This is a genomic window from Pseudoxanthomonas sp. CCNWLY206-1, from assembly GCF_039710385.1.
Taxonomy (GTDB): domain Bacteria; phylum Pseudomonadota; class Gammaproteobacteria; order Xanthomonadales; family Xanthomonadaceae; genus Pseudoxanthomonas_A.
In genome coordinates this window covers 211,755-409,989 of record NZ_JBDKXI010000001.1, presented here as the reverse complement: position 1 = coordinate 409,989, position 198,235 = coordinate 211,755, and the positions used below count along the sequence as shown (strand labels likewise).

The following is a 198,235-nucleotide window of genomic DNA, read 5'->3' as shown; positions in this document are numbered from 1 at the left end:
GCCCGTTGCTCCACCTGGGCCGGCCCCCCTTTCGTGCCTTTCATCTATTACTCAAAACCCTTATGCGCCACACCCGCCGCTCCTGCAAGGTCGGACCTGGGGCCCTCAATCCAGCAAATCACGCACCCGGTAGCTGCCGGCCACCTTCCCAACCAGCCGCCGAGCGGCATGAAGGGCGCCGCGGGCGAAGATGTCGCGATTGGTGGCGCGATGAATGAGTTCGATGCGTTCGCCTAGACCAGCAAACTGAACGGTGTGCTCGCCCACGATATCGCCTGCGCGCAAGCTGGCGTAATGGACCTCCACACCCGCGGTGCTGGCCGCCTGCCCCAGCGTCAACGCGGTGCCGGAGGGAGCATCTTTTTTCTGAGTGTGGTGCGACTCCACGACGTCGCAATCCCACTGAGCCAAGGCCTTTGCGGCCCGCTCAGTCAATTCGGTCAGCACCGCCACGCCCAGGCTGAAATTGGATGCCCAGACCAGCGGTATGCGTTCCGAGGCTTCCGTCAGCGCTTGGCGCTGAGCGTCCGACAGACCTGTTGTACCCGACACCAACGCCGCGTTGCGTTGCACGCATAGCGACAGGATTGAGTCGAAACCTTCCGGCAAGCTGAAGTCGATAACGACATCGAAGGCAGGAACGCCGTTCATTTCGCGCGCGGCGAAATGCGGAACGCCGTCGACCACCCGCTGCGCGGGCGGCCTGCCGGCAACGGCACCCACGACAGTGAACTGGTCAGGCTGCTCAGCCGCCAACCGCAACAAGGACTGGCCCATGCGCCCGGAAGCGCCGTGGATGAGTAACCGCAATGGTGAAGAGGAATCTGCTGGGTTCATTCACTCAGGCTAGCCCGGGTGGATGCAGGCGACAAGCATTTGCGGTATCCGCGCTACCGTCCGGCTCCGAACAAAGCCTGCGCCCGGGAGATGCCCGGCCTGTGCAATCCCGATATCCGTTCGTAGGTCGGCCCTGCGTGGCCGATCCTGACGCGCCGAACAAACACCTGGCGTCGGGGCATCGCCCCAACCTACTCGACTAAAACGAAAAAGGACGGAGCGCATCCGCCCCGTCCCATTATTCCGCCCGAACCGCGATCAGGCAGCGACGGCAGGCGACTTGATCGCGGCGATTTCCGCTTTCACCAACGCACCCAGCTTCTGCATGCCGAGTTCGATCTTCTCGGCCGGCACGGTGACGAAAGACAGTCGCAGCGTATTCGGCTGCGGATTGGCCGCAAAGAACGGTGCCCCCGGCACGAAGGCCACGTGCTGCTCGATGGCCTTGGCGAGCAACGCGGTGGTATCCACGCCTTCGGGTAAGGTCACCCAGATGAACATGCCGCCAGCCGGTCGGTTCCACTGAGCTTCGGCGGGAAAATAACGTTCCAGCGCCGACACCATCAGCTCGCATTGATGGCCGTACAGGGTACGGATTTCGGGGATATGGCGATCCAGGAAACCATCCTGCACCGCTTCGTAGACGATCCGCTGCGAGAACGAGGGCGTATGCAGATCCGCCGCCTGCTTGGCCTGCACCAGCTTGCCGTGCAGTTCTTCCGGCGCGATCAGGTAGCCCAGGCGCAGACCCGGAGCCAGCACCTTGGAGAACGAGCCCATGTAGACCACGTTGTCCGGATTCATCGACAGCAGGCTGGGCAGTTGTTCGCCCTGGTAGCTCAGTTCGCCGTAGGGATCGTCTTCGACCACCAGCACGCCGGCTTCGGTGGCTTTCTTCACCAGTTCCTGGCGCCGTTCCAGCGGCATGCGCCGGCCGGTGGGGTTCTGGAAGTTGGGCAGGCAGTACATGAAGCGCGCGTCTTTCAGCTGCTCGGCCGTCAGCGCGTCGGTGATGATGCCGTTCTCGTCGGTCTGCATCGGCGAGAACTGAGGCTCGAACAGGGAATAGGCCTGCAACGCGCCCAGATAGCTGGGGGTTTCCACCAACACCTTGCTGCCCGGGTCGATCAGCACCTTGCCCAGCAGGTCCAGGCCTTGCTGCGAACCCGTGGTAATCATGACCTGGCTGGGACGGATGGTTACACCGTGCTTGCTGTTGCGCTGCGCGATCCATTCGCGCAACGGCGTGAAACCTTCGGTGGGACCGTACTGCAGCGCGGCTTGCGCGCATTCGTCGAAGACCTTGTCGGTCGCCCAGCGCATGCGTTCGATCGGGAATGTCGCTGGAGACGGCAGACCGCCGGCGAAGGAGATCACTTCGGGCCGTTCAGTAACTTTGAGGATTTCGCGGATCGCCGAACTGGTCAGCGCCTGCGCACGTTTTGAGAGTGTGAATTTGGCGGTCATGCGGGCTAGTTTAGCGGTTCCGAGACGCTCTGCCTTCCCGCGTTGCCGTATTCAGGCGCGTTTTGGCCTTTGGAGCGCGTTAGAGCGACAGGAATGGCCGCTTTTCGTAGAGCGGAGCTTGCTCCGCTGTTTTCCCGACAATCAAGAGCAGCGGAGCAAGCTCCGCTCTACGAAAAGCGCCTTTACGGCTATTCGTATCACCAGCCGTACGTTAGGCCTCGGGGCGCGGCAGAACCCGGCCGATGCCACTCTCCGCGATCTCGTCGATCGCGCCTGCGAGCGCCTGGGAATCGCTTTCAGCCGTGAAACCCATGCGGAAATGCACCTCGCCCTCAGGCGTGCGCGAGGAGTGCACCGACGACAAACTGACGCCATGCCGCTCGAATACATGCAGCAAAGCGCGCAGGGAACCTGGGCGGTCCACCGGCAGATGCACGCTGAGGGTGCGGACCTCGGTCATATCCGCCAGCAGATAACCCAGCTTCTCGAAACTGTAGTTGCCGTGGTCCAGCGCTTTGGCACCTAGCGCGTCGTGGCTCGCCTGCAGAAATTCCTGGCGAAATGCCGCGCGAGCGTTGTCATCGCCAGCCTTGACCAAGCCCGTCAGCTCGGCCAGATGGTTGCTGAGCTTTTCCAGCATCTCCGGCACGTAGGGGTTGCCGAACTGGATGTCTTCATAGATGGCCGGATTCATCGACAGGATGCGCGCGATGATCGCGGTATCCATTTCGAACGAAGCCGAGCGAAAAGGCATCAAAGCGTCCAGCTCGCCCAATTCCGCCGCGTAATCGCGCAGCACTGCCGCTTGCGCCAAGTGGCTGGCGTGCACCATGGCCTGCACCAGCGCCATCACTCGGTCGTGTCGCTCCGGATCGCTGCGTACGCATTCGGCTTCCAGTGCATCCAATGCGCTTTGGAGCCAATCGCGCCATTGATCCAGCCGCGCTTCGCAGACCACCATCACCCTGCCCTTGAGCGTGGGTGATTTGGGTGGCGCGGTCATCGGATGCAGGCCCGCGACCTCGGCTTGGGATTCCAGCATCGCGGCTACCGGCGCGCGTTTGATCGATGTCACGTCCAGCCACAGCTTGCCGCGCTCGCGGCCATCGGCGACGCGCACGTATTCACGGATCAACGCCGGCGTTTGGCGTATCGGCGTGGAAAAAATCAGTACGTCGGCGCATTCGATCAGCGCACTTTCCGAAAGCGAATCCACCGCCGCCGGATCCCGGCCGACTACTTCCAATCCCATGCGCTCACGAAAGAAGCGCTGGAACCAGCGCCCATAGGCGCCCTCCATGCCGACCAGACCGATGACGGGACGTGGGTTCATTTTTCCCCTCTCCAGAAATGAAAGAGCCCGCCGGGACATGCCGGGCAGGCATCTATCGCAACGCACATCGTACCAAGGCCGGTGCTATCGCTTACCTCCACCGGCGCCATTCTTAGCGTAGAGCGGAGCTTGCTCCACTGCTGTCAGCATCGACACCAGAGACACTCAGCCGAGCAACCTCGGCTCTACGTCGCGTCGGCAGAGAACAGCGCTAGGACGTCATGCGGTCCCAGAAACCTTTCACGCCATCCAGGAACGTGGCGGATTTAGGCGAATGCTTGCGCACCTCTTCGCCCACGAACGTGGCTTCGAACTTCTCCAGCAACTCGCGCTGCTCGGGAGTCAGGTTGACCGGGGTTTCCACCACCACGCGGCAGTACAGATCGCCTTCGCCGCGGCTACGCACCGACTTGACGCCCTTGCCGCGCAGACGGAACAGCTTTCCGGATTGGGTTTCGGCCGGAATGCGGATCTCGGTTTCGCCGTTGAGGGTCGGCACCTGCACCGTGTCGCCCAGCGCGGCTTGCGATATCCGGATCGGTACTTCGCAATGCAGATCGTCGCCGTCGCGCTGGAAGATCGGGTGCTCGCGCACGCGCACTTCCACGTACAGGTCGCCAGGTGGTGTGCCGGGAGGGCCGGCCTCACCTTCACCCGTCAAGCGGATGCGGTCGCCGTTGTCCACGCCGGCCGGAATCTTGATGGACAGAACTTTTTCTTCTTCCACCCTGCCTGCGCCATGGCAATGCTTGCATGGATGCCGGATGGTCTGGCCGCGGCCGCCGCATGTCGGGCAGGTCTGTTGCATGGCGAAGATACCGCGCTGGACGCGCACGTTGCCGCGCCCGCCGCAGGTAGTGCAGGTTTCGACCTTGCCATCCTCCGAACCGGAACCGTTGCAAGGGTCGCACGGCGCCAGCGTGGGAATCTCGATACGCTTTTCTACGCCGGCAACGGCTTCTTCAAGATCCAGCTCCATCACGTAGCCGACATCGGCGCCACGACGCGCGGCGCGCGAGCCTCCGCCGGCGCCGCCGAAGATGTTGCCGAAAATGTCGCCGAAGATATCGCCCATGTCGGGCGCGCCGTAACCGCCACCGCCGCCGCCCATACCGTGCTCGAAGGCTGCGTGCCCATGTGCATCGTAGGCACGACGTTTGGCGCTATCGGAAAGCACCTCGTAGGCTTCCTTGCATTCCTTGAATGCCGCTTCGGCCGAGGTGTCGCCCGGATTGCGGTCCGGATGATGTTTCATGGCGCAGCGCCGATAAGCCTTTTTCAGGTCTTCGTCGCTGGCGGTGCGGGATACACCCAGCACTTCGTAGTAATCGCGTTTGCTCATAGGGAATCGGGAGTCGGGATTCGGGAGTCGTCAAAAGCGGAGAAGCGAGCCGTGACCCGCTTCTCCGATTCTCGATTCCCTATTCCCGATTCACTGCTTGTTGTCGTCCTTGACTTCAGTGAACTCGGCATCGACCACATCTTCGGTCTGGGCGGACCCGCCCTCGCCAGCCGCACCGGGTTGCTCCGCAGCCGCGGCCGCTGCGTATAGCGACTGGCCGGCTTCTTCCAGCGCCTTGGTCTTGGCTTCGATCTGGGCCTTGTCATCGCCCTTCATCGCGGTATCCAGGTCGGCGATCGCGGCCTCGACACGGCCGATCACATCGCCCGGCACCTTGCTGCCGTGCTCGGTGATCGCGGTGCGGGTGGCGTGCAGCAAGCCGTCAGCCTGGTTGCGTGCCTGCACCAGCTCATGGAACTTCTTGTCCTCTTCGCGATGCGCTTCGGCGTCCTGCACCATCCGCTGGATTTCTTCCTCGGACAGGCCGGAACCGGCCTTGATCTCGACCTTCTGTTCCTTGTTGGTCTTCTTGTCCTTAGCCGACACGTGCAGGATGCCGTTGGCGTCGATGTCGAAGGACACCTCCACCTGCGGCAGGCCACGCGGCGCCGGGTCAATGCCGGCCAGATCGAACTTGGCCAGGGACTTGTTGAAGCGGGCTTGTTCGCGCTCGCCTTGCAGCACGTGCACGGTCACCGCGGACTGATTGTCCTCGGCGGTCGAAAAGACCTGCGAAGCCTTGGTGGGAATCGTGGTGTTCTTCTCGATGATCTTGGTGAACACGCCGCCCAAGGTTTCGATACCCAGGCTCAGCGGAGTCACGTCCAGCAGCAGCACGTCCTTGACGTCGCCGGCCAGCACGCCGCCCTGGATGGCAGCGCCCAGCGCCACGGCCTCGTCCGGGTTGACGTCCTTGCGCGGCTCCTTGCCGAAGAATTCAGCCACTGCCTGCTGCACTTTCGGCATGCGGGTCTGGCCACCGACCAGGATCACTTCGCCGATGTCGCTGGAGCGCAGGCCAGCATCGTTCAACGCAGTACGGCACGGCTCGATGGTCTTCTTGATCAGGTCTTCGACCAGCGCTTCCAACTTGGCGCGGGTCAGCTTGATGTTCAGATGCTTGGGACCGGAGGCGTCAGCCGTCACGTACGGCAGGTTCACTTCGGTCTGCTGCGCGCTGGACAACTCGATCTTGGCGCGCTCGGCAGCATCCTTCAGGCGCTGCAGGGCGAGCGGATCCTTGCGCAGGTCGATGCCCTGGTCCTTCTGGAATTCTTCCACCAGATAGTCGATGACGCGCTTGTCGAAGTCTTCGCCGCCCAGGAAAGTGTCGCCGTTGGTGGCCAGCACTTCGAACTGCTTCTCGCCGTCGACATTGGCGATCTCGATGATCGACACGTCGAACGTACCGCCACCCAGGTCATAGACCACGATCTTGCGATCCTTGGCGTCGGTCTTGTCCAGGCCGTAGGCCAGCGCGGCCGCGGTCGGTTCGTTGATGATGCGCTTGACGTCCAGGCCCGCGATCTTGCCGGCGTCCTTGGTAGCCTGGCGCTGGCTGTCGTTGAAGTAGGCCGGCACGGTGATCACCGCTTCGGTGACGGTCTCGCCCAGGAAGGCTTCGGCCGTTTTCTTCATCTTTTCCAGGATGCGCGCCGAGATTTCCTGCGCAGACAATTTCTTGCCGTCGGAAGTGGTTACCCAGGCATCGCCGTTGTCATGCTGGACGATGCCGTAGGGGACCAGCCCGATGTCCTTCTGCACTTCGGCATCGGTGAACTTGCGGCCGATCAGGCGCTTCACCGCGTAGAAGGTGTTCTTGGGGTTGGTAACGGCCTGGCGCTTGGCCGAGGCGCCCACCAACACTTCGCCGTCCTTGGTGTAAGCGACGATGGAAGGCGTGGTGCGGTCGCCCTCGGCGTTTTCGATGACGCGCGCCTTGCCGCCTTCCATTATCGCCACGCACGAATTGGTCGTGCCTAGGTCGATACCGATGATCTTGCCCATTGTGGGTTGCTCCCTAAGAGATTCAGTATTTGGCCGGCCTGGGCCGGGTTGATGAGTGGAATGTGGGGGTCGAGCCCTCCCCTTCAAGGGGGAGGATTGAGAGGGAGGGGTGTTATCTGTCGTCGACATTCACTTCGTTCGACCGGAAAACCATCCCCATCCCAGCCTTCCCCTTGAAGAGGAAGGGAAAAAATAGTCAATCGTGCTTTGCCACCACGACCAGCGCGGGGCGCAGCAGCCGGCCATTGAGCAGATAACCCTTTTGGAAAACCTGGATTACGGTGCCCGGCGCGGCACCCGGCGCTTCGGCTTGGCTGATGGCTTGATGGTGTTCCGGATTGAAGACTTCACCGGTCGGATCCAACAGGGCCAGACCATTGTCGTTGGCTACCTTAAGCAACTGCTTCATCGTCAGCTCCAGACCGTCCTTCAACGGGCTGGGTTCGGGGCCGGCAGCCGCCAGACCGGCATCCAGACTGTCGAATACCGGCAGCAAATCGCCAAGCAGGCGCTCGTTGGCGAACCTGCGCGCCTGCTCGATGTCCCGTGCCACGCGCTTGCGTTGGTTATCCAGATCGGCGCGTTCCAGCAGCGACGAGGCGCGCAACTGGTCTAACTCGTTATGCAGGCGCTCTATTTCAGCTTTTGCGTTTTCAATCTCATTCGACTCGGATGTCTGTCCGAGGTCGGAATCTTGTTCGTGCTCGCTCATTTCGGGTCCCGTTGCGGCAAGTCCGGCCGCCTGATCGGAACCAATGGGGCCGCCCGGGCGGGATTCAAGGCGATAAAGCCGGGAATGGGGAATGAAGGCGTCCACCTATCGAGGTCTTCAGTCCTTCGGTGAGCCCCGCGGCGTGGCGCTCGGATCCCTGCCCCCGGCCCCGGTCCCTGGCGCCCGTTAGCTTGTTCAACAAGCTCTATTTGACCGGATTGTCCATGGCGGCGCCCAGCACATCGGCCGCAGCCTGGACGACGGGGATGACCCGGTCATAGGCCATGCGAGTGGGACCGATCACCCCCAGTACGCCCAGCACCTGGCCGCCGACCATGTACGGTGCGGTGACCGCGGAGATGCTGGCGTGTGGCGCCAGCCCGGTTTCGTCGCCGATGAAGATGCGCACCCCCGGAGCCTGGATCGTGCGCTCCAGCAACTGCAGGATCTCGCGCTTGCGGGCAAACGCTTCGAACAACTCCCGCAGGCGATCCAGGTCTGTCAGATCCTGCACGCCCATCAGCTTGGTTTGTCCGGCCAGCACCACGTCGTCCGCGGTCGGCGCCAGCGCTTGCTCAGCCAGTTCCACGGAATGCGCCAACAGGCCTTCCATTTCCGACTGGGCCGCGCGCAGATCACGCAACAACGTGGTGCGAATGTCGGAAATCGGGCGGCCAGCGAAATGGGCGTTGAGATAGTTCGCGACTCGTTCCAGTTCGGAACGATCGTAGGCGCGCCGCGGTTCGATGACCCGGTTCTGCACTTCGCTGTCGGCGAAGACCAGGATCGCGAGTACCCGCCGCGCATCCAGCGGGACGAAGTCGATATGCCGGAACGCGAACTGCTCCCTCTTCGGCGCACTCACGACACCAACGAAATGGGTCATGGCCGACAGGAGTTCCGAAGCATTCCCCAGTAACGCCTGCGTTCCGGCGCCTTGCGGCATTTCCGAACGCAGCCGGGCGACTTCGCCCTCGCCCAGGGACTTCACCTGCACCAGGCTGTCCACGAACACCCGGTATCCCTGCTCCGTCGGCACTCGTCCGGCCGAGGCATGCGGAGAACTGAGCAGGCCGACTTCTTCCAGTTCGGCCAGGATGTTGCGGATCGTGGCCGGACTGACGTCCAGACCGGCATGCTTGGCCAAGGTCGCCGATCCCACCGGTTCGCCGTCGCGGATGTATCGCGATATCAGCGTGCGCAACAGCTGCCGAGCGCGCGGATCGAGCGGATTGGAGGGGGCGGCCATGGCGACTAGATAGCCGTGCGCCGGCTTTATTGCAAGCGCCGGCGGGGTTGCCCTGTCTCACCCGCTGCCAGTATGGGCAAGGAAAGCATCGGCGCTTCACTTGCGAACGGCGGCGCCTGCTGTCGCAGAACTTGAGCCAGTAACCCTTACAATCCGCGACCATGCTAAGACACCTCGCGATCAAGGATTTTGCCGTCGTCCGATCCGCCGAACTGGAATTCGGCCCTGGGATGACAGTCATTTCGGGCGAAACCGGCGCCGGCAAGTCGCTGCTGGTGGATGCGCTGGGCTTTCTATCCGGCCTGCGCGCCGATAGCGGCGTGGTGCGCCATGGTGCGGAACGCGCGGACCTATCCGCCGAATTCGTTCTGGAATCGCCCGCGCCCGCGCTCGCCTGGCTGGCCGAAAACGAGCTGGACGACGACGGTCATTGCCAACTGCGCCGCGTCATCCGCGCGGACGGCGGTTCCCGCGCCTGGATCAACGGGCGCAGCGTGACCCTGTCGCAGCTATCCGACCTCGCCTCCCGGCTGGTGGAGATCCATGGCCAGCACGAACACCAGGCACTGCTTTCCAAACCCAGTCAGCTGGCGCTGCTGGATGCCTATGCCCGCAATCACACGGAAGCCACGGCCGTGCGTGAGGGCGCTGAGCGCTGGCAGGCATTGTTGCGCGAGCGGGAGCGCCTGTCCGAACGCGGCGACGTCTCCGATCGCATCAACTACCTGGAACATCAATTCACCGAGCTGCAGCGCGAGGACCTGTCGCCCGCAGCCATCGAGGCCCTGACCACCAATCACAAGCGTCAGGCGCACGCCTCCGGACTGATCCATGCCTGTGATGCCGCGCTGGTGCGTTTGGGCGGTGATGAAGCGCCTTCCCTGCTGCGCCAATTGCAACAAACCCGCAGCGAGCTGGCACGCATGGCCGAGCACGAACCCCGGTTGCGTGAAGTCGATGGCCTGCTGGAAAACGCCGACATCCAGCTGGAGGAAGCGCTAGGCCTGCTCAGCCAGGTTCGCGACGACCTGGATGCTGACCCTTCGCAGCTGGAAGAGTTGGAACGCAAGCTGGGACGTATCCACGACCTGGCACGCAAGCACCGCATTTCGCCCGATCAATTGGCGGAACAACGCGACGGCATCGCGGCCGAACTGGAATCGCTGCGCGGCGCCGGCGAGCGCCTGCTCAAGTTGAACAGCGAAATCGAAGCGGCACGCGATGCGTGGCGCTATGCCGCGGTGCGCCTGGGCAAGACCCGCCAACGCGCTGCCACGCAACTATCCAAGGCCACCACGACGCTGATCGCCGAACTGGGCATGGGCGGCGGCAAGTTCGAAATCGCTATCGAGCCCAACGAATCCGAACGTGCCGATCCACTGGGAGGCGAGCGGGTGGAATTCCTGGTGTCCGCCAACGCCGGGCAGCCGCCGCGCGCATTGCGAAAGGTAGCTTCCGGTGGCGAGTTGTCGCGTATTTCGCTGGCCATGGAAGTCGCCGCGCTGGGCCTGGATGCAGTGCCTACGATGGTGTTCGACGAAGTGGATTCCGGCATCGGTGGTGCGGTCGCGGAAATCGTCGGCCAGAAGTTGCGCGCCCTGGGCGCCAAGCGCCAGGTTCTATGCGTCACCCACCTGCCCCAGGTAGCGGCGCAAGGTCACGCCCACTACCGCGTCAGCAAAGCGCCGGTGGAAGGCATGACCCAGAGCGCGGTCGAGTCACTCACTGCCAAACAGCGTGAAGAGGAATTGGCGCGCATGCTGGGCGGCGTCGAAGTCAGCAAGGAAGCGCATGCGGCTGCCAAGCGGTTGCTGGCGAACGCCGTGTAAGGCGCAACGCGTCTCGTAGAGCGGAGCTTGCTCCGCTGCTTTTCCTACCTATCCATCAAGAGCAGCGGAGCAAGCTCCGCTCTACCAGGCGTGGGTGAACTCCTTGTGGGAGTGACGTACCCGTGCCTTTGTGAAGCCGCGTTAGCGCCTTTTCTTGCGCACGTACAGCACCAGCGAGTGCTCTTCTATTTCGTAGCCGTGCTGCGCGGCGATCTTGCGTTGCAAGGCTTCGATTTCTTCGTTGGAAAACTCGATGACATGGCCCGTATCCACGTCGACCATGTGATCGTGGTGGTGTCCGCGGTCAAGTTCGTAAACGGCCTGGCCGCCTTCGAAATTGTGCTTGAGGACCAAGCCGGCCGCTTCGAACTGGGTGAGCACGCGATATACCGTGGCCAAGCCGATTTCGTCGCCTTGCTCAAGCAGCTGCCGGTAAATGTCTTCGGCAGACAGATGGTGCTCGGAAGTCTTCTGTTCCAACAACGCCAGGATGCGCATCCGGGGATGCGTCACCTTCAGTCCGACTTTGCGTAGATCCTGCGTTTCCATGGCGTCTCCGTTCATTCTCGGTTTAGCGCCAGCTGCCTGTAGCTCGGTTGCGGCGGTCGCGGGAAGTGTATCATCGACGCGATTTCCTTCCTTACGATCCCAATGCGTAAATTCCTGCTGGTCGCCGCCCTCGCCTTCTCCACCGCCGGTTGCGGCATCCTGTACAAGCAGCCGATCTACCAGGGCAACCTGCTCGAAAAGACCGCCGTGGACCAGTTACAGGCGGGCCAGAGCAAGCAGCAGGTGCAGGCATTGCTGGGCACCCCATCCATTTCCGATCCGTTCCATGCCGATCGCTGGGATTACACCGCTGCCCAGCGCACCAACCGTCGTGGCACCACCGAGATCAAGAATCTCACGCTGCACTTCGAAGGCAACAGCCTGGCCAAATGGGAAGGCGAATACTTCCCCGAGAACGACCTGCAACTGTCGAAGGACGTGCGCAAGTTCGGCCCGAACCTGGCTAAGGAAAAGAAGAAAGGCGGGCGCCGCTAAAGCGTTTGCCGTCTAAAGGGGTTTGCGCGCACGGCGTCGGCGCGCCTCCTTGGGATCCATCTGCAGCGGCCGCAACAGCTCCACGCGGTCACCATCATGCAGCGGCGCATCGTCGGCCGCCGCCACGCCGAAGATCGCATAAGCCGTTTCCTGCGATAAGTCGCTGAAGCCACTGGCCTTCACCGCGTCGGCTACATGGGCGCCCTCGGGCAATTCCACCAGCACGGTTTCATGCCGCCGCGGCCACGCACGGATCACTTCGACCTTCATCTCATTCCCCGTGGTCGGCGACTCGGACGAAGTCGTTCACCATGCGGTCTGCCAAACCCTGGAAGCCCAGCGCCAGCGCCGGTCCCAGCAGGCGATTGCTGGGTTCTAGCTCCAGCGTCAGCGTGACCTTGCAGGCCGATTCGTCCAGTGCGTGGAATTCCCACCGTCCATGCAGCTTTCGGAACGGGCCATCGACCAGTTCCATATCGATGCGGTGCGGACGGTCCAGGGTGTTCTCGGTGGTAAACCAAGTCCGCAACGAACCCAGGCCCAGATCCAGCCGGGCGACGACCCGGTCGGGTTCCGATTCGATCAGATCAGCGCCACTGCACCAATCGAAGCGGCGGGGATAGGCGGAAACGTCGTTGACGAGGTCGAACATGCGCGCGGCGGAGTGATCGACCAGGGCGCTGCGGCGGATGGTTTGCATTTGGCTCGCTTGTACTTCCGCCTTCGGCGACAATGGACAGATGGGCAAGAAACCGGACAAGAATAAAGCAACGGGCACGATCGCGTTGAATAAACGTGCTCGCCACGACTATCACCTTGAAGATCGCTACGAGGCGGGACTGGCGCTGCAGGGCTGGGAACTGAAGGCGATCCGCGCGGGCCGCGCCAATATCGGCGAGAGCTACGCCACGATCCGCAATGGCGAAATCTTCCTGTTCGGTTCGCAGGTCACTCCGCTGATCCAGGCTTCCAGTCATGTGATCGCGGACGACCGCCGCACCCGCAAGCTGCTGCTGCACCGGCGGGAGATCGATACCCTCGTCGGCAAGATAGAACGCGACGGCTACACCTTGGTGCCGACCGCGCTGTATTGGAAAGGCAACAAAGTGAAGGCTGAGTTGGCGCTGGCCAAGGGCAAGCAGACGCATGACAAGCGCGCCACCAGCAAGGACCGCGACTGGGCCCGCGAAAAATCACGCGTTATGCGCCGGCATAACCGCGACGCCTAGGCGGTTCATCCTTGGGGCGTAGGACGTTGCTTTTGTAAGAGCGGCGTCCCGCCGCGAGCTCTTCCCGTCAGATCGCAACGAAGCGAAGAGCAATTGAAGCCTATTGCTCACGATGCAGGACGCGCTGCGGCGCGTTCTGGTCGCGCGCGCTGAGAGGCTATCGGGGCGCGGAGCGGCGTCCCGCCGCAAGCTCTTCCTGTCCAGATCGCGCCAGAAGCGAAGAGCTCGCGCCGAGACGGCGCTCCCACAAGTTAGACCTCAAGTCGCCGCCAGCATCTGCGCCAGATTGGGAATGCCGCAGCCCTGCATGTAGCGGTCACGGCCTATGTCGACGGCATGATGCCGGACGAGCTGCTTGACCCTGTCGGGGAAACCGATGAACTCGCGACGCGCCGATAGGAACGCAGCGACCAGACCGGAGACATGCGGCGCTGCCATGCTGGTGCCGCTCATTTCCACCATCCAGGTCCTGGGGTCGTCAGCTTTGAAATCGAAATGCGCCGAGATGATTTTTTCGCCCGGCGCCACCACATCCGGTTTGATGCGACCATCGGCGGTCGGCCCGCGCGAGGAGAAATACGACACGCCATAGCTGTGCGGATTGCTCTTGTGCACCGAGCCCACCGCGATAGCCTCCTCCAGATTCGCCGGATCGCCGATGGTCATGTCCATGTTCATCGGGTATGCCTCGCCATCGCTCTGCATGATCCAGGCGAGCCCTTCATTGCCGGCTGCCAGCACCACCACCACGCCCTGCCGCCACAGCCGTCGCAATTCGTTGCACAGCGGCGTGAAGCCGCAGCCATAGCTCTCCACATCGAAGTAGCCGCCCAGGCTGAGATTGACGCCATGGATCACCAGTTCGCCGGCCTGGTCGTTCACTTCAGCGATCTGTTGCACGGCCTTGATGATCCAGGAATCGCGGCCATTCCCGTCGTTGTCCAATACCTTGAATCCATATAGCTGCGTCTCCGGCGCCATGCCCGCGAATTCCACATCAGGTTGGCCTTCCGGGCCCGGCAACGCGGCACGGCAGGCGCCCGCGATAATGCCGGCGACGTGTGTGCCATGACCGTTGCCATCCAGTCGCTCGAAGGCATCGCCGTCGCCGCGCATCAGCTTGCGCGGGCTGCCGCGCTCGGTGCAGTCCCATTGCGCCACCACACGATCCTTTTTGTCTTTTTCGTAGAAATGCGGGTGCCCGGCCGCGATTCCGGTGTCCAACACCGCCCAACCGATCCTCTGTCCCAACGCCCGGTACGATGCTTGCGCGGCATCGGCGTGGATGACGCTGCGCGACTGGTTCACCAACGCGCGCTTGCCGGCATCGCGCCATAACCGCTTGAAGCTGAGGCTGCGGTAGTCGTTGCGCAGCGTTTCTATTTCGAAGCGCGTCAAACGCGCGGAAACGAAACGTTGCAGGCTGTCTTCCAGCTCGATCGCATCGTCCAGCTTCTCGCCTTTCAATCCCGTGGTCTGCGCCGCCAATCCCCGGATGCGTTTCAGCAGCGCGTCGCGCACGTCGCTGCGACTGTCTCCCGCGGACAGCTTGTCCAGCTCAATGAGTATCTCGTGCCGGTATTCGGCGCCGCGCGCCTCCAGTTGGTCGGACAGATCCTTGATCAGCACGGTATTGGAGACTGGCTGGTCGAAGCCCACGCCCACGATGTTGCGGACTTCAGTCCTGACCTGCGGGATGGAAAGATAGCCGGAGCCGGAGTGCGGATTGCTGCGCCAATCAGGGTTGATCCGGGCGCCGTCGATGTTGACGAAACGCGGTCCGGCCTTGTCTATGTCGTCGCTGAGGTCTTCATCCAGCGCCACTGGATCGAGGCCGTCGGCCACGTTAACCCAGCGCCGAACGCAAGCAGGGAACTCCAGCTTCTTCTTCTTCGTCCAGTCACGGAACATGCTTCGGACGCTGGGCAGGCCCAGCGGCGAGCCGACGGTGATGAACAGCGCGATGTCATACTGTTCCGCCTTCAATTCGCGCAGCACGTCGTAGGCGATCATCGAGCCCTGGCTGTGCGCGATGACCACGAACGGCCCGCCACCCGCGTCCAGCCGCTCTTTCAAGCTCTCCTTCATGGCCTTACGCCTTGCTTCCACGAAGAAGAAGTCGTGTACGTCCTGCAGCAGCGCTGCCGAGATAACCTTCAACAAAGCCCGATTGATGAGTCCGCCGATGCCCTTCGCCCCCGGGGTGCCGGGCGGCGGCGCTGAAGCCTCCAGCTCATCCAGCATCCGGTGCAGCATCAGGCGTTCGGTCTCGCTGTCGGCCAACGCATCAGCCAGCTTGCCCACGTCGCGCACGGAAGGTTCGATGCCCAATGCACTGAGTACCCGCTGCTCGGCCTGGTTCAGGACCGGGCCTTGGTCCCGATCCTCCACCCCGCCTTCCTCTGGTGACGGATAACGCTCCCGGTTCACCCAATACGCCATGCGTGTGCGCTCGCCCATGCCACGGCCGAACAGCGCGTTATCCCACTGCCGGCGCAGCACCTCGGCCGGCGGCTTGTTGCCGATACCGTGAATGTAGATGACGGTCTTGGCCTCGCCTTGCGCGGTAGCGAGGAAGCCGGAACGCTGCAGCAAGGTCTTCTCGCCCGAGACCACTTTCTTGGCAGCTTTCCGTGGCTTCGCCGTACCTTCAGCCTTCTTGGTGGCCTTCTTGGTGGCTTTCTTGGTCGCGTTCGCCGGCGCCTTGGCGGCCGACTTGCGCGCTTTCGGGGCGGTCTTTCTGGTGGGGGTCTTCCTGCCTGCCATGAGCGGTTCTCCTGCGTTCCTTCAGCTGGACAACGGTGCGGGTGCTTGCCGTCGGCCATTCTGCGGCAGGTGAAGCCCGGGTGACCGTGCGCCTCTTCACTCTTGTGACACCCGCGTGCGATCCCTACACTGCGCACATCAGCAGCAAGTTCTGATTCCCGGGGGTGCACTGGCTTCGACGGGGGTTGCGAAATTGCCTGGTGCATGCCGAGGGGGCAGCTTTCCTCGTTAATCCAGCGGCAAACTTTAGTTGCCAACGACGACAACTACGCTCTCGCCGCTTAAGGCGTAAGCCCCGAACCTACTTGTGCCCGTGCTCGTAGATGTAGGGTCATTATCACGGAACCGGCTGTGACGGCTGCCTGTCAGTCACGGCTTAACCAAAACAGGCTGGTTCTGCGGTGCGCTTCGCCCACCGTGCTGCTGCAGGACGAGACCCAACGGTGAGATAAGCATGTAGTACCGGGGATGGAGTACCTTCGGACGGCGGTTCGATTCCGCCCACCTCCACCATCTCAAGCAAGAAGCCGGAACCGCGAGGTTCCGGCTTTTTTGTTTGTCCGCGCACGGCATGATCCCGTCGGTCGTCGCGCTTCACACCTTCAAGACGTTACTGAAAGGCGAATATCCGAATCGGTTCGTGCCAAGCACAACGTCTTAGCCTTACTTGGTCTTACGCCAATATGTCGCCCGTATTGTTCACCGAAAGAATCCTGACGGCGTCTTCGTCGATTTCCACGACGCTGATCGAAGCCGGACTTATCTCGATGCGTTGGAACAGATCGAGCGGGATGCCTGCGTAGTAGGCGATCGCGGCTTTGATCATGTCGCCGTGGCTGACGACAATCACGTTCTGTTGCGGGTGCCGTCGGCGGAGTTTGTCGAGTCCTATGACCATGCGCGCTTGCGCTTGCAGCATGAATTCGCCGCCTGGAACAGAAGCGCAACTTCGGAACGTGTTGAACCTCTGAAATGAATGTTCAGCGGCGAGTTCTTCGAACGACGCATCTGACCAATCACCGAACTCCACTTCCAAAAAATCTTCACAAGGGATAGTCGCGATTCCGAGTAGCCTCGCTATGAATTCGGCGGTTTCGCTCGTTCGCTCAAGCGGACTGCTGTAGACGGCAGCGATAGGCAAACCGGCCAATCGCTCGGCTAGCGCCCGTGCTTGCGCCCGCCCCTGCTCATTCAGTCGGACGCCTGCGGTGCGCCCAGTCAGGCGCTGGCCCGATGTGTCAGTCAAGGCATGGCGGATCAGGAGGAACGTGGTCATCGCTGCCAATCAAAAACTCGGTATTTGGCTTCCGAGTGTTTCACACGTTTTGTGGGCGGCCTGTGCATTCGGAGTTCGGCACAGCGATTCGGGTAGCGGTAAGAAAGAGCCCGCGGCAGGACGCCGCTCCTACATGCCCGGAGAACCCATCATTGGTGAGTCATTCTTGAAATGAAGATCGGCATTCTGACCTTCCACCGCTGCATCAACTATGGGAGCTATTGGCAAGCACGTTGTCTGGCGGACGGTCTGCGGGCACTCGGCCATGATGCGGTCATCCTGGATCACGACTCGCGCCGGATCAATTTCGCCGAATGGAAATGCGCCTACCAACCGACCTTGCCCACACCGGTGCCGCCATCGGACCAGCTGCGCTATCGGGACAAAATCCGGCGGTTCTTCAAGGCATTCGAATCGCTGCCGCTTTCAGCCCGCTTTCCAATCGACGATCCCACCACCATGCCGAATTTCGATCTGGTGATCGTCGGCAGCGATGAAGTGTGGAATCTTTCGCACCCGTGGTATGGCGGATGCCGGTTGTTCTATGGCGATGGCATTCGTGCGGAGCGATTGGTTTCGTACGCGGCAAGCTTCGGGAATCATGACGCACCTGGCGGCCTGGCGCAGGACTGGTCGGACAAGTTGAAGAACTTCCAGCAGATTGCCGTGCGCGATGATGCCTCCAAGACGCTTGTCCTGAGCGCCACGGGAATCGAACCCGCCGTGGTGCTCGACCCTTGCCTGCAATTTCCATTGACCACCACGGACCCGTTCGATGAACCTCCCCTGCCTCGCTACATCGCCGTATACGGGCATGGTTTCTCGAACACTTTTTCCGAGTCGGTCAGACGATGGGCGAAGCAGAAGCAACTTCCGCTGATCAGCATCGGGTATCGGAACGATTGGGTCGATCGCCAATGGATCGACGCCGGTCCACATGAGTTCGTCCATTTCATGGCAGGTGCCGAAGCGGTGGCGACCAATTTCTTCCATGGCTGCGTGTTCGCTTTGCGGAACCGAAAACCCTTCGTTTGCGAAAGCTCTTGGTACCGCGGCAACAAGCTGCGCAGCCTGATGGCGAAAGTGGGTGGCGAAAATCATCTGCTTGCGGAGGCAGCCCCGGCGTCGACATACGACCGGTCGCTTGGCCAGCCGCTGGCTTCCGGAATCATCGACCGTATCGATCATCTTCGCGATTCGTCCCAGCGATATCTGGACGGGGCTCTGGCCTGAGGGCCCAACGGATGGATGCGGCGCTCAGTCCTCGGGACATCGTCCGCTCGGGCTTGTGCATCGGCTGTGGTAGCTGTGCGGCTCAAGCCGAGACACCGGAAGCCAGGATGGAATTCGATACCTACGGGCAACTCAGGCCAAACGGTAGCTCGGAATGGAGCCGCGACCGCTCCGCTGGCTTTTCTCGCACTTGCCCTTTCTCGCCATTCGCGACCAATGAAGATCGCTTGGCTGCGGACTTGTTCGCCGACGCACCGGCTCACGGGGAATCCACGGGACCTTTTCTTGCCGCCTATGTGGGATACGCCGCTGAGCAGGATTTCCGGGTTCAAGGAAGTTCGGGAGGCATGGCGACTTGGGTGGCCACCGAGCTACTTAGGAGGGGTTCGATAGACGGTATAGCGCACGTGGTCGCCACCGAGTCGCCGAACGAGGATGGCCGCTTCTTCCGCTATCGCATTTCGCGCAACGAGGCCGAAGTCCGCGCAGGCGCAAAGTCGCGCTACTACCCGGTCGATCTGTCGGAGGTCCTCAAGACCATCCGGGATGAACCGGGTCGCTATGCGGTGATTGGCATTCCCTGCTTCATCAAGGCAGTGCAGCTACTGCGCCGTGAGAACCCGGTATTTCGCGAGCGCATCCGCTACACCTTGGGACTTTTTTGCGGACATATGAAAAGTGCACGCTTCGTGGAAAGCCTGGCCTGGCAGATGGACGTTCCATTGGATGAAGTACAGCGGCTAGATTTCCGCACCAAAACCCCAGACCGGCCCGCGAGTTGGTACAACGCGAGCCTCACACTGCATGACGGGCGTGTTGTCAGCAAGGATTGGTGGCATCTGGCGGATGGCGACTGGGGCGCCGGATTCTTCATGGATGCCGCCTGCAATTTCTGCGACGACGTGGTAGCCGAAACAGCGGATGTTTCGTTCGGCGACGCTTGGATTGAGCCGTATTCTTCCGATTGGCGGGGTACGAATGTCGTTGTGATTCGCTCGCGCGATATTGCCAACCTGGTGGCTGACGCTATCCGTGACGGCCGATTGGAGTTGGATGCCGTCAATGGCGAATTCGTCACGCAAACCCAGGCCGCTGGACTGAGGCAACGTCGCGAAGGGTTGGCTTATCGGTTGGCGCGGCGGCGGCGCGGTCTTCAACCACGCAAACGTATCGCTCCGGATGCCCATTCGATCGCCACAAGACGCAGGCTGACTTACCAGATCCGCTATTGGATTTCGGCGTGGAGTCATCGGGTGTTTCGGCTCGCCCGTTGGGCGGGAATGCCGAAGATATACGTGTACTGGGCAAGCATGGTGGCCGCGGTGTATCACGCGCTGGCTTATCACCGGGGAAGGCTTGGCGAACTTGTCGGACGCTTGGGTTTGAAATGACGTAGAGCGGAGCTGCGCGCCGTGATAGCCCTCTTTTCGTAGAGCGGAGCTTGCTCCGCTGCTTCAGGCCTCACCCGGATCGAAGAGCAGCCGAGCAAGCTCGGCTCCACAAAAGCGGACTTACGTCGCTGCCACAGGGATGCTATGTCGACGCTGTTGCCATGGCGGACTCCGGCTCTACGATCGTCTTGTACTCGCGAAGGCTGCCGACGCAGACATCACATCCTCGATGACAGTCTCCCAATCACCGGCCTGCCGTTGCCGGAACAGCCGCATGCTGGGATACCAGGGACTGTCGTCGCGATTCTCCATCCAGCGCCAGTCTGCTTCGGCATGAAGCAACGTCCACACCGGCACGCCCATCGCCCCCGCCATATGCGCCGGCATGGAATCGATGGAAATAAGCAGATCCATCGCGCGAACGGCGCGGGCGTAGTCGTACAAATCAAACTCCCCCAGGTACGTGCCGAATTGGCCATTCCATCCGGCAGCGGTCGCACCTGGCTGCAAAATGAAAAGCGCTATATCCGTAAGTTCGGCGAAAGGGGCCAGCAACGGGAATGGAATGGAACGCTGTTCGGCCCAGTCGCCCGCTTTCCACACCAAGCCAATTGCCGGCTGCCGGCCGGCGGACGGCGGAAGCGACATCGGTTCGGCGCGGAGGTAAGGAACATGGGCCGGCACGGTCGCCAAAGTGGTACGGAAGATATGGGGCAACTCCATTATCTCCACGTCAACGTCGTAGTTCGCTTGTGGTGTTCCGTCATGCAATGCGATCAACTTGTCGATGCCGGTTGCCGTACTCAACAAAGGAATCAAGCCCGGTTGAGCCCAAACGATTACTTCGCTTGCGATTGCCTTCAGCAGAGGTGCGTATCGAATGAACTGAATGGTGTCGCCCAGCCCGTGATAGCAACGCACCAGCACGCGCTTGCCCGCTAGCGGCGCACCTGTCCAAACGTATTGCAGATGTCGCGGCCAATCCACGCATGATCTATTGGCGCGGACAGGTAGCTGCCGATCGCTGATCCGCCAAGCCTGCTCCCATTCGCCACAGCGCATGTGACGCATCCAGGCTTCGCCTGGATCGACAAAGCCAGCATCTGCGTTGGCTTCATGTCGGGGTTTGGGTTCTGGTGTTTGCATCTCCGGGATCGAGCGCCGATTAGTGCTGCAAGTTACGCATAGCGACGCATCATCTCCACGCAGAAATCCGAGTACTCCCTGATGTCCTGCGGCGCACTGGTGTGATGCGGCAGGATGCCCCTCGACTCCGGCGTGAAGCAGAAGGTCACGGTCAGATCGAATTCCTCGAGCGCCGCCATCATCCGGTCGAACCATCGCCCGGAGTCCGGCCGAAGATAATCGGCCCAGCTCAAACCAGTCCGCAAGTGACGGACACCCAAGCGGCGCAACCACTCGACCGCTGCATCGAGCCGATGGTCTTCGAAATGGAACCACTGGCAGATGCCCATGTCTGGCGTGCATAGCGCGAACTCGTCACAGGCCGCCTTCGGCGAGCCGCCTTCGCGCAGCAGGCCCATGTAGAAATGCCGGTAATAGGATGAGCCTTCGGCTTCGCGATGCCGGGTGGTCGCTTCCCAGGCGCGCGGCAGATCATAAAGGCTGTACCAGTGGATGCGCGGCACGCGACCGCGTAACAGTTCTGCGGTTCTGCGCAATCCAAACGCCTGTACTTCTTCGGCGCCGAAGCTGGAAACACCAACCTCCGTCACCCAGACAGGCAGTGGCGTAACCGCTTCGATCTCAGCGATCTTCTGGGGCCATTGATCGAGCTGCCACAGATTCCAATCCAACGGGAATCCATGCACCGCCACCGCGTCCAGATCCTCAAGCACGCCGAATTCCTGCAGCCTGAGTATGAAACCAGGATCGATAGGGGAAATGCCACCCAGCACGCGAAGAACATTCGGGCGTTCGGCTTTCACCGCTTGCGCCGCGGTTTTCACCATATCGGAGTAGATTCGCCATTCGGGATCGACCTCCGGATCCCAATGCGACTTGTTGTTCGGTTCGTTCCAGAACGTGACGGCTTCAATCATGTCGGCTCAGCGGCATGGAGGAATGGAATGACGGGTGGGTGTGCGGCCCGAAACACGCATCACAGCACTTCGACCAGATCCTGGTAGTAGTCCAGGCCCAGGTGGGTAATCAGGTCCTCGTCCATCATGTGCCGCAACGTGTTCTGCAGCTTCATCAGCTGCTTGAAAATGTCGTGCTCCGGACGCAACCCGGGTGCGGTCTGCGGAGACTTGAAGTAGAACGATAGCCACTCCTGGATACCGGACATACCGGCACGCTTGGCCAGATCACTGAACAACGCTAGATCCAGCACGATGGGAGCCGCAAGAATGGAATCGCGGCACAGGAAATTGATCTTGATCTGCATGGGATAACCCAGCCAGCCGAAGATGTCGATGTTGTCCCAGCTTTCCTTGTTGTCGCCATGCGGCGGGTAATAATTGATCCGGACCTTGTGATAGATATTGCCGTAGAGATCAGGATTCAAATCAGGCCGCAGAATGTGCTCGAGCACGCTGAGCTTGGAAACTTCCTTGGTCTTGAAATTATCCGGATGGTCCAGCACGTAGCCGTCGCGGTTACCGAGAATGTTGGAAGAAAACCAGCCCGTGATTCCCAGCGCCCGCGCCTGCAAGCCCGGCGCCAGGATCGTTTTCATCAGTGTTTGGCCGGTCTTGAAATCCTTGCCGCCGATCGGCGCGCCAGTGCGTGTCGCCAGCTCGATCAGCGCAGGGATGTCGCAGGTCAGATTGGGAGCGCCGTTGACGAACGGTATTCCCAGCGATAGCGCTGCGTAGGCATAGATCATCGACGGAGAAATCGCGGGGTCGTTGGTTCGTAGACCCTCCACGAAGTCATCCAGCGTGGCATGCACCTCCGACGCTTCAATGTATTTCTCTGTGGAACCGCACCACACCATCACCATGCGCGCACAACGGCGATCGCGCTGGAAGCGCTTGATATCATCGATAACCGCTTCAGCCAGCTCCATCTTGCTGTCGGCCTGCTTGATGTTGTCGCCGTCCAGATTGAACACGTAGGAGCGATCGAACACCGCGGTCATCGGTCGAATGGCTTCGAGTTCGGCCTTCACCGCCTCCAGCATTCCGGCATCGAGCACTTTCGCTTCGCGCGCCGCTTCGTACATGTTGTCGCCGTAGACGTCCCAGCCACCGAACACGATGTCCTCCAGCTCCGTCAGAGGCACGAAATCCTTGATCGCGGGGCAGCGGTTTTCAGTACGTTTTCCCAAGCGAATATTGCCCATCTGGGTCAGCGAACCGATGGGCTGTGCGAGGTTCTTCTTGATCGCCTCGACGCCGGCGACCAGCGTTGTCGCCACCGCACCCAGTCCCGGCATCAGAATGCCTAGCCGTCCTTCCGCCGGTTCGATGATGGTATGCATGCCTTGCCTCTTTGTAGCCTGATGCAAGGATGTGACTTACCACGGTGTGCCCAACGTGAAGAGACGCATCGTTTCACTTTGCGTTGACGTAATGTCCACGAAAACATGACCCGCTTCCATGTGCATCGGCACTATCGTCAACACGTTTTCCGCTACACCAGATCGCGATCCCAATCGGGCTCATCGCCGAAGCGGTCGGCAAGAAAGTCCAGGAACGAACGCACGGTCGCCGGCAGCAGGCGACGAGTGGCGTATGCGCCGTATATTCCCATCGAAGGCACTTCGTAGTCGGGAAGCACGCAGATCAGTTCACCACTGCGGAGCAAAGGCGCTGCCTGAAAGGTCGGCAGCATGGCGACACCCGCACCTGCACGCACTGCCTGCAACAAAACGCTGGCTTCATTCGCACTGATGTTGCCGCCCACCGCAACCGCGATCTCGCGCCCATCCCGGCGCAACTGCCAGAGGCTTTTTCCGACGAAATGATGGGTCAGGCAATTGTGGGATGCCAGGTCTTCGGCGCGCATCGGCATTCCTCGCGCCCGCAGGTAGTCCGGCGACGCGCATAAGCGCGAACGGCAGATCGACAATCGCCGGGCGATCAGATTCGGATCCAGTTCGTGAGTGATTCGGATGGCAAGGTCCACGCGTTCTTCCACCAGATTGACCGTGCGATCCAGCAACAGCATGTCCACGCGCACCCCGGGATGCCGCGCTACGTACTCGGCTGCCGCCGATGCCATCTGGCTTTGGCCGAATGAGGTGCTGCAGGTAATGCGGAGCTGACCATGAAGCGGCGTGCCGTCATTGTCTTCAATGACGGACGCCTGCAGATCGGCACTTAGCTCCAGCAGCTTGCGGCAGCGCTCCAGCGCCAGTTCACCGCCTGCGGTCAGGCTGATCCGGCGCGTGGTGCGATGGAACAATCGTGTGCCCAGCCAGCCCTCCAACTCGGCCAGATAGCGCGTAGCCATGGCCCGCGACATGTCCAGGGCGTCGGCGGCGGCGGTCAGGCTGCCGCGCTCGGCGACTTCGACAAAAACCGTCATGGCGGTCATTCGGTCCACTATTTGGTCGATCCATGCAACAAATTGAGTACTTATAAGCCATTTTTCGTGCGATTTCAGCTCGCTACAGTGTCGCCTCCCCTTTTCGGAGCGCATCATGAAAATCGCCCTTGTCGCCGCCAGCGGAACCATTGGCCGCCATATCGCCCAGCAAGCCATCCGCCGCGGGCACGAAGTCACCGCGGTCCTCCGCCGTGACACTGATCTGCCCGCCGAACTGGACGGCGCCAGCATCGCCATCGCCGCGCTCGACGATCACGATGGCCTGGTCGCCGTCCTCCGCGGACATGACGTGCTGGCCAGCGCATACGGCCCTGCCCCCGGCGACGAAGCCAGCGTCAGCCCGGTCACTCAGGCGTTGATTGCCGCTGCGCGCGCAGCCGGCATCCGGCGGCTGGTAGTGGTCGGCGGCGCCGGCAGCCTGGAAGTCGCGCCCGGCGTGCAGTTGGTCGACACTGAAGGCTTCCCGCCCGCTTATAAATCCGTTGCGTCGGCGCACCGCGATGCGCTCAAGCTGTACCAGTCCACCGACGATCTGGATTGGACGTTCTACGCGCCCGCGGCGGTCATCGGTCCTGGCGAAAAACAGGGCAATTTCCGCACACAAGCCAAGACGCTGCTGGCCGACGCGCAAGGCAAGAGCACCATCAGCTATTCCGACTATGCGGACGCTTTTGTCAGCGAGATCGAACAACCACGGTTCGTTCGTCAGATAGCGACCGTGGCGTACTGACGCCGCATCGGCCATTGCCTTCATCCCGCCACAACATGGAACCGACATGAAACAGTCCCGCTTGCCCCTTCTCTGCATGTCCGTGCTTGCTGTGGCGCTGACCGCATGCAGCCGCGAAACGCCGCCGGCCACCGCACCAGCAACGGAAGCGACCGCACCCGCTACCCAAGCCGCCGAAGCCACCGCACAGCCGCTGAAAACCGAGGTCTACAACCCTGGCGAGAAAGGCATCTTCGCGGTGACCTCGGTGCTGGTCAGCGGCGCGCAGGAAGCCGCCCTCATCGACGCACAGTTCTCCACCGCCGATGCGCAAAAGCTGGTGGACATGATTCGCGCTTCCGGCAAGCGCCTGACGACGATCTATATCAGTCATGGCGATCCTGATTTCTATTTCGGTCTGGAAACACTCAAGCAGGCATTCCCGGATGCGAAGGTGCTCGCCACGCCGCAGACCATCGCGCACATCAAGGAATCCAGCGCCGGCAAGTTGGCTCATTGGGGCCCGATACTCGGCACCGGTGCGCCGAAGCAGATCGTCATGCCCGAGCCGCTGCAAGGCGACAGCCTGGATCTGGAGGGACAGAAACTGCAGATCGTCGGTTTGGGTGGTCCTGCGCCGGACCGCACTTTCGTGTGGATTCCGTCAATCAAGACGGTAGCTGGCGGGATTCCGGTGATGGCCGGCCAGCACGTGTGGATGGCAGACACGCAGACGCCGCAATCGCACGCCGACTGGCTGACCACGCTGAGCAGCATCGAAGCCTTGCAACCGGCACGGGTGATCCCCGGTCATTTCGCACCTGCTGCGCCGCAGGACCTGGATGCCGTGCGTTTCACCGCCGACTACATCAAGGCCTACGATGAAGAAGCGGCCAAGGCGAAGAACTCCGGCGAACTGATCGCCGCGATGAAGCAGCGCTATCCCACGCTTGGCGCGCTGCCTTCGCTGGAGTTGAGCGCCAAGGTCAGCAAGGGCGAGATGAAGTGGCCGTAAGGCGCACACCGTCTACGTAGGAGCGCCGTCCCGGCGCGAGTTCTTCGCTTCCGTCGCGATCTGACGGCAAGAGCTCGCGGCGAGACGCCGCTCCTACCGGCAGGACGGCGCTCCTACAAAAGCAACACCGACTACGCGTTGCCTTTGGCCCTGGCGAACGCCGCTGCCAGCGCGTTATCCGCTGGCGGCGCGGCGACTGGCTTATTGAAGCCGCCCTGCCCGCGTCCGCCGTCTCGGCCGTTAGCGGGCCGCTGTCCTGAGGGTGGACGCGCTGGACCACGTTCCTCACGCGGCGCCTGCGGTGCCGGAGCTTCGTCCAAGCGGCGCGTCAGTGCGATGCGCTTGCGAGGAATGTCCACCTCCAGCACGCGTACCTTGACGATGTCGCCCGCCTTCACCACCTCGCGCGGGTCTTTCACGTAACGGTCGGCCAGCGCGGAGATATGGATCAGGCCGTCCTGGTGTACGCCGATATCGACGAAAGCGCCGAAGGCGGCCACGTTGCTGACCACGCCTTCCAGGATCATGCCGACCTTCAAGTCCTTGAGTTCTTCCACACCGTCGGCAAAGCGCGCCGCCTTGAATTCAGGACGCGGGTCGCGGCCTGGCTTTTCCAGTTCCTTGAGGATGTCGCGCACCGTTGGCACGCCGAATTTCTCATCGGTGAACTGCTCGGGCTTGACGCTGCGCAGGAAGCTGGCATCGCCGACGATTTGTTTCACTTCGCGGCCACAGCTTTTCACGATGCGCTCGACCACAGGATAAGCTTCCGGGTGCACGGAAGAAGCATCCAACGGTTGGTCGCCATCAGCGATGCGCAGGAAGCCGGCGCATTGTTCGAAGGTCTTCTCTCCCAAACGCGGCACTTCCATCAGCGCTTTGCGGCTGCGGAACGGGCCGTTCTCGTCGCGGAATCGCACGATGTTTTCGGCGACTGTCGAAGACAGGCCAGACACGCGCGAAAGCAGTGCCGCGGAAGCCGTGTTGACGTGCACGCCGACGGCATTCACGCAGTCCTCGACCCTGGCATCCAGCGCGCGCGCCAGCCGGAACGGATCGACATCGTGCTGGTACTGGCCCACGCCAATTGCCTTGGGTTCTATCTTGACCAGTTCGGCCAGCGGATCCTGCAAGCGGCGGGCGATCGACACCGCGCCGCGAATACTGACATCGAGATCGGGGAATTCACGTGCGGCGAATTCCGATGCCGAATACACCGAAGCGCCGGCTTCGCTTACCACGATCTTCTGCAGCTTCAGGTCCGGCGCCAGCTTGATCAAATCACCGGCCAACTTGTCGGTTTCGCGGCTGGCGGTGCCGTTGCCGATGGCGATCAACTCAACCTGATGCTTGGCGCAAAGCGCACGCAACGTATGCAACGACTGATCCCATTGCTTGCGCGGTTCGTGCGGGTAGATGGTGTCGGTGGCGACCAGCTTGCCGGTGCGGTCCACCACGGCGACCTTGACGCCAGTACGCAGGCCAGGGTCCAGCCCCAGCACCGCTCGCGCACCTGCCGGCGCCGCCAACAGCAGGTCCTTGAGGTTATCGCCGAACACCGCGATCGCTTCGGCTTCGGCTTTCTCGCGTGCCTGGCCGAACAGGTCCAGCAGCAGGTGCATGTGCAGCTTGGCGCGCCAGGTCAGGCGGCAGGCATCCAGCAGCCATTTGTCGGCAGGACGGCCCTGCGCGGAAACGCCAGCACGCTGAGCGACCCTGCCCTCGGCGAATTGATGGCCGGCTTCCGCTTCGCTACCGGGGTCCAGATCGAGAAAAAGGATTTCTTCTCGGCGGGCGCGGAACAGCGCGAGCAGACGGTGGGAAGGAATCTTCGCCAGCGATTCGGCATGCTCGAAATAATCTCGGTACTTGGCGCCTTCGGTTTCCTTGCCTTCGGCGACCCGCGCCCGGATCACACCGACTTCATGCAGCCATTCGCGCAGCTCACCCACCAGCGTGGCGTCTTCGCCCCAGCGTTCCATCAGGATGGCGCGGGCGCCTTCCAGTGCTGCTTTCACGTCGGCGACGCCCTTTTCTGCGTCGACAAAACCGGCGGCGAATGTTTCCGGCACCTGGGTAGGATCGTTCAACAAGCCGTCCGCCAACGGCTCCAGGCCAGCCTCGCGTGCGATCTGCGCGCGTGTGCGGCGCTTGGGCTTGTACGGCAGATACAGGTCTTCCAGGCGCGACTTACTGTCAGCGGCCTCTATTTCGGCGCGCAGTTCGTCGGTCAGCTTGCCCTGCTCTTCGATGCTGGCCAGGACTGCGGCGCGACGGTCTTCCAGTTCGCGCAGATAGGTCAGGCGCGTTTCCAGATTGCGTAGCTGAGTGTCGTCCAGGCCGCCGGTGACTTCCTTGCGATAGCGGGCGATGAAGGGAACGGTGGCACCTTCATCCAGTAGCGCGATAGCGGCACGTGCCTGGGCGGTCTCCGCGCCGATCTCGGCGGCGATGGTCTTGGCGATCTGCAGGGCGACGGCTTGCATGGGGATTTTCGAATTACTGTCTTGCATTGCTTCCGTTCGGATAGGCCCCGGTGTTCCGGGTGGGACGGCGATTGTGGCAAGCCGCGCGCCGCGGCGAAACGGGTTGACATCGGGCGTGGTACAGGCTTTGGGGACGGAAGAGCTTGGGATACGGACCAAAGCGGACAAGAGGTACGAAGTACTAACTGATTCGTCATCCCGGCGCAGGCCGGGATGACAACTTTTTTGCTCCAAAGTAATCGCGTGATCTGATTCATCCGCATTGATCAGCGTCCAGCGCTCTTAAGTCTGAAAAGAAACGGGCCGCTCGCGCGGCCCGTTTCAAGCGATAAAAAAATCTATCGCCTCAACTGCTGCGTACCGGCACCACGCGAATTTCGACCCGTCGGTTCAGGGCGCGGCCGGACTCGGTATCGTTGCTGGCAATGGGATAGCGCTTGCCCATGCCGACGATCTCGAAGCGCTCGCGCATCAGCCCCTGGCCGATCAGGTAGTTACCGACCGATGAAGCGCGCTGCTCGGACAAGCGCTGGTTGACCGCATCGCTGCCGATGCTGTCGGTGTGACCAGTGACTTCCACGATGGTCTGGTTGTATTCGCGGAGCGTGGCGGCGACGTTGTTGAGGGCCGGGTAGAACTGCGGCTTCAACTCAGCCTTGTTGAAATCGAAGGTCACGCCGTCGGGCAGATTGAGCTTGATGACGTCGCCATCGCGGGTGACATCGATGCCGGTGCCCGCGGTCTGGCGGCGCAGTTCGGCTTCCTGCCGGTCCTGGTAGGCGCCGATACCGCCGCCGGCCAAGCCACCTACGCCGGCACCCACCAGTGCCCGTTGACGACGTTCTGTGGCATCGCCACCGCTGAGCAGGCCGGCAACAGCGCCGATACCAGCACCAATCAGGGCTCCGGTACGGGTACGGTTAGGGTCGTTGGGATCGCTGGTCTGGCCGGTATAGCTGGCGCAACCGCCCAGCAGAGTGACAGTAAGCGCAGCAAGCGCGCTGGTCTTGAACATCGTTTTCATTGGAACCTCCTTGAGGGGCCTTGCGGGACAACCTAACCGCTAAAGCTAACCACAGAGATGTTCATAAATCGCGATTGTTTCGCCATTCATTCAGGCAACATCAGGCACCAGGCTGCTAGCGGAAGAGGCATCCAGCGCGCGGTCCCAATCGCTCATCAGTGCCAGATACAGCAGCTTTTCGAACTCCGGGCCAAAGCGGCGAATCACTGCATCCGGGTCTGGAATCAGCTTGGCATCGGCGATCAAACCGAAATGCACCTGGTTGTTGTAGCTGAGGATGGAGATACCGATACCGATGGAGCCTGTCTGCGGCACCCAGAACATCATTTCACGCATCCGGCAGCCGCCCATGTAGAGCGGTTGCTGCGGTCCCGGGACGTTGGTCGCCACGGCCGTCGCCTTGCGGCTGAAGAGCTCCAGCGCCACGCCCTGCAGCGCTGCCGGGGCCATGCCGAGAGCAGCAAGAAGTCCAAATGCAACAATGGCTTGCCTTGAATTCTTAAGGTTATTCATGCATTCAGCGACACGCTCCAGTCGCCGGATCGGATTGCCCTCACCCACCGGCAAGTCCAGGAATACCAAACCGAAGTGATTGCCAAGCTTCTTGGCATGTTCCAGCGGCCGCAAGTTGACAGGCACCGTGGCGCGCAAGGTGATGCCGTCGATATCTTCGCCGCGTTCCAGCATGTAGCTGCGTAACGCGCCGGCGGCAGCGGCCATCAGCACGTCGTTGACGGTGCAGTCGCAGGCGCGGCCGACCGCCTTTACTTCCTCCAGCCCCAGAGGCTCCGCCCACGCCACGCGTTTGCTGACACCCAGTTTGCCTCGCAGCATGGTCGGCGGATCGTCCGACAAGGCCAGCGCGGCCAACAACTCGCGGCCGATCTCGCCGCCCTCCTTCGCCAGCACCGCGGCCAAGGAAGGATCGCGATACATTTCCATGCCCTTGCCGAGCATCTTGCCGCCCAGCTTGATGTAGCGATCGACGGCGCCGACGCGGCGAACGACTTCCACGCCATCCTTCTTCAACCATGCGGCGCGCAACTCGCTGCTCTTGTCCGGCTTGCGACTGGTATCGGTCAGCGACAACAGCACCTGCACCAGCGCGATGCCGTCGGCATAGCTGTGATGGATACGCGCCACCAACGCCGAACCAGAGCCGTACTTTTCGACCAGGTGGAACTGCCAAAGTGGCTTGGTCTTGTCCAGCGGCGTGGAAGCCAACTGGCTGACGAAGCGCTCCAGCGCTTTCTTCTCCGAACGCGGATCGGTGCGCCCAGGCAGCGCCGTAAGGCGTACGTGCCAGTCCAGGTCAAAGTCGGCGTCTTCCAGCCAGGAGGCTCCGGCCGGCGTGTCAACCGCCTTCTGCAGAAAACGCGGATACGCCAGGAAGCGCTTCTTGATCACCTGTTTCAACCGCTCCAGCGTCATCGGCTCGTCGAACATCAGGACGCCGGTGATCATCATCGGATTGGTGGGGCGGCACATCCGCAACCACGCGGTGTCGACCCGCGACATCGGTTCGCGGCGCGGCTTTCCGGGCGCTTTCTTTGTTGCCATGTTGTTCTCCTCTCCCAGCCCGAGTGAAGCATGTGGCGGCGAAGGGCGTCAACGCGGCGCCTATCGCAAGCTACCGATCTTCCGGTAAGCGGCCAACGCCGAATCCCGTCCTTCCCCCAGGTCTATCAAAGGCACCTGCGGATAGGAAGGCGCCACGCTCGCCAACAATGTGGGCTGTCGCCAGGGCGCAAACCGTTCGGGCAATGGAAGTGACGCCAGTTCCGGCACCCAACGGGCGATGTAAGTGCCGTCGATATCGAACCGCTCCGCCTGGGTCACCGGATTGAAGATACGAAAGTACGGCGCCGCGTCGGCGCCCGTACCTGCCGACCACTGCCAGCCCAAAGTGTTGTTGGCGAGATCGGCATCTACCAGGGTCTCCCAAAACCATCTCGCCCCATGCAGCCAGTGATGGCGCAGATGCTTGGTGAGAAAGCTGGCGACGATCATGCGAACGCGATTGTGCATGTGGCCCGTCGCCCACAATTCCCGCATTCCCGCATCGATGATGGGCACGCCGGTCGTGCCGCGCTGCCAGGCCGCCAGCGCCACGACATCGGGCTCGGCCCACTTGAAATGGGCGAACCGCGGATTGAAGTCTTCGGTCACCGTAGCGGGAAAATGGTGCAGCAGGTGATAAGCGAATTCACGCCAGCCCAACTGGCGGATGTAGGCATCGATGTCGGCACCGTTCTTGGCGCTGCGGACTTGTTCCAGTTTCTCGACGACTCGCCATGGCGCGATTTCGCCGAAATGCAGATGCGGCGACAGGCGAGAGGTGCCCACCCGATCCGGATAATCGCGTTCGCTGTGGTAACCCTGCAATGCGCCATCGATGAAGACTTCCAGTGCCTCATGTGCTCCGGCTTCACCCGGCTGCCAGTCTTGCCAGAAATTCTTGTCCCATCGGGTAGAAGGCTGTAGCCCGAGCGCGTGGATCGCTTCTCCTTCGGCCATGGCATCGGCCGGCATCCACGCCGGTGCTGCCCAGCATTCCGGCGTGCGCCACTGTGCCAACGCCGCGTTCCAGAATGGCGTGAACACCTTGTACGGAGCACCTTGGCCGGTGGTCAGCCGCCCCGGCTCGAACAGCAGCGTGCCGTTGAAGCTCCTGGCATGCAGCCCTTGTTCGCGTAGCTGCTTCTTCAACTGGACATCGCGTGACTGGGTGGTGGGTTCGTACTTTCGATTCCAGAACACCGCTTGCGCACCGGATTCGGCAACCAACCGCTGCAGCGTTTCCTGCGAAGGACCGCGAAACACGCGCAGATACGAACCGCGGCTGCGCAGATCCGCGTCCAGCGCGATCAGCGAATGATGTCGCCACGCGTTCGATGCCGCGCCGGGCGGCCACTCGCCTTCCTCTTCCGGTGCATGGATGTAGACCGGAATCGGCGTATAGCCCTCCTCCAGCGCCGCCCGCAACGCCGGGTTGTCGTCGAGCCTCAAGTCGTTGCGGAGCCAGACCAGCGCGTGTGGCATGAAGGACCCAGAAAAGGCTACGAAAGCGTGTCGCCATCCTGCCACGGACGGGTGCAGCCAAGAACACGGCCGCGGCGCACCTGTTTGCGGCGCGAAGTCATCTAGCCAACGAAATCGGGACCGCGCTGCCCGAACGCGCCGCCCATATATTCGCGCGGAATGCGCTCGTTGAGACCGGTGAGTATCTCGTAAGGAATGGTGCCGGCGGTCTGCGCCACCGCTTCGCACGAAATGATGTTATCGCCCTGCCGGCCGATCAGGACGACTTCGTCCTCGTTGTAGGCGGTGCCGTCGGGTCCAATGTCCGCCATGAATTGGTCCATGCAGATACGGCCGATGATCGGGTGGCGCTGCCCCCGCACCAATACCATGCCGCGCGAGGACAGCGAGCGTGGATAGCCGTCGCCGTAGCCGATCGGCACCGTGATGACGCGAGTGTCCTGCGCCGCGGTCCAGGTGGCGCCGTAGCTCACGGTGTGCCCTGTCTTCACCACTTTGAAGTACACCACCTTGGAGACCAGCGAGAGCGATGGACGCAGATCGACGGTTGCACGTGATGCCGGGTCAGGCAGTACGCCATACAACGCGACACCAGGCCGCACCATGTCCAGGTGTGTCTCTGGAAAATGCAGAACGCCACCCGAATTTGCGAGATGACGCACGGGCATCGGCGCCCCGACCCGGTCGAAGTACGCACACGCGGCGAGGAACCGCTGCAACTGCTCCCGGGTCATCGGCGAATCGGGATCGTCGGAACAGGCCAGGTGCGAGTAGACACCTTTCACCGTGCACCAGCGCGAGGCGATTGCGGCTTCGATGAACGGTGCCGCATTCTCGGTATGCACCCCGATGCGCTCCATGCCGGTGTCGAGTTTCAGATGGATCACCGCCTTGCGGCCCATCGATTCGGCCGACCGCTCCACCTGCCGCAGCTTCACGATCGACGAGACCGTGACTTCCAGATCGTGAGCGATGAATTGCGTCACCTGCGGCGCATGGATGCCGCCCAGTACCAGAATCGGCACGCGCAGGCCGGCCTGGCGCAACGCGATGCCCTCTTCGACGAAGGCGACGCCAAGCTGAGAGACACCCTGGCTCTGCAGGTGCTTCGCCACCGGCACCAAGCCATGGCCGTAAGCATTGGCCTTGACGATCGCCATGACCGGTACGCCTACGTGCCCCTGCAATGCACGCAGGTTATGAGACAGCGCGTCCAGGTCGATTCGGATTCGCGTGGGGCGATCGCTCGCCTGAGTGCGATACGCGGGAAGAAACTGTGAATCGGCGCGGGAAAGCGAATCGTCCATGTAGCGATTGTAACGCCGTGATCGTCGGCAACCGAAAGCAACATGGCCGCTTGCCGGAAGCAGCAAAATGGAGCCGGGAATCACTCCCCTCACGTGTTGCACAGCCGGCTTCCGTTGAGGTATACCGGCACGCAGTCAAAGCCGCGCCGGAGGTTGAAAAGCCTATGAAACGGACCCGAAGACTTGCCATCGTGCTCATTCCGGCTCTGGTCGTCACGATCCTGTTGGCATGGTGGTTCTGGCAGCGCAGTTCTGCGGGCAGCGCACCCGCGGAGGCCACGGATACTGCCGCAATCGACCCTGCCGTGGCGGACGCTGGAATTTCGAACACGGCAGGGCGCGCGCGTAGTACTGGTGAAGACAATGACCCGATCTCCCCCGGCGCCGAATCGGCGAACCAAACCCCGGAGCTCGCCCAGTCGATAGGGCGACCCGCGGGACTATCTTCGCTGGCTGAAACAGGCCCGCGTCCCATGTCACCGGAAGGCCAGGCGCGGATCGACGCCGTTCTCCCACGGCTGGACGGCCTGGATAAAGACGGCCAGGACTACGCGCTGCTCGCACGCGCCGAAGCGCCGGATCCGGATTGGTCGCCACGGCTTGAACAGTCGTTGCAGCTGGCGCTTGACCAACATGGCCGCGGCTTTACCGGCCTGGAGGTCAGTCGCCCGCGCTGCGCACGAACGGTGTGCGTGATTACCGCGGCCGCTCGTGTCCTGGAGACACAACACCCTAACGCCGACTGGCAGCAGCTCACTTTTCGCATAGCGAAAGAGCCCTGGTTCAAGGACGCGTTCTTCGATACCCGCACCTCGGTGACCAGCGACAAGCAAGGCGCGCTGTACGTCACCTACTTCATTCGCAAATAGCTATCGACGCTCGGCCGCGTGAGTGGCGCCGCCTGGATCTGCAAGTCGGTGCCACGCCCCCGACGCTGCAACTCGGCCTCGGGGAACGTCGGCCACGTGCCCAACCTACTCGAAGCTGCCTACCGAGTCGTGCGCCAGGTTGTCGAAGCGGGTGTATTCGCCGAAGAACTTCAGCTTGATCGAGCCGGTGGGGCCGCTACGTTGCTTACCGATGATGACTTCGGCCAGGCCCTTGTCTGGCGAGTTTTCCTTGTTGTAGTAGTCGTCGCGATAGATGAAGACGATGACGTCGGCGTCTTGCTCGATAGCGCCGGATTCGCGCAAGTCTGCCATGACGGGGCGCTTGTCGGTACGTGTTTCCAAGGAGCGGTTGAGCTGCGACAGCGCGATCACCGGCACGTTGAGTTCCTTGGCCAGTCCCTTCAGTGATCGCGAAATTTCCGAGATCTCCGTTGCACGGTTTTCACTGTTGCCCGGCACCGACATCAACTGCAGGTAGTCGATGACGATCAGGCCCAAGTCGTGTTCGCGCTTTAGCCGGCGTGCCTTGGAGCGCAGCACATCCGGCGACAGGCCGGGCGTGTCGTCGATGAATATCTTGGTTTCCTTCAGCATGCGGATGGCGCTGGTAACGCGGCTCCAATCCTCGTCTTCCAGCTGACCGGTACGCAGGCGGGTGGCGTTGACGCGGCCGTTGGAGGAGATCAGGCGCAGCGCCAGCTGCGCGGCCGACATTTCCATAGAGAAGATGGCTACCGCTTTCTTCGACTTGATAGCGGCGTACTCGGCCATGTTCAACGCCAGCGTGGTCTTGCCCATCGCCGGACGCGCCGCCAGGATCAACAGATCAGTCGGCTGCAGGCCAGCGGTCATTTCGTCGAACTCGGTATAGCCGGTAGGCAGGCCGGTAACGCTGCCACCATTCTCGAAGCGGCTTTGCAGGACTTCGAAAGCGTCCTTCAAGGCGTGGTTCATCGCCACGAAGTCGGTGCGGCCACGCGCGCCGGCTTCGGCGATGGCGAAGACCTTCTGCTCGGCGACCGCCAGCATCTCGTTGCTTTCCTTACCCTCCGGCTGGAAAGCGTCGTTGACGATCTCGGTACCGACGTCGATCAGCTGTCGCATCACCGCTTTGTCGCGGACAATTTCCGCATAAGCGACGATATTGGCGGCTGACGGCGTGGAGCTGGCCAGCTCAATCAGGTAAGCACCGCCGGCGACCTGCTCCATCTGCCCTTGCGACTCGAACCATTCGCCCAGCGTTACCGCGTCGTAGGGGCGATTCCTTTCCGCCAGCTCGCAAATGGCGCGGTAGATCAGCTGATGATCGCGACGGTAGAAATCCCGCTCGGTCAGCTTGTCATTGATGCGGTCGTAGGCCTCCGGCGCCAGCATCAACCCGCCCAACACGGCCTGCTCGGCCTCAATGGAATGCGGCGGCACACGCAGCTGCTCGATGCGCGCGTCATGAATGTCGTGGCGAAAACCGGGGCGTACGGGCATGGGTGCTACGGACTCCTGTAGCCGAAGGGCAGCGAAGGGAACGGGGTCAGGCATGGTAGTCGTTCCACCGCTGGACGGTTGCAGATAACCATGTGGATAACCGGTGGGCATCTCATCCGTTGCGACCAGCCCCGGCTAAGCCTGACGCGGTCCGACCAACGGTTGCGTTCCATCTTGATGATTCGCTCCAGGTGGCTCACCCATAAAAAAAACGGGCGCCTCGCGGCGCCCGTTCTTGTTGCTTGCCTGAATGGCGACTCAGGCTTCCGGCTCGACGATGACCTTAATGGTGGTCTCGACGTCGGCGTGCAGCTTGGCGATCACTTCGAACTCGCCGATGTTGCGGATGGCGCCTTCGCCCATCACCACTTCGCTCTTTTCCAGCGGCATGCCGGCAGCCGTGAACGCATCGGCGATGTCGCGCGGGCCGACCGAACCGAACAGCTTGCCTTCGGTGGACGCATTGGCCCGAACGGTCACGCTGGCGCCTTCCAGCTTGGCGCGGCGGCTTTCGGCTTCGTCATGCACGGACTTGGCCTTGGCTTCGTACTCAGCACGCTTGGCTTCGAACTCAGCAACGTTGGCGGCGGTCGCCGGCACAGCCTTGCCCTGCGGGACCAGGTAGTTGCGGCCATAACCCGGCTTGACGTTGACCTTGTCGCCCAGGACGCCGAGGTTGGTGACTTTTTGCAGAAGAATCAGTTCCATGGTGTTGCTCCGTATTCGTTAGCGGGAATCCTCCCGCAGCGGTGGGCTGTCCGAATGACAGTGGGTAATTAGTGAAGAGTGAAGTCGTCCGCTGTGCGGACTGCAAGTGGTAAAGAGCATTCACCCTTTACTGTTGGCAGGCGGCTTAGCCGCCGACTTCACTCTTTACCGCAATCAGACGTCGTGGTTGTCCGTGTACGGGATCAGCGCCAGGAAACGTGCGCGCTTGACGGCCGTGGACAGCTGACGCTGGTAACGCGACTTGGTGCCGGTGACGCGGCTCGGCACGATCTTGCCGGTCTCGGTCAGGTACTGGCGCAGGGTGTTGAGATCCTTGTAGTCGATCTCTTTCACGCCTTCGGCGGTGAATTTGCAGAACTTGCGGCGACGGAAGAACTTGGACATGAGTGTGTGCTCCTAAAGGGCGCGCTTAAGCGGCTTCGACGGTGTCGGAATCAGGTTCGGCCGAAGCTTCAACAACTTCGCCTTCGTCATCGTCGCGACGGCGACGCTCGCCGCGCTCCGGCTTGTCGCCCTTCTCGTCCTTGCTCTTCATGATGATCGACATCTCGGTGTCGGCGTCATCACGCTTCATGATCAGGTGGCGCAGCACCGCATCATTAAAGCGGAAGCTTTCGGTCAGTTCGGCCAGCACGCCCTGCTCGACTTCGATATTGAGCAGTACGTAATGGGCCTTGACCAGGTTCTGGATGGGATAGGCCAGCTGACGGCGGCCCCAATCTTCCAGACGGTGGATCTTGCCATTGCCGGCTTCGATCATCGACTTGTAACGCTCGATCATCGCAGGCACTTGTTCGCTCTGGTCAGGATGGACCAGGAACACGACTTCATAGTGACGCATCGTTATTTACCTTTCGGATGTGGGCCGGTTCCACGTGGGAAACCGGTCGGACAGCTCCCCGACCGCCCGGAGTGGACGCGGTGGAGCAAGAACCCAGGCAGCAGTACCCGCCGCTGGGAGCCAGAAATTATGGCAGGTCAGATACTTAGGTGCAAGAAGGCCGGGAATCGGGAATCGGGAATCGGGAATCGGGAATCGGGAATCGGGAACTGGGAACTGGGAACTGGGAACTGGGAACTAGGAACCGGGAACCGGGAGCCGGGAGCCGGGAGCCGATAAAGGCTTTCGCTTTGCCTCCCCCTTTAAAAAGGGGGATTGAGGGGGATTTGCTCTGGCTCTTCCCAGAAAAACAGAAGTAACCCCGCAGCTCGCTGGCACAAGCGGATGCTCCTTTTTCAAGGAAGGCTATTCACTAATCCTTTCCGGCTGCCGGTTCGCTCCCCTTCTCCGCTCCCCGCTCCCCCTCAATCCAGGCATCCACATGCCGCTCCAACGCCTCCAGCGGGACCGACCCTGTCTCCAGCACGGCATCGTTGAAAGCACGCAGGTCGAACCTGGGGCCTAGTTCCCGGGCAGCCTTGGCGCGAAGCGCCGAGATCTTCATCTGGCCGATCTTGTAGGCCAATGCCTGGCCAGGGGTACCGATATAGCGGTCGATCTCGTTCACGATGTCCTGGCGGGTCTTGGGCGCGTTGTCGGTGAAGTATTCGATGGCCCTTTCGCGGCTCCAACCCTGGCTGTGCATGCCCGTGTCCACCACCAGCCGCACCGCCCGCCACATCTCGTAAGCCAGTTGGCCCATGCGATCGTAGGGATCGGTGTACAGGCCCATTTCATAACCCAACTGCTCCGCGTAAAGCCCCCAGCCCTCGCCATAAGCCACGAAGTACGCGGTGCGGCGGAACATGGGAGCGTCCGGCATCTCCAGTCCGCGCGCGAACTGGAAGTGATGGCCTGGCACTGCTTCGTGCAGCGAAAGCGGCATCATTTCCCAGGTCGGGCGGACTTCCGGTTTGTACAGATTGACGTAGTAGTAGCCAGGACGGGTGCCGTCGCTGGCGCCAGGCTGGTAGTAAGCAGTGGTCGTGTCCGGGGCGATGTTGTCGGGAATTGGCCTCACGCCATAGGGCATGCGTGGGATGGTCTTGAATACTTTCACCAATTCCGGATCGATCCGCTTGGAGAGGGCGCGGTAGGCAGTCAGCAGCGCATCGGGCGTCTTGTGGAAGAACTTGGCGTCGGTACGCAGATAAGCGAAGAACTCAGTCAGTGAACCCTTGAAGCCCGTCTCTGTTTTGATCTTCTCCATTTCAGCGCGGATGCGCGCCACCTCTTCCAATCCGATCTTGTGGATCTGTTCGGCATTCAAGTCGGTGGTGGTGTAGTAGCCGGCAAGGAAGTCGTAATAAGCGCGGCCATCCGGCAAGTCGGTTACGGCGATGCCGTCGCGGGTCTTGGGCAGGTACTGGTTCTCGAAGAACTCGCCCAATTTGCGATACGCCGGCACGACCCGCGTCAGGATGACCTGCTTGGCTTGCTCCTGCAGGTCTGCGCGTTCCGCTGCTGGGATGCTATCGGCGAAGCGGGCAAACGGCCGATAAAACGGACTTTTAGCCGGGTCACCGACCACCTGGGCAGCGATCTGAGCCGGTACCCGTTGCATCAACACGCGCGGCGGGACGTTGCCCGTCCGGGAGCCCTCTTCCAACAACGTGATGGTCTGGTCAATGACCTTCGGTAGGGCCTCCATCCGCTTCAGCCAATCGCGATAGTCCTTGACCGATGCGAACGGCAGTACTTCTGCCAGTCCATCGGCGGTTTGCGGACCTCCCTGGTGACCAACCGGCTGCAGGTATTCGCGGAATCTCTGGCGTGCCACTGCCCGCTGCAGCTGCCATTCGAAGGTGTCGTAGTTCAGCTGGTCAGCCGGCGACAAGGCGGCGCGATCGATGGTGCGCAGCTTGTCCAGTGCGGCTTTATCGGCCGCTTCGCGCCGGGCGATCGCTTCGAGGCTGAGATCGGTCCAGCGATCGTTATAGCGGTTGTCGCCCTGGTAACTGGCGTTCTCAGGGTTCTCGCGCAGGCCCCTCTCCCACTCTTCTGCGAAAAGCGCATGCAGTTGGGAATTGCGCGTGGCGTGTTGAGCCTGCGCCGACTCGGAGCCAACAAGTGCCACGGCAGCCAGAAGAAAAAAGCGATACATGGGTGAACTCCGGACACGACCAAGCGGCAGCTTAAGGCTGAGGACTATTCCGGAACAGTGCTTAAGCGTTCGTCGCCGCCACGGCGCGGCTCACGCTTGGAATCGCGGCCGGATTACGCCGCGTCGGCTTGCGTGGTGAAACTTTCGCCGCAGCCGCATTCGGCCGTGGCGTTCGGGTTGCGGAACACGAAGGTTTCGCTGAGGCCCTGCTTTCCGAAGTCGATTTCAGTGCCATCGACCAAAGCCAGGCTATCGGCGTCGATATAGATCTTCACGCCATCCTGTTCAAACACCGTGTCGCCTTCGCGCTGCTCGCGGGCCAGATCGGCCACGTGGCCCCAGCCGGAACAGCCGGTACGGGTCACACCGAAACGCAAACCCAAGGCGCCCGTCTCGGCAACGAAACGCTGCACACGCTGGAAGGCGACTGGGGTCAGGGTGACGGCCATATGAATCTCAAACCAATAGGAGGGTGATTATAGAGGTTATAACGGTGACGGGTGACTGCACGTATGCCTTCCATGGCGTAATGCCACTGACTTCGGGCAAACCGGCCCGGCCGTCATCCTTGGCCGGGCGTTCGCCGGCACGTGAGGCAATGCCTCGCAAGCATGCCAGCTCACCCGGTAAACTGCGTGTTCCCTACATGGTCCCATTACGGAAGGATTCAAGTCATGACGGTGGTAAGCGTCGAACAAGCGCTGGCGGGCAAGCTTCCCGCGGGCGGCGAGGTCACAGTGCGCGGCTGGGTGCGCACACGGCGCGACTCCAAAGCGGGCCTGTCCTTCGTCAACGTCAGTGACGGCTCCTGTTTCGCACCCATCCAGGTGGTGGCGCCCAGTACGCTGTCCAACTACGAATCCGAAGTGAAGCACCTGACCGCGGGATGTGCGGTAATCGCCACTGGCACGCTGGTGCCGTCCCAGGGACAGGGACAGAGCTTCGAAATCCAGGCCGAGAGCGTGGAAGTGGTGGGCTGGGTGGAAGACCCGGAAACCTACCCGATCCAACCCAAGGCGCATTCACTGGAATTCCTGCGTGAAGTCGCGCACCTGCGCCCGCGCACCAATCTGTTTGGCGCGGTGACCCGCATTCGCCACTGCCTGGCCCAAGCCGTGCACCGCTTCTTCCACGAACACGGCTATTACTGGATCAGCACGCCCATCATCACCACCTCTGATGCCGAAGGCGCAGGCCAGATGTTCCGCGTGTCCACGCTGGACCTCGCCAACCTGCCGCGCGACAGCAAGGGTGAAGTGGATTTCAGCCGCGATTTCTTTGGCAAGGAAACCTTCCTGACCGTCTCGGGCCAGCTCAACGTGGAGGCTTACTGCCTGTCGCTGAGCAAGGTCTATACCTTCGGGCCGACGTTCCGTGCCGAAAACAGCAACACCACCCGCCACCTGGCCGAATTCTGGATGGTCGAACCGGAAATCGCCTTCGCCGACCTGATGGAAAATGCCCAGGTAGCGGAAGATTTCCTGAAGTATCTGTTCCGCGCGGTGCTGGACGAACGCGGCGACGACATGGCCTTTATCGCCGAGCGTGTGCAGGCCGATGCGCTTACGCGACTGGAAAGTTTCGTCAATGCACCGTTCGAGCGCATCGACTACACCGATGCCATCGGCCTGTTGCAGAAATCGGGCAAGAAGTTCGATTTCCCCGTGGAATGGGGCCTGGACCTGCAGACCGAACACGAGCGCTGGCTGACCGAAGAGCATATCGGGCGTCCGGTAGTGGTATTGAACTATCCCGAGCACATCAAAGCCTTCTACATGCGACTGAACGACGACGGCAAGACCGTCGCGGCGATGGATGTATTGGCGCCCGGCATCGGCGAGATCATCGGCGGCGCGCAGCGCGAGGAACGCCTTGACGTGCTGGATTCGCGCATGGCGCAGTTCGGACTGGATGCATCGCACTATGGCTGGTACCGCGACTTCCGCCGCTACGGCACGGTCCCGCACGCCGGCTTCGGCCTGGGCTTCGAACGGCTGGTGGTCTATGTCTGTGGCTTGAGCAACATCCGCGATGCGATCCCCTATCCGCGCGCACCAGGCAACGCGGAGTTCTGATTCTTGCTTGCCGTCCCGGCACCAGCCGGGACACCGCATGTTCACCGAGGTGTCATCGTAGTGATCTTGTTTTTCGCCTTGTGTTTCGTCGGTGTCGCCATCGCCGGCTTCTGCGCTTTCGTGATCTTCTGGCCGCTGACGCTGGTGCACATCCGCGATCGCCATGCCGACCTGTCCGCGCAATGGGGGCCAGGCGCATTCCTGAAGCTGGAGGCGCTGCGCTGGCTGATGTCCGGCCAGTATCGCGCAAGCCGTGACAGCTCACTGAGCGGCCTGGCCACGCCCGCGCGTGTCGCCATGCTGGTCATTCTTGTCGCATTGGCAATGGCGGGGTTGCTGTGGCTATGGTCGGTGACATTGGCATGAACGAAGACAACACTCCTGGCATTTCCGAAAGCTGGTTCCTGGCGTCGCTTGGCCGCATGCTGATCTGGGCACGCTTGCGCGTGCTCGAGGGCGGCACCGCCGTGGTGCTGGATAGTGACGGCAATAATCTCGCCTATGACAGTGAAGACACCGCACGCGCGGCATTGTTCGATGCCGAGTTCGTCGCTTTCGATGGACTGGACGAAGACGATGCGCTGGCTCGCGGTTTTTCGCTTGACGAGGTATCGCCGCCACGTGCGGATAATGATGAAGCGCTGCGTGGCTTGATGGTCCAGCAACTGGGCGGACGGGCATAGTTCCGTATGTACACGCCGCGCGCCTTCGCCGAAACCGACGTGGCGGAACTCGACCGACTGATTGCGCGCGACGCTTTCGTCACGCTGGTTACCACAGACGCGGGAGCCCCCTTCGTCAGCCATTTGCCCGTGCTGTACGCAAGGAATGGCGAACAGGTGGTCATCGAAGGCCATTGGGCCAAGCCGAACCCACAAGCCCGCCATGCAGGCAGTGCGCTGATGATCGTGCATGGACCGCATGCCTATATCTCGCCAGGCTGGTACCCGGACAAAGAAGAAGCCGCACGCGTCCCGACGTGGAATTACGCGGTAGCGCACCTGTATGGCCGATTGGAAGTCACTGACGATGTGGCAGTGCTGGCCAGCATCGTGGACCGGCTGAGCATTGCCAATGAGGCACGAGTGGGCAGTGATTGGCGGTTCGAGCACGAGCGACCGGACCACGTCAGCCAGTTGCGCGGCATCATCGGTTTTCGCTTCATTCCGGAAAAGATCGAGCTGAAGTTCAAGTTCAGCCAGAACCATCCCTCCGCCAACGTGCAAGCGGCCGCGACCGGCTTGCGCGGGACCGGGGATCCGCAGGCCAATGAGGTCGCGGACATCATGTTGGAGCGATTGGGGCGACGGACGCCCGAATAAGGCTGATGCCTTCTTGTCTGCCGCAACTTGCCAGCATGCACGGGTACCTCCCTTGCGGGAGCGACGTGAGTCGCGACCGGAAACATCAACGTCGCGACTCACGTCGCTCCCACAGGGAAGCTGTCCGGGACTGACGTTAGGGCGGACCTGCGCCCCGTGATGGCGACGAGATCGTCGCAACGGCAGGCGATAGCGAATAGCCGTTTAAAGGCGTTTCTCGTCAGCCCGAGAAGAGCAACGGAGCAAGCTCCGCTCGACGTAAAGCGCCTAAGCCTTGAAGAGAAAACAAGCCTAACGCCATTGGGCTAAGCTTCTTGCTTCGACTTACGGGAACCCCGCATGGACCTGAACCTCTCTGGCAAACACGCGTTGGTCTGCGGCGCATCCGAAGGCATTGGCCGCGCAGCCGCGCACGAACTGGCCCTGCTCGGCGCCGATGTGACCGTACTGTCGCGGCGAGCTGATGTATTGCAGGAGGTCACGGCCGCATTGCCGAAGATCTCCGCCGCGCAACGACACGATTGGATTGCCGCTGATGTTTCGCAGCACGAGGTCTTACGCGAACGACTGCAAGGACTGGTCGCCGAACGGCACGTGCACATCCTGATCAACAACACCGGCGGCCCCCCCAGCGGCCGCGCTATCGACGCCGATACTTCCGCTTACCTGGATGCCTTCCATCGGCACTTGCTCGCCAACCAGACGCTGGTGCAAGCGGTGCTGCCGGGCATGCAGAAGGTGCGATGGGGCCGTATCGTCAACGTGGTTTCCACTTCGGTGAAGGAACCTGTCGTCAACCTGGGCGTATCCAATACGATTCGCGGCGCGGTGGCCAGCTGGGCCAAGACGCTGTCGCGTGAACTGGCATCGGAGGGCATCACCGTCAATAACGTGCTGCCCGGCTATACGCGTACGCAGCGGCTGGACCAGATTCTGCGCGACCGTGCGGCCAGCAGTGGCAAGACCGAAGAAGCGGTCGCCGCAACCATGACCGCCAGTGTCCCGGCAGGACGTTTCGCCGACGCCAGCGAAGTGGCGAATGCCATCGCCTTTCTCGCCAGTCCTGCCGCCGCCTACATAAATGGCGTCAGCCTGGCGGTGGACGGTGGAAGGATGCAGTCGATCTAGGACGGCCCGAACAGCTTGCTTTGTTCGTCGTCTCCGCCTTCGCGGGAATGACGATGTGGTTAGCCCTGACCCTGTCCTCGCCAGAGCAAGCCTGTCGAAGAACCCAACGGCAAAGCAGTTAAGCTATCGCCCATGAAGTCCCTGCCCCACTGGATAGACAGCCAAGCGCGTCCGGCGGCGAGCGGTCGCTGGTTGGAGGTGTTCGATCCTTCATCCGGCGAAGCCTTCGCCCAGGTTGCCGCTGGCGATGCGGCCGACGTCGACGTGGCGGTTGCCGCGGCTGCCAAGGCTTTCCCTGCATGGTCGGCGCTACGCAACTCCGAACGCGCCGCTTGGCTGGAGAAGCTGGCATCGGCACTGGAAACACGCCTTGAGGATTTCGCCCGCGCCGAATCTTTGGATGGAGGCAAGCCCTACTCCCTGGCTCGCGACGCCGAGATTCCGCGCGCCATTTCGAACCTGCGCTTCTTCGCTCATGCCGCTACGCAGTTCGCCAGTGAATCGCACCATGGCGAAGCCGGCCTGAACTACACGCTGCGCGCGCCATTGGGCGTCGTGGCGACCATTTCACCGTGGAATCTGCCGCTGTACCTGTTCACCTGGAAGATCGCGCCAGCGTTGGCGGCCGGCAATACGGTTGTTGCCAAACCGTCGGAAGTCACGCCACTTACCGCTACCTTGCTCGGCGAACTGGCAGCGGAAATCGGATTACCCCCCGGCGTGCTGAATATAGTGCACGGCACCGGCGCCGAGACCGGCGAAGCGTTGGTAGTGCACCCAGACATCAAGGCGATCTCCTTTACGGGCAGTACCGCAGTGGGCCGCCGCATCGCCGCCCTGGCAACCCCGCAATTGAAGAAGGTGTCGCTGGAGCTGGGCGGCAAGAATCCGACACTGGCGTTCGCCGATAGCGACTGGCACGCCCAGCTGGACACGCTGGTGCGCTCCGCCTTCCAGAACTCTGGGCAGATATGCCTGTGCGGTTCGCGAGTACTGGTGGAACGCAGTATCTACGACGAATTCCGCGACGCCTTCGTCGAACGCGTCGCCGCTTTGCGCGTCGGCGACCCGTCCGATGAAAAGACACAACTCGGTCCGCTGGTGTCCAAGGCGCACTTCGACAAAGTGATGACCTGCCTGGACCGTGCACGCAGCGAAGGTGGCCGTTTCCTGGTCGGAGGCCGCGCCTTGGATCGCGCAGGCTGGTTTATCTCGCCCGCCGTCGTCGAGGGCCTGGGTCCGGACACCGCCAGTAACCGCGAGGAAATCTTCGGACCGGTCGCCACGCTGCAGGCATTCGATACCGAACAAGAAGCGCTGGCGCTCGCCAATGCTTCCGAGTATGGCTTGGCCGCGATGCTATGGACGCGCGACCTCGACCGTGCGCATCGCCTGTCCGCGCAGCTGCGCGCCGGCATCATCTGGATCAATACGTGGTTGATGCGCGACCTACGCACCCCCTTTGGCGGCATGGCCGCTTCCGGACTTGGCCGCGAAGGCGGTACCGAAGCGATGCGCTTCTTCACCGAAGCCAAGAACGTCTGCCTCGCTTTGGATAAACCACGGTGAGAACGATCACCGACGTCCAGTGGGACCGGATCGCCGCGACCGATTGTCTGGCCGCACTCGCCTCCCTGCCGCTTGCTTCTACTTCTTTCGGGCTTACGAATGACCGACCTTGATAACCTGCTGCGCAACAACCGGGAATGGGCCGAACGAATAAAGCGGGAAGACCCCGGCTTTTTCAAGCGGCTTTCCCAGCAACAGTCCCCGCGCTACCTGTGGATCGGGTGCTCGGACTCACGTGTACCGGCCAACCAGATCCTCGGCCTGGACCCGGGCGAAGTGTTCGTTCATCGCAATATCGCCAACGTGATGTCCCACAGCGATCTCAACTGTCTGTCGGTCATCCAGTTCGCCATCGACATCCTGAAAGTCGAACACATCCTGCTGGTGGGCCACTACGGTTGCGGCGGCGTGCATGCGGCCATGACGGGGCTGCGCGTCGGCCTGGCCGACAATTGGCTGCGCCACGTAGCCGATGTGGCGATGAAGCACGCTCCGCTGCTGGAACAGGTCGATACGGAGTCGCTGCGCCATGCCCGCCTCTGCGAACTCAACGTCATCGAACAAGTATTCAACGTCTGCCAGACCACCGTCGTGCAGGATGCCTGGTCACGCGGGCAGCCGTTGGCGGTGCATGGCTGGGTCTACAGCCTTTTCGACGGACGCGTACGCGAACTCGGCATGGACGTGGATTCTGGCGACCAGCTGATGCCGGCCTACCAGAAGGCCGTGGCCGCCATTTCGCCTGACGCGACGCGCCATGAGTGAATCCGTCCATGCGTCCGCCGCGCCGGCACCCGTAGGTGTCTACCCGCACGCGCGCCGGGTCGGCGACCTATTGTTCCTGTCCGGTATCGGCCCACGCGATCCGGCCACCAATGCGATTCCGGGCAATGAGTATTTCGCCGACGGTCGCGTACGCAAGTACGACATCCAGGCGCAGACCCGCGCAGTGTTCGCCAACGTGCGGGCCGTGCTGGAAGCCAGCGGCGCGCGGTGGGAAGACCTGGCCGATGTCACCGTCTACCTGACCGATATGGGCCGAGATTTCGCCGCCTACAACAGGATATGGGCCGAGTATTTTCCGGATTCCGCCAGCGCCCCCTGCCGCACCACGCTGGGCATCGACGCTTTGCCCACGCCGATCGCGATAGAACTCAAATGTATCGCTGCTTTGAAAGAGGTCCGCTGAGATGTTGCCGTCGCCGATTAATCTGCACGCCTGGATCGAAGAACACCGCCACCTGCTCAAACCACCAGTGGGCAACAAGGTCATCTACTCCGGCGATTTCATCGTCATGGTGGTCGGCGGCCCCAATCAGCGCACCGACTTCCACTGGGATGAGGGCGCGGAGTGGTTCTATCAGTTGGAAGGCGAAATGGTGCTGCGCGTTCAGGAACGCACGGAGGAAGGTGCGGAGGTTGTGCGCGATATTCCCATTCGAGCCGGCGAGATCTTCCTGCTGCCGCCGGGCGTGCCGCATTCGCCGCAGCGCATGCCCGACTCCATCGGTCTGGTGATCGAACGAAAACGCCTGCCGCACGAACAGGACGGCTTGCTTTGGTACTGCGAAAACTGCAATCACAAGCTGTACGAGGAATTCTTCCCGCTCAAGAACATCGAAACCGACTTTCCGGCCGTATTCGATCGCTTCTATTCCTCGCGTGAGCTTCGTACCTGCAAAGCGTGCGGTCACCTGAATCCGGCGCCGGCGAAGTACACGACAACCGAAAGCTGAGCTGCTTGGTTTTATGTAGAGCGGAGCTGCGCCCCGCGGTAGCAACAGGTCAGTAGCAATAAGGCCGTCGCAACGGCAGGCGATAGCGAATAGCCGTTTAAAGGCATTTCTCGTAGAGCCGAGCAAAGCAGCGGAGCAAGCTGGCTCTACGAAGCCATTCATCGACCGGCCAACCCCAATCCCCAACGTTGCGCCTGTTTCCCCTTTGCCTTGCACCGCACCGTGCCCGCCCCACCCGGCTCGGCTAAACTGCGGCCATGCTCAAGATCGACACCCACGCGCACTTCCTGCCTCGCGACTGGCCCGATCTGGCCAGCAAGTACGGTGACGCGCGATTCCCGGTGATTCATCACGGCGACGACGGCCGCCACCGCATCTACAAGGACGGCAAGTTCTTCCGCGAGATCCTGCCCAAGACCTGGGACACCCAGGTGCGTATCCAGGACTACGCCCGCTTCGGCGTGCAGGTGCAGGTGATCAGCACGGTGCCGGTGATGTTCAGTTACTGGGCCAAGCCGAACCAGGCGCTGGAGCTGCACCAGGCGCTCAACGATCACACCGCCACCGCCTGCCGCGACTATCCGCGCCACTATGCCGGCATCGGCACCGTGCCTTTGCAATCGCCGCGCCTGGCCGTACAGGAACTGGAACGCTGCATGGACCAATTGGGCCTGCAGGGCGTGCAGATCGGCTCCCATGTCAACGATTGGAACCTGGACGCGCCGGAGCTGTTCGAGTTCTTCCAGGCCGCCAGCGAGCTGGGCGCCGCTATCCTCGTGCATCCGTGGGACATGATGGGTGCCGCCTCGATGCCCAAGTACTGGCTGCCGTGGCTGGTGGGCATGCCGGCCGAACAATCCCGCGCCGCCTGCTGTCTGATCTTCGGCGGCGTGCTGGAGCGCTTGCCCGAGCTGAAGATCTGTTTCGCTCATGGGGGTGGCAGTTTCCCCTACACCATCGGCCGCATCGAACATGGCTTCAACATGCGTCCAGACCTGGTGGCGACCGACAACTACCGCAATCCACGCGAGTACCTGGGCCGCGTGTATTTCGATTCGTGGGTAGCCGATTCCCGTGCGCTGCACTATCTACTGGACACGGTGGGCTTCGAGCGTGTGATGCTGGGCACCGATTATCCGTTTCCACTGGGTGAACAAGAACCAGGTGCCGCTATTGCCGCATTGGGGCTGGACGACACCCAGCAAGCACGCCTGTATCACGGCACCGCGCTGGAATGGCTGGGGCTGTCTGCTGCGAGGTTCGCTTGAGCCCATGTATACCTCTCCTGTGGGAGCGACGTGAGTCGCGACGAAGCTTCACTAGGAAAGCCCATCGCGACTCACGTCGCTCCCACAGTCCGACGCTTCCTTCCACTGAAACCTCATGACCGATTCGCTGTCCCGCACCCATGCCATCGCGCTCGATGCCGCTGATCCGCTGCGCGCGTTGCGCAACGAATTCCTGATTCCCAAGCATCAACACAACGAACAACTTTACTTCTGTGGTAACTCGCTGGGCTTGCAACCCCGCGCGGCGCGCATCCAGGTCAACGAGGTGTTGGACAAGTGGGCGATGGAAGCGGTTGAGGGTCATTTCACCGGCCACGCCCAATGGATGACGTATCACGAACTGATGCGTGAACCGCTGGCACGCGTGGTGGGTGCGCAATCGTCGGAAGTGGTGGCGATGAATTCGCTGACCGCCAACCTTCATTTGATGATGGTCAGTTTCTACTGCCCCACCGCCGAACGCCCGGCGATCCTGATCGAAGCGGGAGCGTTTCCGTCTGATCGCCACGCGGTGGAATCGCAGATCCGATTCCACGGTTTCGACCCGGCGGAAGCGCTGATCGAGCTGGAGCCGGACCAGCCCGACGGCACGCTGTCGATGCAAGCCATCGAACGCGCCATCGCCCAACATGGCCCCCGCCTGGCGCTGGTGCTATGGCCGGGTATCCAGTACCGCACGGGCCAGGCGTTCGACGTGGCGGAGATCGTCCGACTGGGGCATGCGCAAGGCGCCATGGTGGGCTTCGACCTGGCGCACGCCGCGGGCAACCTGCCGCTGCGGCTGCACGACTGCAACGTCGACTTCGCTGTCTGGTGTCACTACAAGTACATGAATGCCGGGCCCGGGGCGGTGGCCGGCTGCTTTGTGCATGATCGCCACGCACGCACCGATCGGCCGCGGTTCGCCGGCTGGTGGGGCCACGAAAAAGAAAGCCGTTTCCGCATGGGACCTGAGTTCCTGCCTACGCCTGGCGCGGAGGGTTGGCAACTCAGCAATCCGCCCATCCTGGCGCTGGCACCGTTGCGCGCATCACTGGACTTGTTCGACCGCGCCGGCATGGTGGCGCTGCGAACCAAATCGCTGAAATTGACCGGCTTTCTGGAAGCGCTTATCCAAGCCAGGCTGTCGGACGTATTGCAGATCATTACTCCCAATAACCCGCAGCAACGCGGCGCGCAGTTGTCGCTGCGTGTGATCGGCGGACGCGAGCGCGGGCGCGAACTGTTCGACTATCTGGTGTCGGTGGGCACCTTGGGCGACTGGCGCGAACCCGACGTCATCCGCATCTCCCCCGCACCGTTGTACAACCGCTTCATGGATGTCTATCGGTTTGTCGAAGAGGTGGAAGCATGGCGGGGAATTTAGTTAAACCGGCGTCCTCGCCCAGGCGCGATCGGCACCAGCTTTGCAGCGGAGCATCCCGTTGACCACTGAACGCCAGCGCTCCATCACCATCATCGGCGCGGGCCTGGCCGGCGCGCTGCTGGGTACGTTGCTGGCGCGCGAAGGCTGGCGGGTGGAGATATACGAAAAGCGCGGCGACCCACGGCTCAAAGGCTATGAAGGCGGTCGCTCGATCAATCTCGCGCTGGCCGAACGCGGAAGGCACGCATTGCGGCAGGCCGATGCCGACGACGCAGTGATGCGGCAGGCGGTAATGATGCGCGGCCGCATGGTGCATTCGCTGGATGGCCGCTTGCAGTTGCAGCGCTACGGACGCGACGATACGGAAGTGATCTGGTCGATCCACCGCGGCGATCTCAACATCACCTTGCTCGACTTGGCAGAAAAAGCCGGCGCTTACCTGCATTTCCATCATCGACTGGAAAGCGTGGATTTCGACGCTTCACTCGCACGCTTTGTCGACGACCGCGACGGCCAATACCGCGAAGTCGCTTTCGATTCGCTGGTAGGCGCGGATGGGGCGGGCTCTTCGCTACGCACGGCGATGAAGCTGAAAACGGAGCTTGGGGAACGCACCGACTTCCTGGACCATTCGTACAAGGAACTGGAAATCCCACCTGCCGCGGATGGCGATTTCCGGATGGAACCGAATGCGCTGCACATCTGGCCGCGTGGCCGCTACATGTGCATCGCGCTGCCGAACGATGAAAAAACCTTCACCGTCACCTTGTTCCTGCCAAATCAGGGCGATCCCAGCTTCGCGACCATCCGCAGCGGGGCTGAGGCACGTGCCCTGTTCCAGCGCGATTTTCCGGATGCCCTGTCGTTGATCCCGACTTTGGAACAGGACTGGGAACGTAATCCGCCCGGATTGCTGGCGACGCTTTACCTGGATCGCTGGCATATCGGCGGCCGTGCGGTGCTGCTGGGCGATGCCGCGCATGCGATGGTACCGTTCCACGGCCAGGGCATGAACTGCGCCTTCGAAGACTGCGTGGCGCTGGCGCGGCACCTTCTCTCCCATGATGACCGCGCCGCCGCTTTCGCTGGATTCGAGGCCGAACGGCAACCCAATGCGCTGGCGATCCAGAAAATGGCGCTGGAGAATTACCTGGAGATGCGCGACCGGGTGGACAACACCGATTTCCTGCTGCAACGCGAACTAGAGCTGGCATTGCAGGAACGTCATCCCGGTCGCTTCGTACCCCATTACGCCATGGTCACTTTCATGTTGATTCCTTACGCCATGGCGTTGGAGCGCAGTGAGATCCAGCGCGACATCCTGACCAACGCCACGCATGGACTCGATTCACTGGCACAGGTCGATTGGGCGTCGGTGGATGCCGCGGTGCTGGCACGGCTGTCGCCGCTGGTGGATGCACCCTAGTGGCCGCCAGTTTCCTGTTCTACGACCTGGAAACTTTCGGCGCTGATCCGCGCCGGACGCGCGTCGCCCAGTTCGCCGCCATACGCACGGATGCGCAGCTTCAGATCATTGAAGAACCGATCAGTTTCTTTGTCCGACCCGCGGACGACCTGCTGCCGTCTCCCATCGCTACGCTCATCACCGACATCGCGCCGCAGCGGGCGTTGCATGAAGGCGTTAGTGAAGCCGAAGCTTTCGGCCGTATCCATGATGAAGTATCGCGACCCGAGACCTGCACACTGGGCTACAACTCGCTGCGCTTCGACGATGAGTTCGTCCGTCATGGCCTGTTCCGCAACTTCTACGATCCCTACGAACGCGAATGGCGTGGTGGAAATTCGCGCTGGGACCTGCTGGATGCATTGCGCCTGATGCATGCCCTGCGGCCGGATGGCATCGTCTGGCCTCAGCGCGAAGACGGCAGCACTTCATTCAAGCTGGAGCAGCTGGCTTTGGCCAACGATGTTCGCCAGGGTGACGCGCACGAAGCGCTCTCGGATGTGTACGCCACCATCGGCATGGCGCGATTGATGCGCCAAAGCCAACCGCGTCTCTGGGACTACGCGCTGCAACTGCGCGACAAGCGCTTCGCCGCCAACTTGCTGGACACCATCGCAATGGCTCCAGCGCTGCATATCTCGCAGCGGTATCCCGCCAGCCGCATGTGCGCTGCGCCCGTGCTGCCGATCACCCGGCACCCGCGCTTCGACAATCGGATACTCGTGTTCGATCTCGATGGCGACGCGGAAGCGTTGCTGAGATTGGATGCCGCGCAGATAGCGGACCGGCTGTACACGCCCAGCGCCGATTTGCCCGAGGGCGAAGTGCGCGTTCCCTTGAAGGAAGTGCATCTCAACAAGGCACCGGTCTTGGTGGCCTGGCCACATCTGCGGCCGGCCGACCTGGACCGGCTGCAGATCGATCCGATCCGTGTGGAAGCTGCCGCGCAGTTGTTACGCGCGGCGGGCCCCGCTCTCGCCGAGAAAGTCCGTCGCGTTTTCGCCGACGAACGCGCCTATGGCGTATCCGATCCGGACGCCTCGCTCTACGACGGGTTCCTGGCCGATGCCGATAAGCGCCGTTTCCTGCAGGTGCGCGCAACCCCGCCCGCGCAGTTGGGCCAACGCGATTTCGGATTTCAGGATGCTCGCCTGCCGGAGCTTCTGTTCCGCTATCGCGCCCGTAACTGGCCCGAGACCTTGACTCTGGACGAACGCGAACGGTGGGACGATTATCGTCGCCGACGCCTCTGCGAAGATAGCGGCTTGTCCGAGTACACGTTCGAGAGTTTCTCCGGCGAGATCGCGGCGTTGCGAGTCCAGCACATCGATGACGGCGCCAAGCAGGCGCTGCTGGATCAACTGCAAGCCTGGACGGGCGACCTACAGTCGCAGTTGCAGAACCCGGTGGGTGCGGCGTGAATCGCGGCACCGAACACAACATCCCTTTCCATCACTCGTTCGATTCTTCGGCATGAGCACCTATTTCTCCGAAGCCAGTTTCAAATTCCTGCGCGGTTTGGCCCGCAACAACGATAAAGCCTGGTTCAACACGCACAAACAGCGGTACGAGGACCACGTGCGGCAGCCATTTCTGCGCCTGCTGACTGACCTGCAACCGGATCTGGCGCAAATCAGCGGGCATTTCCGTTCCGACCCCAAGACCGTTGGCGGATCACTATTCCGCATCTATCGTGACGCTCGCTTTTCCACCGACAAATCCCCCTACAAGAACTGGCAGGGCGCGCGGCTCTATCACGAGCGGCGTAAGCAGGTGCCAGCGCCGTCGTTCTACGTGCATCTGCAGCCGAACGAAAGCTTTGTCGGCGCCGGCCTGTGGCACCCCGAACCGGATACCCAGCGCCGCGTCCGCCAGTTCATCTTTGAGAATCCGGGCAGTTGGAAGGCAGCGGCGCATGCACCCAAGTTCCGGAAGCGCTTCGATTTCGAGGAGAGCGAAGTGTTGGTGCGACCACCGCGTGGCTTTCCGGCCGATTTCGAATTCATCGACGACCTCAAGCACAAGAATTTCGTCTTCTGGCGATCACTGGATAACGCCACCATGACCGGCCCGACATTGCGGCAGACCGTGGCGGCGGATCTAGCGGCATTAGCGCCGTTCGTGGATTATCTATGCGCTGCGTTGGACCTGGAGTTTTAAGAGCACGAGATGTTTAGCCCGCTTCCTCGGCCCGGCGTATGCCGGGATCCAGCGACGTTTTCGCCTTGATCATCCAAGGGCAACATCGTTCCAAGCCTGTTTTGTCTCCACGGGAACCATCATGAAGAAGTGGATCGCAGTGGTCGTTATTCTCGTGCTCGCGCTGGGCGGCTACGTGGCGGCGGGTCCTTATCTGGCGATCAATGGCATCCGCCAGGCCCTGGCCGAGCAGGACACCGCCAAGCTGGAGAAACACGTCGATTTCCCTGCGCTGCGTGTCAACTTGCGTGCGCAAATGGAGGACTACCTGGCGCGCCGGGCCGGCCCCGACATGTCTTCGAACTTGCTGGGTGCCTTCGCACTTTCGGCGGCGAATCAGATGCTCGGCGGTGCGGTGGACACCATGGTGACCCCTCTGGGTATCGGCGCGCTATTGCAGGGACGCTCGATGTGGAAGAAGGCGATTGGCGAAACCGTGGGCGGCGACACTTATGCACCACCGGTGCCGGCTGATCCGTTGAAGAACGCCCAGCATCAATATGAATCGCTGTCCCGCTTCACCGCGACAGTGCTGGATGAGAGCGGTGAGCCTGTGACGTTCGTATTCACCCGGCAGGGATTGCGCTGGCGGTTGACGGATATCCGCCTGCCGTTGGCGACTCCGTAGGCCCATTCGGTGTTTGTAGGAGCGGCGTCCCGCCGCTCCTACAAAAGTGCCTATCTTTCTGGATTGGCGACGCCATGCGGCACATGTCCGGCAGCGACATGCAGGACGGCGCTGTCGATGTTGTGTTGCGAGTCATCGAAGAAGATATCGGCACCGAATGCGTCCAGGAACGGGCCCTTGTGGCGCCCACCCAGGAAAAGCGCTTCGTCCAGGCGTACGCCCCATTCACGCAGCGTCCGAATCACCCGTTCGTGCGCGGGTGCGGAACGCGCGGTGACCAAGGCGGTGCGTATCGGCGAGCGCTCATCCGCCGGAAAGACCTGCTGCAATTCATGCAGCGCTGACAGAAAACCTTTGAAGGGTCCGCCGGACAATGGTTCACGCGCCCGAGCGCGCTCGTGCTGGCTGAAGGCTTCCACGCCTTGCTCGCGCGATATTCGCTCGCTTTCGTCGCTGAAGATCACCGCATCGCCATCGAATGCGATGCGCAGCTGATGCTCGTGGCGTTGCTGGTGTGCCTGTGCCGGCAGGATGGTGGCCGCCGCGATGCCGTGCTCCAGCGAACGTCGTACCGATTCGGGATTGGCCGACAGGAACAGATCCGCGCCGAACGGGCGGATATAGGGCCACGTCGGCTCGCCGGAGGTGAATACGGCACGCACGATGCCCAGGCCGTGGTGCTGGATGGAATTGAAGATGCGCAACCCGGTATCGGCGGAATTGCGCGACAGCAGGATCACTTCCACCCGCGGCGTATCGGGCGGCGCGCCGACATTCAGAGCCAGCAGTTTGCGCACTACGGAAAACGCAATGCCGGGCGCCAGGACGTCGTCTTCGTGGGTACGCTGATAGGCGCTGTAGGCTTCCACGCCCTCGCGCTCGAACAGCCCGTGGCTTTCTTCCAGGTCAAAGAGCGCACGTGAGGTAACGGCAACGGTAAGCAAACGGGGCGTGTTATCGGACATGCGCACAGTATCGGGCATGACGGCCGCGGCCGGCGAGACCGTGTTCGCAGCAGTGTCTTTCCGTGATGAGACAAGCGTTCGAGCAGTTCGTGTCGACTACTTATTCGAATCAATAGCCGATCATCATCCCGGCGAAGGCCGGACTCAGCGGTTTCTGCCCAGCTGTCGTGTAAGGCACTAGGTCCCGGCCTTCACCGGGATGACGATCGCTCTTGAGATGGCGAAGCCCTACCGACCGGGCGCAGCATCCAATACAAAACGTGTGGGCGGGCCGAGCCGATGATCTTGCGTCACCGCGCGCACTTCCACCTCCAGGCGGATCGGTTGCTGCTCGGCAGGCGGTCCGTCCTGCCACATGAACAGGAATTCGGCCTGCCGCCCTTCCACCTTGCCGGCGACCGGTTCCGCTGGGAAGAGCGCGTAGGCTGTTTCTCCTGAAACCACACGGAACTGGAAACCAAGGTCGCGCACCTTGTAGTCGGTTCCGCGCGGCCATTCCACCTGCAAGGTCAGCAATCCGGTGTCGTCGCAGGAAGCACGGCGAGTGCCGACGCCGCGGGTCACGCTGATGACCCGCACTTCGGGCGGTTTCAGTTCTTCCGGCGCCGATGGGGACGCCGTGGCGGTGCTGACTTGAAACGGAGCCACGCCGCTGGACAGCTTGCAGGCGTACGCGTTCGAAACGGCCAGGCATGCGCCCAGCACCACAATGGACTTCAACAGCATCGTCACCCTCCCCGGCCAGATGCAGGCTTATCCGAACTTGCTTATTCCACTCGTTTGTTCCCCAGCCCGATCAGTGGCCCCGGGCGCAGCGGAAGTATTACGCCGCGACCATAACCGTTTTCCGTGCCAGATGTCTCACTCTCTCAATCAGACCATGAACTGTTCGCTGAGGATGCGTTCTTCCAGGTTGTGCACCGGGTCGAACAGCATCGTCACCGTGTGATCGCGTGATTCGCGGATAGTCACTTCCACCACGTCCCGGACTTCGTGCGAATCCGCAGTGGCGCTGACCGGGCGCTTGTACGGGTCCAGGATGCGGAAGCGGACTTCGGTATCGGCTTTGAGGATCGCCCCACGCCAACGCCGCGGTCGGAATGGCGCAATCGGGGTCAACGCGATGGTGTGCGAGCCCAGTGGGAGGATGGGGCCATGCGCCGAAAAGTTGTAGGCGGTGCTGCCGGCCGGCGTGGCGGTCAGTACGCCATCGCAGATCAGTTCGTCCAGCCGGGTCTCCCCGTTGAGATCGATCTGGATGTGCGCGGCCTGGCGGGTCTGCCGTAGCAGCGACACCTCGTTGTAGGCCAATGAGCCGGTAGTGGCTCCGGATTCCGTCAACGCCAGCATTTCCAGCGGCCGCAGCTTGGCGGGTTCAGCGGCGGCAATGCGTTCCAGCAGCCCGTCGGCACGGAAGTGATTCATCAGGAATCCCACGGTACCCAGCTTCATTCCGAACACGGGTTTGCTGAGGCCGCCATGCCGATGCAGCGTCTGCAGCATGAAACCATCGCCGCCGAGCGCACACAGCACGTCGGCTTCTGCCGGCACATGAGAACCATGTTGAGCGGTTAGCGTCGCCAGCGCCTGTTGTGCTTCGTCGGTAGGACTGGCGAGAAAAGCGATGCGTGGGGTCTGGCTCATCCGCGTCTTCCAAGAGTTCTCTGCAGAGGATAGCGGGAGTTGGGTGCCACAGGGTGTTCAAACACGTTCCTTGTGGGAGCGACGTGAGTCGCGACCGGAACAAAGAGCCTTATACACAGATCAATGCAGATGAATGCGGATCAAGGCGTCCGATGTGCTTATCCGTGGCGATCTGCATTGATCCGTGTTCAAAACGCTCTTCCGGCGTCCAGTCGCGACTCACGTCGCTCCCACAAGGAGAGGTTGCAGCAGGCCGGGAGCACTCCCGGCCTGCTGCAGGCATCAGCCCTGCACGGCCAATTGCGCCAACCGCTGCACAGCGACCGAGACCGTCGGGTAGTCCAGCGTCTTCTGCGCGGCCAGCTCGTTGAGCATCGCCAGGGTGAAGCGCAGACCTGCGTCGTCGCGTTGCAGCCAATGACGGACTTTTTCGCCTGCATTCGGACCGGGCGTCGACAGCACCTGGCCGGTCAGCGTGCGCTGATGATTAGCCAGTTCGTCACGAAGCACGCCACGGGCAACCGCATGCCAGCGTCCATCGACCTTCAGGCCATCGATCTGGTCCAGCAGCCACGGCAGATGCAGGGCCTCGCCCAGGCGGTAATGCACCTTGGATACTTCCACCGGCTTTAGCTTGCGCTCGCGCGCGAGCTCGATGATGTCGCAGGACGGCTCCAGGTATGGCAACGCCGCGAGCTGTCCAGCCAGTTCCGCAGGTAGACCCTTTTCCTTCCATTCAAGCAGACTGGCTTCGTACGCCGGGCGCAGCGAATCGGGAAGCACGCCCTCGGCCGCGCGGATTTCATCGAAACCGTCGTGATAGCGATCCACCGCGGTGGCGATGGCTGGAATCGGCCCTTTGCGAGTCAGCAACCAGCGAGTGAAGCTGCGCTGGGCCGACCAGATCACCTGCAAGGCGTCGATCTGCACCGATTCGGGCACCTTGCCGTCCAGTGCATCGATCTGGTTCCACAACGCGCGCGCATCCAGCGTTTCGCGGGTAATCGTGAAGGCCTTGGCTACTTCCGCCGAGGTGCGGCCTGTGTCTTCCTGCATCCGCAGCAGGAAGGTGGCGCCCATGCGGTTGATGGTGGTGTTGGTGACCGCGGTGGCGATGATTTCCCGCTTCAGGCGGTGCTTCTCCATATCCGCCGCATATTTCTTTTGTAGCGGCTGCGGGAAGTAGCGCTGCAGCTCCTTGGACAGGTACGGGTCTTCCGGAATATCCGATTCCAACAGTTGCTGGAACGCCACCAACTTGGAATACGACAGCAGCACCGACAGTTCGGGACGGGTCAGCCCTTGGCCTCGCGCTTTGCGTTCGGCCAGTTCGGCATCGGAGGGAAGGAACTCGATCTGCCGATCCAACAAGCCCTGGGATTCCAGCGTCTGGATGAAGTGCTGCTTGGAACCCAGACGCGAAACGCTCATCCGCTCCATCAGACTGAGCGCCTGGTTTTGCCGGTAGTTGTCCCACAGCACCAGCCCGGCCACTTCATCCGTCATCTGCGCCAACAGCTTGTTGCGCGCATCCATGGTGAGCTTCTTGGCCTGGACAACGCCGTTCAGCAGGATCTTGATGTTGACTTCGTGGTCGGAAGTATCGACGCCGGCGGAGTTGTCGATGAAGTCGGTGTTGAGCAGCACGCCGTGCTGAGCCGCTTCCACGCGTCCCAGCTGCGTCAAGCCCAGGTTGCCGCCCTCGCCTATCACTTTGCAGCGCAGCTCGCGGCCGTCCACACGCAGACCGTTGTTCGCACGGTCACCCACATCGGCATGGGTTTCCCCACTGGCTTTCACGTAGGTACCGATGCCGCCATTCCACAGCAGATCGACCGGCGACTTGAGAATGGCGCTCATCAACTCGTTGGGAGACATCGACTTCACGCCCTCCGGCAGATCGAGGGCTTCCCGCACCTGCGGCGTGATGTCGATCGACTTGGCGCTACGTGGGTGGATGCCGCCCCCCTTGGAAATCAGCGAGGCGTCGTAGTCGGCCCAACTGGAACGCGGCAGCGCGAAAAGACGCTGGCGCTCCTTGAACGAGCTCGCCGTGTCCGGAGCGGGATCCAGGAAGATATGGCGATGGTCGAAGGCGGCCAGCAAACGGATATGCGGAGACAGCAGCATGCCGTTGCCGAACACGTCGCCCGACATGTCGCCGATACCCACGCAGCTGAAATCCTGCGTCTGCGTGTCGCGATTCATCGCGCGGAAGTGTCGCTTGACCGACTCCCATGCGCCGCGTGCGGTGATGCCCATGCCCTTGTGGTCGTAGCCCACCGAACCGCCGGAAGCGAACGCATCGCCCAGCCAGAAGTTGTGCGCGATGGCCAAACCATTGGCGATATCGGAGAACGTCGCTGTGCCCTTGTCAGCGGCCACCACCAGATACGGGTCATCCTGATCATGGCGCACCACGTCCACCGGCGGCACGATCTTGCCGCCGCCGCGGTTGTCGACAACGATGTTGTCGGTGATGTCCAGCAAGCCCTGGATGAACATCTTGTAGCAGGCGATGCCTTCCGCCAGTACCGCATCACGATCCGCCGCGGCATTGCCGGTCGGGATAGGCGAACGCTTCACGAAGAATCCGCCCTTCGCGCCGACCGGCACGATGACGGTGTTCTTCACCATTTGCGCCTTTACCAAGCCCAACACTTCGGTGCGGAAATCTTCGCGGCGATCAGACCAGCGCAAGCCGCCACGTGCGACCGGACCGAAACGCAGGTGCACGCCTTCCACCCGCGGGCCATAGACGAATATCTCGCGGTAAGGACGCGGCTTGGGCAGATCCGGCACCTTGGCCGAATCGAACTTGAAGCTGACGACGTGCGTCGGCTGGCCGTCCGGACCTTTCTGGTAGTAGCTGGTGCGCAAAGTGGCTTCGATGGTGCCCATGAAGCCGCGCAGGATGCGGTCTTCGTCCAGGCTGGAAACCCGGTCCATCAATTTCAGCAAGGTCTTGTGGGTGGCCTCCACCTGGCCATCGCGGCTTTCGTTGCGCGCGTCGATGACGTACCGCAGCGCTGCGAGCGTGGCATCGTCACCTTGTGCCAATGCCCGCAGCTGTTCGGCGAACTGGTCCTGTCCCTGTTTGATCTGCGCCTTGCTTTCCTGACCCGTGGCGGGGTCGAACCGCGCTTCGAACAACTCCACCAGCAGACGCGCCAGCAGCGGATAACGGTTCAGTGTTTCTTCGACGTAGCTTTGCGAGAACGGCACGCCGGTTTGCAGCAGATATTTGCAATAGCCGCGCAGCACCGATATCTGGCGCCAGCTGAGCCCGGCGCGAAGTACAAGCTTGTTGAACCCGTCGTTCTCGGCATCGCCGCGCCAGACACGGGCGAAAGCTTCCTCGAAAGGTGCACTCAGCCGGTCGACGTCGATCTCGCCAGCGACAGGTTCGACTTCGAATTCCTGGACATAAACCGGTGTACCGCCGGCTTCCAGCCGGAACGGGTGCTCAGAGATCACCCGCAGGCCCATGTTCTCCATCAGCGGGAGCGCGTCGGACAGCGGAATGTCATTGAGCTGGCGATACAGATTCAGGCGAAGGCGGCCTTCCCCGGCCGGCACGTGGCGCGAGCGGTGCAGGCTCAGGCGCAGATCGTCCGGTCCTTTCAATGCGGCCAGATGCTCCACGTCATTGGCGGCGACCTGGGGCGAAACGTTCTCGATATAGCCCGCCGGCAGTGCACGGCCGTAACCACTGGCCAGCTTCAAGCCTTCCGATTCGCCATGGCGTGCGATCAGCGTTTCCCGCAGATCGTCCTGCCAGTTGCGCAGCAGATGCGCCAGGTTCTCTTCCAGCGCCGCGGTGTCCACATCGACGCGTTCGCCGACCTTGGGACGCACGGTCAAATGCAACTGCGCCAGGGGTGATTCACCCAATTGCACGCTGGTGTCCACGTATTCGCCGCGCAGTGCTTCCTTCAGCAAGGCTTCGATGCGCAGGCGCACATCAGTATTGAAACGTTCCCGCGGGATATAGACCAACGCGGAGAAGAAGCGGCCATAGCGGTCCCGGCGCAGGAACAGGCGGCTGCGCACACGTTCCTGCAAGCCCAGGATGCCCATCGCGGTCCGCGCGAGTTCTTCTTCGGTGGATTGGAACAATTCCTCCCGCGGCAACGATTCCAGGATATGGCGCAGTGCCTTGCCGCTGTGGCTGTTGGGAGACAGGCCGGACTGGCGCATCGCGTGTTCGTAGCGCTCACGCACCAGCGGGATTTCCCAAGGGCGACGGTTGTAGGCGCTGGAGGTGTAAAGACCGATGAACCGTTGTTCGGCGATAGGCGTGCCTTTGGCGTCGAACTCCAGCACACCGATGTAATCCATGTTCCCCGGCCGATGCACGTTGGAACGCCGGTTGGTCTTGGTCAGGATCAACGCATCCACCGCGCCGGACTGCGGCATGTAGTGCGCCGCCAGCGACTTGATGGTGCGCGGTGTGGAAGTGTCCTTGCCGCGCAGCAAACCCAAGCCGCTACCTTCCACCGCTTTCAGGATGCCATCGCCATTGCCTTTTTCGACGCGATATTCCCGATAGCCGAAGAAGGTGAAGTGATCGTTGGCTGCCCAACGCAGGAATTCCTGCGCCTCATGGCGTCCAGCGTCGCTGATCGGCAGGCGGCGGGTGGCCAGGTCGTCGGCCAGCGACACCATTTTTTCCCGCATGGTGCCCCAATCGCGCACGATGGAACGCACTTCATCCAACACACCACGGATGTGTTTCTCGATGCCGGCCATGTCACCGGCAGGCTGGCGATCGATCTCCAACAACATGAGCGATTCAGGCTTGCCCTCGCCTACCGCCGTGACCTTGCCCGCCTTGTCGCGAGTGAAGCGCACCAAGGGATGGCCCAGCACGTGCACGCCGACGCCCATTTCGGCCAACGCCATGCTGACCGAGTCCACCAGAAACGGCATATCGTCGTTCACGATCTGCAGCACGGTATGCGGGGATTCCCAGCCATGCGCTTTCATGTTGGCGTTGAACACGCGCACATTGGCGCTACCCGGCTTGCGCACACGGGCGAATTCCAGCATGTCGCAGGCGATCGCGGCCCAGCTTTCGGCGCTGTGGTGTGGATACTCGTCCGATTCCATGCGCTTGTAGAACGCCTCCGCGAACGCCTTGGCTTCTGCCTGGCGCCGCGCCGGCGTGCGCTTGCGGATGGCGGTGAAGACGGGCTCCAACGAGAACGTCGGCACCGTGCCATTGGTTACCGGCATCACCAGCGACGCCGCTGTCGCGTCCAATGCACGCTTTGCAGCAGTGTCTGTTGTGGCGGCAGGCTTGACGGCTGCGCCCGTGGCGGCTCGCTTGGTGCTCGCCTTCTTGGTTGATGCGGCCTGGGTGACGGTCTTTTTCGATTCCGGTTTCGGTTTTTTCTTCTGCGTTTTCTTCGGGGTGCGAACAGCGTTCATGCGGGCCGTGGCTCGACAGGTGGTATGCGATTGGACATTGTAGCCCCGCGCCCGATGACAACACTTGTTGCGAGGCGTCAAAAGAAGCGCTTGCAAATTCGTGTGCGATTGATTACCTCCGATGCAATAGCCGAATTCGCCAGGGTTTCGCAATCCGGTTTTTTCGCTTCCATGTGGAGCAGGCCGAAGGGTGAGCGGTGCTCCCCGCGCCCTTCGCGGATCGTCACATGCTTTTTACGAACCAGGATTCGCCTGGATTGCTCAGACTTTTCGGCACCTTGCAAGCTGTTCAAATTCTAAACTGGACGGTATAGTCCAGCCCGCATGTCAGCCTCCCCCAACTTTTCCGTCAGCGAGCAACGGCGCCAGCGCGTGCACGATGCCGTGCGTGCCTTGCTTGCCGAACAAGGTTTCCGCGTCAGCATGGAGGCCGTGGCTCTACGCGCCGGCTGCTCCAAGCAGACGCTTTATGCGCAATTCGGCAGCAAGCAGGGGTTGATACGCAGTGTCATAAGCGAACACTTGGATCTGGCTACTGCTCGCCTGGCGGAGTATTACGACGATCCACGCACGACGTTGGTCGCTTTCGCCATCCAGCATCTGGAACATCTGTGCGATCCCGCGATTCTCGCCACCAGCCAGCTGATGGCGGCGGAAGCCCACCAGTTCCCTGAAGAGGCACAGGCGCTTTACCGTGATGCCTGCGATACTCTGGCGCAACGCTTGGCTGTCTGGCTGAAGGCCGCCATGAAACGGGGCCAGTTGAGGCATGACGATCCGCACTACGCCGCGGAGCTTCTGTTGAGCATGATCGTCGGCATGGACTTCGAAAGGCAGCGTTTCGGCATGCCGCACCGCGATACCGACACACTGCGAAAACGTTGGGCCGAGTTCGCCGTCGATGCTTTCCTTCGCGCGTTCTCACCTGTTGCGATAACGCCGGTAGACCCTGTTGCCCGGCCCGCTGTCCGGCTTAGATCGACAAAAACCAAAACAACCAAAACCTGATACGGAGCTTCACCCATGACCGCCCCCGTCCGTCCGTTCGCCCTTAGCTGCGCCCTCCTGTTGGCGCTGGCCGCCTGCAAAGAACAGGAACAGCCCGCACCACCACCGCCGGAAGTCGGCGTCGTCAAGGCAACGCCGCAGTCGGTGCCGCTGCAGCGCGATCTGGTGGGACGACTGGCGCCCTTCCGTAGCTCTGACGTACGCGCCCGCGTTCCTGGTGTCCTGGTGAAACGTGTCTACCGGGAAGGTAGCGACGTGAAGGAAGGCCAGGTGTTGTTCCAGATAGACCCGGCCCCATTGCAGGCATCGCTGAGCGGCGCCCAGGCGAACTTGGCATCGGCGCAAGCGACCTATGCCAACGCCAAGATCGCCGCTGACCGCGCCCGTCAGTTGGCACCGCAGAAGTTCGTTTCGCAGTCCGATCTGGATAACGCCCAGGCCGCCGAACGCAATGCGGCGGCTGCCGTGCAACAGGCTCAAGCCAGTGTGGCGTCCGCCCGCATCAATCTCAGCTACACCAATGTCACCGCGCCGATCTCAGGACGCGCTGGCAAGCAGCAGGTAACGGAAGGCGCGCTGGTGGGCCAGACCGATGCCACCCTGCTGACCACCGTGGATCAGATCGATCCGCTCTACGTCAATTTCTCGCTCGGCGTAACCGAGCTGGAAGCATTGCGCAGAGCGCAAAGCAAAGGCGGCGTGGAACTGACCGGAGCGGGCGATGCGAAGGTGCAGGTGGTGCTGTCCGATGGCACCGCGTACGACCAACTGGGCACGCTGGACTTCTCCGACGTGGTGGCGGACCCGGCCACGGGCGCGGTTTCGCTGCGCGCCAGCGTTCCCAATCCGAATCAGGTCCTGCTACCGGGCATGTTCGTGACCCTCAAGGCGACTTTGGGCGAGCGCAAGAATGCGTTCCTGATTCCACAGGACGCTGTGCTGCGTGATGCGGCAGGCGCCTACGTGTACGTGATCGGTGCAGACGGCAAGGTGGCTCGCAAGACCGTCACCGCCGAAAACCCAAGCAATGGCAATTGGGTTGTCACCAGCGGCTTGGCCGCCAACGATCAGGTGATCGTGTCCGGCGTGCAGAAGGTGCAGGCCGGCGCGCCTGCCAAACCCACTCCATGGAAGCCTGCGGCCGCGGGCAACAGCCAGCCGGCTGCTCCCGCCGCCCCTGAAAAGTAAGGGATTCCCCCAATGCCCAAGTTCTTCATCGAAAAACCGATCTTCGCCTGGGTGGTGGCGATCCTGATCTCGCTGGGTGGCGTGATCGCGATCTTCAACCTAGGCGTGGAGTCCTATCCCAACATCGCGCCCCCGCAGGTGATAGTCGAAGCCACCTATCCGGGCGCCAGCGCGGAAACCGCCGAACAGGCCGTCACCCAGGTCATCGAACAGCAGCTGACTGGTATCGATAACCTGCTGTACTTCAGTTCCTCGTCCAGTGCCAGCGGCGGCTCCAGCATCACGCTGACTTTCCAGACCGGTACTGATCCGGACATCGCCCAGGTGCAGGTACAGAACAAGGTGGCGCTGGCCGAACCGCGTCTGCCCACCGAAGTGGTGCAGCAGGGCGTCGTGGTGGCCAAGGCCAACGCCGGCTTCCTGATGGTGGCGGCGTTGCGCTCGGAAAATCCGGCGGTCGGTCGCGAACAGTTGAACGACATCGTCGGTTCGCGCGTACTGGATCAGATCTCGCGCATTCCCGGCGTCGGCAGCACCCAGCAGTTCGGTAGCGAATACGCGATGCGTATCTGGCTGGACCCGAACAAGTTGCAAGGCTTCGGCATGTCCACCAGCGAAGTGCTGGCGGCCATCCGCGGCCAGAATGTGCAGTTCGCCGCCGGCTCCATCGGTACCGACCCGGCGCCAGAAGGCCAGGGCTTCACCGCAACGGTCACCACGGAAGGCCGCTTCAACTCGCCCGAACAGTTCGAAAACATCATCCTGCGCGCCAACAGCGACGGCACCACCGTGCGCCTGAAGGATGTGGCCCGCATCGCCATTGGCGCTACCGCGTACGGTTTCGAGACGCAGTGGAACGGCGCACCCACCGCCGCTTTCGCAGTCCAATTGCTGCCCGGTGCGAACGCCTTGAACGTGGCCGCCGCCGTGCGCGCCAAGATGGACGAACTGCAGCCCAGCTTCCCGCAGGGCGTGGCGTGGTTCTCGCCGTACGACAGCACCACCTTCGTCCGTATCTCGATCGAAGAAGTGGTGAAGACGCTGATCGAAGCGGTGATATTGGTGTTCCTGGTGATGCTGATCTTCCTGCAGAACATCCGCGCCACCATCATTCCCACGCTGGTCATCCCGGTCGCGCTGCTGGGCACCTTCCTGGGCATGACGATCATCGGCTTCACCATCAACCAGCTGACGCTGTTCGGCATGGTGCTGGCGATCGGTATCGTGGTGGACGACGCGATCGTGGTCATCGAGAACGTCGAACGCATCATGACCGAGGAAGGCTTGCCGCCCAAGGAAGCCACCCGCAAGGCGATGGACCAGATTACCGGCGCGGTGATCGCCATTACCGTGGTGCTTTCCGCGGTGTTCATCCCCAGTGCGTTGCAAGGCGGTAGCGCCGGCGAAATCTACAAGCAGTTCGCACTGACCATCGCGTTGGCCATGGTGTTCTCGGCGTTCCTGGCGCTGGGCTTCACCCCTGCCCTGTGTGCCACGCTGCTGAAGCCAACGGAGCACCACAAATCCAACTTCGTGTTCCGTACCTTCAACAAGTACTACGACAAGATCAGCCATACCTATGTGGGCCACATCGGCAGCGCGGTGAAACATGCCCCGCGCTGGATGATCGTCTTTGCCGGCCTGACCCTGCTATGCGGTTTCTTGTTTACCCGCATGCCCGGCAGCTTCCTGCCCGAGGAAGACCAGGGCTATGCGCTGGCGATCGTGCAGTTGCCGCCGGGTGCTTCCATGGAGCGGACCAGCAAGGTGTTCACGCAGATCCGCGGTACGCTGGAAAAGATGGAGGGCTATGACGGCATGATGGAGGTGACCGGCTTCAGCTTCGTTGGTCAGGGCGAGAACGTCGGCATGGCGTTCATCAAGCTCAAGGACTGGAGCGAGCGCAAGGTCGATGCGGCCACCTTCATCCAGCAAGCCAACGGAGCACTGTTCGGCATCAAGGAAGCCGGCATCTTCGTGGTCAACCTGCCCACGGTGAACGGCCTGGGCCAGTTCGGCGGTTTCGACATGTACCTGCAGGATCGTACCGGCCAGGGCCAGGCGGCGCTGACCGAGGCACGCAACATCCTGCTGGGCAAGGCGGGCCAGAATCCCAACCTGACCGGCGTGCGTCCGAACAGCCTGGAAGACGCGCCGCAGCTGAAGCTCAACGTGGATCGCGTGCAAGCGCAGACGATGGGGCTTTCGGTCAACGACATCTACAACGCCATCGGTCTGATGCTGGCGCCGGTCTATGTCAATGACTTCTTCTATGAGGGCCGCATCAAGCGTGTGACCATGCAGGCCGACGCACCATTCCGCATGAGTCCGGAATCGCTGTCGAACTTCTACACGCCCAGCAGTCTGCAGAACGGCCAGATGATTCCGCTGACCAATGTCGTGCGGTCGGAATGGATCACCAACTCGCCTTCGCTCACGCGCTACAACGGCTATGCGGCGATCAATATCGTGGGCGCCCAGGCACCAGGCAAAAGTTCGGGCGAAGCGATGAAGGCGATGGAAAACATCGTCAACAACGAGTTGCCACCCGGCTTCGGCTTCGATTGGACTGGCTTGTCGTACCAGGAAATCCTGGCCGGCAACACCGCGACGCTGCTGCTGGTGTTGTCGATCGTGGTGGTGTTCCTATGTTTGGCGGCGTTGTACGAAAGCTGGTCGGTACCGGTTTCGGTGCTGCTGGTGGTGCCGCTGGGCGTGCTGGGCGCCATCGTGTTCGCCATGCTGCGTGGTTTGCCGAACGACATTTTCTTCAAGATCGGCCTGATCACCATCATCGGCCTGGCGGCGAAGAACGCGATCCTGATCGTGGAGTTCGCGGTGGAACTGCGCCGCGAAGGCAAGACCTTGCGCGATGCGGTGGTGGAAGCGTCGCGCCTGCGCTTCCGTCCCATCCTGATGACATCGTTCGCCTTCATCATGGGCGTGCTGCCGATGGCGATCTCCTCCGGCGCCGGCGCCAACGCCCGTCACGCCATCGGTACTGGCGTGATCGGCGGCATGTTGTTCGCCACGTTCCTTGGCCTGCTGTTGATCCCGGTGTTCTTCGTGGCGGTACGGCGCATGCTGGGCGACAAACTGGATGAGCCCTCCCGCGAATATCTGGAAGAGCACAACAAGCCGCTGGCGCGTTGATCGCGACACTGTGGTAAAGAAAAAAGCTCCGGCACGCCGGGGCTTTTTTTTGGTCTGCAACCGCGTCGCCGCGGACATCGGCCCGTCGCAGGTTTTGGCTGTTCCGTCGTAGAGCGGAGCTTGCTCCGCTGCTATTGAGGCGCCGAAATTACAGGCAGCGTAGCAAGCTCCGCTCTACGTCAGAGCTACGGTTAACGACTCGGTCGACCTGAAAAAAAACCCCGGCCGAAGCCGGGGTTCTTTTTTACGCCGCCACGCCTTGACGCGTTGCGCTTATGCCTGCTTGGCTTTCTTGCTGGCGATCCATTGGTCCACGCGCCGCTCCAGCAACGTCAGCGGCAATGCACCGCCACCGAGCACTGTGTCGTGGAAGCCCTTGATATCGAACTTGTCGCCCAGTTCGGTTTCCGCCTTCTTGCGCAATTCCTGGATACGGATCATGCCGACTTTGTAGGCCGTAGCCTGGCCCGGCATGATCAGGTAACGCTGGACCTCGGAACGAATTGCAGTGATCGGCACTGCACTGTTGGCGTCGAAGTACTCCACTGCCTGTTCTTCGGTCCAGCCCTTGGCATGCAGGCCCGTGTCCACCACCAGGCGGATAGCCCGCCACATTTCCGAGCTTAAACGGCCGAACTCGGAATACGGATCCTGGTAGGTGTTGGGCATCTCCTTCGCCAGCCATTCCGAGTACAAGCCCCAACCTTCCGCATAGGCAGTGAATCCCGCCTGGGTGCGGAACTTCGGCACGCCGGTAAGTTCCTGGGCGATGGAAATCTGCATGTGGTGGCCCGGCAAGCCCTCGTGGTACGCGATGACTTCCAGTTCCGGCTTGGGCATCGCGTTCATGTCGGACAAATGCGCGTAGTAGACGCCGGGACGCGAGCCATCCGGCGTACCGGGGAAGTAATGCTGGGCGGCACCGTCCTGCTCGCGGAACGCTTCAACGCGCTTGACTACCAGATCCGCCTTCGGCAGCAGGCCGAAATAGTTCGGTAGTTCCTTCTTGATGTTGTCGATCCGTAGCGTCGCTTCATCGATATACGCCTGGCGGCCGGCATCGGTATTCGGGAAGACGAACTGCGGGTCCTTGTCGATGAACTCGAAGAAGGCATCCAGGTCGCCCTTGAAACCCACCTTATCCTTCAACGCGGTCATCTCGCCGCGGATGCGCGCCACTTCCTTCAAGCCCAGCGCATGGATTTCCTCGGCCGTCATGCCGGTGGTGGTCATCTGACGCAACTGGTACTCGTAATACGCCTTGCCGTTGGACTGGGTCACGCCCACGCCACTCGCGTTCTCCAGCGCATTCGGCGTGTCTTCTTCACACCAGGCGATTATCCGCTCATAGGCCGGCTTGAGCTGTTCCAGTAGTGCAGCACGCGTTTCTTCCTTCAATGCGGCAGCGCGTTCGGCGGTGATCTTGCCAGCCTTGACCAACGCATCGAGCTTGGCCTGCGCGTCCGCCCAGATAGCCGAATCCTTGCCTGCGGAGAACGGGGCGCCGGTAATGACCTTGCGCGACTGATCGATGACGCCTTCATAGGCGAACTTCGGCGGGCGGATGCCCTGCCCGGCCGATTTGCGGGCCCGTTCCAGCAATTGATCGAAGCCGCGGGCCGTCTCCTTGAGACGCGCCACATAGGCAACATAGTCCGACTCTTCGTCGACCTTATGGAAACTGATCAGTATGGTCGGCAGGAAGCTCTGCGCGCCGTTCATCTGGTCGAAAGCGTAGCCGTTGGAAAGAAAGGGCGCGCCATCACGCGCATTCTCATACTGCAGCTTCCACAGATCGTAGGAGAACTTGCCCTCGTCGCTGAGCTTTGCGTAATCGAAGGTCTTTTCCATCTCCTCGACACTGGCCTTCTGCCATGCGATCTGGTCCAGCTGTGCCTTCTCCGAGAAGTCATCCAACTGGTCGTACAGGTCCTTGCGGCCTTGGAAGGTCAGTTGCAGCGGACTGAAGCGCAGCTGCTCTTCGTACTTCTTCTCGAACCACTGGTTGAGCCGCTCGGTTTCCGCGGCGATGTCGGCCTGCGAAACAGCCACGGCGGGTGTCGCCGCGGTACCGGCTTCCGGCGAAGCGGCGCGATCGCATGCGGCAAGGGCCAGCGCGATAGCGCAGACGATAAGGGTTTTACGCATCAGGTTCTCCGGTTGGGATACGGGAGGCAGACCCCCGCATCGGAGAACTCTAGCGGAACCTTTATGGGCCCGTCCCATGACTAAAGATGGGGGGGCGCCGCGATAGCCTCACGGCGCCCGCGACCACAAACGCGCCGCAGCGCGCCAGGATGGGCGAACCACGCTGCAACCCCTCCACCTCGATTCGCGCCCGCTTTTGGCAACTTCTTCCGGACGCGGTCACAAGCCAGAGTCCTGGACACGGATCAACACAGATGAGCACGAATAAAGCATTCAATATGCCTATCCGCTCTGTTTCGCTCTATCCGCGTCAATCCGTGTTCAAAAGGCTTTCCTCAGCGCAGCCCCGTCTCGTTCCGCGCGATGACCAGGCGCTGGATTTCGCTGGTGCCTTCGTAGATCTCGGTGATCTTGGCGTCGCGGAAATAACGCTCCAGCGGCATTTCCTTCGAATATCCCATGCCGCCATGGATCTGCACGGCCTGGTGAGCGATCCACATGGCCGCTTCGGAGGCCGTGAGCTTGGCAATGGCAGCCTCGTTGCTGAAACGCTGGCCCTGCCCTTTTACCCATGCCGCGCGCAACGTCAGTAACAACGACGCATCCAACTTGCATTTCATGTCGGCGATTTTCGCCTGGGTCATCTGGAAGGTGCCGATCGGCGCACCGAAGGCCTTGCGCTCCTTCACGTATTCCACGGTTTTCTCGTAAGCCGCACGCGCGATGCCGATCGCCTGGGAGGCGATGCCGATGCGCCCGGCGTCCAGCACGCCCATGGCGATCTTGAAGCCCTCGCCTTCGGCACCCAATACCTCATCGGCGTCCACCACATAGTCGGTGAACTCGATCTCGCAGGTGGCGGAGGCGCGAATGCCCAGCTTGGGCTCGGTCTTGCCGCGGTGGAAGCCCGGCTTGGTGGTATCGACCAGGAACGCGGTGATACCGCGGGCGCCTTTGTCCGGGTCGCTCAGGGCGAACAGCACGATGTACTTGGCCACCGGGCCGGAGGTGATCCAGCTCTTCTTGCCGTTGACGACGAAGCTGCCATCCGCCTGCTTGGCCGCGCGGCAGCGCATGGCGGTGGCATCGGAACCCGACTGCGGCTCGGTCAATGCGAAAGCGCCGATTTCAGCGCCTTCAGCGATCGCGCGGACGTACTTCTGTTTCTGCGCTTCGGTGCCGTATTTCAGGATGCCGTTGCAGAACAGCGAGTTATTGACCGACATGATGGTGGAATGCGCGGCATCGCCGGCGGCGATTTCGACCATGGCCAGCACGTAGGCGATCGGGTCCATGCCCGCGCCGCCGTACTCGGCCGGCACTTCGATGCCCATCAAGCCGTTCTCGCCCAGCAGGCGGATGTTGTCCAGCGGGAATTCGCCGGTCTTGTCGAAGTGTTCCGCGCTGGGCGCGATCTTCTCCTGGGCGATCCTGCGTGCCACGTCCTGGATCATCAACTGCTCTTCGGTGAATGCGAAATCCACAAGCCATCCCTCTGAAATTTGAATACCAATTGTAACCCGGCACCATCCGCAGCCGTATGCCCATGCTTGACCCGAGGCGACTCCAGCAGGACAATATCTTTATATCGCGATAGGAAGATATTTATGGATCTGGAAGCCTGGTCGACCCGGCTGAAAGTCTTTGCCGACGCGACCCGCGTGCGTCTGCTGGCACTGCTGGCGCGTGAGGAGCTGACGGTAGCCGAGCTCTCGGCCATCACCCAGCTGGCCCAGCCGCGCGTCTCCACTCACCTGGCCAAACTGAAGGAAGCCGGCCTGGTCCGTGATCGCCGCGCCGGTGTTTCCGCCTATTACCGGTTTGACGAGGACAACCTGGATGCCGCCCAGCGCGAATTGTGGCGCAGCCTGAAGGAAGGCAGCGACGATCCGTTGTTGCGCCAGGACGCCGAACGCGTGCCCGCGGTACTGGCCAGCCGCGCGGCCGACCAGAACTGGGCCGACTCGGTAGCCGGCGACATGGAACGCCACTACTCACCCGGGCGCACCTGGGAGGCGTTGGCGCGGACCGCCCTGCCCCTGCTGGAAACCGGCGACGTGCTGGACATCGCATCGGGCGATGGCGTGTTGGCCGAGCTGCTGTCGCCGCACGCCAAGCGCTACGTCTGCGTCGACACCAGCGCCCGCGTGGTGGCGGCCGCCGGGCAGCGTTTGCAGCGTTTCCCGAACGTGGAAGTACGTGAAGGCGACATGCATGCGCTGCCGTTCAAGGACAACAGCTTCGACCTGGTGGTGCTGATGCATGCACTGACCTATGCGGCCAAACCAGCACAGGCCGTGGCCGAGGCCGCCCGCGTGCTTCGCCGTGGCGGCCGGTTGTTGCTGAGCAGTTTGGGCAAGCACGAACACAAAGCCGTGGTGGAGTCGTACGGCCACGTCAATCTCGGCTTTACCGACAAAGAGCTGCGCAAGTTCGCTGAAAAGGCCGGATTGAACATCGTCAATGCAGAAACGGTGACGCGCGAGCGCCGGCCGCCCCATTTCGAAGTCATCTCACTGACCGCGGTGAAACCATGAAAAAGCAACCCTGGCTAAAACCCGAACGCACCGAAGCGCTGATCAAGGCGCTGGACGAACGCATCCTGATCATCGATGGCGCCATGGGCACCATGATCCAGCGCCATCGCCTGGAAGAAGCGGACTATCGTGGCGAGCGTTTCGCAGAAGGCTATGACAGCACACACGCCGAAGCGCACGTCCATGGCGAGCAATGTGGCCACGACCTCAAGGGCAACAACGACTTGCTGCTGCTGAGCAAACCGGAAGTGATCGCCGATGTGCACACCCAGTACCTGGAAGCCGGCGCGGACCTGGTCGAAACCAACACGTTCAATGCGACCTCGGTCAGCCAGGCCGACTATCACCTGGAACACCTGGTCTATGAGTTGAACAAGGAAGGTGCGCGCGTCGCGCGCGCCTGCTGCGATGCGATTGAAGCAAAGACGCCTGACAAGCCTCGCTTCGTCATAGGCGTGCTGGGACCCACCAGTAGAACGGCATCGATCAGCCCGGACGTCAACGATCCAGGGTTCCGCAATACCAGCTTCGACGAACTACGCGCGACGTACCGGGAAGCCATCGAAGGCCTCATCGATGGTGGTGCCGACACGCTGATGGTGGAAACCATCTTCGACACGCTCAATGCCAAAGCTGCCTTGTACGCCATCGAGGAAGTCTTCGATCAACGTGGCGGCCGCTTGCCGGTGATGATCTCCGGCACCATCACCGACGCTTCCGGCCGCACATTGTCGGGTCAGACGGCGGAAGCGTTCTACGCATCCGTTTCCCATGGGAAGCCATTGTCGATCGGCTTGAACTGCGCGCTGGGCGCCAAGGATCTACGCGAGCACGTGGAGACGTTGGCCAATATCGCCGACAGCTATGTCAGCGCGCACCCGAACGCGGGACTGCCCAATGCCTTCGGTGAGTACGACGAAACACCGGAAGAAATGGCGACCACGCTGAAGGAGTTCGCCCAATCCGGTTTGCTAAACCTCGTCGGCGGTTGCTGTGGCACCACGCCAGACCACATCAGGGCGATCGCCGACGCCGTTCGCGGCATACCGCCGCGGCGGTTGCGGCAGCCGCTCGCGCAAGCAGCATGATTTTCCATGCACGGATCACGTCCGATAAAAAACGGATAGGAACGTCAACCTGGCGATCCATCCGTATTGATCCGATCTTATCCGTGTCAAAGAAGCTATTCGAAAACAACATGATCCAAGGCCACCCATGACGCGCTACACACGATTGTCCGGTCTCGAGCCGCTGGTCATTACACCCGACCTGCTGTTCGTCAACATCGGCGAACGCACCAACGTCACCGGCAGCGCGCAGTTCCGCAAGCTGATCAAGGAAGAGCGCTACGAGGAAGCGGTGGAAGTGGCGCGCCAACAGGTGGCCAATGGCGCGCAGATCCTTGATGTCAACATGGACGAAGGGTTGATCGATTCCGAGAAAGCGATGACCCGCTTCCTCAACCTGATCATGTCCGAGCCCGATATCGCGCGCATTCCGGTGATGGTGGATTCGTCCAAGTGGAGCGTCATCGAAGCTGGCCTGAAATGCCTGCAGGGCAAAAGCGTGGTCAATTCGATTTCGCTGAAAGAAGGCGAAGAAGCATTCGTCGAACACGCGCGCAAGGTGCTGCGCTACGGCGCTGCCGCTGTCGTGATGGCCTTCGACGAGGATGGCCAAGCCGATACGTGCGCGCGCAAGGTCGAGATCTGCACCCGCGCATACAAGGTCTTGACCGAGAAAGTCGGCTTTCCACCGGAAGACATCATCTTCGACCCCAATATCTTCGCGGTCGCCACCGGTATCGAGGAGCACGACAACTACGCGGTGGATTTCATCGAGGCCACCCGCATCCTCAAGCAGACCCTGCCGCATTGCCATATCTCCGGCGGCGTATCGAATGTCTCGTTCTCCTTCCGCGGAAATGAACCGGTACGCCAGGCGATCCATTCGGTGTTCCTGTACCACGCCATCAAGGCCGGCATGGACATGGGCATCGTCAATGCCGGTGCCATGCCGATCTATGACGATCTGGATCCGGAGCTGCGCGAGCGCGTGGAGGACGTGATCCTCAACCGCCGCAAGGATTCCACCGAGCGCTTGTTGGAAACCGCCGAACGCTACAAGGGCAAGAAAGGCGAAGCGCAGGTCGAGAACCTCGCATGGCGCGACAAGCCGGTGCGCGAACGCCTGGCCCACGCCCTGGTACATGGCATCGACGCCTTCGTGGACCAGGACACCGAGGAAGCGCGCCAACTATCCACACGGCCCTTGGATGTTATCGAAGGGCCGCTGATGGATGGCATGAACGTGGTTGGCGACCTGTTCGGCGCCGGCAAGATGTTCCTGCCGCAAGTCGTCAAATCGGCACGGGTCATGAAAAAGGCCGTGGCCTACCTGTTGCCGTACATCGCGGCCGAGAAGCTCCGCACGGGCGACGTAGGCAAGTCCAATGGCAAGATCGTGATGGCCACGGTCAAGGGCGACGTGCACGACATCGGCAAGAATATCGTCGGCGTGGTGCTTGCCTGCAACAACTTCGACGTGATCGACCTGGGTGTGATGGTACCTACGCAGAAGATCCTGGATACCGCCCGCGCGGAGAACGCCGACCTGATCGGCCTGTCCGGGTTGATCACACCCTCGCTCGAAGAGATGACCCACGTAGCGCGTGAAATGCAGCGCCAGGGCTTTTCTCTTCCGCTGCTGATCGGTGGTGCCACCACGTCTCGTGCACACACGGCACTGAAGATAGATCCGCATTACGATGCGCCCACCGTGTGGGTGAAGGACGCCTCGCGCGCGGTCGGCGTGGCGCAGTCATTGATCTCAAAAGACCTGCGCGCCAACTTCGTTGCCGCCAATGATGCGGATTACGCGGAAATCCGCCAGCGCCACCTCAATCGCGGCGACGCCAAGCGACTGGTGTCGCTGGAGAAAGCACGCGGACAAAAATTCGATGGCGGCTGGGATGCCTACACGCCACCGATGCCCAAGCAACCCGGCATTACCGTATTCGATGACTATCCATTGTCAGAGCTGCTGGACTACATCGATTGGACCCCTTTCTTCCAGGCGTGGGAATTGGCGGGCAAGTACCCCGCCATCCTGACGGACGAAGTGGTCGGGAAACAGGCCACTGAGCTGTACCGAGATGCGCGCGCGATGCTGGACAAGATCGTCGCGGAGAAATGGCTGACGGCCAAAGCGGTGTTTGGCCTGTGGCCGGCGAATAGCGTGGGTGATGACGTGGTTGTTTCCCTTCTTCCTGAGGGAGAAGGAAAGGCTGTATTGCACTTCCTCCGGCAACAAGTAGACAAGCCGGTGGATCGTCCTGACTTCTGCCTGGCTGACTTCATCGCACCCAGAGATTCTGGAAAGCAGGATTGGATCGGCGCCTTTGCCGTCACTGCGGGTATCGGTATCGACGAGCACGTGGCCCGTTTCGAAGCCGAGTACGACGACTACAACGCCATCTTGCTGAAAGCGTTGGCCGACCGTTTGGCCGAAGCGTTGGCTGAGCGGCTGCACCAACGCGTGCGCAAGGAATTCTGGGGCTTTGAACCCGACGAAAGTTTGGACAACCAAGCGTTGATCGCGGAGAAATACCGCGGCATTCGCCCTGCTCCCGGCTATCCGGCATGCCCGGAGCATAGCGAAAAAGCGACACTGTTCCGGTTGCTGGATGCCGAGCGCAATGCGGGTATGCAATTGACCGAAAGCTTCGCCATGCTGCCGACCGCCGCCGTGTCTGGCTACTACTTCAGCCATCCGAAAAGCCAGTATTTCGTTGTCGGTCGGGTATCGAAGGAACAAGCCGCCGATTATGGGAAGCGCAAGGGTGTGGATCTGGTGCAGGCGGAGCGGTGGCTGGCTTCCAATCTTGATTACGATCCGGAGTGATCCTGCCGGAAAGGCGTCGTCCGGAACAGGCGTTTTGCAGAGTCGAGCTTGCTCGGCTGAACGTCTCCGGAGCCCTGTACGTTAAGAGCAGCGCAGCAAGCTACGCTCTACGCAGTGCCTGCCTGAGGGCGCCTTTGTAGAGCCGAGCTTGCCCGGCTGAATGTCTCCGGAGCCCTGTGCATCAAGAACAGCGCAGCGAGCTACGCTCTACGCAGTGCCTGCCTGAGGGCACCTTTCGTAGAGCCGAGCTTGCTCGGCTGGTTGTCTCCGGAGCTCTGTGCATTAAGAGCAGCGCAGCAAGCTACGCTCTACGCAGTGCCTGCCTGAGGGCGCCTTTCGTAGAGCCGAGCTTGCTCGGCTGAATGTCTCCGGAGCCCTGTACGTTAAGAGCAGCGCAGCAAGCTACGCTCTACGCAGAGTGGGAGCGGCAAGCGCCGCTCCTCCGATGCCTTCGTTATCAGAACGAAGCACTGAGCGTCAGCATGACTTGGCGAGGCGCTCCGGTCAGCAGCGTGGCGTACGTTCCCGCTGGATCGGAGACCACGAAGCCGTTGCTACCGAGAGTGGAGAAATACTCCTTGTCCAGCAGATTCGTAACGTGCAATGAAAGACGCAGCTCATCCATCGCGCCGAGGTCGCCAAAGTTCCAGGAACCACCGGCATTGACCAGCCAGAACGACGGCACACCCGAATCGTTGGAATAGGTGTAGTACCGCTTGCCGGTATAGCTCGCGCCCAGATTCAGATCCAGGGATTCACGCGACCAGCTGATCGAGGTAGAGAACATTTCCTTGGGCGTATTCACTGTCTGCTTGCCTGCGATCTCTACCAGCGTAGTGCCATTGATGTAGTTGGAATCGTAAGTGGATTCGTTCCACGACAACGTGTTGTGCCAGCGCAGGCCTTCGATCGGTGTCCACACCACGGTGGCCTCGGCGCCCTCGCTGGTGACCGAACCGACATTGGCGAACGCCGACGGACAGCCTTGGATGCCGGAACATTGCGCCACCGTCAGCAAACGGTTCTCGAACTTCACGTGATACAGCGCCAACGAAGCTTGGAAAGTATCGGTCGAATGCCGGAAGCCGGCTTCCACTGTCTCGCTACGCTCAGGTTCCAACTGACTGGCAAAAGTATCGAAAGCGACCTGCGTGGTGGCGAAAGGACCGGTGATGCCCGCCTGAAATGTCGCCATGTTCTCCGCATAGGACGCGAACAATTCGTTGTGTTCGCTCAGGCGAAAGCTGGCACCCAGCTGCGGCAGGAAGCTGTCCTTGGCGGTAAGCGTGCCGGTGGCATAGCGGGAAACGAAGGTGCCCGCGGGAATACGCGAATCGATCTCGGTGCGCGGGCTCTTGAATCCGATATCCAGCGACAACCTGTCGTCCAGCAGGCGGAGGGTATCCTTGAGGAAGAATTGCCGGGTCTTGACGTCGAAACGCTGATAGAACTGGCGGATGTCCGGATCGTGGAAGAAATAGCCATCGTCCACTGGGCCGTTGACGAAGTAGTAGTTGCGCTGCACGGTGTGGCCGTTATCTTCCAGCCACAAGCCGCCTTCTATGCGGTGATTGCCCAGCGTCCAGTCCAGCGATGCGATCACACCACTGCGGTCAATGCCGTATTCGGTTGTGCGCAGCGAGATCGGCACCGTCGCCGAAGAAGGTACGTAAGGCGTGAACCAATGGCCCTGTCCGCGGTTGCTGTGGTAATAACCGGTGGCCTTCAGGCGCACGCCCTCGGCGAGGCCGAAATCACCGGAGAGACCGATCAGATTGTCATCGCGCAGACCACGCGCATCGTAGTAAGCGTCATCCAGATTGTTGACGCCACCATTGAAGACGCCATTGGCGGCGTCCACCGCTCGCTGCCAATCGGGACGGTAGTTGTCCCAATCCCAACCCAGGCGGCGCTGCGAATCCAGCGAGAGATCCTGATAGTCGTTTTCGTCGCGACGCGATGTGTTGGCCAGCAGGCTGACGTGATGATCGCCGAAGTCGTAGACCGCCTTCAGGTTGACCTGGTCCTGCTTCTGTTCGCCCTCGCCCTTCCACTTGTCCATGCGCGAACTGACCGCCGACAGATACATTGCAAAGCCCTGATGGTCGCCCGTATCCAGGCGCGCATAAGTGCGCCGCGTGGAATCGCTGCCTACCGTTTGCGCCAGGGTCACGCCGTACTCAGCCAACGGATCCGCGGAGAAGAACTGGATGGTGCCGCCCAGGTTGCTGGTGGAAGCCGTGTTGACGCCGCCGATGCCTTCGGCCAGTTCGGCCCCGGCCAGGTTCTCCGAAATCAACGCGCGGCTGATATGCAGGCCGTTGTTGTTGCCATAGCTCATGTCGCCCAACGGAATGCCATCCAGTGTGAAACCCAACTGGTTCTGGTTGAAACCGCGCAGACTGATCCGCGAAGACCATTCGTAGGCGCCGAACGCATCGGCCGACTGGAAGTTAACGCCCGGCAGATCGGCCAACAGCTTCAGCGGACTGGTGCCCGGCGGCAGTGCCTTGATGCGGTCCGGCGACAAACGTTGCACCTGCCGGGTTTCGCCCAGGCCGATGACGGATACCGCATCCAGCGTCTGCGCATCTTGCTGGCCATCTACACCGTTAGTACCGGAACTGGAATTATCTTGCGCAAGCGCTAGCTGGGTCTGCAGCGCGGCCATTACGGCCAGCGTAATTACGGTTTTTTTCAGCATGCGGGATTCCTTAAGGCTAGCCTTCGGCAAGCAGGCAGCTGCCCGCCATTGGCGATGTGGAAGTGGAAAGCGGCGCCGAACGGCACCGCCCAAACCGGAAGCGATGACGATGGTGTGTTGCAGGCGTGACAGCGCGATGGCTGGGAACTTACGTTTCAAAGACAGCAGGCATTTCAGGGCAGTAGTGATCGACCTTCCGCTTCCGGCAAGGTCGCGCCCATCACGTGCGCCAAGGTGGGCGCGATGTCGCGCATGTCGATCTTGCCGAGTGCGCGTTTGGGCACGCCTTTGCCTGCAACCACAAAGACAGCGTCCATGTCTGGCAAGTCTGGCGAATAGCCATGCATGCCCCGGTAAGTGCTGTCGGCGAGCATCGGCGCCTTGGGATCGCGCCCGATCTGGTAGCCCGTCTTGAACAGCACCATATAGTCGGCGCGTGCGCCACCCCGCTTTTCTATTCCCTGCGCATCCAGTATTTCGGCAATACCGTTATCCGGGTTGGCGGCGATGCTTTGAAGCAACTCGACCACTTGCTGGCGCACCGCAGCGTCCTGCGGATTACGCAGCACGACCGCGGCACTACCGGCCGAAGGCCATATTGCCGCTTTCCAATCGGTTACTTGTGCCTTGGCGTCGACGCTTATCATCCCCGCCTGGATAAAGGCGCCGAACAGGTTGACGTCCTTCTTCAAAGGCGAAAATCCATGATCCGACACCAGTGCCACCACCGTGTCCGCGTCGGTGCGGCGCAGGGCACCGATCAGATCGCCTACCGCACGATCCAGACGCAGCAGCGCATCACGCGCTTCCGTCGAACCAGCACCGTGGCGATGCTCCTCGTGATCAAGTCCGGCCAAGTAGACAGTCATGAATCCTGGCTTGCGGTGTTCGAACAAGCGCGCCGCAAAACGGACCCGGCGTTCGTCGCCTTCAACGCTTTCATCAATGCCGTCCGGGTAGGCGCCCAGTTCGGCTTCCAGCATCGGCAACAGACCCGGCGTGGCCAACGCAGCCAACAACTTGCGATCATCTGCGGTGCCGGTACGCCAGATCTGCGGCAGGTTGGCGTCCACCGGGGCGCCCACGCTGACCGGCCAATGAACATTGGCGGTGGTCCGCCCCGTGAGTTTTGCCGCTTGCCACAACGTACCGACTTTGAAATCGGAGGCATACCAGTACCAGCCCACCTGGTTCTTGAATTCCGGATCGAACGTCAGATTGCTGCCAATGCCATGCCTGGCCGGGGAAACTCCGGTGATGAGCGTGGCGTGACTCGGGTAGGTAAGCGTCGGTAACACACCACGGACCCGGCGCGCGTGGCTGCCTTCGCGGACGAGCGCCTGCAAGTTCGGCAATGCCATCGCGTCCTTACCTTCGGCGTACAGATCGTCCGGTCGAAGGCCATCGATGGAGATCAGAACCAGCGGCGCCGCCGAAACGCCGAATGCGGAGGCACCAAGCAACAAAGCGGTCAATGCCCCGATCAACCAATTCCGCGCCATGTCGTTCACTGCCTGATCGCCACCGGTTGTGGCCGTTGCATTGAAGGCGATGGCGATGAAAGGCGTATGACACTCATCGCGGATGCATGCCGCTCCGGCGTAAGATGGCGACTGCTGACCATCGCTTTCCTCGATCACATCCGAGCCCATCGACCGTCAACCCGGAATGGAACCCCTCGCCCTTCTCGCCGACAGCGCCGACGCCGGATCTATTCCATGCCTATTGTCCCTAGCCGAGGACGATCATCGCGACAGCGGCTTCAGCGCAGCGAATGCCTGAATCTGCCGGCCAAAGGACCGTTTTGAAGACCGATCCCACATCGCCATCAGCCGAATCCATGGTCGGCGCCGCGCCGATACCGATGGTTCGGCTGGCCAGCTTCTATCTCGCCTACTACGCGGTGCTGGGCGCCTTTACGCCGTATTGGAGCCTGTACCTGCAGTCGCGCGGCATGACCGTTGCGGCGATCAGCGTACTGATGAGCTTGTGGTACGCCACCCGCATTCTCGCGCCCAGTATCTGGACGACGCTGGCGGCGCGCTCACCCCGGCCGATCCGTTGGCTGCGTGGTGGCTGCTTGCTGTCCGTGGTCTTCTTCTCCGCTTTCCTGTTGCGGCTGGATTTCACGGGTTTGTTCATCGTGATGTGCGTGTTCTGCTTCACGTACAACGCGGTGATGCCGCAGTTCGAGGCGATCACCATGTCGCACCTGGACAAGCGCAGCGACCGCTATGGGCACATTCGCGTTTGGGGTTCCATCGGCTTCATCACCGTGGTCGCGCTGTACGGTTGGCTGATCGAACGCCTGGGCGTGGCATGGCTGCCCTGGCTGATGTTGCCTCTGCTGGCAGGCCTGCTGGTTTCTTCCTACAGCAACCGCTACGCCCATCAGCCGGAAGAAACCAGCCAGGAAGGCCAAGAAGGGTTTCGTGCGCGGCTCAAGCGACCCCAGGTCATCGCCTTCTTCGCCGCCGCATTCCTGGCGCAGATTTCTTTCGGCCCTTACTACACGTTCTTCTCGATCTACTTGGCCGAACACGGTTATTCGGCATCGACGCTGGGATTGTTCTGGTCGGTGGGTGTACTGGCGGAAATCGGCGTGTTCTTCCTATCCAGCCGAATTTTCCTGCGCTGGGACGCGGGTAAGGTGATGGCCATTGCGATGCTCAGCGCGGCATTGCGCTGGTGGATCACCGGGCTGTGGCCGGATAGCGTACCGGTGATGATATTTGCGCAGCTGACTCATGCCTTGAACTTTGGCGCATTTTTCGCTTCCGCCATGCAGTTGCTGGTGCGCTTCTTCCCTGGGCGAATGAACGGACATGGACAAGGCGTTTTCTATGGTCTTTCCGGCGTGGGCGGCGTTGCCGGCGCACTCATCGCAGGCCAGTTGTGGCGCCTGGGCGGCGATACCGCCTTCCTCGTCGCTGGTGGTTTCGCTTTGGTAGGAGCCGTCATCGCATGGCATTGGCTGGTGCGGCCCCATCAGGCAGCGGTCCACTCTGCCGGAAATGCGTGAGCGGCCTCTTGTAGAGCCGAGCTTGTTCGGCCGCTCTTCGATCCGCTCGCATCAAGCAAAGAGCAGCGGAGCAAGCTCCGCTCTACGATCTTGTAGAGCCGAGCTCGCTCGGCTGCTCTTCGATCCGCTCGCATCAGGCAAAGAGCAGCGGAGCAAGCTCCGCTCTACGATCTTGTAGAGCCGAGCTTGTTCGGCCGCGCTTCGATCCGCTCGCATCAGGCAAAGAGCAGCGGAGCAAGCTCCGCCCTACGATCTTCTAGAGCCGAGCTCGCTCGGCTGCTCTTCGATTCTCTCGCATCAAGCAAAGAGCAGCGGAGCAAGCTCCGCCCTACGATCTTGTAGAGCCGAGCTTGCTCGGCTGTTCTTCGACCCACCCGCAAAAAGCAGCGGAGCAAGCTCCGCTCTACGCGTTACGAGTAGCGTATTTTTTTTTTGGCAAATGAGCCATCGATAGATGGCGGATGCCGCGACAGGAAGGCACAGATGACGTCGGCCGAGGCTTCTGCGGCGAGTTGAAAAACGAAATGCGGTGCGTCCACGTACTCGCGTTCCGTCTTGGCGTACGTCTTGGCAACCCATTCACCCGCATGGCGGGAAACCAGCCGGTCTCGCGTTGCGGCCAGGTAAAGCAACGGAACGTCCAAACTGGCGAGTTCCGCACTCACGTCGCAGCGTAGTGCGGCCAGCACTCTTTCTTTCAACGTAATAAGCGGCACGTCGGCCAGAGTGTCTTGCAATTGTTTGGCCAAACCACCATCACGACCATCACCCATCAGCAGATGTTCAAGCAGAAAGCGTGGCGGCCGTAGTGCCGGCAGATAATCAATCAAGGCCGCCAGGCTTTTGCCGCCGCCCACAGGCGCGCAAGCGAATGAGGCTGCCAATACAAGGGCCTGAAGACCCGGCGGTCGTCGCGCTGCCAGCATGATCGCTAACGGTCCTGCGAATGACTCGGCGATCAGCACGAAGGGTCTGCCTTGCGGCAGACGCGGCATCAGCTTCTTCGCTAGATCGGCATAGCGGCAGTCATGGACGTCGTACGCCAGTATCGACGTCTCAAAACCGCGCTGGAGTTCTGACGCAAGGCGGCGGTAAAGCAGTCCGGTGCCATCAAGACCAGGCAATAGGCAGATCTCCGCCCGGCCGGACCTCATGGATCACCAAACCAGATCGTCGGGCACCTGGTATTGCGGATCGGAATACGGATCGTCTTCGGCAGGCGCGTTGGGGTCGACCTTCAGCGCGACGCTGGGCGCGAACACCGCCTCGGCTTCTGCGAGGACCGCTGCGGTGACCAGTAGATAGCGCCCGTTCTGCTGTACCACGCCGAGTTCGCCGGCATTGAGCGCTTTCAACTGTGCTTCGTTGACGTAGATGCGCTTGATCTTTCCGCCATAAGGAAAATGGCGCGCGATCTCGGCTTCCGGATCATTCAGCGCCTTGTCCTTCAGCAGAACATCCAGCGTCGCCTTGGCCTCGCGGCGCTTCCTGGCTTCTTCCTGCTTCAGGCGTTCGGCTTCGATGCGCTCGTCCTTTTCCCTTTGTGCGCGGATGGCGTACGCCTTGGCCAGGTCGATCTCCTCGCGGGTGCGCGCCGGCTTTCCGCCAGGCTTCTGCGAGTGATGCCGTTTGCCTGCACCACTGTCATTGCCGGGTTTGCGCGAATCGGGCCGATGGTCGGACCTGGGCTGCTGATTTCGTTCCGGCCGGCGATCTGAGGCGCGATCGGGCTTGCGCTCCGACCTTTGCTCCGGCTTCCGCTCCGGCTTTCGATCAGAATTGCGTTCGGGCTTGGGAACGGGCTTGAAGCCCAGACCTAGAAGTTGGTCGCGTAGAGAATCGCTCATTGCTTGCTTTCGTAAAGTGGAACCGGCGCGCGCGGCGGTGCTTAGGTGCTCCGGCGCGCCTCCAGCGTATCAATAATGCGGCGGCGGTGGTTCGTCCACCGGATCGGCGTACAGCTCAGTGCGGACCTTGCGCAGGTCCGACAACATATGCCGCAACAGTTCGGCGGTACGGCTACCCTCTGCGCGCGCGTCGGCCAAGGCTTCGCTCAGCTCGGCCAGCGCATGTTCCTGAAAAGCCAATCGCGTTTCCAGTTCCACCAGGCGCTGTTCCAGCACGCTGTCCAGCGGCGCGCCGTTCGATGGCGCGCTGTCCGATGGAAGATCACCCTGCATGGATGGAACGCCCTCGGCCGATGCCGTAGTAGGCCACGCCTGCCGCTTCTACTTCGGCGGGTTCGTAAAGGTTGCGGCCATCGAAAATCACCGCATCCTTCAACGTGGTCTGCAGGCGGCTGAAGTCCGGGCTGCGGAATTGCTTCCATTCGGTGACCACCACCAGCGCATCGGCGCCCTGCAACGCGGAGGCTTCCGAATCGCACAGCACCAGATCATCTCGCTCGCCGAAGATGCGTTGTGCCTCGTGCATCGCTTCGGGATCGTACGCACGCACCTTGGCGCCGGCTTCCCACAATTCCTTCAGCAGGCGGCGGCTGGACGCTTCACGCATGTCATCGGTATTCGGCTTGAAAGCCAGGCCCCACACCGCGAACGTCTTGCCGCGTATGCCTTCGTCTTCGCCGCGATCGAAATGGCGCTGGATCAGTTCGAACAAATGCCCCTTCTGCACGTCGTTGACCGCTTCCACCGCGTCCAGCAGGACCGGCTGGTAGCCGTGTTGCTGGGCAGTACGCGCCAAGGCTTGCACATCCTTGGGAAAGCAAGAGCCGCCGTAACCGGCACCGGGGTAGATGAAGTGCCAGCCGATGCGCGGGTCGGAGCCGATGCCCTGGCGCACGTGCTCGATGTCGGCGCCGACGCGTTCGGCGATATTGGCGATCTCGTTCATGAAACTGATCTTCGTCGCCAGCATGGCATTGGCGGCGTACTTGGTCAGTTCGGCTGAACGCACGTCCATCGCCACGATGCGTTCGTGGTTGCGGTTGAACGGCGCATACAGCCGCTTGAGTTTTTCGACCGCAGCAGAATCCCGCGCACCGATAACGATTCGGTCGGGGCGCATGCAGTCATTGACCGCATTGCCTTCTTTCAGGAACTCGGGGTTGGATACCACCTGGAACGCCACATCGGCGCCCCGCATCTTGAGCTCTTCAGCGATGGCCGCTTGCACCTTGTCGGCGGTACCGACCGGCACGGTGGATTTGTTCACCACCACGGCCGGCCGTTGGATGTGCTGGCCGATGGTGCGGGCGACCGCCAGCACATACTTCAAGTCCGCGCTGCCATCCTCGTCCGGCGGCGTACCGACGGCAATGAATACCACTTCGCCATGACCGATCGCCTGCGCGGCGTCGGTGGTGAAACGCAACCGGCCGGCCGCATGGTTGCTCACCACCATAGGTTTCAGACCGGGCTCGTAGATCGGTATGACGCCACGATTCAGACCGTCGACTTTGGCCGCATCGATATCTACACAAATGACCTCATGGCCCACTTCCGCCAGGCAGGTGCCTGTGACTAAACCGACATAACCTGTGCCAAAGATCGTTACCCGCATCGTGCGCTCCTATGGTTGTTGGATTACTGCAATATGCCCATCAATTCGACATCGAATGTCAGCGTCGCGTCGGGACCGATCACGCCGCCCGGTGCGCCATTGGGGCCGTACCCCAAGTCCGAAGGGATCCAGAACCGGTACTTGGCGCCCACTGGCATCAACGAAACGCCTTCGGTCCAGCCGGGGATGACCTGGTTCAAGCCAAACTCAGCGGGCTGTCCGCGATCGTAGGAGCTGTCGAACTTGGTGCCATTCAACAACGTGCCCACGTAATTGACGCGAACGCGGCTGTTAGGCATCGGGCGATCGCCATTGCCTTCGCGCAGCACCATGTACTGCAGGCCCGACGGCGTGGTGATCACACCCTTCTTGGTCTTGTTTTCAGCCAGGAACTTGGCGCCTTCGTCGCGATTGCGCTGCCCGGCCGCGCCTTGACGCTTGGTCAGGTAGGCCTTCATTTCTTCTTTTGCCTGCTCGGCCGTCAGCAACGGCGTACCGCCGGTGGTGGCCGTACGCAGCGCCTGCGCCAGCACCGTGGTGTCGATCTCATCCTTGAACGGCAACAGGGACGGGCCAACCACATAAGTCCCCAGGAACAGGCCGACCTTGCTCTTGTCGACGGCCGGTGGCTTGGCACCCGGCGGCATGCCGGGGATTTGAGTGCCTTCGGCAGCGGCCAGGTTCATGCGCAACGCCTGATCGGTCGCCTGTGCGTCGGCTTCGCTGATCAACGGCGGCTTGCCTTGGAAAGTGTTGTTAAGCGCGCGCTCGAACGCGGCAACGTCCAGGAAAGGACCGACCGGCTGCAACGAGGTACCCACATCCACGCCGATCGCGTAGCTCACTTTATCCCGCTCTGTCGTGAGCGCCGTCTTTTCCTGTGCTGACAAGTTGCCTCCCAATACCGAAACCGTGAATGCCACTAACGCGGCAGCGCCGCGAACCGACCGCTTCATCCTTTGCTCCTCAAAGAAAACCACCGTCAACGATGGCATGAAGCGTTATTGTCGCACGCGACGCTTCCATGCGGTCCCGATCATTTGGCCGGCTTTGTGCGCTTGAGCTCCTTTTCGATAGCGGCAAGCAGGACTGGATCATTGGGCTTGATCTTGCTGGAAAAGTTGGCGACAACGCGGCCGTCGCGGGAGATCAGGTACTTATGGAAATTCCAGCCGGGAGACACGCCGGTTGCCTGCGACAGTGAACGGTACAACGGCGTCGTCTGATCGCCCTTCACATGGACTTTTTCGAACATCGGAAATTTCACTCCGTAGGTCAGCGTGCAGAATTCCTTGATTTCTTCTTCGCTGCCCGGTTCCTGGCCCATGAAGTCGTTCGAAGGAAAGCCCAGCACCGAAAAGCCCTTGCCGGCGTACTCGCGTTGCAACGCTTCCAGACCCTCGTACTGAGGCGTGAACCCGCATTTGCTGGCCGTATTCACGACCAACAGCACCTGCCCGCCATAGCTTTCCTTCAGGTTCACGGGGGCTTTTCCGGCCAGGGGACGGTAGCTGACGTCCAGCAATCCCGCCGCGAACGCCGTTGCCGTTACGGCGAAGACGGCGGACAAACTCAACATTTTCAACAAGTTGGATCGCATATCGGAATTCCGGACAGGGGTTGAACCAAGTATGCCTTTAGTTGGGTGACAAAACCCGCGGCGGTAGTTGACGGCGCGTGTTTCGGTGTTATAGTTACATACAACACCACTCACCCAGTAAAGGGGGGTACGCGATGAACCAGAAATGCTCCAACTCTCTCTCCAGCCTGACCGCCGGCGGCACATTGCTACTGGTAGGACTGCTGTCCAGCGGCTCCAGCGCCCGGCTACCCACGGTTCTTAGCGCCGCCCCATTAGTAGTAGAGGCCATCGAAGCCGAAACCCTGCAAGCAGCCGAAGAAGCCGCCGGCAAGCGTTCGCACAAACGCCGTTCGCGCGCTTCGCTGTCGATGCCCTACTTCTCCTTTGCGCAGTCGCTGCGTCCCCGGGGCTAAGCCATGACCTCTATCCAGTGGAGCGATGGCGCTCCGATCTACCGCCAGCTGAAGGATCGCGTTATCGCGATGATGCTGGACGGGTTGTTGAAGCCGGGTGATGCACTGCCCTCGGTGCGCCAGGTGGCGGCCGAGTACCAGTTGAATCCGATCACCGTCTCGCGCGCCTACCAGGAGCTGGCTGACGAAGCCCTGGTCGAGAAGCGCCGGGGCCTGGGCATGTTCGTCACCGAAGAGGCGTCCAAGAAACTCCTCCGCAGCGAGCGCGAGCGCTTCCTGCACGACGAATGGCCGGCCGTGGCCGAGCGCATTGAGCGCCTGGGCCTGTCGATGGAAGAATTGCTGCAATCCAAGGGGAACAAATGATGAGCGCTGCAGCTTTTGACGGAATGACCTCCGAAACCGTGGTTTCCGGCCACGGACTGCGCAAGGCTTATAGAAGCAAACTTGCGCTCAACGACACCAGCTTCGATATCGAAGCCGGCAAGATCATCGGTCTGATAGGTCCGAACGGTGCCGGAAAGACCACGGCATTGAAGGCGATCCTGGGGTTGATTCCCTTCGACGGCCATCTGACGGTACTGGGCCTGGATCCGCGCAAGGACCGGGACGAACTGATGAACGATGTCTGCTTCATCGCCGACGTGGCCGTGTTGCCGCGCTGGATGCGGGTGAAGGAAGCCATCGACTTCGTAGCCGGCGTGCACCCGCGCTTCGATCGCGCCAAATGCGAGCGATTCATCGCCAACACCCAGCTCAAACCCAATCTGCGCGTACGTGAGATGTCCAAGGGCATGATCGTGCAGCTGCATCTGGCACTGGTTATGGCCATCGACGCCAAGCTGCTGGTGCTGGACGAACCCACGCTGGGCCTGGACATCCTGTACCGCAAGCAGTTCTACCAGCGCCTGCTGGAAGACTACTTCGATGAGCAGAAAACCATCATCGTCACCACCCACCAGGTGGAGGAAATCGAGCACATCCTGACCGACGTCATGTTTATCCGTGACGGCCGAATCGTGTTGACTTCCCCGATGGAGGACGTGGCCGAACGCTATACGGAAGTGCTGACCTCGGCCGAAAAAGCCGGCGAGGCACGCGCACTGAAGCCCATCGACGAACGCGCCCTGCCCTTCGGCAAGACCGTGTTGCTGTTCGACGGCGTACCCAAGGAACAACTCGAAGCCCTGGGCGAAATCCGTACCCCCGGCCTGGCCGACCTGTTCGTGGCCATCATGAAAGGAACCTACGCATGAACGCCGTCACCACCCATAAAGTCAACACGTTCAAGTGGCTGTTGAAGCGCGAGTTCTGGGAAAACCGCGGTGGTTTCTTGTGGGCACCGTTGATCACCGGCGCCATCTTCTCTTTCCTGTATGTACTGATGGCGATCATCGGCAGCATCGCCGGGCGCAAGTCCATGGGCGAAAACGGATTCGTGATCAACGGAACCTCCGAGGAGATCGCCAAGTCCGTGGGCGCGTTCGGTGACGGCGTACTGCTGGCAGGCGTGCTGCTGGCCTGCGTGGTACTGGCGTTCGTGGTGTTCTTCTATGCCCTCGGCTCGCTCTACGATGACCGCCGCGACCGCAGCGTGCTGTTCTGGAAATCACTGCCGGTATCCGACGCCAAGATGGTCCTCTCAAAGACAGTCTGGGCACTCGTGCTGGCGCCTATTGCCGCGGTGGCGATCGGGATCGTGATCGGACTGGTGTTGTGGATCGTCTCCGCGCTTACCTTGACCGTGAATGGCCTGGGCGCAGGCACAGCGGTATTCACCCACTCGCATCCGCTGCGCATAATCGGCGGTGTATTGAGCTCGCTGCCGGTCTACATCATGTGGGCATTGCCGACGATCGGCTGGCTGATGCTCTGCTCGGCGTGGGCGCGCAGCAAGCCGTTTCTATGGGCCGTCCTGCTGCCGGTACTGGGAAGCGTGATCGCCAGCATGACCTCCGTCCTGCCAGGCTTCGATGTACGTCATGACCTGGTCTGGTACACGCTGGTTTATCGCGGTTTGCTAAGCGTGGTGCCAGGCACCTGGTATCCGAGAATCGGCGAGGGTCAGCCCGATTCGAATGTCGACATCGACACGCCCGACCAGCTGGCCAACGCTATCGACCTGACTACCAGCTGGCAGGCATTCGCGACGGTCGATCTGTGGATCGGAGTGGTGTTCGGCGTCGCCTGCCTGGTCGGTGCCATCTATCTGCGCCGCTGGCGCGAACTGGCGGACTGACCGCAAACCGGTGAAGCCGATCCATTCGGACGGCTTCACCGCAAAAACCCGCCACGGCTGAGCGTTACCGAAGCCACGTCATTGAAGCCGGAGTCCTTATATGCGCAAGTCGATTCTTTCTCTGCTGCTGTTGCTGCCGGTCGCGGCTTTCGCCGAGGATCAATGCAAGCTCTCGCAGCCGCGTAATCTTTCGTTGGACCTGAGTGGTGTCAAGGCGGTGGTGTTCGAGCTGGCTCAGCACGACTTGAAACTGGAGGCCAGCCCCGGCGCCAAGGGTGATATCCAGGGCACAGCCTGCGCTTCGCACGAAAAGAACCTGGCGCAGTTGCAGCTGACGCAGCAGCGGGTTGGCGACAAACTGATTGTCCGCGCGCATCGCGAAGGCCAATCCATCGGCCTTTTCTTTGGCGACAACTACGCCTATCTGAAATTGCGCGCGACGTTGCCGGACAATATCCCGGTGCAGCTGAAGGTGGGCTCCGGTGATGCCGACGTGTCTGGTGTATCGGTATTCAGCGCCGATGTCGGTTCCGGCGATGTCATCGCCAGACGCGTTCGTGGCCTCGCCGCCGCTTCGGTCGGCTCGGGCGACATCGAGCTCGATGATGTCGGTTCGCTGCATGTCATTTCCATCGGTTCCGGCGATGTCGCCGCCAGGAGAGTGCGTGGCGGCGTCAAGGTCGGCAGCATCGGCTCGGGTGATTTCGAGTTGGACGGCGCCCGCGGCCGGGTTGAGATTGGTTCCATTGGTTCCGGCGACGCGCAGGTTCGCGATATCGATGGCGACGTCGAGGTGGGTTCAATAGGTTCTGGCAACGCCAGCGTGCGCGATGTCCGTGGCAAGTTGACGCTACGCTCGAAGGGCAGCGGTTCCATCGATCATTCCGGCGTCACGGGCGAGACTGATCTGCCCAAGGACCGCTGAAGCCATTTTTCGGGGGAAATCCATGAAACACCGTCATACCTTGCTTGCCTCGATTGCATTGATCGCAGCGCTACTGGGCGGTTGCCAACCCACCACTACCGTCAATACCAACGATGGCCAGACGCTCAATATTCTCGGCAAAACACTGACCATTAGCGCCGAGGGACTGCCCAAGGCGGAGATCACCGCGGCCGGTGATTTCAGCATCGGTGGCAAGCCTGTGCAGGTCACCGATATTCAGCGCGCACTGCTGGCGGCCTATTACCAGGAACTCAATGGCATCGGCGCGGCGGGCATGGCCGCCGGCAAGGAAGGCGCAGCGTTGGCCGGCAAGGCGGTCGGCAGCGCCATCAAAGGCGTGTTCACCGGAACCCCCGAAAATATCGAGGCCCAAGTAGAAACGGCAGCCAAGAAAGTAGAAGCCGAGGCGATGAAGATCTGCGACCGCCTGGCCGGATTGCATACGGCCCAGGAAGCTCTGGTCGCGCAGTTGCCGGCATTCGCTCCTTACAGTGGTTTGACGCTGGACGATGTGGCGGACTGCCGCAAGTAGATTCTTTCCCCACCGATCACGACATACGCGTCATAACAGTTGTAGTGTGCGCTGTGCGCACGGCCTAGGGAGCGGGAAGCTCAGGGCACTTCATCGCCTTTGAAGGTATAAACACGCGCTTCCTAACGGTTATCTGATCGTGCGCACAGCGCACGCTACATGAGAAGCGCCTCTCAGCAGCGGCAGACTGATCATCCTCCGCTGCCGCCAGCCTTGCCATGGATGCCGCCCTTGGCCAGCAACGCTGGATCCAGCAGCTCTTTAAGCGTCTTTTCCGGTAGACCGGTGACTTCTCGCGCGACATCCAATACGGCACGGCTCTCCTTGTAGGCCTGCTTGGCGATGGCCGCACCTTTTTCGTAGCCGATCACCGGGTTAAGTGCGGTGACCAGGATGGGATTGCGCTCCAGCGCTTCCTGGATGCGGTCCTGCCGCACTTTCAAGCCGGCAATCGATGAATCGGCCAGCAGGCGAGAGACATTGGATAGCAATTGAATGGAGTCCAGCAGATTGGCTGCAATCAGCGGCAACGCGACGTTCAACTGAAAATTGCCGGTCTGCCCGGCGATGGTGATCGCGGTGTGGTGACCCATCACCTGTGCGCACACCATCACCGTGGCTTCCGGAATCACCGGATTGACCTTCCCAGGCATGATCGAACTGCCCGGCTGCAACGCGGGTAGTTCGATTTCGCCCAACCCCGCGAGCGGCCCCGAGTTCATCCAGCGCAGATCGTTGGCGATCTTGGTCAACGCCACTGCCAATGCGCTTAGCTGACCCGATAGTTCCACCGCATCGTCCTGCGCGGCCAGCCCTTCGAATTTGTTGTCCGCGGTTTCGAAGCGCGCCCTGGTCCGCACTGACAGCGCCTTGGCAACATTGGCTCCGAAGCGCGGGTCAGCATTGATGCCCGTGCCAATCGCGGTGCCGCCCAACGGCAGCCGACGCAGCCGCTTCAGGCTGTCCTCCAGCCTGCCTTCGGCAGAATTCAACTGCGCCGACCAAGCCGAAAACTCCTGCGCGAACGTCAGCGGCATGGCATCCATCAGGTGCGTGCGGCCGGTCTTCACTACTTTGGCCAGGGCCTTGCCGCGCCGGTCAATGGTTTTGCGCAGGTGCCGAAGCGCCGGCAACAGATCCTCGACTACCGCCAGTTGCGCCGAGACGCGGATCGCCGTGGGCACCACGTCGTTGGAACTCTGCCCCAGGTTGACGTGATCGTTGGGATGCACGCCATTTCCACGCTTGCTGCCCGCCTTGCCCGTGCGCGATGCCAGTGTGGCGATCACCTCGTTTGCATTCATGTTCGACGAAGTACCGGACCCGGTTTGATAGATGTCGATGGGGAAATGAAGGTCGTGTCGTCCTTCGGCCACTTCGAGCGCAGCGGCTTGTATGGTTTTGGCGATGCCTTTCGGCAACAAGCCCAGATCGGCATTGACCTCGGCCGCCGCCGCCTTGATCAGGCCCAGGGCACGGATGAAGCCCCGCGGCATCGGCCTGCCGGAAATCGGAAAGTTCTGAACGGCGCGCTGGGTCTGCGCACCCCACAAAGCGTCGCGGGGCACACGCAATTCGCCCATGCTGTCGTGCTCTAGACGGGTTTCTTCTGTGGGGGTTTTGCTCATCACCGTCTCCAGGAGTAGGGATTGCGGCTGGCTCCGGCGTCCACTGAAGGTTCAGGGACACCAACCAAAACGTAGCGAGCGGTTGTCAGGCGGGTGTGGGCGGCGCGGAGGAACCGGAGTGTACGCAGCGGTACATGAGGATTCCGAGCACCGACCGCGCCCGGCTGGCAGACGCGCAGTAGTTTTGGGAGCTGGCTGAGAAGGACAGGATACGCCCGGGCGCCTTGTCGGCGTCTCGCGGTAAACTAGAACGCTCTTTTTCAGCTCGACGCCCCGCCATGTCGGATTTCTCCCTGCTCGCCCTGTCTCCGCTCGATGGCCGCTACGCCGGCAAGGTCGACGCACTGCGTCCCATCTTCTCCGAGTACGGGTTGATCAAGGCGCGGGTGAAGGTGGAGGTGGAGTGGCTGCTGGCGCTGGCCGCCGAACCAGGCATCGCCGAGCTTTCCCCGTTCTCCAGTGATGCAACGGCACGATTGCGCCAACTGGCCGACGGCTTCTCGGTCGCCCATGCCGCCCGCGTGAAGGAAATCGAACGCACCACCAATCACGACGTCAAGGCCGTCGAGTACTTCATCAAGGAACAGCTGAAGGATGACGCGGAGCTGGGGCCGGCACTGGAGTTCGTTCACTTCGCCTGCACCAGCGAGGACATCAACAACCTGAGCTACGGGCTGATGCTGGAAGAGGCGCGTCGCGAGGCGCTACTGCCGGCACTGGATGGCGTGACCGCCATCCTGCGGCAGCTGGCGCACGCCCAAGCCGGGCAGCCGATGCTGTCGCGCACCCACGGGCAGACCGCTTCGCCCACCACGCTGGGCAAGGAGATCGCCAACGTCGTCGCGCGACTGGAACGCCAGCGCCGGCAGATCGCGGCGGTGGAACTGACCGGCAAGATCAATGGCGCGGTCGGCAACTACAACGCCCACGTCGTCAGCTACCCGGACGTGGACTGGCCGGCGTTCGCGCAGCGTTTCGTCGAGAGCCTGGGACTCGTCTTCAACCCCTATACCACTCAGATCGAACCGCACGACAACGTGGCTGAGATCGGGGACGCCGCCCGCCGCGCCAACATCATCCTGATCGATCTGGCGCGCGATATCTGGGGCTATATCTCGCTGGGCTATTTCAAGCAGCGATTGAAAGAAGGCGAAGTCGGTTCCTCGACCATGCCGCACAAAGTCAACCCGATCGATTTCGAAAATGCGGAAGGCAATTTCGGCCTGGCCAACGCCTTGTTCGAACACTTCAGCGCCAAGCTTCCGATCAGCCGCTGGCAGCGCGACCTGACCGACTCGACAGTCTTGCGTGCCATCGGCACTGCGTTCGGCCATACCCAGGTCGCCCTGGACTCGCTGAGCAAGGGCCTGGGCAAGCTGACGGTAGCACCGGAACGGCTCAATGCCGACCTGGATGCCGCCTGGGAAGTGCTGGCCGAAGCCGTGCAGACGGTCATGCGCCGTCACGGCCTTCCCAATCCCTACGAGCAGCTGAAAGCACTAACCCGCGGCCAGGGCATCACCGCCGATTCGATGCGCGCCTTCATCGAATCGCTGGATTTGCCTGAGGACGCAAAACAGCGGTTGCGCGATCTGACGCCGGGCGGTTACATCGGTTTGGCGGAGAAGCTGGCGCGGGAAATTTAACGCCGTCCCACCGTTGACACTGCGGGATCACAAGCCAAAAACCCAGCAAGAGCAAAATACGAAGGTACGCCGACGGCCCACCATGCATCTGCTGATCAACATCGATGTACCCGACCTGCCTGCCGCCGAGTCTCTGTATCGTGCGGCGTTTGGGCTCAGCGTCGGCCGCCGGTTTGACGGGGACATGGTTGAACTGCTCGGCGCACAGGCGCCGATCTATCTACTGCGGAAACCGCTTGGCAGCATTGGCGCTGCATCATCGACGCGCGACTATCACCGCCACTGGACGCCGCTGCACTTGGACGTTGTAGTGGAACACTTGGAAACCGCATTGGCCGCCGCACTCACCGCCGGCATGGTGCAGGAAAGCGACATCCTCGGAGCCAACTGGGGCCGCATCGTGACGCTGGCCGACCCGTTCGGTCACGGCTGGTGCCTGGTTCAATTCGTCGGCCGCGGCTACGACGAAATATCGACATAAAGAAGTCACGACATAAAGGAAGCTCTCTTGCGATTCCAGACCCTCACGCTCTGCGTCATGCTGCCGCTATCCACCGCCGTGTTGGCGCAGCCCGCCGCTGAAAAAGCACCGGCAACGCCCGCAACGGCCTGCGCCGACGACGCGGGCTGGAACGATCCGGCCGTGCCGCGACGCGTCCATGGCAACACCTGGTATGTCGGCACCTGCGGCATCAGCGCGCTGCTGGTGACCTCGCCGCAGGGACACGTCCTCATCGACGGCGCCACCCCGCAAGCGGGCAAGCAGATCCTCGCCAACATCCGCACACTGGGCTTCAAGCCCGAAGACGTTCGCTACATCGTGTTTTCGCACGAGCACTTCGACCATGTCGGCGGCCTGGCCGAACTGCAACAAGCCACAGGCGCGCCGGTACTGGCGCGCAAACCTGCTGTCGCTACCATCAAACGCGGGGCCAGCGATCGCAACGATCCGCAACTCCTCGTCCTTGAGCCCTTCGCCGCAGTCGCCAACGTGCAGTCCATCGCCGATGATGAAGTGGTCAAGGTCGGCCCGCTCGCGCTGCAGGCAATCCCCACGCCGGGTCACACGCCAGGCGGTACCAGTTGGACATGGCGCTCGTGCGAAAAAGACGACTGCCGCCAGATCGTCTATGCCGACAGCCTCACTGCGATTTCCGACGACGAATACCGTTACAGCGACGACACCACGCATCCGGGCTACGTCGCCGCTTTCCGCCAAACACTCGCACGCGTGGCCGACCTGCCCTGCGACATCCTGGTCACCCCGCATCCGTCGGCCAGCCAGCTGTGGTCCCGCATCGGACCCGGCGCGAGCCAGCCACTGGTGAATACCGGAGCATGCAAGGCTTATAGCGAAACGGGCCGCAAACGGCTGGACGCACGCTTGGCCGAGGAAGCAACCGCTCCTGCCGGCAAAGCCAAGGCCGCGCCATGATCGAAATCGACGCGCGCAAGCATTTGCCGCTGGGCATGAAACCTGCCGATTTTCTGCGCGACTACTGGCAGAAAAAACCTCTGCTGATTCGCAACGCGTTTCCCGATTTTGTTTCGCCCATCGAACCCGAGGACCTGGCCGGCCTGGCCTGCGAGGAATTCGCACTGTCGCGCTTGGTCAACCATGATCGCCAGCGCGATGCCTGGACGGTGCGGACGGGTCCGTTCGCGGAGGAAGAATTCCCCGGCATGCCCGACCACGACTGGACCTTGCTGGTGCAGGACGTGGATAAATGGGATGCGGATGTGGGCGCGCTGTTGGGCGCGTTCGGTTTTCTGCCGCGCTGGCGAATGGACGATGTCATGATCAGCTTCGCCGCCACCGGTGGATCGGTGGGCGCTCACGTCGACCAATACGACGTATTCCTGCTGCAGGCCAAGGGCCAACGCCGCTGGCAGATAGATGCCCGCCCCAACCCACCTACCGAATTCCGCGACGACGTGGAATTGAAGCTGCTGCGCGAATTCACTCCGAGCCACGATTGGGTCCTGGAGCCCGGCGACATGCTGTATCTGCCGCCTGGCGTGCCGCATCACGGCGTGGCGCAGAATCCCTGCCTCACGTTCTCTTTCGGCATGCGTGCGCCTTCTTCGGCCGAACTGATCAGCGACTATCTGGACAACCTGGTCGCCGACGCTGACGAGTCACTGCGTTATCACGACGAAGATCTGACCCCACCCAAGGACCCCAACGAGATCGACGCCGAAGCCATGGCACGGGTGGTCCACGCACTCAATGCCTTGCGCATGGATGACCCGGACAAACTGGGCGACTGGTTCGGCCGTTTCATCACCACCTATCGCGCCGCCGGCGAAGTGGCACCGCCCGATGCCCTGCGTTCGCGCATCGAAGTGGAATGGGATCTTGAGCATGGTGCGGTGCTCCAGCGGCACCCGTTCTCGCGCATGGCCTGGCGGCGCCGGAAAGGAGGCGCGACGTTGTTCTGCAGCGGTCGGGAATTCCCATTGCCTCTCAAGGATGCGCAAGCGCTGGCCGCGAATGAGTCCCTGGATGCCGTGGTGTACGCGTCATTGTCGGAACGTGGCCGCGATGTTGCGTTCGAACTGCTGGCCCAGGGCCACTACCAACTACTGATGGAAGATGAAGGCTGATGAGCGCTTCCGGGTTCCGCGTCGAGCAGATTGACTACACGGCCGGGCTGGACGATTTGCGCCACGTGCGCGAAACCGTGTTCGTAAAAGAACAGCAGGTACCCATCGAAGAAGAGTGGGACGCATTGGATCCGCTGTACCATCACGTGATCGCTCGCGACGACGCGGGCCAACCCATCGGCACGGGTCGGTTGACGCCGGAGCGCAAGATCGGCCGCATGGCGGTACTGCGCGACTGGCGCGGACGCGGCGTCGGCGATGCCTTGCTGTCGGCATTGATTGAAGCGGCCCGGCAACAGCAGTGGCCGGAGGTTTCGCTGCACGCGCAAGTCAGCGCGGAAGCGTTCTACTCGCGGCACGGATTCCTGCCCTATGGCGAGCGCTTCTGGGAGGCCGGCATCGAACATCAGTCGATGCGGCGCCGGCTTGGCGGCGCCATGGCCATCGAGCACCAGCACGCCGCCATGTCCATTGCTGTCGCGCTCGTCGCCCAGGCCAGCCGGACCGTCCTTATCTATACGCGTGAACTGGATCCGGGCCTGTTCGATGCTCCTCGTGTACTGGACGCGTTGCGTCGCTTCGGTACCCGCACGCGCGGCGGCGAGGTCCATATCCTGTTGCAGGATGCCACCACGCCGCAGCACACGCTGGCGCCGCTGATCGGCCTGGCACAGCGGCTTCCCAGCGTATTCGCCTTTCGTGAGGTGCGGGATCCGGTGGACCGCGCATACCCTTCCGCTTTCATCGTCAACGACCGCGGCGGCTATTACTTCCGTCCGCTGGGCCATCGTTTCGACGGCGAGGCCGAGTTGGAGAACCCGGGCCGTGCCCGCCAACTGCGTGAGGAGTTCGGCCGCGTTTGGGAACGCTCACGGCATTGCACCGAATACCGCGCGCTCGGACTCTGAGCCACGAAAGCGCCTACCTGAGAACGGCACACCATCACGCTCCTGGGCCTGTTAGCGCACCATGATGGTTCGCCTCCGTCTTTAGTCCAATACGTTTGGGCGCGGCTCCCGGCATGCGGGTATAATTTCGGGCGCTTTCATCTGTCCGTGCGGAACCCTTAAAAAGAACCCCGCCCGAATCAAGCATGCCCATGCAATTCCAAGCTATTCCGACCCCTCCCCATCGCACGCTATCGCCATTGTGGACAATCTCCTGAAGCAGTTTGCGCAATCCTCGCAGCTCAATGGAGGCAATGCCTCCTATGTCGAAGACCTGTATGAGCAATACCTGGTCTCTCCCGATAGCGTTGGTCCCAAATGGAAAGCCTATTTCGACGGCTTCAAGGGCCATGAAGCCGGCGACGTGCCCCATTCGGTCGTTATCCAGCAGATCGCTGAAGCCGCCAAACAGGCGGCCAACAACGGTCATGTGGCCGCGCCGGGCGGCGACGAGCACGGGCGCAATGTCGGCCGGCTGATCACCGCCTATCGTTCGCGCGGCCATCTGAGCGCCAAGCTGGACCCGCTGGGGCTCACCCCGCCGGCCGACCCGCCGGACCTCGGGCTGCCGTTCCATAACCTGTCCGAGCGGGACCTGGACAGCGAGTTCAGCACCGGCGGACTGGCCGGCCAGCCACGCATGAAGCTGCGCGACCTGCTGACGCGGCTCAAGGCGACCTATACCGGCTCCATCGGCGCCGAGTTCATGCACATCTCGCAGGCCGATCAGCGCCAATGGCTGTACCAGCGGCTGGAAGCCGCCGGCGGCAATTACGGCCTGAGCGCCGAAGCCAAGCAGCGCACGCTGGAGCGGCTAACCGCCGCCGAGGGCCTGGAACGCTACCTGCACACCAAATATGTCGGCCAGAAGCGCTTCTCATTGGAAGGCGGCGATTCGCTGATCCCGATGCTGGACGTCATCATTCGCCGCGCAGGCGAAGGGCAGGTCAAGGACATCGTGGTCGGCATGGCCCACCGCGGCCGTCTCAATGTGCTGGTCAATACGCTGGGCAAGAGCCCGCGCAAGCTGTTCGACGAGTTCGAAGGAAAGTTCGAGCACGACAGCCTTGCCCACGCCGGCGACGTCAAATATCACATGGGCTTCTCGGCCGATATCGCCACTCCAGGCGGTCCGGTCCACCTGGCGCTGGCTTTCAACCCCTCGCACCTGGAAATCGTCGACCCTGTGGTCGTCGGCAGTGTGCGCTCCCGCCAGGAGCGCCGCGGCGACACCTCTCGCCAGGCCGTATTGCCCATCATCATGCACGGTGACGCTGCGTTCGCTGGCCAAGGCGTGGTGATGGAGCTGTTCCAGATGTCGCAGGCGCGCGGTTTCGCCGTCGGCGGCACGGTCCACATCGTCATCAACAACCAGATCGGTTTTACCACCAGCGCCCGCGACGACGCCCGCTCCACGCTGTATTGCACCGACGTCGCCAAGATGATCGGCGCGCCCGTACTGCACGTGAACGGCGACGATCCGGAAGCCGTGGTGTTCTGCGCCAACCTGGCCTACGACTTCCGTCAGCAGTTCAAGAAGGACGTGGTCATCGACCTGGTCTGTTACCGGCGCCATGGTCACAACGAGGCCGACGAACCGGCGGCCACCCAGCCTTTGATGTACCAGGCGATTCGCAAGCATCCGACCACCCGTGAGCTGTACGCCGGCCAGTTGGAAGCCGCCGGCGTGGTTCCCGCCGACGGTGGCAAGGCGCTGGTCGATGAGTACCGCGACAAGCTGGACTCCGGCCAATACACCACCGAAGTAGCCAAGCAGAAATCGGACGAACTGGCGATCGACTGGTCCAAATATGTCACCGGCAAGCTCGCCGATCCGGTGGACACCAAGGTCAAGCGCAACGCGCTGGACCAGCTGGCCAAGATCATCACCACGATTCCCGCTGGCGTGACCCTGCACCCCCGCGTGGCCAAGATCTACGACGACCGCGTGAAGATGGCGGCCGGTGAATTGGCGGGCGACTGGGGCTTCGCGGAGAACCTGGCCTACGCCACGCTGCTGGCGGAAGGCCACGGCCTGCGACTGGTCGGGCAGGACGCAGGCCGCGGCACGTTCTTCCATCGCCACGCGATCCTGCACGATCAAAAGACCGACAGCTATTTCCTGCCGCTGCGGCAGTTGGTGGAAAGCCCGGAAACCGCCACCATCATCGACTCGTTGCTCAGCGAAGAAGCGGTGATGGCGTTCGAGTATGGTTTTTCCACCACCGATCCCAACACGCTGTGCATCTGGGAAGCGCAATTCGGCGACTTCGCCAATGGCGCGCAAGTGGTGATCGATCAGTTCATCGCCGCTGGCGAAGCCAAGTGGGGCCGCATCAGCGGGTTGACCCTGCTGCTGCCGCACGGCTACGAAGGCCAGGGTCCGGAACACAGCTCCGCACGCCTGGAGCGCTTCCTGCAGATGTGCGCACTGGAAAACATGCTGGTCTGCGTGCCGACCACGCCCGCTCAGTGTTTTCACATGCTACGCCGGCAGATGCGCATGACCACGCGTAAACCGCTGGTGGTGATGACGCCCAAGTCGCTGCTGCGCCACAAGCTGGCGGTTTCCAGCCTGGACGAACTGGCCAATGGCGAATTCCAGCACCTGATTCCGGATGCCAGCGCGGATCCGAAGAAGGTCAAGCGCGTGGTGGCGTGCTCGGGCAAGGTCTATTACGACCTGCTGGAGGACCAGCAGAAACGCGGCCAGGATGATGCCGCCATCGTACGCATCGAACAGCTGTATCCGTTCCCGCGCGAGATGCTGGCAACCGAATTGAAGCGCTTTGCAAACGCCAAGGAAGTGGTGTGGTGCCAGGAAGAACCGCAGAATCAGGGCGCGTGGTACCAGATTCGTCACCACCTCAACGCCTGCCTCGCGGACAAACAAGTGCTGCATTACGCCGGCCGCCCACGCTCGCCCTCGCCTGCTGCGGGCCATTTCGCCGAGCACGTCGAAGAACAGCTGAAGCTGGTCGCCGACGCGTTGGTGAATAAGTTGGGCAGCGACAACGTCGCCGAGTAGACACCAGTTCCAAACCGCAATCCGACCTTTACCCGATAACAACAAACACCAGGACGCCCTCTCCAATGGCCACCGAAGTCAAAGTTCCGGTTCTTCCCGAATCCGTTTCCGATGCCACCATCGCCAGCTGGCACAAAAAAGCCGGCGACGCGGTCAAGCGCGACGAGAATCTGGTCGACCTGGAAACCGACAAGGTCGTACTGGAAGTACCCTCGCCCGTCGACGGTGTGCTGAAGGAAATCAAGTTCGCGGAAGGCGCCACAGTGACTAGCCAGCAGTTGCTGGCCATCATCGAAGAAGGGGCTACCGCCGCTGCCGCTCCTGCCGCCGAAGCACCCAAGGCTGAAGCCGCGAAAGCCGAGGCGCCCAAGGCCGCCGAAGCTCCCAAGGCCGCTGCCGCTGCCGCTCCTGCGCCTGCCTCCAAGGGCGCGGACGAACTGCCGCCAGGTGCGCGCTTCACCGCGGCAACCCAGGGTATCGATCCTTCGCAGGTGGAAGGCACCGGACGCCGCGGCGCGGTCACCAAGGAAGACTTGGTCAACTACGCCAGCGGCAAGACCGCCGGTGTGTCTGGCGGCGCCCGTCCGGAAGAGCGCGTGCCGATGACCCGCATCCGTACGCGTATCGCCGAACGCCTGATGCAGTCCAAGAATTCCATCGCCATGCTCACCTCGTTCAACGAGGTCAACCTGGGCAAGGTCATGGCGATGCGCAAGGAATTGGGTGAGTCCTTCGAAAAGGCCAACGGCATCAAGCTGGGTTTCATGAGCTTCTTCGCCAAGGCGGCCGCCAACGCGTTGCAGCGCTACCCGGTGGTCAACGCTTCGGTCGACGGCAACGACATCATCTATCACGGCTACGCCGACATCTCGATTGCGGTATCCACCGAAAAAGGCCTGGTCACGCCGGTGCTGCGCAATGTCGAGCGCCAGAGCTTCGCCGACATCGAAAAAGGCATCGCCGAATACGCCAAGAAAGCGCGCGACGGCAAGCTGAGCCTGGAAGACCTGCAGGGCGGCACCTTCACCATCACCAACGGCGGCACCTTCGGCTCGTTGATGTCCACGCCCATCGTGAACCCGCCGCAAAGCGCCATCCTGGGCATGCACGCCATCAAGGAGCGCCCGATCGTCGAGAACGGGCAGGTCATTGCCGCGCCGATGATGTACATCGCGCTGTCTTACGACCACCGCATCATCGATGGCAAGGACGCGGTGCTGTTCCTGGTCGACATCAAGAATCAGCTGGAAAATCCGCATCGCATGCTGCTCGGGATGTAAATAGCCAGCGGTGTGAACAGCCAAGGGAGCGCGCTTCGCGCTCAATGGCAAAGGTAAAGGCGCGCGTTTCTTCACCTTTCTCTTTGCCATTTACCTGCAGCCACCAGGCCGCGGACCAAATAGACAAGGAAACCAGATTCCATGAGCGAACAATTCGACGTCGTCGTCATCGGAGCCGGCCCTGCCGGCTATCACGCCGCCATCCGTGCCGCGCAGCTGGGGCTGAAGACCGCCTGCATCGATGCCGCGCTGGGCAAGGACGGCAAACCAGCGCTGGGCGGCACCTGCCTACGCGTGGGCTGCGTGCCGTCGAAGGCGCTGCTGGACAGCTCGCGCCAGTTCTACAACCTGCAACATTTGTTCGGTGACCACGGCATCACCACCAAGGACGCCAAGATCGACGTCGCCACCATGATCGGCCGCAAGGACAAGATCGTGAAGCAGTTCACCGGCGGCATCGCGATGCTGTTCAAGGCCAACAAGATCACGCCGTTCTACGGTTTTGGCCAGCTGCAGCCGGGCAACATCGTCAAGGTCAAGCAACACGACGGCAGCGAAGTCGAACTCAAGGGCACGAACGTGGTGATCGCTGCCGGTTCTGATTCCATCGAACTGCCATTCGCGAAATTCGACAACGAGTACATCGTCGACAACGTCGGCGCACTGGATTTCACCGCCGTGCCCAAGCGCCTGGCGGTAATCGGCGCGGGCGTGATCGGCCTGGAGCTGGGCAGCGTATGGAAGCGCCTGGGCGCCGAAGTCACCATCCTGGAAGCCCTGCCCGATTTCCTGGCGGCTGCCGATGCCGAAGTGGCCAAGACCGCCGCCAAGGAATTCAAGAAACAAGGGCTGGACATCCGTCTGGGCGCCAAGGTCAGCAAGACCGAAATCAAAGGCAAGGGCAAGACCAAGGAAGTCGAAGTTAGCTATAGCGACGCCGAAGGCGAGAAGACCATCGTGGTCGACAAGCTGCTGGTTGCCGTGGGCCGCAAGGCAGCGACCAAGGGCCTGCTGGCCGATGGCACCGGAGTGAAAGTCAACGAACGCGGCCAGATCGAAGTGGATGAGCATTGCCATACCGGCGTGAATGGCGTGTGGGCGGTCGGCGACTGCGTGCGCGGCCCGATGCTGGCGCACAAGGGTTTCGAGGAAGGCATCGCCGTCGCTGAATTGATCGCCGGCCTGCCCGGGCACGTCAACCTGGATACCGTGCCGTGGGTGATCTACACCGAGCCGGAAATCGCCTGGGTCGGCAAGACCGAACAACAGCTCAAGGCCGAAGGTACGCCGTACAAAACCGGTAGCTTCCCATTCGCCGCGGTGGCACGTGCGGTGGCAATGGGCGAGCCCGCCGGCTTCGTAAAGGTCATCGCGCATGCGGAAACCGATCGCGTGCTGGGCTTGCACCTGGTTGGCGTGGGTGTGTCGGAGTTGGTCCACGAAGGCGTGCTGGCGATGGAGTTCAATGGCTCCGCCGACGACCTGGCTCGCATCTGCCATGCGCACCCGACGCTATCCGAAGCCATCCACGATGCCGCGATGGCAGTGGATAAACGCGCAATACATAAGGCGAATTGAGGGTCGGGAATGGGGAAACGAGAATAGGGAATCGGAAAGCGTTTTCCTGCTCGTCCTCATCCCCCGTGCGAGCGCCGGCCTTAGTGCCGGCGTTTTCGTTTCTCTGCTTGCTCTTTACCATTCCCCATTCCCCATTCCCCATTCCCATTCCCCATTCCCCATTCCCGGCCCCCATGAAATCCATCTGCGTCTACTGCGGCTCCAACGCCGGCAACAAACCCGCTTACACCGAACGAGCGATCGCCCTGGGTGATCGCATCGCGAAGGAAGGCCTGCAGTTGGTCTATGGCGGTGGCAATGTAGGTCTGATGGGTATCGTGGCCGATGCCGTGCTGCAAGCCGGCGGTGAAGTGATCGGCGTCATCCCGGAACAGCTCGTCGGCTGGGAGGTCGCGCATCGCGGCCTGACGCGGCTGGAAGTCGTGGCCAATATGCATGAGCGCAAGATGCGCATGTTCGATCTGGCCGATGGCTTCGTCGCCCTGCCCGGCGGCTTCGGCACATTGGACGAAATGTTCGAAATGCTGACCTGGCGCCAGCTGGGCATCGGCGGCAAGCCTTGTGCATTCCTGGATGTGGAGGGTTTCTATACGCCACTGATCAGCATGATCGACCGCATGGTCGAGGAACGTTTCCTGCACGCCGATCAACGGAACGACCTGTGGCACGGCGAAGACATCGATGCATTGATGCAATGGATGAAGGATTACGAGCCTGCGCAGGCTTCGAAGTGGATTGATGAGAAGCGGCGGAAGTCGCTGCGTTGAGTGCTGGTGCTGGCTTTTTTGAATGAAATGAGATTCCGAGGCTGAGTCGCTGGGTCCCGGCGTCCGCCGGGATGACGAGGTCATTTCTTCTGTGCATTATTAGCGCGCATGAACGAAACACTCTGCTTGTAGATCAACCACTCAAAAAATGATGCCGTCATCCCGGCGAACGCCGGGACCCAGCGACTTGATGTTTGAATCGCGATCGATACAACAGCAACACAAAATCATTGGAAGCAACCCGGCCGGAGCGCCCTATGCAGGAACGGATTCCCTGCGTCTATATTCTCGCAAGCGGCCGCAACGGCACTCTGTATATCGGCGTCACGTCCGATCTACCCGCACGTATATGGCAGCACAAGAACTACCAAGTCGCTGGCTTCACTCAGCGCTACCGGGTGCATACGCTAGTCTGGTATGAAATACATGGCTGCATGGAATCCGCCATCGCACGCGAAAAGGCGCTGAAAGAATGGAAGCGTGCCTGGAAGATCGGTCTGATTGAAGACGCCAATCCATACTGGCGCGACTTATATCAAGATATCCTGTAGCTGCTCCGCTACCGGGCGTTTTTTTTTGGCGAATCCGGATTAAAACGAATCGCTTTGCATTTGCAGCCAGTAACGGCAAGAATCCAAGCCGCTGGGTCCCGGCATTCGCCGGGATGACGGATAGACAAATGACCGTGCTTGATTCCTTCACCGCCTTCCGCATCCACAACGACGCCAACGGTTACCGCAGCGGCACCGAATCAGTTGCGCTGGATGACTTGAATCCTGGCGAAGTCGTGATCAAGACCACCTACTCATCGGTCAACTTCAAGGATGCGTTGGCGGGTACCGGTGAAGGCAAGATCCTGCGCCGTTTTCCGCTGGTCGGCGGCATCGATGCGGCGGGGCATGTGGTGGCGTCGACAGACCCGAAATTCCGGGAGGGCGACGCCGTGCTGGTCACCGGTTGCGGGCTCAGCGAGACGCGTGATGGCGGCTACGCCGAATATGCGCGGCTGGAGGCCAAGTGGGTCATTCCCCTTCCAACCGGGCTCACGTTGCGTGAAAGCATGATCCTGGGCACTGCCGGCTTCACTGCGGCATTGGCGCTCTACCGGCTAAGGGACAATCGACAGACGCCCGAACTAGGCCCGCTCGCGGTTACCGGCGCCACGGGCGGCGTGGGGTCCTTGGCGGTAGACATCTTCAGCCGGGCGGGGTTCGAAGTGCACGCCATCAGCGGCAAACCTGAAAACAGCGGGTACCTGAAGTCGATCGGGGCCAGCGAAGTGCTGGGCCGTGAAGTCCTGGCGACCACGCGACCGATGGAGTCGATGCGGTTCGGTGGCGGGCTGGACAATGTAGGCGGTCCGATGCTGACCAGCCTGCTGGCGCAGACTGCCCCCTATGGCAATGTCGCCACCGCCGGTCTAGCGGCGAGCCATGAACTGGATGCCACGGTCATGCCGTTCATCATCCGCGGCGTGTCGTTGGTCGGTATTGCGTCCGCCGGAACGGCCCGTGATATCCGGGACGATATCTGGCGGCATTTGGCCGACGACTGGAAACCTGTTCATTTGGACACCATTTGCACGCGAGAAATTGATCTGAATGGGCTTCCGGAGGTCTTTAAAGCCATGCTGGCGGGTCATTCCTTCGGCCGGACGGTGGTCAAAACAGGATAAAAGCCGGTTCAGCCGCTTCTGACGTACCTACCCCCATTTCTGTTGTGTCAATCTCGCTCTACAATCGGCGCGGGGACAACTTGGGGAACTCCATGGCAAGAATTTTGATCGTCGACGATTCACCCTCGCAGTTGCTGGGTATCCAGCGCATCGTCGAAAAACTGGGGCATGAATCCCTGACCGCCGAGGACGGCGCCGCTGGCGTGGAAGTTGCCAAGCGTGAACTGCCCGACATGGTATTGATGGACGTGGTCATGCCCAATCTCAATGGCTTCCAGGCGACGCGCACACTGAGCCGGGAAGCTACTACGAAGCACATCCCGGTCATCCTGGTGACGACCAAGGACCAGGACACCGACCGCATGTGGGGACTGCGGCAAGGTGCCAAGGCCTATCTGACCAAACCATTCTCGGAAGACGAATTGGCGGAAGTCATCGAGCGCGTCTTCAATGCGCGGGAATTGCCGTCGCCGCCTGCGGCGTAATTTTCCCTTATTGGTTTTCGTCAAACAAAAAAGCAGGCCAAGGCCTGCTTTTTTTTGTCCATCCGCATGAACGCCCTACCGTAGGAGCGCCGTCCCGGCGCGAGCTCTTCGCTTCTATCGCGATCTGACAGGAAGAGCTCGCGCCGGGACGGCGCTTCTACGGAATCTGCGGTATCGGCTGTCGCCGAAGCATCAGGAAGCCTTTTCGCCAAACGCCTTGGCCAGGTCGCGGTACGCCTGGCGCTGATCTTCGCTGCTCGCTCGTGGCGCGGTGACTTCCAGTTCAATGATCTGGTCGCCCGCAGGCGTGCCTGGCAACCCTCTACCCCGCAGCCGCAACTTACGGCCGGAATCGGAATCCGCAGGGATCTTCACGTCCACCGGTCCGCCCAGGGTCGGTACGCTCAGGGTCGCACCCATTGCGGCCTGCCACGGCGTCACAGGCAGCACGAAGATGATGTTGCGTCCGTCCACCTCGAACTGCGGGTGCGCCGCATACTCGACCTCCAGCAGCAGACTACCGCCACTGGTGCCCTGCCCGGCCAGCCGGATCACCTGACCTGGCTTGATGCCCTTCGGCACCTTGATGTCCAACTGCTTGCCGTTGACGTTCACGCGCACGTTGTCGCCGTCGTAGATCGTCTGCAACGGCACCGCCAGCTTTGCGTGCGAATCGCGTGGCGATTGCGGTCCACGTGCTTGTGCGCCGTCGGCGCGTGCGCGCCGGCCGAACAACCCTTCGAAGAAGTCGCTGAATCCACCATTGTTGCCGGCTCCGGCACTGCCGAAGACTTCTTCGAAATCGAACCCCTGCCCGCCGTACCCGCCTTGGCCGAAATCGGGCGGAGGACGGAATTCTTCGCCGGGGCGGTAACCGCGTGCGCGTAATTGATCGTAGGCGGCACGTTTTTGCGGATCGCGCAGCGCCTCGTAAGCTTCGTTGACGGCTTTGAACTGCTCTTCGGCGCCGGTTTCCTTGCTGACATCAGGATGGTACTTGCGCGCCAGCCGCCGGTATGCCGTTTTGATCTCGGCATCGCCCGCGGTGGGCTCGACGCCCAGGACTGCGTAGTAATCCTTGAATTGCATAAAACTCCACTGCTGATCGAATTCGGGAAGATCGTGCCGCGACCTTCGCGGGAATAGCCGCGGGGGCGGAAGCCAGGACTGATTCTAGGGCCTGCCGGCAATCCGCGCAGTTTATATGCGCCACCATCGTGGAAAAATGCAGCTCAGCATCCGCCGCTCCGGTACGCAGTTCAGCCCGCGCGGCCATTATCCAAGCGTCGCCGTGGCCATATACATTCCGGCCGTCCTGAAAAAATCCAAGAACCATGTAGGAGCGCCGTCCCGGCGCGAGCGTTTGCTTTATCGCAACCTGGTGGGAAGAGCTCGCGGCGGGACGCCGCTCCTACAGGAAGAAGAACGGCGCTTACTGCACTTGAATACGGCGCGGGGTGGTTTCCGGCTTCTTGGGGATATCGATCTGCAAAACGCCGTGCTTGCCAGTGGCGGTAATGCCATCCGGATTGGCGCTGTCCGGCAGCGCGAAGCGGCGATAGAACATGCCATGCGCGCGTTCCACTCGCGAATAGCGTCCGTTCTCGTTCTTTTTATCCGACTGGCGCTCGCCGCGCAAAGTAAGAATGCCTTTGTCCATATGGATTTCGATGTCTTTCGGATCCACACCGGGAATGTCGGCAAGAATCACGAAGCGATCACCATCCTCGCGAATATCCACGCGCGGGACCCACTGACTGGTGACGACATTGGACTGATCGCCTTCATCGCCAAGAAAACGGTCGAACACCTGCTTGATTTCATCCTGCAAGCCACGCGGATTGGACCAAGCGCGCGACCAGGGGTTGTACTGCACACTGCTCATACGAGGTTCTCCTTCCGGATGCGCACCGGTCCATCCGGGCGCGATAGCCGGAAAATAAGTATGTCTCGCGGCATTTCAAGGCCGTCACGCCCACGCTGTCCTGGGGGCGGTAAACTCCGTTCAGCTGATAAATAAAGGAATGCCCGCATGACGATCCAGATTGGCGACCAGGTACCCGAAGTGATCCTGAAGCGCATCCGCGAAGGCGTCGAAACCATCGATACCCGCGCTTTGTTCGATGGCCGCAAGGCGGTACTGTTCGCCGTACCCGGCGCATTCACGCCGACCTGTTCGGAAAAGCACCTGCCCAGTTTCGTGGAGCATTTCGACGATTTCCGCAAGCGCGGCATCGAAGTGTTCTGCGTGTCGGTCAACGATCCCTTCGTGATGCAGGCCTGGGGCAAGTCGCAGAACATTCCCGACGGGCTGGAAATGCTGGCGGACGGCAACGCGGAATTCGTCCGGGCGCTCGGCCTGGAGATGGATGCCAGCGCCTACGGTATGGGGATTCGTGCCAGGCGCTTCGCCATGTATGTGGAAGACGGCATAGTGCGCAATCTGTTCGTCGAAGCACCGGGTGAATACAAGGTTTCGTCGGCCGAGCACGTACTGGAACAGATCGGCTGATTGTCTCTTGCTCTCAGTTTCAAGCTCTCGGCTTTGGCTCTCGTAGAGCTTGCTCCGCTGCTTTCAGTTGCACGCATACGGAACGAAGAGCAGCGGAGCAAGCTCCGCTCTACGAGAAGCACAAAGAGAAGCACGAAGAGCAGCGGAGCAAGCTCCGCTCTACGAAGGGCGGCCCCAAATCAACGCAATACATTGAACCGGATGCGCGTCCAGGCACCGCTATCGGCCAACGCCGTCAGCGTGTGCGTACCGGTTTCGTCGAAGTCGCGTGTAAACGTGCGGGCGCCTTGGGTTTCCGCGATCCACTTGCCATCCAGCAACCACTGAATGCGGGCATCTGTTCCCAGCGCACGCAGCTGCAGGCGTGCGCCGCGAGGGCTGCCAGGCGCACGAGCGATGGTTGCCCGATCATTCAGACCTTCGATACGAAGCTCCTCCACCGCATCGCGGCCATCGGCAACACAGCCTGGTGAAAGCGGCGGCAGCCGCGATGCGCGGCGCACTTCCTGCGACAGCCAGGGCGAAGCCAAAGCTGGCCAGCGTGCGATTTCACCGGCTTTTATTTCATGCGTAGCGGTGCATTCGGCGGACAGGCGCAGGCCGGTTTTCGCGTCCATCTGGAAACGCTCGCGGCCAGCATTCCATAGCCGTGCGTCGCGTTCGGCGAACGTCGGCGGAACCGCACCGCCCAGTGTCCAGGCCTGCATCCGGCGTTGGCATAGCTGCGGCGCTTCCGGCTCCGGCGGCACACCCAGCGGCCAGCAGATCTCGGTCTGCGCCACGCTGGCCGGCGGCGGGCGCGGCACTGCGTCGCCGCGCGTACGCGGCAGGCTGTCGATCACTCCGAACATCAACGGCAACGCAGTGACGGCGCCGTATTGGCCGGGCAAGGGCGTGCCATCCGGGCGTCCTACCCATACGCCGACGGTGTAACGCTGGGTGCCGCCAACTGCCCATGCATCGCGAAACCCGTAGCTGGTGCCGGTTTTCCAGGCCACACGCGGACGGCGCCCCGTGTCGAATGCACCCATGCCGTAGCCGGGCCGCGGATTGGCTTCCAACATCTCGCGCACGATCCAAGCCGCGCCGGGCGACAGCAAGCGCCGGTCCAGTGGAGGGTCCGCGGCCGTGTACCGCACTCGCCCTGAAAGGCCGTCGCGGTTGAATGCCGCGAACGCACCCACCAGGTCTTCCAGGCGTGCCCCGGTGCCACCCAGGATGAGGGACAAATTCGGCTGGGCGCCGCGTGGATATTTCAGCGCCAGACCATTGTTCGCCAACCGCGCGGAGAAGCGCCCGGGCCCTACCCGATCCAGCAAGTCCACCGCCGGCACGTTCAGCGACAGGCGCAGCGCCTCCGCTGCGCCAATGGGCCCATTGAATGCAGCATCGAAATTGCCTGGCCGATAGCCGCCAAACGATTGCGGCGCATCGATCAGCAGGCTTTCCGAATGAATCAGCCCATCGTCCAACGCCAAACCATAGAGGAATGGCTTCAAGGTAGAGCCCGGCGAGCGCCATGCTCGCACCATGTCCACATGGCCCAGCCGGGCTTTGTCGCCAAAGGCAACGGAACCGACATAGGCGCGCGCTTCCATGCTCGTGTTATCCACGACGAGCAAGGCGGCCGACGTGCGCTCCGGCAGGGTAGAAAAATAGGCGGAAACACGATCCTCCAATGTGCGTTGCAGCTCGGGATCAATCGTCGATTCGATCCGTGCCTCGCGCGGCTGCGCCTGGCGCAATCGTTCCGCCAACAGCGCTGCCTGCAACGGCGGCTGTAGCGAGCGCGCCACGACCGGTTCGATGCGGGCTTCGCGCACGTCCTGTTCGACCCACACGCCGAGTTTCGCCATTCGCGCCAACACTTTGTCGCGCGCGGCCTGGGCCGCTTCTGGGTGCCGATCCGGACGCAAGCGGCTGGGCGATTGCGGCAGCACCGCCAGCAGCGCCGCTTCAGCCTGCGACAGCTGCGATGCCGGCTTGCCCAGGTACGCCCAACTGGCTGCCTCCACGCCTTCGATGGTGCCGCCAAAGGGGGCGCGCTCCAGATAGAGCGTCAGGATCTCGCGCTTGGACAGGTGCGCTTCCAGTTGCAGCGCACGCAGCAACTGTTTGGCCTTGCCCCATGGCGTGCGCGAATGCCGGTCGAGGATGCGCGCCACCTGCATGGTCAATGTCGACCCGCCAGAGACAATGCGTCCACGCCGGATCCATTGCCCGCCAGCACGCAGCAACGCCCACGGATTTACGCCTGGATGTTTCCAGAACCAGCGGTCTTCATAAGTCAGCAGCGCCTGCAAGTAGAGCGGCGATATGTCGTCCAGCGACGCCGGATAACGCCATACGCCATCGCGATCCGCGAATGCCCGGAGTGGCGTGCCGTCGCGTGCCACTACCAAGGTGCTGGTGTCGCGTGCCTTGGGTAGTGGCGGGGGAAATGTGAAATCCAGCGCAAGCAGCGTCAGCAGCAGGGCGACGGTGGTCCAGCGCAGCCAGGTTTGGATGCGTGGCATCGCTTTCCTCCTCCCACCGGGAGAAGGTGTCGCGAAGCGACGGATGAGGGAATGGAGGTTCCGTGCCACGTATGTCTAATGTGCGCTGAAAGTCCGCGCCCTCATCCGCCCTCCGGGCACCTTCTCCCAGCGGGAGAAGGGAAGCTTTCTCCTCACGGCTGCACCACCGTAATCGTCGCCGGCGTCGACTTGCCCACGCCGCGAATCTCCGGCCGGTACATATCCTCCACCAAGGGCGGCGGCACGGTGTAGGTTCCCGGTGTTACCGCGCGCACGAGATAGAACACCTTGGCGGTGCTGCCTTCGCTCAACTTCAATGCCGCCACGTAGCGATCGTCGCGGTACTCCTCGTGCTTGACGTCGGCGGCGCTGGAACGGTCAGTGATCTCGATGCCGTCCACCACCACGTCAGCCCATTGCTTGGCGTCGCCCAGGTTGAAGTTCTCGATCTCAAGTCCCGCTGGCAACAGATCGGTGAACAGCGCATCAGGCATGTTGACGTCGGGGGTGATGCCGACGCGGACGATCAGCGCCTCGCCTTCCTTCAACGTTCCGCCGGTCCACTCCTTGCCATCGGTGGTGTAGTAGCGACGCTCTATGCCGACTTGGCGGTTATCCGGCGCCGGTGCCGTGCGCGGTATTCCGCTGATTTCCATACTGGCGAACAACGGCGGCGCACCTTCCGGCACGAAACGCACGCCTTGCGAGAGCGCCGCATAGTCGAAACCGCGACCGAAGAGCTTGGTTGCAGCGATCGTTTCGCTATCGCCGCCGACGCTCCACTGCCCGGAAACCAACTTGCTCTGGTCCACCATCAGCGCTTTGCCCAGCCGCGCCAGCGCGACCTGCTCCTGCGTGCTCAGCCACAACCACCCGCTGTTGCGGCGAGCGTCCAGCTCACGGCCCAGCGCCACGGAACGAGCGTCGTATTCCGGTTTGGCCAGCTTGCGCTCGTGCACCAGTGCGATCATCAGCGCGTCATCGCGCAAGCGGGTGCCGTAGTCACCCAGGTACTCCGACCGCTCGCCGGTCTTGGCGAATCCGGCCGCGATCGCCTTGGCGCCGCGCTGCTTGTCGCCCTGTAGCGACAGTGCGATACCCAGATGCACCAACGGCAGCGCCGTGAGGCTCTTGCCGCGCTGGTTGTCGTACAGCGCGCGCAGCGTGCCCAGCGGAGCACGATTGACACGGGCCAGCACGTAGCCGGCATAAGCCTGGTTGGCGAACTTGAGGTGTTCGCGACGGTCATAGCCATAGAACTGTGCACCGCCGGCCAGCAGATCTTCGCTGAGCCGTGTCAGCGCCTTCTGCAACACGGCATCCGGTACGGCGAAGCCCGCCTCGCGCGCGTCCAGCAGGAACTCGGCGATGTACGGCGTCAAACTGGGATTGACGTAGTCGTCGTCGCCCCACATCGAAAAGTGGCCGCTGGAAATCTGCATCGATGCCAGCCGACCAAACGCGCCTTCCATGCGTTCGCGTCGCTGTTTCGCATCGAGTCCGGTCACGCCCAGCGTCTTGGCCGTTGCCTCGTCCAATTCCAGCGCCGCATAGCCTTTGCTGGTGGTCTGCTCGGCACAGCCATACGGATATTCCAGTGCGCCTTTCAGCGCGCTGGCGAAGGGGATCGGCGGCATGGCGCTGACCGTCATGCGTGCATTCACCGAACCCGTCATCAGACCATCGGCGAACCCCGCCCCCAACTCGATGGGCGAAAGGCTATCCAGCACTCGGGTTTGCGCACGCAGTACCGCCGGCCAAGCCGCGCGCACCGGCAGATCGTAACGACGATCCACCTTGAATCCGCCGCCATCGACACGCACCCGCACCTTGGCGGTGGTGTAGCCCTCGCCCGCCGTGATTGGAAAACTGAGCGTAGTCTTTTCGCCCGCCGCTAGCTTGGCGGTGCGTGCAGCATCGGCGATCGAAAGCGGACCTTCGCCGTCCACCCGCACTTTGAATTCACCGGGCTTGCCGGTGAAGTTCTGCACGTCCAGCGTCACCATGCTCTTGTCGCCCGGCGCCAGCACGCGCGGCATGCTGGCTTCGGCCACGATGGGCGCGCGGACCAGCGTTTCGCGGTCGCGGTTGCCGTAGCGCTGATCCGAATAAACCACCGCCGAAACCCGTAAGGTGCCGTTGAAATCAGGGACCTTCAGCGGAATACGCGCATTGCCTTTGCCGTCCAGCTTGACCGCGCCGGAGAACAGATCCACCGTCTGCACGCGCGACGTCGGCCGCTTCGCCTGCGGCAACGCACTGAGCGCCATATCGCCGCCAAAGCGGATCTTCGCGCTTCCGCCTTCGAAGCTCTCAATGACGCGACCGTAGATGTCGTAAGCATCCACACCCAATCGCCGCTGTGCGAAGAAATGCGCGTTGGCATCCGGCACCGGAAAACGGGTGATGTTGAGAATGCCCACATCGACGGCCGAAACGGTGACGTGGGCTTCCTTGCCCGCGAGTTCCGGCACGCTGACCGTCACCGGCAGGTTCTGCTCAGGTCGCATCTGTTGCGGAACAGATAAACCGACCGCCACGCGTCGCGCTTTGCGGTCCATCGGCACATACGCCACACCCACCGCGCGCGCCGGCGTTATCTTGCTGGGCACCGAGCCACCGCGGAATACCAGCGCGGTGACATAGATGTCGTGGCGTTCCCAGTCCTTGGTGACCGGGATCGAGAATGTGCTGCCCGGCTTGCCGTCGCCCCCGCTTACCTCGATGTCCTGCACATATAGCATGCGGTCGCTTTCGACCATCAGCAGCCCACGGCCCGCGTGTGGCGGCGTCACCGTCACCTTCAACGTATCGCCCGCCTTGTAGGCCGTCTTGTCCAGCGACAACTTGACCTTGTCGGGGCGTGCGTCGAGTCCGCGGTTCTGGTCGTCCCAGCTCCAACCGGCATGGAACGGATAACGTGTCGTCAGTCCGGTGGCCGGGTCGAAAACATCCAGTCGATACTCGCCCCACTCCACCGGATAATCGAACTTTGCCGCTGTGGCGCCCACGTCGAGGGTTTTTACTTCCAGGTTCTCGAAGCGGCGGGTGAAGTCGTAGTCCCAACCGTCGTCGCCGTGGTTCCAATGATAGTCGCGATGCTCGCGCACCAGCGTGACCTTGATGCCCTTGCCGGGTTGCGGCTTTCCGTCGGCATTCACGCGTACCAGTTCGAAACCAGCGTTGCTGTTGGCATCCGCACCATCTTCGTCGTCGAACAGCGGGCGCACGCCGACCAGTGCATCGGCCGGCCACAGGACGCGCTTCAGCGTGCGGTTGACGGTACGTCCGCCGGTTTCGTAGACGCTGCCGGAAACCACGGCTGCAATCGTGCTGACGGGTTTGGCTTCAGCCGGTAGCGCAATGTCCTCGCTGTAGCGGCCTTTATCGTCGAAGCTGGCATCGATGATGTCCTTGGCTTCCTTCGGCAGTGTCAACGTCGGATCGCCAAAGAAATAACCGGGCAGTTGCTCCAACGGATGCTGCTCCACTTCAACCGCGAGCTTGGCGGTGAAGCGATTGCCCGTTGCCGGCGCACCGTAGAGATAAGCCGCCACCGCTTCCAGCTTGAACGGCTCGCCCGGCTTCAGCACCTTCTGCGGAGTCTCCAGATCGAGCTTCATCCGCTCGGGCAGGAATTCTTCAATGCGCAGGGTCATGCCTTGCACCGCGTCCTTGCTGGCTGGGTCGGTGCGGAATTCCACCTGCCAACGACCGGTAGGTGCTTCCTGCGGGATGACTTGCTCGAACGCGAAATAGCCTTGGCTACCCGGCTCGATGCGGGTTTCGCGGAACGTCTTTCCGTCTGGTTGCTTCAGCCGCAGGAAGATGGGCTGCGGCTTGATCGGCTTACCGTCGTTGTCGCGCAACAACGCGGAGATGCGCACGGTTTCGCCCGGACGATACAGATCACGCCCAGACCAGGCGAATACATCGAACCAGGCCTGACCGCGCCCGGCAACCGCGAATTCGGAAAGGTCCAGCGCGGGCTGGTTGAACGGCAATAGCGTTACATCCTTGCTGTGCCTGGCGACCAGCACATCGGTGGCGTCCAGCTCATAGTTGAGCATCGCGTTGCCGTTGCTGTCGGTCTTGCCCGTCAGGAACGTCTCACCCGTTTCATCCAGGATGCGCAATTCCACGCCGCCGACGGATTCGCCGCTCTGCAGCGAGGCCGTGTGCACGAACAGCTTGTCCTTGTAGGCGCGCGTATGCAGGCCAATGTCGCTGACGGTAAAGAAGGCCGTTTCGAAATCGCCGGAGAACTTGCCGGTGCGCTTCATCACCGCGAAGTACAGGCCGGGCTCCTGCAGTTCGGCCACTTCCTGTACCGGCAGATAGGTCAGCAGGCGCTCGTTCGGTTTGCCGCCCAACACGAAACGGTTGACGTAGACAGGTTCGGCCAGTTCCGACAACGGCGTGTTGTCGCCGTACTCGCTGTCCAGGTCCCAACTGCCGCGGCGCCCGCCGCGCTGATACTCGGAGAAAAATCGCGGCAAGGATTTTTCGGTGACGCGCAGGAACTCGACATCCACTTCCTTCACGTTGATCGACACCACCGGCAGGCCGCGGCTTTCGCGAGCGGGTAGCACGCTGCCTTGCGAGGCGAATCCGACCGCTGGTTCCAGTTCGCCGGTGTGGACTTTCTGGGTCAGCTCCTTGCCCAGCCGGCTACCCTCGGCCGCCAGCAGATCGGCGCGCACCAGCACGTTGTAGTCCTTGGCCGCTTCCACCGAAGGGAAGCGGAGGATCCGGCCTTTGTCGTCCAGTACCCAGCTGCCTTTCACCACGGCGCCGTTGGGGTCGGTGACCGCCAGCAGGCGATCGAAATCTTGCGAACTGACCAATGGCTGGCTGAATTCCAGCGCGATCGCCAGGTTGCCATCGTGCTGATCGGGATAGGCGCTGACCAGCGCGAAACCCTTGATCTCTTCGCGCACCGTGCGGACCGGTTCGCCGGTGACTTCCGGTAGTTGGCCGGTGTCGTTGCGTTTGCATCCGCCCAGCGTCAGCAATACCAGAGCTGCTAGAAAAAACGCGCTAGCTCGAAAGCTGCGCGCATTGGTGGAGGCCATCATCTGCGGTACCGATCCCATGTGCATTTCCCTGCTCCGGTTCTGTCGGCAGTATAGAACGGAGAATGGGTGGGTTTGGGGTCAGTGGGATGCGCAATGCTTGGTTGTGGGAGCGACGTAAGTCGCGACGAACGGCCATGTACCTTCGATAGCCACAATGGTCTCTGTCGCGACTTACGTCGCTCCCACGAGGACAGATTCTCGGGATTCATAACCCCATAAACAAAAAACCCCCGGATGTCCGGGGGTTCTTTAGTGCGTCCAACCGACGCGTCAGGCTTGCGGCTGCGGTTCGATGGGCGCTACGGGCAGCGCTTCATCGCCCTCTTCATCACCCTCCAGCGATGCGTCCAGGCGTTCCACCGCCTGCAACGTCTCACCTTCGGACAGCCGGATCAGGGTCACGCCCTGGGTGTTGCGGCCCACTTGTGAAATGCCTGCGGCGCTGGTGCGCACCAAGGTGCCGCCGTCGGAGATCAGCAGGACTTCATGGTGGTCAGACAACTGGATGGCGCCCACCAGCTTGCCGTTGCGCACGGTGGTCTTCAGTGCGATGACACCGCGAGTGCCGCGGCCCTTGCGTGGATATTCGGCGACAGACGTGCGCTTGCCATAGCCACGCTCGCTGGCGGTCAGGATGTCGCCGTCGCCATCGACGACCACCAGGCTGACCACTTCCGAACCTTCCTCGTGAACTACGGGGACCGCACCTTCTTCGCCCACATCGCTCTCGTCGGGCTCGGCTTCGCTATCGGTGCCCGCCACCAGACGCATGCCGCGCACGCCCGTGGCCGTGCGGCCCATCGGCCGCACCGACGATTCGGAGAAACGCACTGCGCGACCATTGGAAGCGAACAGCATGATGTCGCGTTCGCCGTCGGTCATGGCCACGCCCACCAGCGCATCGCCCTCATCCAGGTTGATGGCGATCTTGCCGCGCGCCAGCTTGAACGCGAACTCAGTCAACGGCGTTTTCTTGACCGTGCCGTTTTGCGTGGCGAAGAACACGTAGCGGCCTTCTTCGTACTCGCGCACCGGCAGCACGGCCTGTACCTTCTCGCCGGCTTCCAGCGGGATCCAGTTGATGATGGGACGGCCGCGGGCGTTGGAACCGGCCTCCGGCAACTGGTGCACGGGCAACCAGAACACCTTGCCACTGCTGGTGAAGGTCAACAGCGTGTCGTGCGTGTTGACCAGCCACAGCTGGTCGATGAAATCCTCTTCCTTGGTCGCCGCCGCACTGCGGCCACGACCGCCACGACGTTGCGCACGGTAGGCGCTGGCCGGCTGGCGCTTGGCATAACCGGCATGCGACAGCGTCACCACCACGTCTTCCGGCGCGATCAGGTCCAGGATGTCCAGGTCTTCTTCGCTCGGGCGGATCTCGCTGCGGCGGGCGTCGCCGAATTCGGCTTTGACGTTCAGCAGCTCATCGCGGATCACCTGCAACAGCACGTCCGGGTTTTCCAGGATGCGGATCAGGCCGGCGATGGTGTCCAGCAGTTCCTTGTATTCCTCGGTCAGCTTTTCCTGCTCCAGCCCGGTCAGGCGGTGCAGGCGCATCTCCAGGATCTGGGTGGCCTGCGCCTCGGTCAGCTGGTACATGCCATCGAGGAAACCGACGCCGTTGGGCAGGTCTTCCGGACGCGAAGCTTCAGCGCCGGCGGCGGCGAGCAGCGTGCCCACCAGACCGGGCTCCCAGGTCTTGGCCAGCATGCGCTCGCGCGCTTCCTGCGGATTGGCCGACGTCTTGATCAGTTCGATCATTTCGTCGATGTTGGCCAACGCGACGGTCAGGCCTTCCAGGATATGGGCGCGGGCGCGGGCTTTGCGCAGTTCGAAAATGGTGCGGCGGGTGACGACTTCGCGGCGGTGGCGGACGAAGGCTTCCAGCATCTGCTTCAGATTGAGCAGCTGCGGGCGGCCGTCGACCAGCGCCACCATGTTGATGCCGAACACCGATTCCATCGGCGTCTGCTGGTACAGATTGTTCAAGACCACTTCGGCGGATTCGCCGCGCTTGATCTCGATGTAGATGCGCATGCCGTCCTTGTCGGATTCGTCGCGCAGCTCGCTGATGCCTTCCAGCTTCTTTTCCTTGACCAACTCGGCGATCTTCTCGATCAACCGCGCCTTGTTCACCTGGTACGGAATCTCGGTGACGATGATCGACTCGCGGCCGTTGTCGTCATTGACCTCGATGTCGGCCTTGGCGCGCATACGTACGCGGCCGCGGCCGGTGCGGTAGCCGGCGACGATGCCCGCGGTGCCGTTGATGATACCGGCAGTGGGAAAATCCGGGCCCGGGATGTATTCCATCAACGCATCGATGTCGATCGACGGATCTTCGATCAGCGCGATCAGACCGTCGATGACTTCCGACAGGTTGTGCGGCGGGATGTTGGTGGCCATGCCGACCGCGATACCGGCCGAGCCATTGACCAGCAGGTTCGGGAACCGGGTCGGCATGACCGTGGGTTCCTGTTCCTTCTCGTCGTAGTTGGGCTGGAAATCGACGGTTTCCTTGTCGATGTCAGCCATCAGTTCGTGGGTGAGGCGCGCCATGCGCGCTTCGGTGTAACGCATGGCCGCAGCGCTGTCGCCGTCCACGGAGCCGAAGTTGCCTTGGCCATCGACCAGCAGGTAGCGCAACGAGAAGGGCTGCGCCATGCGCACCAGCGTGTCGTATACCGACTGGTCGCCGTGCGGGTGGTACTTACCGATCACGTCACCGACGATACGGGCCGACTTGTAGTAAGGCTTGTTGCTGTGAGCGCCGAGTTCGTGCATGGCGAACAGGACGCGGCGATGCACGGGCTTGAGGCCATCGCGGACATCCGGGAGTGCGCGGCCCACGATCACGCTCATGGCGTAATCGAGATAGCTCCGGCGCATCTCGTCTTCGAGGTTGACGGGGATGATTTCCTTGGCGAGATCTGCCATTCGGTTTCCGTTGCTCTGTCAGTTCTTCGGCCAAAAGCCGGGCTGCCGAAGTACTGTCGGCGGACCGGAATTCGGTGGGATTTTCAACCTCGGAATGATACCACAGACGGGCATTGAAATGGCCCCTGAGCGCTTCCAGAAACAAGCACTTACCGCTGCTGAGGCGGCGCTGGCCGATACGCGTGTCGCCCCTTTTTACTTTCCGCGGTGATTCCACGTAGAGCGGAGCTTGCTCCGCTGCTTTCGGACCCGGAATCACAATGAAAAGCAGCCGAGCAAGCTCGGCTCTACAAGTCGGGAATCAGCCGAATGCGGCCCGCATGCGCTCGGTGTTGGGGTGCTCTATCACGCCTTTCTCGGTGACGATGGCATCGATCAGTTCCGCTGGCGTCACGTCGAACACCGGGTTCCAGGCGACGATGCCTTCGGCCACGGTACGTACCCCGCCTACGCCGAACATCTCGCCCGGGTCGCGTTCTTCGATTTCGATGGTTTCGCCATTGGGCGTTGCCATGTCCACGGTCGAAGACGGCGCCACCACCATGAACTTGACGCCGTGGTGGCGCGCGGACAGGGCCAACTGGTAGGTGCCGATCTTGTTGGCGGTGTCGCCATTGGCGCAGATGCGGTCCGCACCTACCACCACCCATTTCACTGCGCCCGTCTTCATCAGATGGGCGGCGGCGGAATCGGCGATAAGCGTCGCCGGAATGCCGTCCTGCTGCAATTCCCAGGCAGTCAGGCGGGCACCCTGCAACCAGGGACGTGTTTCGCCCGCGAACACTTTGCCGATGCGCTCCTGCGCCACGCCGGCGCGGATCACGCCCAGCGCGGTACCGAACCCTGCGGTCGCCAGCGACCCGGTATTGCAGTGGGTCAGCACACCGCTGCCGGGTTCGATCAGCGCTGCGCCCAATGCGCCCATGCGCCGGTTGGCGGCCAAATCTTCTTCGGCGATGGCCAAGGCTTCCAGTTCCAACGAACCGCGCCAGTCATTGCCGGCGGTCTTCAACGCCGCACGCATCCGGGCCAGCGCCCAGGCCAGGTTGACGGCGGTTGGACGGGCCGCGTTGAGCCGCTGCAGCGCAGGTTCCAACTTTTCCAACGCTTCGGCCGGGGTCGCCGCCATGACTTCGCGCGCAGCCAGTACCACGCCCCATGCGGCGGCGATGCCGATCGCCGGCGCGCCACGCACGGCCAGACTATGGATGGCGTCGGCTACTTCGTCGCTGGTCGTGCAGGTCAGGTACTCGACCGTGAAAGGCAGCTTGCGCTGGTCGAGCAGTTCCAGCGCGGCGCCAGTCCAGCGAATGGGACGAATGCGATCGTAACGGGCGTAATCGAAGGTTTCGTTCATGCCGCCATTGTACCGGGCGCCCGCGAATCTTCGTGTTACCGCTAAGTTTGTACGGACCCTCCTAGCGCTTCGTCACCAAGCGCGGAATTCGGCACGGCAGCCTTCCGTGACCCATACACCCCGACGATCCTGCCCCCACGTGCGGCCTTCGATACACGGCGTGCGCGAGACTTGGCGCACCAGGCTGACGCGACGAGCATTGACCTCGCAATAGTGGGTGCGGCGGTCGTTGGAGTCGCAGCGGAATACCTGCCCATGGCCGCCGTCATGATCGCTGCCCCAGCCGCCATCCCAGCCTCCTCCACCCCAGCCGCCGCCGCGACCACCGACTTCGAACTCGGCCCGGCAACCACCGGCCACCCAGATCGCGCCGCGTTCGCGCCCCCAGTTGTGGCCTTCCACGCAGCGGGTCTTGGAGATCTGGCGCACCAGCCGCACGTGACCGCCGCGCGGGATGGCGCACGTGCGATGGCGCCCATCGTTGGAGTCGCAACGCACGATCTGCGCACCGCCGCCACCGCCGTTCCAGCCACCGCCGCCGCCCGTGCGGAATTCAGCCCGGCACCCATGACTGACCCACACACCATTGCGGTCATAGCCCCAATTGCGGCCTTCCACGCAATGCGTCTTGGAAAGTCCGCGTATCAACTCGACCCCACCACGCGTATCTACAGTGCAATGGCGATAGCGGTTGTCCTGCGATTCGCAGCGGAAGGTTTGACCACCGCCGCCGTAATAGCCGTCGTAATTCTGAGGCGCTGCCATCGCGTGGTCGGTAGCGGCCAAGCCCACGACGATGGAACACAAAGCGATCAACCCACGCATGGCATCACCTTCATTTCTTCGGTTGCGAATGAATCTACCGAGCGATCATGAACGTGAATACAAGAAATCGTTTTCGGCGATGGCGGGTTCCGTAACCGTTTTGCTTTCGGTCAGAAACCTGCGCACGGGGTCCGCCGCCAGCGACGGCAGCGGCTCGTGGCGGAGCAGAATGAAATGATCCGTGAGCTTGAAAGCACCACACCCGAGCTGCCCGCAAACCGCAGCAGAGCTCGATCAGGTTCTCAGATAGAAGTTATCAGGCCCGGGCGAAATCGAACGCCAATACATCGCCGATCCGATCGCTGTTCAACATCGCCATCAGCAGGCGATCAACGCCCAGCGCCACGCCGGCGCAGCGAGGAAAGCCGTTCGCCAACGCAGACAAAAGGCGGCTATCGACGGCGGGCGATTCCAACCCACGTTGAGCGCGAAGTTCGACATCGCGTCGGAAGCGGTCGCCCTGTTCCTCCGCGTCGGCCAGTTCGTGATAGCCGTTGGCCAGTTCCAACGGGCCCAGGTAAAGCTCGAACCGTTCGGCGACAGGTACATCATCTTGGCGAATACGTGCCAGCGCGCATTGCGAAGCGGGATAGTCGTATACCGCCAGCAACCGGTCCGGCGCGAACGCCGGTTGCAGACGGTGCGTCATCAGCAGGTCCAGCCAGTCGTCGCGCGTCAGGCCTTCCGGATCGATGCGTACATCGCCAACTGCGGCGCGCAACGAATCGATGTCGGCCAACATAGGATCCAGCCCCAGTTGCTGCCGATAAAGATCGCGGTAAGCGATCTTCTCCACCGTCATGTCCGCGCCTCGTCCCACCAGCGCCAGCGCATCGCGCAGCAGCGCCACGCATTCGTCGATCAGGCGCTGATGGTCCCAGCCGACGCGGTACCACTCAAGCATGGTGAACTCGGGATTATGTCGGCCGCCGGCTTCGCCATCGCGGAATACTCGGCCTAGTTCGTAGCAATCGCCGATGCCTGCAGCCACCAGCCGCTTGAGCGGGAACTCAGGCGACGTACGCAGCCAACGCTGGCGCGGACCGGCATCCACATGCCCGCCGAATTCCAACGAGAACGACGCGATATTGGGATCGGTATTGCCGGCCTGCGACAGGATGGGTGTTTCCACTTCCAACACATCGCGTTTGGCGAAGAAATCGCGGATCACCACATTGAGCTGCGCGCGCAGGCGGATGGCTTCGAAGGGCGCCGACGGCCGCCAGGTCATCACGGTACTTCCTTGCAGGAGCGATGTAAGTCGCGATCGCGAGTCCGAAGAGCCTGGTTATTCGCCACCTGGACGCGCTGCGGCGCGTTCTTCATCGTGCACCCTGAGCGGTTATCGGGGCGCCATCGCGACTTACCCGTACCGGCATGCCGGCACGACTCCTACACGTTAGGGATCCCATCATTCGTGCTTGGCCAAAAAACCCAGCAGTTTGGCTTCGTCCCAGATATCGACACCCAGCTCCTGCGCCTTGGCGAGTTTGGAGCCGGCTTCTTCGCCGGCGACCACGAAGTTGGTCTTCTTCGACACGCTGCCGGCAATCTTCGCGCCCAGGGCTTCCAGCCGCGCCTTCGCGTCGTCGCGCGTCATCGCGGCCAAGGTGCCGGTCAGTACCACGGTCTGGCCTTCCAGCGGGCCGGTTTCAATTACTGCATCGGCGGGCGTAAGGCGAAGCAGGTTTTCCAGCGCTTTGCCGCTACGAATCAATAGCGAGGCGTTCTCCGGAACCTCGAGCCAGGCCGCCAGCGCGTTGGCCGAATCGGATGGCAAGCCAGCGGTCACGTAGTTGTGCACGGGAGCGTCGCACAGCGCTTCCGCACTCGCGAATGCGCTTGCCAGTTGTTCCGCGCGCACACGGGTGATCTTCGGTATTTCCAGGTCCACCAGCAACGTGGCCAGGTTCAAATCCGGTCGCAGTTTGGGCGAAGGCGGATGGGTATCGACAATGTGCACGCCGCGCGCGAGTAATTCGTCGATGACCTGCTGGTTACCGGGCTGGTCGAAGAAATGACCGGCCGAGCGCGCGACTTCGCCACCGATATCGGGCACGCGCTTGAGCATCGGCCACGGCATTCGCCGGATCAGTTTCAGATCGCCGAACCACAGCGCCAGCGCCTTGGCCGTGCTCTCGCCGACATGCTGGATGCCCAATGCGTAGAGGAAACGTTCCAGCGTGGTCGTGCGGCTTTTGTCGATGGCCTCGATCAGGTTGTCCGCCCATTTGGTCGCGACCTTGCCGGACTTTACGGTTTCAGGGGTAGATCCATCGCGCTCATCCGCGCGCCGTTTCATCTCCAGCAGATCTTCCAGCGTCAGCTTGTAGAGATCGGCGACCGAGGTGACGTAGCCCAGATCGCTCAGCACCTCGATATAGCGTTCGCCCAATCCGTCGATGTCCATCGCACGACGGGAAGCGAAATGGCCGATCGCCTCCTTGCGTTGGGCGGCGCAGGTCAGCTCGCCGGAACAGCGCCAGACCGCCTCGCCTTCCTCGCGCACCAGCTCCGAACCACAAACCGGGCAATGGCTGGGCATCGACCACGGCTTGGTTTTTGGTGGGCGGCGCTCCAGCACGACGCTGACAACTTCGGGAATCACGTCACCGGCGCGGCGCACGATAACGGTGTCGCCGTTGCGCACGTCCAGACGCGCGACCTGGTCCGCATTGTGCAGCGTCGCCCGGGTGACGGTGACGCCACCCACCTGTACCGGTTGCATCAATACCCACGGTGTGACCGCACCGGTGCGGCCGACGTTGACCTCGATCGATTCGACGGTGGTCATCTGTTCCTGCGCGGGGAATTTGTGCGCGATCGCCCAGCGCGGTGCACGGGAAACGAATCCCATCTCCCGCTGGCCTTCGTAGTCGTCCAGCTTGTAAACCACACCGTCGATGTCGAACGGCAGTTTGTCGCGTTTGGCGCCTATCGCACGGTAGTAGTCGAGCAAGCCCGATAGCCCATCGACCACCCTGTTCTCCGGGCTGACCGGGAAACCCCAGTCGCGCAGGCGGGCCAGCGTCTTCGAGTGGGTTGGCGGCAGCTCGCCTCCCTCGACACGCCCAACGGCGTAGGCGTAAAACGCCAGGGGCCGCTGTGCTGTCATACGTGGATCGAGCTGCCGCAAAGAGCCGGCGGCACCGTTGCGCGGATTGGCCAGTACTTTGCCGCCCTCTTTCAGCATGCGTTCGTTGTAGACCTTGAAAGCCGCCAGCGGCATATAGACTTCGCCACGCACTTCCAACGTTTTCGGCCAGTCAGTGCCGCGCAGTTGCAGCGGAATGGCCTTGATGGTGCGCAGGTTGGCGGTGACGTCCTCGCCGGTGGCGCCGTCTCCGCGGGTAGCGCCTTGCACGAACGCACCGTCTTCGTAGCGCAAGCTGATGGCCAATCCATCCAGTTTCGGCTCGGCGGAAAACAGCAGATGCGGGCGTTTCAGTTTTTCCGCGATACGGCGCGCGAAATCCTGCACTTCCTCATCACTGAAGGCATTGCCCAGCGACAGCATGGGGACGGCGTGGCGTACTTCCGCGAATTTTGCCGATGGTGCGTTGCCCACCCGCTGGGTGGGTGAATCCGCCGTCACCAGCTCGGGGTGCGCGGATTCCAGATCATCCAGCTCGCGCAGCATCCTGTCGTACTCGGCGTCCGGAATATTCGGCTCGTCCAGTACGTGGTAGCGGTAGTTGGCGTCGTGCAGCTGACGGCGGAGTTCGGCGATGCGGGTGGCGGCAATTGGGGCGGCGGTCATAGGCAGATTCTATCGCGAGCCTTGTAGAGCCGAGCTTGCTCGGCTGCTTTTTGCACGGACATCATCGACGAAGAGCAGCCGAGCAAGCTCGGCTCTACATGAAGCACCTAGCGGCGCGTGCATACCGCGCCTGCTACCAGCGCGGCGACTTGGTCAGCGGAGGCGCTTCATGCTGGCGGTCGTAGGCGCGTAGTTCTTCACGGATGTGCTGGATGCGCTGGCGGCCCAGGGTGTTGCGGCTGTCGTCCAGCACCACGCCGTTCAGCAGCTCGGCCATGCGTTCGACGTTGGGCAACAGTTTTTCCCAAGCTTCCAAGGCGGTGATCGGTGCCGGCAAGGTCAGGAAGAACGCGATGGCGGGCGTTTCCATTTCGCGGATGTGTGCCATGTCGAAACTGCCCGGCTGCATGATATTGGCCATGCTGAAGACCGGGCCGCGTTCTGGATGGCCTTCTATCAGCCGGTGGAACACGTTCATGTGGCCGAACGTGAGGCCGGTCTTCTCGGCCGCCACCACGATGTCCTCGCCGCGCAACGTATGGCCGGCCTTGGCCGCCACATACAGCGAAACGATCTTGTCGAAATCCTGGCTGGGGCGCTTGCCCAGGTCGCTGTCGAAGTGCGATACCGGCGTGCCGCCAGCCAGACCCAGCTCCGGTTGGGTAACCGCCTCATCGCTGTAGTCGTGCTCGGTCGCGTCGTCGGCCGAGAGACTGGGTTCGACCCGTGCGTTGTCGCGCTCGCTGGGTTCCACCCGTCGGCCCTGGCTGGGCTTCTTGGGCCGACCGAAGAAGAAGATCGCGGCAAACAGGATCGCGCCTGCGACCAGGATGCCGATTCGAAGCATTGCCATGTCGGACACTAGGGGATTCTCCGGCAAGGTTTCTGGATCAGGGTCATGCTGCTCAGGGGCCTGCTGCTCAGCGTCATGCCGCCCCGGCCAGGCGAGCGGCTTCTTCCAGGTCGACCGATACCAATCGGCTGACGCCGGGTTCCCGCATGGTAACGCCACTGAGCTGGTGCGCGGCTTCCATGGTCGCTTTGTTGTGGCTGACGAACAGGAACTGCACCTTTTCGCTCATCTCCTTCACCATGGCGGTGAAGCGGCCCACGTTGGCTTCGTCCAGCGGCGCGTCCACCTCGTCCAGCAAGCAGAAAGGCGCGGGATTCAACTGGAAGATGGCGAAGACCAGCGCCACCGCCGTCATTGCCTTCTCGCCACCGGACAACAGCGAAATATTGGAAACACGCTTGCCGGGCGGACGCGCCATGATCGCGACGCCCGTGTCCAGCAGGTCTTCGCCGGTCAGTTCCAGATAGGCATGACCGCCGCCGAACAGGCGTGGGTAAAGCTCCTGCACGCCGGCGTTGACACGGTCGAAGGTGTCCTTGAAGCGTCCGCGGGTCTCGCGGTCGATCTTGCGGATGGCCTCTTCCAGGGTTTCCAGCGCCGAGTTCAAATCGGCGTCCTGCGCTTCCAGGTATTCCGAGCGCTGCGAGGCTTCGCCGTACTCGTGGATGGCGGCCAGGTTGACCGGCTCCAGCCGGCGCATGCGGCCATCGATCTGGTTGACGGTCTGTTCCCAATCCGACAGGTTGGCGACTTCCGGCAGGGTGTTGATGACGTCTTCCAGCACGAAGCCGGCGGCAATCACGGCTTCGGACAATTGCTCGGCCTTCAGCGCCAGCGCCTGCTGGTCCAGCTTGCGTTGGGAAATACGCTCGCGCTGTGCGAGGGATTGTTCGTCGCGCTGATGGCGGGTTTGTTCGTACTGGCGGAGTTCGTTGTCGATCGCTTCCAGGGCCGCACGGGCTTCGGCCAGGTGGCGGTCGGCGTTGACGCGTTGCTCCAGCGCAGCCTGGCGCTGGGCCTCCAGCTCATGAACCGGAGAGTCGCCTTCGCTCAGCTGTGTTGTCAGTTCGCCCAGGCGGGAATCCAGCTGCCCGCGCTGCCCGCTCATGCGGTCCAGCGCCTGGCTTAGCGCCACGATCTGCGCCCGCTGCGATTCCAGCGTCAGCGCGAGCGCATGGGTGGCATCGCGCGAAGCCCGGGCCGCTTCGCGCGCCTGATCGCGTGCTTCCACGAACTGGCGTCGTTCGGCTTCCAGCGTTTGGCGCGCCGATTCCAGATCGCCCATGCTCGTGATCGCGTCTTCCAGACGGGTACGCGCTTCGCGGGCTTGTTCGCGGCTGGTATCCAGGGTTTCAACCAGTTGTGCGATTTCCTGGTCGATCTTTTCGATGCGGTTGCGGGTGGATTCCACCCGCCCTTTCTGGCTCTGCAGTTGGCCGGCCAGTTCGGACACGCTGCGATGCGCCATGTAAAGGGCGCGCTGCGCATCTTCGCGCTGCTGTTCGGCGGCCAGTAGTTGATCGCGCAATGTGGCGAGGCGGTGCTCCAGTTCGGCCTCGCGGTGCTGCAGTTGTTCGATCTCCACGCGTAGCGACTGGATTTCGCGTTCCCGCAGCAAGGCGCCCTGCTTCGCCGCACCGGAACGCGTCACCCGCACCCAGCCGGCGCCCAGGCGTTCACCATTGCGGGTAATGACTGAATCGCCCTCGCCCAACTGCGACTGCAGACGGCGCGCTTCGGCCAGATCTTCGGCGACATGAAGGCGCGCGAGCAGGCGGCGAATGGCTGCGGGACCTTGCACTTTCGCCGCCAGCGAGGTCGGCGCGAAGTCGATCTCTTGCGAGTCGGCGGAGACCAAGGCGATACGGCCTTCGCCCAGTTCCCCCAAGGCATCGACCAAGCTCTCGGGCGCATCGACCAGCACGCCTTCGATCAACTGACCGAGCGCGCCTTCCACGGCGTTTTCCCAGCCGGATTCGACAGTGAGCTTTTCACCGACTCGCGCAGCGCTGTCCAGCCCGCGTGCTTTCAGCCAAGCCACGGCGGCGCCCTGCTCCTGGCCCAGTGCTGCATGCTGCAAGGTTTCCAGCGACGACAAGCGGCCACGCGATTCCTGTGTGCGCTTGCGTACTTCCGAGAGTTCGCCTTGGGTGGTGCGCTGCTGTTCCTGCACGTCAGCGGCGGCCTGCTTGCGGGCCTCCACTTGCTCGTTCAGCGATTCCAGCGATTCTTTCTGGGTGTCATGCTGGATTTGCAATTGTTCGAAGGCGTCGGCCAGCGCGGCCAGGTCCAACCCGGTGCGTTCGCCGGCCAGGGCTTCGCGGCGGCGCTCGGCTTCGAACGCCTGCCGGTCGAGGTAGTCGACGCGGGTACGTTCGACTTCGCCAGCGCGTGATGCTTCGGCGGACTCGCGGCTGTGGGTTTCCCAACGTTGCTGCCAGTCGGCCAGCCTGGTCTCGGCCTCGCGCAGCGCGTCCTGCTTGAACAGGTCGTCTTCCTGCAGCTGCGCCAACTGCGGCTCGGCATCGGCCACGGATTCGCGCAACACGGCCAGCTTGGTCTCGTCGCCGCTGATGTGCTGGCCGAGCTCGGCCAGTTGGTGCGCGGCTTCTTCGCGGGCCTTGCGCAGGCGCTCGGCCAATTCGTGCTGGTGCTGGATCTGCTGCTCGATGCGGGCGAGTGTGCTGCCCACCTGATAGACCTCGGCTTGCGCCTTGTTGAGGTTCTCGACGGATTCCTCGCGGCGCACGCGGTCGGTTTCGATCTGGCGCTCGGCCTCACGCTGTTCGGCGATCAGCTGCTGCAGTTTGGTTTCTTCCTGCGACAAGCCCTCGCGCAGCGCCTGCAAACGGCTGTCCAAGCCACGGAACTCCAGCGCCTTCCATTCGGCATCCTTGACCCGCCGTTCCTCCTGCAACGCCTGGTATTGCTCAGCCTGCTTGGCCTGGCGCTTCAGATGCTCGAGTTGTTTGCTGATTTCCTCGCGAAGATCGCTGAGGCGCTCCAGGTTTTCGCGGGTATGGCGAATCCGGGTCTCGGTTTCCTTGCGGCGCTCCTTGTACTTGGAAATGCCCGCGGCTTCTTCGAGGTAGATGCGCAGGTCTTCCGGGCGTGCCTCGATGATCTGGCTGATCATGCCCTGCTCGATGATCGAGTAGCTGCGCGGACCCAGGCCGGTGCCCAGGAACAGGTCGGTGATGTCGCGGCGGCGGCACTTGGTGCCGTTGAGGTAGTAATTGCTCTGCCCGTCGCGGCTGACTTGGCGCTTGACCGAAATTTCGTTGAACGCGGCGAATTCACCGGCAATGGTGTGATCGCTGTTGTCGAAGATCAACTCCACCGTGGCCTGTGAAACCGGCTTGCGTGCGGAGGAGCCGGAAAAGATCACGTCCGTCAGCGAATCGCCGCGCAGGCGACTGGCCGAGCTCTCGCCCATGACCCAGCGCACGGCATCGATGATGTTGGATTTGCCGCAACCGTTGGGACCCACCACGCCGGTCATGTTGGTGGGCAGATGCAAGGTGGTCGGGTCGACGAAGGATTTGAAACCGGACAGCTTGATGGTGGAAAGGCGCATGCGGCGTTAGTTTCCAGGGGCATCGCGGCCGGTTGGCCCGGCGCGCTGCCAAAAGTATTAATCAGGATGAGTTGTTATCGCCAAGTTACTGAATTATCTGGCGATAGCGCACCGCTTCCACGGCACTAACGCATGAGTATAGCCGGCCCCGCTGGTAGGTGGCCCTACCCGGCTACCAGCACCCCTCGTATTCCTGTTTCTGGGTCTATTCCAGCGCCAGCTCCAGCCGCACGCTGCCCTCGTGAAGGCTGGGTGCCTTGGCGGCGGTGATGAATACCCGCGTCGGGTCCAGCGCTCCGCCAGCCAGCAGGGCGTCCTGGATGGCGCTCGCACGCGCCCGGCCCAGTTCCTCCAGTTCGGTGGGCGTGGGCTGGTAATGCGCCAGCAACTGCGTCCGCAGCCACGCCAGCGCTGCCTGTTCGCGCAAGCCGCGTTTTTCCTTGCGGGTGGCCTCGTCGGCGTTGGCATCGGCATCGGGAATGTCCGGCTTTTTGCCCAATTGCTGCCTGAAAAGCTTTTCCAATGCTTCAATTTGCTCGTCCGCGGGTAAGGCGGCGAACGCCGCGGAGTCGGTTTTTTGCAAATCCGCCGCGGCTCGCAACATGCGCTGCTCCGCTATAGCGGTCGGATCGGCGTCGGCGGCAATGCCCGCCGGTATGTCCAGGCGCAGGGTCGGCCGGTCCGCCAAACCCTTCGCCAGGGCGGCCAAGTTGCCGCGGGCAGCCTCCGATAGATCGGCCGACCCCGGGACGAAGCTGACGTACTGGGCATCCTCTGCACCCTGGAACAACGAGCCGATAAATGCGAACGGCGCGGTGACGATCTTTACCAGCAGGTTCTTCAGTATCTGCCAGACCACCGGCCATACCCGGAACGTGGGATCGTCCAGCGAACCCGTCACTGGCAGGTCCAGATCAATCACCCCATGACGGTCTTTCAACAGCGATGTCGCCAATCGAATGGGCAGGGAGACCTTGTCCTGGCTGTCGGTAGCCTCGCCCCACTCCAACTGGTCCAGCAGCACGTGGTGGGCGGCTTTCAGCTGCCGATCGTCGATCTGGTAGTGGAGTTCGGTTGTCAGCTTTCCCTTGGCGATGGCGTACCCGGCGAAACGCCCGGAATATGGATTGAAGATCGGCAAATCGATGTTGCGAAACGTCATCGCGATATCGGTGTGTTTATCGAAGGCGAACACATTGGTGCCGCCGCGGATGGTCACCGGCGTGTAGCGATTGAGGATATGGCCGGTGAGGTCTATATCGGCGACCGAATCGGTGGCGGTGGAGAGCCCGCGGATCGTCCCGGCGAGGGATTCGATGTGGGCGCGGAAGTTCGGATCGATCGAATAGTCGGCGAAGGCCATGGTGCCGCCGTCGAGGCGCAGCTCGCCGACCTTGACCGTCATGGCTGGCGCAGCTGTCTGTTCCGCTGTCCGCACAGGTCGTGCGGTCGGAGGCGGTGCAGCCGCCTGCGCTGCAGTCGGAGGCGCAACGGGAGATGCGGGATCAGCGAACACGTTCGCCAGGTTCAGCGTCCGGTCCTGCTCCACAGTCACTATGGCGAAAGGCTTCCTTGCATGCATGCGCCGGATGCTGATCGATGCGGGTGTCTGCCTGTAATCCACACCATATACATCGACGCGCTGCCAGGACATCAGCTCGCGTTGCTCGGCACGCTCCATCAGCTTGAAGCTGTCCAGGGAAGCGTCGCCACTGAAACTCAGTGACGCGGCGGCGTCGGTCGGCGGTAATTTCAGCTCCCCTTTGGCATCCAGATTGCCGGAGCGCAGTTCCAGTCGCGGAAAATCAGGCAGATAGCCCAGCACATCGCGCAAGGGCAACGCCGACAGATCCACCTGCAACACGGCTGCGGCGGTAGCGGGAATGAGCTCGCCATGGACGGACAAGCGCGCACCGTTGTTGATGGCGGCCTGGATCGTCATGGGCACTGGCCGGTCCATGTCCAGACTGATTCCACTGGCGGTCAGCGAAAGTGGATTCAGGCGGAAACGCGCCGCAGGCTTGACGGCCTTGTCCTCGAAATCGAGATCGGCGTTGTCCAGCACCAATTGGGCCAGGTTGAATTTCCATTCGCTATCGGCAGCCGTTTCGTCGGACTCTCCGGTGCCGTCGGGCGGAAACAGCTGTTGCAGATTGAGGCTGCCATCGGACTGCCGCCACACGCTGGTTTTCATACCACTGATACGCATCGCATCGATGGCAATTTCCTGCTTGGTCAAAGACACACGCGTGTTGTCCAGAGCCGCCAATGGCAACGTCACCCAATCTGTTTTCAGGCCTTTTCCGCGCAACGCAAGCGCGGTCGCCGACGCTTCCGACAACTGGACCTCCAATTGCATTCCCGCCTTGGCCGGGACCGAAAACCGGTAGCTGCCAGCCAGATCGAAGTGGCCGGCGCTCAGTTCCATGGGTAGCTGCTCGCTGAGGAATTCATAGACGTTGCGCGCTTGCAGACCTTGGATTTTCAGCTTCCCGTCCGAAGCGAACGGCTGCAGCGACAGCGAGCCCTGCCAATCGAGGCTTTCCCCTTCATCGCCCTTTGCCTGCAGCAGGAAGCCGCCACCGGAGGCCACGGTGCGGAAATCGCGCAGCTCGAACTTGATGGGCGAAAACCGTTTGGTGGGCGTCAGCCGGCGGCTCTGATCGGCAAAATCCAAATGCCCTTGTGCAACGGCGAACCGTTGAATCCAAAGCGCGGGCGGCGGACCATCGTCTTGGCTCTTAGGCAGCAAATCGCCCAGATTCAACGAGCCATCCGGCCGGATAATGGCTTGTGCATAGGGCGCTTCCAGCGAAATTTCCCGGAAGGTGTAGGCGCCCTCCCACAAGGAAGACACCTGGAAATCCGCAGCGAGCCGCCGCCACGCCACCAGTGGTTGGCCGGCGCCATTTCCCGGTTCGCGGATCGCCATATCGGCGATTTCGGCACGGAAAGTGAAGGGATTGAAGCGAATTTCGCCCAGGCTCAGCGACTTGCCCAGTTCGGTGCGTACGTAGTCGGTGGCCTGGGTTCGTGCCAGCTTCGGGACAGCCCAGAAACCAGCGGCGGCATACAACCCTACTGCTGATACCAATACCAGTCCGAGCAACAGAGACCGACGCCGGATCCACTTCCACATGGCTCATCCTCCCGATAGGCGCCGCGGAGAAATCTTCCGTGTCGCCAGCACTGCGAAAACGGCTTGCCGCCGGACTGTAGCAGCTCATTGCCGGCGAGCGTCACCGGCATTACTCAATTGTGCGCACTGGTCGGGGAGAGCAGGCACGGCCGGTGCCTGCTAGGATCGCTCTGTTTGCCTCGCGCGAACCTCCTTCCCCACTCACCAATCTGGTACTGACTACCGTGTCTTTCTTCGCATCCGTCGAAACCGTTCCCGGCGATCCAATCCTGGGACTTACCGAGGCTTACAACGCCGATACCCGCCCCGGCAAAGTGAATCTGGGCGTTGGCATCTACTACGATGAGCAGGGCCGCATTCCGCTGCTCGACTCCGTCCGCACCATCGAACAAGCGCTGGCCGCCCAGGCGCGCGCGCGCGGCTATCTGCCCATCGACGGACTCCCCGCCTACAACCTGGCTACCCAGAAACTGCTGTTCGGCGCGGACTCGGCCGCGTTGGATGCCGGTCGCGTGGCAACCTCGCAAACGGTAGGCGGCAGTGGCGCACTGCGTATCGGCGCCGATTTCCTCAAGCGCGTGCTGCCGCGGGCGAAAATCGCAATCAGCAATCCCAGCTGGGAAAACCATCGCGTGGTGTTCGCCGCCGCAGGTTTCGAAGTCAGCGATTACCGCTACTACGATCCGGCGACGCACGGTCTTGATTTCCCCGGCATGCTCGCCGATCTGGCTGCATTCGAGCCCGGTACCGTCGTGCTGCTGCACGCCTGCTGCCACAACCCAACGGGCGTGGACCTGACTGCTGAGCAATGGAAGCAGGTGGTGGAACTGATCAAGGATCGCCAACTGTTGCCTTTCATCGACATGGCCTACCAAGGGTTCGATCAGGGCACCGATGCCGATGCCACGGCGGTTCGGTTGTTCGCTGATTCGGGCGTGAGCTCGTTCCTGGTCGCCAGTTCTTATTCCAAGTCGTTTTCCTTGTATGGCGAGCGCGTTGGTGCGCTGTCCGTGGTCGCCGCCGACCGTGATGAAGCCAGGCGCGTGCAGTCGCAGATCAAGCGCACCATCCGTTCCAACTATTCCAGTCCGTCCACCCATGGCGGCGCGCTGGTAGCAGGCGTGTTGAGCAGCGATGAACTGCGAGCGCAGTGGGAAAGCGAACTGGGCGGCATGCGCGAACGCATCCATGCCTTGCGCGCGGGTCTGGTTGCCAAGCTGGCGGCGCTGGGCGCACCGGAGTTCGGCTTCATCCAGCAGCAGGCAGGCATGTTCTCGTATTCAGGGCTGACCACCGCGCAGGTGGACCGCCTACGTGAGGAATACGCGATCTATGCGATCGGCACCGGGCGCATCTGCGTGGCCGCATTGAGTCATCAGAACCTGGACAAGGTAGCGGAAGCGGTCTATTCGGTCAGTCGCTGACGATTTCTGGCACGGCACCATGTAGGAGCGGCGTCCCAGCGGTAGGAGCGGCGTCCCGCCGCGAGCTCTTTCCATCAGATCGCGATAAAAGCGAAGAGCTCGCGGCGGGACGCCGCTCCTACAACAGCCGCAGGTGCCGCTCCTACCGTCATTCGGCGTACCGGGACGCTACGCTTCCAATCGCAATCCGCTGTCGGCATCGAAACAATGCACGCGCCGGCCATCCACCACCATGCGCAGGTTTTCGCCGGGTTGCGGCAGCGCGCGTGGCGATACTCGCGAAACCAATAGCTGATCGCCGTAGCCGAGATTGACGAAAATCTCATTGCCAACCGGCTCGATCGCTTCCACCCGGGCTTCAAAGCCGGCGTCGTCGGCCCACGATGGCTGCAGATGCTCCGGACGCACACCGATGGCGATCGCCCTGCCCTGCCACGCTGACGGTAGCTGCGCATGCGCCAGCGGCACCTGGGCGCCGCCTTCCAGCGTCAGGAACGGCCGCTCGCCACACGTCAGTTCGCCACGCAGCACATTCATTGCCGGGCTGCCCAGGAAACCTGCAACGAAAAGGTTGGCTGGCTTCTCATACAGCGCCATCGGCGTATCGATCTGCTGTATCTGCCCGTCCTTCAGCACCACGATGCGCTGCCCCAGCGTCATCGCTTCCACTTGGTCATGGGTGACATAGACCATGGTGGCGCCCAGTTGGCGGTGCAGCCTCGCGATTTCGGTACGCATGGAGTGGCGCAGCTTGGCGTCGAGATTGGACAACGGCTCATCCAGCAGGAAAACCGACGGCTCGCGAACCAGCGCACGCCCCAACGCCACGCGCTGGCGCTGGCCGCCAGACATTTCGCGCGGCAATTTTTGCAACATGTGCGTCATGCCCAAGGTTTCTGCGGCGGCAGCCACACGTTGTTCGATCACAGTCTTAGGATGACCACGCAGCTTCAGGCCGAACGCCAGGTTCTCCGCCACGGTCATGTGCGGATACAACGCATAACTCTGGAACACCATGGCGATATCGCGGTCCTTCGGAGGCACCTGATTGACGACGCGACCACCAATGGACAGCGCGCCCTCGGAAATCTCTTCCAAACCGGCGATCATCCGCAGCAGCGTGGATTTGCCGCAACCGGACGGCCCCACCAACACCATCAGTTCGCCATCGGCGACCTCGAAACTGGCCCCGTGCACGGCCACTTGGCCGTTGTCGTACACCTTGCGCACGCGGTCGAGTTGAACACTAGCCATCATTGCTCCGGTCGGGCCACGCCCGCTGTCCAGCATGCCACTGCCGCCGGGCCCCTCCCAGTGACAGGCGGAACCCGAAGGCGCCGCTGTTATGAATGCGGCACTCACCGGAGTGCCTTTTCTTTTCCCTCCTGCCCTGCTGAGGGCAAGAAAGGGAGGGTATCGACTCGGTAGAACTCAATGGATTTGGTTCCGAACAACCATCAGAAACTCCGATCGGAATTCCATCGTTGCCACAGCTTCCGCTTTTCACCGCGGAACTCGCGCTATTCTGCCATGTAATCGTTTTCACGATGAATACCTTGGGGGCCTCCGCGGGGCCGATGTCAATCCGTACCAATGACGGACCACCGCGACCATGCAGCAGCGCTGATGCTGTATCGACGCGACACTGCCACCAGCAAATCCGTACGACGCGCACGGATAGCAACGGCGAGCGGGCGATGCCAGTTCCCGCGCGCTATCATCCAGCGGCTGCCGGTTCACCGATCACGGCACCCATTCCAAGTAGAAGAGGACGAGCGAAGCGAATGCAGCGGAATACTTTCTGCAGTGATCTCCTGACCAACAAGTACTTCTGCGCATGAATAGCGAAGCCAGAGTTCTTCTTGCCGATATCGGTGGTACCAACGCGCGTTTCGCGCTGGCCGATACCAGCACTCCCGAGCCGCTGCTGGTAGACAGTGTGCGCGAGTTCGCGGTCGCGGATTTTCCGTCTTTGGCCGATGCCGCGCAGCATTACCTCAGCGACACCGGTGCGGTTGCGCAGAACGGCGTGTTCGCCGTGGCCGGTCGCGTGGACGGCGATGAAGCGCGCATCACCAATCATCCCTGGGTCATTTCGCTGCGCCGCACACGGCAGGCGCTGGGTTTCGACGGCCTGAAACTGGTCAATGATTTTGCCGCGCAGGCCATGGCCATCTCACTGCTGACGCCGCGCGACGTGGTGCCTATCGGCGGCGCGCAGTGGCGGCCCGCACCTATTTCCGAGCCACGCAACTATGCGGTGATCGGTCCTGGCACCGGTCTGGGCGTAGGCGGCCTGATGATTCGCGACGGCCGGTGCTACCCGCTGGAAACCGAAGGTGGCCATGTCAGCTTCCCCCCCGGTACGCCGGAAGAAATCGATATCCTGGAGCGGTTGTCGGCGCAGTTCGGCCGGGTATCCAATGAACGCCTGATCTGCGGACCGGGACTGGTCAACCTGTATCGCGCGCTGAGCGAAATCGCCGGCGAAGATCCTGGTCCGCTACAGCCTGCCGATGTCACTGCGCGCGCAGCCGCCGGCGATCCACGCTGCATGCGAGCGTTGGATGTCTTCTGCGCCGTGTTTGGCGCCATCGCTGGCGACTTGGTCCTGACGCTGGGCGCGTGGGACGGTGTATTCCTGACCGGCGGGCTGGTGCCAAAACTGCTGACTTCGCTGCAGCATTCCGGCTTCCGCACCCGCTTCGAACACAAGGGCCGCTTTTCGCCGACGATGGCGCGCGTGCCGACGTTGGCCATTCTTCACCCCCGTCCGGGCCTGCTGGGCGCAGCCGCATACGCGGTGGAATCTTTCGGCCCGGCGAAGTCATGACGCGCAGGTCTTGCGAAGGAAACGATCAGTGGCCACAGCTTCCGTCGCGGTCGCAAATCGGTGACGAATGCTGTTTTCACGGACGTTCTTTGCACGAATCGGAACCGCGCACCTGCACACCGATACACGTGCGTTGAATGGTCTTTCTTTGGTCGCTTTCCACGCCAGCGCAAAGCAAGTAGAAAGTAGGATGCCTATTCAGCCGGTTTCAACGTCCACGCACGTTTCCGCGCGCGCTGTTGTTCTTCTTCGTTCCTTCTCCGCCGCGGCTTACTCGACGTGCAGCCCACAGTCTCCCTGTCCCGTTTCGGGCAAAGGGAAATTACCGGGCATGGCAACGACAAATAGACGCAATCCCCACGTTTCGCAGCCTAGCCTACGCCAATGAGCCTGCATCCCCGCATCCAAGAAATCACCGAACGTATCCGCCAGCGCAGCGCGCCATTGCGTCGCGCTTATCTGGATGGCATCGATGCCACCCATCGCGACGGTCCACAGCGCACGCGCCTGAGCTGCGGCAACCTGGCCCACGCGTTCGCCGCCTGCGGCCCGACCGACAAAGGCCGGCTGCGCGCTGATGTGACGCCCAATCTGGGCATCATCACCTCCTACAACGACATGCTGTCGGCCCATCAGCCATTCGAGCACTATCCGGACATCGTTCGCGATACCGCGCGCGCGCTGGGCGCGACAGCGCAAGTCGCCGGCGGCGTGCCGGCCATGTGCGATGGCGTCACCCAGGGCCGCCCGGGCATGGAGCTGTCGCTGTTCTCGCGCGACGCCATTGCACAGGCAACCGCCATCTCGCTGAGCCATGACATGTTCGACGCCGCGCTCTATCTGGGCGTGTGCGACAAGATCGTCCCGGGTTTGCTGATAGGTGCGCTCGCATTCGGGCATCTGCCGGCGGTATTCGTACCGGCCGGTCCGATGACGCCGGGCATTCCCAACAAGAAGAAAGCGGAAGTCCGCGAGCGCTACGCCGCCGGCGAAGCCACCCGAGAAGAACTGCTGGAAGCTGAGTCAGCCAGTTATCACGGTCCGGGCACCTGCACTTTCTACGGCACCGCGAATTCCAACCAGGTGCTGCTGGAAGCGATGGGCCTGCAGTTGCCAGGCACTTCCTTCATCAATCCCGATCAGCCACTGCGTGAAGTGCTGACCCGCGCCGCGGCCGAGCGTGCGTTGCGTATCACCGCGCTGGGCAGCGACTACCGCCCCATCGGCCATTTGATCGATGAGCGCGCCATCGTCAATGCCATGGCCGCACTGATGGCGACCGGCGGTTCCACCAACCACACCATCCACTGGGTGGCGGTGGCGCGTGCTGCCGGCATCGTGCTGACCTGGGATGATATCGACCTGATTTCGCAAACCGTGCCACTGCTGGCGCGCGTGTATCCCAACGGCGAAGCCGACGTGAACCGGTTCGCCGCTGCCGGCGGCATCCAGTTCGTATTCCGCGAACTGCTGGAAGCGGGGTTGATGCACGACCTGCCCACCATCGTGCCCGGCGGAATGCGCGCCTATTGCGACGAGCCGCGTTCCAATGACGGCCAGTTGGACTACGTGCCCGGCCTGGCCAAGAGCGCCGATGAAAGCGTGGTGCGTCCGGTGGCGCAGGCATTCGAGCCGCAAGGCGGCTTGCGCCTGCTGCGCGGCAACCTGGGCCGGGCATTGATCAAGACTTCCGCCGTGAAGCCCGAATACCGCCATATCGAAGCACCCGCCGTGGTCGTGGATGATCCGCGCGCCTTGAACAAGCTGCATGCGGCCGGCGTGCTGCCGCAGGATTTCATCGCGGTGGTGCGCTATCAAGGGCCTCGCGCGAACGGTATGCCCGAACTGCATTCGCTGGCGCCGCTGCTGGGCTTGCTGCAGAACCAAGGCCGGCGCGTGGCGCTGGTTACCGACGGTCGCCTGTCCGGCGCGTCCGGCAAGATTCCGGCCGCCATCCACGTTACGCCCGAAGCCGCACGCGGCGGGCCGCTGGGCAAGCTGCGCGAAGGCGACATCATCTGCCTGGACGCCGAAGCCGGCATCCTGGAAGTACGCGTACCCGCAGAAGAATGGGCACTACGCGAACAGGCTCCGAATACCACGCCATCCGCGCTCGATATCGGCCGTAGCCTGTTCGCCGTCAGCCGCGACGTGGTGACGCCCGCCGACCAGGGTGCGCTATCGATTTCCTGCGGACCGCCGTATCACAACGGCACCTGGGAATACGATTCGGAATATGAACTGGGCGACGTGGCCGTGGCCGCGGAAGCTCCGCACGAAGCCAAGGATGCTTAGCAGACTCCCTGCTCTCGTAGAGCGGAGCTTGCTCCGCTGCTCTCGGTTGGCCTGAAGCAAAAAAACAGCGCAGCAAGCTCCGCTCTACAATATCGTCGCACTCACCAACGCTCCACCGGATCACGAAGCCATATGACCATCGAAGCTCGCCAGCAGAAAGCCGAACAACTCCTACGCGCCGCCGGCATCCTGCCGGTGGTCACCGTGCACACCCTGGACGAAGCGCGCAAGGTTTCCGCGGCACTGCTGAAAGGCGGACTACCTGCCATCGAGCTGACCCTACGCACCCCGGTCGCGATGGAAGCGCTGGCGATGCTGAAGAAGGAACTGCCTGACATCGTGATCGGCGCCGGAACCGTGTTGACCACCGAGCAGATCGAGCAATCCATCGCCGCGGGTGCGGACTTCCTGGTCACACCGGGCACGCCCGCGGAGATGGCCGATGCGCTAGCCAAGGCGCCGATTCCGGTGGTGCCGGGCGCGGCCACGCCAACTGAGCTGCTGTCGCTGATGGCGCGCGGCTTCCGGGTTTGCAAACTGTTTCCCGCCTCCGCCGTAGGTGGGCTGGCGATGCTGAAAGGGCTGGCCGGACCGCTATCGGATCTCAAGATTTGTCCCACCGGCGGCATCACCGAGGACAACGCGGCTGATTATCTGTCGCAACCGAACGTCGTCTGCATCGGCGGCTCGTGGATGGTGCCCAAGTCCTGGCTGGACGCCGGCGACTGGGACAAGGTCACCGAAAGCTCCGCCAAGGCCGCGGCCATAGTGAAAAAAGCCCGCGGCTGACCGGCTCCCTACGCGTCAGCCCTCCTGCCCCGCAGGAATTGTCTTTGCCCTTGTAGGAGCGGCGTCCCGCCGCGAGCTCTTCCCGCCAGATCGCGACAGAAGCAAGAAGCTCGCGCCGAGACGGCGCTCCTACATTCTTTTTCCCTGGTACGGCGCACGGCATGACGGTGAGTCCGAAGAGCAGCTGATGCCGTCTACTTGCCCATGTGGACGCGCTGGGGCGTGTTCTTTGTCGTGCGGAGAAATCAACGCAATACCATCGCGAAACGCGCACGCTTCCAAAGCACCGCTTGCAGCACGAACCATGCGACCAACAACAGACCCAGCTGCCATTCCAGCGCATTCTCCAGACGGTCTTTCAGCACATCGTCCATCAACGCCAGGCTGGCGATGACGTTGCCCAACCCCAGCGCCAGCATCGCCACGCAGATGCCCACCATTGCGCGACCCACTCCAGCCATCAGCTTCCCTTCCCGTTTCGCCAGACGAAGAAACAGCAACTGCGCCAGGAATCCGAAACCGAAATACACCACCACGCCATAACGGCGCAGGAAACGATAAACGTCACCCTCGGTGCCCAGGAAAGTCGTATAGATCGCCAGTGCCAGCGCCGAGAGCACACCTAGAGCCAGCATTGCGTCCGCAGCTACGTCCCGCGAACGCTCCAGCCGTCGTAACCATGCATGCGCCAGCCACCAATTCAGTGCGTGCAGCAACGCACAAGGCAACACCGCTAGCCGAAACAAAGAATTGCCCAATCCATGCCGCGCCGCGCGGCTGATCGATGTACAGCCGTCCCAGTAAGGTATGCAGGCGGGGATATGCCCATGTTGCATCGAGAGCCACCACGCCAGATGTACCGCCCCCAAGAACAGCAGCGCAATCGACAACGGTATCGGCCAGAGTGGCGTGGATCGAATGGATTCGTGCATACCTGATAACGCTTATTGACACCAGCCTGGGCGAACTTTAACCCACCAGGGATGCAGCCTTTCGTAGAGCGGAGCTTGCTCCGCTGCTCTTTGCGCGGTTGCCTTGTGGCAAAAAAGCAGCGGAGCAAGCTCCGCTCTACGGGGCGCTACCGTCCTCAGTGAGCCACAATCGTCACCTTCGTCGGCAACCCATTGATGCGCAGTTCGCCATTCTCCCATTCAGCGTCGCGGCCATTGATACGGGTCGCACCAGGCGCGGTCGAATACGGCCACGGCAGTATCAGACCACCCGACGGCAGGTCCAGACCAGCAGCAATTTCCAGAGTGACTTCTCCACTCGCGCGGTGCAGCGAATAGCTCAGCTTGCCGCTCGGCGTCCGCAAGCCTTCAATCGCAATGCCCTCGCCTTCCAGCCAATCCGTTGGCACGCCCGCCGCCAGTACGATGCTGTCGTCCACTTCGCGTACGTACGCGAACATATCCAGCGCCGAACGAACGAAATCCGATGCCACCCAGGCATGCGGAAGATCGCCGACGAAGAACGGCTTGCGCGGAGTGCGCGACACCACCTCGGCCCACTGATTCCAGGCGGTCGGCGCGCGATCCTTGAAGAAGAAATCGATCGCCTTCCATGCCCGCTCGCGCCAACCCAGCCGTACGAACGCCGCCGCGTTGCGCCATTCATACGGGGTGTAGTCCTTCCATTCGCGCTTGCCGTCGCGACGTTGCTCGAAGTCGCGCCAATAACGCTCGAAGGTGTTGTTCAGGAGCGTTGGCGGAAGCCGCCCTTGCTCGCCGCCCGGCGCCAGCGCAATCGTGGTGGACGTCGCGTCGAAATCACCCAACTCCGCCGAACCCGGAAGATAGTCGATGCCATGCTGTTCGACCGCCGCATGCAGGGATGCGTAAAGATCCCCACGGAACTGATCGCGGGATTCAGCGAATGTTTGCGCTTCCTTTGCTTTACCCAGCCATTTCGCCACTTCGGCCGCATCCTTGTAGCCGCGTAACGCCCAGAAGTTATCCCAGTACGAATGCACCGGCTTGGCCGAATAGCCTTCATGGCTGATCGAAGCCGGCATCATGCCGTAGAAGGCCGGATTCATACGACGATTGGCTTCGGTGCGCTCGCTCAGGCGCAGTTCTTCCATGTAGCCGAATGCACTCTTCACATGCGGCCACATTTTTCTGAGGAAAGCGTCGTCGCCGGTAAAGCGGTAGTACTCGGCGATGTTGAAGATCAGTTCGCCGTGGCTGTCGTTCTCCGGCACCGGATCGCTACCGCGATCATCCACGCAGCACGGTACTTTCCCATTGTTGAATTGATATGGGGCGTACCACTCCACGTACTCCTTCACTACATCCTCGCGGCCCATTCGCAGCAGCCCTTCGGAAATCATCGCGCCATCACGTATCCAGCTGCGCGAATACGAACGTGTACCCGGCTGGAGCCGCGGACCAATACGCGAGATCAGCATATGCGCGGTTGCCGTGCGCAGGGTGTCGGCCACCGCCTGTCCTTGCGGCGGCAAGCGCAGCTTCACGCGGTCCAGCTTGCTGCGCCATTCTTCGGCGGCCGCTTGCTGGTAGGCCTGAGACTGGCGCGCGGAAATAAAGCTGCTGTCAGTGTCAGCACCAAATCCACCGGTCATCGGTGCGAGCAAAGCGACCTCATAACTCTGCCCGGGACTCAAGCGCACCCGGTACAGCACCGCTCCAGAAGCCAGTCCTTCGAGGTCACGCGCTTCGGTCGATTCGAAGCCAGCTGTTTCCGCAAACCTCGCCTTATCGACGTCCGCCATCCGCGGCCAATGTGCGCCCGCAATTCGCGCGATGGCGTCACCCGCATCGAAGCTGCTCGCGAACGCCGCATCCGGCATCGTTCCCAACCGTACTCGCCGCTGCCCATTGACCACGATGTCGCGCTCTTCGATGGATAACTCATCGATGCGACTCACTCCACCTACGGTGTTGAGGAACTGACTGGGCGGGTTGACCTGCATCGGGCGCACCGCCAGGGCCAACACGTAGTCCTGCGGTGAAGAAGTGGTATTGACCAGTTGATATCGCGCCACCAACTGAGATTCATCGCGCGTCCCCTGCGCGAAAGCGGTGACCCTCAGATCGAACGCGGCATGCTTCCAATCCACTCGTGGGATCGGCAGGTAGCCATCCTGCAACGACTGCGTGATGATGGCGTCGGACCAGGTCGCCAGCCGACCGTCCGTTATCACGAACGGCTCGATGCTGAAGCTGCCTTTGCCAAATTCGACAGCGCCGTCCTCGCCAATCAACCCTTGCTCTTCGCCGCCATCGATACCGACGATGGTCCAATAGGGCTGCTGACCACTGAAGCCACGTGGATACCAGCCGCGCTGCGCATCCTGGGCGACCGATTTGACGAAATCGTTGGGAGTCGCGGCAAATGCCAGCGGCTGCACCTGCATTTCGAAAAGACTCGCCGAAGAAGCCGGCCCGTCGCCTAGCGTCAGCCGAATGTAGCGTGCTTCCGATTCCGGCAGTGCCAGATAGTCGGTACCGCCGTTGCCGTCCACCACTGTGCGCGCGTCGCGCCAGGTTTTGCCGTCGTCTGACAGTTGCACCAGGTACGCGGAAGCAAACTCGTCTTCTTTCCAGATCAGCTTAAGTCCGCCGAACTCGCGGATGCGCCCGAGATCCAGCATCAGTTGCGGATCGGTGTCGATGGCGAAGTCGGCACTCCAGGCGGTGGTGGTATCGCCATCGACGGCATGATCTGCAGCGCTGCCCGGCATGCTGGCATTGGCATGCGCGGAACCGCGCAGCGGGGAGCCGTCGTCGGTTGGCAGTGGCTGAAGCATCAGGTCATCGAAACATACCGAGCCCTTGCCACCAGCGTTGTTGTAGATGGTGAATTCCAGCTTGGCGCTGCTGCGCAGCGTCTTCTCCGGGTCAGGGCCCCAAGCTTTGTCGATATGCCGCCGCTTGTAGCGAACGGGTGTCCACTGCTGCGGGTAGTCGTACTTGGGCCGGTTGACCCACCACACGTTATCGCCGCTGGCGTCCACCAGCTTGAACTGCAGATCGTTACGCGGCGAGTCGCCACGTAGCTGGAAGACGAACTGATAATTCGGCGGATAGTCCAGCGACAGATCGCGTTGTATGGCAGCGTGACCGGACACACCGTTGAAGTTGTAATCCAGGCACAGCGCTTTGCCGCTCGCGCCGTCGACCTGGCGGAGGCTGCCGCTGACTTGGTTGGAGGTAACGACGCGCCAAGCCGCGGGGTTGCTGAAGTCGTCAAGGATACGGGTGGCGGGTTGGGCTGTGGCGGTGAGAGGCAATGCGAGCGCGAGCAACGCAGCGCAAATCCCTCCTACCCCATTCAAACAAAGAATCTTCACCCCTTCACGCTCCCCAGCAACAAACCCTGGATGTAATACCGCTGCAAAACCAGGAACAGCAACAGCACCGGCATAACCGTCACAACCGACCCGGCCATCATCAGCTCGTAGTCCATCACGTGCTCGCGCGAAAGCGACGCCAATGCGACCGGCAGGGTTTGCAGCTTGTCGTCGCTCAACACAATCAACGGCCACATGAAGTCGTTCCAGGCGCCCAGAAAACTGAAGATCGCCAGCGTGACCAGAATGGGCTTTAGCCCGGGCAGAACGATCTGGAAGAAGATGCGCGCCTCGCTGGCGCCATCAATGCGTGCGGCTTCAAGCAGTTCGTCGGGAATGGAACGCGCGTACTGGCGAACCAGGAATATCCCGAAAATGGCTGCCATACCCGGCACGATGGCGCCTGCGTAGGTGTTCACCAACCCCATCTGTTTCAACAACAGGAACAGCGGCATCATCGCTACTTGCGCCGGTATGACCAAGGCCGCCAGCAGCGCACGGAACGTCCGGTCGCGGCCTTTGAAGCGCAGCTTCGCGAATGCGTATCCCGCCATGGTGTTGAACAACAGCGATAGCAGCATCACGCTGGTGGCCACAATAAAGCTGTTGGTCAAATAGCGGCCCATTCCCGCGCGCACGAATAGCTCGCGATAGTTATGCAATGTGGGAGCCGATGGCAGCAGCGGTGGCGGGAAGTGCCCCGCTTCGCCCGTCTGCATGAAGGACACCGACAACATCCACAGCAATGGGCCAAGACTGATTATGGCAAGCAGCACCAACAACGTGTTGACGACTATCTTGGCAACGCGATGATTCATTTCTCACCGTCCATTGCCATGCAGGAACGACCCATGTTCCGTAGGAGCGCCGTCCCGGCGCGAGCTCTTCCCATCGGATCGCGATAGAAGCGGAAAGCTCGCGTCAAGACGACGAACCTACGGGAAGTGCCTTTCATTCCACGCCCCGCTTGCGGGCAATCCACAGCAGACCGCTGGTCACCGCCGTCATCAATACGAACAGCAAGAACGCCACCGCCGAAGCGTTGCCCAGGTTCCACCACTTGAAACCTTCTTCGTACATCAGATACAGCACACTCTTGGTGCTTTCCAGCGGGCCGCCCTGCGTCATCACATAGGGTTCGGCGAACAATTGGAAATAGCCGGCCATGGTCAATATGCCCACCAGCAGCAACACCGGCCCCAACATCGGCAGCGTCACGTGACGAAACTGCGCCCAGCGCGATGCACCATCGATGCGCGCGGCTTCGTACAGGTCCTCCGGGATGCTCTGCAGCCCGGCTAGAAAGATGATCATGTTGTAGCCAAAGTTCTTCCACACCGCGAACAGGATGATTGTCGGCATGGCCCAATGCGGATCGCCGAGCCAGTCGATGGGATCAAGGCCCAGGTACGATAGTCCCCAGTTCACCAGTCCATATTTGGTGTGAAACAAATAGCGCCAGATCACCGCGACCGCGACGACGGTGGTCACCACCGGCGCGAAGAATGCCGTGCGGAAAAAGCCTTTGAATCCTCCCAGCTTCGAGTGCAGCAGCAATGCCGCACCGAGCGATAACGCCACCGACAGCGGCACGCCCACGATGACGAAGTACAAGGTGTTGCCCAGTGATTTCCAGAACAGCGGGTTCTGCAACAGTCCGGCATAGTTGCCGAAACCGACGAAGCGCAGGTTGCCGATATCGGCCAGGGCATAGATATCGAAGTCGGTCAGGCTGAGCGCCAGTGCCGCCAGCACCGGTAATCCGAAGAAAACCAGGATGACCGTCAACGCAGGCGCGGCGAACATCCATCCGGCGGTCGATGGCTTCACGGCGCTGCGCCTTCGTGTTCGGCCTGGTCCAGCATCCAACGGCGCTTTTCAAGGATGAGATCGGTGCGCCGATCCAACTCCGCCGCGGCTTGGTCGACGTCCATGCGCCCATTGGCCACCAGCTCGCCCACCACCCGCATCTCGGTCGCTATGCGCTCCCACTCCGGCACCTTGGGCGTGGGCACGGCACGCTCCAACTGCTCACGGTACGCCTTCGCGTACGGGTCTTGGGCCAAGGCCGGCGTGGTCCACGGCGAGCGCCGCGGTGGCAAATCGCCTGTCAGCGCATGGAACTGCGCTTGTACCTGTGGCGACGACAGATAGTTGATCAATCGCCACGCCGCGGCCTTGCGCGGCGAGTCGCGAAACACCACGAAACTGGTGCCGTTGGCCAACGACGCACCCGGACCATTCGGCCCCGGCAGCGGCATGGTCATCCAGTCGTCCTGCTGCGACGGCGGCAGACGCTCCTTGAACTTCGCGATATTCCAGGGACCAGAGATATAGAACGAGAAAAACCCCTTTCCAAATTCATCCCAGACGTTGGATATCTGGTTGCTGGTGACGAGCGGCGCCCATCGTTTGTCGAACATCTCCTTGTAGAAGCCCAGCGACTGCTTGAAACCGGCACTGCGGAAGTTGCCGTAACGTCCACCGTCACGCAGCAGCGGCTCCGGCTGCTGTATCGCCAGGCTCAGCAGCGGTTCGAATTCGTTCAACGGCATCATGATGGCGTAGTTGTCGGCCCCTACTTCACGCTTCACTGCCGCCATTGCGGTTCGCCACTCGCCCCAGCTTTTCGGCGGCTGGCGGATGCCGGCTTTCTGCAGCATGTCGGTACGGTAGAACGGCAGCCGCGTTTCCACATACCACGGCACCGCATAGACGCGGTCGTCGACCACCCCGCTATCCCAAACACCAGGAAAGAAGTCGTCCGCATCGAAGCTGGGCGTGGCTGCAATTTCGTCGTCCAGCGGTTCCAGCGCACCTAATGCGGCGAACTCCGGTATCCAGGTGTTGCCCAATGGGCAGACGTCCGGCAGCGCATTGCCCGCGAAGGCCGTCAGCAATTTCTCATGCGCCGACAACCACGGCAGCAGCTGCAAATCGACTTTGATATCGGGATTGCGGCGCTCGAACTCCGGCAGCAGTTTGGCGACCACCTCGCCTTCATAGCCCATCACCCAGAAGGTAACCACCTGGCGCGAGTCGCGCTCGCGAGCGCAACCGGCAATCGCCGCCGCCATCAGCAGAAACAGCAACACCAGACAGCAGCGCACCGAGCGGCCTTTCGAGGCAGGGAAACGCCCGATGCGTGCTGGAGAGAACGGCAACATCGGTAAAGCTTACTGCGGCGGCTGCTGTACAGGCACCGGCGGGATATGTTCGGCCTGCTCGGCCTGGGCCGCCCGCGACTCCGCAGTGCCCAACGCTCGTGCGGCTGCAGCCTCGGGGTCGGCCTGTGGCTCAGGTTCGACAGGCGCGCCAGGCGGCGTCAGCCATCCTCCCTTGAATCCCGCGCGCTCCAATCCGCGGCGGATATGGGGATTCTTCTTCATCACGTTCCAGACGAACTCGCTGCGGTAGTTCGCGATCATGGTCAGGATCGGTCCCTGATCGATGCCGATATAGTCGCCCGACACCCACCCCTCGCCCGGCACGATGCGACCGGTTTTCAACGGGATGTCGTACTCGAAACTGGGATTGAACGAATCCAGGAAACCGTAACTGGAATACAGGTACTCGCCGTAGCGCCTGTGCATTTCCTCGGTGGCTGGAATGACGATCTCCGGCGCGAACGGCAACGAAGCCACCGCCGCGGTCGGTGCGATGGTGCCATCGTCGAAATTGGAGCGCAGGCCTGCACCACGCGCGAAATAATGGCGGAACTGGCGCTGCTCGCCCCGGTACTCCTGGAGCGTGTTCTGCGGACCGTCGCTGGCGGTCAGGCCCCACACGTCCTTTCCGTAGCCCTTCCATTTCATCGGATTCTCGATGGCATAGGAACGATGGGCATAGGCGGCGCGACGGCTGTTCTCGAAATAATCGATGCCGCGCTCACGCATGTAATCGTCCTGGATGCCGCGGAAATCAATCCAGACATGGCTGTACTGGTGTCCGAACAGCGGGCCGAACGACAGGTATTCCTGTCCTTGATACACGCCCCAAATATCGGTGTTGCTGCGGGACCATACCTGCCAGGTATCGGGATCGACCGGATGCGTCGGCGAAGCCAAAGCCAGGACATAGAGCATCATCGCCTCGTCATAGCCTTTCCAGTCGTGATCGATGAAGCCGCTTTCCGGGTACCAGCCCATCGCTACCAGCGGCTTGCGCTGCTGCATCCAATTCCAATCGACCCGCCTGTAGAGCTCTTCGGCAATATCGCGAATCTCCTTCTCACGCGAGTCGCCACCATCGTAGTAGGACTGCGCGAACAGCACGCCCATCATCAGTATCGAAGTGTCGATACTGGAGAGTTCCACCCAGCTGGCGTACCGATTGCCGCTTTGCATGTCCAGGAAGTGATAGTAAAAACCCTTGTACCCGCCCCTGCCGGTATTTCCCGGCCCTTGCTTCACATCGCGAAAGAATCTCAGCGTCGTCAATGTGCGATCGACCGCCTGGGTACGCGCGATCCAGCCGTTCTCAATGCCGATAGGAAGCGCAGTCAACGCGAAGCCGACCGACGCAATGCTGGCGAATGGCCGCGACGGATAACGGTCCGGCGTCAATCCGTTGAGCTCGTTGGTGGTATCCCAGAAAAATTGGAACGTGCGCCGCTCGATATCGCGGAACAGCGGCGGCAGCTCCGGTTTGGTGGGAGGTGGCGGGGGTGGCTCAGCGACCGGCGGCGGCGGCGGTTGCGTGGGCACAGGTACGACCACGGGTTCCGGCTGCTTCTGGCATCCCGCCACCAGCAGCGTCAGCGTCAACGATAGCGCGAAGCCAGTAAGCCACGACCAACGCCGGGTTTGAGCATTCCTATTCAAGACTGATTCCTGCTGTAACCGTTTACAATTTTAAATGGAAATGAACCCGCCCACCGAACGGCACCTGAAGGCACCGCCCAGCGGCGGGTTCCAATTACCAATCCAGGCCGAAGGACAGCTTAAAGGTACGCGTTGGCCACAACGTTTCATCACCATTGCGTTTTCCGAAATTTGGATTGCGCGGCTCACCAGCAGCGCCACGCCAACCTTCGAACTGGTTCCAGTTGCGCCAGTTGAACACGTTCAGTACGTCCGCACGGACCTTGAAGCTGAGATCAGTACCCGTATTCCACCGCTTCTCCAGAGCCGCGTCGAACTGCTTGTAGCCGATGCTGCCTTCCGGTTCGTAAGGATCGTAGAAGCAGTTGTCGCTTGAGGGCGCATCATTGCAGTTGGTCGCATCCCGAGGCCGGTGACTGGCTAGCACCAGCTTGCCACTAAAAATGGTGTCCCAACCCACATCGTAAATACCTGATAGCACCAGCCTGTGTTTCGGAACGCCAGTAGAGGTATAGAAGCGATCGCCTACTCTTGGGCCGTCAAAATAGTAAGTTTCGTCTCTGGAAGCATCGCTGCGGTTCTCTTCGGCATCGCTGTACGTATATGCCAGGTTGAGGCCCCAGCCTGATTCCTTGGTGAACGGCTTGTCCAGTGAAACCAGCAGCGAATTCAAGTTGTACTCGAAGCCGTTATCCGCAAGGATCAACGAACCATAGCCGGGGATCGACTGGCCCCAAGGCTGTCCGCCCCAAGTCGCGCCAGGATTCTCATGGAAGTTGCCGTCAGGCCAACGGTTGCCGAGGCGAAAATAGATGCCATCCTTGCTGCGTATGTGTGAAAGGGTGACCGATGTATTCCAATCAACTCCCCACAGTTCCACGAGATTGCGCATACCCAGGCTGTATTGATCCGAGTACGGTGTTTTCAGATCGTTGTTGAGCAAGTTCACTTCACCGCCAGCGCGTGGGTTTGCAGCCACATGACCTGCAATACCTTCAGGCGTCATCAATGCCGGATCGAACGGCAAGCAATCGGTGGACCCGCTATCGCACTCATGGAGCGGTGTATTGAAGTTGATTGCGTATGAGGTAAATGCACCGCCGTAGTACTCACGGGCCATATAGTCGAACAGATTTCGATCATATGCTCGACCGGCACCACCAAAAATCACGTGCTGCTGATCACCAAACAAGTCATACGAGAACCCCAAGCGTGGCTGCCAGGCGTCTTTGAATGCCTTACGGTTGCTGCCATTGCTGATGTAATCCTCAATGTTGTAATCGGTATTCTGGATATTGGTCCAACCACGGAGCGCCGCTGCAAGCTGATCATTGACGCGATAATCCAAATAACTTGGAATCTTTTCGTAATCCCAACGTAAGCCCATGTTGATCGTCAGTTTGTCGTTGACTTCCCAATCATCCTGAACATAGATGCCAAACTGCTTATTCTTTGACTCGACGAACGGCGCTCGGCCTGCCAATGGCGCGGTAAATTCAATGCGGTAGGGCTGAGTCAGGCTTTCGTTTACATCAAAAAAGTACTGGGGATAAGGGGGATTCTGCTGAAATGCATTCAGCTCCACCTGTTTGTACTTGAAGCCCATCTTCAGGGTGTGGCCTTCCCATCCGAAGAACGTCAAATCGTCCTGAAAGGCAAGGCCTTTCTGGCCTTTGTCTTGGAACGTTGGCCCACCCCCCGTGTCAAGCACACCAAGGCGCAAGTTAGCGGGGTTACCAGGGTCGACTATGGTGTAGCGGTAACCGGGACCAGCGGTAACCGGGCTAGGATTGTAGGAGGCGTCCTCAAAGGTGATATGCGCGTCATTAAGCCAGTTTGTGGAACTGAATTGATAACGCAGGTCTACGCGTGTTTCGTCGTTGACGAAGTTCGTAGCGAAGCTCGGGGCACTGATGTCGGCCCCCGGACTGATCGAATCTTCCTGCCTGTAACGCAGCGTAAGTTCCAGCAAATGCGCATCGCTGGCCTGGAAGCTCAACTTTCCGAAGTACAAGTCTTGGTTGAACGGCACGCTGTATCCGCCATAGATGGAGGATAGCTCGGACGGGAGCACGCTGGGATCGAATACCGCCGGTGGCATGACGTTGCGTGGAACCACATAGTCCTTCGCTTCGTAAGAAAGGAAGAAATGCAGCATGTCGCGGACGATGGGGCCGCCAAAGGTCGCACCGTATTGCTCGGTGACCTCTGGCGACTTGGAACCGCGCTTTTCCTCTACTACGCTGGCTTTGCGCCAATCATCAGAAGTGCGATCCCAAAAGAAACTACCCTGAAACTCGTTGGTACCGGATTTCGTTACCGCGGTCACCGCAGCGCTGCTGATCTGATCGTACTCAGCTTTGTAGTTGGATGTTATGACCTTGTATTCGCCAATCGCCGACTGCGGGAATGGATTGCCGCGACTGTCATCCTGACCGGTAATGCCGCCTGGCGTGACGTAGTTCTTTTGGCCGACGCCATCGATGAATACGTTGATGTTACTGGCGCCTTGGGCACCGCTGCGCAGCTGCGTTTCCGAACCATTGGGACTGGAGATGAACTGCATGCCCGGCACAGTGTCGGCAAAAGCCAGGAAGTTGCGCGAGGCTTGTGGCAATAGTTCTATCTGCTCGCTGCTTATGTATGTCGCAATCTCGGATGTCTTGGTCTCCACCAGCATTGCCGCGGTCACGCGGACCGTGTCCAAGGTGGCCGCATCGCCCGCCACTGTGCTGGTACCGGCAGGCGTTTGTAGGTTTAGCGTAGCGGTCTGCCCGACCGCAAGCCTCACGGATCGGCTGATGTTCTGCGACCCTGCTGCTACGTCAATGCGATAAGTGCCTGGAGGCAAGCCGGCCACACTATAGTTGCCGTTGGTCGCCTTGACTGTCCGCGTGAAGCCTGTATCGGTGTTGGTCACCGTCACCGTTGCGTCCGGTGTGGTCAATCCGCGCAGCGTCGCTCCCGTCGACTGCGCAAGCACTGCGGGAGCAGCACCCAGCATCAGGCAGCCAACGAGCGCGCACGTCAGCAGCCTACGCGCTGGCTGCTTCTGAAAATTGCGGTAGTTCTTCATTGCGTCTCCCTCCCCAGGGATTGATCGAAGGTGAGTTCAGATAGATCGGTAGCACTCGTAATCCAAGCGCACATGCATTCAGAACACCAACAACAACGTTGCCAGTTCATCGCCTTTGGCGAGCACTCGCCCGCTGTTTCAAGTTGTGGCACTGGGAACTTTCTTGCACCAACGCTTTCTGGAAACGCCTCGCCTCCTTCGAAGAATCGCAGCCCTAGGACCCGTGGCGCCCGATCAGCGGGCCCCACGGCAGGTTCCATCTTTAGAACTTGAAGCCGACTTCGACGTTCACTGTGCGCGGGAAATAGAAGATATCGCCGTCCTCATTGACCTCGACATCCGGGTCGAACTGCCCATTGCTGCCAAAGCCGTTGTAGCGATATTCCGAGTAGTTCTTGAAGTTGAAGGCGTTCAACAAGTTCGCACGGATCGTGAGCTTAGTGTCCCCGCCCATCGAGAATTCCTTGGTGGCTTGGAAGTCCACCGTGCGATAGCTGAAGATCTTTCCGCCCACCAGGAATTTGCCATTGGCTGGGGGCATGAAGCCGACCAGCTGACAGCGCGAGCCATCCCACTCTTCCACGCCGTAGCAGGCGATGGTGTTACGTGGCGTTGGCGTTTCCAGCACGATCTTCGCGCCGAACGTGATACCCCATGGACCATCGATAGATCCCGCCGCGGTAAAACGATGCTTGGGCTGAGTACTCGATTTCACGAACGGCACATACTGCAGCCGCGACTTGTCGAAATAGGCGAAGGGATCCTCGGAGTTCGTGCTGTTGTGGCGTGCGTGCGTGTGGGTATAACCGAAATTGACGCCCCAACCCGATTCCTTGGTGTAAGGCTTTTCCAGCGACAACAACAGCTGTGTATTGTTGCTCTCCACGCCGTTATCGCCAACGATGGTGCCGCCGTAGCCAGGCACCGTTTCACCCCAAGGCTGACCGCCATTCACAAAGAAGGAGCCATCCGGGTGACGGTTGGCGAGCGTAAAGCCGAACCCATCGCGCGACATGATGCGTTGCACGGTCACGTCGGTCAGCCACTCGCCGATCTGGTTGGTCATGCCCAAGCTGATCTGATCCGAATACGGCGTCTTCAACTTGTTGTTGAGCATGAACACTTCGGCACCGCCGCGTCCCGCCAGGGCAGCACCCAGTTGGTCGATGCCGTTGAGATAATTCGGATCCCAAGGTATGCAGAGCGGGGATGCGGCCCCTTCACGCACGCACTCGCCGGTGGCCGGATCCTGGAACTCCAGGCGTACCAGCGATACCGCCGATTTTGTTTTCTCCAGCGCCAAGTCCTTGAACAGGTTGCGGTCGTAAGAGCGGCCCACGCCGCCATGGATCACGTGTTGCTCGTCGGCGTTCATGTCATAGGAGAAACCCAGGCGCGGCGCCCACGCATCCTTGAAGTTTTCGCGATTGCTGCCGTTGCTGATGTAATCATTCGGGTTGATCGCGTCAATACCGCCCTTCGTCCAACGATTGACCCAGGGCTCGCCCGGATTGGCCGGATCGGGACCATACAACGCCGCCAGATAATCCGCTGACGTCACGTGATCGGTATAAGCCGGCACGTCCTCATAGTCCCAACGGATGCCCAGGTTCAGGATCAGGCGCTCATTGACCTCCCAATCATCCTGGATATAGAAGCCATATTGTTTAGCGCTAGTCTTGACCAGCGCGGACTGGCCGGGCTCGTCGAACGGCGCGAGGAATTCCACACGGTACGGGACGCCTGACACCACACCCGTGGTGGGATCGAACTGGTAGGAGAACTGCGGGTTATACGGCTGGCCGTCGCTCGAGCTCAGATCGATGTCCTTGTAGCTGACGCCCATCTTGATGGTGTGGTCGCCATGCCATTGGAAGCTGTTGAAGGTCAGATCGTTCTGGATCGACCAACCCTTCTGCACTGCGCTTTTCACGCTGAAGCCATCGGCCGGCCCCAGGTTCAGCAGTGCGTACTCACGTGGCGGCTCACCCGGGATTGCAAAGTCAAACACCGATATTTTGCGGCCACTACCGAAGAAGAATGGATTGGGATTGTTCTCGGACTCTTCAGTGGCGACGATCAGTTCATTGAAGAAGCGATCCCCACTATGCTGCCAGCGCAGGTTCGCGCGCTTGTCCTTGTTGATGCGCTGCTGGCCGTGTTCGGGCGTGTCCAGGCCGCCGATGTTGCCGGCCTGGGTTTCGTCGCGGTGCTGGCCGCTCAGTTCCAAGCGGTCTCGTTCGCCGATGTCCCAGCTCAACTTGCCGAAGAACAGGTCTTCCTCGAGGGGAATATAAGCCGCACCGTATTGGGAACGCAGATCCTCCGGCAGGAATTCCCAGGCGTTGCCGGATTCGGCGGACGGCTGGATGCTGCGCGCATAGATGTTTTCTTTGTTCTCGTAGGCGATGAAGAAGTGCATCCGGTCCTTGAGAATCGGCCCGCCCAAGGCTACGCCCCATTCCTTGATCTGCGATTTTCCCTTTCCATCTTCCTCTTCGCTAGGGAGCTTTTCGCGCATGCTCTCATCGGTATAGTGATAGAACGCTTCGCCCTGGAACTCGTTGGTGCCCGAGCGGGTAGCGGCAGTGATGGCGGCGCCGCTGATCTGGCCGTACTCGGCCTTGTAGTTGGAAGTGATGACCTTGTACTCACCGATGGCCAACTGCGGGAACGGATTGCCGCCGCTCGATTGCTGACCCGCGATACCACCGCGCTCGACGTAGCTTTTCTGGCTTACACCATCGATGAACAGATTGGTCGAACTGGTATTGGTCGCACCGCTGCGCAGCTCAGCTACACCCTGCGCATTGATCTTGAACTGCATGCCGGGAACGGTGTCCGCAAACTCGAGGAAGTTGCGCGTGGCCTGCGGCAATTGCTCGATCTGGCGCTGCGAGATGGTATTGCCCACTTCCGAGGTGCGGACGTCGCGCAACAACGGCGCCGATACTCTTACGGCTTCCAGATCGGTCGCTTCGGCAGGCGCCGCAGCGGCAGTATCCGGCGCCAGGTTCAGGGTCGAATTCGCTGCCACGGCCAGCGTCACCGTCTTGGAAATACCGCCCGCTTGCACCGTATACGTGCCGGGCGGCAGGCCGACAAGGGTATAAGTGCCGTTGGCGGTGGTCTGTGTTCTCCGCACTGCGCCGGTGGCCACGTTGGTGGCAACGACTTCGGTACTTACCGGCGAGCCCGCCACCTGTCCACGCAGAGTGGCGCCGGTAGACTGTGCGAAGGTCGGCATGCTCAGCATCAGGCAACTGGCCAATGCGCAGGTCAAAAGCTTGCGGGTGGGTTTATTGGTTCTTTTTTGCTTTTTCATAGTGTTCTCTCTCCCAAAAGAAACTGCAGAACTGCTGGTAAATACATTTCTGTAATCGGTTACAACCACAGGCAAAAAAAAGCCCGAAGCGGATCAAGAATCGCCAGAACCCGGAACGCTCGGAATCGACTTCACGCTCGATGCGCGGACGATCAACTCGGGCACCAATGTCTGCGGCGTTGGGGTGTAGACGCCTTCCGCATCGATCGCCTCCAGCAAACTGGTCATCGCCTGCCCGCCCAGTTCAGCGATGTTGACGCGCATGGTGGTCAAGGTAGGGTGAACGAAGCGCGCCAGCGGAATGTCGTCAAAGCCCGCCAGTGCGATGCCGCCTGGCACTCGCACCTCGCTTTCGTTGAATGCGTACAGGCAGCCCAGCGCCATCATGTCGTTGGCCGCGAACACGGCGTCCGGGCGCTGCTTGGCCTGCAGGACGCGTTTACCGGCTTCGTAGCCAGACGCCTCGTCGAAGTCGCCGGGGAGTTCCCACGGCTCCGCGTCGGGCACATAGCGGCGCAAGGCATCGCGATAGCCGCGTAGTCGCTCGCGTGCGTCGAAGTTGTCTTCCGGCCCGCAAATAAAAGCGATCCGGCGATGCCCCGCTTGCGCCAGGTGCTCCACCATGGCGGCGGCACCACCATAGTTGTCGATGGAGAGGATCGGGTAAGGCGAATCCGGCAGATACGTATTGATCAGCACCGCCGGCAATGACGACGGCAAATTGTCGACCAGAAAACCAGGATCATCCGAATAAGGCGACAGCACCAGCAAACCATCCACGCGACCACGCATCGCGCGCAAAGCCGCACCCTGTTCTTCCGGATGGCCGTGATAGCTGGACACCAGCAAATGCTGCCGCCGTGCACGCGCGACCAGATCTATGCCGCGAATCAGCTCGGAAAAGAATTCGCCGTACAGATCGGGCAACACCACACCGATGGTCTGGGTATGCCGGCTGCTGAGGCTGCGCGCTGCCGCGTGAGGTTGATAACGCAGCCGATTGGCGATTTCCACCACGTGCTTGCGAACCGCATCCGCTACATTCTCATGACCATTTAAAGCACGCGACACGGTCGCCACCGATACGTTGGCTTCGCGTGCGACATCCTTGATGGTGACTGCGGTTCGCGCCATTTACCGCCCCTCCGCGGCCATGACTAAAATTTAAGTGGCCGGACTGTAAACGTTTTCATAACACGATGTAAAGCCCATATTTCATCTATGAAATATGGGCCGTAAATCAGCAACTTAGCATCGGTAATTTCAAACTAAAACTGCTGCAGCGCACCAACAAATTCAATTATGTGTAACACCAAGATATATCGGCGTTTTTTCTTGCACTTATTCTTCAAGTATTGCGCCGGTCCAATCCGCGCTTCGGCATGAGCGACGCGTCATTACGAAATGACGCGTGCGTTACACAGGTCCGGAATGACACCGGGCAAAATCCATGCTTGCGCAGTTCGCTTGCGGTGGACCACCTGCCCTATGGTGCCGTTACCGTAAATTTTGCTTCCAGATTGTCAATGGAATTACCGCCGGCGAACACGGTGAATGTTCCCGGCTCCACCACACGCTTCATATCCGCTCCATAGAACGCCAGATCATCTGGCGTGAGCGTAAAGCTCACCGCCTGGGTCTGACCGGGCTCCAGATGGATACGACGAAACCCGCGCAGTTGCTTTACCGGCCGGGTGACGCTAGCAACGTCATCGCGCACGTAAAGTTGCACCACCTCGTGACCTGCCCGCTTACCCGTATTGGTGACGGTCACGGTAACTTCCTGTCGGCCGTCCGCGCTGATCTTCGGCTGCTTCACCGAGATTTTGCCGTAGCGGAAGGTGGTGTAGCTGAGGCCGTGGCCGAACGAGTACAGCGGTGTCCACGGCACATCGACGTACTTGGACGTATAGCGCTCATCTTCCTTGGGCGGACGCCCGGTGTTCTTGTGTGCGTAGTAGATCGGCACCTGGCCTACATTGCGCGGGACTGTGACCGGCAACTTCCCGGCCGGATTGAAGTCGCCGAACAACACATCGGCGATGGCAGGACCACCTTCCACCCCGGGAAACCACGCTTCCACAATGGCAGGAATACTTTCGCGCACGCTACCGATAGAAAGCGGCCGGCCATTCAACAACACTACTGCGGTCGGCTTGCCGATCTCGCCGACTGCCAACGCAAGCTTCTCTTGCACGCCAGGCAAATCCAGCGAAGTACGATTTCTCGCTTCAGCGCTCATATCCGGATGTTCACCAAGAAACATGACCACGGCGTCGGCTTCACGCGCGATGCTCAGTGCTTTTTCGAAGCCCGAAGTGTCGTCGTCATCGATCGATGCGCCTTCCGCGAACAATACTTTCGTTTGCGGACCGACCGCGGCACGAATGCCGGCCAGTGGCGTGATCGCGTCCTCCGCACGTCCATCGCCTGCCCAGTTGCCCAGCATGGCGGCCGGCAGATCCGCCAACGGCCCAATCACCGCCAACGTGCGGATCTCTTTCGAAAACGGCAGCGTATCGTTCTTGTTATCCAGCAGCACCATTGACTTGCGTGCCATTTCGCGCGCGGCTGCGCGGTGTTCCGTCGTCAGTGTGCGCTCTTTCTCGCGTGCGGTATCGCAATAGCGATAGGGATCCTGAAACAACCCCAGCCGGTATTTGGCGCGCAGCACTCGGCGCACCGATTCATCGACGTAGGCCAGCGGCAATTTTTTCGCGCGCACGGCAGCGGGCATTTCCTTCTCGTAGATACGGCTCACCATGTCGACGTCCACGCCGGCACGCAGACTCTGCTCGCCCGCTTCGGTGCGATTGGCCGCGATGCCATGGGCCAAGAGTTCAGCGACGCCCGTGTAGTCGCTGACCAGTACGCCGTCGAATCCCCACTCCTTGCGCAGCACGTTCTCGATCAGACCGCCATTGGCATGCATCGGCACGCCGCCTACTTCGTTGAACGCCGCCATGACCGATTGCGCGCCTGCGTCGATCGCTGCCTTGAAAGGAGGCAGATAGACTTCGCGCAAGGTGCGCTCCGAGATGTCGGCAATGTTGTAATCGCGGCCGCCTTCCGCCGCGCCGTAGGCAACGAAATGTTTGGCCGTCGCCAGCATTGTGTCATCGGCCGCCAGATCCTTGCCTTGGAAACCCCGCACGCGCGCCGCGGCCATGACAGAACCGAGATAGGGGTCCTCGCCTGCGCCTTCGACAATGCGGCCCCAGCGCGGATCGCGCGCGACGTCCACCATGGGCGCATAGGTCCAGTGGATGCCGTGCGCCGTCGCTTCGACGGCCGCTACACGGGCGGCGTTTTCAACCTCAACCGGATCGAAGCTGGCCGCTTCGCCCAACGGCACGGGGAAAATGGTGCGGTAGCCGTGGATCACGTCGTAGCCGTACATCAAAGGAATGCCCAGGCGCGACTTTTCCACCGCGATGCGCTGCAACCGGCAAGTGAGCGCCGCGCCATGAGTGCCCAGGAGGGAACCGATCTGCCCCTTTCGGATCTGATCCTCGCCGCCGGCCATGGCCTTCGGGCCGGTGTCGTTGCCCAGTCCGGGGGGCTGGTTCAGCTGGCCCAGCTTTTCTTCGAGCGTCATCTTGGCCAGCAGCGCTTCCACGAATGCCTGCTCACCTGCGGATGCTGAGGCCGTGGAAGATGTGGAGGTTTCCGCGGCGGCCAACGGAGTAGCCAGACCGACCGCCAGACAGCAGACCAACAGACGTTTGCTGCCTGCCTTCCCACCCGGGAGCGGCGGATCGTTCCCAAGCGCGTTGCCACCGAAGCCCTGAAGCTTGTTTCTCATTCCCCTTCCTCGCTCTCATCGAATACGAAACGGCGAATGTAATCGTTTTCAGTCACTTCCGCAAAAGCACGCAGAACCAACCAAATCGATGACGATCAACAACTTATCGATCCACGCATGGATGCCGCGTAGTCCGGGCTGAGGCAGCGTTTCGTCTGCCCAAGCGCAACAGAACCTTTCTTCTACCGCCGATCACCTGGCTGGGCATCAATGGACAAAGCATGGATGTCGGTCTGCATCATCTCGCCCAGGGCGGTGTACACGGCGCGATGGCGGGCCAAAGGCGGCATCCCGGCGAAGGCCTCGCAGACGATACGGACACTGAAATGTCCCCGCCCGTCGCGAGCGCCGGCATGTCCGGCATGCTTATGGCTGTCGTCGACCACCTCCAGTTCCAACGGCTGGAAAGCGGCTTCCAGGGCACTGCGGATGCGCTCCACCCGCGTCACGGCAGCACCTTGCGGAACGGGCGCACCTCCACCCGCGCGTAGACCCCGGCTTCGGTATACGGATCGGCGTCGGCCCAGGTCCTGGCAGCTTCAAGGGAATCGAATTCGGCAATCACCAGGCTGCCGCTGAAGCCGGCCGGGCCGGGATCTTCCGCGTCGATCGCCGGGCACGGCCCCGCCAGCAACAGGCGACCTTCGTCGCGAAGCGCCATCAGGCGCGCCAGGTGTGCAGGCCGCGCCGCCAAGCGCTTGGGCAGCGCGCCTTCCACGTCGTAGCCTTCTATGGCGTACCACATACGGTCTTTCTCCTAAGGGTCTGGCTGAATTGTACGGTGCGCATGGCGCGGCGAAGCTGGACACCGCCCGCATCAACGCTTACTCTTGGTCCATTGCACGGCCGGAAGCAGCGGCCCGTCCTGGGGATGAACTGGCTTGGTGATCGCTTCCACGCCGGTTTTCCGCGACCCAACGACGATCGATTCGCTGCCCCCACCCGCCCGCGCCGACGACCTCCTCGCTGTCCTCCGCCGCATCTTCCGCGGCGTACGTTGCTTGTTGAAGTATGGGAAGCGTTCGCCCTGCGACGCATTGGTTAGGTTTAGCGCAACGCCCGGCCCTGCCGCGCGACGTCTGCGGCACATGGCGACACATGGCTACGAATAGCACCACGGCTGTTTCTTGATGAGCTCCGAACTCGCGCAAGACGCGAATCCAACCCAGAACAATCATCCGCAGCAGCAGGAAATGCCGCTGGCGATGGTGCATGGGCAACCGGTGCTTCAAATTCCGCAGGACCTGTACATCCCGCCGGATGCGCTGGAAGTCATCCTGGATGCCTTCGAAGGTCCGCTGGACCTGCTGCTCTACCTGATCCGCCGTCAGAACCTGGACATCCTGGATATCCCGGTGGCGGAAATCACCCGCCAGTACGTCGCCTATATCAATGTGATGCAGGAGCTTCGATTCGAACTGGCGGCCGAGTACCTGGTCATGGCCGCCATCCTGGCCGAGATCAAATCACGCATGCTGCTGCCTCGCACTGTCTCGGAAGAGACTGAAGAAGGCGATCCGCGTGCCGAGCTGGTCCGCCGCCTGCAGGAATACGAACGCTTCAAGCAAGCCGCCGAGGATCTGGACGCCCTGCCCCGGCAGGACCGCGACACCACACCAGTGCAGGCGCATGTGCCGGATCGCGCCGCGGTCCGCCTGCCGCCGCCGGTGGAATTGCGCGAGATGCTGCTGGCACTGCACGACGTGCTCAAGCGCGCCGAGCTGTACACCGGCCATGCGATCAAGCGCGAAGCCCTGAGTGTGCGCCAGCGCATGGGCGACGTGCTGACGCTGCTGGAAGACGGCAAGTTCCACCGCTTCGAGTCCATGTTCACCGCCGAGGAAGGCAAGTTGGGCGTGCTGGTCACGTTCCTGGCCATGCTGGAATTGGCCAAAGAGCAATTGTTGGACATCGTGCAGGAAGCCCCGCTGGCACCGATCTACGTGAAGTCGCTGGCGCTGAACAACACCAACGAACCGCTGCAGTTCTCCAGCGAGTTCGACGACACGGATGCCGCCAACGACGATGCGCAAAAGTAGTGTCCTGGTTCGTTCCGACAACCAGAACCCGTTTTGCCGCTGCTTCCCCTTGGCTGAATCGACACGACCGCAATATCAAAAGAAGTCCCGGCCTTCGCCGGGGTAACGGCTGGAACACTCACTTATTACTACTTCCGACGCCAAGATTCTGATGGATCAATCGCTTATCAATCGCATTGTCGAAGCTGCTCTGCTGGCGGCGAACCAGCCGCTGGCGCTGGCGCAACTGCACGGGCTGTTTCCCGAAGAGCAACCGGCCCCACCGGGTAGCGTCGAGCAAGCGCTGGAACAACTGCGCGACGCCTGTGCCGACCGTGGCGTCGAACTGGTGGAGGTGGCCTCCGGCTTCCGCTACCAGGTCAAGGCCGATGTGCACAATTGGGTGGCGCGACTGTGGACCGAGCGCAAGACCAAATACACCCGCGCGACGCTGGAGACGCTGGCACTTATCGCCTATCGCCAGCCCATCACTCGCGGCGAAATCGAACAGGTTCGCGGCGTGGCGGTCAGCAGCAACATCATCCAGGCACTGGAAGAGCGCGAGTGGATCCGTGTCGTCGGCCATCGCGACGTGCCCGGCAAACCGGCGCTGTTCGGCACCACCAAGGGCTTCCTGGATTACTTCGGCCTCAAGCGCCTCGACGAACTGCCGCCGCTGTCCGAACTGAAAGACATCGGCGAACTGGAACCGCAGCTGCAACTGGATGGCGCGCCCATGCCCGCCGGTATTGCGCAAGGATCCGATTCGGCCCCGGTCATGGATGACGCGGATGAAAGTGCTGCCGATGCCGACGACATGAATGACATCGATGCCGACACGACCGCTGACAGCGACGACAGCGACAATGCCGAGGCGGACGAAGACAACGCCGAACTCGATGACCGTACCGATGCGGACGAAGCAGACCGCGCCGAAGACTACGAAGAAAAAGACGAATCCATTTCAGAATCCGCCGATGACAACGGCGACCGCTTCGGCCACACCACCGACGCCGGCGACGATGCCGACGTTTCCACCGATACCAACCCACATGATGACGACGCCGCCGATTCCGAAGAGGAAAGCCGGGCACCGTCGGAGCAAAAACAATGAGCAACACCCCTCGCAATAAACTCTCGCTGAAACGCGAAGGCGCCGATAACGGCGAAACGACCACCGCCAAGCTCGAAGAACGCCTGCACAAGGTGCTCGCGCAGGCTGGCCTGGGTTCGCGCCGTGCGCTGGAACAGCGCATCGCCGACGGCCTGGTCAAGGTCAACGGCGAAGTCGCGCAGACCGGCATGTCGATCAAGGGCGGCGACCGCATCGAGCTGGACGGTAAGACTTTCGTCGCCAGTGCGTTGACCGAACCCTCGCGCGTGCTGATCTACAACAAGCCCGAAGGCGAAGTGACCACGCGCGAAGACCCCGAAGGCCGCCCGACCATCTTCGAAGCACTGCCCTCTCTCAAAGGCGCACGCTGGATCGCCATCGGCCGCCTGGACATCAACACCACGGGCCTGCTGCTGCTGACCACCGACGGTGAACTCGCCAACGCGATGATGCATCCTTCGTTCGAAGTCGAACGCGAATACGTGGTACGCGTGCGTGCGCCGGAAGGCCAGGACAGCGTTCCCGACAACATCGTCGATCGTTTGCGCCGTGGCGTGGCGCTGGAAGACGGCCCGGCCAAGTTCGACGAGATCGACCGCATCGGCGGCACCGATTCGCACGACTGGTTCCGCGTGGTGGTGAAGGAAGGCCGCAATCGTGAAGTGCGCCGCCTGTGGGAATCCCAGGGCTGCCAGGTCAGCCGCCTGAAGCGCACCCGTTACGGCCAGATCTCGCTGCCGCAGCCGCTGCTGCGCGGTCAGTCGCAGGAATTGTCTGCCACTCAGGTCGAATCGCTGCGCAAGGAGCTGGGTCTGGAAGACGGTGCACCGGCCGCATTGACGCTGCAGCCGGTCATCGGCCAGCGCAAGGCCGCCAAGGCCACTGTGCATGTTTCTCGCGAAGGCCGCAGCCAAGGTTACGTCAATGGTCACAACGTCGCCGATGAAGGCCGCGAACTGCGCCGCTTCGATCACGTTCGCGAAGACCGCGGCCGCGGTCGTGGCGGTCCGCGCAAGCATGGCGGACTGACCGTCAGCGGCGAAGCCGCCGCCAAGCAGTCGCAAAAACCGTTCAAGCAACGTGCGCCGAAGGGTCCCAAGCCGTTGCCGGATGGCAATCCCGCAGCCTTCCGCAGCTGGTACGTGCCGGAAGGCGTGGACACCGGCCCCTCCGGGCATCGCAACGCCGGACCGGGCGGTCCCAAAAAGCCTTACGCCGGCAAGCCGGGTGGGCGTCCAGGCGCAGGTCCGCGTCCGGGTGGTCCCGGCGGCCCGAAGCGCGGTGGAAGCCCGTATGGCGAACAACGCGGCCCAGGTGGTCCAGGCGCCGGTGGCGATCGCTTTGGCAATGACCGTGGCGGCTTCAACGCCGAACGCGGTCCGAGAGGCGGCCAAGGTGCGGGCCAGGGCCAGCGAGCTCCTCGCCCCTATGGTCATCCAGGCAACGCGCCCAATTTCCCCTCCGACCACGCCAATCCCGGCTTCAGCCCTTATGGCCAGACGCCGCGCGCGCCGCGCCCGCAAGGCGCTCGTCCCGGCGGCAATCGTCCGCAGAACGCTGGCCCGCGTCCTCCAGGCGGCCGCCCCGGCGGTCCGCGTCCTGGCGGCCCGCGCGGTCCGGGTGGCCGTCCCGGCGGCGGTAATCGTGGGCCTCGCGGTGGTGGCCAGGGCGGTTGATTTCGCAGCTACCGTTTGCATCAGAAAGGGCGCTTCGGCGTCCTTTCTGCTTTGGCGTGCCTTTGTATTTGTAGGAGCGGCGTCCCGCCGCGAGCTCTTCCCGTCAGGTCACGATAGAAGCGAAGAGCTCGCGGCGGGACGCCGCTCCTACAACGACCCACCTACAACGCCTCAATAGCTCCTGCAAAAAGCCCATTTGCATCGTCGGTTACAATTCGCACCGAACCTCTTCCCCACTTCTGAACCTCATGTCCTCCGCTTTTGGCACCGAGACGGTGCTGGACGTCCGTCACTGGACCGACGATTACTTCAGCTTCACCACCACGCGCGACGATGGCTTCCGTTTTGATAACGGACAGTTCGTCATGATCGGTCTGCAGACCGAGGGCAAGCCGTTGATGCGCGCTTACTCCATTGCCAGCGCCAACTGGGAAGAACAGCTGGAATTCTTCAGCATCAAAGTGCCCAATGGTCCGCTGACCTCACGTCTGCAGCACATCCAGCCGGGCGACACCGTACTTATCGGCCGCAAACCGACTGGTACGTTATTGATCAGCGATCTGCATCCCGGTCGCAATCTCTATCTGCTTGGCACCGGCACCGGCTTGGCGCCCTGGCTATCGATCATCAAGGATCCGGAAACTTACGAGCGCTTCGAACGCGTGATCCTGACCCACGGTGTACGCAGCGAAAAGGATCTGGCGTATCGCGACTATTTCGAAAAAGAACTGCCGCAGCATGAGTTCCTGGGCGAAACCATCCGCGAGAAGCTGCTGTACTACCCTGCGGTAACTCGCCACGAGTTCGCCAACCGCGGCCGCCTGACCGACCTGATGGCCACCGGCCAGATGATGGAGTCCCTGGGCATCGAACCTTTGGATGCCGAGAAAGATCGCGCCATGATTTGCGGCAGCCCGCAAATGCTCGCCGATTTTCGCACTCTACTGGATGGTCGTGGCTTCACCGCCGCGCCGCGTATCGGCACGCCAGGGCAGTATGTGTTCGAGCGGGCTTTCGTGGAGAAGTAGTAAGACCTTGCGTTCCGGCCCGCACCGGGACCACGAGGGAGTATTGATCCCGTCGGGTAGCGGCTTCTAGGCGGCTTCTACAAAGCGGCTCAACTCAACGCCTTCTCGATATCTCCCGCCAACGACTCCGGCTTGTCTTTAGGCGCATAGCGCTTGATCACCTTGCCGTCGCGGCCGACCAGGAACTTGCTGAAGTTCCACTTGATGGCGTCGATGCCCAGCAGCCCGCTCTTCTCCTGCTTCAACCATTTCCACAGCGGATGCGCGGCATCGCCGTTGACGTCGACCTTGGCGAACATCGGGAAGCTGACATCGTAGTTCAACGAACAGAAATTGCGGATCTCGGCTTCGTCACCCGGTTCTTGATGACTGAACTGATTGCAGGGAAAACCCAGCACCACCAGTCCCTGGTCGCGGTAGTCACGCCACAGTTTCTCCAGGCCGGTGTACTGCGGCGTGAAGCCACACTGGGACGCCACGTTGACTACCAGCAGCACCCTGCCTTGGTAATCGGACAGTGGACGTTCTACGCCTTCGATGTCTTTGGCGGAAAAATCGTACGCGGTGGTCATGGCGGTCTCCTGAAACTTCCAGGAGGTATCAGACACCGGTTGCTTGCATTCGGCAAGTCGCGTGCCACCGCCGGACGCTGATCCGAGTTTGGCAAGAACTCCTTCGTTCATGACGGTGGGCTATTTATATTCACTACGAAAATGTTCTAGCCTTGCCGACGCCTTGTCTCGTTCGGAGCCTACGACGATGCAGCATGCCCCCGACCCGTCATCGATGGCCACCCTTTACGTCCACATCCGCATCCTGCTGGGGATGATCGTCGGTCTGGGGCTGACCCATCTGCTGCGCAACCTGGCGAAAATCGTTGAACGCCCCAAAGCACGCCGGGTGTACTGGGTGCATCTGATGTGGGCGCTCTTCATGTTCATGTACCTGCTGCACTTCTGGTGGTGGGAGTTTCGCCTGACTCACCAGCCCCATTGGGATTTCAATATCTATTTCTTCGTCACGATCTACGCGTTGTTGCTGTACCTGCTGTGTTCGCTGATCTTTCCCGAAAGCGTGGACGAGTACCAGGATTACCGAGACTATTTTTATACACGCCGGCACTGGTTCTTCGGTCTGCTGGCGGTGATGTTCCTGGTCGACATTGGCGATACCGCCATCAAGGGCGGCGAATACCTTCGCCAGCTGGGCAGCGAATACTGGTTCCGCAATGCGGCGTACGTCATTGGCTGTATTGGGGCGATCGCGTTTCGCAGCCCGACGTACCACGGCGCCTTTGCCGTGAGCGCGCTGTTGTACGAATTGTCATGGATCGTGCGACGTTACGAGGTGCTGTGACCATCGAGATTTCACGTAGACGAAAGGGGCTGCCCCGATGCACTGCATCACTGCTGTGACGATTGCACCTTCACCGGCTCAACAAACGGCTTGATGCCCAACGCCTCATCGATCTCGCTGGGGTAGTAAGCTTTCCCATCCTTGATCACCAGCGCGACGTTGCGAATGTCGGCGATGTCGCGAGTGGGATCGCCGTCGACCAGCACCAGATCGGCGCGCTTGCCCGGCGCAATGGAGCCGCTGTCTTCCAAGGTGCCGCTGTATTTGGCGCCATTCCAGGTAGCCACTTGCAACACCTGGGCCGGAGTCATGCCGGCTTGCACGTATAGTTCCAACTCCCGTTGCAGGGTAAAACCGGGCAATTCGTCGGTACCCGCCACGATCGGAACTCCGGCGCGGTACATGCGGCCGACGAACTCCACCAGCTTGTCGAACGAGCGCTTATAGCGTGCACCGGTGGCATCGTCCGGGATGTCCATTTCTGCCGCACGCCGCTCGCGTTGCACGTCGGGCGGAAGATGCTCGGCTACGTCGGCGACGATGGGCGACAACTGGCCGTCGCGCTGATGCAGGAACTCGAAAGTCGCCAACGTTGGGTCGATCACGATCTGCTTGCGAGCCAGTTCGGCAATGAAGTCCTGCACCGGTTTGGACTCGAAGTCCAACCCGTCGGTCTTGTCCGCCACCAGATAGAAGCGCTGCAGGGTCCGGGTGTCGGTCTCAGGTGTGACGAAGAAATTCAGCATCACTTGATTGATGTGCTGGATTTCATCGTAGCCCTGGTCCATCACATCCTGCGCGCGCATGAACGCCGGTACGTGCCCGCTGACGCGCAAACCGCGCTCATGCGCGTAGGCAGCGGTATCGCGCAGCATGGTTTTGGGAAAGGAGTTGTAGATCTTGATCTGCCGATAGCCGTGGTCCGCGTACCAATCGATCGCCTTCTTGGCGTCGGCAAGATTCCCCACCAGGAAACCACCGTGCGAAGAGTGCTCGCTCTTGCCCTCGATATAGCCGGTCGGAATAACGCGCGGCCCCAGCAGCGTGCCCGCCTTTTCGTCGGCAATCAGCTGCTGCAGCGTCTCGTTGTCATTGCCCATGTCGCGAACGCTGGTCACGCCTGCCGCCAGGTGAAGACCTCCGTCCCAGCGACCCATGTGCGTATGCATGTCATAGAGGCCGGGCAGCAATACGCGGCCATTGGCTTCCACCGCGTGATCGGCACTGACCGCCACCGCGCTTCCGGCAGGCCCCATCGACACGATTCGACCATCGCGCACCACCACGTCCGATGCCGCGCCCAGCATTGCCTTTTCGCTATCGAACACCCGCGCATCGCGGATCACGGTGGTGCCCTCCAGCGGATGCGCCAAACGCTGGTTCATTGCGACCAGTACGTCATTCTCAGCCTGCTTCTGGCGCTCTTCCAACGCATCGGCGTTGGCTTGCCAGCCGTCCTCGATCATCTGCAGAAAACCGGGATAGATATAGGCGAACAGCCTCGGCTCGGCATCCGTGGTCACCCAGACGAACGTCGGCGTGAAGCCGATGCCGGTCAGCGACAACAGTGCGACCGAGCGCTTGCTGGCACCCGCGGACACTTCGGCCGTCGCCAATTTTCGCTGGGTCAGCGTGCCGCCGGGTATCAGCGGCAGCTTGCCGTCGGCGCGTTTGGAAAGTGCGGCGATCGCGACGGAATATGCCGCCGGCGTGCCGCCCAGCGGCGTATACAACGCGGTGCCCGCAAGGGACTTCTCGCCAGCATCGGAGGTTGATTTCCATTTGCCCACGTCGCCTTCGCGAACGAAGCTTTCGTCCACGGGTGCGCCGAATGTAGAGCTGCCCTTGACCTGGTAACGCTTGAAGGTGCCGTCCGCGGCCAGTTCATACTCCTCTTTCAGTTCCGGGCCGCGGCCATTGTCCTTGAAGATGAAATCCGCCCGGGCGGCGCCATCGCCGCCGCGCTCCACCACCAGCTGGCCGGCCTGCTTGCCGCCATGCACCAAGGCGACGTAACGCAGGGTTTCCGCCGCCAGCGCGGGAACCGCAGCCATCAACAGGACGAAGGAAAGGACGAGCGCACGCTTCATGGCAACTCCTGATCGGCCGGGGAACCCTGTCCCTCAGCATGGCCCTGGCGCCCTGCCCGTTGCCCATGTCTTTCGTCATGGGTCCGGACTGGGGGCTTGGGTTACCCTTTAAAGTCCACATTTGGAAGGAAGCTACGCTTCATGACCACCCGCCTTGCTCTCGCGCTTGCCGCGACCCTTGGAATCGCCATGCCCGCCTACAGCCAAGCCGCTCCCGCGGCCACCACGGAAGCTGCCAAGGCGGCCAATCCGTTCTTCGCCGAAAGCCCGTTGCCGCTGCATTACCCGCAGTTCGACAAGATCAAGGACAGCGACTATGCCCCGGCCTTCGACGCCGGCATGGCCGAGCAACTGAAGGAAGTGGAGGCGATCGCCAATAATCCTGAAGCCCCCACTTTCGACAACACCATCATCGCGCTGGAAAAAAGCGGCCAAGTGCTGGACCGTGCCACCACCGTGTTCTTCGCGCTGGTCGGCGCCGACACCAACGACGCTCGCAACAAGCTACGCGCCGACTACTCCACCAAGTTCGCGGCCCACGGCGATGCCATCAATCTGAATCCCAAGCTGTTTGCACGCGTCAAGGCGCTGTACGACAAGCGCGAATCGCTGGGCCTGGATGCCGAAGGCGTGCGCTTGGTCGAGCGCTATCACACCAACTTCGTGCGGTCCGGCGCCAACTTGTCCGAAACCGACAAGACCAAGCTGAAAGACATGAATGCCGAGCTGGCTGCCTTGGGCACCAAGTTCAGCGATAACGTCTTGAAGGAAGTCAATGCTTCGGCCTTGGTCGTCGATGACGCGAAGGAACTGGACGGCCTGACGGAAGCGCAGATCGCCACCGCGGCCGAACTGGCCAAGAAGCGCGGATTGGAAGGCAAGTACCTGCTGACCCTGTTGAACACCACCGGTCAGCCACCGGAATCACAACTTACCAATCGTGCCTTGCGTCAGCGCCTGCACGAAGCATCGGTGACCCGCGGCAGCCGCGGCGGTGAGTTCGATAACACCCAGATCATCTCCCGCATCATGAAGCTGCGTGCCGACCGCGCCAAGCTGCTGGGCTACCCCAACCATGCCGCGTATGGCCTGGAAGACCAGACCGCGCGTACGCCGGAAGCCGTGAACGCCATGCTGGGCAAACTGGCGCCGGCCGCCGTGGCCAACGCCAAGCGCGAAGCCGCCGACCTGCAGGCGATGATCGATAAGGAACAGGCCGCCAAAGGCCAACCCAGCTTCAAGCTGGAGCCATGGGATTGGGCGTTCTACAGCGAGAAAGTGCGCGCGGAGAAGTACAACTTCGATGAATCGCAGCTCAAGCCGTATTTCGAACTCAACAACGTGCTGGAAAATGGCGTGTTCTACGCCGCCACCCAGTTGTACGGCCTGACCTTCAAGAAGCGCACCGACCTGCCGGTCTACCATCCGGACGTGACGGTGTACGACGTATTCGACGCCGATGGCAGCCAGCTCGCCATCTTCATTGCCGACATGTACGCGCGCGACTCCAAGCGTGGCGGTGCGTGGATGAACTCGTACGTCTCGCAGTCGGCGCTGTCCGGATACAAGCCCGTCGTCGCCAATCACCTCAACATCCCGAAGCCGCCGGCCGGCGAGCCGACACTGCTGACCTGGGATGAAGTCACCACCGCGTTCCACGAATTCGGCCATGCATTGCACGGCATGTTCTCCAACGTGAAGTACCCGTACTTCAGCGGTACCAGCGTACCGCGCGATTTCGTGGAGTATCCGTCGCAGGTCAACGAGATGTGGGCCGACTGGCCGTCCATCCTGCAGAACTACGCCAAGCACTACCAGACCGGCGCACCACTGCCGCAGGCGCTGCTGGACAAGGTGATCGCCGCCTCCAAGTTCAACGAAGGCTTCAAGACCACCGAGTATCTGGGTGCCGCGATGCTGGACCAGCGCTGGCATCAGATCACCGCTGACAAGGTGCCCAACGCTGCCGGCGTGATGAAGTTCGAAGCCGCAGCGCTGACGGCCGACGGTATCAACTACCCGCCGGTACCGCCGCGCTACAAGACGCCCTACTTCAGCCACATCATGGGCGGCTATTCGGCCGGCTACTACGCCTACATCTGGTCGGAAGTGCTGGACGCCAACAGCGTGGAGTGGTTCAAGAACAACGGTGGCCTGAAACGCGAAAACGGCGATCATTTCCGCAAAACGCTGTTGTCGCAGGGCGGCAGCCAGGACGCGATGAAGATCTTCCGCGACTTCGCCGGCCACGATCCCAAGATCGAGCCTTTGCTGGAAAAGCGCGGCCTGACGGCACCGGCCACGCCCGCCGCCAAGTAGTCGCTTTAAGCATCGAGCAGCACCGCCACGCCACCTTCGGGTGGCGTGGTTGTTTTGGTGCTCACCGTGAGCGGCCTGTCACCTGTAGGAGCGGCGTCTCGCCGCGAGCTCTTCGCTTTTGTCGCGATCCGATGGGAAGAGCTCGCGGCGGGACGCCGCTCCTACATAAGAGGAACGTGTCGTGTGGAAACGTTGTCCACAGTGCATGTGGATTGTTGCTGCACAAACATGTGGATAACTCCGTGCGCGCCAGCTGCGGCAGGGCTGTCAAGCGGGTTGATCAAAAATTGATCAAACTGAAAATGCTTGCAAGGCCGGTCCAAAACGGCTATCGCGCGGCGAGGTATCCGCCCGGCACTCCACGCGGCGATAGCGCCACTTGCCAGAGTTGCGAGCGACGGCTGCGGAACGTCGCCATGGATGCGGCCAGGTAGTAACGCCACATGCGGCGGAACCGCCCGTCGTACTGTCCGTCCAATGCGGGCCACGCGCGTTCCACGTTCGCGCGCCATGCCTGCAGGGTGCGATCGTAATCGGTACCGAAGTTGTGCCAATCTTCCATCACGAACAAGCCTTCCACCGCCTGCGCGATCTGAGCGATCGACGGCAGCATGGAGTTGGGAAAGATGTAGCGCGCGATCCAGGGATCGGTGCGGTGTACCGACCGGTTGGTGCCGATGGTATGCAGCAGGAACAGACCGTCGGCAGGCAGGCATCGCCTCACGACTTCGAAGTAGGTGCGGTAGTTCTTCACGCCCACGTGTTCGAACATGCCCAGCGAGAACGCGGCGTCGAAAGGCTCGTCCAGTTCGCGATAGTCCTGCAGACGAATGTCGATGGACAACCCGGCGCACAACTCGCGGGCGAACTCCGCCTGCTCGCGCGAAATGGTCACGCCCACTCCGCTGATGCCGTAACGCTCAGCCGCGTACTTCAGTGCTTCGCCCCAACCGCAACCGATGTCGAGCACCCGCATGCCGGGCTTCAGCTGTAGCTTGCGGCAGACCAGGTCCAGCTTGGCTTCCTGCGCCTGATCCAAGTCTTGCGCCTGGCGCCAGTAACCGCAGCTGTAGACCAACCGCTTTCCCAACATGGCGCGGTAAAGATCGTTGCCCAGGTCGTAATGGCGGCGCGCGACTTCAACCGCCCGATCCGGCGATTGCAGGTTCAACAGACGGGCGCGTAGCGCATCCCACACTTCGCCCGCACTGTGCACGTGTTCGTCGAGCCTGGCTTCCAGCAAATGGTAGATCAGGCCGTCCAGGGACTCGGCGTCCCACCAGCCGTCCATGTAGCTTTCACCCAAGCCCAGCGAGCCCTGTCCCAGGAGCCGCGCATATAGCCGCGGATCGTGCACCTGCATATCCCACGGCCGCGTACCGTCGATTCGCACATCCGCCTTGGCAAGCAAGCCGCCCACTCGGTGTTCGAAGCGTGCGTGCGGCATGCGCGATACTCAGCTGGCGAACAAACCGGCGTATTCGGGCGCGATGTGCGGCAGCAGCACCTCCGCGGGCACATCCACCGTCTGCGTGCCGTCCGCGTACGGACCCACCTGATAAGGCGGGAACACGAAACGCAGCGCCGTGATCTTGCCGTCGGCGTTCAACAGCGGCACGAACTCGGAAAAATTCTCCGCCTCGGGCCGGGTGCCTTCGTCGATCATGCGCGTCGAAGTTTTCATCAGCTCCATGCGATCAGCCGGATCCAGATCGTCGGCTGCCGCACGTGATTCGGCGATGGTGAGCAGCTGCAGGCGCACGTAGTCGCTGATGGGCTTCCAGTTCTGCGTCTGCGGCACCAATTGCGCGGCGCTCAGCAGTCGGTTCTGCTGCGGCAGCCATACGAAACGCGCGATCAGCGGTTGGCCGTGCGCTCCGCCGGTATAGCGGCTGCCATCGGCCGCCACCGCCACCAACTGTGGCGTTTCCACCACTTGCTCGAAGCTCAAGGATAGTTCGTACGGAGCGCTGGGCTTGTCGTTGCCGAAAGCCTCCACCGCTTCCATCAATTCAGCGCGTGCGGTGTCGGAATAGTCTCCCAGCACCTTGGCCAGACCCGGATACTTGTTGATCGTGGGCGGATAGCTGATGCCGACGACGTAGCGGTCATTGGTCTCGATCACGTCCTTCAACTCAACCGGACCGGCAGGCTCCGTCGCGGCCGGAGCCTGTCCCGGCTCGGCCGGGGGCGCCGTACCGACTGCAGGCGCCGCCTCATCACGCTTGCAACCAGCCAGCGCGAGCATCAACACCGAGATCAGTAGCGCATGCCTCAGCAGCGCGTGTTTGAGACAAAAATTCACGATCGGGCTCCTTCCGCTTAGTGGCTGACAGTTTATGCCGCGCCGCTGCGCGTCTCCAAGGTCACCGGCAATCAGTCCACCAGATCTGCGTATTCCAGATGTCGCCGAATATAGGTGGCGGCGTAGGAGCACGTGGGCGTTACCCGCAACTTGTTGGCGCCCGCAAAATCCAGCGCGGACTTCACCAGCTGTGCGGCGATCCCGCGGCCGCCGATGGCCTCCGGAACGGTGGTGCGGACGATTTCCATCCGGTCTCCGTCCTGGCGGTACTCAACCGCTCCTTCATACCCATCCACTTGGGCAAGGAACCTGCGGCGGGTCGGATCATGCTGGATATCGAAATGGGTCATGTCGTTCTCTCGGGCTATGCGTGTTGAGGGCCGCTCCAGCGGCAAAATAGGACGCACCACGTCACATTCATCGTTGTGAAGTGGCTCTCACGAGGCAAAACAAGCGATTCAGGCGAACGGGGAAAGTTGGCACGGTTAATGCGTCAGCCTCGGTGACACCCTTTCCATGCTTTCGGAGTTTGCCATGAGCCTGATCGACAACCAGCCGAGCATCGCCGACCCCAACGATTTCACTCTGTTGGAAGGCCTGTATCAGCTGACCATTACCGGCCATACCCATGACTGGGAGTTCGAGCGACTCAACAACGCTGTTTACGAGCGCCTGCTGTCGGCGTATGCCGGGCTGGAAATCGGCAGCGCCAGAACTTCGCACAGCCTGGTGGGCTGAGCCACGCCGCGCCTGCCCAAGCGCTTCTCATGGGGCGAAGTTCGCTCCATGGATAACGTCCCGCAGCCGGCCCCCGCGTTCCTCACAGGGGCGTTCCCGAAGAAGATCGCGAGCACTTTTCAGCGATTATCCCGCTTGCCCTGGTTGCGGCGGCCCTGCGAGCTCATGGTGCCCTGAATCGCTTTCTCGCGGCTCTCGGCCGCATGCAACTCGGTGAGTTTGGCGGGTTCGACCGACTGAGTTCCGAACTCCTTTCCGCCGCCATTGTTTGGCGTGTCCAGCGCCTGCCAGGGCTGCTGCTCGCGGTCATGTTCCTGCTTCTGCTCCAGCAACTCGTGCATCTTGGCCGTCGCTTGCTCAGGCGTGATGCGCTTGGGTACCGCTGCCTTCTTGGCGACTTTCCGACCTGCTGATTTCTTTGCCGCTGTCTTGCTGGGCCGCTTGGCGGCACTTGTCGCGGTCTTCTTCGTCGCGGCCGCTCCGGTCTTTTTCGTCGGGCGCTTGGCGGCAGTTGGCTGCGCCACTTTTTTGGCGGCGGTCTTGCGCGCGGTACCTTTCTTGGCGGCCGTCTTGCCGGCGGCTTTCTTGACCGTCGCCTTTTTTACCACCGGTTTCTTGGTCGCCGACTTCTTAGCGGGGGCCTTCTTGGCGGGGGCTTTCTTGGTGGCGGATTTCTTGGCGGTGGCTTTTTTTGCGGCGGCTTTCTTGGCGACGCGCTTCTTGCTTACCGCCGATTCGCTTGCTGCCGACTTGCGTGTTTTGGCTGTAGCCATGTCGTTCTCCAGTGATGGCACCGCACCGGAAATAACATGGTCAACCTTCAGATAAAGTGAGCGTTTCGCGCTATTGCCACTAGCATCAGCCACCCGGCCGCAGCAACGTCTGCAGGAAATGCGACAGCACTCGCGGCTCCATCGCCAGCATGAACAACACGCCGAATGCCGCGCCCGCCAAGTGCGCACCGTGGTTGATGTTGTCGCCGCCGCGCTTGTCCATCCAGATGCTGTAGCCGAGGTACAGCACCGCGAACACGATCGCCGGCATGGGAATGAAGAACACGCCGATGCGCGCCCATGGATTGATCAGGATGAAGGCGAACAGCACCGCCGAAACCGCGCCCGAAGCGCCCAAACTGCGGTAGTTGGGGTCTTTCTGGTGTTTCAGGTAAGTCGGCAGGATCGATACCACCAGGGCGGCGAAGTAGAACGCGACAAAGGTCCACCGATTGCCGCTGAGCTCGGTGATGATGTCTTCCATCACCCGGCCGAAGAAGAACAGCGTGACCATGTTGAACAGCAGGTGCCAAAAATCGGCATGGATGAAGCCGTACGTCACCAGCCGGTCATATTGCTTGTGGCGGTCTATCGCCGGCGGCCAGAGGATCAGCCGACCGGCTAGCGCTGGACTTTTGAATGCGAGCAGCGTCACCACACAGGTGACCGCGATCAGGATGAAGGTGATCGGCGACGACATCAGGCTTCCTTGGTAGCGCGGTAGTGGTCTTGCATCGGATAGCGCCGCGCATACAACGCGAACGCCAGTGCCGCGAGGAAAGCGAAACCGGCAAAGAAGAACGTCAGGAAGGCGTTCTCGCTCAGCCCGGTACTGGCGATCTGTCCGATCACCACTTCATTGCGGACCGCCGCGTTGGTCAACAGTACCCACAGATTGCCGTACGACACCGACAGCAGCCAGAAGCTCATGATCGCTCCCTTCATCGAGCGTGGTGCCTGGCTGTAGGCGAACTCCAGCCCGGTCGCCGATACCAGTACCTCGCCGAAAGTCAGCAGCAGGTACGGCAGGATCTGCCACGCCAGCGACACCGGATCCCCGCCGTCGATCCACAGTTGGAGCACGCCGGCCGCCACCCAGGCCAAGCCCGAGAAAGCGATGCCGAAGCCCATCCTGCGCAGCGCGGTCGGCTCGAACCCCATCCGCCGCAGCAGCGGATACAGCACCAGGTTGTTGAAGGGAATCAGCAGCAGGACCATGATCGGGTTCAGTGCCTGCATCTGCCCTGCCGTCACCACCAGCTTGCTTGGCCACCACCATGCTTCATGGGGGATATGCATGGTCTGGCCCTGCAGCACCCATGTCGAGGCTTTCTGATCGAACAGCGACCAGAACGGGGTCACCAAAGCGAACACGATCAGGATCCGCAACACCGCGCGCACGCCGTCGATCGCCACCGCCGGATGCGAGCCGCTCGCGCGGTCGAGTTGTATCGAGGTACCTATGCCCACCAGCGCTATCAGCAGGCCCAACCCAATCAGCACCGCCTTGACGAAGCCCATGGCTGGAATCAGCCCCAGCGATGCGACTGCCAGCACGATGCCGGCCATCGCCAAACCAGTGCCCAGGCCCCTGCCCGGCGCCGATCCGAACAGCGCGCTGCGCACCACATTGAGGAATGAATCCGGCTCAGGCGGCGAAGGCGGCATGTGCACGTACTTGCGCCGGCCCAGCCAAAAAATGAAGGTAGCGATAAACATCAGGATGCCGGGAATACCGAACGCCACCGCCGGTCCATAGTTGCGCAGGAAGATCGGCATCAGCAGCGAAGCGAAGAACGAACCGAAGTTGATGCTCCAGTAGAACGCGTCGTAGACGATCTTCGCCAGATGCTTGTTGGACTGGTCGAACTGATCGCCAACGAAAGCCGAAACCAAGGGCTTGATGCCGCCGGAACCCAGCGCGATCAGGAACAGGCCGGTGTAGAAGCCGGTGCGGTTCTCTTCGAACAGCGCCAGGCACGCATGGCCGACGCAGTACACCAGCGATAGCCAAAGCACGGTGTTGTATTTGCCGAAGAAGCGGTCGGACAACCAACCGCCCAGCAACGGGAAGAAGTAAACGCCAATCACGAAGGTATGGAAGATATCCTTCGCCGCGCCCTCGCGATCCGTCTCGGGCAGATAGGCCAGCAGGATGCTGCTGACCAGGAAGGGCACCAGGATGTTGCGCATCCCGTAGAAACTGAACCGTTCGCACGCCTCATTGCCGATGATGTAAGGGATCTGGCGGGGCAAGCGACCCGGCTGGGTGGCGTCGATCGTAGTACTCATCCGAACTTCCGGTGCAAATTTTTGGAAGGTTACCGTATCCGCTCCAGGGGGTCGAACCTCTTCGGTCATGCTGGGCGCAGCGCGCGTTCGCAGGCATCATGAGTCACATTTTCCCCACCTACCCCCTTATGCCCAAATTGCTCTGTGCGGCCCTGCTGCTCGCCTTGACCTTGCCCGCCGCCGCGCAAACCACTGCGCCTGCGACTGCCGATCTGACCACGATCGCCGAGCGTTCCGGCTTCATCCAAACCGGCCGCTACGCAGAAGTACTGTCGCTCTGCGACGCTTTCGCCAAGCGTTATCCCAGAGCAGTGCGTTGCATCAGCTTTGGCACATCACCTGAGGGCCGGCCGATGAAGGCGCTGGTGGCCTCCACCAGCGGCGCGTTGACTGCCGATCAGGCCCGGCGTCGCGGCCTGCCCGTGGTGCTGATCCAGGGTGGCATCCACTCCGGCGAAATCGATGGCAAGGATGCGGGTTTCCTCGCGCTACGCGAGGTACTCGAAGGCAAAGCCGCAGCCGGTGCGCTGGACAAGCTGGTTTGGGTGTTTGTTCCGGTATTCAGCGTGGATGGACACGAGCGCTTCGGCGCCTGGAACAGGCCCAACCAGCGCGGGCCGCAGGAGATGGGCTGGCGCACCACCGCACAGAATTTCAATCTGAATCGCGATTACCTGAAAGCCGATGCGCCGGAGATGCAGGCGATGCTGCAGCTGGTGGAAACATGGGATCCGCTGGTAACCGTCGATCTGCATGTCACCGACGGCGCCAAGTTCGAACACGACGTCTCCATCCAAGTCGAACCCGTGCACGCCGGTGACGAGGCGCTGCGCGTTAGCGGCCGGGCGTTGCGCGACGGCGTCATCGCCGATCTTGCCAAACAGGGTTCGCTGCCGCTGCCGTTCTATCCCTCGTTTGTCGTCACCGACGACCCCGCATCCGGTTTCGAAGACAGCGTGCCGCCGCCGCGCTTCTCGCATGGCTATTTCCTTCTGCGCAACCGCCTTGCCATGCTGGTGGAAACGCATTCGTGGAAGGAATATCCGGTACGCGTGGGAATCACCCGCAACACCGTGGTTTCTGTGCTGGAACGAACCGCCGAACAAGGCGCCGAGTGGCGCAAGCTGGCCGACGCCGCCGACGCCCGCGCCTCGGAACTGGCGGGCCGGAACGAGCCACTGACCTACGCCGCCACGGCCGAATCACGGCAGATCGATTTCCGCGGTTACGAATACACGCGCACTCCTTCGGAAGTTTCCGGTGCGGTGATGACCCGCTACGACGAAACCAAGCCGCAGGTCTGGAAAATCCCGCTGCGGGACAACATCCAGCCCGGCGTCGTGGTCGCCGCCCCGAAAGCCGGCTATCTGATCCCCGCTGCGCATGCGGCCTGGGTCGGCTCCAAGCTTCAGCAGCACGGCGTCAAGTTCCGCAAGTTGGCGAGCGCCTCGCAGACCGCGGTCGAAACCTTCCGCGCCAGCAAGACCAGCTTCGCCCCGCAGTCGGTGGAAAGCCATCAGCGGCTGACGGTGGAAGGCGCATGGAAGCCGGAGACGCGGGCGATACCTGCGGGCTCGCTGTTCGTCCCCATTGCACAACCGAAATCCCGACTGGTGATGGCGCTGTTGGAACCGCTCGCACCCGATTCGCTGCTGGCCTGGGGCGAGTTCAACAACGCCTTCGAACAGAAGGAATACATGGAAGACTACGTTGCCGAAGACGTCGCCCGGGAAATGCTGAAAGACCCGGCGGTGAAGGCCGAATTCGACAAACGCTTGAAGGAAGATCCTGAGTTCGCCAAGAATCCCGCCGCACGCCTGCAATTCTTCCACCGCAAGCATTCGTCCTGGGACGAACGCTACAACCTGTATCCGGTGATGCGTGCGGTGACAACGCCATAGAGTACGATCTCACGCGATCTAACGTAGAGCGGAGCTGCGTCTCGCGATGGCACCGAGTCAGTAGCAATGATGCCGTCGCAACCGCAGACGATAGGGAATAGCCGCTAAAAGCTGACCCCCAAGAGCAGCCGAGCAAGCTCGGCTCTACAAAACCCAGCAACCGTCACTCCAACCGCATCACGCCACGTCGCGGCGGTGCGTTGCCTAGCGTTTCCGACGTCAGCGGTGCGCCCATTTCGGCCAACACCTCGCGTTGCTTGTCCAACGGCGTGCGCACGGTTCGGTTCTCGAATTCGGCCAATTTCTGGAAGGCGGGCAACGCCAATGTCCGCTCGACGAAAGCCGCGGTGCGCGGCCAGCGTTGCGGATCGATGGCATAACGCACGAAGGCCGCATTGCGGAAGAAGCTGGCGATGGCGATATCGGCGATGGAAATGTCGCCGAATACATGGCCTTCCGCAGGCAGGTGCTGTTCCAGATAATCCAGCGCCACCGGCAATTCCACATCACGCGCCTGGCTCACTATTTCATCGTTCGTGCCTTCGCCGAATACGAATCTCTTGACGCCAATCTGGAAGAACATTCGCCAGATCAGCACCTCGCCAAGATAGGTATCGGCGTACTCCTCCAACCAGCGCGCGCGGGCTTTGTCCGCTGGATTCCGCGGGTACAGCGAAGGCTCAGGGTAACGGTCTTCCAGGTATTCGCAAATCACCGTGGAATCGTTCAACACCAGGTCGCCATCGATCAGTATCGGAATGCGGCGCAACGGGCTGAGTTCGGAGAAGCGCTCATCGCCAACGAAAGGCGCAATGGGATCGATCTCGTAAGCAATGCCTTTCAACTCCAGGCACACCAGCACTTTGCGCACATAAGGCGAAATGTAGTTACCGATGATCTTCAGGGATTGGCTCACTTGGGCGCTCCTTCTGCGGACGGCGCAGCGTGCGTTCGCCGCGGCGAACGGTCAAGTGCAATGGCCAAGCGTGTAGGGGTCTCGACCCGCCACACCGCGGACGTGTTTTTCCGATAGCAGATTGGAGGTGGTGACGTTGAGGGTGATGGCGGGTCAAGCCCCCCTACGACAACGCCGTATCCAGCAGCATCATCAGGCAGAAGCCAATCGCCAGACCTAGAGAAGCGGACACACCGTGGCCATGGCGGTTGGATTCGGGGATCACGCTATTGCTTACCGCGATCAGCATGGCGCCAGCCGCGAACGCCAAGCCCCAGGGCAACAGCACCGAAGAAATGCCCACCGCCCAAGCGCTGAAGACGGCCGCCACGGGCTCCACCACACCAGAAAAGGCGCCGATGAACACTGCCTTGGCACGCGCCATGCCCGCACTGGCCAGGATCAACGCCACCACCAGGCCTTCCGGAACGTCTTGCAACGCGATGCCCATCGCCAGACTGCCGGCTTCGGGCAGACCGCCTCCGGCAGCCACGCCTACAGCCATGCCCTCCGGGATGTTGTGCAGCAGGATAGCCAGCACGAAAACCAGGACGCGGGAAGATACCAACGGGAGTTGAGCATCCAAGGGATCTTCCACCAGCACACGGTCCAAGCCCAACAGCGCCAGTGCGCCCAGCAGGATGCCGGCACTGATCAGGAAACCGGCGCCCCAAGGCGAGTAGCCTGAAGCCTGTGCGGATTCCAAACCAGGCAGCACCAGCGAGAACGCAGTAGCAGCCAGCATCACCCCCGCCCCGAAACCCAGCAGCCCATCGGCCAGTCGCTGCGGAAGCCCCCGCACCACCAGTACCGGCAAGGCACCCACGGCCGTAGCCAATCCGCACAAAGCGCCACCACGCAACCCGGTCCAGACACCGCCCGCGTGCAGTTCAGGCGCGGCGCTCCAGAACAGCAGCCCTATGCAGGCCAGCAAGATGGCCGCGGCCGCCACCAGGTACGGCCACGAGGCCGACGCTTGCGTATACGCCAACGGCTGCAGGACACGGTTCATTGCGAACTCCACTGCACTCGGTCGTCGCCGTCGCCAGAACACATGAGAAGACTGGCGGAACACCGGCTCGACGGGATACTACGCCCGTCCGATTCAACGGACCAATCGGTCGCCTGAATGGCGACGATTCATCGCTTCATGTATTTCCAGTGGCGCGGCTTGCCTTCGGCGATCCATTCAATAGCTTGTGCAAGACGGCGCAGTCGGGTTTCCTCGCGCTTGGCGCCGCTTATCCACTCCGCATATTCGCGTTGCTGGCTGGGACTGAAGGCGGCGAATGCCATCGATGCCTTGCGGTTCTTCTTCAATGCGGCCAGCAGGTCGTCAGGCGCTTCCGGTGGCGGTTTGGGCGCGGCGGTCTTACGTACGCTCGGTGTTTTCACGCCTTGCTCGTTCAAACGCATGGCTTTGCGGATCAGCGCCATCAGTTCGCGCTTGGGCGGCAGGTCCGACGGGCGGGTTATTTTTCCGAAGCTGCCCATGCCATCGCGATCGGCACCGTCCATTACCAATGCGTGCTTCCAGAAACCGAAGGACACGTGCTGCTTGAATGCCGCTATTCCACAGAGAATCCCGCCGGCGTATAGGAATGACGGCATGCCCCACTTCAGCGTTTCCTCCACTTCCGGACAGGCTTCATGGACGATTTCGCGGAGGCGCTGCAATATCGGCTTCGCGAAATCGGCCGATTTGGCGATATAGGCATCGATGCGCGGGTCACGGTGAGCCATGTCGTCAAGTCCTCCCTGGAGCGCCGCCACTGTAGCTCCAAACCGAACCGTCGTTTCAGGCACACCGCGCGTACACAAATCTCAACAGGCACCGCGCTATCCTGCGGGGCTGCATTAAAGGGAGCATGAGATGAGAAGCGGAATTCTGCTGATGGCCAGCATCATCGCCGTGGCCGGCTGCCAATCCAGGCAGGCGAATGCGCCGGAACCAGCAGCATCGAAGGCGCAGTCTGTCATTCACGGCCAAGCGATCTATCGCGAACGCATCGCCGCCCCTCCTGGCGCCACATTGATGGTGCAGCTGATCGACAACCAACTGGCCGATACGACCGAGGCGGTGATCGCCACCACCCAAGTGCGTGATGCCAAGGGACCGCCTTTTGCATTCGCGCTGCCCTACGACACGGGAAAACTGCGGGAGAACGGCAGCTACGGCCTACATGCGAGCCTTCGGGACGCGGAAGGTACTTTGTGGTTCACCACCGACGCTCGTGCGCCGGTCACACCCGGTAGCGGCGGTCCGGTAGAACTACGCCTGGTGCGCGTATCGTCTCCTTGGGAAGACGCCAAATCACGCGGCATCGGCTTTCGCGGCATCGGTACTGAACCGGGCTGGCTGGTGGAAATTGGCCGGGGCGAGTCACCCGCACTGCACGCCGAATTGGACTACGGCGAGCGCAAGATCGATGTCGCGCGTACGGAAGCGCGCGCCGATGGCTTTCATGGAAAAACCGCCGACGGCATCGCCGTGTCGCTGAAAATCGCCAAGGAAACCTGCAGTGACGGCATGAGCGATGTCATTTATCCCGCTTCCATGGCACTGACGGTCGGCGATCAGACCTATCAAGGTTGCGGACGCTTTTTGTTCGATTGAGAAGATTGAGGCCTGATCATGCGTTCCCGATCCCGAAAAAAATCCGGTGCAGGCAAGCCTGTACTGATTGCCGTCATTTTGCTGGCGGTGGTGTTGGCCGGTTGGTTCTGGCAGCGCCAACGCAGCGAAGCTCCACCCGCCGCTGAATCGGCAGCCGCTTCCGCAACGTCGGAACCGGGCCTGCGCAGCGAAGCCCTGCCTTTGCCACCGGCGGATTCGACGGGGCCGGCAATCGCACCGGCTACTCCAGCTACGGCTGCTTCCACACCGCCTGCGGCAAGTGAGGCGGATGCCCTGCCCGCGTTCCTACCGCCTGAGGCGCGCCAGACGCTGCGGCTGATCGCGCTGGGCGGGCCGTTCCCGCACCGGCAGGACGGCAGCGTGTTCAGCAATCGCGAAGGTCGCCTGCCTCGTCAACCGCAGGGCTACTACCGCGAGTACACGGTGGACACACCCGGTTTAAGCCATCGCGGCGCGCGGCGCATCGTCACTGGCGGGCAACCGCCCCGCGAGTACTACTACACCGACGACCACTACGAAAGCTTCCGCCGATTTGAGAGAGGCAGCACCGAGATCGGCAACCCAGGAGTGCAACGATGAGCGAATCCGGTTTCGAACCCGGCCTGGACGACGCTTCGCAGGCGGGCGTCTTCTTCGTTGCCAACGAGGACCTGGATACTTTGACGGTGGTGGGTCGCGACGCCGGCTTGTCCGTGAGGCGCATCGACTTGTCTGGCTGCGACACCAAGGCGGCGCTGCTGCTGCGGATCGCGACCGTGCTGGACTTTCCCCAGACATCGGGCCGCAACTGGGATGCGCTATCGGACAGCCTGCGCGATCTGTCGTGGCTGCCGGCGAAGGGCTATGTGCTGCTCTTCGAACAGGCCCATGAATTTCGCGCCCGGCACGAAAGCGAATTCGACACGCTATTGGATGTGCTGGATGAAGCGTCCCGCCAATGGACAGAGCAGGAAGTGCCGTTCTGGGCGTTTGTGGCGCTACCCGAGGAAGATTTCCCGGACATGGAGTAGGCGCGACCTCTGACCGTAGGAGCGCCGTCTCGGCGCGAGCTCTTCGTTTTCATAGCAATCTGACAGGAAGAGCGCGCCGAGCCGGCGCTCCTACGGCGTGATCGGCATCTGAACTGTCCGACATTCATCCCGACGTACTCAGCCGCGATCTGCGATCATGTCGCATGCATGATTTCACCTCTTTCTCGCTGACGCCGGCCTTGCTGCAGGGCGTCGAAGCCCTCGGCTATGCCAACCCCACTCCGATCCAGGCCGAAAGCCTGCCACCGATCCTGGCGGGCCGCGACGTCATCGCGCAGGCACCGACCGGCAGTGGCAAGACCGCCGCGTTCGGCTTGGGCCTGTTGCATCGCCTGGATCCTGGACTGATCCGCACACAGGCACTGGTGCTGTGCCCCACGCGTGAGTTGGCGGACCAGGTGGCCCGGCAGATTCGAAAGCTGGCGGTCGGCATTCCCAATTTGAAAGTCCTGACGCTGTGTGGTGGCCTGCCACTCGCGCCACAGCTGAGCTCGCTGGCCGTGCACGACCCGCAGGTTGTAGTCGGCACACCCGGTCGCATCCAGGAGCTGATGCGCAAGAAAGCGCTGCATCTGGGCGGCGTGCGGATGCTGGTGCTGGACGAAGCCGATCGCATGCTGGACATGGGGTTCGAGGAGCCGATCCGTGAAATCATCGGCAAGACACCCAAGGAACGGCAAAGTTTGCTGTTTTCCGCCACCTTCGCCGAGGCAGTACGAGAGATAAGCCGCACCGCGCTGCGCGATCCGGTGGAAGTGACGGTTGGCAATGCGGAGCCCCCTAGCGAAATCGACCAACGGTTCTACGAAGTGGACCCCGCCAAGAAGCAAACCGCACTGGCGGGGTTGTTGGCCGACCGAGGCGTGGAATCGTGTGTGGTGTTCTGCAACACCCGCCGTGATGCCGACGAAGTGGCCGGCTCGCTGCAGCATTTCGGCTTCTCCGCGTTGGCGCTACATGGCGACATGGAACAGCGCGACCGCGAGGAAGTACTGATGCGCTTCGTCAACCGCAGCTGTAATGTCCTGGTCGCCAGCGACGTGGCCGCGCGCGGGCTGGATATCGAAGACCTGGCGGCGGTCATCAATTACGACATGCCCAGCGATCCGGACATCTACCTGCACCGGATTGGCCGCACTGGCCGCGCCGGCCGCGGCGGATTGGCGCTAAGCCTGTGCACCTCGCGCGAATTGCCTCGCGCCGCCGCTATCGAAGCCCGCCAAGGCCGGCCGCTGCGTTGGGAACGGACCATCCCGGCCGCGCCCAGGGCGAACAGTGCACCACCCGCCACCATGGCCACCCTGCGTATCGATGCCGGCAAGACCGACAAGCTGCGTCCGGGCGATGTGCTGGGCGCGCTGACGGGCGACGCCGGCCTGCCGGGCACCGCCATCGGCAAGATCGCCATCTTCGCCACCCGCTCCTACGTCGCGGTGCAGCGCTCGCAAGCCAACGCGGCCCTGGCACGCCTCAACGCCGGCAAGATCAAGGGCCGCAGCTTCCGGGTGCGGAAGCTCTGATTGAGCCGCCGGGGCCTCCCCCAAAGCCAATGTAGGAGCGGCGTCCCGCCGCGAGCTCTTTATCGGGATACAGGTTGGTCACCGAAGAGCTCGCGGCGGGACGCCGCTCCTACATCGTTCCTCTCAACATACGGCTTGCTTTTCCCCAATAAAAAACGCCGGAGGCTTGCGCCCCCGGCGTTTTTGGATAACTAAGCTACTAAGCTCAGCGCAGAATTACTGCGGCTGGACTTCGTCGGCCTGCATACCCTTCTGGCCCTGCACCGCAACGAAAGTCACGGTCTGGCCTTCCTGCAACGACTTGAAGCCGCTGCCCTGGATCGCGCGGAAATGCACGAACAGGTCCGGGCCGCTCTGCGGGGTGATGAAACCAAAACCCTTCGCATCGTTGAACCACTTGACGGTACCAGTTTGACGGTCTGACATCTTTACTAACTCCTGAAACATAAGGTGGGAATACATCGCGGGTGCCGGAGAATTCCGGTCCGAGACTGAGTTGCAGGCGTTGGTAAAGCGGGAAGATGTAGCAGATGTATCTACCGCATCAGGCTCACGATTCACGGTGACCCTGGCAAGCACAGTGGACGCACTCTAACCGGGTTCTGGAGCAAAAGCGACTGTTTTGCAAAATCAAGGCGGTGGCGCCAAATGGGGGCTCCTACATTGATTCTGCCGGGATGGGCGATTCCCCAAACAAAAACGCCAGGAGCTTGCGCCCCCGGCGTTCTGGATAACGTAAGCTCAGCGCTGAATTACAGCGCCTTGACTGCGTCGGCCTGCATGCCCTTCTCGCCCTTCACGGCGGTGTACTCAACCTTCTGGTTTTCCTGGAGCGACTTGAAGCCGCTGCCCTGGATTGCGCGGAAGTGCACGAACAGGTCAGCTGTGCCATCGTCCGGGGTAATGAAACCAAAACCCTTCGCATCGTTGAACCACTTAACGGTACCGGTTGCCATCTTTACTAACTCCTGAAACATAGGTGGAAATATATCGCGGGTGCCGGAGAATTCCGGTCCGAGACTGAGTTGCAGGCGTTGGTAAAGCGGGAAGATGTAGCAGATGTATCTACCGCATCAGGCTCACGATTCACGGTGACCCTGGCAAGCACAGTGGCGGCACTCTACCCCGGTTCTGGAACAAAAGCGACTGCCTTGCAAAAATATTGTTAATAACGACGGCTTCCAGTCAGGTTTGTCTTGGTTGGGGCGTTGTAGGACCCCGAGAGGGCGGTCCGGCTTATCATGGCGCCCCTTCTTCCCCGGGTTTCCCATGGCGCTCAAGGCCACCGTCGTAAAAGCCGAACTGCAGATCAGCGACATGGACCGCCATTACTACGGTACCCATGCACTGACCTTGGCCCAGCATCCCTCCGAAACCGACCAGCGGCTGATGGTGCGCCTGCTGGCCTTCGCCCTATACGCGGAGGAGCGGCTGGAGTTCGGCAAGGGCTTGAGCAATGAGGAAGAACCCGACCTCTGGCGCAAGGCCTATACCGGTGAGATCGAGCAATGGATCGACCTGGGCCAGCCCGACGAGTCTCGGGTCCGCAAAGCCTGCGGGCGTGCCCGCGAGGTGGTAGTGATCAACTACGGCGGGCGCGCGGCCGACCTGTGGTGGGATCGCAATGGCGCCGCCTTCGCCCGCCACGGCAACCTGACGGTGCTGGATATCCCCGCCGAAGCGGTGGAAGCGCTGACCGAACTGATGATCCGCGGAATGCGGCTAAGCGTGATGATCCAGGACGGCGAAATGCATTGGCATAGCGAAACCGCCACCGTGGAACTGCGGCCGACCACGCGTCAGGCCGGTGCCACCAAGTCCCACTGAGTCTCATGGCGGTTACCCACGACGTGCTGATCATCGGCGGTGGCGCGGCCGGCCTGATGTGTGCGCTGACCGCCGGCCAGCGCGGGCTGCGTGTGCTGGTCATCGACCACGCCAATCGTGTGGGCAAGAAGATCCTGATGTCCGGCGGCGGCCGCTGCAATTTCACCAACACCGGCACGACGCCCGCCAACTTCCTGTCGGCCAATCCGCACTTCTGCAAATCGGCGCTGGCACGTTACACCCCGATGGATTTCATCGGCATGGTGGAGCGTCATGGCGTCGCTTACCACGAGAAAGAACTGGGGCAGCTGTTCTGCGACGTGTCGTCCAAGCTGATCGTCAAGATGCTGCTGGACGAATGCGCCAGCGCGCGGGTCAGTATCGAAACCGGTTGCAGCGTGGAGCGCGTGCAGCAGACCGACGATGGCTTCCGCCTGCATACCAGCCACGGCACCTTCGCCGCGCCGGCGCTGGTGGTGGCCAGCGGCGGACTGTCGATTCCCAGCATGGGTGCCAGCGGCTTCGGCTACGAGCTGGCGCGCCAGTTCGGCCACAACGTATTGCCGACGCGCGCAGGCCTGGTTCCGCTGACGCTCACCGGCAAGCACCAGGAACGATTGCAGGACCTGAGCGGTGTGGCGCTGCCGGTTACCGCCACCTGTCATCAACAAAGCTTCCACAATTTCATGCTGATCACCCATCGCGGCGTCAGCGGCCCAGCCATCTTGCAGATCTCCTCCTACTGGCAACCCGGTGACGATTTGCGCCTAGACTTGCTTCCGGGCCAGGACGCCTTGATGTGGCTGAAGGAACAGCAGAAGCAACGATCGGCCGCCGAACTGAAGACCGTCTTGTCCGACGTGTTGCCGCGTCGCTTCGCCCAAAGACTGTGCGAACTCTGGCTACCGAACCGTCCGCTGAAGCAATACAACGAACCGCAGCTGCGTGAGGTAGCCGAAGTCCTGGGCGCTTGGCCCTTGGTCGCCAGCGGTACCGAAGGCTACCGCACCGCCGAAGTCACCCTGGGCGGCGTGGATACCGACGAACTGTCTTCCAGCACCCTGATGTCCAAGCGCGTTCCGGGCCTGTACTTCATCGGCGAAGTGGTCGACGTCACCGGATGGCTGGGCGGCTACAACTTCCAATGGGCCTGGGCTTCCGGCCATGCCGCCGGCATGGCGGTCTAAGGACCTTCGAGACTTCCGACGAGATTCCCGGCAGCCCTATATACAAGCCTCCCATCAGTGGGTAGCTCCGGAACCGCGCGCCCCGTAGAGCCGAGCTTGCTCGGCTGATCATTCCGGAGCCGCGCCCCATGTAGAGCCGAGCTTGCTCGGCTGATCGTTCCGAAACCGGTGCGCTAAGAGCCGCGGAGCAAGCCCCGCTCTACGAGATGCCGATATAGCGTTGCCAGGAATCGCAATCGGGTTCTGACGCGCCGCCGCATTCTTCCCACGAAAAGGTTTGCTACGCTCAAGGTAACCGGTGTCAACCGATTCGCTGGTGTCCGTCTGCATGCCCAACTCCGCTCCGCCTGACCCTGATCGCCGCAATTTCCTGCGACAGACTTCCCTGCTAAGCGCGGGCGTCGCGCTGACCCAATTCACCTCCATTGGGCACGCCGCCAACGCCCAGCCGCTCGCGAAGACCCGCAGCGGTCGCATTCGCGGTTATCACGACCGCGGCATCCAGGTGTTCAAGGGTGTCCCTTACGGTGCGGATACTTCAATGCGGCGTTTTCAGCGCGCGCTCCCCGAGGTCGCCTGGAAAGGCATCCGCGATGCCACCAGCTTCGGCACCTCGGCACCACAACGTGGCGACGCCGATGGCCAACCCATCAGCGAGGACTGTCTCTTCCTCAACGTCTACACCCCTGCCCTGCGTGATGGCGGCAAGCGGCCCGTACTGTTCTACATTCACGGCGGCGGTTACAACAACGGTTCCGGCTCCAGCCCGCTCTATGACGGCGTCAACTTGTGCCAGCGCGGCGACGTGGTGGTGATCACCGTCAATCATCGCCTCAACCTGTTTGGCTATTTGTATCTGGGCGATTTCGGCTTTCCGGATTTCGCCGAATCGGGCAATGCCGGCCAGCTGGACCTCATCCAGGCGCTTGGATGGCTGCGCGAACACGCGGATGAATTCGGCGCGGATGCCAAAAACGTCACTGTGTTCGGCCAGTCCGGGGGTGGCGCCAAGATCGCCACATTGATGGCCATGCCGGAAGCCGACGGTCTGTTCCACAAGGCGATGACGATGAGCGGCCAGCAGGTCACCGCCGCCGGCCCACGCGCGGCGAGTCAACGCAGCGAGTTGTTTCTGGCCGCATTAGGTTTGAAACCGCGACAGTCGGAGCAGTTGCGAGATATCCCGATGCAACGGCTCTTGGAAGCAGCCGCCGTGCGCGATCCATCACGGGTGGAAAACTCCAGCCTGTATTTCGGTCCCGTACTGGATTCGCGAACGCTACCGCGCCACCCGTTCTATCCCGACGCGCCGGCGCAGTCGATGAAGATTCCCATGATCATCGGTAACACCCGCGACGAAACCCGCGCCTTCCTGGGCGGCGATCCCGCCAACTTCATGCTGACCTGGGAACAACTGCCAGCCAAGTTGCGCGAACAGCAGTATGTGGATTTGTCTCCGGACGCCGTCATCGCCGAATACCGCCGCCTGTATCCGGACTACACGCCGTCGGAAGTATTCTTCGCCGCCACAACGGCCGGACGTTCCTGGCGTGGCGCGATCATCGAAGCCGAGGAGCGCGCCAAACAAGGCGCGCCAGCGTTCGTCTATCAACTCGATTGGGGGCGCTCTATCGACGAGAAGCGGCGTGCATTCCACACGTTGGATATCCCGCTGGTGTTCGACAACATTCGCGCGGAAGGATCGAAAACCGGCACCGGCGCGGATGCTCAACGCATGGCGGATCGCATGAGCGAAGCGCTGCTGGCGTTCGCTCGCAGCGGCAACCCGACTCATCCGGGCATTCCCGAATGGAAGCCTTATACCTTGCCCGCTCGCGAAACGATGGTATTCGACGAAAGCACCCGAATGCTCGACGACCCCCGTGGTGGCGAGCGCAAGTTGTATGAGCGAGTGCCGTTCGTGCAACGTGGCACCCTGTAGCGTGCACCGCGCAAGAAGGTAGGACGGGTCGGCCCGCCGTTACCATGCTTCCACGGAACGGCGAACGAGGCCAATTCAAAAGACCCCAGCGACCTTCGCCAGAAACTACGACCCTGCCATGACCTCAGCCGCCATCCGAAACGACGCCAGCCGCGCCTGATGATCGAAGATGTTCGCCGTCAACATCACCTCATCCGGTCGATGGCGCTGGATGAAATCGCGAATGCCGCGGCGTACTGTTTCCGCGCTGCCGACCACCGCGCACGCCAAGGCCTGTTCCACTCCCACTTTCTCATGCGGTAGCCAGAACGAATCGATATCGTCGATCGGCGGCGGAACCAAACCTGGCCTGCCCCGTCGTAGATTGACGAACGCCTGCTGCTGCGTGGTGAACAGCCGGCGAGCTTCCTGGTCTGTTTCCGCCGCAACCACATTCAAAGCCAGGATGGCGTAGGGATTGCCCAGGTGTTTGGATGGGCGGAAATCGCGGTGGTAGACCATCAACGCCTGGTCCATCGCATCGGGAGCGAAGTGGGAGGCGAAGGCGAACGGCAGACCCAACGATGCCGCGAGTTGCGCACTGAATAAGCTGGACCCTAGCAGCCACACCGGCACTTCGATGCCCGCCCCCGGGACCGCACGCACGCTCTGCCCCGGTTGCGCCGGCTCGAAATAGTGCAGCAGCTCGCTCACGTCTTGCGGAAACTGTTCCGCACTGTCGAAGTAACGGCGCAGCGCTCGTGCCGTGGCCTGGTCGGTGCCGGGCGCGCGGCCCAGGCCCAAGTCGATGCGGCCGGGGTATAACGACGCAAGCGTGCCGAACTGCTCGGCTACCTGCAGCGGCGAATGATTCGGCAGCATGATGCCGCCAGCGCCGACGCGGATCGTGGAAGTGCCGCCGGCCACATGACCAATCAGCACCGCCGTGGCGGCGCTGGCGATACCTGGCATGTTGTGGTGTTCGGCCAGCCAGTAGCGCTGGTAACCCCATTGCTCCGCGTGTCGTGCCAGATCCAGCATATTGGCGAAGGCGCGGGTGGTGTCGCTGCCTTCGCAGACAGGGGCGAGGTCGAGCAGGGAAAAAGGAATCATGGCGCCTCCGCTAGGACGATGCGCCTGATCTGGGGCCGCCGCACCGCAACTCCAGCCTGCTCAGTGGAACTCAGCATTCCTCTTTACCGGCGCTTCTTCCTAGCTCAGCAGGTCGAACGGCCCTCCTTGCTCCAGGCCGCGCTGATAAGCCGGGCGTTTGTGGATGCGCTGCAGGAAACCTTGCAGGCGGGGATATTTCTCGAGCCCGGCACGGGCGGCCGCAGCCTCCACTGGAAAGCTCATCTGGATATCGGCTGCGCTGAACGCTTCGCCGACGAACCAGGGCTGCCGGCCGAGCTCATTTTCCATGTAGTCCAGGTGCAATTTCACCTGCGGCGCTACAAAACCACTCAGCGCCTTGTCCGCGATACCGCGTGCCACCGGCCGCACGAAGAACGGCATTGGTGCCTTCTTCAACCGCGAGAACACCAGGCTGAGCAGCATCGGCGGCATCGCCGAACCCTCCGCGTAATGCATCCAATAGCGGTAGCGCAGGCGCTCCGGCGTCCCCGGCGAGGGCGCGAAGGCGTGCGCGGTATCGTAGCGCTCCACCAGGTATTCAAGCACGGCGCCGGATTCGGCCAGCACGTGCTCGCCGTCGACTACCACCGGCGATTTTCCCAAGGGATGTATGGCGCGCAAGGAAGGCGGCGCCAGCATCGTGCTCGGATCGCGCTGATAACGCACAATGGTGTAGTCCAAGCCCAGTTCCTCCAACAACCACAACACGCGCTGAGAACGGGAGTTATTGAGATGGTGGACAGTGATCACGCATGCATCTCCAGAAGAGGATGGCGCATCTTACCGTTACGCATTGTGTTTGCTTCCAAAAAACCGACACGCACCTCGTAGAGCGGAGCTTGCTCCGCTGCTCTTAGATCCGGGTTCGTGATGAAAAGCAGCCGAGCAAGCTCGGCTCTACGTGGGGCGCTTCACGAGCTAATGGTGCTTGCCCCTTCGTAGAGCGGAGCTTGCTCCGCTGTTCTTCGAGTGATGCACATCGACCCAAGAGCAGCCGAGCAAGCTCGGCTCTACATGGGCGCGCCTCACGAACTACAGGACAACATCGAACAACCCGCACGGTCGCGTGCCCAATCGGGACGGCGTTGCGCAAAGTGTTCCCGGCCTGGCTGTTCATCGTAGGGTCGCCGCATGACATCCAACAGCTCCGCCACGCCCGACTCGTCGCCTGCTTCGGCGCGGTCGATGGCCTGTTGGGCCAGGTAATTACGCAATACGTAGCGCGGATTGGCGCGTCGCATTTTTTCCCGGCGTTGCTCGCGTCCCAGCGTATCTTCATCCAGCCGTGCGCGGTAGCGTGCCAGCCACGCCAATAGTTCAGGCGCCACCGCTTGCCGCTTGGCTTCATCGTAGAAAGCGTCGGTGAAACTATCCAAGGTACTCACCGACAGATCCGCATCAATCAATGCGCGAAAGAACAACGTCATGTCCACTTCACCGGCAAGCAATAGCGCATACAACGCCTGGATCAGTTCGATATCGGCATCCCGACATTCAGCCAATCCGAGTTTGCCGGCAATATTGTCGCGATCGGTACGCATATAAGCGTCCGCATATCGCTGCAGTCCGTTCTGCAGCGGCTCCACCGTCGCGAACAACGGCGACAGCGCATGCGCGAAGCGGGTCAGGTTCCAATAGGCGATCTTGGGCTGCCAACCAAACCGGTAACGACGGCCATAAGCATCGGTGGTATTCGGAGTCCAGTCCGGATCGTAACTGTCGATCCATCCGTACGGGCCGTAGTCGATGGTCAGGCCTAGCACCGACATGTTGTCGGTATTCATCACGCCATGGACGAAACCCACTCGCATCCAATGCGCCACCATCACCGCCGTGCGTTCGCAGACTTCCGCGAACCACTGCGCGTAAAGGTCTTCGCCTTCGCCCTGCAGTTCAGGAAAATGGCTGCGCACGGTGAAGTCAGCCAGCTGCCGCAGCAACGTTTCGTCTCCGCGCGCTGATGGCAATTCGTAATTACCAAAGCGCAGGAACGACGGCGCTACCCGGCAGACGATGGCGCCCGGTTCAGGGCGCGGGTGGCCGTCGTAGAACATGTCACGCACCACCGATTCACCGGTCGTCACCAGGCTCAATGCGCGCGTGGTGGGCACGCCGAGATGATGCATGGCCTCGCTGCACAGAAATTCGCGAATGGATGAACGCAGCACCGCGCGACCGTCGGCGGTGCGTGAGTAAGGCGTCAACCCGGCACCCTTCAGCTGAATTTCCCAGCGCTGCCCGGATGCGTTGATCACTTCGCCCAGATTGATGGCGCGGCCATCGCCCAGTTGCCCGGCCCATTGGCCGAACTGATGTCCGCCATAGTTCGCCGAATAAGGTTGCATGCCTGGCAGCAGCGCATTGCCACCCAGTATCCGAGCGAACTCGGGCGATACGATGTCCGCTTCGCTGATACCCAACAGCGCAGCCGTTTCCTCCGAGTACGCGATCAGCCGTGGTGCAGCGACCGGCGTGGGCTGCACTGGCGACCACGCGGCACCCAACACTTCGTGGGGTCTCGGATTGTTGTCCGGATCACCGGGAAGCTCGCGAACAAAAGCATTATCGAAGGCGAGCGGCTGCATCATCGCTGCTTGTTTCAGGCCGGGTCGACCAGCGGCTGAAGCTGCGGGTCCAACGCCACCCGATCGTCAAAGACGAAGCACTGTCCATCGTAGCCGTGAGCGCCTACCTGTTCGAAGTAACCCAAGATGCCGCCGTCCAGCTGCAGGACGTTGTCCATGCCTTCTTCGTGCATCCACAGCGCGGCTTTTTCGCAACGGATCCCGCCCGTGCAGAAGCTCACTACCGTGGCATCGGCCAACGCTTCTCGGTGCGGCGCCAGCGCTTGCGGCAAATCGGTGAACTTGGCTATCGGCAGCGTCAGTGCGCCGGTGAAAGTGCCGTACTCCACTTCCTGCACATTGCGCGTATCCAGCAGCACCACTCGCTTGCCCGCGTCGTCGTGGCCTTGCTGCAGCCAACGCGCCAGCGTGGCAGGCTCCACCGCGGGCGCGCGCCGTCCCAAGGGACTGGCGCCCTCACGGCGAAAATTGATGATTTCCGGCTTCACCTTGACCTTCATTCGGGCAAACGGCTGAGTCGAGCTACGGCTGAACTTGACCACGATGTCGGCGAAGCGCTCATCCGCTCGTAAATCGGCCAGGAACTCATGGATGGCCGATTCACCGCCCGCCAGGAATAGATTGATGCCCTCGCCCGCCACCAGCACCGTGCCGCGCAACGACAAGGCTTCCGCGCGCCCGCGGACCGAAGCGGCCAGAGCTTCGGGTGATTCGACATGAACGAAATGATAGGCGGCGACGTTGAGGATCATGCGCATAGTTTAAGGCGAGGCGGCGGTGGCTGGTGAATGGCAGCGGGAACGAGGAACAGGGAATGAAGGATTTCCTGACGCGTTCCGAATTCACTGGAGTCCGGCACCTGTGCGTGGATTCTTTAATTCCCCTTTTCCTGTTCTCCGTTTTCCACGCAGATTAAATTCAACCAAACGGTTGACAATCGACATGACCCGCGCAATCATCAACCACATGGTTGAATATTCCTCCGAGCAACTGGACGCGGTCTTCCACGCCCTCGCGGACGGCACGCGGCGGCGCATGTTGCGCAGCCTGGGTGGTCACCCCCGCAGCGTGGGCGAACTGGCCGCGCCGTTCCAGATTTCCCTGGCAGCCGCTTCCAAGCACATCAAGGTGCTGGAACGTGCCGGCCTGGTGACACGCACCATTCACGGCCGTACTCATCTATGCCGGTTGCAGCCGGAAGCCCTGGCGGCCAGCCAGCAATGGCTGCGTTTCTACGAGCAATTCTGGAATCAGAGCCTTGACGCCCTGGAGGCCGCATTGAAGAACGAGGCCCCCGCCTCTCCCGTCGCAGCGCCGGTGGCAGTAGATAAATCAAAACGCAAAGGGAATAGCCCGTCGAAAAACAACAAGCCATGAGGAGTGATTTATGACGTTGAAAGACGAACCCATCGCGCGCGCAGAGATGCTCATTCGAAGGCCCGTCGCGGAGGTTTTCGAGGCATTTATCGATCCCGCCATCACCAGCCGATTTTGGTTCAGCCGCGGAAACAAGAAGCTGAAAGAAGGTGAGATCGTCACCTGGCATTGGGATATGTACGGCGTCTCCGCCGAGGTTGCGGTGAAATCCGTGGAACGCAATCACCGAATACTTATCCAATGGCCGACGCCTGTCGAATGGCGATTCATGCCGCGAAGCGGAGACACCACTTTCGTTAGCATCACGGCTTCCGGCTTCGCCGGAAGCGACGATGAAAAGGTTGCGCAGGCGATCGATTCCATGGGCGGCTTCAGTTTTGCCCTTGCCGGTTGCAAAGCGTATCTGGAGCACGGCCTTGAGCTCAATCTGGTCGACGACCACAACCCTGATGCCCATGTGAAAGACAAGGGTGAAACCCATGAATGACACCTCCACCGTGAATGTCCGCGTCGTGCGCCGCTTCGCGGCATCCGCCGAACATGTCTTCGATGCATGGTTGACGCCACGTCTGCTGGGCCAGTGGATGTTTGGACCGGCAGTGCGCGAAGAGAAAATCCTGCGCCTGGATATCGACCCGCGCGTCGGCGGCCACTTCTCGATGCTGGTCGAACGCCAGGGCGAAACGATCGACCACCTCGGCACCTATCTGGAGATGGATCGTCCACACCGCCTGGTGTTCACCTGGGGTATCCGCGATCTCTCCAACCCCGACGACAGCCGCGTGACCATCGACATCACGCCGACAGAAAGCGGCTGCGAACTTACCTTGATCCATTCCCTGCATCCGGATTGGGCGGAATACGCACAACGCACCGAACTTGGCTGGAACACCATGTTGGACGCGTTGCAGCGGTTGTTCGCCACAACCGAGCACCCCTGAGGAGATTTCATATGAATGACAACTACGGCACCCTCGTCGCTTCTGACACCCTGCGCCTGCAGCGCTCCCTGCCGGGCCCTATCGAACGGATCTGGGCCTATCTGACCGAATCGGATAAACGCGGCCAGTGGCTGGCCACCGGCGACATGGACCTGCGCGTCGGCGGCAAGGTCGGTCTGTTTTTTCGTCATGCCGACCTATCGCCGCGACAGGCACCGACGCCGGAACGCTATCGAGAGATGGACGCCGGCCACGCCATGACCGGCCGCATCACCGCCTGCGAGCCGCCGCGTTTGCTCAGCTACACCTGGGGCGAATCCGATGGCAGCGAATCGGAAGTCCGGTTCGATCTGGCCGAACAAGACGAACAGGTACTGCTGACAGTCACGCACAGCCGACTACGCAATCGCGACGACCTGGTGAGCGTTGCCGGTGGCTGGCATGCGCACCTGCAGATCCTGGTCGACCGGCTGCAAGACCGCGAACCGCCCAATTTCTGGATTGTCCATGAAGGCTTGGAAGCCGAGTACGAGAAACGTTTGCCGGCCTGAAGACCCAACGCTCGGCTGTTGCTGATTCCGTAGAGCCGAGCAAGCTCGGCTCTACATCAGAGCGAGGCGCTTCTCGTAGAGCGGAGCTTGCTCCGCTGCTCTTCGTCCGATGTGCATGGTTCCCGGAGCAGCCGAGCAAGCTCGGCTCTACATCAGAGCCAGGCGCTTCTCGTAGAGCGGAGCTCGCTCCGCTGCTCTTCGTCCGATGTGCATGGTTCCCGGAGCAGCCGAGCAAGCTCGGCTCTACATCAGAGCGAGGCGCTTCTCGTAGAGCGGAGCTTGCTCCGCCGCTCTTCGCCCGATGTGCATGGATCCCAGAGCAGCCGAGCAAGCTCGGCTCTACATCAGAGCGAGGCGCTTCTCGTAGAGCGGAGCTTGCTCCGCTGCTCTTCGTCCGA

Annotated in this window: 155 protein-coding genes, 2 other RNA genes and 1 pseudogene; 73 read left to right on the top strand and 85 right to left on the bottom strand. The window is 61.6% G+C overall.

From position 1 onward, the window contains the following. Nucleotides 1–105: 105 nt before the first annotated feature. The 7 genes from dapB to hrcA all read right to left on the bottom strand — a co-directional run bounded on the left by dapB (nt 106) and on the right by hrcA (nt 8,947). On the bottom strand, nt 106–837 hold the full coding sequence (gene dapB / locus AADW18_RS01710; protein WP_337341613.1) for a 4-hydroxy-tetrahydrodipicolinate reductase: 732 nt from the start codon (nt 835–837) through the stop codon (nt 106–108). A 258-nt stretch (nt 838–1,095) separates the two neighbouring features. Continuing rightward, the gene (locus AADW18_RS01705; protein WP_337341612.1) at nt 1,096–2,304 is read right to left on the bottom strand and encodes a PLP-dependent aminotransferase family protein; all 1,209 of its coding nucleotides are present in this window, start codon (nt 2,302–2,304) and stop codon (nt 1,096–1,098) included. A 211-nt stretch (nt 2,305–2,515) separates the two neighbouring features. Continuing rightward, complete coding sequence (locus AADW18_RS01700) at nt 2,516–3,637, bottom strand: prephenate dehydrogenase (RefSeq protein WP_337341611.1); 1,122 nt, start codon at nt 3,635–3,637, stop codon at nt 2,516–2,518. A gap of 211 nt (nt 3,638–3,848) precedes the next feature. Beyond that, nucleotides 3,849–4,979 (bottom strand): molecular chaperone DnaJ, encoded by a 1,131-nt coding sequence (dnaJ, locus tag AADW18_RS01695; RefSeq protein WP_337341610.1) that lies wholly within the window; start codon nt 4,977–4,979, stop codon nt 3,849–3,851. Between the two features lie 90 nt (nt 4,980–5,069). Beyond that, the gene (dnaK, locus tag AADW18_RS01690) at nt 5,070–6,986 is read right to left on the bottom strand and encodes a molecular chaperone DnaK (RefSeq protein ID WP_337341609.1); all 1,917 of its coding nucleotides are present in this window, start codon (nt 6,984–6,986) and stop codon (nt 5,070–5,072) included. Nucleotides 6,987–7,182: 196 nt separating this feature from the next. Further along, nucleotides 7,183–7,698, bottom strand: coding sequence for a nucleotide exchange factor GrpE (gene grpE, locus AADW18_RS01685; protein ID WP_337341608.1), 516 nt, complete (start codon nt 7,696–7,698; stop codon nt 7,183–7,185). Between the two features lie 205 nt (nt 7,699–7,903). Further along, nucleotides 7,904–8,947, bottom strand: a complete 1,044-nt coding sequence (hrcA, locus tag AADW18_RS01680; RefSeq protein WP_337341607.1) for a heat-inducible transcriptional repressor HrcA — start codon at nt 8,945–8,947, stop codon at nt 7,904–7,906. A 161-nt stretch (nt 8,948–9,108) separates the two neighbouring features. Between hrcA and recN the strand changes: the two genes are divergently transcribed. After that, complete coding sequence (gene recN, locus AADW18_RS01675; protein ID WP_337341606.1) at nt 9,109–10,776, top strand: DNA repair protein RecN; 1,668 nt, start codon at nt 9,109–9,111, stop codon at nt 10,774–10,776. A gap of 141 nt (nt 10,777–10,917) precedes the next feature. On the opposite strand, the gene fur is transcribed toward recN, so the two are convergent. Next, the gene (gene fur, locus AADW18_RS01670; RefSeq protein WP_337341605.1) at nt 10,918–11,325 is read right to left on the bottom strand and encodes a ferric iron uptake transcriptional regulator; all 408 of its coding nucleotides are present in this window, start codon (nt 11,323–11,325) and stop codon (nt 10,918–10,920) included. Between the two features lie 102 nt (nt 11,326–11,427). Between fur and bamE the strand changes: the two genes are divergently transcribed. After that, nucleotides 11,428–11,820: an outer membrane protein assembly factor BamE gene (bamE, locus tag AADW18_RS01665; RefSeq protein ID WP_337341604.1), complete on the top strand. Its 393-nt coding sequence runs from the start codon at nt 11,428–11,430 to the stop codon at nt 11,818–11,820. Nucleotides 11,821–11,832: 12 nt separating this feature from the next. On the opposite strand, the gene AADW18_RS01660 is transcribed toward bamE, so the two are convergent. Continuing rightward, the gene (locus AADW18_RS01660; RefSeq protein ID WP_337341603.1) at nt 11,833–12,090 is read right to left on the bottom strand and encodes an RnfH family protein; all 258 of its coding nucleotides are present in this window, start codon (nt 12,088–12,090) and stop codon (nt 11,833–11,835) included. Between the two features lies 1 nt (nt 12,091). Then, nucleotides 12,092–12,520 (bottom strand): type II toxin-antitoxin system RatA family toxin, encoded by a 429-nt coding sequence (locus AADW18_RS01655; RefSeq protein ID WP_337341602.1) that lies wholly within the window; start codon nt 12,518–12,520, stop codon nt 12,092–12,094. Nucleotides 12,521–12,560: 40 nt separating this feature from the next. Here AADW18_RS01655 and smpB point away from each other — a divergent pair, with 40 nt between their 5' ends. Then, entirely contained in the window at nt 12,561–13,049 is a 489-nt protein-coding gene (smpB, locus tag AADW18_RS01650; protein ID WP_337341601.1) for an SsrA-binding protein SmpB, read from the top strand. 258 nt (nt 13,050–13,307) lie between these two features. On the opposite strand, the gene AADW18_RS01645 is transcribed toward smpB, so the two are convergent. Continuing rightward, the gene (locus AADW18_RS01645; protein WP_337341600.1) at nt 13,308–15,815 is read right to left on the bottom strand and encodes a S8 family serine peptidase; all 2,508 of its coding nucleotides are present in this window, start codon (nt 15,813–15,815) and stop codon (nt 13,308–13,310) included. Between the two features lie 160 nt (nt 15,816–15,975). Here AADW18_RS01645 and ssrA point away from each other — a divergent pair. Next, nucleotides 15,976–16,328: a transfer-messenger RNA gene (gene ssrA, locus AADW18_RS01640) on the top strand. A 160-nt stretch (nt 16,329–16,488) separates the two neighbouring features. On the opposite strand, the gene AADW18_RS01635 is transcribed toward ssrA, so the two are convergent. Further along, nucleotides 16,489–17,091, bottom strand: a complete 603-nt coding sequence (locus AADW18_RS01635) for a histidine phosphatase family protein (RefSeq protein ID WP_337342099.1) — start codon at nt 17,089–17,091, stop codon at nt 16,489–16,491. A gap of 171 nt (nt 17,092–17,262) precedes the next feature. On the opposite strand from AADW18_RS01635, the gene AADW18_RS01630 reads away from it, so the two are divergent. Beyond that, complete coding sequence (locus AADW18_RS01630) at nt 17,263–18,324, top strand: polysaccharide pyruvyl transferase family protein (RefSeq protein ID WP_337341599.1); 1,062 nt, start codon at nt 17,263–17,265, stop codon at nt 18,322–18,324. An 11-nt stretch (nt 18,325–18,335) separates the two neighbouring features. Beyond that, entirely contained in the window at nt 18,336–19,715 is a 1,380-nt protein-coding gene (locus tag AADW18_RS01625) for a Coenzyme F420 hydrogenase/dehydrogenase, beta subunit C-terminal domain (protein ID WP_337341598.1), read from the top strand. A gap of 177 nt (nt 19,716–19,892) precedes the next feature. Here the strand turns inward: AADW18_RS01625 and AADW18_RS01620 are convergent, their stop codons facing one another. From AADW18_RS01620 to AADW18_RS01605, 4 genes are all read right to left on the bottom strand, one after another. Continuing rightward, nucleotides 19,893–20,777, bottom strand: coding sequence for a hypothetical protein (locus AADW18_RS01620; RefSeq protein WP_337341597.1), 885 nt, complete (start codon nt 20,775–20,777; stop codon nt 19,893–19,895). 116 nt (nt 20,778–20,893) lie between these two features. Next, a complete protein-coding gene (locus AADW18_RS01615) occupies nt 20,894–21,778 on the bottom strand; it encodes a hypothetical protein (protein ID WP_337341596.1) in 885 nt (294 codons plus the stop codon). Between the two features lie 59 nt (nt 21,779–21,837). Continuing rightward, nucleotides 21,838–23,163 (bottom strand): inositol-3-phosphate synthase, encoded by a 1,326-nt coding sequence (locus AADW18_RS01610; protein WP_337341595.1) that lies wholly within the window; start codon nt 23,161–23,163, stop codon nt 21,838–21,840. Between the two features lie 152 nt (nt 23,164–23,315). Then, nucleotides 23,316–24,230, bottom strand: a complete 915-nt coding sequence (locus AADW18_RS01605; RefSeq protein WP_337341594.1) for a LysR family transcriptional regulator — start codon at nt 24,228–24,230, stop codon at nt 23,316–23,318. Between the two features lie 97 nt (nt 24,231–24,327). Between AADW18_RS01605 and AADW18_RS01600 the strand changes: the two genes are divergently transcribed. Both AADW18_RS01600 and AADW18_RS01595 read left to right on the top strand, forming a co-directional pair. Further along, the gene (locus AADW18_RS01600) at nt 24,328–24,963 is read left to right on the top strand and encodes an NAD(P)H-binding protein (protein ID WP_337341593.1); all 636 of its coding nucleotides are present in this window, start codon (nt 24,328–24,330) and stop codon (nt 24,961–24,963) included. 46 nt (nt 24,964–25,009) lie between these two features. After that, nucleotides 25,010–25,957, top strand: coding sequence for an MBL fold metallo-hydrolase (locus tag AADW18_RS01595; protein WP_337341592.1), 948 nt, complete (start codon nt 25,010–25,012; stop codon nt 25,955–25,957). A 131-nt stretch (nt 25,958–26,088) separates the two neighbouring features. Here the strand turns inward: AADW18_RS01595 and AADW18_RS01590 are convergent, their stop codons facing one another. From AADW18_RS01590 to alr, 5 genes are all read right to left on the bottom strand, one after another. After that, nucleotides 26,089–28,443 carry a Tex family protein gene (locus tag AADW18_RS01590; protein WP_337341591.1) on the bottom strand — a complete coding sequence of 785 codons (2,355 nt, stop codon included), beginning with the start codon at nt 28,441–28,443 and terminating at the stop codon, nt 26,089–26,091. A 346-nt stretch (nt 28,444–28,789) separates the two neighbouring features. Continuing rightward, nucleotides 28,790–29,467 carry an OmpA family protein gene (locus tag AADW18_RS01585; RefSeq protein ID WP_337341590.1) on the bottom strand — a complete coding sequence of 226 codons (678 nt, stop codon included), beginning with the start codon at nt 29,465–29,467 and terminating at the stop codon, nt 28,790–28,792. 90 nt (nt 29,468–29,557) lie between these two features. After that, entirely contained in the window at nt 29,558–31,027 is a 1,470-nt protein-coding gene (locus tag AADW18_RS01580; RefSeq protein WP_337341589.1) for a wax ester/triacylglycerol synthase family O-acyltransferase, read from the bottom strand. 60 nt (nt 31,028–31,087) lie between these two features. Further along, nucleotides 31,088–32,509: a deoxyribodipyrimidine photo-lyase gene (locus AADW18_RS01575; RefSeq protein ID WP_337341588.1), complete on the bottom strand. Its 1,422-nt coding sequence runs from the start codon at nt 32,507–32,509 to the stop codon at nt 31,088–31,090. Nucleotides 32,510–32,610: 101 nt separating this feature from the next. Continuing rightward, on the bottom strand, nt 32,611–33,816 hold the full coding sequence (alr, locus tag AADW18_RS01570; protein ID WP_337341587.1) for an alanine racemase: 1,206 nt from the start codon (nt 33,814–33,816) through the stop codon (nt 32,611–32,613). A gap of 164 nt (nt 33,817–33,980) precedes the next feature. On the opposite strand from alr, the gene AADW18_RS01565 reads away from it, so the two are divergent. Beyond that, nucleotides 33,981–34,685 (top strand): hypothetical protein, encoded by a 705-nt coding sequence (locus AADW18_RS01565; RefSeq protein ID WP_337341586.1) that lies wholly within the window; start codon nt 33,981–33,983, stop codon nt 34,683–34,685. Nucleotides 34,686–34,790: 105 nt separating this feature from the next. Here the strand turns inward: AADW18_RS01565 and AADW18_RS01560 are convergent, their stop codons facing one another. The 6 genes from AADW18_RS01560 to AADW18_RS01535 form a co-directional block, all read right to left on the bottom strand. Then, entirely contained in the window at nt 34,791–36,188 is a 1,398-nt protein-coding gene (locus tag AADW18_RS01560) for a replicative DNA helicase (RefSeq protein ID WP_337341585.1), read from the bottom strand. Between the two features lie 258 nt (nt 36,189–36,446). Then, entirely contained in the window at nt 36,447–36,896 is a 450-nt protein-coding gene (gene rplI, locus AADW18_RS01555) for a 50S ribosomal protein L9 (RefSeq protein WP_337341584.1), read from the bottom strand. A 174-nt stretch (nt 36,897–37,070) separates the two neighbouring features. Further along, entirely contained in the window at nt 37,071–37,301 is a 231-nt protein-coding gene (gene rpsR, locus AADW18_RS01550) for a 30S ribosomal protein S18 (protein WP_057657706.1), read from the bottom strand. A gap of 25 nt (nt 37,302–37,326) precedes the next feature. Then, nucleotides 37,327–37,758, bottom strand: a complete 432-nt coding sequence (rpsF, locus tag AADW18_RS01545; RefSeq protein WP_337341583.1) for a 30S ribosomal protein S6 — start codon at nt 37,756–37,758, stop codon at nt 37,327–37,329. A gap of 412 nt (nt 37,759–38,170) precedes the next feature. Further along, on the bottom strand, nt 38,171–39,961 hold the full coding sequence (locus tag AADW18_RS01540) for a DUF885 domain-containing protein (protein ID WP_337341582.1): 1,791 nt from the start codon (nt 39,959–39,961) through the stop codon (nt 38,171–38,173). Between the two features lie 113 nt (nt 39,962–40,074). After that, complete coding sequence (locus AADW18_RS01535; RefSeq protein WP_337341581.1) at nt 40,075–40,410, bottom strand: iron-sulfur cluster assembly accessory protein; 336 nt, start codon at nt 40,408–40,410, stop codon at nt 40,075–40,077. Nucleotides 40,411–40,635: 225 nt separating this feature from the next. Here AADW18_RS01535 and asnS point away from each other — a divergent pair, with 225 nt between their 5' ends. The 15 genes from asnS (at nt 40,636) to AADW18_RS01460 (ending at nt 54,738) form a co-directional block, all read left to right on the top strand. Continuing rightward, nucleotides 40,636–42,036 (top strand): asparagine--tRNA ligase, encoded by a 1,401-nt coding sequence (gene asnS, locus AADW18_RS01530; protein WP_337341580.1) that lies wholly within the window; start codon nt 40,636–40,638, stop codon nt 42,034–42,036. A 60-nt stretch (nt 42,037–42,096) separates the two neighbouring features. Beyond that, the gene (locus tag AADW18_RS01525; RefSeq protein ID WP_337341579.1) at nt 42,097–42,402 is read left to right on the top strand and encodes a hypothetical protein; all 306 of its coding nucleotides are present in this window, start codon (nt 42,097–42,099) and stop codon (nt 42,400–42,402) included. Next, nucleotides 42,399–42,719 carry a hypothetical protein gene (locus AADW18_RS01520; RefSeq protein ID WP_337341578.1) on the top strand — a complete coding sequence of 107 codons (321 nt, stop codon included), beginning with the start codon at nt 42,399–42,401 and terminating at the stop codon, nt 42,717–42,719. The genes AADW18_RS01525 and AADW18_RS01520 overlap by 4 nt, the downstream gene beginning before the upstream one ends. A gap of 6 nt (nt 42,720–42,725) precedes the next feature. Continuing rightward, complete coding sequence (locus tag AADW18_RS01515; RefSeq protein ID WP_337341577.1) at nt 42,726–43,358, top strand: FMN-binding negative transcriptional regulator; 633 nt, start codon at nt 42,726–42,728, stop codon at nt 43,356–43,358. Between the two features lie 339 nt (nt 43,359–43,697). Then, nucleotides 43,698–44,486 carry an SDR family oxidoreductase gene (locus AADW18_RS01510; RefSeq protein WP_337341576.1) on the top strand — a complete coding sequence of 263 codons (789 nt, stop codon included), beginning with the start codon at nt 43,698–43,700 and terminating at the stop codon, nt 44,484–44,486. A 132-nt stretch (nt 44,487–44,618) separates the two neighbouring features. Further along, entirely contained in the window at nt 44,619–46,055 is a 1,437-nt protein-coding gene (locus tag AADW18_RS01505; protein ID WP_337341575.1) for an aldehyde dehydrogenase, read from the top strand. A 99-nt stretch (nt 46,056–46,154) separates the two neighbouring features. Beyond that, the gene (can, locus tag AADW18_RS01500) at nt 46,155–46,820 is read left to right on the top strand and encodes a carbonate dehydratase (RefSeq protein WP_337341574.1); all 666 of its coding nucleotides are present in this window, start codon (nt 46,155–46,157) and stop codon (nt 46,818–46,820) included. Then, the gene (locus tag AADW18_RS01495) at nt 46,813–47,244 is read left to right on the top strand and encodes a RidA family protein (RefSeq protein WP_337341573.1); all 432 of its coding nucleotides are present in this window, start codon (nt 46,813–46,815) and stop codon (nt 47,242–47,244) included. The genes can and AADW18_RS01495 overlap by 8 nt, the downstream gene beginning before the upstream one ends. A 1-nt stretch (nt 47,245) precedes the next feature. After that, entirely contained in the window at nt 47,246–47,791 is a 546-nt protein-coding gene (locus tag AADW18_RS01490; protein WP_337341572.1) for a 3-hydroxyanthranilate 3,4-dioxygenase, read from the top strand. A gap of 257 nt (nt 47,792–48,048) precedes the next feature. After that, complete coding sequence (locus AADW18_RS01485) at nt 48,049–49,059, top strand: amidohydrolase family protein (protein WP_337341571.1); 1,011 nt, start codon at nt 48,049–48,051, stop codon at nt 49,057–49,059. A gap of 115 nt (nt 49,060–49,174) precedes the next feature. Next, nucleotides 49,175–50,446 (top strand): kynureninase, encoded by a 1,272-nt coding sequence (gene kynU / locus AADW18_RS01480; protein WP_337341570.1) that lies wholly within the window; start codon nt 49,175–49,177, stop codon nt 50,444–50,446. Between the two features lie 58 nt (nt 50,447–50,504). After that, nucleotides 50,505–51,872 (top strand): NAD(P)/FAD-dependent oxidoreductase, encoded by a 1,368-nt coding sequence (locus AADW18_RS01475; RefSeq protein WP_337341569.1) that lies wholly within the window; start codon nt 50,505–50,507, stop codon nt 51,870–51,872. Further along, entirely contained in the window at nt 51,872–53,332 is a 1,461-nt protein-coding gene (sbcB, locus tag AADW18_RS01470; RefSeq protein WP_337341568.1) for an exodeoxyribonuclease I, read from the top strand. Before AADW18_RS01475 ends, sbcB begins: the two co-directional genes overlap by 1 nt. Before the next feature lie 52 nt (nt 53,333–53,384). Then, nucleotides 53,385–54,071: a DUF2461 domain-containing protein gene (locus tag AADW18_RS01465; RefSeq protein WP_337341567.1), complete on the top strand. Its 687-nt coding sequence runs from the start codon at nt 53,385–53,387 to the stop codon at nt 54,069–54,071. 121 nt (nt 54,072–54,192) lie between these two features. Beyond that, entirely contained in the window at nt 54,193–54,738 is a 546-nt protein-coding gene (locus AADW18_RS01460; RefSeq protein ID WP_337341566.1) for a DUF2939 domain-containing protein, read from the top strand. Nucleotides 54,739–54,788: 50 nt separating this feature from the next. On the opposite strand, the gene AADW18_RS01455 is transcribed toward AADW18_RS01460, so the two are convergent. The 4 genes from AADW18_RS01455 to AADW18_RS01440 all read right to left on the bottom strand — a co-directional run bounded on the left by AADW18_RS01455 (nt 54,789) and on the right by AADW18_RS01440 (nt 62,585). Continuing rightward, on the bottom strand, nt 54,789–55,703 hold the full coding sequence (locus AADW18_RS01455) for a 5'-nucleotidase (RefSeq protein WP_337341565.1): 915 nt from the start codon (nt 55,701–55,703) through the stop codon (nt 54,789–54,791). 228 nt (nt 55,704–55,931) lie between these two features. Continuing rightward, the gene (locus AADW18_RS01450; protein WP_337341564.1) at nt 55,932–56,429 is read right to left on the bottom strand and encodes a hypothetical protein; all 498 of its coding nucleotides are present in this window, start codon (nt 56,427–56,429) and stop codon (nt 55,932–55,934) included. Between the two features lie 147 nt (nt 56,430–56,576). Beyond that, nucleotides 56,577–57,347, bottom strand: a complete 771-nt coding sequence (locus tag AADW18_RS01445) for an NAD kinase (protein ID WP_337341563.1) — start codon at nt 57,345–57,347, stop codon at nt 56,577–56,579. A 282-nt stretch (nt 57,348–57,629) separates the two neighbouring features. Further along, the gene (locus tag AADW18_RS01440) at nt 57,630–62,585 is read right to left on the bottom strand and encodes an NAD-glutamate dehydrogenase domain-containing protein (RefSeq protein WP_337342098.1); all 4,956 of its coding nucleotides are present in this window, start codon (nt 62,583–62,585) and stop codon (nt 57,630–57,632) included. A gap of 519 nt (nt 62,586–63,104) precedes the next feature. Between AADW18_RS01440 and AADW18_RS01435 the strand changes: the two genes are divergently transcribed. From AADW18_RS01435 to AADW18_RS01425, 3 genes are read left to right on the top strand one after another with little or no spacing between them, the layout of a single operon-like run. Beyond that, on the top strand, nt 63,105–63,788 hold the full coding sequence (locus AADW18_RS01435; RefSeq protein ID WP_337341562.1) for a TetR/AcrR family transcriptional regulator: 684 nt from the start codon (nt 63,105–63,107) through the stop codon (nt 63,786–63,788). A 15-nt stretch (nt 63,789–63,803) separates the two neighbouring features. After that, complete coding sequence (locus tag AADW18_RS01430; RefSeq protein ID WP_337341561.1) at nt 63,804–64,976, top strand: efflux RND transporter periplasmic adaptor subunit; 1,173 nt, start codon at nt 63,804–63,806, stop codon at nt 64,974–64,976. A gap of 12 nt (nt 64,977–64,988) precedes the next feature. Beyond that, nucleotides 64,989–68,129, top strand: coding sequence for a multidrug efflux RND transporter permease subunit (locus AADW18_RS01425; protein ID WP_337341560.1), 3,141 nt, complete (start codon nt 64,989–64,991; stop codon nt 68,127–68,129). Between the two features lie 273 nt (nt 68,130–68,402). Here the strand turns inward: AADW18_RS01425 and AADW18_RS01420 are convergent, their stop codons facing one another. Both AADW18_RS01420 and AADW18_RS01415 read right to left on the bottom strand, forming a co-directional pair. Then, the gene (locus AADW18_RS01420; RefSeq protein WP_337341559.1) at nt 68,403–70,277 is read right to left on the bottom strand and encodes a DUF885 domain-containing protein; all 1,875 of its coding nucleotides are present in this window, start codon (nt 70,275–70,277) and stop codon (nt 68,403–68,405) included. A 335-nt stretch (nt 70,278–70,612) separates the two neighbouring features. Then, nucleotides 70,613–71,761, bottom strand: coding sequence for an acyl-CoA dehydrogenase family protein (locus AADW18_RS01415; RefSeq protein ID WP_337341558.1), 1,149 nt, complete (start codon nt 71,759–71,761; stop codon nt 70,613–70,615). Between the two features lie 123 nt (nt 71,762–71,884). Between AADW18_RS01415 and AADW18_RS01410 the strand changes: the two genes are divergently transcribed. The 3 genes from AADW18_RS01410 to metH all read left to right on the top strand — a co-directional run bounded on the left by AADW18_RS01410 (nt 71,885) and on the right by metH (nt 76,717). Continuing rightward, nucleotides 71,885–72,814 (top strand): metalloregulator ArsR/SmtB family transcription factor, encoded by a 930-nt coding sequence (locus AADW18_RS01410; protein WP_337341557.1) that lies wholly within the window; start codon nt 71,885–71,887, stop codon nt 72,812–72,814. Beyond that, nucleotides 72,811–73,902, top strand: coding sequence for a homocysteine S-methyltransferase family protein (locus AADW18_RS01405; protein ID WP_337341556.1), 1,092 nt, complete (start codon nt 72,811–72,813; stop codon nt 73,900–73,902). The genes AADW18_RS01410 and AADW18_RS01405 overlap by 4 nt, the downstream gene beginning before the upstream one ends. Before the next feature lie 97 nt (nt 73,903–73,999). Next, nucleotides 74,000–76,717, top strand: a complete 2,718-nt coding sequence (gene metH / locus AADW18_RS01400; protein WP_337342097.1) for a methionine synthase — start codon at nt 74,000–74,002, stop codon at nt 76,715–76,717. A 457-nt stretch (nt 76,718–77,174) separates the two neighbouring features. On the opposite strand, the gene AADW18_RS01395 is transcribed toward metH, so the two are convergent. Both AADW18_RS01395 and AADW18_RS01390 read right to left on the bottom strand, forming a co-directional pair. Beyond that, a complete protein-coding gene (locus AADW18_RS01395) occupies nt 77,175–79,421 on the bottom strand; it encodes a TonB-dependent receptor (protein ID WP_337341555.1) in 2,247 nt (748 codons plus the stop codon). A 173-nt stretch (nt 79,422–79,594) separates the two neighbouring features. Further along, the gene (locus tag AADW18_RS01390; protein WP_337341554.1) at nt 79,595–81,073 is read right to left on the bottom strand and encodes an ectonucleotide pyrophosphatase/phosphodiesterase; all 1,479 of its coding nucleotides are present in this window, start codon (nt 81,071–81,073) and stop codon (nt 79,595–79,597) included. A gap of 188 nt (nt 81,074–81,261) precedes the next feature. Here AADW18_RS01390 and AADW18_RS01385 point away from each other — a divergent pair, with 188 nt between their 5' ends. After that, nucleotides 81,262–82,443 (top strand): MFS transporter, encoded by a 1,182-nt coding sequence (locus AADW18_RS01385; RefSeq protein ID WP_337342096.1) that lies wholly within the window; start codon nt 81,262–81,264, stop codon nt 82,441–82,443. 410 nt (nt 82,444–82,853) lie between these two features. Here the strand turns inward: AADW18_RS01385 and AADW18_RS01380 are convergent, their stop codons facing one another. From AADW18_RS01380 to AADW18_RS01355, 6 genes are all read right to left on the bottom strand, one after another. Continuing rightward, nucleotides 82,854–83,567 (bottom strand): alpha/beta fold hydrolase, encoded by a 714-nt coding sequence (locus AADW18_RS01380; RefSeq protein ID WP_337341553.1) that lies wholly within the window; start codon nt 83,565–83,567, stop codon nt 82,854–82,856. A gap of 33 nt (nt 83,568–83,600) precedes the next feature. Continuing rightward, on the bottom strand, nt 83,601–84,290 hold the full coding sequence (locus AADW18_RS01375) for a DUF2058 family protein (protein WP_337341552.1): 690 nt from the start codon (nt 84,288–84,290) through the stop codon (nt 83,601–83,603). 69 nt (nt 84,291–84,359) lie between these two features. Then, entirely contained in the window at nt 84,360–84,623 is a 264-nt protein-coding gene (locus AADW18_RS01370; protein ID WP_337341551.1) for a SlyX family protein, read from the bottom strand. Further along, nucleotides 84,613–85,965, bottom strand: a complete 1,353-nt coding sequence (locus AADW18_RS01365) for a UDP-glucose/GDP-mannose dehydrogenase family protein (protein ID WP_337341550.1) — start codon at nt 85,963–85,965, stop codon at nt 84,613–84,615. The genes AADW18_RS01370 and AADW18_RS01365 overlap by 11 nt, the downstream gene beginning before the upstream one ends. Before the next feature lie 23 nt (nt 85,966–85,988). Next, entirely contained in the window at nt 85,989–86,921 is a 933-nt protein-coding gene (locus AADW18_RS01360; RefSeq protein WP_337341549.1) for an FKBP-type peptidyl-prolyl cis-trans isomerase, read from the bottom strand. 80 nt (nt 86,922–87,001) lie between these two features. Beyond that, the gene (locus tag AADW18_RS01355) at nt 87,002–87,565 is read right to left on the bottom strand and encodes a glutathione peroxidase (protein WP_337341548.1); all 564 of its coding nucleotides are present in this window, start codon (nt 87,563–87,565) and stop codon (nt 87,002–87,004) included. 134 nt (nt 87,566–87,699) lie between these two features. Between AADW18_RS01355 and AADW18_RS01350 the strand changes: the two genes are divergently transcribed. The 6 genes from AADW18_RS01350 (at nt 87,700) to AADW18_RS01325 (ending at nt 91,677) form a co-directional block, all read left to right on the top strand. Further along, nucleotides 87,700–87,960, top strand: a complete 261-nt coding sequence (locus AADW18_RS01350) for a hypothetical protein (RefSeq protein WP_337341547.1) — start codon at nt 87,700–87,702, stop codon at nt 87,958–87,960. Between the two features lie 3 nt (nt 87,961–87,963). Continuing rightward, nucleotides 87,964–88,326, top strand: a complete 363-nt coding sequence (locus AADW18_RS01345; RefSeq protein WP_337341546.1) for a GntR family transcriptional regulator — start codon at nt 87,964–87,966, stop codon at nt 88,324–88,326. Next, on the top strand, nt 88,326–89,216 hold the full coding sequence (locus AADW18_RS01340; RefSeq protein ID WP_337341545.1) for an ABC transporter ATP-binding protein: 891 nt from the start codon (nt 88,326–88,328) through the stop codon (nt 89,214–89,216). The genes AADW18_RS01345 and AADW18_RS01340 overlap by 1 nt, the downstream gene beginning before the upstream one ends. Further along, entirely contained in the window at nt 89,213–90,199 is a 987-nt protein-coding gene (locus AADW18_RS01335) for an ABC transporter permease (protein ID WP_337341544.1), read from the top strand. The genes AADW18_RS01340 and AADW18_RS01335 overlap by 4 nt, the downstream gene beginning before the upstream one ends. A gap of 100 nt (nt 90,200–90,299) precedes the next feature. After that, nucleotides 90,300–91,124 carry a DUF2807 domain-containing protein gene (locus AADW18_RS01330; protein ID WP_337341543.1) on the top strand — a complete coding sequence of 275 codons (825 nt, stop codon included), beginning with the start codon at nt 90,300–90,302 and terminating at the stop codon, nt 91,122–91,124. A 22-nt stretch (nt 91,125–91,146) separates the two neighbouring features. Further along, nucleotides 91,147–91,677, top strand: a complete 531-nt coding sequence (locus tag AADW18_RS01325) for a hypothetical protein (protein WP_337341542.1) — start codon at nt 91,147–91,149, stop codon at nt 91,675–91,677. 191 nt (nt 91,678–91,868) lie between these two features. Here AADW18_RS01325 and AADW18_RS01320 read toward each other — a convergent pair whose 3' ends face one another. Further along, nucleotides 91,869–93,305 (bottom strand): class II fumarate hydratase, encoded by a 1,437-nt coding sequence (locus tag AADW18_RS01320; RefSeq protein WP_337341541.1) that lies wholly within the window; start codon nt 93,303–93,305, stop codon nt 91,869–91,871. Nucleotides 93,306–93,363: 58 nt separating this feature from the next. Continuing rightward, a non-coding RNA gene (locus AADW18_RS01315) (sX9 sRNA) lies at nt 93,364–93,441 on the bottom strand. 142 nt (nt 93,442–93,583) lie between these two features. Here AADW18_RS01315 and purB point away from each other — a divergent pair. The 12 genes and pseudogenes from purB to pilH all read left to right on the top strand — a co-directional run bounded on the left by purB (nt 93,584) and on the right by pilH (nt 107,318). After that, nucleotides 93,584–94,951, top strand: coding sequence for an adenylosuccinate lyase (purB, locus tag AADW18_RS01310; RefSeq protein WP_337341540.1), 1,368 nt, complete (start codon nt 93,584–93,586; stop codon nt 94,949–94,951). An 82-nt stretch (nt 94,952–95,033) separates the two neighbouring features. Further along, a complete protein-coding gene (locus AADW18_RS01305; protein WP_337341539.1) occupies nt 95,034–95,432 on the top strand; it encodes a VOC family protein in 399 nt (132 codons plus the stop codon). A 27-nt stretch (nt 95,433–95,459) separates the two neighbouring features. After that, the gene (gene bla / locus AADW18_RS01300; RefSeq protein ID WP_337341538.1) at nt 95,460–96,386 is read left to right on the top strand and encodes a subclass B3 metallo-beta-lactamase; all 927 of its coding nucleotides are present in this window, start codon (nt 95,460–95,462) and stop codon (nt 96,384–96,386) included. After that, nucleotides 96,383–97,617: pseudogene (locus tag AADW18_RS01295) on the top strand (cupin domain-containing protein); the annotation flags it as partial. The gene bla and the pseudogene AADW18_RS01295, both read left to right, overlap by 4 nt. Before the next feature lie 6 nt (nt 97,618–97,623). Further along, nucleotides 97,624–98,466 (top strand): GNAT family N-acetyltransferase, encoded by an 843-nt coding sequence (locus tag AADW18_RS01290; protein WP_337342095.1) that lies wholly within the window; start codon nt 97,624–97,626, stop codon nt 98,464–98,466. 241 nt (nt 98,467–98,707) lie between these two features. Beyond that, on the top strand, nt 98,708–101,533 hold the full coding sequence (locus tag AADW18_RS01285; protein ID WP_337341537.1) for a 2-oxoglutarate dehydrogenase E1 component: 2,826 nt from the start codon (nt 98,708–98,710) through the stop codon (nt 101,531–101,533). Between the two features lie 65 nt (nt 101,534–101,598). Continuing rightward, nucleotides 101,599–102,813 (top strand): dihydrolipoyllysine-residue succinyltransferase, encoded by a 1,215-nt coding sequence (gene sucB, locus AADW18_RS01280; RefSeq protein ID WP_337341536.1) that lies wholly within the window; start codon nt 101,599–101,601, stop codon nt 102,811–102,813. Nucleotides 102,814–102,954: 141 nt separating this feature from the next. Next, the gene (gene lpdA, locus AADW18_RS01275; protein WP_337341535.1) at nt 102,955–104,391 is read left to right on the top strand and encodes a dihydrolipoyl dehydrogenase; all 1,437 of its coding nucleotides are present in this window, start codon (nt 102,955–102,957) and stop codon (nt 104,389–104,391) included. Between the two features lie 173 nt (nt 104,392–104,564). Continuing rightward, a complete protein-coding gene (locus tag AADW18_RS01270; RefSeq protein WP_337341534.1) occupies nt 104,565–105,158 on the top strand; it encodes a TIGR00730 family Rossman fold protein in 594 nt (197 codons plus the stop codon). Between the two features lie 257 nt (nt 105,159–105,415). Next, on the top strand, nt 105,416–105,709 hold the full coding sequence (locus tag AADW18_RS01265; RefSeq protein ID WP_337341533.1) for a GIY-YIG nuclease family protein: 294 nt from the start codon (nt 105,416–105,418) through the stop codon (nt 105,707–105,709). A 128-nt stretch (nt 105,710–105,837) separates the two neighbouring features. Next, complete coding sequence (locus AADW18_RS01260; RefSeq protein ID WP_337341532.1) at nt 105,838–106,833, top strand: YhdH/YhfP family quinone oxidoreductase; 996 nt, start codon at nt 105,838–105,840, stop codon at nt 106,831–106,833. A 92-nt stretch (nt 106,834–106,925) separates the two neighbouring features. Continuing rightward, nucleotides 106,926–107,318, top strand: a complete 393-nt coding sequence (gene pilH / locus AADW18_RS01255) for a twitching motility response regulator PilH (protein ID WP_337341531.1) — start codon at nt 106,926–106,928, stop codon at nt 107,316–107,318. Nucleotides 107,319–107,510: 192 nt separating this feature from the next. On the opposite strand, the gene AADW18_RS01250 is transcribed toward pilH, so the two are convergent. Together AADW18_RS01250 and AADW18_RS01245 are read right to left on the bottom strand one after the other, a co-directional pair. After that, the gene (locus tag AADW18_RS01250) at nt 107,511–108,407 is read right to left on the bottom strand and encodes a DnaJ C-terminal domain-containing protein (RefSeq protein ID WP_337341530.1); all 897 of its coding nucleotides are present in this window, start codon (nt 108,405–108,407) and stop codon (nt 107,511–107,513) included. A gap of 343 nt (nt 108,408–108,750) precedes the next feature. Next, nucleotides 108,751–109,203, bottom strand: coding sequence for an Hsp20/alpha crystallin family protein (locus AADW18_RS01245; RefSeq protein ID WP_337341529.1), 453 nt, complete (start codon nt 109,201–109,203; stop codon nt 108,751–108,753). 147 nt (nt 109,204–109,350) lie between these two features. On the opposite strand from AADW18_RS01245, the gene AADW18_RS01240 reads away from it, so the two are divergent. Then, nucleotides 109,351–109,830, top strand: coding sequence for a peroxiredoxin (locus AADW18_RS01240; protein ID WP_337341528.1), 480 nt, complete (start codon nt 109,351–109,353; stop codon nt 109,828–109,830). Between the two features lie 179 nt (nt 109,831–110,009). On the opposite strand, the gene pbpC is transcribed toward AADW18_RS01240, so the two are convergent. From pbpC to AADW18_RS01190, 10 genes are all read right to left on the bottom strand, one after another. Beyond that, entirely contained in the window at nt 110,010–112,346 is a 2,337-nt protein-coding gene (gene pbpC / locus AADW18_RS01235) for a penicillin-binding protein 1C (protein WP_337341527.1), read from the bottom strand. 152 nt (nt 112,347–112,498) lie between these two features. After that, entirely contained in the window at nt 112,499–117,424 is a 4,926-nt protein-coding gene (locus AADW18_RS01230; RefSeq protein ID WP_337342094.1) for an alpha-2-macroglobulin, read from the bottom strand. A 270-nt stretch (nt 117,425–117,694) separates the two neighbouring features. Next, on the bottom strand, nt 117,695–120,364 hold the full coding sequence (gyrA, locus tag AADW18_RS01225; protein ID WP_337341526.1) for a DNA gyrase subunit A: 2,670 nt from the start codon (nt 120,362–120,364) through the stop codon (nt 117,695–117,697). A gap of 301 nt (nt 120,365–120,665) precedes the next feature. Continuing rightward, the gene (gene mtnA, locus AADW18_RS01220) at nt 120,666–121,721 is read right to left on the bottom strand and encodes an S-methyl-5-thioribose-1-phosphate isomerase (protein ID WP_337341525.1); all 1,056 of its coding nucleotides are present in this window, start codon (nt 121,719–121,721) and stop codon (nt 120,666–120,668) included. 72 nt (nt 121,722–121,793) lie between these two features. Continuing rightward, nucleotides 121,794–122,546 (bottom strand): DUF3011 domain-containing protein, encoded by a 753-nt coding sequence (locus AADW18_RS01215; RefSeq protein WP_337341524.1) that lies wholly within the window; start codon nt 122,544–122,546, stop codon nt 121,794–121,796. A gap of 256 nt (nt 122,547–122,802) precedes the next feature. Next, a complete protein-coding gene (epmA, locus tag AADW18_RS01210; RefSeq protein WP_337341523.1) occupies nt 122,803–123,777 on the bottom strand; it encodes an EF-P lysine aminoacylase EpmA in 975 nt (324 codons plus the stop codon). A 180-nt stretch (nt 123,778–123,957) separates the two neighbouring features. Next, the gene (gene ligA / locus AADW18_RS01205; protein WP_337341522.1) at nt 123,958–126,306 is read right to left on the bottom strand and encodes an NAD-dependent DNA ligase LigA; all 2,349 of its coding nucleotides are present in this window, start codon (nt 126,304–126,306) and stop codon (nt 123,958–123,960) included. Between the two features lie 133 nt (nt 126,307–126,439). After that, nucleotides 126,440–127,168 carry a cell division protein ZipA gene (gene zipA, locus AADW18_RS01200; RefSeq protein WP_337341521.1) on the bottom strand — a complete coding sequence of 243 codons (729 nt, stop codon included), beginning with the start codon at nt 127,166–127,168 and terminating at the stop codon, nt 126,440–126,442. A gap of 64 nt (nt 127,169–127,232) precedes the next feature. Then, nucleotides 127,233–130,736, bottom strand: coding sequence for a chromosome segregation protein SMC (smc, locus tag AADW18_RS01195; RefSeq protein ID WP_337341520.1), 3,504 nt, complete (start codon nt 130,734–130,736; stop codon nt 127,233–127,235). Nucleotides 130,737–130,941: 205 nt separating this feature from the next. Further along, on the bottom strand, nt 130,942–133,875 hold the full coding sequence (locus AADW18_RS01190) for a DUF748 domain-containing protein (RefSeq protein WP_337341519.1): 2,934 nt from the start codon (nt 133,873–133,875) through the stop codon (nt 130,942–130,944). A 224-nt stretch (nt 133,876–134,099) separates the two neighbouring features. Here AADW18_RS01190 and AADW18_RS01185 point away from each other — a divergent pair, with 224 nt between their 5' ends. Beyond that, a complete protein-coding gene (locus tag AADW18_RS01185) occupies nt 134,100–135,299 on the top strand; it encodes an amino acid aminotransferase (RefSeq protein ID WP_337342093.1) in 1,200 nt (399 codons plus the stop codon). Between the two features lie 168 nt (nt 135,300–135,467). On the opposite strand, the gene ugpC is transcribed toward AADW18_RS01185, so the two are convergent. Then, nucleotides 135,468–136,553, bottom strand: a complete 1,086-nt coding sequence (gene ugpC / locus AADW18_RS01180) for a sn-glycerol-3-phosphate ABC transporter ATP-binding protein UgpC (protein ID WP_337341518.1) — start codon at nt 136,551–136,553, stop codon at nt 135,468–135,470. Nucleotides 136,554–137,136: 583 nt separating this feature from the next. On the opposite strand from ugpC, the gene glk reads away from it, so the two are divergent. From glk to AADW18_RS01165, 3 genes are all read left to right on the top strand, one after another. Next, complete coding sequence (glk, locus tag AADW18_RS01175) at nt 137,137–138,132, top strand: glucokinase (protein WP_337341517.1); 996 nt, start codon at nt 137,137–137,139, stop codon at nt 138,130–138,132. Between the two features lie 384 nt (nt 138,133–138,516). Then, a complete protein-coding gene (gene edd / locus AADW18_RS01170; RefSeq protein WP_337341516.1) occupies nt 138,517–140,427 on the top strand; it encodes a phosphogluconate dehydratase in 1,911 nt (636 codons plus the stop codon). Nucleotides 140,428–140,559: 132 nt separating this feature from the next. Next, nucleotides 140,560–141,216: a bifunctional 4-hydroxy-2-oxoglutarate aldolase/2-dehydro-3-deoxy-phosphogluconate aldolase gene (locus AADW18_RS01165; RefSeq protein ID WP_337341515.1), complete on the top strand. Its 657-nt coding sequence runs from the start codon at nt 140,560–140,562 to the stop codon at nt 141,214–141,216. 245 nt (nt 141,217–141,461) lie between these two features. On the opposite strand, the gene AADW18_RS01160 is transcribed toward AADW18_RS01165, so the two are convergent. The 12 genes from AADW18_RS01160 to AADW18_RS01105 all read right to left on the bottom strand — a co-directional run bounded on the left by AADW18_RS01160 (nt 141,462) and on the right by AADW18_RS01105 (nt 161,305). Then, nucleotides 141,462–142,148 (bottom strand): hypothetical protein, encoded by a 687-nt coding sequence (locus tag AADW18_RS01160; protein WP_337341514.1) that lies wholly within the window; start codon nt 142,146–142,148, stop codon nt 141,462–141,464. A gap of 155 nt (nt 142,149–142,303) precedes the next feature. Then, nucleotides 142,304–145,486, bottom strand: a complete 3,183-nt coding sequence (locus AADW18_RS01155; RefSeq protein WP_337341513.1) for a discoidin domain-containing protein — start codon at nt 145,484–145,486, stop codon at nt 142,304–142,306. A gap of 41 nt (nt 145,487–145,527) precedes the next feature. After that, nucleotides 145,528–146,349 (bottom strand): carbohydrate ABC transporter permease, encoded by an 822-nt coding sequence (locus tag AADW18_RS01150; RefSeq protein WP_337341512.1) that lies wholly within the window; start codon nt 146,347–146,349, stop codon nt 145,528–145,530. Nucleotides 146,350–146,482: 133 nt separating this feature from the next. Then, nucleotides 146,483–147,337, bottom strand: a complete 855-nt coding sequence (locus tag AADW18_RS01145; protein ID WP_337342092.1) for a sugar ABC transporter permease — start codon at nt 147,335–147,337, stop codon at nt 146,483–146,485. 20 nt (nt 147,338–147,357) lie between these two features. Beyond that, nucleotides 147,358–148,698, bottom strand: a complete 1,341-nt coding sequence (locus tag AADW18_RS01140) for a sugar ABC transporter substrate-binding protein (protein WP_337341511.1) — start codon at nt 148,696–148,698, stop codon at nt 147,358–147,360. A gap of 9 nt (nt 148,699–148,707) precedes the next feature. Continuing rightward, a complete protein-coding gene (locus AADW18_RS01135) occupies nt 148,708–150,249 on the bottom strand; it encodes a glucoamylase family protein (RefSeq protein WP_337342091.1) in 1,542 nt (513 codons plus the stop codon). Nucleotides 150,250–150,448: 199 nt separating this feature from the next. Continuing rightward, entirely contained in the window at nt 150,449–153,430 is a 2,982-nt protein-coding gene (locus AADW18_RS01130) for a TonB-dependent receptor (RefSeq protein WP_337341510.1), read from the bottom strand. A gap of 262 nt (nt 153,431–153,692) precedes the next feature. After that, complete coding sequence (locus AADW18_RS01125) at nt 153,693–156,755, bottom strand: TonB-dependent receptor (RefSeq protein ID WP_337341509.1); 3,063 nt, start codon at nt 156,753–156,755, stop codon at nt 153,693–153,695. A 93-nt stretch (nt 156,756–156,848) separates the two neighbouring features. Further along, nucleotides 156,849–157,889 carry a LacI family DNA-binding transcriptional regulator gene (locus AADW18_RS01120; RefSeq protein WP_337341508.1) on the bottom strand — a complete coding sequence of 347 codons (1,041 nt, stop codon included), beginning with the start codon at nt 157,887–157,889 and terminating at the stop codon, nt 156,849–156,851. Between the two features lie 352 nt (nt 157,890–158,241). Continuing rightward, the gene (locus AADW18_RS01115; RefSeq protein WP_337341507.1) at nt 158,242–160,560 is read right to left on the bottom strand and encodes a glycoside hydrolase family 3 N-terminal domain-containing protein; all 2,319 of its coding nucleotides are present in this window, start codon (nt 160,558–160,560) and stop codon (nt 158,242–158,244) included. A gap of 182 nt (nt 160,561–160,742) precedes the next feature. Continuing rightward, nucleotides 160,743–161,009: a BolA family protein gene (locus AADW18_RS01110; RefSeq protein ID WP_337341506.1), complete on the bottom strand. Its 267-nt coding sequence runs from the start codon at nt 161,007–161,009 to the stop codon at nt 160,743–160,745. After that, complete coding sequence (locus AADW18_RS01105; protein WP_337341505.1) at nt 161,006–161,305, bottom strand: YciI family protein; 300 nt, start codon at nt 161,303–161,305, stop codon at nt 161,006–161,008. The genes AADW18_RS01110 and AADW18_RS01105 overlap by 4 nt, the downstream gene beginning before the upstream one ends. Nucleotides 161,306–161,690: 385 nt before the next feature. Here AADW18_RS01105 and AADW18_RS01100 point away from each other — a divergent pair, with 385 nt between their 5' ends. The 4 genes from AADW18_RS01100 to AADW18_RS01085 all read left to right on the top strand — a co-directional run bounded on the left by AADW18_RS01100 (nt 161,691) and on the right by AADW18_RS01085 (nt 166,396). Then, nucleotides 161,691–162,599, top strand: a complete 909-nt coding sequence (locus tag AADW18_RS01100; protein ID WP_337341504.1) for a ScpA family protein — start codon at nt 161,691–161,693, stop codon at nt 162,597–162,599. Between the two features lie 151 nt (nt 162,600–162,750). Next, the gene (gene scpB, locus AADW18_RS01095) at nt 162,751–163,692 is read left to right on the top strand and encodes an SMC-Scp complex subunit ScpB (protein ID WP_337341503.1); all 942 of its coding nucleotides are present in this window, start codon (nt 162,751–162,753) and stop codon (nt 163,690–163,692) included. Then, complete coding sequence (locus tag AADW18_RS01090) at nt 163,689–165,368, top strand: pseudouridine synthase (RefSeq protein ID WP_337341502.1); 1,680 nt, start codon at nt 163,689–163,691, stop codon at nt 165,366–165,368. Before scpB ends, AADW18_RS01090 begins: the two co-directional genes overlap by 4 nt. A gap of 248 nt (nt 165,369–165,616) precedes the next feature. Further along, nucleotides 165,617–166,396 carry a ferredoxin--NADP reductase gene (locus AADW18_RS01085; RefSeq protein ID WP_337341501.1) on the top strand — a complete coding sequence of 260 codons (780 nt, stop codon included), beginning with the start codon at nt 165,617–165,619 and terminating at the stop codon, nt 166,394–166,396. Between the two features lie 89 nt (nt 166,397–166,485). Here AADW18_RS01085 and AADW18_RS01080 read toward each other — a convergent pair whose 3' ends face one another. Next, nucleotides 166,486–166,968 carry a glutathione peroxidase gene (locus AADW18_RS01080; protein WP_337341500.1) on the bottom strand — a complete coding sequence of 161 codons (483 nt, stop codon included), beginning with the start codon at nt 166,966–166,968 and terminating at the stop codon, nt 166,486–166,488. A gap of 187 nt (nt 166,969–167,155) precedes the next feature. Between AADW18_RS01080 and AADW18_RS01075 the strand changes: the two genes are divergently transcribed. After that, nucleotides 167,156–167,752, top strand: a complete 597-nt coding sequence (locus AADW18_RS01075; RefSeq protein WP_337341499.1) for a hypothetical protein — start codon at nt 167,156–167,158, stop codon at nt 167,750–167,752. A 47-nt stretch (nt 167,753–167,799) separates the two neighbouring features. On the opposite strand, the gene AADW18_RS01070 is transcribed toward AADW18_RS01075, so the two are convergent. Beyond that, nucleotides 167,800–169,842 carry an amidohydrolase family protein gene (locus AADW18_RS01070; RefSeq protein WP_337341498.1) on the bottom strand — a complete coding sequence of 681 codons (2,043 nt, stop codon included), beginning with the start codon at nt 169,840–169,842 and terminating at the stop codon, nt 167,800–167,802. 141 nt (nt 169,843–169,983) lie between these two features. Here AADW18_RS01070 and AADW18_RS01065 point away from each other — a divergent pair, with 141 nt between their 5' ends. Then, complete coding sequence (locus tag AADW18_RS01065; protein WP_337341497.1) at nt 169,984–172,161, top strand: M3 family metallopeptidase; 2,178 nt, start codon at nt 169,984–169,986, stop codon at nt 172,159–172,161. A 328-nt stretch (nt 172,162–172,489) separates the two neighbouring features. Here the strand turns inward: AADW18_RS01065 and cfa are convergent, their stop codons facing one another. From cfa to AADW18_RS01050, 3 genes are all read right to left on the bottom strand, one after another. Further along, nucleotides 172,490–173,608, bottom strand: a complete 1,119-nt coding sequence (gene cfa / locus AADW18_RS01060) for a cyclopropane fatty acyl phospholipid synthase (RefSeq protein WP_337341496.1) — start codon at nt 173,606–173,608, stop codon at nt 172,490–172,492. Nucleotides 173,609–173,617: 9 nt separating this feature from the next. Next, on the bottom strand, nt 173,618–174,409 hold the full coding sequence (locus AADW18_RS01055; RefSeq protein WP_337342090.1) for a DUF4163 domain-containing protein: 792 nt from the start codon (nt 174,407–174,409) through the stop codon (nt 173,618–173,620). A 128-nt stretch (nt 174,410–174,537) separates the two neighbouring features. Further along, a complete protein-coding gene (locus AADW18_RS01050; RefSeq protein WP_337341495.1) occupies nt 174,538–174,816 on the bottom strand; it encodes a GNAT family N-acetyltransferase in 279 nt (92 codons plus the stop codon). Between the two features lie 184 nt (nt 174,817–175,000). Here AADW18_RS01050 and AADW18_RS01045 point away from each other — a divergent pair, with 184 nt between their 5' ends. Further along, entirely contained in the window at nt 175,001–175,204 is a 204-nt protein-coding gene (locus tag AADW18_RS01045; RefSeq protein WP_337341494.1) for a hypothetical protein, read from the top strand. A 119-nt stretch (nt 175,205–175,323) separates the two neighbouring features. Here the strand turns inward: AADW18_RS01045 and AADW18_RS01040 are convergent, their stop codons facing one another. The 3 genes from AADW18_RS01040 to AADW18_RS01030 all read right to left on the bottom strand — a co-directional run bounded on the left by AADW18_RS01040 (nt 175,324) and on the right by AADW18_RS01030 (nt 178,269). Next, nucleotides 175,324–175,977 (bottom strand): hypothetical protein, encoded by a 654-nt coding sequence (locus tag AADW18_RS01040; protein WP_337341493.1) that lies wholly within the window; start codon nt 175,975–175,977, stop codon nt 175,324–175,326. Nucleotides 175,978–176,062: 85 nt separating this feature from the next. Continuing rightward, nucleotides 176,063–176,677 carry a rhomboid family intramembrane serine protease gene (locus AADW18_RS01035; RefSeq protein ID WP_337341492.1) on the bottom strand — a complete coding sequence of 205 codons (615 nt, stop codon included), beginning with the start codon at nt 176,675–176,677 and terminating at the stop codon, nt 176,063–176,065. Then, nucleotides 176,677–178,269, bottom strand: a complete 1,593-nt coding sequence (locus AADW18_RS01030) for an oligopeptide:H+ symporter (protein WP_337341491.1) — start codon at nt 178,267–178,269, stop codon at nt 176,677–176,679. Before AADW18_RS01030 ends, AADW18_RS01035 begins: the two co-directional genes overlap by 1 nt. Before the next feature lie 128 nt (nt 178,270–178,397). Between AADW18_RS01030 and AADW18_RS01025 the strand changes: the two genes are divergently transcribed. Then, entirely contained in the window at nt 178,398–180,170 is a 1,773-nt protein-coding gene (locus AADW18_RS01025; RefSeq protein WP_337342089.1) for a M14 family metallopeptidase, read from the top strand. Between the two features lie 163 nt (nt 180,171–180,333). Here the strand turns inward: AADW18_RS01025 and AADW18_RS01020 are convergent, their stop codons facing one another. The 3 genes from AADW18_RS01020 to AADW18_RS01010 all read right to left on the bottom strand — a co-directional run bounded on the left by AADW18_RS01020 (nt 180,334) and on the right by AADW18_RS01010 (nt 182,868). Next, a complete protein-coding gene (locus AADW18_RS01020; RefSeq protein WP_337341490.1) occupies nt 180,334–181,086 on the bottom strand; it encodes a glutathione S-transferase family protein in 753 nt (250 codons plus the stop codon). 163 nt (nt 181,087–181,249) lie between these two features. Then, nucleotides 181,250–182,137 (bottom strand): ZIP family metal transporter, encoded by an 888-nt coding sequence (locus tag AADW18_RS01015; protein WP_337341489.1) that lies wholly within the window; start codon nt 182,135–182,137, stop codon nt 181,250–181,252. Between the two features lie 128 nt (nt 182,138–182,265). Next, a complete protein-coding gene (locus tag AADW18_RS01010) occupies nt 182,266–182,868 on the bottom strand; it encodes a YdeI/OmpD-associated family protein (RefSeq protein WP_337341488.1) in 603 nt (200 codons plus the stop codon). A gap of 130 nt (nt 182,869–182,998) precedes the next feature. Here AADW18_RS01010 and AADW18_RS01005 point away from each other — a divergent pair, with 130 nt between their 5' ends. From AADW18_RS01005 to dbpA, 4 genes are all read left to right on the top strand, one after another. Beyond that, nucleotides 182,999–183,742 (top strand): YbaY family lipoprotein, encoded by a 744-nt coding sequence (locus tag AADW18_RS01005; protein WP_337341487.1) that lies wholly within the window; start codon nt 182,999–183,001, stop codon nt 183,740–183,742. An 18-nt stretch (nt 183,743–183,760) separates the two neighbouring features. Next, complete coding sequence (locus AADW18_RS01000) at nt 183,761–184,342, top strand: ribonuclease domain-containing protein (protein WP_337341486.1); 582 nt, start codon at nt 183,761–183,763, stop codon at nt 184,340–184,342. Continuing rightward, nucleotides 184,339–184,773 (top strand): barstar family protein, encoded by a 435-nt coding sequence (locus tag AADW18_RS00995; RefSeq protein ID WP_337341485.1) that lies wholly within the window; start codon nt 184,339–184,341, stop codon nt 184,771–184,773. Before AADW18_RS01000 ends, AADW18_RS00995 begins: the two co-directional genes overlap by 4 nt. Nucleotides 184,774–184,937: 164 nt before the next feature. Continuing rightward, a complete protein-coding gene (dbpA, locus tag AADW18_RS00990) occupies nt 184,938–186,314 on the top strand; it encodes an ATP-dependent RNA helicase DbpA (protein ID WP_337341484.1) in 1,377 nt (458 codons plus the stop codon). Nucleotides 186,315–186,530: 216 nt separating this feature from the next. On the opposite strand, the gene AADW18_RS00985 is transcribed toward dbpA, so the two are convergent. Next, nucleotides 186,531–186,740, bottom strand: a complete 210-nt coding sequence (locus tag AADW18_RS00985) for a cold-shock protein (protein ID WP_337341483.1) — start codon at nt 186,738–186,740, stop codon at nt 186,531–186,533. Between the two features lie 326 nt (nt 186,741–187,066). Next, nucleotides 187,067–187,270 carry a cold-shock protein gene (locus tag AADW18_RS00980; protein WP_337341482.1) on the bottom strand — a complete coding sequence of 68 codons (204 nt, stop codon included), beginning with the start codon at nt 187,268–187,270 and terminating at the stop codon, nt 187,067–187,069. Between the two features lie 313 nt (nt 187,271–187,583). On the opposite strand from AADW18_RS00980, the gene AADW18_RS00975 reads away from it, so the two are divergent. From AADW18_RS00975 to AADW18_RS00965, 3 genes are all read left to right on the top strand, one after another. Further along, on the top strand, nt 187,584–188,141 hold the full coding sequence (locus tag AADW18_RS00975; protein ID WP_337341481.1) for a YaeQ family protein: 558 nt from the start codon (nt 187,584–187,586) through the stop codon (nt 188,139–188,141). 5 nt (nt 188,142–188,146) lie between these two features. After that, a complete protein-coding gene (locus AADW18_RS00970) occupies nt 188,147–189,328 on the top strand; it encodes an NAD(P)/FAD-dependent oxidoreductase (protein ID WP_337341480.1) in 1,182 nt (393 codons plus the stop codon). Nucleotides 189,329–189,656: 328 nt separating this feature from the next. Continuing rightward, nucleotides 189,657–191,270, top strand: coding sequence for a carboxylesterase/lipase family protein (locus AADW18_RS00965; protein ID WP_337341479.1), 1,614 nt, complete (start codon nt 189,657–189,659; stop codon nt 191,268–191,270). 105 nt (nt 191,271–191,375) lie between these two features. On the opposite strand, the gene AADW18_RS00960 is transcribed toward AADW18_RS00965, so the two are convergent. From AADW18_RS00960 to AADW18_RS00945, 4 genes are all read right to left on the bottom strand, one after another. Next, nucleotides 191,376–192,362: an LLM class flavin-dependent oxidoreductase gene (locus tag AADW18_RS00960; RefSeq protein WP_337341478.1), complete on the bottom strand. Its 987-nt coding sequence runs from the start codon at nt 192,360–192,362 to the stop codon at nt 191,376–191,378. Between the two features lie 99 nt (nt 192,363–192,461). Further along, nucleotides 192,462–193,133 carry a glutathione S-transferase gene (locus AADW18_RS00955; RefSeq protein WP_337341477.1) on the bottom strand — a complete coding sequence of 224 codons (672 nt, stop codon included), beginning with the start codon at nt 193,131–193,133 and terminating at the stop codon, nt 192,462–192,464. 275 nt (nt 193,134–193,408) lie between these two features. Further along, nucleotides 193,409–194,968 (bottom strand): protein adenylyltransferase SelO family protein, encoded by a 1,560-nt coding sequence (locus tag AADW18_RS00950; protein WP_337341476.1) that lies wholly within the window; start codon nt 194,966–194,968, stop codon nt 193,409–193,411. A 14-nt stretch (nt 194,969–194,982) separates the two neighbouring features. Then, a complete protein-coding gene (locus AADW18_RS00945; RefSeq protein ID WP_337341475.1) occupies nt 194,983–195,720 on the bottom strand; it encodes a sulfurtransferase in 738 nt (245 codons plus the stop codon). Between the two features lie 190 nt (nt 195,721–195,910). On the opposite strand from AADW18_RS00945, the gene AADW18_RS00940 reads away from it, so the two are divergent. The 4 genes from AADW18_RS00940 to AADW18_RS00925 are packed head-to-tail and all read left to right on the top strand — an operon-like array spanning nt 195,911 to nt 197,837. After that, a complete protein-coding gene (locus AADW18_RS00940; RefSeq protein WP_337341474.1) occupies nt 195,911–196,345 on the top strand; it encodes a metalloregulator ArsR/SmtB family transcription factor in 435 nt (144 codons plus the stop codon). Between the two features lie 10 nt (nt 196,346–196,355). Continuing rightward, nucleotides 196,356–196,832: an SRPBCC family protein gene (locus AADW18_RS00935; protein WP_337341473.1), complete on the top strand. Its 477-nt coding sequence runs from the start codon at nt 196,356–196,358 to the stop codon at nt 196,830–196,832. Continuing rightward, the gene (locus AADW18_RS00930; RefSeq protein WP_337341472.1) at nt 196,825–197,286 is read left to right on the top strand and encodes an SRPBCC family protein; all 462 of its coding nucleotides are present in this window, start codon (nt 196,825–196,827) and stop codon (nt 197,284–197,286) included. Before AADW18_RS00935 ends, AADW18_RS00930 begins: the two co-directional genes overlap by 8 nt. An 11-nt stretch (nt 197,287–197,297) precedes the next feature. Beyond that, a complete protein-coding gene (locus AADW18_RS00925; protein WP_337341471.1) occupies nt 197,298–197,837 on the top strand; it encodes an SRPBCC family protein in 540 nt (179 codons plus the stop codon). Nucleotides 197,838–198,235 lie beyond the last annotated feature (398 nt).

What these genes read in the sequence shown, in the direction of transcription:
- AADW18_RS01360 (WP_337341549.1), bottom strand. Translation starts at nt 86,921, where the DNA reads ATGAAGCGGTCGGTTCGCGGCGCTGCCGCGTTAGTGGCATTCACGGTT.
- can (WP_337341574.1), top strand. Translation starts at nt 46,155, where the DNA reads ATGACCGACCTTGATAACCTGCTGCGCAACAACCGGGAATGGGCCGAA.
- AADW18_RS01645 (WP_337341600.1), bottom strand. Translation starts at nt 15,815, where the DNA reads ATGGCAGGCAGGAAGACCCCCACCAGAAAGACCGCCCCGAAAGCGCGC.
- pilH (WP_337341531.1), top strand. Translation starts at nt 106,926, where the DNA reads ATGGCAAGAATTTTGATCGTCGACGATTCACCCTCGCAGTTGCTGGGT.
- AADW18_RS01515 (WP_337341577.1), top strand. Translation starts at nt 42,726, where the DNA reads ATGTACACGCCGCGCGCCTTCGCCGAAACCGACGTGGCGGAACTCGAC.
- AADW18_RS01130 (WP_337341510.1), bottom strand. Translation starts at nt 153,430, where the DNA reads ATGAAGAACTACCGCAATTTTCAGAAGCAGCCAGCGCGTAGGCTGCTG.
- AADW18_RS01370 (WP_337341551.1), bottom strand. Translation starts at nt 84,623, where the DNA reads ATGCAGGGTGATCTTCCATCGGACAGCGCGCCATCGAACGGCGCGCCG.
- AADW18_RS01460 (WP_337341566.1), top strand. Translation starts at nt 54,193, where the DNA reads ATGAAGAAGTGGATCGCAGTGGTCGTTATTCTCGTGCTCGCGCTGGGC.
- AADW18_RS01505 (WP_337341575.1), top strand. Translation starts at nt 44,619, where the DNA reads ATGAAGTCCCTGCCCCACTGGATAGACAGCCAAGCGCGTCCGGCGGCG.
- AADW18_RS01435 (WP_337341562.1), top strand. Translation starts at nt 63,105, where the DNA reads ATGTCAGCCTCCCCCAACTTTTCCGTCAGCGAGCAACGGCGCCAGCGC.
- AADW18_RS01230 (WP_337342094.1), bottom strand. Translation starts at nt 117,424, where the DNA reads ATGATGGCCTCCACCAATGCGCGCAGCTTTCGAGCTAGCGCGTTTTTT.
- AADW18_RS01405 (WP_337341556.1), top strand. Translation starts at nt 72,811, where the DNA reads ATGAAAAAGCAACCCTGGCTAAAACCCGAACGCACCGAAGCGCTGATC.
- AADW18_RS00960 (WP_337341478.1), bottom strand. Translation starts at nt 192,362, where the DNA reads ATGATTCCTTTTTCCCTGCTCGACCTCGCCCCTGTCTGCGAAGGCAGC.
- ugpC (WP_337341518.1), bottom strand. Translation starts at nt 136,553, where the DNA reads ATGGCTAGTGTTCAACTCGACCGCGTGCGCAAGGTGTACGACAACGGC.
- AADW18_RS01430 (WP_337341561.1), top strand. Translation starts at nt 63,804, where the DNA reads ATGACCGCCCCCGTCCGTCCGTTCGCCCTTAGCTGCGCCCTCCTGTTG.
- AADW18_RS01600 (WP_337341593.1), top strand. Translation starts at nt 24,328, where the DNA reads ATGAAAATCGCCCTTGTCGCCGCCAGCGGAACCATTGGCCGCCATATC.
- AADW18_RS01490 (WP_337341572.1), top strand. Translation starts at nt 47,246, where the DNA reads ATGTTGCCGTCGCCGATTAATCTGCACGCCTGGATCGAAGAACACCGC.
- AADW18_RS01455 (WP_337341565.1), bottom strand. Translation starts at nt 55,703, where the DNA reads ATGTCCGATAACACGCCCCGTTTGCTTACCGTTGCCGTTACCTCACGT.
- AADW18_RS01350 (WP_337341547.1), top strand. Translation starts at nt 87,700, where the DNA reads ATGAACCAGAAATGCTCCAACTCTCTCTCCAGCCTGACCGCCGGCGGC.
- AADW18_RS00950 (WP_337341476.1), bottom strand. Translation starts at nt 194,968, where the DNA reads ATGCAGCCGCTCGCCTTCGATAATGCTTTTGTTCGCGAGCTTCCCGGT.
- AADW18_RS01375 (WP_337341552.1), bottom strand. Translation starts at nt 84,290, where the DNA reads ATGAGCGATTCTCTACGCGACCAACTTCTAGGTCTGGGCTTCAAGCCC.
- AADW18_RS00925 (WP_337341471.1), top strand. Translation starts at nt 197,298, where the DNA reads ATGAATGACAACTACGGCACCCTCGTCGCTTCTGACACCCTGCGCCTG.
- hrcA (WP_337341607.1), bottom strand. Translation starts at nt 8,947, where the DNA reads ATGGCCGCCCCCTCCAATCCGCTCGATCCGCGCGCTCGGCAGCTGTTG.
- AADW18_RS01250 (WP_337341530.1), bottom strand. Translation starts at nt 108,407, where the DNA reads ATGCAATTCAAGGATTACTACGCAGTCCTGGGCGTCGAGCCCACCGCG.
- AADW18_RS01560 (WP_337341585.1), bottom strand. Translation starts at nt 36,188, where the DNA reads ATGCCCGTACGCCCCGGTTTTCGCCACGACATTCATGACGCGCGCATC.
- AADW18_RS01035 (WP_337341492.1), bottom strand. Translation starts at nt 176,677, where the DNA reads ATGTCGTCGCCGATCACCTTCATCCTGATCGCGGTCACCTGTGTGGTG.
- AADW18_RS01580 (WP_337341589.1), bottom strand. Translation starts at nt 31,027, where the DNA reads ATGGCAACAAAGAAAGCGCCCGGAAAGCCGCGCCGCGAACCGATGTCG.
- AADW18_RS01615 (WP_337341596.1), bottom strand. Translation starts at nt 21,778, where the DNA reads ATGATTGAAGCCGTCACGTTCTGGAACGAACCGAACAACAAGTCGCAT.
- AADW18_RS01265 (WP_337341533.1), top strand. Translation starts at nt 105,416, where the DNA reads ATGCAGGAACGGATTCCCTGCGTCTATATTCTCGCAAGCGGCCGCAAC.
- AADW18_RS01385 (WP_337342096.1), top strand. Translation starts at nt 81,262, where the DNA reads ATGGTCGGCGCCGCGCCGATACCGATGGTTCGGCTGGCCAGCTTCTAT.
- alr (WP_337341587.1), bottom strand. Translation starts at nt 33,816, where the DNA reads ATGGACGATTCGCTTTCCCGCGCCGATTCACAGTTTCTTCCCGCGTAT.
- AADW18_RS01105 (WP_337341505.1), bottom strand. Translation starts at nt 161,305, where the DNA reads ATGTGGTACGCCATAGAAGGCTACGACGTGGAAGGCGCGCTGCCCAAG.
- dnaK (WP_337341609.1), bottom strand. Translation starts at nt 6,986, where the DNA reads ATGGGCAAGATCATCGGTATCGACCTAGGCACGACCAATTCGTGCGTG.
- AADW18_RS00975 (WP_337341481.1), top strand. Translation starts at nt 187,584, where the DNA reads ATGGCGCTCAAGGCCACCGTCGTAAAAGCCGAACTGCAGATCAGCGAC.
- dapB (WP_337341613.1), bottom strand. Translation starts at nt 837, where the DNA reads ATGAACCCAGCAGATTCCTCTTCACCATTGCGGTTACTCATCCACGGC.
- AADW18_RS01040 (WP_337341493.1), bottom strand. Translation starts at nt 175,977, where the DNA reads ATGGCTACAGCCAAAACACGCAAGTCGGCAGCAAGCGAATCGGCGGTA.
- smc (WP_337341520.1), bottom strand. Translation starts at nt 130,736, where the DNA reads ATGCGCCTTTCCACCATCAAGCTGTCCGGTTTCAAATCCTTCGTCGAC.
- AADW18_RS01635 (WP_337342099.1), bottom strand. Translation starts at nt 17,091, where the DNA reads ATGACCACGTTCCTCCTGATCCGCCATGCCTTGACTGACACATCGGGC.
- AADW18_RS01610 (WP_337341595.1), bottom strand. Translation starts at nt 23,163, where the DNA reads ATGCATACCATCATCGAACCGGCGGAAGGACGGCTAGGCATTCTGATG.
- sucB (WP_337341536.1), top strand. Translation starts at nt 101,599, where the DNA reads ATGGCCACCGAAGTCAAAGTTCCGGTTCTTCCCGAATCCGTTTCCGAT.
- AADW18_RS01410 (WP_337341557.1), top strand. Translation starts at nt 71,885, where the DNA reads ATGGATCTGGAAGCCTGGTCGACCCGGCTGAAAGTCTTTGCCGACGCG.
- AADW18_RS01485 (WP_337341571.1), top strand. Translation starts at nt 48,049, where the DNA reads ATGCTCAAGATCGACACCCACGCGCACTTCCTGCCTCGCGACTGGCCC.
- AADW18_RS01140 (WP_337341511.1), bottom strand. Translation starts at nt 148,698, where the DNA reads ATGTTGCCGTTCTCTCCAGCACGCATCGGGCGTTTCCCTGCCTCGAAA.
- AADW18_RS01075 (WP_337341499.1), top strand. Translation starts at nt 167,156, where the DNA reads ATGCAGCATGCCCCCGACCCGTCATCGATGGCCACCCTTTACGTCCAC.
- AADW18_RS01000 (WP_337341486.1), top strand. Translation starts at nt 183,761, where the DNA reads ATGCGTTCCCGATCCCGAAAAAAATCCGGTGCAGGCAAGCCTGTACTG.
- gyrA (WP_337341526.1), bottom strand. Translation starts at nt 120,364, where the DNA reads ATGGCAGATCTCGCCAAGGAAATCATCCCCGTCAACCTCGAAGACGAG.
- AADW18_RS01045 (WP_337341494.1), top strand. Translation starts at nt 175,001, where the DNA reads ATGAGCCTGATCGACAACCAGCCGAGCATCGCCGACCCCAACGATTTC.
- edd (WP_337341516.1), top strand. Translation starts at nt 138,517, where the DNA reads ATGAGCCTGCATCCCCGCATCCAAGAAATCACCGAACGTATCCGCCAG.
- AADW18_RS01340 (WP_337341545.1), top strand. Translation starts at nt 88,326, where the DNA reads ATGAGCGCTGCAGCTTTTGACGGAATGACCTCCGAAACCGTGGTTTCC.
- grpE (WP_337341608.1), bottom strand. Translation starts at nt 7,698, where the DNA reads ATGAGCGAGCACGAACAAGATTCCGACCTCGGACAGACATCCGAGTCG.
- AADW18_RS01325 (WP_337341542.1), top strand. Translation starts at nt 91,147, where the DNA reads ATGAAACACCGTCATACCTTGCTTGCCTCGATTGCATTGATCGCAGCG.
- rpsF (WP_337341583.1), bottom strand. Translation starts at nt 37,758, where the DNA reads ATGCGTCACTATGAAGTCGTGTTCCTGGTCCATCCTGACCAGAGCGAA.
- AADW18_RS01305 (WP_337341539.1), top strand. Translation starts at nt 95,034, where the DNA reads ATGCATCTGCTGATCAACATCGATGTACCCGACCTGCCTGCCGCCGAG.
- AADW18_RS00945 (WP_337341475.1), bottom strand. Translation starts at nt 195,720, where the DNA reads ATGATCCTCAACGTCGCCGCCTATCATTTCGTTCATGTCGAATCACCC.
- AADW18_RS00935 (WP_337341473.1), top strand. Translation starts at nt 196,356, where the DNA reads ATGACGTTGAAAGACGAACCCATCGCGCGCGCAGAGATGCTCATTCGA.
- AADW18_RS01260 (WP_337341532.1), top strand. Translation starts at nt 105,838, where the DNA reads ATGACCGTGCTTGATTCCTTCACCGCCTTCCGCATCCACAACGACGCC.
- AADW18_RS01495 (WP_337341573.1), top strand. Translation starts at nt 46,813, where the DNA reads ATGAGTGAATCCGTCCATGCGTCCGCCGCGCCGGCACCCGTAGGTGTC.
- AADW18_RS01565 (WP_337341586.1), top strand. Translation starts at nt 33,981, where the DNA reads ATGAAACGGACCCGAAGACTTGCCATCGTGCTCATTCCGGCTCTGGTC.
- AADW18_RS00995 (WP_337341485.1), top strand. Translation starts at nt 184,339, where the DNA reads ATGAGCGAATCCGGTTTCGAACCCGGCCTGGACGACGCTTCGCAGGCG.
- AADW18_RS01245 (WP_337341529.1), bottom strand. Translation starts at nt 109,203, where the DNA reads ATGAGCAGTGTGCAGTACAACCCCTGGTCGCGCGCTTGGTCCAATCCG.
- AADW18_RS01070 (WP_337341498.1), bottom strand. Translation starts at nt 169,842, where the DNA reads ATGAAGCGTGCGCTCGTCCTTTCCTTCGTCCTGTTGATGGCTGCGGTT.
- AADW18_RS01535 (WP_337341581.1), bottom strand. Translation starts at nt 40,410, where the DNA reads ATGGCCGTCACCCTGACCCCAGTCGCCTTCCAGCGTGTGCAGCGTTTC.
- AADW18_RS01025 (WP_337342089.1), top strand. Translation starts at nt 178,398, where the DNA reads ATGCCCAAATTGCTCTGTGCGGCCCTGCTGCTCGCCTTGACCTTGCCC.
- AADW18_RS01330 (WP_337341543.1), top strand. Translation starts at nt 90,300, where the DNA reads ATGCGCAAGTCGATTCTTTCTCTGCTGCTGTTGCTGCCGGTCGCGGCT.
- bamE (WP_337341604.1), top strand. Translation starts at nt 11,428, where the DNA reads ATGCGTAAATTCCTGCTGGTCGCCGCCCTCGCCTTCTCCACCGCCGGT.
- AADW18_RS01030 (WP_337341491.1), bottom strand. Translation starts at nt 178,269, where the DNA reads ATGAGTACTACGATCGACGCCACCCAGCCGGGTCGCTTGCCCCGCCAG.
- rplI (WP_337341584.1), bottom strand. Translation starts at nt 36,896, where the DNA reads ATGGAACTGATTCTTCTGCAAAAAGTCACCAACCTCGGCGTCCTGGGC.
- AADW18_RS01575 (WP_337341588.1), bottom strand. Translation starts at nt 32,509, where the DNA reads ATGCCACACGCGCTGGTCTGGCTCCGCAACGACTTGAGGCTCGACGAC.
- kynU (WP_337341570.1), top strand. Translation starts at nt 49,175, where the DNA reads ATGACCGATTCGCTGTCCCGCACCCATGCCATCGCGCTCGATGCCGCT.
- AADW18_RS01160 (WP_337341514.1), bottom strand. Translation starts at nt 142,148, where the DNA reads ATGCACGAATCCATTCGATCCACGCCACTCTGGCCGATACCGTTGTCG.
- AADW18_RS01050 (WP_337341495.1), bottom strand. Translation starts at nt 174,816, where the DNA reads ATGACCCATTTCGATATCCAGCATGATCCGACCCGCCGCAGGTTCCTT.
- AADW18_RS01355 (WP_337341548.1), bottom strand. Translation starts at nt 87,565, where the DNA reads ATGCGATCCAACTTGTTGAAAATGTTGAGTTTGTCCGCCGTCTTCGCC.
- AADW18_RS01100 (WP_337341504.1), top strand. Translation starts at nt 161,691, where the DNA reads ATGAGCTCCGAACTCGCGCAAGACGCGAATCCAACCCAGAACAATCAT.
- AADW18_RS01335 (WP_337341544.1), top strand. Translation starts at nt 89,213, where the DNA reads ATGAACGCCGTCACCACCCATAAAGTCAACACGTTCAAGTGGCTGTTG.
- AADW18_RS01420 (WP_337341559.1), bottom strand. Translation starts at nt 70,277, where the DNA reads ATGCGTAAAACCCTTATCGTCTGCGCTATCGCGCTGGCCCTTGCCGCA.
- mtnA (WP_337341525.1), bottom strand. Translation starts at nt 121,721, where the DNA reads ATGAACGAAACCTTCGATTACGCCCGTTACGATCGCATTCGTCCCATT.
- recN (WP_337341606.1), top strand. Translation starts at nt 9,109, where the DNA reads ATGCTAAGACACCTCGCGATCAAGGATTTTGCCGTCGTCCGATCCGCC.
- AADW18_RS01440 (WP_337342098.1), bottom strand. Translation starts at nt 62,585, where the DNA reads ATGCCGGTAACCAATGGCACGGTGCCGACGTTCTCGTTGGAGCCCGTC.
- ligA (WP_337341522.1), bottom strand. Translation starts at nt 126,306, where the DNA reads ATGACCGCCGCCCCAATTGCCGCCACCCGCATCGCCGAACTCCGCCGT.
- AADW18_RS00980 (WP_337341482.1), bottom strand. Translation starts at nt 187,270, where the DNA reads ATGGCAACCGGTACCGTTAAGTGGTTCAACGATGCGAAGGGTTTTGGT.
- AADW18_RS01365 (WP_337341550.1), bottom strand. Translation starts at nt 85,965, where the DNA reads ATGCGGGTAACGATCTTTGGCACAGGTTATGTCGGTTTAGTCACAGGC.
- rpsR (WP_057657706.1), bottom strand. Translation starts at nt 37,301, where the DNA reads ATGTCCAAGTTCTTCCGTCGCCGCAAGTTCTGCAAATTCACCGCCGAA.
- AADW18_RS01055 (WP_337342090.1), bottom strand. Translation starts at nt 174,409, where the DNA reads ATGCTCGCGCTGGCTGGTTGCAAGCGTGATGAGGCGGCGCCTGCAGTC.
- AADW18_RS01595 (WP_337341592.1), top strand. Translation starts at nt 25,010, where the DNA reads ATGAAACAGTCCCGCTTGCCCCTTCTCTGCATGTCCGTGCTTGCTGTG.
- AADW18_RS01625 (WP_337341598.1), top strand. Translation starts at nt 18,336, where the DNA reads ATGGATGCGGCGCTCAGTCCTCGGGACATCGTCCGCTCGGGCTTGTGC.
- AADW18_RS01425 (WP_337341560.1), top strand. Translation starts at nt 64,989, where the DNA reads ATGCCCAAGTTCTTCATCGAAAAACCGATCTTCGCCTGGGTGGTGGCG.
- AADW18_RS01585 (WP_337341590.1), bottom strand. Translation starts at nt 29,467, where the DNA reads ATGAAAACGATGTTCAAGACCAGCGCGCTTGCTGCGCTTACTGTCACT.
- smpB (WP_337341601.1), top strand. Translation starts at nt 12,561, where the DNA reads ATGGGCAAGAAACCGGACAAGAATAAAGCAACGGGCACGATCGCGTTG.
- AADW18_RS01165 (WP_337341515.1), top strand. Translation starts at nt 140,560, where the DNA reads ATGACCATCGAAGCTCGCCAGCAGAAAGCCGAACAACTCCTACGCGCC.
- AADW18_RS01005 (WP_337341487.1), top strand. Translation starts at nt 182,999, where the DNA reads ATGAGAAGCGGAATTCTGCTGATGGCCAGCATCATCGCCGTGGCCGGC.
- AADW18_RS01395 (WP_337341555.1), bottom strand. Translation starts at nt 79,421, where the DNA reads ATGCTGAAAAAAACCGTAATTACGCTGGCCGTAATGGCCGCGCTGCAG.
- AADW18_RS01630 (WP_337341599.1), top strand. Translation starts at nt 17,263, where the DNA reads ATGAAGATCGGCATTCTGACCTTCCACCGCTGCATCAACTATGGGAGC.
- asnS (WP_337341580.1), top strand. Translation starts at nt 40,636, where the DNA reads ATGACGGTGGTAAGCGTCGAACAAGCGCTGGCGGGCAAGCTTCCCGCG.
- AADW18_RS01705 (WP_337341612.1), bottom strand. Translation starts at nt 2,304, where the DNA reads ATGACCGCCAAATTCACACTCTCAAAACGTGCGCAGGCGCTGACCAGT.
- AADW18_RS00970 (WP_337341480.1), top strand. Translation starts at nt 188,147, where the DNA reads ATGGCGGTTACCCACGACGTGCTGATCATCGGCGGTGGCGCGGCCGGC.
- AADW18_RS01085 (WP_337341501.1), top strand. Translation starts at nt 165,617, where the DNA reads ATGTCCTCCGCTTTTGGCACCGAGACGGTGCTGGACGTCCGTCACTGG.
- AADW18_RS01090 (WP_337341502.1), top strand. Translation starts at nt 163,689, where the DNA reads ATGAGCAACACCCCTCGCAATAAACTCTCGCTGAAACGCGAAGGCGCC.
- AADW18_RS01510 (WP_337341576.1), top strand. Translation starts at nt 43,698, where the DNA reads ATGGACCTGAACCTCTCTGGCAAACACGCGTTGGTCTGCGGCGCATCC.
- AADW18_RS01120 (WP_337341508.1), bottom strand. Translation starts at nt 157,889, where the DNA reads ATGGCGCGAACCGCAGTCACCATCAAGGATGTCGCACGCGAAGCCAAC.
- epmA (WP_337341523.1), bottom strand. Translation starts at nt 123,777, where the DNA reads ATGACCTGGCGGCCGTCGGCGCCCTTCGAAGCCATCCGCCTGCGCGCG.
- AADW18_RS01270 (WP_337341534.1), top strand. Translation starts at nt 104,565, where the DNA reads ATGAAATCCATCTGCGTCTACTGCGGCTCCAACGCCGGCAACAAACCC.
- lpdA (WP_337341535.1), top strand. Translation starts at nt 102,955, where the DNA reads ATGAGCGAACAATTCGACGTCGTCGTCATCGGAGCCGGCCCTGCCGGC.
- AADW18_RS01520 (WP_337341578.1), top strand. Translation starts at nt 42,399, where the DNA reads ATGAACGAAGACAACACTCCTGGCATTTCCGAAAGCTGGTTCCTGGCG.
- AADW18_RS01700 (WP_337341611.1), bottom strand. Translation starts at nt 3,637, where the DNA reads ATGAACCCACGTCCCGTCATCGGTCTGGTCGGCATGGAGGGCGCCTAT.
- AADW18_RS01215 (WP_337341524.1), bottom strand. Translation starts at nt 122,546, where the DNA reads ATGCGTGGGTTGATCGCTTTGTGTTCCATCGTCGTGGGCTTGGCCGCT.
- AADW18_RS01345 (WP_337341546.1), top strand. Translation starts at nt 87,964, where the DNA reads ATGACCTCTATCCAGTGGAGCGATGGCGCTCCGATCTACCGCCAGCTG.
- AADW18_RS01465 (WP_337341567.1), top strand. Translation starts at nt 53,385, where the DNA reads ATGAGCACCTATTTCTCCGAAGCCAGTTTCAAATTCCTGCGCGGTTTG.
- AADW18_RS01655 (WP_337341602.1), bottom strand. Translation starts at nt 12,520, where the DNA reads ATGCAAACCATCCGCCGCAGCGCCCTGGTCGATCACTCCGCCGCGCGC.
- glk (WP_337341517.1), top strand. Translation starts at nt 137,137, where the DNA reads ATGAATAGCGAAGCCAGAGTTCTTCTTGCCGATATCGGTGGTACCAAC.
- fur (WP_337341605.1), bottom strand. Translation starts at nt 11,325, where the DNA reads ATGGAAACGCAGGATCTACGCAAAGTCGGACTGAAGGTGACGCATCCC.
- AADW18_RS01660 (WP_337341603.1), bottom strand. Translation starts at nt 12,090, where the DNA reads ATGAAGGTCGAAGTGATCCGTGCGTGGCCGCGGCGGCATGAAACCGTG.
- AADW18_RS01450 (WP_337341564.1), bottom strand. Translation starts at nt 56,429, where the DNA reads ATGCTGTTGAAGTCCATTGTGGTGCTGGGCGCATGCCTGGCCGTTTCG.
- dbpA (WP_337341484.1), top strand. Translation starts at nt 184,938, where the DNA reads ATGCATGATTTCACCTCTTTCTCGCTGACGCCGGCCTTGCTGCAGGGC.
- AADW18_RS00965 (WP_337341479.1), top strand. Translation starts at nt 189,657, where the DNA reads ATGCCCAACTCCGCTCCGCCTGACCCTGATCGCCGCAATTTCCTGCGA.
- AADW18_RS01540 (WP_337341582.1), bottom strand. Translation starts at nt 39,961, where the DNA reads ATGTATCGCTTTTTTCTTCTGGCTGCCGTGGCACTTGTTGGCTCCGAG.
- AADW18_RS01190 (WP_337341519.1), bottom strand. Translation starts at nt 133,875, where the DNA reads ATGTGGAAGTGGATCCGGCGTCGGTCTCTGTTGCTCGGACTGGTATTG.
- purB (WP_337341540.1), top strand. Translation starts at nt 93,584, where the DNA reads ATGTCGGATTTCTCCCTGCTCGCCCTGTCTCCGCTCGATGGCCGCTAC.
- AADW18_RS01080 (WP_337341500.1), bottom strand. Translation starts at nt 166,968, where the DNA reads ATGACCACCGCGTACGATTTTTCCGCCAAAGACATCGAAGGCGTAGAA.
- AADW18_RS01620 (WP_337341597.1), bottom strand. Translation starts at nt 20,777, where the DNA reads ATGCGCTGTGGCGAATGGGAGCAGGCTTGGCGGATCAGCGATCGGCAG.
- pbpC (WP_337341527.1), bottom strand. Translation starts at nt 112,346, where the DNA reads ATGCCACGCATCCAAACCTGGCTGCGCTGGACCACCGTCGCCCTGCTG.
- AADW18_RS00940 (WP_337341474.1), top strand. Translation starts at nt 195,911, where the DNA reads ATGACCCGCGCAATCATCAACCACATGGTTGAATATTCCTCCGAGCAA.
- AADW18_RS01125 (WP_337341509.1), bottom strand. Translation starts at nt 156,755, where the DNA reads ATGAAAAAGCAAAAAAGAACCAATAAACCCACCCGCAAGCTTTTGACC.
- AADW18_RS01015 (WP_337341489.1), bottom strand. Translation starts at nt 182,137, where the DNA reads ATGAACCGTGTCCTGCAGCCGTTGGCGTATACGCAAGCGTCGGCCTCG.
- AADW18_RS00930 (WP_337341472.1), top strand. Translation starts at nt 196,825, where the DNA reads ATGAATGACACCTCCACCGTGAATGTCCGCGTCGTGCGCCGCTTCGCG.
- scpB (WP_337341503.1), top strand. Translation starts at nt 162,751, where the DNA reads ATGGATCAATCGCTTATCAATCGCATTGTCGAAGCTGCTCTGCTGGCG.
- AADW18_RS01445 (WP_337341563.1), bottom strand. Translation starts at nt 57,347, where the DNA reads ATGAGCCAGACCCCACGCATCGCTTTTCTCGCCAGTCCTACCGACGAA.
- AADW18_RS01145 (WP_337342092.1), bottom strand. Translation starts at nt 147,337, where the DNA reads ATGTTCGCCGCGCCTGCGTTGACGGTCATCCTGGTTTTCTTCGGATTA.
- dnaJ (WP_337341610.1), bottom strand. Translation starts at nt 4,979, where the DNA reads ATGAGCAAACGCGATTACTACGAAGTGCTGGGTGTATCCCGCACCGCC.
- AADW18_RS01240 (WP_337341528.1), top strand. Translation starts at nt 109,351, where the DNA reads ATGACGATCCAGATTGGCGACCAGGTACCCGAAGTGATCCTGAAGCGC.
- AADW18_RS01150 (WP_337341512.1), bottom strand. Translation starts at nt 146,349, where the DNA reads ATGAATCATCGCGTTGCCAAGATAGTCGTCAACACGTTGTTGGTGCTG.
- AADW18_RS01320 (WP_337341541.1), bottom strand. Translation starts at nt 93,305, where the DNA reads ATGAGCAAAACCCCCACAGAAGAAACCCGTCTAGAGCACGACAGCATG.
- AADW18_RS00985 (WP_337341483.1), bottom strand. Translation starts at nt 186,740, where the DNA reads ATGTCAGACCGTCAAACTGGTACCGTCAAGTGGTTCAACGATGCGAAG.
- AADW18_RS01590 (WP_337341591.1), bottom strand. Translation starts at nt 28,443, where the DNA reads ATGCAAGCCGTCGCCCTGCAGATCGCCAAGACCATCGCCGCCGAGATC.
- AADW18_RS01065 (WP_337341497.1), top strand. Translation starts at nt 169,984, where the DNA reads ATGACCACCCGCCTTGCTCTCGCGCTTGCCGCGACCCTTGGAATCGCC.
- AADW18_RS01390 (WP_337341554.1), bottom strand. Translation starts at nt 81,073, where the DNA reads ATGGGCTCGGATGTGATCGAGGAAAGCGATGGTCAGCAGTCGCCATCT.
- AADW18_RS01010 (WP_337341488.1), bottom strand. Translation starts at nt 182,868, where the DNA reads ATGGCTCACCGTGACCCGCGCATCGATGCCTATATCGCCAAATCGGCC.
- AADW18_RS01115 (WP_337341507.1), bottom strand. Translation starts at nt 160,560, where the DNA reads ATGAGAAACAAGCTTCAGGGCTTCGGTGGCAACGCGCTTGGGAACGAT.
- cfa (WP_337341496.1), bottom strand. Translation starts at nt 173,608, where the DNA reads ATGCCGCACGCACGCTTCGAACACCGAGTGGGCGGCTTGCTTGCCAAG.